Origin of the sequence: Frigoribacterium sp. CFBP 13707 (assembly GCF_014842245.1) — a bacterium.
In the GTDB taxonomy this organism is placed as follows: domain Bacteria; phylum Actinomycetota; class Actinomycetes; order Actinomycetales; family Microbacteriaceae; genus Frigoribacterium; species Frigoribacterium endophyticum.
In genome coordinates, this window is sequence record NZ_JACYVL010000004.1 from 1 (window position 1) to 224883 (window position 224883).

Genomic DNA, 224883 nt, shown 5'->3' on the forward strand with positions numbered 1-224883 from the left:
CGCTCCTCCACCCCAGAGTGGAGCACGGCCCTCGGGGCGAACAGCGCCCGCGGTCCCGCTCCTCCACTCCAGAGTGGAGGACGACTTCGGGGAGACGTCTTCTCAACCCCCGCTGCTCCACTCCGGAGTGGAACGACGTTTCTCGACCACGACGTCCTGGCCGGCCACCGCAGCAGCGAGCCAGCCGCACCGCGCCGGGCGACGACGTCGAGGTGACCCTTCCTGGGGCCTCCGTGCGGAGGAAGGCCCAGGAAGGGTCACCTCGATGCGCGGCGCGGCGCGGCGCCGGGCGCCGGCGCCAGCGCTCAGGCGAGCAGGTCGTTCGCGAGGTAGCCCGCGTAGCCGCCGCGCGTGCGGCCGACGCGACGCCCCGAGGTCAGCACCTCGCCCGCCTCCGACGCCAGCAGGGTCGCCCCCGCCGCGCGCAGCCGCCCCACGAGCGTCACGTCCTCGTGCAGGTCGAGGTCGCCGAAGCCCCCCGCCTCCGCGTAGCGCGACGCCCGCACCCCGAGGTTCGCCCCGTGCACGTGCCCGTTCGGCCGCCCGGGCGTGTGGCGGGCCGTCCAGGCGGCGACCTGCTCCCGGCTGAGGTCGGCGAAGTCGGGCCGGACGGTGCCGACCACGACGTCCGCCCCGGCGTCGGCCTCGTCGAGCTGCGACGTCAGCCAGGCCGGCGGCACCTGCGAGTCGGCGTCCGTGTTGGCGATCCACACGCGGTCCGCGGTGGTCGCGGGCCCGTCGTCCGGCCCGCCCCGGCCCTCGCCCCGGCGCAGCTCCACGAGCGCCCACTCGACGCCGGCCGACCGCGCGAGCCCGACGTTGTGGACGCTGGTCTCGAGCACGGTGACTCCCGGCACGGCCCTTGCGAGCCGCACGGTGTCGTCCGTGCAGCCGTCGGCCACGACGACGACGACGACCCGCGCCTCCGGGCGCTCCTCGGCCAGGCGACGCCGCGCCTCGGCGACGGAGGCGAGGCAGCGCTCGATCAGCTCCTGCTCGTCACGGGCCGGCACGACGACGGCGACCCCGACGACCGGGGCCGGCGAGGAGTCGCGGGCCGGCTCCGCGACGGAGGCCCGGTCGCGCGCGTCGTCGGCGGGCACGGCGCAGGGCGCGGGCGCGCTCACCGGAGGCCCGTCCGCTCGGCGACGGACCGGCCGTCGAGCGAGAACACGTCGAGCAGGAAGTCGGCCTCGACGTGCTGCACCACGCGGCGCAGCCCGGCGCGCTCGGCCCAGGCGGCCAGCACGGCGTGCACCTCGTCGCCTCCCTGGGCGAAGTCGTCGGCCCCGTGCCGCCAGTGGCAGGCCACGAGCGTTCCGGTCGCCGTGAGCGCGGCGGCGACGCCGTCGAGCAGGGCGGTCAGCGCACCGGGCTCGAGGTAGTAGCCGACCTCGCCGAGCACGACGAGGTCCCAACGCCCCTCGGGCAGCCCCTCGGAGGCGTCGGCCCGCTCCACCCGCACGTGCGGCCGGTCGGCGAGCCGCTCGCGGGCACGCTGCACGGCCACCGGCGAGACGTCGAGCGCGAGGACCCGGTCGGCCCGGGCGGCGAGCTCGCTCGTCACGACGCCGATCGAGCAGCCGACCTCGAGCACCGCGCCGTACCGCTCGTCGGGCAGGGCCCCGAGCACCAGGGCGCGCTTGCGCCGCTCGTACCACCGCGTCGTGACCCCCCACGGGTCGTCGCGGGCGGCGTGCGTCCCGTCGAAGCGCGAGGCGTCGTCGGCGGGGGCGTCACCGGCGACGGGTACGTCGACGGGGACGTCCGCGGGCACGGAGCGCACGAACACGTCGCGCCCGGCGGCGAAGTGGGCGAGGAACTCCGGCCGCAGCACCGCCTCGTCGCCCGGGCGCGCGGAGAGCGGCCTGACCTGGCTGACGTAGCGGGCGAGGGCGTGCTGGCGCGCGACCCGCGCCTCCTCGTCCACCGTCAGCTGGACCAGCTGTGCCCACGGCACGTCGGGGTGGTCGGGCGAGCCCCAGTGCCACATCCAGACCGGGTACTCGAGCAGCTCGGGCGCCGGGTGCGCTCCGGCGACGACCTCGGCCGCCACCTCGCCGAGCACGCGGTGGTCGCGGTGCCCGTCGCCGCGCCAGGTCGACACGACCGCGGAGGGAGCGAGCTCGTCGACGAGGTCGACGAGCCGGTCGCGCACGGCCTCGCGGTGCTCCCGCACGGCCCCGTCGGGCACGCCGAGCATCACGAGCCGGACCCCGGGGCCGAGCTCGTCGAGGGCCGCGCGCGCCTCGCGGCGCCGGACCTCGCCGAGCTCGGCGCTCGACGTCGTCTCCGACGCCGGGTGCGAGGCGGTGCCGTCCGTCACGACGACGACCGTGACGGGCTGCCCCCGCCGGGCGGCGGCGGCGATCAGCGAGCCGGCGCCGAGCGTCTCGTCGTCGGCGTGGGCCGCGAGCACGAGCAGGGAGCCGGGGAGGCGCGGTGCAGCCGGCAGCGCCGCCAGGCGCGGGTCGGCCTCCCACGTCGCGACGGAGGTGCCGGGCTCGCGGGCGTCGAAGCTCACCACGGGTCCACCCCCTCCCCGGCGGCGTCGACCCCGTCGCCGGCGGGCTGGACGGACTCGGCCACGCGGTCGAGCGCCCGCTCGCGGACAGCGCCGCCGAGCGACGCCTCGTCCTTCTCCGCGTGGTGCTGGCGCAGGTACAGCTCGAGGTCGGCGACGCGGGCGGCGTGCGCCGCGTCGAGCGCCAGGGGCGCGGGCCCGAGGGCCCGGCCGACGGCGGTGAGCACGTCGTCGGCGGCGCGGGCCACCGTTCCCCGCACCCGCTTGGCGAGGAGGCGCCCCTCGCGACCGGTGGCCTCGCCCGCGTCGACGAGGTCGGCGGCCTCGGCGAGCGCACGCCGCGCGTCGCCGAGGCGCTCGTCGACCACCCCGAGGGCGCGGAGCCGCCAGGGGTCGGGCTCGCGGCCGACGGTCGCGGCGTGGAGGGTGCGGGCGACGCCGACCGCTCCGCCGTACCAGCAGGCGGCGACGCCGATGCCGCCCCACTCGAAGCCCGGGCGGCGCAGGTACCAGCCGGGCTCGCCGACCGGGCTCGCCGCGACGTCGTCGAAACGGACGGGGCCCGAGGGGATGTCGACCAGGCCGCGGGCGTGCCACGCGCCCGGGACGACCTCGACGCCGGGCTGGTGCAGGTCGACCGCGAAGAGACGGCGCTCGTCGCCCGCCCAGGCGGTGACGAGGGCGGCGTCGAGCTGGCCGGCGAGGGAGCACCACGGCTTGACGCCGGTGAGCGTCCAGCGCTCGGGGGCGGCGGTCGCGGCGCCGCCGGCAGCGGGGGCGCCGGGGTCGGCGGGGTCGGCGGGGTCGACAGCGATGCTCGGAGCCCGCGTGGCGTCGAGCCGCACCCCCGGGCCCTCGGCGGCGAAGACGCCCCAGACCGGCCCGGCCGCGGAGGCCCGGCCACCCGAGCCCGCGACGCCGGCGGCGCCCGCAGCGCCCGCGACGTCCGCGGCGGCCGGCGCCACCTGCCCGGCCTCCCGGGCCTGCTCGAGGACGGCCACCGCGTCGAGGTGCGGCTCCACCGCCCGCGCCGCGGAGAGGTCGTGGGCGGCGAGCGTGGCCAGCGCGCGCCAGAGGTCCGCGGTGTGGCCGGTGCCGGGGGCGGGCACCGCGCCTCCCCGCCGCCCGGGGCCGGTCAGGCTCGCGGCGAGGCCCAGGGCCTCGGCGACGGAGGCCGGCAGGTGAGCACGGACGAAGGAGGTCGTCGACCCTGGCGGGACGGCGCGCGACAAGTGCATGCTCCGACCGTACGGGGCGTGCACGGCCTGCACCCAGCGTTGTCCCCCACACAGGGCACGGCGGCGTGTGCGCTCCCGGCCGCCCGAGCGGCCGGGCCCGCCGTCAGAACGAGGTGATGCCGTGCAGCGGCCGGTCGGGCGCGAGCATCGCCCGGAGCGACTGCACCGCGCCCGCGCGGCGCTCGCGGACGAGACCGGCCCCGGCGAGCGTCACGGGGTCGACGCCGCCGAGCCAGAGCGAGCCCAGCGTGGCGACGTCGAGGTCGAGGTCGGCCCGGCGGACGCCCGCGCGCTTGACGGTCGCCGAGCCACCCTCGCTCGTGACCCGGAAGGTGCCGGCCGCGTGCCCCAGGGCGTCGGCGACCGCGAGCGTGACGACCCCGTCGGCCGACCACGGCCGCGCCTGCAGCGCCGCCACGGGGTCGAGCACGCGCAGCCAGACGTGGTCCTCGTCGTGGGTGATGCGCATCGCGCGGGGGTCGACCAGCGCGTGCAGCAGCGGGTCGGCCTGGGGAGCCTGCTCGTAGCGGACGGTGTCGACGAGGTCGACCTCGAGCAGCAGCTGCCAGAGGCCGAGGTACGCGTCGTCGCTCGCCGCCACGAGGTCGGTGACGATCAGCACGGTCGTCGCGCCCTCGTCGAGCTTGTAGGTGACGTAGCCGTCGACCGCGCCCGCGGGGTCACGGTGCACCGCGGCGCGGATCGCGGGGTCGGAGACGCCGCCCGGCCGGCCGCCGTGCAGCCGGTGCGACCAGACGCCCTCGTGCCGGTCGATCGACCCCGGGCTGCGGCGGTGGAACCGGGCGAAGACCTCGCGGGCCGTCGCCTCGAACGCCTCGTCGCGGGCGACCAGGTCGACGCTGCCCGCGGGCTCGGAGAGCAGGCCGGAGGCGCGGCGCCGGTCGACCTCGACCTTGCGTTCGCGGGTGGCCGGCCCGAACCCGAACCGTCGGTAGATCACGCCCTCGCTGGCGGTCAGCGCGGCCACCGCGAGGCCCGCGCCCTTCGCGGCGGCGAGGTCGTCGGTCATCAACCGGCGGAGGATGCCCCGACGGCGGTAGGTCGGCTGCACGGTCACGCCCGAGACGAGGTGCGCGTCGAGGAGGCGCCCGCCGCCGACATTGATCGAGCGGGTGAGGCTGACGAAGGTGCCCACGGGCACTCCGGACGCGGCGAGGGAGCCCTCCCGCGCCTCCTTCGCGTAGACGCCCGTGTAGAGCCGGCCGTCGACGACGCCGCGCTGCGTCTCGCGGCCGATCGTGGCAGCGTCGGGCTCAGCGTTGTGGAAGCCGAGGGTGACCGCCCGCGTCCAGGCCGTCGAGTCGGCGTCGGCGCGCGGGTCGGCGGGCGCGGCGCCGTCGCCCGCGGCGTCGCCTTCGGCACCGTCAGCGTCGTCGCCCGCATCGGCGACCGGGGTCGGCTCGAGCGCGGCGGGGAAGGAACGGATGTCGAAGTCGTCGTCGAAGGGAGCCACGACGGCCAGCGTAGGGCGCGCCGCCGACGCTGTCGTCGGCCGGAGGGAGGAGCCGACGGCTAGAGCGTCAGCCGCCGCTCCACGAGCCCGCGGGCGACGTCGGCGAGGCGCGTGCGGGTGCGCCGCGCATGCGACCGCATCAGCTCGAAGGCCTGGTCGGTGCTGACGTCGTGCGTGTGGGCGAGCACGCCCTTCGCCTGCTCGATGACGACGCGGGTGGTCAGCGCCGACTGCAGCTGGGCCTGGACGGCGGTGCTCTCGCGCAGCGTCCTCTCCTGCACGATGCCGATGGTCGCGACGTCGGCGAGCGCCTGCGCCACGCGCACGTCGCGCTCGTTGAGCTCGCCGGGCTCGTGCCGCAGCAGGTTGAGCGTGCCGATCACGGTCTCGCGGAGGCGCAGGGGCACGGCGTGCACCGAGCGGAAGCCCTGCTCGCGCGCGACGCGGGCGAAGCGCGGCCAGCGGGCGTCGCCCTCGTCGAGCGAGGTGACCGAGACGACCTTGCCGGTGCGGAAGCACTCCCAGCAGGGCCCCTCCTCCGCGTCGAGCTGCATGGTCTCGACGAGCGAGGTCGCCTCGCTCGTCGAGGCGACGACCTCGAGCTCGCCCGAGTCGTCGGCGAGCAGGATGCCCCCCTCCGAGACGTCGAGCAGGTCGTGGCAGGTCTCGACGAGCGACTGCAGCAGCTCGATGACGTCGAAGCCCGCGACGAGCGAGTCGGCCAGGGTGGTGAAGGCGTCGACGAGAGCGGCCTCCCGTGTGGATTCCGTCATGATGACTCCTCGATGCCCGTGGGGCGTGTGGCGAAGCTGAGGCGACCGGCCAGGACGTCGTCGGCGACCTCGCGCATCGACGTCCCGGTGGCGAAGGCGTGGCCCTGCAGCAGCAGCTCGGCGTCCTCGGGCGAGACGCCGACCTGGGCGAGCACCATGCCGGTGGCCTGGTGGACGTGCCGGCGCGAGAAGCGGTCGGTCACGGCGTCGTCGTGCTGCTCGTCGGCGATCTCGCGGACGGCGGCGCGCAGCAGGTGGCGGCTGACCTCGCGGGCCAGGGCGGAGGCGCGGAGGGCGTGCTCGTCGCTCAGGTCGTGCGCGTGGTCGCACCAGAGGTCCATGGCGCCGAGCGCGAGCGGGCCGAGCAGCAGGGGGAAGGCGAAGAGGGCACCGATCGGCTCGTCGGCGAGCGCCCGCGAGAACGCGGGCCAGACGCGCACGGGCGAGCCCGCGACGTCAGGCTCGAGCACCGGTCGGCGGGCGGCGACGGCGTCCCAGCAGGGGCCCTCGCCGAGGTCGAACTGCAGCTCGTCGAGCCGCGCGGCCTGGTCGTCGGTGGCGGCGACCGTCCCGGTGGGCAGCAGGTCGCCCATCGTCGCGATGGAGAGGCCCGTCACGGGCAGGGCGCCGAGCAACGGACGGGCCAGGTCGCCCCCGGTCGAGGAGGCGCGGCGCAGCTCGGCCACGGCCGTCACCATCTCGTCGTCCACGTCGCTGCTCCCTGCACACTCCGGTCTCGGAGTCAACCGAACCGCCGACCCTGTCGCCGGGGCCCCGTGACGTGCGACCATCGGAGCACGAGAGACCGTTCCCCCGGACCCCGGGAGCGGCGGACACGCGGCCTCGGCCGCTCTACCGGACGGGGTCACCGTGAACGTCACCAGCCTGAGCATCGACGGCCAGCTCTACCACCTCGACCCCTCGGTCGACGTGGGCGCCCTCAAGGCCCGCATCTCGGCCGTCGCCCGACAGGGAGCGGACTTCGTCGACTTCTCGACGGTCGCGCACGGCCTGGTCTCGGTGCTCGTCACGGCGTCGAGCGTCGTGCGCCTCCAGTCGGTGCCGACCGAGCCCGTCGACGCGGCCCACGAGCCGGAGGAAGCCACGGAGTGGGCGCGCATCGACGCCGCCATCGACTTCGACGAGTACGCCTGGTAGCCCCCGCGTCGCCGACGGGCCACGATGGAGGCACCCGGTCACCCGACAGAGACGTCGACACGACCGCGAGACGGACGGAGCCCCCATGCGCGTCGGCGTGCCCACCGAGATCAAGAACAACGAGGCCCGCGTGGCGATCACGCCCGCCGGGGTCGACGCCCTGGTGCGCCGGGGCCACGAGGTGCTCGTGCAGTCGGGGGCGGGCCTCGGCTCGCGTCTCTCCGACGCCGACTTCGCCGCGGCGGGCGCGACGGTCGTCGACGGCCCCGCGGCCGTGTGGGACGCCGCCGACCTGCTCGTCAAGGTCAAGGAGCCCGTCGCCGAGGAGCACGCCCGCCTCCGTGCCGACCAGGTGCTCTTCACGTACCTGCACCTCGCGGCCGACCGGGCCCTGACGGAGGCGCTGGTCGCCTCGGGCACGACCGCGATCGCCTACGAGACCGTGCAGCTGGCCGACCGCTCGCTGCCGCTGCTGCAGCCGATGAGCGAGGTGGCCGGGCGGCTGTCGATCACGGTGGGGGCGTACCACCTGATGCGCGCCTCCGGCGGTCGCGGGACCATGCTCGGCGGCGTCCCGGGCACCCCGCGCGCGAAGGTCGTCGTGATCGGCGGGGGCGTCGCCGGCGAGCACGCGGCGGCCGCCGCCGTCGGCCTGGGCGCCGACGTGACCGTGGTCGACTTGTCGCTGCCGCGCCTCCGCAGCCTGGAGGCGCGCTTCGACGGGCGCGTCGCCACGCGGCACTCGTCGCCGTGGGAGATCGCGGCGCAGGTGCGCGACGCCGACCTCGTGATCGGGTCGGTGCTCGTGCCCGGAGCCGCGGCGCCGAAGCTCGTGACCGACGAGATGGTCGCTGGCATGAAGGCCGGTGCGGTGCTCGTCGACATCGCGATCGACCAGGGCGGCTGCTTCGAGGGGTCGCGCCCGACCACGCACGACGACCCCACCTTCGCGGTGCACGACGCCGTGTACTACTGCGTCGCCAACATGCCCGGCGCCGTGCCGGAGACGTCGACGCGGGCGCTCACGGCGGCGACGCTGCCCTACGTGACGGCGCTCGCCGACCACGGCTGGCGTGCGGCGACCGAGGCGGACCCGGCCCTCGCGCTCGGGCTCAACGTCGTGGGCGGGCGCGTCACGAACGCCGGGGTCGCGACGGCGCTCGGGCTGCCGCTGGGCTAGGCGAGGGAGGGCCCGCCGGAGGGCGTGCCGCAGCGCGCTCCCGAGTGCCTCGGCGCGACGCGCCGGTGTCCGCGGGCGACGCGCCGGAGCGCTTGCGGACCGTCGGAGGGGCTGCCTACACTCGACCCCTGTTCGAACACGTGTTCGAGAGAGGCGGCCCTGATGAACATCTCCACGACCCGATCCGACGTCGCGCTCTGGTTCGTCGACGAGGTGCCCGACCGGCTCGTGCACGACGGGGTGCGGTACCGCGTCTCCGACATGCCGACGAAGCTCTTCGACGAGCCGACCTTCGTGCACGCGCTCATCACGCACCCGCCACGGCAGTTCGTCGGGTGGCGGTTCCAGGCCACCGACGGGGTCGGCACGACCCACATGTTCGAGGTGCTGCGCGACGCCGCGGGCCGGTGGGTGCTGGGCCGCGTCTACGACTGAGGCGAGGCCGCCCCTCGACCGAGGTGACTCGATCTGGGCCCTGGGAGTCCGTGACGACCCAGGACGCGACATCTCGCGTGGGTCGCCCACCCCCGGCCGGCGTCGGCACCCGAGTCACGAGTTGTCGACAGAGTGTGGATGACGTGTGGAGAACCTGTGCCGACACGCCGCCCGCCCCGTGGAGAACTGGGGACAACTGGGGACAAAGGTGTGGAAATCACACCGGTGTAATTCACGCATAGCTCTGTGACCAGCACTTTCGGCGAGGGCTAGCCCTGTGGATAACTCTCGATCTCGCGCTCGACTTGTCCACATCGCGGGAGGGGGACGGATGCGGTAGGTGCGACCTGAGGCCGGTCGCAGGTCGCGGTGCCAGACTCGCCGCAGCGATCTCCCGGCGCCCGTGCCCGCGGCGCCGTCCACCCGAGGAAGGACCGCCGTGCCCAAGGACGACAAGACCCCGAAGAACTCCGACGCGGGGAAGGGCTCCGCCAAGGGGGCCACGAAGAAGGGCTCCGCGAAGGGCTCCGCGAAGGGCGGCTCGAAGCCCGCCGAGGCCGAGACCCGCGCTCGCGAGGCCCTGCGCGCCGCGAAGGCCGCCGTCGCCGAGGCGCGCGCCCGGTCGGCGGCGCTGACCACCGTCACGCGGCCGGGCCTCGACGACCTCGCGCAGCAGCTCGTCGTCGTCAAGGGCGAGATCAAGGCCGCGACCCGTCGCGCCGAGAAGGCGGACGCCCAGCGCGCCGAGCTCGAAGAGCGCCGCGCCGCCGCCCGGAAGGCCCGTGCCCGCGCCGAGAAGAAGGCCGCGAAGGCCGACGCTGCCCGCGAGGAGGTCGCGGCGGCCGAGAAGGCCGCCGCGAAGGCCGCCCGACGCGTCGAGAAGGCCGCCGCGAAGGCGTCGCGCAGCACGGCGGCCACGGCACAGGGCGCCTCGTCGACGCCGACGTCCGGCCCGGCGGCCGACGCGACCGGTGCGCCCGCCGGCACCGCGACTCCGGCAGCCGCCGCCGCCGCCGGCTCCGCTCCCGTCGACTACGCCCTGCCGCTCCCCCCGAGCGACGAGACGACCGTGACGCGCGAGGACGGCAGCGAGGCCCGCGAGGACCTGCACGCCCAGACCCTCGTGCACCTGCGCGGCCTCGCCCGCGCGGCGGGGCTCACGGGGTACTCGCGCCTGACGAAGACCGCGCTGGTGGCGAAGCTGCAGGAGCTCCCGGTTCGGTGACCGGACATCGGCGAGCGAGCCGCGGTCTTCGTTCGTAGGGTCGGTGCATGAGCGCTGATCAGAGGGAGATCGACCTGGCCCGCGTGTTCGTCGACCTGGCGGACTCGCTCCGGGGAGGGCACGACGTCATCGACACGATGGACGTGCTCGTGCAGGCGACCGTCACGCACACCCGCGCCTCCGAGGCGGCGGTCGTGCTGGCGGACGCCGGCGGCTCCCTCCACGTCGTCGCGTCGACCTCGGAGCGCTCCGTCGACGTCGAGGAGGCGCAGATCGGCACGGCGTCGGGCCCCTGCGTCGCCGCCTACGCGGACGGCCACCTGCTCGAGGTGCCGGACGTGCACGGGGTCGTCGACCGCTGGCCGGAGTTCGTCGAGACGGCCGAGGCGTCGGGCCTGCGCGCCGCCGTCGCCATCCCGCTGACGGTGCGCGACCGGACCATCGGCGGCATGAACGTCTTCCTGCGCGAGGCGGGGCGCCTGAGCGACGTCGAGCTGGTGCTGCTGCAGGCGATGACCCACGTGGCGACGATCAGCGTGCTCCAGCAGCGCGACTCCGACGCCCGCGACGAGCTCGCCGACCAGCTGCAGCGGGCGCTCGACGCCCGCGTCACGATCGAGCAGGCGAAGGGGTTCCTCGCCTACCAGCACGAGACGGGGGTGGACCAGGCCTTCGCGCTGATCCGTGACCACGCCCGGCGACACCGGGTGCGCCTCCGCGAGGTCGCCGAGGGCGTGGTGCGTCGCGAGCTCAGCCTCTGACCTCCGGCGCCGAGGCCCCGGTGGCCGAGACCGGCTCGGGCAGCACGTGCAGGCCGGGGCCGCTGTCGGCGGAGGCGGCGAGCGCCCTCAGCCAGGCGGGGTTGATCGCCGGAGGGCGGCTGCCGGCGAAGCGGAAGCGCAGGCTCACGGTCGGGAAGACCCAGATGGTGCTGCGCCCGTCACCGGACGCCGCGGGCTCTTTCCACGAGAAGGCGAAGCTCTCGTGGCGGCGCAGCTTGGCGACCATGACGATCTGGAGGTGCGCCAGCACACGGTCGTCCATCTGCACCTCGGCGGTGCCGCGGTCGTAGATCAGGTGGCCCACGGTCGTGCCCCCGCTCAGGCGCCGGGCACGGCCGCGTCGTCGACGGCGTGGTCGTGCGGGGCGTGGTCGGCGTGCTGGTCGTGGGCGCCGTTCTCGGCGGCGGGGCCGGAGGCGCCCTGCGGCAGGCGCGCCTGGTCGAGGATCGACACGGCGTCGGCCGCCGAGATCGACCAGGTGATGGTCGCCGTGACCGTGGCGCTGCCGCCCGCCCCGATGTCGTCGCTGAGGAAGTCGACCCGGACGTCGGAGACCGACTGGTCGCGTGCGGGCACGTCCGCGACCGCGCGCACGATGACGCCGTCGTCGTAGGGCAGGTTGGAGATGGCCATGGTGCTCGGTCCGTTCGTCGGGTGCGGGACGGGGCTGCCGCCTCCCCCAGTGTCCTCCTCGGGGGCCGGCGCCGTCAGGCGGTCGCTCCGGGCCGCGCCCGCCGGGGGCGCCCGAGCTGGCCGCCCGGCGCGCTCCGCGACGCGCTTGTCCGGAAAGCGAAGTCTCTAGGAGGACTAACTAGCTCGACTAGCTAAATCGTGTCACGATCTCCCTCGTACCGGTTCACGGCGGTACGGCCCGACTTCACGGCGGGCCGCCCGCAACGACGACGGCGCAGGGCCGTCAGGAACGAGAACGACATGAGCATCACGAGCCAGTCTCCGTTCACGGAGATCCGAGCCACCGAACGCCAGGCCACCCTCTTCGTCATCGCGACCTCGGCGGTCGCCGCGTGCGGCACCGTCGTCGCCGGCATGCTCGTCGCCCTCGGGGTCGCCGCGTGAACGCCCCCGGCGCCGCAGCCACCTGGTCGGACCTCGCGCTCCCCGCGACCGAGCCGCTCGACCTCGCCGACCTCTTCCGGGCGGAGGCCGCCTGATGGACCTCCGGTCGCTCACCCACGAGGCGCTCGTCGCCGCCGTCTCGGGTCGCCTGGTCGGCCCCCAGTCGCTCTCGGCCGCCGAGGTGCAGGCGTTCTCCGCCAGCCCCGTCGAGGCCCCCTCGGCCCGCCCCGAGCACGCGAGGATGGAGGCGGCCTGATGCCGTTCTCCGCCCGCGCCCTCGCTCCCGAGCTCGAGCACGTCTCGTACTTCGACACGTCGATCGACGACGACGACCTCGACTGACACCTCCCCGGAGGCCCCCGGCACCACCCGCACGACAGCACCCGCACGACAGCAGCACAGGACGACCGCACGACAGCATGACGACCACCGCATGACCCCGCTCGACCACCGCCTCCACCAGGGCCGGCAGCGCGAGGGCGACGCCCGACGGGCACCGCACCGAACACCGTCACCCCGACGGCCTGATCACCCAGAGGACCCCGCGATGCCCCAGCGAATCCAGGCAGCCCGCCTGCACGCCTCCCTCGAGAGCTACCGGATCACCGAGCAGCGCCTCGACCGGACGGCCGGGTCGTCGCCCCTGCCGCGGACGGAGCGGGACGCCCTCGCGCTCATCCTCGCCGCGGAGGCCACCGAGCAGCCGATGACGCCGGGCGCCCTCGCCGCGACCCTGGGCTTCACCACCCCCGCCGTCTCGAACCTGCTGCACCGGCTGCAGGACGCCGGTCTCGTGCTCTGCGAGGCCGACCCGAGCGACCGTCGCCGCAAGACCGTGCACACCACGCCGGAGGGGCGCGACGCCTGCGAGACCACCACGACGGTGCCGCCGGTGCAGGAGTTCCTCATGCAGGTGCCCCCGGAGCAGGCCGAGGTGATCAGCGCGTTCCTCGACGAGCTGAGCACCGTGATCGCGTCGCAGGCGGAGCGCGTCCCGCGCTGACGCTCGAGCGTCGAGGCGACCCGTCCCGGACCCTCCGCGGTGCGCGGGCCCCAGATCGGGTCACCTCGACGAGGCGGGGCTCGCCAGTTGCCGATTCGAGGGCTTAGGAGCGTCGATCTGCCCCTCGACGTGGCGAGTACCGCGGCTCCGCTACCGTCGACGTGTCGACGGGCATGCCCGCACCGAGGCACGAGGAGGCGCGGATGAGCGACGCGACGCCGGTCCCGGTCCCGACCCGCAGGCCGTCGCCGGCGCCCCGCCGCGCCACCGTCGTCGTGGTCGGCGCCGGCCAGGCCGGGCTGTCGGCCGCGCACCACCTGGCGCGCCGCGGGTTCGGCTCCGCGCTCGACGACCCCGACGCCGACGGAGACGCGGCCCGCACGCTCGTCGTGCTCGACGCGGACGACCGACCGGGAGGCGCGTGGCAGCACCGGTGGGAGTCGCTGCGCATGGGCACCGTCAACGGCATCTTCGACCTGCCGGGCATGCCCCTGCCGCCCGTCGACCCCGAGGAGCCGAGCCGCGACGCGGTGCCGCGGTACTTCGCCGCGTACGAGGAGCGCGAGCGGCTGCCGATCGTGCGGCCCGTACGCGTGACCGCGGTGCGGGCGGTCGACGACGACCCGGGCGGCGACCTGCTCGTCGAGACGACGGCGGGCACCTGGCTGACGCGCGCGGTCGTCAACGCCACCGGCACGTGGAACACGCCCGTCGTGCCCGACGTGCCGGGCCGCGAGCTGTTCGCCGGCCTGCAGCGGCACAGCCGTGACTACGGACGCGCCTCGGACTTCGGGGGCCGGCGCGTCGCGATCGTCGGGGGCGGCATCTCGGCGGTGCAGCTGCTCGAGGAGGTCAGCCGGGTCGCGACCACCCTCTGGTACACGCGACGCGAGCCCGTCTTCCTCGACCACGACTTCACGCAGAGCCTCGACGGCGTCGACGTCGAGCGCCGTGTCGCGGCCGACGCGGCGGAGGGCCGCCCGCCCGCGAGCATCGTCTCGTACACCGGGCTCGGCTGGACGAGCTACGCCGTGGAGGCGCGGCGCCGGGGAGTCCTCACCCGTCGCCCGATGTTCACGGCGCTCGGCCCGCACCACGTGGTCGAGGCCGACGGGTCGAGCACGAGCGTCGACGCGGTCATCTGGGCCACGGGGTTCCGGGCCGACCTCGACCACCTCGACCCGCTGCGGCTGCGCGGGCCGCTCGGCGGGGTGCCGCTCGTCGGCACGCGGGCCCGGGCCGACGAGCGCGTGCACCTGATCGGCTACGGGCCGTCGCAGTCGACCGTCGGTGCCAACCGGGCGGGCCGCGCGGCCGCGGTCGCGCTGGTGCAGCGGCTGGGTGCGGGGACGGGCGCGGCGGTGACGGCGGAGCCGAGTGAGGCGAGCACGGCGCGGGACGAGCGAGGAGAGCGAGTGACGGGAATCGAACCCGCGCTACCAGCTTGGGAAGCTGGAGTTCTACCATTGAACTACACTCGCGCGCCGCGGTGATGCGGACTCCCCCACTATAGCGACCCGCGACTCCTCGGTCTGTGCGGCCGCCCGACGGCCGGCCCGACGGCACGCTCACGACGTCGCGTCCCCCGTTCCACCCGGTGTCCCCCGGTCGGGGGCCGGTTGTCAAGGGCCTGCACCGATCCGTCCACCCGCTTAGCGTCGAGGGGACCACCGGGGCCGACTGGGCGGACCCGAGCGACCAGAGGAGCACCTCATGAGCCACTACGTCAGCGATCCTGACGCCCGACCGGTCAAGATCACCACCTACCCGCCGCGGCCCCGACGCCGCACCACGCCGGGCCAGCGCTCCACCCGCCGCGACGAGGTCCGCTACGGCGACTTCTTCGTCGCCGAGTCCGCCGCGAGCGGGGTGGCCTGATGCCCCCCGCCGGTCAGACGTCGACCGCGCAGCAGCTGGTGCGCGTGCCGCTGACCGACGTCTCCGACGTGCACCTGCACCGGATCGACGACGGCCAGTGGCGGGTGCTCGACCGGCGCCTGCCCTCCGACGACGTCGCCGCACTGCTCGGCTTCGTCGAGCGCACCGGGGGCCTCTACGAGGTCACGCTGATGGGGCGGCCGCGCGAGCACGTGCCGTGCCCCGACCTGCGCTGCGCGGCGCTGACGTTCGTCGAGCACGGGGTCGAGCTGGGCTGAGCCGTGCGCCCTGGTCGGCGCGGCGCGGCGCGGTTCGGTCGCGGGCGCGGGCTGCTCTCCACCGCACGGCCCAGCTCCGGGCCGGGATCCGCCCCGACAAGTACGGTCCACATCCGCTGATCCACTCCGGAGTGGAGCAGCCTCCGCCCTCCCGCCACGTCGAGAGCCGCCGATCCACTCCGGAGTGGAGCGGCGATCCGGGCGACCGACCTGCGGCCGCCCGGCCCGCCCGGCCCGCCCGCCTGACCCGGGAGGCGGGCTGGTCCTCGCGACCGGACCGCGACTCCTCGGGGAATGCGAGAGGAATCCGGCCCGCCGCGGCCGTGTCAGGCGAGAGCCGCGGGCCCGCGGCACGGATCACTCGCGAATTCGGCAGGCAAGTGAGGTGGAACGACGGCCGGGCCGCGCCGGGGACGACGACCGGGCGCTGCGGGGCACGACGACCGGGCGCTGCGGGGGACGCCGACCGGGCCGCGGGGGGCCCGCCCACCGGGGGACGCGACGGGCCCAAGGGCAAGGGGGCCTGTGAATACGGGCGGAGCGGGGGCCGTCCTCCTAGCGTCGGCCTCATGATCACGAAGAAGACCCTGCTGCCCCTCGCCGCCCTGCTGATGCTGCCGCTCGCGGGCTGCACCGGAGGCGCGCAGAACACGGACCCCGCCGGCGACGTGCCCGGCTCGTCCGCCACCCGCACCGACCCGGGCCAGGCCAACGACGCCGCGTGCACCCGCATCGGCGCGACCGCCCTCTCGACCCTCGCCGACGGGGCCACCGACGACGTGCTGCTCGGCTACGCCGTCCAGGAAGGCGACACCTGGTACGTCGCGGCGCCCCTCGGCGAGAACAACGTGCTGAGCGACACCATCGGCCTCTGGACCACGACGGGCGACGTCGAGTCGGACGACTTCGACGCGACCTTCGAGTCGGCCAACGACGACGCCGCCGAGAACTCGTCGTTCACCCGTGCGACCGACGCCGACGACGACTCCGACGCCGCCGAGCAGGCGCTGTCGTGCATCGAGGACGCCGACGACACGGCCCGCTGAGCCCCGCACCGTCAGGAGGACGAGCGCGACGGGCACCTGACGGCGGCCGGGGCGGCCGTCCGGGGCGCCAGTGCGCCTTCCGGTCACCACGGTGCGCAGCGCTCGGCCTCCTGGCACCATGGGAGGGAAGGGGCCTGCGCCCCTCGTGCCGAGGAGACGGGAGGCACCGTGGGCTACCTGACCTACGACGGCGGCACCGCGGAGGTGCAGCTGGACGACCGCGTGCTGGCCCACCTCCAGATCGTGATCATCACCAAGATCCGCCGCCAGGAGAGCTTCGTCTTCTCCTGGAAGGAGCCCGCCTCGGCCGGCGACGGCCGCAGCAGCGTGTGGATCCACCCGACCGTGAGCCTGCGCTTCTCGTTCGCGGGCAGCCGACCGCCGACCATCAACCCGCGGTGGATCGCCGTGCTCACCGAGTCGGCCAACAGTGGCCAGGGCCTCCAGCTCCTCCCCGAGCCGCCCGTCGGCGCCGCCGGCGAGGCGACCCCGACGACGTCCGTCGCGAGCGGGGCGACCGGGGCCGAGGGCGCCTAGCCCCGCCGAGCCCGGGCCGGGCCGAGCCGAGCCTCGCCGAGCCCGCGCAGGGTCCCGCACCCCGCGCCTCCCGTCAAGCCCGTTTGGCGATGCGTGCCCCGGCGAGCGCTCCCCTGGGTGTCGACCCGCGCCTCCCGGCGTGGTGTGGAGGTCCATCCACTCGACGAGAGGACCCCCATGTTCTTCCACAAGCAAGAGCTGCAGCACAGCGCGACCCCCGACGCCCCCGACGCCGTCTACGCCCGCAAGCTGCAGGAGGTGCTCGGCGGCCAGTACGGCGAGATCACCATCGCCATGCAGTACGGCTTCCAGGCCTGGAACACCCACATCCCCGGCAAGTACCGCGACCTGCTCTTCGGCATCGCCGCCGAGGAGTTCGGCCACGTCGAGATGCTCGCCATCATGATCTCGCAGCTGCTCGAGAAGGCCCCCGTGGGCCTCACCGACGAGGCCGTGCAGAACGACCCCGTCATGGCGGCCGTGATCGGCGGCACCGACGTGCAGCAGGCCATCGTCGCCGGCGCCGGCGCCCGCCCCGTCGACAGCATGGGCAACCCCTGGCAGGGCGCGTTCATCACGTCGAGCGGCAACCTCCTCGCCGACTTCACCGCCAACGCGAACGGCGAGATGCAGGGCCGCCTCCAGGCCGCCCGGCTCTACCACATGACCGACGACAAGGGCGTGAAGGACCTCCTGAGCTTCCTCATCGCCCGCGACACCATGCACCAGAACCAGTGGCTCGCCGCGATCCAGGAGCTGCAGGACGACGGCATCGAGCAGTTCCCGGTGCCGAGCACCTTCCCGCAGTCGAAGGAGGACCAGACGGTGAACTACCAGTACCTCAACTTCTCCGACGGCGCGCACGCGAAGGAGGGCTCGTGGGCCAGCGGCCCCACCCCCGACGGCAAGGGCGAGTTCAGCTACCACGACGGCCCCACGACGACGGCGCCGATGCCCGCGCCGACGACGCCCGACGAGCGCTTCCACGGCACGACCGGCAAGTCGCCGCTGCTCGAGAAGACGAAGGGCGCCGTCAAGGACGCCCTCCACAAGGGCTGACCCGGCCCTCCCTCACCAGGACCCCGTCCCGGACGAGCTTCCCCGCCCGGGACGCCCGCCCGGGGCGGGGTCCTCGTGCATCCCCCACCCTGACGACGAAGGAGTCGCGGGTCGGCTCGTCCGCACCCGCCCGCCCCCGAAGGAGACCACCATGAACAAGAGCACCCTCGCCCTGCTCGGAGCCGGCGCGGGCGTCGCCGCCTCCGCGGCGGCGGCCGCCGCGGCCCTGGCCCGGCGCCACGCGGAGAAGCAGCCCGTCGCCGACGGCTGGAAGTCCGTGACCGTCCTGGCGACGCCGGACGACATCGCCCCGGGCGGCGTCGTCGGGCCGCCGTTCGACCGGCTCGCGGAGGTCGTCGAGACGCGCCTCCTGCCGGTCCCCGGCGACCGCGGCACCGAGCTGCACGCGCGGGTGCTGCCCGGCGGCCGGGCCGAGGCCGTCGTCCGCGAGCAGCTCGGCGGCGACCCCGCCGACACGCTGCGCCGGGCCCTCCGCGAGCTCAAGACGCGCGTCGAGACGGGCGAGGTGCTGCAGCAGCTGCCGCGGCCCGAGGGGCGCCGGAAGCACACGGTCGCGGGTGCCCTCGTCGACGGCGCCGAGCGTCGCGCGTTCGGGGCGGGTGCGCTGTGAGGGCGCTTGTCTGGAACGGGGTGAACGACCTCCGTGTCGAGCAGGTCGACGAGCCGAGGCTGCTCAACGCCCACGACGCGATCGTCAAGGTGTTTCTCACCACCTCGTGCGGCAGCGACCTGCACCTGCTCGGCGGCTACGTGCCGACCATGCGCTCCGGCGACGTGCTCGGCCACGAGTTCGTCGGCGAGGTCGTCGAGGTCGGCTCGGCCGTCCGCCGGCACGCCGTCGGCGACCGGGTCGTCGTCAACTCGTTCATCGCCTGCGGCCGCTGCTGGTACTGCCGGCAGGAGCAGTACTCGCTCTGCGACAACGGCAACCCGAACGCGGGCATCGCCGAGGGCCTCTGGGGCCAGTCGCCCGGCGGCTGCTTCGGCTACTCGCACGCGGTCGGCGGCTGGGCGGGCAGCCACGCGGAGTACATCCGGGTGCCGTACGCCGACGTCGGGGCCTTCACCGTGCCCGAGTCGGTCAGCGACGAGCGCGCGCTGTTCGCCTCCGACGCGGCGCCGACCGGCTGGATGGGCGCCGACCTCGGCGGCGTCGGGCCGGGGTCGACCGTGGCCGTCTGGGGTGCCGGCGGCGTCGGGCAGATGGCGGCCCGCGCCTCCCTGCTGCTCGGGGCGGAACGCGTCGTCGTCATCGACCGCCTGCCCGAGCGCCTCGCACAGGTGCGTGACGTGATCGGCGCCGAGACGATGGACTACACGCAGGTCGAGGTGCTGCCCGAGCTGCGCGAGCTCACCGGCGGCCGGGGCCCCGACGTCTGCATCGAGGCCGTCGGCATGGAGGCCCACCGCGACCGGCCGGACTTCGGCTACGACATGGTCAAGCAGCAGCTGCGGCTGCAGACCGACCGGCCCACGGCCGTGCGCGAGGCCGTGACGGCGGCCCGCAAGGGCGGCAGCGTGTTCGTGCTCGGCGTCTTCGGCGGGGTGGTCGACAAGTTCCCGCTCGGGGCGCTGATGAACAAGGGGCTGACCATGCGCGGGGCCCAGATGCACGGGCAGCGGTACACGCCGATGCTGCTCGAGCGCATGGCCGCCGGCGAGCTGACCACCGAGCACCTCGCGACCCACGTGATGCCGCTCGACGAGGCGCCGCGGGGCTACGAGATGTTCAAGGAGAAGGAGGACGGCTGCGTGCGGGCGGTGTTCCGCCCGTAGCGGCGTCGAGGAGGCGCGGGCGCGGCCCCTCAGAGGAGCCCGGTGAGCCCGGTGGTCACCAGCGTCGCGCCGCCGAGCAGCGCGACGCCCAGGGCGACCGCCCGCACGACGGGGGCGGGGACGCGGTGGCCCAGCGCGACTCCCGCGGCGGCTCCGGCCAGGAGGCCGGCGACGGCCCAGGCGAGCGGGGCCAGGGGCAGGCCGGCTGGGGCGGCCGCGCCAACGGCGACGGCGGTGGCGGAGGCGGCGCTACCGCCACCGCCACCGCCAGCGCCGTCGCCGACGAGCACCAGCACGGCGAGTGTCACGAGGTTGAGCGGCAGCGAGAAGGCCTGGAGGGTGGCGCTCATCACGCGCGGTTCCCACCGACGCTGCGCGGCGAAGATCGCCACCGGCGGGCCCGACGCCGCGGCGAGCGTGTTGAAGACGCCGCTGGCGGCCCCGGCCGCGACCGCCCCGCGGGTGCCGTCGAGCCAGCGCAGCTCGCGGCGCGCGATGACGAGCGCGGTCGCGACGACCACGACCGACCCCGCGAGCAGCGAGAGCAGCGGCGTGCGCACCGACTGCGCCAGCAGGGCGGTCGGCGTGACGAACAGGGCGGCGGGCACGAGCAGCCGCAGCGCGTCGCCGAGGCGGACGTGCTGCCACGAGCGCGCGAGCACCACGAGGTTGAGCACGATCGACATGACCAGCACCACACGCACGCCGGGGCCGTGACCGAGCACCAGCACGAGCAACGGCGAGCAGACGAGCGCGAAGCCGAGCCCCGAGGCGACCTGGCACGCGGCGCCGACGGCGACGACGAGCAGCACCGCGACGCCCAGCCAGTCCATGTGCCCCCCGCCGTGAGCCTACCGACCGGGCCCGCGCCTCCCGGGCTCAGCGCCCCTGGCCGCGCACCCCGACCTGCAGCGTCAGGCGCCGAGCAGCAGCTCCAGGCCGAGCACGGTCATGACGACGGCGATGAGCCCGTCGAGGATCCGCCACGACGACGGCCGCGCGAAGAAGGGGCGCAGGAGGCGCGAGCCGAGGCCCAGCGCCGCGAACCACGCGAGGCTGCCCGCGATCGCTCCCCCGGCGAACCACCAGCGCAGGTCGCCCTCCTGCTGGTTGGCCACCGAGCCGAGGAAGACGATCGTGTCGAGGTAGGTGTGCGGGTTGAGCCAGGTGAGGGCGAGGACGGTGAGGACGGCCGTGCGGCGGCGGACCGGGGCGGAGCCGGGCGCACGGCCAGAGGTCGACGAGCGGGCCGGCGCCGGGGCGGCGACCGTCGCGAGCGAGCCGGTGGCGGGGCTGCCTGCCCCGCCGGTGATGGTCCCGGCGACGGGGCCCGCGGCGGTGACGGGCTCGAGGGCCGCGGAGCCGGGGCCGACCCCGGACGCGGAGGGCGTGCCGGTCGCGGGGGCCTCGTCGGGCCCGTCGACCGTCAGCCCTCCGACCGGTCGCAGCGCCCGACGGGCGGCGAACCCGGCGTAGACGAGGAGGAACGCCGCCCCCACGACCCGCACGACGACGAGCGCCTGCGGAGCAGCGGCGACCACCGCGCCGACCCCGGCGACGCCCGCGGTGATGAGCACGGCGTCGCTGAGGGCGCAGATGACGATGACCGGCACGATGACGCGGTTCACGCCCTGCAGCCCGAGCTTCAGCACGTAGGCGTTCTGGGCGCCGATCGCGACGATGAGGGCGAGCCCGGTGCCCATGCCCGTGAGGGAGGTCAGCAGCAGCGTGGAAGTGGTCACCCGGCGACGCTACGTCCGCGCCGCACATCTCTCCAGCTACAGATCGTCATGCCGCATAAGCTGTGCTGATGACGACACCGGAGCCGCGCGGATGACGCCGTTCGCTCTCGACCACCTCGAGACCCTGCGCGCCATCGTCGACGAGGGCACCTTCGAGGCCGCGGCCCAGAGGCTGCACATGACGCAGTCGGCCGTCTCGCAGCGCATCAAGGCGCTCGAGCGCACCGCGGGCCAGGTGCTGCTGCAGCGCACGACCCCGGTCGTGCCGACCGCGGCCGGCGACGTCGTGCTGCGCTACGCCCGCCAGGTGCAGCTGCTCGCCGCCGACACGGCGGCCGAGCTGGGGCACGGAGCACGAGGAGGCGCCTCCGACGCGGGTGCGCCGCCCCCGTCGCTGGCCCTGGCCGTCAACGCCGACTCGCTCGCCACCTGGTTCCTCGACGCGCTGGCGTCGCTGCCGCCGGAGGCGCCCGTGGTGTTCGACATCCGGCGCGAGGACGAGGAGCGGACGACGACCCTGCTGCGCCAGGGCGACGTGCTCGCGGCGGTGACGTCGACGAGAGAGCCGATCCAGGGCTGCACGTCGGAGGCGCTCGGCACGATGCGGTACCGCGCGGTGGCGAGCCCCGGGTACGTCGACCGCTGGCTCGGCGGGGTGCCGTCGATCGGCCGGGTCGACGCGACGCCGATGCTCTCGTTCGACCGCAACGACGACCTGCAGCGGGGGTTCCTCCGCCGGGCGCTCGGCTACGACCCGCGCCCGCCGCGGCACTACGTGCCCTCGTCGTCGGACTTCGTGCGGGCCGTCGGGCTCGGCCTCGGCTGGGCGCTGCTGCCCGACCAGCAGAGCGCCGACGACCTCGCCGCGGGGCGGCTCGTCGAGCTGTCGCCGGGCGACGTGGTCGACGTCGAGCTCTGGTGGCAGCGCTGGACGCTGGCCTCCCCCCTGCTCGACCGCGTCTCGGCGGCCGTCCGGGCGGGCGCCGCGGGGGCGCTGCTGCCGCCCGCCTGAGCGGTGCGGCGCCCGGCCCGCCCTGCCGCACTCGGGCCGAGCCCTTCGCGAGCGGGCGGGTCCGTGTCCTCGTGGGCGGGCCGGCGCTGACCCGCCCACGGGGACACGGACCCGCCGCACTGCCCACACCACCCGGTCCGACGCGAGACGGGCGGCGACAGACCCGTGCACCCCGCGCAGGCTCAGCACACGGCAGCGGCGCGGCGCAAGTCCCTGACGCGATGAGGCCCCGCGTGCAGGGCCGGTGGTTGCCTCGGTGGGCGCCGGGGCGCGGCCGACAGGACGGCCGGGCCGACGGTGCCCGCTGCCAGGAGGACACATGACCACGCCCGCCCGACCCGCCGCCTCCTCGGAGCCGGCCCGTCCCGAGGGCTCGACCCGCGACTCCGGCACCCCGGGCGCCGACGGCGCCGCCGGCGGCTCGAAGCTCAAGCAGGCGATCACCGGCCCGCTGCTGTACCTCTTCATCCTCGGCGACGTGCTCGGCGCCGGCATCTACGCCCTCATGGGCACGCTCTCGGCCGAGGTCGGCGGCGCGCTCTGGGCCCCGCTGCTGCTCGCCCTGCTGCTCGCGCTGCTGACCGCCGGCTCGTACGCCGAGCTCGTCACCAAGTACCCCAAGGCCGGAGGCGCGGCGATCTTCGCCGAGAGGGCGTTCCGTCAGCCGGTGATCTCGTTCCTGGTCGGCTTCAGCATGCTCGCCGCCGGCGTCGTCAGCGCGGCCGGCCTCTCGCTCGCGTTCGCCGGCGACTACCTGTCGACCTTCGTCGACCTGCCGACCGTGCCGACCGCCATCGCCTTCCTCGCCCTCGTCGCCTGCCTCAATGCCCGCGGCATCAGCGAGTCGCTCAAGGGCAACGTCGTGATGACCGTGATCGAGGTGAGCGGCCTCGTCATCGTGATCGTCGTCGTCGCCGTGATGCTCGGCAGCGGGGGCGGCGACGTCGGCCGCGTCGGCGAGTTCCCGGCCGATGCTGACCCGGCGATCGCGACGCTCGGCGCCGCGATCATCGCCTACTACTCGTTCGTCGGCTTCGAGACGAGCGCCAACATCGCCGAGGAGGTGCGCGAGCCCCGCCGCGTCTACCCCCGCGCCCTGTTCGGCGCCCTCGCCACCGCCGGCGTCGTCTACGTGCTCGTCGGCCTCGCCAGCGCGATCGCCCTGCCCGCCGACGAGCTCAGCGGCTCGACCGGCCCCCTGCTCGACGTCGTCGCGGCCAGCGGCGTCGCCGTGCCCTCGTGGCTGTTCAGCCTCATCGCGCTGATCGCGGTCGCCAACGGCGCCCTGCTCACCATGATCATGTCGAGCCGCGTCACCTACGGCATGGCCGAGCAGGGGCTGCTGCCCCGCCCGCTCGGCGCCGTGCTCGAGAAGCGCCGCACGCCGTGGGCCGCCATCCTCGTCACCACAGCCGTCGCGATGGGGCTCACCCTCGTCGGCGACATCGGCACGCTCGCCGAGACGGTCGTGCTGCTGCTGCTCTTCGTGTTCATCAGCACGAACGTCGCGGTGCTCGTGCTGAGGAAGGACCGCGTCGAGCACGAGCACTTCCGGGTCTGGACGGCCGTGCCCGTGCTGGGCGTCGCCTCCTGCGTCCTGCTGCTCACGCAGCAGAGCGCTCAGGTGTGGCTGTTCGGCGCGATCATGCTCGCCGCGGGCGTCGTGCTCTACCTGCTCGCGAAGCTCGGCAGCCGCCGCGGACCGGAAGCCGGCAGCGGCGCGGGCACCGGCACCAGCAGCGGCGCCGGCGCCGACCGGGCCTGAGGCGCCCGGACCGCACCGACCCCGCGTCGTCCGCGACGCGAACAGTTCCGGCCCGGGCCGGGCACCCGGCGCCCCGCCGGTGTCGACTCGGAGCACGGCACGACCGACCGCACCACCACCGCCCGCGGCACAGCAGCCGCGGCGCACGACAGCCCGCGAGGGCGGAGGAGGCACCATGCGCGAACTCAGGATCGTCAAGGCACTCGAGGCGGTCGAGCGCGAGAAGAGGCTCGACCCGCTCGTCGAGAAGGTGGCCGGCGTCGTCGACGCCGTGCTGCAGCCCCGGGCGCTGCGCGACCTGCTGCACGGCGTGCCCGCCGGCCACCCGCTGCACCCCGTGATGGTGCTCGTGCCGACCGGCGCGTGGATCAGCGCGGCCCTGCTCGACCTGATGCCCGGCCAGGAGCGCCCCGCCCGCACCCTCGTCGGCGCCGGCGTGCTCGCGGTCGCCCCGTCGGCCCTGGCCGGCTTCGCCGACTGGTCGGCCACGCACGAGCAGCAGAAGCGCACCGGGCTCGTGCACTCCGCCGCCAACCTCGTCGGCACCGCGCTCTACGGCGCCTCGTACCTGCAGCGGCTGCGCGGCCGGCAGACGAGCGCCAAGGTGCTCTCGTTCGCGGGCCTCGGCGCGGTCGGCATCGGCGGCTTCATCGGCGGGCACCTCGCCTACCGCCAGGCCGTCGGCGCGAACCACGCGGAGGACGTGCCGCACCTCGTCTCGCCCGGCTGGCACGAGGTCACCCGCCTCGACGCCCTGCCCGAGGGCGAGCTGACCGGCCTCGACCTCGACGGGCAGCCGCTCGTCGCGCTGCGTCGCGGCGACGAGGTGGAGGTGCTCTCGAGCGTCTGCAGCCACCTCTCCGGCCCGCTCTCCGAGGGCGAGCTCGTCACCGACGCGGGCAAGCCCGGCGAGGCCTGCGTCTCGTGCCCCTGGCACGACAGCGTCTTCTCGATGCGCACCGGCGAGGTCGTGCACGGGCCGGCGACGTCGCCGCAGCCGCGGTTCGACACCCGCGTCGTCGACGGCACGGTGGAGGTGCGGCTGCCCGACGCGGGCTGACCGCCCGGCCGACCCGCGCCTCCGGCAGGCCCTCGCTCCCGCTCCGGGGCGGTGGGAGCACGCCGGAGGCGCGGTGCGCGTAGTGCACGGACGCCCCGCGAGCAAGGGCGAGCACGGCCGGGCCCCTCGTGGTTCGGTCGATCCCATGAGACGACTCCACTACTCCGGCAGCTACATGCTGGTCGGTGACCGCACCTGCAAGGCCGTGCTCCGCTACACGAGGGCGCTCGCCGAGGCCGACACCTCCGACATCGTGTCGGTGCCCGTCGTGACCGAGGGCGGCAGCAAGGCCTACGCGCACCTGCTCATCGGCCCGGCGAGCCAGGTGTTCTCCACCCCGGTCGAGAACAGCCAGGACGAGCCCGTCGACGAGGACGTCATCCGCGACCTCGAGGAGGCGACGCTGCGCCTCCAGCCCTCCCGGCCGGCCTGGCCGCAGGAGATGCTCGACATCCCCGACCTCGACAGCGACAGCTACGGCGCCGAGTACGCGAACGCGCCGGGCGCCGACGCCGAGGGCGACGAGGGCGACGACCAGGGCAAGGCGAGCGCGCACACCAGCGGCGCCGAGGCCGCCGCCGGGCCCGACGGCGCCACGGACGAGCACCTCGCCGGCGCCCGCACCGGCTCCTGACCCGCTCCCTGTCGCAAATGCCGACCGTCGCAGGCTCGGTCGGGTCGCAACAGGGGGAAAACCCGGTATTGCGGTGCTGATGGTCGGCATTTGCGACACGGAGCGGTCGAGAGGGCGGAGGGGCCGGAGGCGCGGGGGCGGCGAGGGGAGCCGCCCGGCGACCTGACGTGGCAGGTTGAGCCGACTCCGCTCAACTTCTTCCGCCGACCGGGAATGACCCGGGCCTCCCTGCGTTTACTTGAGTCGCAGCCACTCAAGTTTCCCCAGGAGGTCCCATGCCTGCACAGTCCGGCTCCGGCGACGGCGGCTCGTTCGACGAGTTCCTCGCCCGCCTCATGAACGGCGCCCGGTCGGGTCAGACCGGACGCCCCGTCGACATCTCGCACCTGCTCAGCAGCGCCGCCCACGGGCTCGTCACCCGGGCCGGCGAGTTCGCCACCGGCCGTGGCCACGCCGAGGTCGACTCCCTGCACGTCCTGCGGGTGCTCCTCGACGAGTCGCCCGCCGCCGACGTCGTCCGCCACGCGGGCGTCGACCGCGACGCCCTGCTCCGAGCCGTCGACAGCCGCCTCCCCGGCCCCTCGTCCGACACCCCCAGCACCGTCGCCCTCACCCCGGCCGCCCAGCGCGTCCTGCTCCAGGCCGCGCAGGCCGCCCGCGCGTTCGGCTCGACCTACGTCGACCCCGAGCACGTCTTCTTCTCGCTGGTCGTCGACCAGCAGTCGGTCAGCGGGCAGCTGCTCGCCGCCGCGGGCATCACCCCGCAGGCGCTCCAGGCGTTCGTCCGCGACGGGTCGCCGACGGGCGGGTCGACCGCGGGAGGCGCCGCAGGCGCGGCCGGGAGCGGAGCCGGCACGGGCACCGACGTGACCGGTGCCGGCGACCCGGCCCGCGACTCCGGCACGCCCACCCTCGACCAGTACGGCAGCGACCTCACGGCGCGCGCCCGCCGCGGCGAGATCGACCCGGTGATCGGCCGGGCCGACGAGGTCGAGCAGACCGTCGAGATCCTGCTGCGCCGCACGAAGAACAACCCGGTGCTGATCGGCGAGCCCGGCGTCGGCAAGACCGCCATCGTCGAGGGCCTCGCCCAGCGCATCGTCGACGGCGACGTGCCCGAGCTGCTGCAGGGCAAGCGCGTCGTCACGCTCGACCTGGCCGGCATGGTCAGCGGCACCCGCTACCGCGGCGACTTCGAGGAGCGCCTCACGACGGTCGTCGACGAGATCGCCGCCCACCAGGGCGAGCTGATCGTCTTCCTCGACGAGATCCACACGGTCGTCGGGGCCGGCGGCAACGGCGAGGGCACCATGGACGCCGGGAACATCCTCAAGCCCCGCCTCGCCCGCGGCGAGCTGCACCTCATCGGCGCGACGACGCTGAAGGAGTACCGCACGATCGAGAAGGACGCCGCCCTCGAGCGCCGCTTCCAGCCCGTCACGGTGCCCGAGCCGAGCGTCGACGACGCCGTGCTCATCCTCACCGGGCTCGCCCCGCGCTACGAGGAGCACCACGGCGTCGCCTACGCGCCCGAGGCCCTGCGCGCGGCCGTCGAGCTGTCGGCGCGCTACGTCAGCGACAGGTTCCTGCCCGACAAGGCGATCGACCTGATCGACCAGGCCGGCGCCCGTCGTCGCCTCCGCCTCGGCGGCCGGGTCGACACCGCGGCGCTCCAGGCGCGGCTCGCCGAGCTCGAGTCGTCGAAGCACGCCGCGGTCGCCGCGGAGCGCTACGAGGAGGCGTCGCACCTGCGCGACGAGATCGAGGCCGTGCAGGAGTCGCTGGCCGCGGCGGTCGGGAGCGGTCACGCCGACAGCACGGCGGCGGCCGGCACGGCGGCGGTCGGCACGGAGGCGGTCGGCACGGGGATCACCGCGGCGGACGTCGCCGAGATGGTCGCGCGCGCCACGGGCATCCCGGTCGCGCGCCTCACCGACGGCGACCGCTCGCGGCTCGCCCTGCTCGAGCAGGAGCTGCACGCCCGGGTGGTCGGCCAGGACGACGCGGTCACCGCGATCGCCAGGTCGGTGCGGCGCAGCCGGACGGGCCTCGGCGACCCCGCCCGCCCGACCGGGTCGTTCCTCTTCCTCGGGCCGACCGGCGTCGGCAAGACCGAGCTGGCGAAGGCCCTGGCCGAGTCGCTCTTCGGCGACGAGGGCGCGATGATCCGGCTCGACATGAGCGAGTACGGCGAGCGCCACACGGTGAGCCGGCTCGTCGGCTCCCCTCCCGGCTACGTCGGCTACGACGAGGCCGGCCAGCTGACCGAGCGCGTGCGGCGGAACCCGTACTCGGTGATCCTGCTCGACGAGATCGAGAAGGCGCACCCCGACGTGTTCAACCTGCTGCTGCAGGTGCTCGACGACGGCCGGCTGACCGACGGCCAGGGCCGCACGGTCGACTTCCGCAACACGGTCGTCGTGATGACGTCGAACCTGGGCTCGGAGTTCCTCGCCTCGCGCGGCGGCGCCCTCGGCTTCACGCCGGCCGGGCCCGTCGGCTCCGACCCCGCGGCCGGGAACGGCTTCGGATCGGAGAAGGCGCTGCGCGACCGCGTCATGGGCAAGCTGCGGGAGGCGATGCGGCCCGAGTTCCTCAACCGCATCGACGAGATCGTGCTCTTCCGCAAGCTCGACCGGGCGCAGCTGCGCGACATCGTGCGCCTGCTGCTCGGGGCGACCTCGCGTCGCCTCGAGGCCCAGGGCATCGCGGTCGAGATCGACGACGCGGCCACCGACTGGATCGTCGACCACGGCTACGAGCCCGAGTTCGGCGCCCGGCCGCTGCGCCGCACGATCCAGCGCGAGGTCGACGACCGGCTCGCCGACCTGATGGTCTCCGGCGCGGTCGCGGCCGGCGGGCACGTGCTGGTCAGCGTCGGAGGCGACGGCGAGCTCGTCGCCCGCCCCGTCGCGGCGGAGGTCGCGAGCGCGGCGTAGCCGCGGGGCGGCTGCGGCTACGGCTGCGGGACTGCGGAGGCGCGGTGTCGGTCTGACCGGCACCGCGCCTCCCTGCGTCCGCCGCCGTGACCCTGCTCTCGCGCTCTCTTCTCGAATGTGAGCGTGATCCGCCGGATGACGAGGCCGGAGCCGCGCCACCCGGCTCCTCGACGACGGATCCCTCTCGCATTCCCCGTGTCCCTGTATGAGACAGCCGCCGACCTTGTGACGTTCCTGGTTTCAATGTCAGGGTATGTATGCACGATCGAGGGTCGGTCGAGCAGACAGGAACGGGTGATCATGACCAGTGTCAGCAGCATCGGGACGACCGTCGGGCGGAGCCTGGCCACCCTCGCGACCACGGGAGCGCTCGTGCTCGGCGCGGGGCTCTCACCTGCGGTCGCCGCTCCCGCCCCGGCGTCGACCCCGACCGCGACCTCGACGTCGACATCGACGTCGACCTCGGAGTCGGCCACCACGGCCGCGACCACCGGCACGGAGGCGGAGTCCGGCATGATGCCGGCCGGCGAGTTCTCCACACTCGGGTCGACGTACGTGGGCGGCGGGTACTTCGAGTGGGGCGTGACGTCCTCCACCGTGTACGCCAAGTACCAGCACTACTCGAGGACGCACCGGGCCACGGCCTGCGCGAACGGGCAGACGCAGTGCCTGCGCTCGGGCAACGCCGCGCCGTCCTACCTCGCCAGCGCGGTGCGGGCGAAGAGCAAGAGCAACAACACGGCGTGGTGGGCGGTCCTCTGACCCGTCGGCGCACGGCCGCCACGACGGTGATCGCCGTCGTGGCGGCCTACGCGCTCGCCGCGGGCGTCGCCCTGGCCGCCGCCGAGGGCCAGGACACCTGGGGGAGCGGCGGGAGCGGCGGCCGGGGCACCGGGGTCGTCGTCCTGGAGACGCCGCCGGACCTCGGGCACGACGCGACACGGCAGGAACTCCTCCGGGCGGTGACGTCGACGGGCGACCAGGTCGCCCGCATGACCCCGGACGACTCGCCCGGCGCTGGTGTCGGCGACTCGCTCGTCCATCCCCTGACCGGCGGAGCCGGGCAGCCCCTGGGCCCCTGGGTGCGGTGGACCCTCGCCGACCACGACTCCTGGCTCGACCTCGACCCCCGCGGCTTCTACGTGACCGACGCGGACGACCCGAGCCCCCTCCTCGCCGCTCTCGACAGCGCCGGCTTCACCGCGGCGGACGCGACGGTGGGGCCTCTCGACGAGCTCCGGGCGCTGGTCACGGTGCCCTCCGTCGCCGGGCTGCTCGTGACGGTGATGCTCGTCGCCCTCGGTGCGGCCGGCGTCGAGGCCGAGCGCGGCCGCCGACGCCGCCTGGTCTGCGCGCTCGTCGGGTGGACCCGACGACGTGCCCTCGTCGCCGAGCTCCGGGAGGCAGCATCGCCCCTGGCAGGAGCGGCCCTCGGCTCGGTGCTGCTCGTGCTGGCTCTCTGGTGGAGCGTCGGCGGGCTCCGGAGGCCCGAGTTCGTCCTGCCCGTGATCGCTCTGATCTGGGGCGGGACGACAGCGTGGCTGCTCCTCTGTCGAGCGACGGCGGCGCACGGACCGCGGCCGTCGAGGCTGCTCTCAGCCAGCACCGGAGCAGGGGGCCGCCGGCGTGCGCTCGTCGTGCCGATCGCGCTGCACGTCGCCCTCGTCGCGGTCGTGGCGGCCGAGGTCGCCCTCGGCCAGCGCGCCGCCGACGCCGCCGACCGTGTCGCGACCTCCTCCGCGGCGCAGCTCGACCTGCACGAGGGGTCCGTGCTCAGCGTCGGCCTCGCCGGAGCGGACGACCGCGAGTTCGACCGGGCGCTCGCCCGGGTGGCCCGTGACGAGATCGCCGCCGGCAGGGCGACGATGGGCGACCCCGACACCGTTCCCGGCGCGCTCGTCACCGCCCGGGGCGGCACCGGCACCGGCGAGCCTCACGGCGACGGGGACGACGTCGTCGTCGTGCGGACCGCAGGCGACCCCGAGGCGGCACGGGCCCTCGCCGCCGACGTCGTCGCCTACCTCCGGATGGTCTGGACCACGACCGGCGACGTGCTGCCTCCGCTCGGCGCTCGCCTCGAGACCCTGCCGCCCGGCGTCGTCGTGCCCGACCCCGCGACCCTGCGCCTCTCCCCCGTCGACGGGCCGCCGACCGTGATCGTCGAGGTGCCCCTGGTGCACCTGCCCGACGACGTGCTGGCGACCGCCGCCTTCAACGGCCGGGTGGTCTTCGACGACCGCGCCTCGGTGGAGGCGGCCCTCGACGACGTCGGCGTGCTGCCCCTCGTCCACGGGTGGGAGACCGTCGGTGACGGCTACGCCCGCGCCGCCCGCGAGGTGCTCGCCGAGCAGCGCCTGGTCGTCCTCGCGGCCGGGCTCGGCGGGCTCGCCCTCGCGGCCGGGCTCGTCGTGGCGACGACGGCGCACGTCACGCGCACCCGTCGGCGTCGGCTGCTCCTCGCGACCGTCGGACGCTCGGACTGGTCGGTCGACCTCCCCCACGTCGTCGTCGGCGCCGGCCTCACGACCGTCGCCTGCGCGCTCGGTCTCACGGTCGCGCGGACCGACGGCCCTGCCGACGCCCTCGTCGTCATCGGCGCGGCCGGCGGGCTGCACGGCGCCCTCGCGGGCGCGGCGCTCCTCGCCGCCCGACGCCGCCTCGCACGCCCGTCCCCCACCACCGCCGCCCTGTCCTCCGAGGAGACCCCGTGACCCAGCCGCACCGAGGCCGGCCGACGCCGGTGCCGACGACCGCCACCGTGCCTCCCGCGCCTCCCGGGCCTCCCGCACCGTCCCGAGGGCCGACCGCCCCCCTCGTCGTGGCGGGCCTCGGTCTGCGGACGGGGCGCCGGGAGCTCTGGCGCGGCCTCGACCTGACGGCCGAGCCGGGTGCCGCGGTGGCGGTGACGGGGCTGAACGGCAGCGGGAAGTCGTCCCTCCTGGCGTGCATCGCGGGTCTCCGGGCCCCGACCACGGGGACCGTGACGGTCGCGGGCTCCGCCGTCGGCACGGCGGGGAGCCGCGCCCTGCGCCGACACCTCCGTGAGACGTGCGGCGTCCTGCTGCAGCACGGCAGCCTGGTGCCGGAGTGGACCGTCCGCGAGAACGTCGACGTCGTGCGCCCGCACGGGGTCAGCCGCGAGACGAGACGGGCGCGGGGGCGAGCCGCGCTGCGTCGACTGCAGCTCGACGGACGGGGCGACGACATCACCGGCCACCTCAGCGGCGGTGAGCAGCAGCGGGTGGCCGCCGCGCGCCTCCTCGTCCACCGCCCCGCGCTCGTGGTGGCCGACGAACCGACCTCGGCGCTCGACGCCGCGGGGCGCGAGCTGGTGCTCGACGCCCTCGACGAGCTGCGCCGGGAGGGCACCGTCGTGGTCGTCGCGACCCACGACCCCGTCGTCGCGGAGTGGTGCGACGTGGTCGTCGAGCTGGGAGGCGCGGATCAGGTCGCTCGCGCGGCCGCGGGCGTATCGTCGGGGGCATGAGCGCAACCGACGACACCACCCCGTCCACCGCCCCCGACGGATCCACCGAGATCACCGACGAGCAGGCGAAGTACACCGAGGAGCTCCCCGACGGCAAGAAGGCCGGGCTCGTCGACGACGACAAGGACTCGGAGTCGACCGACAACTAGTCGACGGCCCCCGCCCCACCACGCCAGAGCGGCGTCGCCCCCACGAGGGCGGCGCCGCTCTCGTGCGCTCGCGGCAGCCTCCCGCCTCCCGCCGCACCGTGACGAACCACGTCCTCGCAGCGGAACCACGCCGCGGCGTGGTTCGGGGGCGAGGACGTGGTTCGTGACCGCGGCGGTCACGCGCCGGGCGGCTCGTCCCACCCCGTCTGCGGCGTGCGGCAGTCCTCGCGGAAGACGTACTGCGAGATCCGCCGCCGCTCGTCGCTGGCCCAGTCGATCGCCGGGCGCACCCGCTCGGGAGGCACGTGGCCGATCCGGTACACGGCCATCAGCTCGAGGTCGTCGGGCACCGCCAGCAGCCGCTCGACCTGCGCCCAGCGTTCGGGCCGCTCCATCGGGAACGACACGAACTGGATGCCGAGCCCCAGCGTGCCGGTGGCCAGCCAGAGGTTCTCCATGGCGGCCCCGAGGCTGAAGGTCGAGTAGAACGACGTCAGCGAGTCGGGCCGGTACGTCGACCGGTCGAGCATCGCGCCGAGCAGCAGCGGCGAGCCGGCGACGAGGGCGCGGTTCTCGGCGCCGAGCGTCTGCGGCACCCGCAGCGCGTTCATCAGCACCTGGCCGCGCTTCGTGAACACCTGCCCCGTGAACGGACGCAGCGGCGCGGGCAGCTCGTCGAAGAGCATGCCGTCGCGGCGACGCTCCATCTCGGCGCGGCTGAACCGGAAGAAGGGCTTGTAGCGCTCGAAGAAGGTGCCGTCCGACATCGACTCGGTCATGCTCTCGCCGCTGATCCGCGCGACCTCCTCGATGGTCTCCCGCGACTCCACCAGGACGAACCGCCACGGCTGGCTGTTCAGCTGGCTGGGGGCGCGACCGGCGAGCTCCTTCCACCCCGGGCGGTCGACCACCCGTCTCGCCTCGGCGCTGGAGCGCGTGGGCTGAGGCGGTGCTGACCACCACCCCGACGGAAGGAACCCCATGACCGACACCAGCAGCAGCACCACTGCCCCGAGCGCCCCGAGCGGCCGACGCGGGCCCGGGCGCGTGATCGTCACCGGCGGCGCGAGCGGCCTCGGCGCCGCCGTGGCGCACGCCGTGCAGCAGGCCGGCGGCACGCCGATCGTGCTCGACCTCGACGTCTCGCGCGTGCCGGAGGGCATCGAGTCGCACCGCGTCGACGTCTCGGACTCGACCGCGGTGGAGGCGGCGGTCACGGCCGCCGCGGAGGCGCACGACGGCCTCGACGCCGTGGTCACCGCGGCCGGCGTCGACACCCCGGCGCCCCTCGACGGCCTCAGCACGGCATCGTGGGAGAAGATCGTCGGCGTCAACCTCTTCGGCACCGTCTCGACCGTGCGCGCCGCGCTGCCGCACCTGAAGGCGTCGCACGGCAAGGTCGTCACGGTCGCCTCGTCGCTCGGCATCAAGGCCGTGGGCGACGCGACCGCCTACTGCGCGTCGAAGTTCGGCGTGGTCGGCTTCACGCGGTCGCTGGCCGCCGAGCTGAAGGGCGTGGTCGGGGTGACGACGCTCATCCCCTCGGGCATGGCGACGCGGTTCTTCGACGCCCGCGACGAGCAGTACAAGCCGCAGGACGACTCGCGCCTGCAGGACCCTGCGGACGTCGCCGACGCGGTGCTCTACGTGCTCGGCATGCCGGCGCGCAGCGAGATCCGGGAGCTCGTCGTGACCCACCCCGAGGAGGACAGCTGGCCCTGAGCACCACTCGCTTTCTTACACGACGCGGAGCGGCCGGTCCACCCCCTCGCCCCGGTCGGGGGTCACGTCTACCGTTGCTCTCACGCAGGCGATCGGAGGCCCGAACCCCGGTCGCCACGGCAGGCCCGAGCCCGAACGACGGTCCGTCGACGCGTCGCTGCGAGACCTGGACCCTCGCGGCCGGAACGCCCTCCCCTGCCCCACCCGTGGCGGAGGAGGGCGTTCCTCTGTGCGCGGCGCGGACTGGTGCGCGACAGGGCGTCCGCTCAGCGGGGGCGGAATGCGATGTGTAGCATTCCGGTCAGCATGCCACTCCGGCACGCCTGATCCAAGGAGCACCATGCCCCCCAAGAAAACCTGCCTCGCGACGATCGGCGCCACCGGCGTCGTCCTCGCCTCCCTCGTCGCCGGCCCGGCGTTCGCCGCGCCCGCGCCGACCGCCGGTGCCGCCAGCACGACCTCCTCGGCCTCGACGGCCGAGGCCGGCGACCTCGTCGCCCCCGTCCTCACCGCCACGGAGGTCGGCAGCGGCCTCCTCGTCGTCGACGTGCAGGGCACGCCGCGCTCGATGGTCGAGTTCACCTACGACGACGGCCAGGTGCGGCGCGTCCAGCTCGACGACTCCGGCCACAACACGATCCAGCTCGGCATCGACAACACCCGTGCCTACGACTTCCGCATCCAGGTGACGCTGACCGACGAGGCGGGCCAGCTCGTCGACCGCCTCGACTTCGTCTGGAGCGTCGACCCCCGCGAGGTCGCGCCGCCGGTCGACCCGGGCACGCCGGCCGACCCGGGCTCCGGCCTCCTCGCGTACGACGTCGAGTCCATCACCCAGGACTACGCGCAGGTCGTGCTGACCGGCCCCGCCGGCCAGGCCTACAGCGTCTTCGACGCGCACGACTACTGGGCCGGCAGCGGCACCTTCTCGCCGGAGGGCACCGCCCGGGTCAGCCTGTGGGCCCCCGAGGGCGTGTCGTCACGGTTCGTGCTGAACCTGAAGGAGGGTTACGACATCGTCGACTCGGTCGACGTCGTCATCGACCGCACGGCCGGCGACCCCGCGACACCGGTCGACCCCGAGGTGCCGGTCGAGCCCGAGGTCCCGGTCGAGCCCGAGCTGCCCGTCGAGCCCGAGACCCCGATCGAGCCCGAGGTGCCCGTCGAGCCGGAGACCCCCGTCGAGCCCGAGGTGCCCGCCGAGCCCGGCGACGACCTCGTCTCGGTCGACGTCTCGAGCCTCCGCGGGGGCTACGCGAGCCTCGACCTGACCGGCCCCGCCGGCCACTACTTCACGATGACGGGCATGGACGGCCTCTGGGCCGCCAGCGGCCTGTTCGGCCCTGACGGCAGCGCTCGCGCCTCCGTCGAGGCCCCCGTCGGCAGCACCAGCTACACGCTGACCGTCCGCGACCTGTACCAGACGATCGGCACCCAGACCGTCACGGTCGTGAACGACGGCCAGACCGTCGAGCCGCCGGTCGCCCCGGCACCCGCCCCGGGCGTCGAGGTCGGCCAGGTCTCGGCCGGGGCCGCGTCCGTCACCGTCACCGGCGGCCTCTTCGAGCGGTTCGTCATCTACGACGCACACGGGCGCCAGGTGCGCGCCGGCACGACGCTCGGCTACACGGGCACGGTGTCCGTGCCCGCCCCGCTCGGCCAGGTCACGTCGTACGAGGTGCTCTTGGCCGAGTCGGGCGAGCGCTTCGCCTTCGAGGTCGACGCCCGCTAGGTCGCGACTTCGACGGCGACGCGGGCCGGAGTTCAGCTCGCGTCGACCGAGGCCCCACCGGGGCGAGCCGCCGTCCCGGCGAGCAGCTCGCCCCGGGCGGGGTCCGGCGCGGCGGTGCCGTGCCGCGATCGCTCGTCCCCGTCAGGCTCGTCGACGTGACGCCGGCCGGCAACGTCGTGGTCGCGCTCGTCGAGGTCACGCCCGACCCGCTCGCCGCGCTCGGCGAGCACCCCGTCGAGCAGCTCCCGCGTGTTCTCCCACACCTCGTCGACCGTCACGGAGTCGACGACGCTGACGTCGTGCTCGCAGCGCTCCGCCGTCCACCCCACCTGCGTGATGTCGGCGCCGCACACCGGGCAGGCCGTCGTGTACGCCATGGCGACGCGGTGCCGCGTGCGCCCCAGGGCGCCCGCGTTGATCACGTTGCCGAACCAGAACACCGAGCTCGTCGCCGTGCCCACCGCCTCGGCCACGTGCCGGGGCCCGCTGTCGTCGGCGACGACGACGTCGACCGACGCGAGCACCCCGACGAGGTCGGAGAGGCTCAGCTGACCGGCGAGCGAGCCCACCAGGGAGGCGCGGCGAGGCTCCCGCGCACGGGCCGCCGCCACGACGTGGTCGGCCAGGGCCACGTCCTCCCCGTCGCCGACGACGATGACCCGCACGTCGTGGTGCGCGAGCCGGGCCGCGAGGTGACCGAAGCGGTCGGGCGACCAGCGCCTCCTCGGGTCGCTCGCCCCGGGATGGAGCGCGACCACCGGGCGACCGTCACCGCCGGGGCCCGAGCGGCCGAGCAGCTCGGCACCGCGCTCGAGCTCGGCCGGGGTCGGGGTCAGCACCGCGCCTCCCGCAGGGGCCGCCCCGGCGAGCGCGACGACCTCGAGGGCCCGGAGCACCTCGTGCTGGTAGTAGACGTACGGGATCGTGCGCTCGAGGGGCACCGCGTCGGAGGTGCGGGTGCCGATCGTGTGCCGTGCCCCGAGCCGCAGCAGGAAGGGGTTCGAGTTGCGCCCGCCGCCGTGCACCTGCACCGCGAGGTCGTAGCCCCGGGCGCGGTGCCGCTCGACGAAGCGCTCGGTGGCGGCGTCGTCGACCTCGGTGCCCGACGCGTCGCCCACGCCCGGCACGACCGGCAGCACGTCGACCTCGTCGACGACGTCGGGCCGCCCCGCCAGGAGCGCGCGGTGCACGGGCGACCCGAGCAGGGTCACCGAGGCGCCCGGGTAGCTCGCCCTCAGCGCGGCGATCGCCGGCAGCGCGAACACGAGGTCGCCGAGCCCGCCGCCGCGCAGCACGGCGATGCGGCGCACGTCGGGGAAGGGCTCGCCGAGGGGCGGGAGTCCGGGGATCGTCTGGCGTCGGTCGGGGCTCACGAGGGTCCTCTCTCTGGTGGCTGCCCCCTGCCCGGGCGCGCCCGGGCTCAAACGGGCGGGGCGCCGGGCGCACCGCCGCCGGGGCGTCGAGACGACGCGGCGTGGGCGACGCCGGGCGTCGAGACGACTCGTCCTGGGCCGTGCGGGCCGTCGAAGGCCCAGGTGGAGGCACCTCGGCGCCACGGCGCAGCGGCGCAGCGGCAGCCGCGCTAGTGCGCTCGCTCGAGCGTCTCGCTGGGGTACTCGCCGAACTTCTCGGCGTAGGCCGCCGCGAACCGGCCCGCGTGCGCGAAGCCCCAGTGCTTCGCGACCTCGGCGACCGACGTGCGGTGCGGGTCGCTGACGAGGAGCTCCTCGCGGATGCGGTCGAGCCGGAGGGCGCGGATGTAGCCGTTCGGCGTCGTGCCGACGTGCTTCTGGAACGCCTGCTGCAGCGCCCGCACGCTGACGTGCGCCACCTCGGCGAGGTCGACCGAGGTCAGCGGCAGCTGCACGTGGGCGTGCACGTGCTCGATGGCGGCGCGCACGTGGGCGTTGCGCGGCAGGAGCAGCTCGTCGGGCAGGGGCGAGCCCTGCTGGGGGTAGAGCTCCATCAGGGCGATCGCGCCGAGGCGGCCCATCTCGGCCTGCAGCAGCGGGCTCGCCTCGCCGTCGAGCACGCTGCGCGAGATCAGCGTGACGCTGTTGCGCCAGAGCGCCATGGCCTGCTGCCGCGGCTCGACCGCGTGGTCGAAGCGGAGCTGCGCGGGCGTGAAGCCGCGCTCGGCCGCGAGGTCGTGGACGGTCTGCCGGCTGATCTGCACCAGCCGCTGGTCGTAGTCCGAGAACGCGAAGCGGAACGGCACCGACGGCCAGAGCCGCGGCTGGCCGGGCTCGAGCCGGATCTCGTCGGGCCCGACGTCGAGCGTGCCCTGGCCGCGGGTGATCCACTGCATGACGAGGTCGTCGCCGGGTGGCATCTCGCCCTCGAGGCGCGCCTCGAAGCGCACCGCCCGCAGGCTCATGAACCGGTCGCCGGCAGACGTGTACCGGTACGAGAAGGGCGCGTCGGAGCGCTCGGCGCGCCACTCGACGCCCTCGTACGCGTGAGCGAGGGTGTCTCTGGCTTCGTCGAGGTCGTCACCGTGGGCGTCGACGCGGAAGCGTCGCTCGTCGTAGTCGTCTGTCATCCGCCGGTGATCGTGCCACGAGCCACCGACACTGTTGGCGCGCTGTCCGGATAGCGCACTGGGGGACGGAGCGCAGAGCACGGGAGGCGGTGCGGCCGGGCCCCGGGGAGGTGCCTAGAAGTCGGTCGCGCCGACGCCCGTCTCGTAGACGGCGAGCAGCATCGCCGCGGCCGTCCTGGCGTCGCGGGTCGGCCCGTCCGGCCCCATGACCGGGGCCTCCACGAGGGCGCCCTCGATCATCAGCACGATGGCGTGGCCGAGGGGCGGCGGGTAGCCGCCCTCGCGGCAGAGGCGGTCGACGAGCCGGGAGAGCTCGAGGACGTGCCGCTCGGCGGTCTCGACGTCGCCGCCGGCGTGGAGGCACGGGCACGGCGGGGCGGCCGTGTGGTCGGAGGCGATGAAGCTGAAGAGGGAGAGGACCCGGTCGCGCGGGTCGGCCACGGTGCCGCTGAACGTCTCCATCGCCCGGAGCCAGACGGCGTGCGCGTCGGTCTCGGGATGGTCGAGGAGGGTGTCGGTGGATGTCAGGACATCACGCTTTCCGGGGTTCGCGGGGGAGCCCTCACTGTAGGCGGGGCCGGTGACCGCACGGTCAGGGGACGCCGCGACTGTCCGGTCTCGGTCTCCGCGGCGCTCCCGGGCGTCCGGTTTGCGACGCCGCCGTCGGGCCGACGTCAAGGGGGGAGATCGGGGGGCAGGCGCGCCGTAGTCTCGGCGGACCGGTCCCCGACTCCGGGCGGCGCCTCCCCGAGGCACGTCGCGCACCACGTCATCGACGTGCTCGACCGTCGCACCCCGATCCCCGCCCCGCTCCTCGCCCGGGCACCACCGAACGGACCCCCATGAGCATCCCCGTCTCCTTCACCGACATGCCCGTCACCGAGCCGATCGACATGGTCGCCGTGCTCGCGCAGCTCGCCGACGCCGCGTGACCCGCCCCGTCGACGACGCCGCGGGCCGCGCCCGCACCCCCAGCCGCGCCGAGCTCGCCGCCCTCCAGCCCGAGCAGCTCGTGGCCGTGCTCCGTGCGCGCCTGCTGGTGCCCGAGCTCACGGCCGGCTCGAGCCGCGCCCGCACGACGCAGGGCAGCGGCGCGCGCCGCTAGGCCGCACCGCGCCTCCGCGCGGGCTCCCCTCCCCGCGGTCTCCCCCGTCGGGCTGACCCCTTCCCCAGCTGGCTCCTCCTCGCGGGAACCGCCTCTCTGCTGCCTGTCGACCTGCACATGCCGACCGCGGAGGCCCTGAGCACCGGATTCCCCGTCACCAGACGGGCGGATCGGGGCATCTGGTCGGCATCTGCACCTCCCGCGCCTCGTCGGTGACGGGGAGGGGCCCGGGCCTGGTTGGCTCGGGGCATGACGCGCACCCTCATCCTCGGCGGGACGGCCTGGCTGGGCCGCGAGATCGCGGCGGCCGCCGTCGCGCGGGGCGGCGAGGTCGTGTGCCTGGCCCGCGGTGAGTCCGGCGCCGTCGCCGAGGGAGCCCGCCTCGTCCGCGCCGACCGCCGCGACCCGGCCGCGTACGACGAGCTCGTCGGCGAGTGGGACGACGTGGTCGAGCTGTCGTCCGACCCGGCCCTCGTGGGGCCGGCCCTCCGTGCGCTGGCCGACCGCGCCTCCCACTGGACCCTCGTGTCGAGCGTCTCCGTCTACGCCGACACCGCGACCCCGGGGGCCGACGAGTCCGCCGAGCTCGTCGACCCCGTCGACACCTCTCGCTACGCCGACGCGAAGGTCGCGGCCGAGCGGGAGTCGGCGGGCTGGCTGGGCGACCGCCTGCTCGTCGTGCGCCCCGGCCTCGTCGTCGGGCCCGGCGACCCCAGCGACCGGTTCGGCTGGTGGCCCGGGCGGATGCACCGCGGCGGCCGCGTCGTCGTGCCGACCACGGAGGGGCGCTGGGTGCAGGCCGTCGACGTCGCCGACCTCGCCGCGTTCGTCGAGCGGGCGGGGCGCGAGGGGGTCGTCGGCACCGTCGACGCGGTGGGCGAGCCGGTGCCGCTCGAGGAGTTCCTGCGGGAGGCGCGGGTCGCGGTGGGCTCGGAGGCTGCGGAATCCGGAGGTGTCGCCGCCGGGCCGGCGCCCGAGCTCGTGACCGTCGACGACGCGACCCTGCTCGCCGCGGGCGTCTCGTGGTGGGCCGGGCCGCGGTCGCTGCCGCTCTGGCTGCCGCTCGACGCCGGGGGCTTCGTGCGGCGGAGCGGGGCGGCGTACGTCGCGGCGGGCGGGGCACGGCGTCCGCTGCGCGAGACCGTCGAGCGGGTGCTCGCCGACGAGCTGGCCCGGGGGCGCGACCGCCCCCGCCGCGCCGGGCTCGACCCGGCGGACGAGGCGGCGGTGCTCGCCGTCGTCGACGCGCGGGTCGCGCCGCGGGGGTAGGGGCGGGGTGCGGGTGCGGGTGCGGGTGCGGCTGGCCGACGGCGCGGCTCGCCGGACGGAATGCGAGAGCGATCCGACCTCTCGACCCGCGACTCCCGCCTGCCCTGGGTCGCCCCCGGCGGATCGCTCTCAAATTTGAGAGATCGGGGTCGTCAGCTCTCGCTTCCGAGAGTGATCGGCGGCGTCAGCTCCCGGACACGAGCAGGTCCGGGCGGGCGCCATCCCTCCCCAGGGCGTCCACCGGTCGGTGGATGCACCGTCCTCCGACCGGTCGTGCCGACCGGGTCGGCGCCCGGCGAGGCTGGGGGCATGACCACACAAACCGCCGTGCGCGTGCGCGGCCTCACCAAGTCGTACGGCGACCGGCCCGTGCTGCACGGCCTCTCGTTCGACGTGCGGGCCGGCGAGACCGTCGCCGTGCTCGGCCCGAACGGCGCCGGCAAGTCGACCACCGTCGAGATCCTCGAGGGGCACCGTCGCCGCACCGGGGGCGAGGTCGCCGTGCTCGGGGTCGACCCCGCCCGGGCCGACCGCTCCTGGCGTGCCCGCGTCGGCGTCGTGCTGCAGTCCAGCGGCGGCGACGGCAGCTCGACGGTGCGCGAGATCGTCCGCAGCACCGCCCTCGCCTACCCCGCGCCCCGCGACGCCGACGAGGTGATCGCGGCGGTGGGCCTGACCGCCCAGGCCGGCCAGCGCCTCCGGAGCCTCTCGGGCGGTCAGCGTCGACGCGTCGACGTCGCGCTCGGCATCGTCGGCCGGCCCGAGGTGCTGTTCCTCGACGAGCCGACCACGGGCTTCGACCCGGAGGCGCGGAGGGCCTTCTGGGGCGTGGTCCGGTCGCTCTCCGACACGGGAACGAGCATCGTGCTCACCACCCACTACCTCGACGAGGCGGCGCAGCTCAGCGACCGGGTCGTCGTGGTCGCGGCCGGCCGCGTGGTCGCCGAGGGCACGCCCGACACGCTGGGCGGGCCGGAGGCACGCACGCCGCACGTGCGCTGGACGGGCCCCGACGGGCGCGCGCACGACGTGACGACGGCGGAGCCCGCCGCGCTGGTCGCGCGCCTGGTGGCCGACGGCGGCGAGCCAGCCGGGCTCGAGGTCGTGCGGCCGACCCTGGAGGACGTCTACCTCGGGCTCGTCGCCGAGCCCGATCCGGTCGACGCGGCGGGCGCGACGGCTGCACCCGCCCCCGACCGCGCCGGCACCGCCGGCACCGCCGGCACCGCCCCGATCGTCACGGAGGAGGCGCGATGACCGTCCTGACGCTGGGCCTCGACCGTGCCCGCACCGAGGTGCGCACCTTCTTCCGGGCCGGCGACACCGTCCTGTTCACCTTCGCCTTCCCGGTGATCATGCTGCTCGTCTTCTCGACGGCGTTCAGCGAGCTGTCCGACTTCGGCGAGGCGCCCGACGGCTCGGTCGTGAACGCCGCGACCTACTACCTGCCCGGCATGGTCGCCTCGGGCGTGCTGCTGATCGGCGTCCAGTCGCTCGCCGTCGACATCGCGGGCGAGCGCGCCGACGGCACGATGAAGCGGCTGGCGAGCACGCCGCTGCCGGTCGCGTCGTGGTTCCTCGGCAAGATCGGGCAGGTGCTCGTCACCGGTGCGCTCCAGCTGGCCCTGCTGCTCGCGGTCGCCGCGCTGGCGTTCGGCGTCGACCTGCCGACCGACCCGGGCACCTGGGCCCGGTTCGCCGGCATCTGGCTGCTCGGGCTGGCCACGACGTCGCTGCTCGGCATCGCCCTCTCGCGCCTCCCCCGCTCCGGTCGCAGCGCGACCGCCGTGATCGTGCCCATCACCGTCGTGCTGCAGTTCGTCTCGGGCGTCTACCTGCCCTTCTCGCAGCTGCCCGGCTGGCTGCAGTCGGTGGCCTCGGCCTTCCCGCTGCGCTGGCTGGCGCAGGGCGCCCGCAGCGTCTTCCTGCCGCCGGAGTTCGCGGCGGCAGAGCCCTCGGGCAGCTGGGACCTGCCGTCGGTGGTGCTGTGGCTCGGCGTCTGGCTGGTGGTCGGGCTCGTGGTCACGCTCGTGACCTTCCGCTGGATCCGGCAGGATGACTGACGACCGACCCGGCCGACCACGCCGGGCCCGCCGACCCGACCGACCCGAGGGGGCCGCGTGAACGACCACACCGGCGACACGGCCCCGACGGGGGCGCCCGCAGGGGCGCCCGCCGGGTCGCTGGCCGGGTCGCCCGCGGGCTCGCCGGTGCGGGGCGGCGCCCTGCGGGGCGGTGCCCTCCGCGGCTGGGACGCCGGGGCCGCGCTCACGCTCGTTGCCCTGGCCGTGCTCGCCCTCGTGTCGGAGGACGTCTCGCGCGTGCCGGGCACGGCCGGCCCGGCCCTCGGCGCCTTCGTCGGCGTGTGGATCGGCGCGGTGCGCCCCGTGCTCGCGGCGCGGGCGGCCGATCGCGGCCCGCGGGGCTCCGGGGGCCCCGGCCGCCCCGGGCACCCGGTGCGCCCCGACCGTCCGGGCCCGCGGGCCCTCGTCGCCGCCGCGCTCGTCGTGCTCGTCGCCGGGGCCCTGACCGCCGCCTCCCCCCAGCTCGCCACGGCGCAGGCCTTCCTCATGCCGGTGCTCTGGGCGCTGCTGCCGTCGGTGCGGAGCGCGATCGTCGGCAACGTCGCCCTGGTCGCCGCCGTGACGGCCGGCTTCGTGCTCGCCCTCGGCCCGACGGCCGAGACCGTCCGCACCGCCGCCACCAGCGAGGTGCTCTCGCTCGCCTTCAGCATCGCGCTGGGCCTCTGGATCACGAGCATCGCCCACGCCGGCGCCGAGCGGGCCCGGCTGCTCGCCGAGCTCGAGGACGCCCAGGGCGAGCTGGCGGCCCGCGCCCGCGACGTCGGCACGAGCGCCGAGCGCGAACGGCTCTCGCGCGACCTGCACGACACCGTGGCGCAGAGCCTGACGGGCGTGGTGCTGCTCGCGCAGCAGGCGCGCAGCGCGCTCGTCGCCGGCGACCTGACGACGGCCGGCGAACGGCTCGACGTGGTCGAGGAGGCAGCCCGGGAGGCGCTGACCGAGACCCGTGCGCTGGTCGCGGCCACCGCCTCCCCCGGCCCCGCCGCGACCGACCTCGGCACGACGCTGCAGCGGCTCGGGGCGCGCTTCGCCCGCGAGACGGGAATCGACGTCGACGTGCGGGTCGAGCTCGCCGCCGGAGCCGCCGGAGTCGCCGGAGTCGCCGGGGCCCTGGCCCGCGAGCACGAGGTCGTCGTGGTGCGCTGTGCCCAGGAGGCGCTGTCGAACGTGCGTCGGCACAGCGGCTCCGCGACCGCTCGCGTCGTGCTGCGGCGCGACGGCGACGACGCGGTGCTCACGGTCGTCGACGTCGGAACGGGCTTCGACCCGGCCCTCGCCCGCGACGGGTTCGGGCTGGAGGGGCTGGCCGAGCGCCTCGCCCTCGCCGGCGGCTCGCTCGACCTGCAGAGCGGCGCGGGCGGCACGACCCTGACGGCCCGGCTGCCGCTCGCGGCGGTGGCGGCGTGAGCGCGGCACCGGGCGGAGGCGCGGGCGCAGCGCCCGAGACCGCCCCCGACGCCCGCCCCGCCACCCGGACGCTCGTCGTCGACGACCACCCGATCGTGCGACAGGGCATCGTCGCCCTGCTCGCGGGGGCCGACGACTTCGCGGTCGTGGGCCAGGCGGCCGACGGCGCCGAGGCCGTGCGGCTCTCGGCGGAGCTCGCCCCCGACCTCGTCGTCATGGACCTGCGCATGCCCGGCGTCGACGGGGTCGCCGCCACCCGCCAGGTGCTGCTCGACCGGCCGCGGGCCCGCGTCGTCGTGCTGACGACCTACGAGACCGACGACTCCATCCTCTCCGCGATCGAGGCCGGCGCCAGCGGCTACCTGCTGAAGGCGGCGCCCGAGGCGGAGCTGCTCGCGGGGCTCCGTGCCGTGGTCGCCGGGCAGGTCGCCCTCGCGCCGTCGATGGCGGCGCTGCTCGTCACCCGGGCCCGGACGCCCGCCTCGGGCGCCGACGCCGCCGCGAGCCCCCTCACCGCCCGCGAGACGCAGGTGCTTGACCTCGTCGCGGCCGGCTGCTCGAACCCCGAGATCGGCCGTCGCCTCTTCATCGGGGAGGCGACGGTCAAGACGCACCTCCTCCACGTGTTCGAGAAGCTGGGGGTCGCCGACCGGACGCGCGCGGTGACGCTCGCCCTCGAGCGCGGCTGGCTGCCCCGGGCGGAGTGACGGGCGTCGGGCGTCGTTCGGGGCTCGGGGCTCGGGGCTCGTCGCTGGCCACCCGGCTCCCGTCGCTCGGCCTGTCCGATCTGCGCGCTGTGCCCCTCCGGAGCCCCGCCAGGCCGCCGGTCGCCGCTAGGTTCGAGGCGCAGGCGCCCCCGGCCACGGGGGCCCGACGGCGGGGGCCCGAACCCGACCGGGCAGCGCCCGCGACGACACGGAGGCCCTGATGACGCGGTCGACCACCACCCCGCCCCCTCGGCGCGGCGCCTCCGAGCTCTTCTGGTCGGCGGCGCGGCCCGTGCTCCGGCTCCAGCTCGAGCAGTTCCGACGGGCGATCCGGGCTGGGACCTTCCCGGCTGCGCCCGACCCCACGGCGGACGTCGTCACCGACGTCTCGGCCGACCGCGTCGCCTGGGTCGGGAGCACCGCCTCCCCCCGGTTCGGTGTCGTCGACGAGGCCCTCACGACCCTGAGCCGCCTGGCCGCGACGGTGTCGGCGGCCCGCGGGCGGCCCTTCGCCTGGGTCGACGGCGGCGGCGGGGTGCTGACGGTCGGCGAGGCCGCGGCGCGCTGCGCCGCGGAGTCGGCCGACGTCGACGCGACGGTGGTGGCGCTGGGCTTCAGCGACGTGCTGCTGATGACGTCGGTGCGCGACTGGACCGCGGGCCTCGACGTGCTGCTCGACCGGGCCCGCCGGACCGGCACCGTGCTCAGCCCCGTGATCGTCGGCGGCATCCCGCCGATGGACCGCTTCCGCCAGACGCCGCGGTGGGGCCGCGAACGCATCCGGCACCAGGTGCAGCGCCTGAACGAGGCGAGCGTGAGGCTCGTCCGCGACCGCGGCGACTGCGTGTTCGTGCCCTTCCCCGACCCCGACGTCGGCGACGCGCGCCTGGGCGACGAGCTCTACTCGTGGTCGCGGGTGCACCAGCTCTGGGCGGCGGCGCTCGCCCCCGAGCTCACCCGCATCCTCGACGAGGACGCCTGAGCCGCGTCCCGCGCGCCCGCCCGCTCGCCCGCCCGCCCGCGGCACCGAGGAACCACGTCCTCGCACCCGAACCACGCCGCGGCGTGGTTCCCCGGCGAAGACGTGGTGCGTCACCCGGCGGCCCCCGCCCCGCGCCGCCCCGCGCCGCACCCGACGCGAGACACCCCGTCGTCGCACACGAACCCCGCCGCGGCGGGGTTCCGGGGCGAGAACGGGGTGCCGGCGCAGGCCGCGCCCGCGCCGCGCCCGCGCAGCGCCCGCGCAGCGCGCGCAGCGCGGACTACCGTGCACGGCGGCGCGCACCGGAGCGCGCCCGACAAGGAGCACACCCCATGGAATTCAGGTACCTCGGCAACTCAGGCCTCAAGGTCTCGGAGCTCACCTTCGGCAACTGGCTCACCCACGGCTCGCAGGTCGAGAACGACACCGCGACCGCCTGCGTCCGCAAGTCCCTCGACGTCGGCATCTCGACCTTCGACACGGCCGACGTCTACGCGAACACCCAGGCCGAGGTCGTCCTCGGCGAGGCGCTGGCGGGCGAGCGCCGCGAGTCGGTCGAGATCTTCACCAAGGTCTACGGCCCGACCGGCCCCAAGGGCCACAACGACACCGGCCTCAGCCGGAAGCACATCACCGAGTCGATCAACGGCTCGCTGAAGCGCCTGCAGACCGACTACGTCGACCTCTACCAGGCCCACCGCTACGACGTCGAGACTCCCCTCGAGGAGACGATGGAGACGTTCGCCGACCTGGTGCGCCAGGGCAAGGTGCTCTACATCGGCGTCTCGGAGTGGAACGCCGAGCAGCTGCGCGAGGCGCACGCCCTCGCCCGCGAGCTGAAGATCCAGCTCGTCTCGAACCAGCCCGAGTACTCGCTGCTCTGGCGGGTCATCGAGGAGGAGGTCGTCCCGGCCTCGAAGGAGCTCGGCATCTCGCAGATCGTCTGGTCGCCCATCGCGCAGGGCGTCCTCACGGGCAAGTACCAGAAGGGCGCCGCCCTGCCCGAGGGCAGCCGCGCGACCGACCAGAAGGGCGGCGCGTCGATGATCGAGCGCTGGATGCGCGACGACGTGCTCGACGCGGTCGCCCAGTTGAAGCCCGTCGCGGACGAGCTCGGGCTCACGCAGGCGCAGCTCTCCCTCGCCTGGGTGCTCTCGAACGAGAACGTCGCCTCGGCCATCATCGGCGCCTCGCGCCCCGAGCAGGTGGAGTCGAACGCGAAGGCGTCGGGGGTGAAGCTCGAGGCCGACGTGCTCGCGACGATCGAGTCGATCTTCGAGGGCCTCGCCGAGACCGACCCCCGCGGGACCCAGATGCCGGCCGGCCGCGAGGCGTAGCCGACCGGGGGCGCCGGGCCCGACCCGCCCGGCTCTCCTCGCCCAGCCGTCCGGCGGACCCGCGCCAGCCGGACGGCGGGCGGGCCGCGCCCGGGGGCCGACGCGCGGCTCGAGGCCCCGCCCGAGACTGGGGCCGTGGAGAACACGACCCTCGCCCCGCCCCCCGCCGGCAGCCCCCACGGCGACCCGGCGGACACCAGCGCCAGCCAGAGCACCAACACGAGCGCCCGACCGGGCAGCCCCGGCGGCCCCGGCACCCAGGGCACGCGCGCCACCACAGCCACCGCGGCCGCACGCACCGCCACCACGTCCGCGCGCACCGCCACCGCCGCCGCAGGCACCACCACGGCCGCGCGCACCACCGCCGCCGCCCTCCGCGCCCGCCCCCTCACGCTCGTCGCCCTCCTCGCCGCGGTCGCCTGGATCACCGTCGCGCACGCCGACGGCGACCTCCGCCACGTCGTCGGCCCCGCCCTCGCCGCAGCCGTCGCGCTCGTGACGGTGGCCTGGGCGGAGGCGCGGGTCGGCGCGGTGCGGACCGGCACCGTCGCGGTCGTGGGCTCCCTCGGGGCCGCGGCCGCCGCCTCCCTCGTGCTCCTGATCGGCTCCGCCGTCGGCGAGGAGTTCTCGCAGATCGCCGACGGTGACCGGGTCTGGGGCCCGTCCGTCACCCTCATCGTCGTGCTCGTCGCCGTCAGCCGCGGGCTCGCCCCGGCCCGCCGCCAGGGCCTGCGCGCCGCGGTGCTCGCCGTCGCCCTCGCGGGGCTGCTCTTCGGCGGGCACGGGATCGACCTCGCCCGGGCCCTCGCCCTGCTCGCCGGCCTGCCGCTCGGCCGCGCCCTCGTGCCGCTCTCGGCGCACGCCCCCTGGCACGACGAGCCGAGCCGTCGCGCCCGCACCGTCGCCGCCACCGCCCTCGGCACCGTCGCCCTCGGCTGGACCATCGCCGCCGTCGCCCGCGACGCGGTCGGCGTGCTCTCGCCGATCTCCGAGCTGGCGGGCCCCGAGGTGACGGTCGTCGCGGTCGGCGTGCTCGCCCTCGCCGTCGGCCTCCTGCTGCGCGGCCGGCGCCTCGGGCTCGTCGTCGCCGTCGGCGCCCTCGTGCTGATGACGGGTCTGCTGGCCTGGTACTTCACCGTGATCCCGCTCGCCGACGACTGGTTCACCTGGTCGGGCCTCAGCTCGGGCGAAGTCGAGTGGCAGGTGCTGCTCCTCCTGATCTGGGTCGCCCCGGCCACGGCGACGATCGTTCTGCTGCGCCGCCGTCGCGCCTTCGACCGTCGCACCGCCGCCGACCTCCGCGTCGCCGGCCGCGACCGGGTGCTCGCGCAGCTGCGCCGCTCCGACGCGGGCTCGCTCGGCTTCATGGCGACCTGGGCCGGCAACGGCCACTGGTTCACCGACGACGGCCGCGGCGCCGTCGCCTACCGGGTCGCGCACGGCGTGGCCCTCACGGTCTCCGACCCGATCAGCGCCCCCGACGACGCTGCCGAGACCATCCGCGGCTTCGCCCGCCACTGCTCGACGCGTGGCCTCGTGCCGGCGTTCTACAGCGTGCACGGTCGCCACCTCGACGTCTTCGCCGAGCTCGGCTGGAGCGTGACCCCGGTCGCCGAGGAGTCGGTGGTCGAGCTGGCGACGTTCACCACGTCGGGCAAGAAGCGGCAGGACCTCCGCACCGCCACCAACCGCGCGGCCCGCGACGGCGTCCGCGCCGTGTGGAGCACCTACCGCGGCCTCGACGAGGAGCTGCGCCGCCAGGTCGACGCGCTCAGCGACGACTGGGTGGCCGCGAAGGCGCTGCCCGAGATGGGCTTCACCCTCGGCGGCCTCCGCGAGCTCGACGACCCGGAGGTGCGGCTGCTCGTCGCGGTCGACGCCGACGGGGCCGTGCACGGGGTGACGAGCTGGCTGCCCTCGTGGCGCGACGGGCGGCTCGTCGGGCGCACGCTCGACGTGATGCGCCGCGGGCACGACCCGATGCCCGGCGTCGTGGAGTTCCTCATCGCGACCGCCGCGCAGACCTTCCGCGCCGAGGGGCTCGAGACGCTCAGCCTCTCGGGCACCCCGCTGGCGAGCGCCGACGGCACGGTGCCGACGACCCTGGTCGACCGGCTCGTCGCACGGCTGCTCGCCACGACCGGCCGGGTGCTCGAGCCCTCGTACGGCTTCACGTCGCTGCGGCGCTTCAAGGCCAAGTTCGACCCCGCCCACGAGACCCTCTGGCTCGCCTGCCCGAGCCCGGCCGACCTCGCGCCGGTCGGCCGTGCCCTGGCGACGGCCTACGTGCCGACCCTCCGGGCCCGACAGGTGGTGGCCGCGCTGCGGGCCGCCCGCGGCACGGCGGCGGACCGTCGGATGCGCGGTGCCCGATGAAGGAGGACCTCCTGACCCTGCCCCTCACGTCGACCCCGCTGCTCGCCGTGGTCTACGGCGTCGCGCTCGTGCTGGCGGTGCTCGTGGCGTGGCCGCCGCGCCGGGGGCGTCGGGCAGCGGACACCGCGGCCGACGCGTCCCCCCGCCGCTGGTGGCGGCGCGTCCTGCTCACGGCCGTCGCCGGCGCCGCGGTCGGCGCCCTCGCCTCGTGGGTGCTCGGCGACCTCCTCGACGTCGCCGGGGTGCCCCCGACCTGGGTCGACCGCACCTGGTTCTCCGCGGTGCTCGCGGCCGTCGCGGTGGCCGTCGCCGCCCTCGTCCGCACCTCGGCGGCGAAGCGGGTCGTGGCCGGCCTCGGCGTCGTCGTGTTCGTCACGGCGGGGGCCCTCGCGATCAACCGCGACGCGGGCGCGTACCCGACCCTCGCCGAGGCCCTCGGCGAGAGCACGATCGCGCCGCTGTCGTGGTCGGAGAACGCAGCCGGCTCCGCACCCGGCGCCCTCGACCCGCAGCTGTACGCGTCGTGGACCCCGCCCGCCGACATGCCGGCCCACGGGCGCTACGGCACCGTCCACATCCCCGGCACGGTCTCCGGCTTCCCCGCCCGCGACGCCGTCGTCTGGCTGCCCCCGGCGGCGCTCGTCGCCGACCCGCCGCCCCTGCCCGTCGTGGTGATGATGTCGGGCCAGCCCGCCTCGCCGGAGGCGGTGGTCACCGCGGGCGGCCTCGTCACGACCCTGGAGGCGTACGCCGCGGCCGACCACGGGCTCGCGCCGATCGCGGTGGTGCCCGACCAGCTGAGCGCCGACGACCACAACCCGATGTGCGTCGACGGGGCCCTCGGCAACAGCGCGACCTACGTCACGACCGACGTGGTCGACTACGTGACCTCGCACTACCGCGTCGCCACCGGCCCCCGCGCGTGGGCGATCGGCGGCTTCTCGCAGGGCGGCACCTGCTCGATCCAGTTCGGGTCGGCGCGGCCCGACCTGTTCGGCTCGATCGTGGACGTCTCGGGCGAGGTCGGGCCGTCGCTCGGCTCGGTCGAGCAGACGGTCGCCGACGGCTTCGCGGGCGACCGCGCGGCGTACGACGCCGCCCAGCCGCAGGCGATCATGGCGGCGCACGCGCCCTACGCCGACACGGCCGCGTTCTTCGCCGTCGGGGGCGGCGACCCGACCTTCGGGGCGGCCATGGCGGCGAACTCGTCCGCCGCCGAGGCCGCGGGCATGCACGTCACCCGCTGGGTCTCGCCGGGCACGGGGCACGACTGGACGACCGCGACCCGGGGCTTCGCGGTGGGCATCGGCGACCTGTACCCGCGCTGGGGCCTCTCGGCGAGCGCGCTGTCACCGGCCGACCCGAGCACGACCCCGGCAGCGACGGCGACGCCCGCGGCGAGCCACGGCGGCTCGTGACCGGCCGGGAGCTGCCCGGGAGGTCGGCCCGCGACTCCCCGGGGGCGGCCTCGGCGGCGCTAGCCTCGCAGCGCGGGCCCCGGCGCCCGCGCACCCGACCGAGAGGCCCGCACCGATGACCGACACCCCCGTCTCCGTCGTGGTCGTCGACGACGAGGGGCTGGTGCGCTCGGGCATCGCCCTCGTGCTCGGCGCCTCGCCCGGCATCACGGTGCTCGCGGCCGTCGCCAGCCCCGTCGCGGTCGAGACCGTGCGCGAGCTCGCCCCCGACGTCGTACTGCTCGACATCCGCATGCCCGAGCCCGACGGGCTGACGATCCTCTCCGAGCTGATGGCCGGCGCCGCGCCCCCGGTCGTGGCGATGCTGACGACCTTCGACACCGACGACCAGGTGCTGGAGGCGCTGCACCGGGGCGCCTCGGGGTTCCTGCTCAAGGACACCGACCCCGAGCAGCTGGCCCGGCACGTGCTCACCCTCGCCGCGGGCGGGGTCGTGCTGGCGCCGGGGCTGCGGCGCGAGCGCTTGTTCCGCTCGGCCGAGGACGAGGCGCAGGTCGCGGTCGTCGCCCGGCTCAGCGAGCGCGAGACCGTCGTGCTGCGCGCCCTGGCCCGCGGCCTCTCGAACACCGAGATCGGCACGGAGTGCGGGCTCACCCTCGGCACCGTCAAGGACACGGTCAGCTCGGTCGTCGCCGCCCTCGGCGTCGGCTCGCGCGTCGAGGCGGCCATCGTCGCCGACCGCGCGGGGCTGGTGCCGCGGCCGTGACCTCGCCCGCGGCGGAGCGGAGCGCGGGAGGCGCGGAGGAGCGGACCCCGGGAGGCGCGGGCGAGCGGAGCGCAGGAGGCGCGGAGAGGCGGAGCGCAGGAGGCGCAGAGGAGCGCCCGGGGCCGGGCCTGCACCTGCGGCGTCGCTGGCAGCGGGTGGCGCTCGACGTGCTGATCTGCCTGGTCGCGGCGGCGGGCTCGGGCTTCGTGCTCTACGGCTCGGACCCGTGGACGATCGCGCTCGGCGTGCTCGCCTGCGCGGGCCTGCTCGTGCGCCGACGCTGGCCGTGGGTCAGCCTGGTGCTGGCGCTGCCCGGCTTCTGGTGGGGCGGCACCTTCCTGCCCGTGATGGTCGCCCTCTTCACCCTGGGCGTGCAGCGCACCCGGCGGTGGGAGACGACGATCGGCGTCGCCGCGGCCGCCCTCGTGTACCTCGTGTCGATGGACGCCTGGGACTACCTCACCTTCCTCACCGAGACCGTCGTCTACGCCGCGCTCTACACGGCGGTGCCGGCGCTGCTCGGGGCGTTCCTGCGCGCACGGCGCCTGCTCGCGGCGCAGCTGGTCGAGCTGCGCGAGGCGCAGGGGCTCGAGCGTCGGCAGGCCGCCCAGGTCGCGCTCGCGCGCGAGCGGGCGGTGCTCGCCCGCGAGATGCACGACGTCGTGTCGCACCAGGTGAGCCTGATCGCGGTGCAGGCCGGGGCCCTGCAGATGGCGTCGCCCGACGAGCAGGCGCGCGAGGTCGCCCGGACGATCCGCGGCCTCAGCGTCACCACCCTCGACGAGCTGCGCTCGATGGTGGAGGTGCTGCGCGCCGCCGGCGGCCACCGCCGCGAGCTCGCCCCGCAGCCGACGCTCGCCGACGTCGACCGGCTCGTCGCCGACAGCGGCATCGACGTCACCTGCCGGCTCGACCTGCCGGCCACGCTCTCGCCGTCGCAGCAGCGTGCCGTCTACCGCACCGTGCAGGAGGGGCTCACGAACGCCCGCAAGCACTCGACCGGCGCGGCGGTCGCGGTGACCGGCCTCGTCGACGCGGGCCAGGTCGTGCTGCACGTCGACGCGGGGGCGGCGACGCTGCCGCTGCTCGACCTGCCGAGCGCGCACCACGGGCTGACCGGTCTCGGCGAGCGCGCCGAGCTGCTCGGCGGCACCGTCACGAGCGAGACGCACGACGACGGGTCGCACCGGCTGACGCTGCGCTTCCCGGCGTGAGGCCGCGCGGGCGCGGGCACGCGTCGCGCCGCGCGCCGCTCGCCTCGAGGCGACGCTTCCTGGGCCCTCGGGCGCCGCGACGGCCCGGGACGCGTCACCTCGATGCACCCGGAGGGAGTGTCGGAGGCGCGGGCTAGGTTCCAGGAGTGCCCGAAGGCGACAGCGTCCACCGGCTGGCGGCGCGGCTCCGAGCCGTGGCCGACGGCGCGCTCGTCGAGCGCGGCGAGCTGCGCTCGGGCGCCGCGGCCGGCACCCGGCTCGACGGGCGGCGCGTGGTCGAGCACGTCACCCACGGCAAGCACCTGCTGACCCGCTTCGACGACGCGACCACGCTGCACACGCACCTGCGCATGCAGGGCTCGTGGACGGTGACGCGGCCCGGCCGTGTCGTGCCCCGTCGCGTCCAGCCCCAGGTCCGGGTGCGCCTCCAGCTCGGCGACGGCCACACGCTCTGGGGCGTCGACCTGCCCGTGGTGGAGCTGCTGGCGACGCGCGACGAGCGCACGGTGGTGGGGCACCTCGGTCCCGACCCGCTGCGCGACGACTGGAGCGCTACGGAGGCCGCCACGCGACTCCTCGCCGACCCCGGCCGCCCGGTCCGGGCCGCGCTGCTCGACCAGCGGACCGTGGCCGGGCTCGGCAACCTGTGGGTGAACGAGGTGGGGTTCCTGCGCGGGGTGCACCCGGCGACGCCTGTGGGCGACGTCGACCTGCCGCCGCTGCTGGCGCTCGCGGCGCGGCTGCTGCGGGCCTCGGCGTCGGGGGCCGCGGGCTACCAGGTGACGACCGGCAGCACACGGCGGGGCGAGAGCCACTGGGTGGTCGGGCGGGCCGGGCGGCCGTGCCTCCGGTGCGGCACGACGGTGCTCGCGCGCGACGACCCGGGCAGCACGTCGGAGCGGCCCCGCCGCGCGTGGTGGTGCCCCCGCTGCCAACCCGCCGGGCGCCGCGCCGCCTGAGGCGCGCGCCGCAGCGCCGCCTGACGCGCGCGACGCAGCGCCGCCTGACGCGCGCGACGCAGCGCCGCGCGCGGCGCTGCGTCGCCGTCGCGCGTGGGCAGCGCCCCGCGCGTCGAGGTGCCCTCATCTGGGCCCTCCCGCGCCCCGCGGGCCCGCAACGAGTCACCTCGTCGCGACCCGGCGGGTCAGTTGCCACTTTGAGGGGCTGTAGCGCTCCGGGAAGCCCCCGAATCGGCAACTTACCGGCGTGGGGCGCGCGGGAGGCGCGGGGAGCGTCGCGCGCGGGAGGCGCGCCCACGAGATGCCCCCGTCTGGGCCTTCCCGCGCGCCGAGGGCCCGGGACGAGTCACCTCGGCGCGGGGTCGCGGAGCGCACGTGTGAGGTCGACCGGGCCGGGGTAGGGCAGGGGCGACCGACACGAGAGGACGGCCCGCATGACCACCTTCGCCCCGAGCACCCCCGGCTCCCGCACCCCGGAGCCGACGGCGACCGCGCCCGCCGACCCCCGAGACGCCGCCGGCACCACCCACACCGAGCACGGCGAGCACCACCCCGCCGGCACCCTCACCGTGCTCGACCCGCGCGACGGCACGCTCGTCGGCGACGTCGCCGAGGCCGACCGCGAGGCCGTGGTCGACGCCGTCCGTCGGGCCCGCGCCGCGCAGGGCGCGTGGATGCGCACCCCCGCCGCCGCCCGCGGCGAGCTGCTGCACGACGCCGCCGCCGCCCTGCGCGAGCGCGCCGACGAGCTCGCCGCGCTCAACCAGCGCGAGACGGGCAAGCCGTTCGACGACTCCCGCGGCGGGGTGCTCGCGGGCGCCGACACGCTGCGCCAGTACGCCGAGCTCGGTCCGCTGCACCGGGGCCTCAGCCTCGTCGGCGCCCGCGAGGCCGCCGACTTCACGATCGACCAGCCGCGCGGCGTGGTCGCCGCCGTCACCCCCTGGAACGACCCGGTCGCCGTCGCCTGCGGCCTGATCGGCGCCGCCCTGGTGACGGGCAACGCCGTCGTCCACAAGCCGAGCGAGCGCTCGCCCCACGTCGGCCAGCTGCTCGGCGAGATCGTCTCCGCCGTGCTGCCGCCCGACGTGCTGGTCACCGTCTCGGGCGGCGCCGCCGTCGGGGCCGCGCTCACCGAGCAGCCCGACGTCGACGTCGTCGCGCACGTCGGCTCCACCGCCACCGGCCGCCGCATCGCCCGCGTCGCCGCGCTGACCGGCGCGCACGTCGTGCTCGAGAACGGCGGCGACGACGCCCTCATCGTCGACGCCGACGTCGACCCCGCGTGGGCCGCCGAGCAGGCCGCGATCGGTGCCTTCGCGAACGCGGGGCAGATCTGCACGAGCGTCGAGCGCATCTACGTGCACCGCGACGTCGCCGACGCCTTCGTCGAGGCGCTGGTCGCCGAGGCCACGCGACGCAACGACCGGGGCGAGCTGGGCCCGCTGGTCGACGGGCGCCTCCGTGACGAGGTCCAGCGCCAGGTCGACGACGCGCTGGCGAGCGGGGCACGGGCGCTCGTCGGCGGGGCCGTGCCGAGCGGGCCGGGCTCCTGGTACCCGGCGACGGTGCTCGTCGACTGCACGCCGCACATGACCGTCGTGCAGGAGGAGACCTTCGGCCCCGTCGCCCCCGTGCAGGTCGTCGACGACTTCGACGAGGGCCTGCGCCTGGCCTGCGCCGGGCGCTACGGGCTCGCGGCGACGGTGCTGACGGGCTCGATCGGCCACGCGAACCTAGCCATGGCCGAGCTGCCGGTCGGCACGGTGAAGATCAACGCGGTCTTCGGCGGGGCTCCCGGCGGGTCGGCGCAGCCGCGCGGCGAGAGCGGCGCCGGCTTCGGCTACGGCCCCGAGCTGCTCGACGAGATGACGCTCACGAAGGTCGTGCACTACGGCACGCCCGTGCTCGCGGGCGAGCGCCCGTCGACCCCGACGGCGAGCGCAGGAGGCGCGGACGAGACCGCCGGCACCGCCCGCACCGCAGGCTCCGCCGACACCGCCGCCTCGGCGAGCCGTCCGTCGCCCGAGGCGAGCCCCGCCGCCGTCGCGCCGGTCCAGGGAGCGGCCGCCGCGACGGTCCCGACGAGGGCACGCAGAGCGAGGGCACCGGCGACGAGGGCACCGGCTCGCCCGACGAGCAGCCCCGCGTCCACCCCGCCCAGCCCGCCGAGGGCGACTGACGTGGCACGCCCCGACCTCTCCGCGGTGCGCGGCCTCGGCCCCGAGGTCGCCCGGGCCCTCCGCGAGGCGGCGCCCGTCGTCAGCGTCGTCGGCGACCTCGTGCTCGACGGCTGGTGGCAGGGCACGACCGAGCGCATGACGCGCGAGGCTCCCGCTCCCGTGGTCGAGGTCGCGACCCGCCGCTACGTGCCGGGCGGCGCGGCCAACACGGCCGTCAACCTCGCCGCGCTCGGGGCCCGCGTGCGCCTCGCCGGGCTGGTCGGCGACGACGAGGCCGGCCGACGGCTCACCGAGCTGCTGGCGGGGCACGGGGTCGACACCTCGGGCGTGGTGCGGGTGCGCGGCCTCGTCACCGTCGCGAAGAACCGGGTGATGGTCGACGACCAGGTGCTCATCCGGCTCGACGACCTCGGGGCCGCGCCCGCGCCTCCCGCGGCCCTGGCGCAGCTCGCCGAGGCCGCGACGGCCCAGGCGACCGGGGCCGACGCCGAGCTCGTCTGCGACTACGGCACGGGCGCGCTGACCGGCCCGGTGCTCGACGCGCTCGTCGCGAGGCCCGCTGCCGAGCGCCCGCCGCTGGTGGTGGTCGACGCGCACGACCTCGCTCCGTGGGCGCGCCTCCGCCCCGATCTCGTCACGCCGAACGCCGGCGAGGTCGCCGCGCTCGTGGGCCTCGCGGTCGGCGACGCGCTGCCGACCGACGTGCGGGTCGAGCGGGTCGCCGACGCCGCCGACCGGGTGCTCGCGGCGACCGGGTCGCAGGTCGTCGTCGTCACGCTCGACCACGACGGCACGATGACGCTGGTGCGCGAGCCGGTCGACGCGGGCGCGAGCGCGAGCGCGGGCGCCGACGCCCCCGCAGGCCGGACGGAGGCGCGGGTCCGGCACCGCACCTGGGCCCGGCGGGCGAGCGAGCGGCAGGCCTCCGGCGCCGGCGACTCCTTCGTCGCGGCGCTCACCGTGGGCCGCGCGGCCGGCCTGCCGCTGACCACGAGCGTCGACCTCGCGCAGGCCGCCGCCGACATCGTGGTGCAGCGCTTCGGCACCTCCGTCTGCTCGACCGACGACCTCGTCGTGCACCTCGACCGCACCGGCGACCTGATGCTCGGGGTCGACGAGCTCGTCCGCCGCCTCGACGACGAGCGCGCGGCCGGGCGCACCGTCGTGCTCACGAACGGCTGCTTCGACGTGCTGCACCGCGGCCACACGACCTACCTCACCCAGGCGAAGCAGCTCGGCGACGTGCTCGTGGTCGCCCTCAACGACGACGCCTCGACCCGACGGCTGAAGGGCCCGGGGCGGCCGATCAACGACCTGGCCGACCGCGCCGGGGTGCTCTCGGCGCTGAGCTGCGTCGACTACGTGACGTCGTTCGGCACCGACACGGCGGTGCCGCTGATCCGGCGCCTCCGGCCCGACCTCTACGCGAAGGGCGGCGACTACACGCCGCAGATGCTCGAGGAGACCGCGGCGGTGGTCGAGGGCGGCGGCGAGGTCCGCATCCTCGACTACGTCTCCGACCACTCCACGACCGGCATCGTCGACCGCATCCGCGGGGCGACGCCGTGAGCGGCAGCCGGCTCTGGTCGGGGGCGTGGGCGGCGTCGGCCGTCCTCGGGGAGCGCACCGCGACTCCCGCGCCCCCCGCCGTCGACGTGCTCGTGCCCACGGCCGACCGGCCGGCCGAGCTCGCGGTGACGCTCGCCGGGCTCGCCGCGCAGGACGACCCGCCGTTCTCGGTCGTGATCAGCGACCAGTCGACCGGCGACCCCGACTGGACGGCCCCCGCCGCGCAGGCCATGGTCCGCGTGCTGCGGGCGCAGGGCCGCGCGGTCTCGACCCACGTGCACCACCCGCGGCGCGGGCTCGCCGAGCACCGGCAGTCGCTGCTCGAGCGGGCGACGGCGCCGGCCGTGCTCTTCCTCGACGACGACGTCTGGCTCGAGCCCGGCACGCTGGCGCGGATGCACGACGCCCTCGAGCGGCTCGGCTGCGGGTTCGTCGGCTCGGCCGTGCAGGGGCTCTCGCACCTCGACGACGTGCGCCCGCACGAGCGGGTCGCCTTCGAGCTCTGGGAGGGCGGCGTGCAGCCCGAGCGGATCCGCCGCGGCGCCCCCGGCTTCGAGCGCTGGTCGCTGCACAACGCCGCGAACCTCGCCCACGAGGCCGCGGCCCTCGACCTCGAGCCGGGCGACTGGGCCGCCTACCGGGTCGCCTGGGTCGGCGGCTGCGCGCTGTACCGGCGCGAGGCGCTGCTCGAGGCCGGCGGCTTCGCGTTCTGGGGCGAGCTGCCCGCCGAGCACGCGGGCGAGGACGTCGCCGCCCAGTGGCGCGTGATGGAGCGACGAGGAGGCGCGGGCATCGTCCCCAGCGGAGCCGTCCACCTCGAGGCGCCCACCACGGTGCCCCACCGAGACGTCGAGGCGACCGACGTGGTCGACCTCGACCGNCGATCCCGAGATGACGGGGCGGCCCGGCTGCGGCCGGGCCCCGCGTCCGAGATGAAGGAGAGACCGCCATGGCCGACACCCCGAACCCGATCCAGATGCAGAAGTACCTCAGCGGGGTCGACTACCCCGTGTCGAAGGACGACCTGGTCGCCACCGCGAAGGAGCAGGGCGCGCCCGACGACGTCATCGACGCGCTCCAGGCGCTCGAGGGCGACTCGTTCGACGCCCCGACGGCGGTCAGCAAGGGCGTCGCCGACGAGTGACGCCCGCCGCCGCGAGCCGTCACGCACGCCCCCCGACCTGGTGTCAAGGGCCTGCGGGGCGGCTCGCGGCGGTGGTTGTCTCGTCGACAGGAGGGGCCGCCCGCGACGGTGGGGTCGGCGCGGGGCGTGAGCCCCGGTCAGCGCCGACGGCAGGGCCCGTCAGCGGTGCGGCGCCCTCCGGCACCTCCCCCGGCGCTGGGCCGGGGCGCGGTGCGCGACCGGAGGGGACGACATGGCCGACGAGGACCACACGAGCACGGGGACGAGCGACAGCGGGGTGGGCGGCGCTCCCGACCCCGGGGGGCCGGGCAGCCCGCTCGACGCCGGCGCCGTGCGCGACATCGAGGCCGACCCGGCGCTCGACGGCCCCGACGACGACGCGGCGACGGACGACGACGCCCGCTCGGCGGACCTCGACCCGAGCGAGGGCTGAGCCGTGTCGCTGCCGACGCGGGTCGCCTCCGCCCCGACCCGTCTCGCCCGGGCCCTGCCGGCTGCCCGGGCCGCGCACTGGCCGACGACCCGCACCGGGGCACCGCTGACGATCGTCGGCGTCGTGCTCGACGAGGCGCTCACCCTGCAGGAGGGCCCGCTCTCGGCCAGCGTCGTGCGGGTGGCCGCGCTGCCCGAGGCGCGGATGACGACCGGCCGCCACCTCCTCGGCGCGGCCGACCTCGGTGACGCTCGGGTGCACCTCGTGCGGGTGCACGGCGCGCTCGACCGCGAGGTCGCGCGGCGGCTGCGGCGCGGCGACGCGGTCGTCGTGCTCGGCACCGAGCAGGTGCCGTGGCCCGGCAGCCGGATGCGCTGCGACCGCTTCGTCGAGGCGACCTGCCTCGCCACCGACCTCGGCGGCACCGCCTAGCCGCGCTCGCCTCCCGCGCCGCCCGACCCGCGCCTCCCGCGCCGCCCGACCCGCGCCTCCCGTAGCCCCCCGTAGCCCGCCGCATGCAGCGCACCCCGTTCCGTTCAACGAACCCTGGAGCATCGGGGTTCGGTGAACGGAACGGGGTGCGGGAGCCGCGGTCAGGTCTGACCGGCGGGTCCGACCGGGCGGGTCAGACCTGGTCGGGCGAGGGGGTCGTGCCGGGGGCCGGGGCCTCGGCCGCGTCCGGGTCGGTCTCGACGTCGGCGTCGACGTCGCCGTCCGCGTCGAGGTCGTAGTCCTCGCCCTTCAGCGCCTGGTCCCACTTCCCGCCGTCGTCGGGGTCCGCGCTGCTGCTCTGGAACTCCAGGGGCTCGTCGCTCATGCTGTCCTCCTCGTGTCGGGGTGCGGCGGCCGGGGCGGCCGCGCCCCGCCCACGGTAGGCCGCCGCCGCGCGCGGGGCTCGCCCCGGTGCGACGCCCACCTGCACCCGCGCGGGAGGCGAAGCGACGGCGGTGCCGACGCCGCGACTCCCTCGAGGTGCCCCGTCCTGGGCCCTCGGCGCCTCGCAGGCCCCAGGTAGCGGCACCTCGTGCGCACCCGGCGCCCGCCGCGACGCCGCGACTCCCTCGAGGTGCCCCGTCCCGGGCCCTCGGCGCCTCGCAGGCGCCAGATAGCGGCACCTCGATGCGCGCCCGGCATCCGCCGCCGCGCGCTAGGTGAGGCCGACGATCCGAACGTCGACGGAGGCGGGCGGCAGCGGCTCCGCCGCGACCCGCTCGAGGAGGCGCGCGGCCACCTCGCGGGCCACCGCCGGGCCCTGCGCGCCCTCGCCCACGGCGATGTCGAGCGTGACGCGGGTCTCCGCCTCCGCGACGGCGACGCCCACGAGGGGCACCGGGCGACCACCCTCGAGCGCGGCGGCCGACGACGACGCGTCCGCGCCTCCCCCCGGCCCGCCGCCGACGACGGCGCCGAGTCCCTCGACGGCCTGCCGCACGAGCGACCCGAAGCCGGGTCGCGCCTGCACGCGCTGCACGCCGGGGCAGGCTGCCGCGAGCGCGCCGAGCTCGGCCGCGAGCAGCGAGAGACGGTCGTCGTCGAGCGGGTCGGCCATCAGAGTCCTCCGTCGGTGTCGAGCAGGTGCACGTCGCGCACGGTCACGTCGACGGCCTCGACGACGAGCTCCGTCTGCGCCGCCAGGTGCGCGGCGACCGCCTCGCGCACGGCGTCGGCCACGTCGGGCACGGTCGTGCCGAAGAGCGCGCTGATCGCGACCTCGACGCCGACGACCGCGTCGGGCCGGTCGACGTCGCCGACGATGCCGCACGAGATGACGACGGCGCCGGGCACCGCGTCGCCGGCCTCGCGGATCAGCGAGCGCACCGCGCCCTCGGTGACGTGCAGGGTGCTCCGCGGGTCGGGCGACGAGAGCGGGATCTCCCGGCCGGTGCGCGACTCGAGCCGCACCCGGCTCATGACGCCGGCGATCCAGGAGGGGTCGGGGGCGGGCTCGGCGGCGGCGTCCTCCGCGACGAGGCCCGCGGTCATCGAGCGGAGGCGCGCGAGGGCCGCCAGCTGCGCCAGCGCCGACGGGTCGGACTCGATCTCGGGGTCGTACGGCTCGCGGCCGGCGTCGAGGTAGTCGCTGAGCCGCTCCATCGAGATCGGGCCGTCGTCGACGACCTCGAGCTCGGCGGCGGGGTCGACCGCGGGGTCGGCCGCGGGGTCGCTCGGGGCCGCGCCGGCGGGCGTCAGCGGTGTGCGCGTCGGGTCGTCGCTCATCGCCAGGCCTCCATCTCTCGGGTCAGGGTCTCACGGGCCCGCGCGAGCAGGCCCCGGACGGCGGTCACGCTGGTGCCGGTGCGCTCGGCGATGTCAGCGTACGACTCGCCTCCGACCTCGCGCAGGGTCCACACCTCGCGCTGCGAGGCGGGCAGCCGGGCGAGCGCGCCGCGCAGGGCGCCCATGGCGTCGGTGGAGGCGGCGACGCGCTCCGGGTCGTCGACCGCGCCGCTCTGCGAGGGCACCTCGAGCTCGTCGACGTCGTCGGCGACGCGGCGGCTGCGGATCAGGTCGTAGGCCTTGCGCGACACGATCGTCATCATCCAGCCGCGCACCGCGTCGGGCGTCTGCAGCCGCGGCAGCTCGCGCCAGATGACGACCGAGGCCTCCTGGACGGCGTCGGAGGCGTCGGCCCGGGAGCGCGTCAGCCGCGTCGCGTAGGCGGTCATCAGGCCCAGGTGGCGGCGCAGCAGCACCTCGAAGGCGCGTTCGTCGCCCTCGGCGGCACGGGTCGCGAGCACCCCGTCGGCTGCACCGGACAGGTCGACCGCCATCGCGCCTCCTCGGTCACCGGGCCCGGCAGAGCCGGGCCGTGTAGGAAATGGAAGGGACGGGGACCGTGACACCCGGGCCTCGGCGTCCGTCTCACTGACGACCGTACCGCCGGGCGCCCCTGGACCGCACCCGGCACCACCGACGCACCGACGAGAAGGAGCAGCCCATGGCCGCCACCGACAAGACCCCGAGCACCGCCACCACCCCCGGCACCGTCGGCACCACGCCGTCGGGCGCGACGATCCCCGCCGCCGGCGCCAGCCGTGTCGACAAGGCGCCCGTCGCCTCCACGACCCCCGCGAGCGGCGTCGGCACCCCGGGCGTCGCCTCGCCCGGCAAGACCGTCATCGCCGACGGCGTCATCTCGAAGGTGGCCGGCATCGCCGCCCGCGAGGTGCCCGGCGTGCACGCCCTCGGCGGCGGAGCGGCCCGCGCGTTCGGCGCCCTCCGCGACGTGATCGGCAGCAGCGACCTCAGCCAGGGCGTGCGCGTCGAGGTCGGCGAGACCCAGGTCGCCGCCGACGTCACGATCGTCGTCGAGTACCCGCAGCCGATGACCCTGGTCGCCGAGCAGGTGCGCGCCGCCGTGGCCCGGGCCATCGAGGACCTCGTCGGCATGCAGGTCGCCGAGGTCAACGTCGCGATCAACGACGTCCACATCCCCGGCGAGGACGACGACGACACGGCCGGCGCCGCCGCCCCGGGCCGCGTCTCGTGAGCGCCACCGTCGTCGGCATGGCGGTCGGCGCCGTGCTCGCGGTCGTCGGCCTCGAGTGGGGCCTCGGCGCCCTGCTGATCGTCGCGCTCTGCATCGCGGTCGGCGGGCTCGTCGGCCGTGTCGTCTCGGGCCGCACCGACCTGGGCGGGCTGCTCGACGCGCTGCGCGGCCGGCGCTCGTCGTCGTGAGCGCCGGGGCCGGGTCGACCGCGGCGTCGGGCGGCGGGTCCGCTCCGTCCACCCTGCGTGAGGCGTACGGCGACGGCGACGGGTCAGCCGGGCGCGGGCCGGTCGTGCCCGGGCACGTGAGCCTCGCGGCCCGCGTGCTCACCCGCGTCGCCGCCGCCGTCGTCGCCGAGCAGCTGCGCGTCGACCGCGCCGAGGTGCGCGTCGACGCCTCCGACGACGCCGGCCACCTGGCGCTCCGCGTCACCACGCCCGTGCGGGTGCCCGCGCTCTCCGGGTCGGTGCCGGTGCCTGCGGGAGGCGTCGTCGGCCTCGTGCGCGAGCTCCAGTCGACGCTGACGAGGCGGGTCTCCGAGATCACCGGGCGCACCGTCTCGCGCGTCGACGTGACCGTCACCCGTTCCCAGCTCGACCGCACCGGGAGGGTAGCGTGAGCACCGCCTCCGACACCACGGGGCCCGGCGCCACCGCGCCGGACGGCACCACGTCTGTCGTCACCGCGCCCGACGCCACCGCGCCCGACGCCGGCGGCCGGTCGGGCCCCGGCCCGGACGTCACGGCGCCCTACCGGCGGCTCGTCCGCCGCGAGAGCCGCGCGAGCCGCTCGGCCAGTGCCGTCGTCGTGCTGGTGGTCGCCGCCCTCGCCGCCGCCTGGCTCGGCACGGAGGCCGTGCTCGCCGCCCTCGGCCGCCCCGCGCTGCTCGCGTCGCCCGTCGACGTGCTCGGCGCCCTCACGACCGCCCTGGGCGAGGCCCCGGGGCTGGTCGTCGCCGCCGGGGTCGCCGCGGCGGTCGTCGGCGTCGTGCTGGTGCTGCTCGGCCTGACCGCCGGCCACCGCGGACGCCACGAGATCACCGACGAGCGCGTCGCCGCGGTCGTCGACGACACGGTGCTGGCGGCGTCGCTCGCGCGGGTCGCCCGCACGGCCGGGCGCCTCGGCGCCGGGCAGGTCACCGTCTGGGTCTCGCGACGGGAGGCGCGCGTCGAGCTGACCCCCGCCTCCGGGGTGACGGTCGACGAGCAGGGCGTGCTCGCCGCCGTCCGCTCCGAGCTCGAGAGCCGGCCCGTGCAGCCCGCCCTCCGCGTGACCTCGCGCGTCGCCGACCACGGGAGGCTGGACGCGTGACCTCGTCGAACCGGTTCCTCAACCGCCTGCTGCTCGTCGTCGTGGGCGTCGTCGCCCTCGCCGTCGGGGCGTTCCTGATCGTGGCGACGCTGCCCGGGGGCTCGGGCTCCCTGGGCGGGACCGTCCGCGGCTGGCTGGCCGACGCCTCCTCGGCGGTCGCGGACGCCGTCGCGGCGACGCCGCTCGACCCGTCGGGCGCGGGCGGCGCGGACAGCATGGGCGGCGCGGGCGGCGCGGGCAGCTGGCTCGCGGTGGCCCTCGCGGCGCTCTGCCTGCTGCTCGTGATCGTGTTCGCCGTGGCCGCCGTCGCCCACGGTGGCGGACGCACCGGCCGCCTGGTGGTGCACGACGAGCCGGCCGGGTCCATCGCGATCTCGGCCGCCTTCGCCGAGACGGCCGTGGCCGACGCGCTCTCGGCCCGACGCGACGTGACCTCGGTGCACGTGTCGGCGTGGACGGTCCGCGGCCGCCCGGCGCTCAAGGTGCGCGTGCGGGTGACCGCGGGCGCGGCACCGGCGCCGGTCGTCGCGGCGGCGAGCGACGTGGTGCGCGGTCTCGACCGGGTGCTCGGCGAGGAGGTGCCGGTGCTCGTCGAGGTGGTCGGCGCGTCGCTCGTGAAGCGCGGCAGCGACCCGCGCGTCGCCTAGCCGCGCCCGTCGCGCGGCGCCCGCCCCGCTCCCGCTCCCGCACCCGCCCCTGACCCTGCGCACGCACCTGCCCCAGCCCCAGAACCAGCCCCAGAACCATCGACTGATCAAAGAACCACTGAGAAGCGTGGTTCTTTGATCAGTCGATAGTTCGAGCGGGTGGCTGAGGCCCGGGCGGCAGCAGGTTCAGGGGCGGCGGCGGCGCCTGCGCAGCGCTGACTCAGCGGCGCGCGAGCGCAGCCCAGCTCGGGTGCAGCGCGGGTGCAGCGCGGGGCTCAGCGCACCGCGAGCAGGATCTTCCCCGAGTGCTCGCCCGACTCCATGCGCTCGTGCGCCGTCGCGGCGAACTCGAGCGGGAACACGCTGTCGAGCACCGGCCGCACGGCCCCCGACGCGACCATCGGCCAGACGTGCTCGCGCACCTCGGCCATGATCGCGCGGCGCTCCTCGAGCGGGCGGGCGCGCAGCGTGGTGCCCCAGATCCGGCCCCGCTTGCCCATCAGGCGGGCGACGTCGATCGTGGCCGACGAGCCGCCCTGCGACGCGATCACCATGACGCGGCCGCCCACGGCGAGCGCGTCGACGTCGCGCGCCAGGTAGTCGCCGCCGACGAGGTCGAGCACGACGTCGACGCCGCGGCCGCCGGTGAGCTCCTGGGTGACGGCGACGAAGTCCTCCGCCCGGTAGTCGATGCCGCGGTCGGCGCCGAGCTGCTCGCAGAACTCGACCTTCGCGGGGGTGCCGGCGGTGGCGTAGACGGTGGCGCCGAGCGCCTTCCCGATCTGGATCGCGATCGACCCGACCCCGCTCGACCCGCCGTGCACGAGCAGCGTCTCGCCCGCCTGCAGCTGCGCCGACATGACGAGGTTCGACCAGACGGTGGCGACGGCCTCGGGCAGCCCGGCGGCCTCGACGAGGTCGAGCCCCTTGAGGTAGGGCAGCAGCAGGCCCTCGTCGACGGCCACGCGGTCGGCGTAGCCGCCGCCGCTGAGCAGGGCGACGACGTGGTCGCCGAGGGAGGCGGTGGTCACCTCGCTGCCCAGGGCCACGACCGTGCCGCTGACCTCGAGCCCGGGCCACGACGGGGCTCCGGCGGGCGACGGGTAGTGCCCCTCGCGCTGGTTCACGTCGGCGCGGTTCACGCCGGCGGCGGCGACGTCGACGACGACCTCGCGGGGGCCGGGCACGGGCTCCGGGACCTCGCTGACGACGAGGGCACGGGGCCCTCCGGGAACGGGGACGGTGACGGCACGCATGGGGCCATCCTGCCCCGTCCGGGCCGAGCGCGAGCCGGGCGACCTGGGGACGACCCGGGGAGGCGCCCCCTCCCCAGGGCGGTGCCCGCGACTCCCGCAGGCCCTCCGCCGGGCCCGCGCCGGGGCCCGACCTGCCCGCCGTCTAGGCTGGCCGCGTGCTGCTCTCCGACCACGACATCAAGCTCGAGCTCGACGCCGGGCGCATCGGCCTCGACCCCTACGAGCCGACGCTGATCCAGCCGTCGAGCATCGACGTGCGGCTCGACCGGCTGTTCCGGCTGTTCGACAACCACAAGTACCCGTTCATCGACCCCGCGGCCGACCAGCCCGAGCTGACGCGCCTGGTCGAGACGCCCGCCGACGAGCCGTTCATCCTGCACCCGGGCGAGTTCGTGCTGGGCAGCACCTACGAGCGCGTCACCCTGCCCGACGACGTCGCCGCGCGGCTGGAGGGCAAGAGCTCGCTCGGCCGCCTCGGCCTGCTCACGCACTCGACGGCGGGGTTCATCGACCCGGGCTTCACGGGGCACGTGACGCTCGAGCTGTCGAACGTCGCGACGCTGCCGATCAAGCTGTGGCCCGGCATGAAGATCGGGCAGCTCTGCTTCTTCCGCCTCAGCTCGCCGGCCGAGCACCCCTACGGTTCGCAGGAGTACGGGTCGCGCTACCAGGGGCAGCGCGGGCCGACGGCGAGCCGGTCGTTCCAAGGGTTCGTGCACACCGACGTGTCGGGCGGGGCGGAGGCGGCGGGCGCCTGAGCGCCGTCGTCCCCGCTGCGCCGTCGTCCCCGCTGCGCCGTCGGCGTGCGCACGCGCGGTTCCCGGCCCGTCGGGGGACACGCGTCGTGCTCGGCTTCGCCCGGGGGGCAGGGCATTCGCTCCGTGTCCGGTCGATCTGCAGAAAACTCGCGTTCGTATCACACTGGGATGGCCTCGCGGTACGGGTTCAGGACTGCGAGTTGCTGGGTGCGGGCGGCGATGTCGGGTCTCTCGCCCGCACCCCCTTCCGCTCCTCGTCGCGGAGGCGCCCTGGTCGATGCTCGCGGCCCGGTGCTGTGCGCCCTGAGCGCTGATCCACTCTGGAGTGGAGGACGCCTCCCCCGGCACCCCGCCCCCGAGCACACTCCTCCACTCCGGAGTGGAGGACGCTCCCCAGGCACCCCACCCCGAGACCCCTTCCCAGGCACGCTCCTCCACTCCAGAGTGGATGAGGCTCCCCAGAACTACCTCCGGGCGCGTCCCGGCACCGGCACCGGCACCCGCACCCGCACCCGCACCCGCACCCGCACCTACGACTCCAGCGTCTCGCGCGGCGACCGCCCGTAGTGCGCCACGTACGCCGCCGTGAAGCGCCCCGCGTTCGCGAAGCCCCAGCTCTGAGCGATCCCCGCCACGGTGTGCCCGCGCGTCGGGTCAGCGACCTGAAGGTCGTGGTGCGCCCCGCGCAGCCGCGCCGCCCGCAGCACCGCCATGGGCGTCGTGTCGAGGTGCCGGCGGAACGCCAGCTGCAGCCCCCGCGGCGTCAGCCGGGCCGCCTCGGCGATCTCGACGACGCCGATGTCGTCGTGGGCGTGCTCCTCGACGTAGGCGAGCGCGCGCCGCACCGTCGACGGCACGGGCCGGGCGCTCGACGCCTCGCTCGTGCCGACCACCGTCGTCGGGAAGGTCGTCACGAACGCCGCCACCAGCGACCGGAACGCCTGCCCCCTGATCAACGGGCTCGCCATCGCCGCGTCGTTGCGCACGACGTCCTGGTAGAGGTGTCGCATGTGCCCGCGCCAGTACCGGCCGAGGGCCTCGCTCTGGGGCTCCATGCCGATCACGTGCAGGCCTGCGGGAGGCGCGGTGAGCGACAGCCCCACCAGCTCGGCCTCCACGGCGGCCCGGTCGAGCATGAGCTGGGCCAGGTGGACGTCGTCCCACTCGGTCCGTTTGTTCGTGGTGGTGGGGAACGCGAACGGCTTCAGCAGCTCCGCCCGGTGGTCGGCGTCGCCCGCCTGCACCCGGAAGCCCCCGCCGAGCAGGCGGCAGATGCCGAAGAAGGGCAGCGGCTCGCTCTCGGCGCGCAGCGTGCCGGTGTACCGCATCTCTCCGACGGCGAAGCGGTGCTCGCCCGACACCGCGCGGCGGTAGTAGAACTCGTGGGCGTCGCCCGGCACGAGCTCGCGCATGCGGAAGGTGCGCCGCATCGCCTCGTGGGCGACGTCGGGGTCGGTGGTCTCCAGGCCGCGGATGCGCGGGTCGTCGAAGGGCGACGGCGTCACGGGCTGCGACGGGTACGGGGGCGACGGCATCGGTCACGCCTCTCGTCGAGGTGGGCGCCGGGCCGCTCAGGGTCAGGGAACGGCGTCGGAGCGTCGGGCTGATCCCCCGACGGCGTCAGCATAGTGCGACGCCTCAGGAGCTGCCCCCCCTTCGGCGGACGCCGATGTGCCCCGGAGGCGGGCCGCGGTGGGGAGGGACGAGCCGGGGAGGACGAGCCGGGGAGGGACGAGCCGGGGTGGAGACCTGAACCAACCCACACCCCGGCTCGCGCACCGACGCCGGGGGACCCGCCAGGGTCCCGACCCGGTGCTCACCACGGCCAGCCCGAACCGCCGTGGTGTGCAGTCTTCGGAGCACCGCTCGGAACGGTTTGGAGAATGTCTCAGAATTTTTTCGGGGAGTCCTCCCCAGGGCTCCGTGAGGCGGGGCTGTCCCCCGCCCCGCGCCTCCCGCAGCCCCGCCGCCGACGCACGGCGTAGCGTCGCGGCCATGGACTACAGGACCCTCGGGAACAGCGGTGCCTCCGTGTCGGAGCTGACACTGGGCACCATGACGTTCGGCGCAGAAGCCGACGAGACCACCTCTCACCAGATCCTCGACGCGTTCGTCGCGGGCGGCGGCACGCTCGTCGACACCGCCGACGTGTACAGCGCGGGGGTCTCCGAAGAGATCATCGGGCGCTGGCTCGCCGCGCGCCCCACCGACGCGGCGCAGGTCGTGCTGGCGACGAAGGGGCGCTTCCCCATGGGCGACGGCCCGAACGACGTCGGGCTCTCGCGGCGGCACCTCGCCCGTGCCCTCGACGACTCGCTCCGGCGTCTCGGCACCGAGCACGTCGACCTCTACCAGATGCACGCGTGGGACGCGCTGACGCCGATCGACGAGACCCTGCGGTTCCTCGACGACGCGATCAGCGCGGGCAAGATCGGCTACTACGGCTTCTCGAACTACCTCGGCTGGCAGGTCACGAAGGCCGTGGGCCGCGCCGACGCCCTCGGCTTCGCGCCGCCTGTCACGCTGCAGCCGCAGTACAACCTGCTCGTGCGCGACATCGAGCACGAGGTCGTGCCGGCCTCGCTCGACGCCGGCATCGGCCTGCTGCCCTGGTCGCCGTTGGCCGGCGGCTGGCTGAGCGGCAAGTACCGCCGCGACCAGGCGCCCACCGGCTCGACCCGTCTCGGTGAGGACCCGACGCGGGGCATGGAGGCGTGGGAGGCGCGCAACGCGGACGAGCGCACCTGGACGGTCATCGACGCGGTCACCGCGATCGCCGACGCCCACGGCGCCTCGGCCTCGCAGGTCGCGCTCGCGTGGCTGCTGGCGCAGCCGGCCGTGACCTCGGTGATCCTCGGCGCCCGGACGGTCGAGCAGCTCGACGACAACCTCGGTGCGTCGGGCCTCGTGCTCACCGCCGACGAGCTCACGCGCCTCGGCGACGCGAGCGCCCCGCGCATCGACGACTACCCCTACGGCACCGCCGGGGTCGCCCAGCGCGGCCGCCGCATCGACGGCGGTCGCTGACCCCCGGGCTCAGCCCGGCACCGCACGGTGCGACTGCGGGAGGCGCGGTGTCGACCAGACCGGCACCGCGCCTCCCGCATGCGTGTGAACGACGGTCGTCGCCCCGTACTGCTCTCGTGAACCCTTCGCGCTGACGAGGGAGCCGGTCGGCACCAGTCGCTCGTCATCGGCGTACCAGCACGACGATCATCACGATGAAGAAGGGGACCATCCCGAGGAAGGTCATCGCGGGCCAGGATCCGCCAGGAGCGCGCCGGTCTGCCCAGCGGAGCAACCAGATGGCGACCGTGACCGGCAAGAACCCGAGGGGGACTCCTGCGATGACCAGGACGGTCGCCGCCAGCACGAGGACGAGAGCTGTCAGAGACGGCACCACGGCTGTCCGTGACGCACGCGCAGACCCCCCGGCCTGATCGGCCCTCCGATGAGGAGGGTGACCGACATCTCCTGACATGTGACGCTCCTCTCGGGAGCCCGGAACGAGGAGTCCCCGCGCGGCCGTCCCCTCATCAGCTGACGGTGCCCCAGACCGCCGGCCTTCGGCTGTCGGGGAGGAGCCCTGAGGGTGCGACCTCACGCGGCTCGAGCGTGATGCGAGCCGACAGCTCGCGTCACGCTCACACTCTCTTCCCCCAGGCGACCGGTGTCAAGGATGTCACTGTGAAATTCTTGATATCCGTCAAATGAGGGCAGAACGAGGCGGATGGCGCTGGGCAGGAAGACGAGCAGACCTCTGCCTGCCCGGGCCGGCTTCCGCCTCGCGAGCTCGACCGAGTGGTCACGATCTGCTGCTCCCGGCGCGAGGGAAGAGCAGATCGGGACCACTCGACGCGTCAGCGGTGCAGGTCGGCCGTCGCGCCGACGCGGCCGTGGCGCACCCGGACGGCGACGGTCACGACCAGCACGACGACCGCCGCGACCAGTGCCGTGACCCCGGCGGCGGTGTCGAGCGGCTGGCCGGTGAAGCGCCCGACGGCGACCCACGAGAGGCCCCAGACCAGCGACAGCATGGGAGCGATCCGGCCGCGGCCGGCGAGAGCGACGGCCACGCCCGACAGGCCGGCGACGGCGAGCACGACCGTCGACCAGACGCTGCTCGGGGCACCGAGGCCGTCGAAGCCGGACTCGACCAGCGCAGCCGCGATGTTGGCGGCGGTCGCGACCGAGACCCAGCCGAGGTAGAGGCCCATCGTGCCGTCGGTGACGAGCGCGTCGACCCAGCCGTGGGTCGGCGTGCGGAAGAGGGTGACGAAGATCCGCACCAGCACGGCCAGCAGGGCGACGATCACGACGACGCTGAGCCACACGTTCCCGAGCTGCACGGCCGCGAAGAGCCAGGCCGCGTTCAGCAGCATGGAGGCGGCGACCCAGTACCCGAGGCGACGGTGGCGGTCGACGCTGCGCTGGCCGGGCAGCGCCTGGTAGACGGCGTAGGCGACGAGGCCGAGGTAGATGACCGACCAGATCGAGAAGGCGGTGGTCGCGGGGGCGATCGGGGTGGCGTCGGCGCTGAGCGCCCCGCCGGAGGCTCCGGAGACGGAGGTGCCGCCGAAGGCGCCCGACCCCACCGCGGCGAGGACGACGGCCAGCACGGCCGCGACCACCACCACGATCTGACGGACGACGTCGCTCGGCTGGGGAGGGTGCGGTTCGGCTCGCGTGGCTGTGCTCATGTCGGCGACGGTACGCCGCCGAGATCTCTTAGCTGCTGAATCATCAGGCGCTTCCCAGCCTCGACGATCGGGCCCCGAGGAGTCGCGGGGCAGCCCCCAGCCCCCAGCGAGCCGCGCTGGCCCGAGTCCGGCACGCCCTGCCCGCGACTGTCGGTCAGTTGCCAATTTGAGGGCTTGAGAGGGCTCCGGAGGCCCCCAAAACGGCAACTGACCGACGCAATCAGCAGCCAGCGGCCAGCGGCCAGCGGCCAGCGCACCCCGATCAGGCGGCGGGCCGCCAGCGGCGCAGCAGCTGCGCGTTCAGCGCCACGATCACCGTCGACAGGCTCATCAGCACCGCCCCCGCCGCGGGCGACAGCACGAAGCCGACCGGTGCCAGCACGCCCGCCGCGAGCGGCACCGACAGCACGTTGTAGCCCGCTCCCCAGACGAGGTTCTGGATCATCTTGCGGTACCCCACCCGCGACAGCGAGATCACCGACAGCACCGCCCGCGGGTCGTTCGACGCGAGCACGACGCCCGCCGACTCCACCGCCACGTCGGTGCCCGCGCCGATCGCGATGCCGACGTCGGCCCGGGCCAGCGCGGGAGCGTCGTTGACGCCGTCGCCGACCATCGCGACCCGCTGGCCGCGCTGCTGCAGCTCGGCGACGCGCGCGTCCTTCTCGTCCGGGCGCACCTCGGCGAACACCTCGTCGATGCCCAGCTCACGTCCGACCGCGTCGGCCACCTGCTGCGCGTCGCCGGTCACCATCGCGACCCGCACGCCCGCGTCGTGCAGGCGTCGCACGGCCTCCGCCGACTCCGGCCGCACCTCGTCGCGCAGCGCGTACGCCGCCTCCACCGCTCCGGCACGCACGAGGTAGAGCACCGCGGCACCGTCGGCCCGCCACGGCCCGGTCGCCGTCGCCAGGTCGCCGGGCACCTCGAGGCCCTGGTCGCGGAGCAGGCCGGGGCCCCCGACGCTCACCTCGACCCCGTCGACGCGGGCCGTGACGCCGCTGCCCGTGAGCGAGCGGAACGACTCGACCCGCGACTCCGGCGCCCCGCCCTGCCCCGCGTCGGCGCGCGCACCAGACTCTCCAGCCCCGCCAGCGCNGCCGCCGCGAGGCGGACGGCCGCGTCGTCGTCGACGAGGTCGGACGAGGAGGCGCGGGCCACGTCCGTCACCGCGGGCTCGCCCTTCGTGAGGGTGCCCGTCTTGTCGAACAGGACGGTGTCGACGGTGCGCATGCGCTCGAGGGCCAGGCGGTCCTTGACCAGCACGCCGGCCTTCGCGGCGCGCTCGGTCGAGATCGCGATCACCAGGGGGATGGCCAGGCCGAGGGCGTGCGGGCAGGCGATGACGAGCACGGTCACCGTGCGCGTGATCGCCTGGTCGAGGTCGCCGAGCAGCAGCCAGACGACGAACGTGACGACGCCCGCCCCCGCGGCGAACCAGAAGAGCAGCGCGGCGGCGCGGTCGGCGAGCGCCTGCGCCCGCGACGACGACGACTGCGCCTCGGCGACCAGCCGCTGGATGCCCGCGAGCGCCGTGTCGTCGCCCACCGCCGTGACGCGGACCCGCAGCGTGCCGTCGGTCGCGACGGTGCCCGCCACGACGCGGTCGCCCTCGGAGCGCGAGACGGTGCGGCTCTCGCCGGTGATCATCGACTCGTCCATCTCGGCGGAGCCGTCGACGATCGTGCCGTCGGCCGGCACGCGCGCGCCCGAGCGGACGAGCACGACGTCGCCGGCCACGAGGTCGGCGATCGCCACCTCGGTCGTGCCGGAGCCCGAGCTGCCGGAGTAGGACCTGCCGGAGTCGCGGATCGAGCCGTCGGGGCCCGTCGCGTCGACGCGGTCGGCCGTGTCGGGCAGCAGGGCGGCGAGCGCGTCGAGGGCGCCGGAGGCGGCCCCGAGGGCGCGCATCTCGATCCAGTGGCCGAGCAGCATGATGTAGACGAGGAGGGCGAGCTCCCACCAGAAGTCGAGGTCGAGGCCGCCGATGCCGAGGGTCGTCGCCCAGCTGGCGACGAAGGCGACGGTGATGGCCATCGCGATGAGCAGCATCATGCCGGGCTGCTTCGCCCGCGCCTCGGCGACGCCGCCGGAGAGGAACGGCCAGCCGCCCCAGACGAAGAGGAAGGTGCCGAGCACGGGCGAGATCCACTCGGCTCCGGGGAAGGACGGCACGTCGTAGCCGAGCAGGCCGGCGAACATCGAGCTGAAGGCCACGACCGGGATCGCGACGACGAGGCTCACCCAGAACTTGTCGCGGAACTGGGCGGCGTGGTCGCCATGGCCGCCGTGGCCGCCGTGCCCACCGTGGCCGGCGTGCGCGTCATGGCCCGCGTGCGCGTCGTGCCCGGCGTGCCCGTCGTGGCCCGCGTGCGAGTCGTGCCCTGCGTGGTCGTCCCCGACGCCGTGCGCCTCCTGCCCGTGCGCGGCCGTCGCGAGGTCCGAGTGGTCGCCGTGGTCGCCGTGGTCGCCGTGCGCAGCGTCGTCGTGCCGAGGAGTCATGCTGCATACCCTAGGGGGGTATCCGTGTCGCCGTCCAGATCTCTCGACCCGCGACTCCTCGCGGTCATCTGCCGACGGTCACGGGGCGGCCGCCCGGCCGCCTGCGGGTCAGCCCCCGACGGGCGGCCCGACGATCAGCAGCACGACGAAGACCACGACGACCGCGGCCGCGAGCAGGACGACGGCGAGCACCAGGTGACCGAGGACCCAGCGGAGGAGGCGGTCGGCCGGCCGCCGGTCACGCGGGTCGTCGGTCGCGGTGCGGCGCCAGTCGCCGCGGAGGCCGCCGCGGCGGTCGATCCAGCGCTCGACGGGCAGGGAGGTGAACGGCACGACGGCGCTGGCGAGGGCCGCGGCCGTCACGCCGAGGCTCCAGCGCTGGTTGACCGCGACGACGACGCCGGCCACCAGGAACGCGAGGAAGACGAAGCCGTGGATCGGCCCGGCGACGCTGACCGGCCAGTCGCCGACCCGCGCGACGTACTTGAGCAGCATGCCGCCGATGAGCAGGGCCCAGGTGACGACCTCGGCGACGGCGAACGAACGGAAGAGGGTGCGAGGCGACACGGGGGCTCCAGGGGGTCGACGGGACTCCGCTCATGGTCGCAGGCCGCCGCTGGGCGACGCCTCCCGTCGTGCACACCACGCACCCAGCAGGAGGCGCCCCTCCTGTTCCGAAGGATCCTCAGGAGGCGCGGCGTACCCTGGTCAGGTCAGCGACGACGACGACGAGGGGACTCCATGAGCGACCACGAGAAGCACGACACGACACGGCACGACGCCCCGCGCGACACCGCCCCGGGCCGCCTCCGCCTCACCTGGCCCACCTTCCGCGGCTCGCCCGTCGGCTGGGGCATCCTGGCCTTCCCGCTCCTGCTCGACCTCGTCCTGGTGGGCATGCACCTCGGCCGTGGCGACCCGGTCACCCCGTTCGGCGTCCTCCTCACGATCGCCGTGCTCGCCGCCCTGGCGGTCGCGACCGCCGGCCTGGTGCAGACGATCCGGCACCCGCGGCCCGGGCCGCCCGTGTGGCAGGGCGACGACCCGCGCTGAGGCTCGGCGCTCCCTGGGTGCCGGCCCGCGCCTCCTTGCTTGGCTGGGGGGCATGACTACTCTCGCGATCATCGGTGCCGGCAAGGGGCTCGGCGCTGCCGTGGCCCGTCGATTCGGACGGGAGGGGTTCAGCGTCGCGCTGATCTCCCGTCACCAGGGGCGGCTCGACGCCCTCGCGGCCGAGCTCGAGGCCGACGGCGTCACCGCGCAGGGCTTCGTCGCCGACGTGCGCGACCCCGCCTCCGTGGCCCGGGCGCTCGAGGCGGCGACCGAGGCGCTCGGGCCGATCCAGGTGTTGCAGTACAGCCCGCTGCCGCAGAAGGACTTCATGCGGCCCGTGCTCGAGACGACGCCGGCCGACCTCGTCGGGCCCGTCGAGTTCTCGATCTACGGGCCGGTCGCTGCCGTGCACCAGGTGCTGCCGGGCATGCGCTTCCTCGGGCGGGGGCCGGACGGCCACGGCGGCACGATCCTCTTCGTCAACGGCGGCTCGGCCGTCACGCCCGGGCGCACCGTCACCGGCACCTCGATCGCCTTCGCCGGCCAGGCCGCGTACGCGCAGCTGCTGCACGACGAGCTGGCGGACGAGGGCATCCAGGTGTCGCAGCTGATCATCGGCGGGGCCATCACGCCCGACGACCCGGAGAAGACGCCGGAGGCGCTGGCCGAGCGGCTCTGGGGGCTCCACACCCGGCGCGACACCTTCCGGGAGCAGGTCAGCGCCGACTGAGGCGTCGGAGCGGCGCCCGCGCGGCCGGCGAGTGGTCACGAACTGCTGCTCGCACGGGTCGGGACGAGCAGATCGCGACCACTCGAGCCGGCGTCGCTCGCGCGTCGACGCAGCGGCGGCGGCGAGCCTGAGCCCGGCCGGTGAGTCCGCCCGGCACGGAGGCAGGCGGCGTAGCGTCACGCACAGCACCGGATCAGCACACGAGCGGCATCGTCGCGGAGACCCCCCTGTGGTCACCGAGGCGGTGCCGCGTGCTCGTGGCACGAGCCGCACGCAGCGCCGCGCTGCGCCACCCCGCGCCGCCCGCCCCGCCTCCGCTACGCCCCGCCGAACCGCTCCGTGCGCACCCGGGTCGGGTCGTGGCCGGCGTCGACGAGCCAGCCCGCGATCGTCTCGACGAAGCCGTTCGTGCCGCAGACGTAGACGAGCGGGTGCTGCTCGGCGGGCAGCGCCAGCTCGAGCAGTCGCTCGCGGGTGAGGCGCCCGGCGGGCCGGGCCGCTCCCTCCGGCGCTCCGCGCGTGAAGATCCAGTCGACCGTGAGGTCGGGCCCCGCGGCGGCGGCGAGCTCGTCGAGCTCCGGCGCGAACCACTGGTCGTCGGGCGTCCGCACCGAGCAGATCAGCCGCATCGGGGGCGCGTCGTCCCGCTCCGACCGCGAGCGGATCATCGCGACCAGGGGCGCGACTCCTGACCCTCCGCCGATCAGCTGCACGGGCGACCGCGACGGCGCCGGGGCCCCCGCGGGCTCGGGCAGCACCGCGTGCACGGCCGAGTCGGGGTCGAACTCCGTCGGCGGCCACACGAACCAGCCGCCGATCGGGCCGCGCACCTCGACCGGGTCGCCCGGCTCGGCGGCCTCGACCAGGTACGGCGAGACCTCGCCGTCGGGCAGCTGCTCGACCGAGATCTCGAGGGCAGCGGTGAGCGGATCGCCGTGCGTGCCCCGCACGTCGGAGAGCGAGTACGACCTGACGGCCTGGTAACCGTCGTCGGCGGTCAGCCTCAGGTCGACGTGCTGGCCGGCACGGGCGGCCCGCAGGCCGGGCACGGCGACGACGATCGACCGGCCGGTGCCGCTCAGCGGGGTCGTCGAGACGACCGTGCCGGGCCGCCAGGCATAGGGGTCGGCACCGCTCACGCGTAGCGTTCTTCGCGCCAGGGGTCTCCGTGGCCGTGGTAGCCCATGCTCTCCCAGAAGCCGCGGCGGTCGGTCGCCATGGTCTGGACGCCCTGCAGCCACTTCGCGCTCTTCCAGAAGTAGAGCCCGGGCACGAAGAGCCGCGCCGGCCCGCCGTGCTCGGCGTGCAGGGGCTGGCCCTCGTACGTGTCGACCACCCACGCCTTCCCGCCGAGCAGCTCGTCGAGCGGCAGGTTGGTCGTGTAGCCGCCGTAGCTCGTCGCCATCGCGTAGCCGTGGTCGGTCTCGAGGCCGTCGAAGAGGGTGTCGAGCGAGACGCCCGACCAGTGGGTGCCGAGCTTGCTCCAGCTCGTGACGCAGTGGATGTCGGTCTCGATCGCCTCGTGCGGCAGGGCCTGGAAGTCGGCCCAGGTGAGCGAGCGCTGGCCCTGCTCGGTGCCGACCTGCAGCTCCCACCGCTTGATGTTCGGGGTGGGGCCGGCCGAGAGCACGGGGAAGCCCTGCTCGAGGTGCTGCCCCGGGGGGAGGCGCGGGTCGGCCTCCCGACGTCGGCCGAAGCCGGTGAACCCTGCCATCGCGCGCCTCCTGCACCCTGGGGCGACGCCGTGCGGCGGCGTCGCGCGGGGCTCGTTCGCCCCGACCCGGCCCACAGTAGCGGGGCCCCCCGACGCCCGGCGAGACCACCAGCCTGGGACTGGCCTGGGAGGCGGTTGACCTGCAGGTGCACGGGGGTCGTACGGTGGTGGCAGACCCCCAGCGAAAGGACTCCCCCATGGCTGAGTACACCCTGCCCGACCTCCCCTACGACTACTCCGCTCTCGCGCCGCACATCAGCGCGCAGATCATGGAGCTGCACCACTCCAAGCACCACAACACGTACGTGACCGGGGCGAACACGGCCAACGCCGCCCTCGCCGAGGCGCGTGACAAGGGCGACCTCGCCAACGTCAACAAGCTCGAGAAGGACCTCGCGTTCAACCTCGGCGGCCACGTCAACCACTCGATCTTCTGGACGAACCTGACCCCCGAGACCAGCGAGCCCGTCGGCGACCTGCTCGAGGCCATCGGCCGCGACTTCGGCGACCTCGAGAAGTTCAAGGCGCACTTCACGGCCACCGCGCTCGGCGTGCAGGGCTCCGGCTGGTCGGTGCTCGCGTACGACGTCATCGGTCAGCGCCTCAGCGTCTTCCAGCTCTTCGACCAGCAGGGCAACGTGCCGTTCGGCCTCGTGCCGCTGCTGATGCTCGACGTCTGGGAGCACGCCTACTACCTCGACTACCAGAACGTCCGTGCCGACTACGTCAAGGCCTTCTGGAACATCGTGAACTGGGAGAACGTCGCGCAGCGCTACGCCGCCGCGACCACGAAGACGCAGGGCCTGCTGACCTTCTAGTCGCACCCGCTGCCTCACCAGGGCCGCGCCTCCCCCGTCAGGACGGGCCGGGGGCGCGGCCCTGTCGCGTGCGGCCCCGTCGCGTCCGGCCTCGCTCGCCCCTGGGGACCACCACCCCTCGCCGTCCCTCCCCACCCCCCGGGCATGCGCCTCCGGGATGAACCTGACCCCCGGGAGGCGCGGCGCGGCCCGCCCCTCACCTAGCCTTCTGCACATGATCGACGTGAGGCGGTGGGGACGGCACGCGGTCGCCCCGGCCGCGGCGACCGTCTACTTCGTGTTCTGGGTGGCGGCCTCCTGGGGCCGCGGCGGCGTCGCCGACAACAGCGTCGTCTTCGGCCTGTTCGCGCTGGCCATCGGCCTGTCGTGGTGGATGCCGTCGACCGCCCTCGCCCTCGTCGTGGTCGTGCCCGTCCTGCAGCTGCTCGGCCTCGCCGAGGCCCCCGGGCAGGACACCTGGACGGCCTACGTCGCCGTCGCGCTCGTGATGGCCTTCGTCGCCGTCCGGCCCTCGCCGTGGCTGCGCCTCGCCGCGCTGCTGGTGGCGGGGGTGACGGCCGGGCTCGCCGCCTGGCTGCTCACCGTGCCGACGCTGACCCGGCCGCAGAGCTGGAGCACCTGGGTGGGCGCCGGCACCGCGGGCCTCCGCATCGAGTTCTCGCTGCTGATGGCCGCTCTCTTCGGCGTGTTCGCCGGGGCGTGGGCGATCGGGGTCGCGTTCGCGAGCATCCGCCGGGTGGTCGTCATCCGCGCGGCGCTCGAGGCCACCGAGACCCGCTTCGAGGCGGCCGACCTCGAGCTGCGGCTCGAGCAGGAGCGCGCCCGCATCTCGCGCGACGTGCACGACGCCCTCGCGCACTCGCTCGCCGTCGTCGTGTCGCAGGCCCAGGGGGCGATCGCGCTGCGGGCCACGCGCCCCGAGGCCGCCGACGCCTCGCTCGCCACGATCGCCGAGGTCGGCCGCACGGCGCTGCTCGACGTGCGCCGGCTGGTCGAGCGGATCACGCACGACGACGACGTGACCGCCCCGCGCCAGACCCTCGCCGACCTCGGGGTCCTCGCCGCCGCGATGCGCGAGGCCGGCATGGAGCTCGACGTCGTCGTCGAGGGGACGCCCGCCCTCGCCCCCTCGCAGGAGCTCGCCGTCTACCGCATCGTGCAGGAGAGCCTCACGAACGCCCTGAAGCACGCGGGCACGACGAGCACGGTCGCGGTCGTGCTCGACCACCGCGGCGAGGGGCTGTCGCTCTCCGTCCGCTCGCGCGGGCGAGGCTCTCCGCTCGTCGCCGCCCGGGAGGGTCGCGAGGGCGGCGCGGGCGTCCGCGGCATGACCGAGCGGGCACGGCTGGCGGGCGGCTGGCTGACGGCCGGCCCGGCCGACGACGGCGCCTCGTTCGAGGTGACCGCCTTCGTGCCGTCACGGGGTGAGCGGGCCGCGACCACCGCCTCCCCGGCGCCGACCTCCCCCGGGCCGCCGCCTCCCGGCCCGGGCTCCCGCGACCTGGACTCCCGCGACCTGACCACGCCAGACCTGACCGAGAAGAGCACCCCATGATCCGCGTCGCCGTCGTCGACGACCAGCCGCTGTTCGCCAGCGGGCTCGAGATGCTCATCGAGGCGCAGCCCGACATGGCCTGCGTCGGCACCGCCGTCGACGGGCGGCAGGCGCTCGAGCTGGCGGCGCGCACGAGCCCCGACGTCGTGCTGATGGACCTGCGCATGCCGGTGATGAACGGCCTCGAGGCCACGGCCCGGCTGCTCGAGGGCGTCTCGCCCGACGAGCTGCCGCGGGTCGTCGCCCTGACGACGATCCAGCGCGACGAGGCCGTGTACGGGGCGCTCAAGGCCGGCGCGTACGCGTTCCTCACGAAGGACGCCACGCCCGACGAGGTGCTCGGCACCATCAGGGCCGCGTTCGCGGGCGAGCCCGTCTCGACCGCCGACGCCGCGCTCGACGTCGTGCACCGGTACGCCGTGCCCGCCCCCACGCCGCCCGTCGACCCGCTGGCCCCGCTCTCGCCGCGCGAGCGCGAGATGACGCTGCTCATCGCCCGCGGCCTGAGCAACACCGAGATCGCCGCCGAGGCCTTCCTCAGCGAGGCCACGGTGAAGAGCCACGTGCGCGCCGTGCTGCAGAAGCTCGCCCTGCGCAGCCGCGTGCAGATCGTCGTGTTCGCCTACGAGAACGGCCTCGTCTCCGGAGCCGAGCGGAGGCGCGGGTGACGGAGCGCGACCGCGAGCAGGTCGCCAAGCGGGTCACCGCCGTCGCCGTCGCCCTCGTCGTGGCCGGGGTCGTCGTCGCGGGGCTGCCGTCGACCCGGCCCTGGGCCCTGCCGACGACCGCCACGCAGGACCGCTCTTCCTGGGCCATGCCGCTCGACCAGTACATCGGCGTCGGCGACATCCGCTTCGGCTACGCGCAGGAGCTGATGATCGAGAAGTGCCGTACCGACGAGGGCGGTGACGGCTCGCGGGTGCCCTGGCGAGACGTCGACGCGGCGACCACCGCGGCCGAACGCCAGCCGACGCGGGCCTTCGACCTCGACCAGGCCGAGGCTCGGGGCTACCACGTGCCGCCGACCGCCGACCCGGGCGAGGGGGCGTGGCGGGAGTTCGTCCTGAGGCCGGTCTCGGCCGCCGAGAGCGCCGCGAGGGACCGCTGCGTCGACAGGCTGTACTCGGAGCACCCCGAGCTGCTCTCCGGCTACCTCGGGACGGGCACCGGGACGGTCGGTGACATCGCCACCCGGCTCAGCGACGCCGCCTTCCGCGACGCCCGCGACGACGACGCCGTCCTCGCCACCGTCCCCGCGTGGCTCGAGTGCATGCAGCCCGTCGCGGACGCCTCCTGGGAGCTCCCGGACTCCCCGGCGGGCATGCCCACCGACGCCATGGCGGGCAACTTCCGGTCATACGACCCCGCGTCGCCGGTCACCGAGGCCGAGCTCGACGTCGCCACCGCCGACGCCGCCTGCCGCGAGTCGTCGGGGTACCTCGACGCCCTCTACGACGCCGAGTGGGAGCACCAGCTCACCGTGCCCCACGACTACGGCGAGCGCCTCTCGCAGGTCGACACGGGGGCGGTCGCCGCGGCGAAGCGCACGGTCGACGCCGCGCTGGCCCGGTTGACACCGCCGGCTCCCTGAGCTGCCGGCCCGCGCCTCCCGCAGGCCGCGCCGTCCGCACCAGGCGCCTCCCGCAGCCTCCGCTCCCCGCGCCTCCCGCCCTGCCCCTGCCCCCCGCCCGGGGGCCTGTCGAAACCGTCCCGCGGGTATGTAACCTGGGGCACAGAGGGACCACGGCGCCGGGGGGCGCCTAGGGGGCCGAGGGGAGGTCCGTGGGCCTGACCAGCGCGACGAGCGACGTGGTCAGGCTCTCGGACCCGGGGGCCGCCATCCACGGCAGCAGCACCGAGAGCAGCTGCGCGAGCCGCTCGAACACGTCGGCCCGCCCGGTCGTCGCCCCGGAGAGGGTCTGCACGCCCGTGTAGGCCCCGACGAGCAGGTGCGTCGCGGCGTCGACGTCGAGGTCGGCGCGGAAGGCGCCCTCGTCGACCGCTCCGCGGATGAGCCGGCCCATCTGGTCGAGCCAGTCGAGGTACGGCGGCGCGACGGTGAGCGCGCGGTCGGGCACCTCGGTGGTGAGGCGGATGCCCGCCGTGATCGTCACCTCGCGGGTCAGCTGGGTCGCGAGCGACGCGCACGACAGCACGATCGCCTCCGCGCACGAGCCGGCCACGGCCGAGACCCGGTCGGCGTAGGCGCGCGCCAGGCGGTGCTGCTCGGCGATGACCGCGTCGGCCAGCGCGGCCTTCGACGGGAAGTGGAAGTACAGCGCGCCCTTGGTCACGCCCGCCGTGTCGGCGACGACGTCGAGCGACGTCGAGCCGTAGCCGCGCTCGTCGAAGACCTCGGCGGCGGCGTGGAGGATCGCCGCGCGCGTCGCTCGGGCACGCTCTTGCTGGGGCACGGAGAGACACAGTACCGGCGGCCCCCGGGGTGTGACGCCCGCCCGCGGTCAGGCCGCGGGCGTCTCCGGCAGGGCATGGGTCGCGGGTCGGCCCCGGCGCGGAGCCCGGCTGGCGTACAGCACGCCCCCCACGACGGCCACGCCCGCGACCACCTCCACCGCGTCGGGCACCTCGTCGAAGGCCGCCCACGACGCGAGCACCCCGACCACGGGCACGAGCATCGAGAACGGCGCGACCGTGCTCGACGGGTACGCGGCGAGCAGGCGGGTCCAGAGGCCGTAGCCGAGCACCGTCGCGACCAGCACGACGTACAGCAGGCCGACGACGCTCGGCAGGGCGTCGAGGGTGCCGACGGTCGCCAGGCTGCGGCCGATGCGCCCGGGCCCCTCGACGGCGAGCGAGAGGGCGAGCATCGGGATCGGCGGCACGACCGACATCCAGAGCGTGAGCCGGAGGGGGTCGGGGGCGGCCGCCCGCCGCACCGCCACGTTGCCGAGGCCCCAGCCGAGCGCACCGCAGAGCACGAGCACGACGGGCAGCAGCGCCGCCACCTGGGCCCGGTGCACCGCGATCACGGCGAGGGCGAGCACCGCGACGCCGATGCCGATCGCCTGGCGCCGGGTGATGCGCTCGCGCAGCCAGAACGCCGCGATCACGACGGTCGCCGGGGCCGACGCCTGCAGCACGAGCGACGCGAGGCCGGAGGGCATGCCCGCCGCCATGCCGAGGTAGAGGAAGCCGAACTGGAGGATCCCCAGCCCGAGGCCGACGAGCAGCAGGCTGCGCCACGGGATGGGCGGGCGCGGCACGAACAGCAGCGTCGGCACGGCCAGCAGCGAGAAGCGCAGCGCGACGAGGAAGATCGGCGGGAAGTGCTCGAGCGCCAGCGCCGTCATCGGGAAGTTCACGCCCCAGCAGACCGCGACGACGAGGGCGAGGAGGCGGTCGCGGGGCGTCATCCGGCCAGCCTGGCCGAGCGGGCGGCGGGGGCGCCAGCCGACGCGCTGGTCGTCCGGCCGAGCAGGCCACCGGTCGGCGGGCGGCCCTGCCCGGGCGGTGCCGCGAGCGGTGCCGGGCGCTCGCACCGCGCCTCCCGCAGGCCCCTGCCGACCGCGCCGGCGAGCCCGGCCCGGGCCCGGGGGACGCCCGCGGTCCCCCGTTCGGCTGCCTGTGCCCGAGGGCCCCGCCGTGCTGTCATGGGGGACCACCAGCGTCGGGCCGTCGACGAGCGTGCCCGGGAACAGGCTCCGATGTCGACCACTCCCCGCGCCGCCCTCGGCCCCCGCGCCGCCCGGGCCGCCCTCGGCGCGGTCGTCGCCGCCGCGCTGCTCGCCCTCGTCGGCTGCACGTCGTCCGCCGACCGCGGCGAGGGCGACGGCGACGCCGACCGCGACTCCGCCTCGGCCACGCCGACCGCCGCGCCCGACCGCGTGACGCGCGAGACGATGCGCACCGCCCCGACCGACCTCGTCTTCCCCGGCGGGCTCGCGGTCGAGCCGGGCTCGCTCGCCTCGCGGGCGCAGGCCGAGCTCGACGCCGCGGGCCAGCCCGGCCAGGCCGACGCGGCGGGCGTGATCGCGGCGCAGCCCGTGGCGATGTGGATCGGCGACGGCTACGACGACGAGCAGCTGGTGAAGGTGGTCACCGACTTCCTCGACGCGGCCGACGCCCAGGGCGCGACGGCGGTCTTCGTCACGTACGCCATCCCCGACCGCGACTGCGGCAACTACTCGGCGGGCGGGCTCACGGTCGACGAGTACCCGGCGTGGAACCGCACCATCGCCGAGACGATCCGCGGCCACGACGCCGTGGTGATCGTCGAGCCCGACTCGCTCGGCATCCTCAGCCGCTGCCCCGACCTCGTCGAGGAGAGGCTGCCGCTGCTGCGCCAGGCCGTCGAGGACTTCGCGGCGGCCGGCGTGCCCGCCTACCTCGACGGGGGCAACTCGAACTGGGTCGACGCGCAGACGATGTCGGAGCGCCTGCTCGCCGCCGGGGTCGAGGACGCCCGCGGCTTCTTCACGAACGTGTCGGGCTTCTACCGGGTCGACGAGGAGCGCGCCTACGCCGAGCGCCTCTCCGCCCTCACCGGCGACAGCCACTTCGTGATCGACGTCTCGCGCAACGGCCGCGGCTGGCAGGGCACCTGGTGCAACCCCGACGGGGCGGCGCTCGGGCAGGACCCGCACGTCGCCGGGGGCAGCGGGGGGCTCGACGCCCTGCTCTGGGTCAAGACGCCCGGCATCAGCGACGGCACCTGCAACGGCGGGCCCGCGGCGGGCACCTGGTGGCCGTCGTTCGCGGAGGGCCTCGTCACCCGCCGCGTCGAGGACGAGGGCTCGCAGCAGTAGCCGCGGGGCCGGCCGGGACGTCGAGAGTCGCGGGCCGGGCCCGGTGCACCGGCGTCAGCGGCTGCGCAGCAGCTCCAGGAACTCGTCGGCCATGCCGAGCTGGCGCTCGAGGCGGGCTCGTCGCTCGACGGTCTGCTCGATGAAGGAGTCGAGGCGGGCGCGGACGGCGGCGACGTGCTCCGGGGAGCCCTTCGCGCCTCCCTCGGGGCCTGCCGCGGTCGCGGACTCGAGGTCGGCGACGACGCGCAGCAGCTCGGCCATCTCGTCGAGGGAGAAGCCGAGCGGCTTCATGCGACGGATCACCATGAGGCGCTGGAAGTCGGCCTCGGTGTAGAGCCGGAAGCCGCCCTCGGTGCGGCCGGTGGGGGCGAGCAGGCCGACCTCGTCGTAGTGGCGGATGGTGCGCAGCGACATCTCGGCGCGCTCTGCCAGCTCGCCGATCTGCATCATCGGCTGGTCGACGTCGCTCATGGGTGGCCCATCTCTACCCTCACGTGAGGGTAGGGTTGATCGTACGGCAGGGTCGCCGTGCGCCCCCCACTCTTCCAGACTCTCCTCAGGAGCCCCGTGACGTCTCCCGCCTCCCCCTCCTCCGTCGTGCCCGTGCACGCCGACGACACCGTGCTCGGCGTGCTCCGCTCGCCGCGCCTGCTCACGAGGGAGGCGCTGGCCGGCATCGTCACCACGCTCGCCCTCGTGCCCGAGGTGATCTCGTTCTCGGTCATCGCGGGCGTCGACCCGATGGTCAGCCTGGTCTCGTCGGTCGTGCTCGCGATCGTCATGTCGCTGCTCGGCGGCCGCCCGGCGATGGTGACGGCGGCGGCCGGCTCGGTCGCGCTGGTCGTGGCGCCGCTCGTGCAGCAGCACGGCGTGGAGTACGTGCTGCCGGCGGTGCTGCTGGCCGGGGTGATCCAGGTCGCGTTCGGCACGGCGGGGCTGGCGCGGCTGATGCGGTTCATCCCGCGGTCGGTGATGATCGGGTTCGTCAACGCGCTCGGCATCCTGATCTTCGTGGCACAGGTGCCGCACGTGGTCGACGTGCCGTGGGTGGTCTACCCGCTGTTCGCGCTGACCATCGCGATCGTCGTGCTGCTGCCGCGGCTGACGAAGGCGGTGCCCGCACCGCTGATCGCGATCGTGGTCGTGACGGCGATCGTGGTGTTCGCCGGGCTGAACGACGTCCACACGGTCGGCGACGAGGGCCCCATGGGCGGCGGGCTGCCCGGGCTGACGCCGTGGCTCGTGCCGGTGTCGCTCGACACGCTCGTGATCATCCTGCCGACGGCGCTCAGCGTGGCGTTCGTGGGCCTGATGGAGACGCTGCTGACGGCCAAGCTGGTCGACGACATCACCGAGACGCCGTCGCACAAGGGCAAGGAGTCGTGGGCGCTCGGCGTCGCGAACATCGCCGCGGGCTTCTACGGCGGCATCGCGGGCTGCGCGATGATCGGGCAGACCGTCGTGAACGTGAAGATCGGACGGGCCCGGACGAGGGTGTCGACCGTGGTGGCCGGGCTCTTCCTGCTGCTGCTGGTGACCGGGTTGAGCTCGGTGATGGCGCGGATCCCGATGGTCGCGCTGGCCGCGGTGATGATGATCGTGGCGATCTCGACGGTCGACTGGCACAGCGTGAAGCCGTCGACGCTGCGGCGGATGCCGCTGCCCGAGACGCTCGTGATGGTGGTGACGGTCGTCGTGGTCGTCGCGACCGGCAACCTCGCGATCGGCGTCGCGGTCGGCGTGCTGCTGGCGATGGTGCTGTTCGCGCGGCGGATCGCGCACGTGATCCGGGTCGAGCGGATCGTCGACGCGCAGAGCGGTGCGGTGCGCTACGACGTGGTCGGGCCGCTGTTCTTCGGCAGCAGCAACGACCTGGTCGAGCACTTCGCGTACCGCGACGACCCGGCCTCGGTCGTCGTCGACCTGAGCCGGGCCCAGGTGTGGGACGCCTCGAGCGTCGCCGCCCTCGACTCGGTCGAGACGAAGTTCGCGGCCCACGACGTGGCGGTGGAGTTCGTCGGGCTCGACGACCGCAGCCACGCCTTCCGCTCGAGGTTGACGGGGCAGTTCGGGGAGTAGGCCGGGGAGGGGGGGCAGGTCGGTCGGGCGCTCCCCGGCGCGAGCCGCCGGCGCGAGCCGCCGGCGCGAGCCGCCGGCGCCGTCCGCCGTGGCGGACCCGCTCGGCGAGATCTCGGAGAAGTGGTCCCTGGGATCGCTGATCCACTCCAGAGTGGAGGAGCAAGCCTGCCTCTCGCCCCACACCCACCCCGCTGCTCCACTCCAGAGTGGAGGAGCGAGCCTGCCTCTCGCCCCACACCCACCCCGCTGCTCCACCCCAGAGTGGAGGAGCGAGACCGGTGACCTGCGGACACGGTGACACGGCGGGGTGAGGCGGGTCCTCGTCCTCCTGGGCGGGTCGGCGCCGACCCGCCCACGACGACACGGACCCGCCGGACCGACCGCGACAGCGCTCGGGAGGACGCGCGTTCACGGCTGAGCTCCTCCACTCCAGAGTGGATCGACGAATCTGGGGCGTCACATCCGGACGGCGAGCTCCTGGCAGCCCAGCTCGCGGCGATGAGGCCGACCGCCAGCAGACTCACGCCGCAGCGCGGGCGCCAGGAGACTCACGCCCCGGCGCGGGCGACCCACGACGGACCCGCACAGCAGCGCGGGCGGGCGGGGTGGCGGGACGGACCCTAGGCGCCGATGCGGACGAAGTGGTGCGGCTGGTCCCAGATGGGGCGCACCGCGACGAAGCCGCCGGGCTTGGGCGCGTCGAGGATCATCCCGTTGCCCGCGTAGATCCCGTCGTGCGCGAGGTTGTCGAAGACCACGAGGTCGCCGGGCACGGCGTCCTCGGCCGAGACGCGGGTTCCCTCCGCGTCCTGCGTGGGCACGTAGTGCGTCAGCGAGATGCCGAACTGCGAGTAGACGAACGTGATGAGGCCCGAGCAGTCGAACTTCGTCGGGTCCTCGCCGCCGTGCACGTACGGGGTGCCGATGTACTGCATGGCGACGGCCAGCACCTGGTCGCGGTCGAGCGTCGGGTAGAGCGGGTCGGCCAGGTAGCTCTCGGTCGTGCGGCCGTCCCACACCGAGGTGCTCGCGGCGGCGGAGTTCAGCTTCACCTGCGTCGCCAGGTCGACCAACGACGTCGCCGAGTACGCGTCACGGCTCATGTCGGCGTCGATCACGTCACCGTCGACGGAGAGGCTCTGCGATGCTCCCCGCGCCACCGACGCCCCGGGGCCGGCCGCGACGGCCTGGGCTCCCTGGTCGGCGCTCGCGAGCAGGGGCAGCGTGCCGCTGGCGGCGAAGCCGATCAACGCCGCGACCACCGAGACCTTCTTCACGACGGCACCGAGACGACGAGCCGCGGGGGCAGGGGCGGGGGCGGGGGACGTAGGTGCAGCAGCAGCGCTCGGCACCGCAGCACGCCGGCCGGAGGCGCGGGTCGAGTCCGCGGCGCGGCTCGCCGACGCTGCCCTGGCCGACACGACCTTGCGGCTCACGCCCGCGGTCGGGGCCGCGACCGGCTCGCCGGCGAGCTCCGCCGCCTGGGCGGCGACGGCGTCGGCACGGGCGGCCGAACGGCGACCGCGGAGCAGCGGGCCGGTGGCCGCCTCGGAGGCGGCGACGAGGGCGTCCGACTGGACGAACGAGGCCCGGCAGGTGGTCGGCAGCACGGCGGCCTGGGCCCGACGGCGGCCCCGGGGCCGCAGCAGCGGGGCGTCTCCGCCTCCGGTGGTCGACGCGTCGCGATCCGAGTGCTCGGTGCCCGACAGGTCGGCGGAGGCGGTGCTCGTCACGCGGTCGGTCCTCTCGGTCACTCGTCGGGAACACTCGACCCTATCGCCGGAGCGCCCTCGGCACGAGTCCTGGGAGCACACCGGCCTCCCCGCTCACGCGGGTGAGCCGTCGGCCCCTCACCCCCCTCACCCGCTCGGGGCGGGCGGTTCCGGGGGCTCGACCCGCGACTCCTCACGGCGGCGTCGCAGCTCGCGACGGAGGGCCCGGCGCTCCCGCCAGCTCGGCGGCGGCGGGGCCGCGGCGGCCTCGGCGGCGGCGGCGTCACGACGGGCACGACGACGCTCGTGCCAGCGCAGCACCTCGTCGTCGACGTCGCGCGTGGGCGTCACGACGGGCGGTCCGCCGGTCAGCTGGCGGCGGGCCTCGACGATGCGGGCGTTGTAGTCGTCGACGTGGGCTCGCACGGCGGCCTCGCTGCCGAGCCGGTCGAGGGTGTCGTCGAACTCGGCGTGCTCGGTGCGGAGCGACAGCGCAGGAGGCGCCAGCCCGGTGAGCCCTTCGCGCTCGATCAGGCCGCGGATCCACCAGTCGGGGTCGACCGTGTCGCCCGCGAGGCCGGGCAGCGGCTTGCCCGCCAGGGGCAGGTCGTCGAAGTCGCCGCGCGCGACGGCGACGTCGATCGCGGTGCGGGCCCAGGCGCGCATCTCGGCTGCGGTGCGGGTGTCGCGGGGGGCGTCCTCCGCGGGGGCCTCCCCCTCGACGCGGTACCGCGCAGCGTTGATGCGCGGGTCCGATCTCTCGCTGGCCATGCCGACGAGGGTACGCCGCGCCTCCGACGTCGTCCGGAGCCCGTCCGGAGCCCGCCGAGTGGTCACGAACTGCTGCTCCGAGGGCCCGGCGACGACAGTTCGCGACCACTCGACCGGGAGGCCGAGGACCTCAGGACGGGAGGACGCCGAGGAGGCGCGGTGCCGGTCGTCCGGACACCGCGCCTCCTCGACTCCGGGACGGCCTCGGCCGCCCTCCGCCCGCGACCTACAGCGTCGCCGCGGCCGGGTCCCAGCCCTCGGGCAGGGGCGTCGGCTTCGGCACCGACGACGTGACGTCGACGGGCGAGCCCTGCTCCGCCGCGGTCGAGACCGCGAGCAGCACGTCGAGGACGTGCGCCGCGACCGCGCCGCTGGCCTTCTCGTCGTCGCCGCCGCGGATCGCCCGCGCGAGGTCGACGACGCCGGAGCCGCGGCCCCAGAACGAGCCGGAGGCGGTGAGCGTCTCGGGCTCCTCCTGGCCGAACCGCCAGAGGGTGGAGTCGCCGTCGAACATGTTGGGGTCGGGCAGCACGATGGTGCCCTCGGTGCCGCTGATCTCGACGAAGCCCATGCGGGGCAGCGCGTTCTGGAAGCTGAACGTCGACTGCGCCGACTGCCCGCCCTCGAAGCTGATCAGCGCCGCGTGGTGCGTCGGCACCTCGACGGGGAAGGTCTCGCCGGCGCGGGGGCCGCTGCCGATCGTGCGGCGCTCGAACGACTTCGACGAGACGGCCGACACCCGCGAGGCCGAGCCGAAGGCGTGCACGAGGGTCGTCACGTAGTACGGGCCCATGTCGAAGAGCGGGCCGGCTCCGACCGCGAACAGGAAGTCCGGGTCCGGGTGCCAGGCGTCGGGGCCGGGCACGTGGAACATCGTCGTCGCCGTGAGCGGCTCGCCGATGTCGCCGCGGCCGATGGCGCGGAGGGCCGACTGGATGCCGCCGCCGAGCACGGTGTCGGGGGCGCACGCGACGCGCAGGCCCGCCTCCCGCGCGGCCGAGAGCAGCTCGGCGCCCGACTCGGCGTCGAGGGCGAGGGGCTTCTCGCTCCAGACGTTCTTGCCCGCGGCGACGATCTGGCGACCGACCTCGGTGTGCACGGCCGGGATCGTCAGGTTGACGACGATCTCGATGTCGTCGCGCGACAGCAGCTCGTCGACGGTGCCGTGGGCGGCGACGCCGTACGTGGTGGCCTGCGACTCGGCCCGCGCGAGGTCGAGGTCGGCGACCATGCGCACCTCGACGTCGCGGAACTTCGTGAGGTTCTCGAGGTACTGCGAGCTGATGTTGCCGGCGCCGATGACGCCGACGCCGACCACGCCCGTGCGGCCCGTGCTGCCCCCGCTCACGCGGTGACCCCGTCGGTGCCGTCGAGCTGCGTGGTGTCGTTCTCCTGCAGCCAGGCGAACGACTCGGCGATGCCGGCGAAGACGTCGCCCGAGTAGGCGTCGAACTCGACGACGCGCAGCGCGTGCGGCGCGGCCTCGAGGATGGCGCGGACGTCGACGTCGCCCTGGCCGGCCGGGGTCTGGTTCTCGAACGCGGCCTTGAGGGCGTCGGGCACGATGAGCGCGCTCTCGCTGCTCGGCAGGGCGGTGGCGATGTCGCCGCTGACCTTGCCGTCCTTGATGTGCAGGAACTGCACGCGGTCGCCGAGCTGGCGGAGCAGCGCGGGGGTGTCCTGGCCGCCGACGGTGGCCCAGAAGGTGTCGAGCTCGAGGACGACCTCGGGTGAGAGCTGCTCGACGAACGAGTGGTAGATCGGGCGCCCGTCGACCTCGTTCGTGAACTCCCACTGGTGGTTGTGGTAGCCGAAGCGGAGGCCGTGCGAGGCCGCCTGGGCGGTGAGCTCGTTGACGCGCTCGGCGATGCGGGCGGCGTCGTCGGCGGTCTGCCAGCGGTCGCTCGGGATGAACGGGTCGATGACGGTCTCGAGGCCGATCTGCTCGGCGGCGGCGAAGATCTGCTCGGCGTCGTCGGAGTCGATGACGGCGGCGTGGCCGGAGGGCGCGGTGACGCCGGCGGCGCTGAGCGCGGCGGCGATCTCGGCGGGGCGCTCGGCGAAGCCGTAGGGCTCGACCTTCGTGAAGCCGATCTCGGCGAGGCGCGCGACGGCCCCGTCGAGGTCCTCCGCGACGGCGTCGCGCACGCTGTAGAGCTGGACGGACGGTGTGCTCATGGGGATGCTCCTTCGTATCCGGTGGTCTGCGGCGCGTCACGGTGCGGCGGCCCGTGCTCATTCTGCTACTTCTGTCGACCGACATGCAAAAGTCGTCGTCCGATCGGCAGGATCAGGAGGCGCGGGTCCCGCCCCCAGGGAGGCGCGGGTCGGGCCGAGCGCGGGGGCGCGGGTCGGATCGACGGCGGGCCACGGAGCCGGGCGCGGCGGGACGTGACCCAACCGGGGGCGAGACCGACCAGTCGACCGGGCCCGCGACTCCGAATCCCTGCCCATGACGACGACAGTCAGCGCGACCCGTGAGGCCGTCACCACCGCACCGGTCGACCGGGCCTTCGACATCGGCACTCCCCTGACGCCGGTGGGGTTCTACCCCCGGTCGGGTCCGCTGCCGGGCGTCGTCGCCGTGCACGACCAGACGGGCGGCTGGGGCACGCCCGGCCAGACGCGTCGGCTGCAGCTGTCGGACGGCGGCTCGGTCACCGAGACGATCGTCGAGGTCGACCCGCCCGGCACCGGGCCGGCCGACCGCGTCGGGGCGTTCACGTACGAGCTGAGCGACTTCCGCGGGCCGCTGCGGCTGCTCGTCCGCAGCGGGCGGGCGGAGTGGTGGTACAGCGCCGGCGGGGCGAGCGACGGGTCGACCCGCGGCCGCGGCACGCGCATCTCGTGGCGCTACACGTTCCGGGCGCGGCGGGGGGCCGGGCTCGTGGTGCGGCTCATCGTCGGGCTGCTCTGGGGGCCGTACATGGCGAGGGTGCTGCGCGGCATCGCGCACGAGCTCGACCGCCGCGGCTGAGGGCGCCTGCCGGGCCCTCGGCCCTGCCTGCCTTCGCAGGAGCGGCGGCCGTGACGACGGGCGAGTCCGAGTCGGACGGGCGCTCGTGACCGCCCGCCCGGGTCGCTCCCGCCCGTACTCCCGCCCTCACCGTCGGCACGGGGTGCCGATCGCAGCTCCCCGAGCCCGGCCCCGGCTCCGGCTCCGCGCCTCATCGCGCCGCCCGGGAACCACGGTCCAGGATCGCTGATCCACTCCGGAGTGGATCAGCAGACCCTTCGCATCTCGCACCCCCGCCCTGCTCCTCCACTCCAGAGTGGATCGAGCTTTCTCGGCCGGCCGCTCCGACCCTCACCCCACCCACCCCCAACCCCCGCACCCCCGCGCAGCGCAACTTCCTGAAGTCGGCTTGACTTAAACCGAACGGGGGCTTTAGCTCAGCTGTGCCCCTCCGATGGGGGAGGGGCGAGCCTACGAAGGAGTAGACATGCGATCACTGACGCACGGTGCCGGCCGCAGGGGCCGGGCACTCGGCGTGACGGCGGGAGGGGCGCTCGTCGCCTCGCTCGCCCTGGCCGCGACGCCGGCACCCGCCGCCCTCGCCGCCGACCCGGCCGCCGGCCCGGGAGCAGCAGCCGCTGCCCAGCCGACCCTCGAGTCCCGCTCGACCGAGATCATCACCGTCGACGGGCTGCAGTTCCGCGACCTCGACCGCAGCGGCGACCTCACGCCCTACGAGGACTGGCGGCTCACCGCCGACGAGCGCGCCTCCGACCTCGTCGCCCGCCTCGACCTCGACCAGCGCGCCGGGCTGCTGATGCACGCGAGCCTCACCGGCCGCGGCACGTACGACCGGGCCGCCTTCGACCCGCTGCTGCGCGACCGCCACATCTCGACCTACATCTCGCGCCTCAGCATCGGCGCGGGCGCCCTCGCCGAGCAGCACAACCAGCTGCAGGAGGCCGCCGAGGCGGAGCCCTTCGGCATCCCCCTCAAGATCAGCACCGACCCCCGCAACGGCTTCAGCGTCACCGAGGGCCAGACGGTCTCGAACGCCGACTTCACGCCCTTCCCCGACGCGATCGGCATGGGCGCCGTGGGCGACCCCGCCGCGACCCTCGCGATGGGCGAGATCATCGGCGACGAGTACCGCGCCGTCGGCATCACCGAGGCGCTCTCGCCCCAGGCCGACCTCAGCACCGAGCCCCGCTGGACCCGCCAGAACGGCACCTTCGGCTCCGTCGGCGAGACCGTGAAGGACCACGTCGGCGCCTACGTCGAGGGCCTCCAGGGCGGCACCGACGGCATCACCGACGAGGGCGTCGCCACGGTCGTCAAGCACTGGGTCGGCTACGGCGCCCAGGTCGACGGCTACGACAGCCACTATTACTACGGCCGCTACGCGGCCTTCCCCGGCGGCGACTTCGCCGAGCACGTCGTGCCCTACGAGGGCGCGTTCGACGTGGACGCGGCGGGCATCATGCCGACGTACTCGATCCTCAAGGACCTCGAGGTCGTCCCCGGCCAGGGCCCGATCGAGCAGGTCGGCGCCGGCCACAACGAGTTCCTGCTGCAGGACCTGCTGCGCGGCACGTACGGCTTCGACGGCGTCGTGACGAGCGACTGGGGCATCGCCAACGACTGCCCGCAGGCGTGCCTCGACAACCGTCCCCCCGCCTCCTTCGTGGGCCCCTGGGGCGCCGGCATGCCGTGGGGCGTCGAGGGCCTGAGCCTCCCGGCGCGCTACGCCAGCGCCATCAACGCGGGCGTCGACATCATCGGCGGCAGCGACAAGCCGCAGTACATCGTCGAGGCCGTCCAGACCGGGCTGCTCAGCGACGAGCGCGTCTCCGAGGCCGCCCAGCGCGTGCTCTCGCAGAAGTTCCAGCTGGGCCTCTTCGAGGACCCGTACGTCGACCCGGCCGCCGCCGACGAGATCGTCGGGAGCGCCGCCTCCCGCGCGGTCGCCCTCGACGACCAGGCCCGGTCGCTGACGCTGCTGTCGAACGACGTCGTGCCCGCGACCGGCGCCGCGGCTCTGCCGCTCGGCGACGCCGAGGGCACCGTCGCGCCCGGCACGACCGTCTACCTCTCCGGGGTCTCCGCCGAGGCCGCGACCGCGGCCGGCCTGACGCCCGTCGCGACCCCCGAGGAGGCGGACGTCGCGATCGTGCGCCTCACCGACCCGCGCGGAGGCGACGACCTCACCGACCTCGACTTCACCGGCACCGAGACCGATTTCCAGGCCCTGCGGGCGGCGCACGCCGCCGGTGCCCTGACGATCGCCGTGCCGCAGCTGTCGCGCCCGCTCGTGCTGGGGAACGTCGTGGAGTCGAGCGACGCCGTCCTGGGCGCCTACGGAGTCTCGGACGAGGCGCTGCTCGCCGTGGTCACGGGAGCCGCCGAGCCCGAGGGGCGCCTGCCCTTCGAGCTGCCCTCGTCGATGGCCGAGGTCGACGCGCAGCTGCCCGACGTGCCGAACGACACGGCGACGCCGCTCTTCGCCTACGGCTTCGGCCTCAGCTACGGCGACGCGGGCGAGGAGCCCACGCCCGGCCCCGGCGAGCCCGGTACCCCCGGCACGCCCGGCGGCCCCGGCACGCCCGCTCCGTCGCCCTCGCCCGCGCCCGGCACGGGGACGACCGTCCCGGTGCCCGACGCGCAGCTGACCGACGCCGCCCGCGGCTCCGTGTCGGTGCCGGCGACGGCGCAGCGCGGACAGCGCATCACGGTCGACCTCGGCGCCGCCGGGGCCGGGCGTGAGGTGGCCGTCTGGCTGCACTCGGAGCCCGTCGTGCTGGCCCGGGCCACGGCCTCGGTCGACGGGAGCGTGCAGGTGACCATCCCGGCCGGCACGACGCTCGGCACGCACCGCGTCGTGGTGCAGGCCGCCGACGGGTCGCTGTACGGCTGGGACGACCTCCGCGTCGTCTCGGGAGCGACCGCCGCCGACGGCACCCCGCTCGCCTTCACCGGCGGCGACGCCCTGCCCGGCATCGTCGGAGGAGCGCTGCTCGTGCTGCTCGGCCTCGCACTCGTCGTGATCCGCCGCCGAAGGGCTGCCGGAGGCGCGAGCTAGGTTCCCGGGGCCGCCTCCGGCCCCAGCTCACCACCGCCGACGCCGGCCGCTGCCCTCGGGCACGGTCGGCGNGCGCCGGCTCCGGCTCCGAGAAGTACGGTCTGGAATCGCTGATCCACTCCAGAATGGAGGACGACCCCGTCACAGGACCCGACCGCCACCCGCTCCTCCACTCCGGAGTGGAGCGCCCTTCCTGGAAGTCGCTCCCGCGCGCGTCCCCACATCTCGTCCCGCTCCTCCACTCCGGAGTGGAGGGGCCTTTCTGGACCGTCACTTCCTCGCAGCCGGGGCGGGGCGCCGTCACGACCCGCGACTCCCCCGTCCCGGCCGCGGAGCGCAGCGCACGCCACCCAGCGGCCAGCGGCCTGCGTCCAGCCCTCAGAGCGAGCGGCGCACCGCCTCGACGAGCAGCCCGAAGTCGTCGGTCATGTGCGACCGGGCGCCCGTGAGCTGCTGGAACTGCAGCCCGTCCATCACGGCGAGCAGCACGCGGGCGAGCCCGTCGAGGTCGTCGTCCGACCACGCACCGCCCTCCGTGCGCAGCGACCGGAGGTGCGCCGCGAGCGACGCCGAGATCCCGTCGTACCGCTCGGCCATGCGGTCGCGCAGCGGGTGCCCGGGCGACACGCTCTCGCCGAGCAGCACCGAGAAGAGCCGCGACCACCCCGGGTCGGAGGCGTTCAGCGCCACGAGCTGCTCGAGCGCCTCGAGGTGGTCCGACCTGCCGCGCCCGGCCTCGACGATCGAGCGGCCCCGCTCGCTGCCGTCGGCGAGGACGGCCTCGAGCACGTCCTCCTTCGTGGCGAAGTGGTAGAGCAGACCGGCGTGGGTGACCTCGGCGCGGGCGGCGATCGCGGCCATCGTCGCTCCGCGGAAGCCGACCTCGGCGAAGACGGCGCGGGCCGCGTCGAGGATGTCCTTCCGACGGCGCACGCCGCGGCTGTTCGGCACGGGCCCGGGCGCGGTGGTCACGAGGCCACGGTAGGGGACACGCCCGTGCAGGCACTGCAGCTTCTCAGGAGGCTGGGGGCTACCTGCGAGCAAGCTGACAGCGCCTCCGACCTACTGTCGAGGAGCAGAACACCCGCCCTTCCCCGTCCGCGCGCCCGCACGGACGTCGACCCGCACCCTGCCCGAGACCCGCGGAGCACCCCGTGAACATCACCCTGACCACCTGGCTCATCACGATCGGCGTCACCATCGCCTTCTTCGTCTACGAGTTCTTCACCCACGTGCGCAAGCCGCACGAGCCCACGATCGGCGAGTCCGCCCGCTGGTCCGCCTTCTACATCGGCCTCGCGCTGCTGTTCGGCGTCGGCATCGGGTTCACGAGCGGCTGGGGCTACGGCGGCGAGTACTTCGCGGGCTACCTCACGGAGAAGGCGCTGTCGATCGACAACCTCTTCGTCTTCCTGCTGATCATGACCGGCTTCGCCGTGCCGCGCATCTACCAGCAGAAGGTGCTGATGATCGGCATCGTCATCGCCCTCATCATGCGCGCCGGCTTCATCGCCGCGGGCGCCGCGCTGATCGAGAACTTCTCCTGGGTCTTCTACATCTTCGGCGCCCTGCTCTTCGTGCTCGCGTACCAGCAGATCAAGGGCAGCCACGGGGGCAACGCGGCCGACAACGCCTTCGTCAAGATCGCCCGGCGGGTGCTGCCGGTGCACGACGAGTTCGTCGGCGACAAGTTCACGACCAAGATCGACGGCAAGCGCTTCGTCACGCCGCTGCTCCTCTGCGTCATCGCGATCGGCTTCGTCGACCTGGTCTTCGCGCTCGACTCGATCCCGGCCATCTACGGCCTGACCGAGGAGCCCTACATCGTCTTCACCGCGAACGCCTTCGCGCTGATGGGCCTCCGCCAGCTGTTCTTCCTCATCGGCGGCCTGCTCGAGCGCCTCGTCTACCTGTCGCAGGGCCTCGCGGTCATCCTCGCCTTCATCGGCCTCAAGCTCGTCTTCCACGCGCTGCACGTCAACGAGGTTCCCTTCATCAACGGCGGCGAGCCGCTGCTCTGGGTGCCCGAGATCCCGATCTGGTTCTCGCTGCTCTTCATCGGCCTGACGATCGCCGTCGCCACCGTGGCGAGCCTCGCCAAGACCCGCGGCGACGCGGAGAAGGCGAAGCGCGAGCGCGTCGAGGGCGAGCCCATCACCCACGCGCACGACGACCACGCCGACGGAGGCGCCGGCCGCCACTGACGTCGCGGCGGTGCGCATCCGCACCGCGCGCATGCACCGCACGCACCCCCGGGAGGCGCGGGTCGGCCCAGGCCGGCACCGCGCCTCCCGCACGTGGTCCCGCGGGCCCGCCCCGCGCCTCCCGCACGTGGTCCCGCGGGCCCGCCCCGCGCCTCCCGCCCGGCGCCCCGCCGGACCGCCGCGGGCCGCCGCGGGCCGGCGCTGACAGGCTGGTCGCATGCCCACCCCCGACGACGCCCGGCGCCGTGACCTCGACCTCGACCTCGACCTCGACGACCTGCTGCGCCGCGTGCGCGGGACGACCGGTGGCGAGGTCGACGACAGCATCCCGCAGCTGGCCGACGCCGACCCCGACCTGCTCGGAGTCGCCCTCGCCCTGCCCGACGGCACGGTGCGCACCGCGGGCGACGCGGGCACCTCGTTCTCGGTGCAGTCGGCGGTCAAGCCGTTCCTGTTCGCGCTGGCCCTCGCCGACACCGGCGGCGACGCCCTCGACCGGGTCGGCATCGAGCCGACCGGCGAGGCCTTCGACGCGCTCGAGCTCGAGGCGGGCACGGGCCGCCCGCCGAACCCGATGGTCAACGCGGGGGCCCTGCTCACCGCCGCCCTCGTCGACGGCGGCGACGCCGACGGGCGTGCCGCGCGCATCCTCCGAGGCCTCAGCGCCTTCGCGGGACGCGACCTCGAGGTCGACGAGGACGTGAGCCGCTCCGAGCAGCTGCTCGGCGACCGCAACCACGCGCTCGCGCACCTGATGCGCTCCGAGGGCACGCTGCACGTCACCGCCGACGACGCCGTCGAGGCCTACGCCCGCTCGTGCGCGGTGCTGGTCGACGCCGAGTGCCTCGCCGTGATGGGCGCGACGCTCGCGCTCGGCGGACGCAACCCCATGACCGGCGTGCAGGTCGTCGACGCCGCCGTCGCCCGTGACGTGGTGTCGGTGATGGCGACGTGCGGCGTCTACGACGGGTCGGGGCGGTGGATGCGCGAGGTCGGCGTGCCCGCCAAGTCCAGCGTCTCGGGAGCGATCGTGCTCTCGGCTCCCCGCGTGCTCGGGGCCGCGGTCGTCAGCCCGCCCCTCGACGGGCAGGGCACGAGCGTGCGCGGGGCCGCTGCGAGCGCGGCGCTGAGCCGGGAGCTCGGGCTGCACGCGTTCGCGTCGTAGGGCGCGGCGCGGCGGCGGCGCGGCGCGGTGCGGCGGCGGCGAGTGGTCACGAACTGCTCGTCCCGGGCCCCGGGAGCAGCAGATCGCGACCACTCGGCCCCGACCGGCTCAGCTCAGCTCAGCGCTTGCCGCGCCCCGCGATCACCGACGCCACGGCGAGCGCCGTCGCGGCGGCCGCCGTCGCGAGCAGGGTGACGACGGCGCCCGTGCGGGCGAGCTCCGACGTGCGGTCGACGGGCAGGCGCCCGGCGACGAAGTCGTCGACCAGCTGGCCGAGGGCCGCGCGGCACTCGCGCTCGGCGGTGGGGTCGTCGAGGCGCCAGCCGGCGAGGTCGGCCCCGCCGAGCACCATCAGGTCGCGGGCGTCGACGGCGCACCAGAGGTCGACCGGGCGACGACGGACGCCGGCCACCTGCACGCGTGACTGCCAGCCGGCGACGCGACCCGCGCCTCCCGGCTGCTGGGCCGCGACGTAGCTGTGGGTGACGCGGACGCGCCCGCCGTGGCGGGCGGCCGCGTCGTCGAGGCTCTCGCGCACCCGGTCGACGACGGCGGGGCGAGCGGGCTCGGACACGGAGGTGAGGTCTCGGTCGGATCGCATCACGCCATGGTGCGCCCTCTCGCCCGGGAGCGCCACCCCGGGGAGGCGCGGGCCGGGCCCCCGAGGGAGGCGCGGGTCGAGCCGGGCAGGGAGGCGCGAGCCCGAGTCGTCGAGACACCTGCGCCGCGTATCATCGCCCCGGCCCGACCCCGACCCCGACCCCGACCCCGACCCCGGAGACCACCATGACCGACGCCCCCGTCGCCCGCCCCGCCGTGCTCTTCGTCTGCGTGCACAACGCCGGCCGCTCGCAGATGGCCGCCGGCTGGCTGCAGCACCTCGCGGGCGACCGCGTCGAGGTGCTCTCGGCCGGCAGCGAGCCGAAGGACCAGATCAACCCCGTCGCCGTCGCCGCCATGGCCGAGGTCGGGGTCGACATCGCCGGGGCGCAGCCGAAGGTGCTGACGACGGAGGCGGTGCGCGACAGCGACGTCGTGGTCACGATGGGCTGCGGCGACGCCTGCCCGGTCTTCCCGGGCAAGCGCTACGAGGACTGGGAGCTCACCGACCCGGCCGGCCGCGGCCTCGACGAGGTGCGTCCGATCCGCGACGACATCCGTCGCCGCGTCGAGCAGCTCGTCGCGGAGATCGCCCCCGCCTGACCCGCCACCCGCCCCGCGCGCCGAGTGGTCACGATCTGCTCCTCCCGAGCCCCGGGAGCAGCAGTTCGTGACCACCCGGTGCCGCCGGGCGCCGGCTCACCAGGCGGCGAGCGCCGCCACGACGTGCTGCACCGCACGCCGCCAGCTGCGCTCGAGGTCGACCGGCAGCGCGAACGCGCCGCTCGTCTCGAGCGACACGAACCCGTGCAGCGCCGCGCGGAGGAACCGGGTCGCGTCCACCGCGTCGTCGCCGTCGAGACCGTAACCGTCGAGGGCGGTGTAGACAACGCTGGTGGCGCGCTCCGAGACGGCGAGGTCGTCGGCGTCGCCCTCGCGGGGCGCCCGGACGGTCAGCGGGTACTGCCCCGGGTGCGTCAGCGCCCACCGGCGGTACGCGTCGGCGAGGGCCGCGACGGCGTCGTCGCCCGACCGGCCGACCACCGCGTCGCGCAGGGCGTCGGCGAGGGCGCCCTTGGCGAGCAGCACGAGTCCGCGGTGCAGCCCGGGCAGGCCGTCGACGTGCTTGTAGAGCGAGGGCGCGCGCACCCCGAGGCTGTCGGCCACGACCGCGAGGCTGAGGGAGTCGCCCGGTCGCTGGTCGAGGAGCTCGCCCGCCCGCTCCACCACGACCGCGCCGTCGAGCCCTGCCCTAGGCACGCGAGCCCTCGCCGCCCTGGTCCGCGGCGCCGTCGGTCGCGCCGGCGACGGGACCGCCCGCGGTCGGGAGCCCGCGCAGGAAGCCGACGACCGCCTCCGTCGTGATCTCGGGCTGCTGCACGTGCGGGTAGTGGCCGGCGTCGGGCACCATGACGGCCCGGCCGTGGAGGGCGTCGGCGATCCAGCGGGCCTCGGCGGCCTGGTCGCGGAAGTCCGGGTCCTTCTCGCCCATGACGACGAGCGTGGGGGCGGTGACCGCGGCGAGCGCCGCCTCGGCGGGGGCGTGGTCGGTGCGGGTCGTGAGGCTGAAGGCGCGGGCGTGGGCGTGGCGGCGCATGCTGGCGAGGGCGCGGGCCTTCTCGGCGGCGAAGTCGGCGGGCTTGGCGCCCGAGTAGAGGGTGGGGAGGTAGGCGCCCCACGTCGTGGCGACCCAGGGGCGGGCCATCGTGACGCGGAAGAGCGCCGTGACGACGCCGCTCACCGGGGGGTTGCGTACGAACGGCCCGACGAGCACGAGGCCGCGCACGAGCTCGGGGTGCTCCGCCGCGACGATCACCGCGGAGCCGGCCGACATCGAGTTGCCGACCACCACGGCGGGCTCGCCGAGCTCGCGGATCAGCGCCTCGACGTCGCCGGCGGTGTCGACGTCGCCGTAGCTGCGGAAGCCGGCGTCGCTCTCGCCGTGGCCGCGCAGGTCGGTGGTGACGACCGTGTGCCCGGCCGCGACGAGGGCCGGGGCGAGGAAGCGGTACGTCGAGCGGAGCTCGCCCATGCCGGGCACGAGCACGACGAGCGGGCCGTGGCCCTGCACGTCGTAGGCGATCGATCCCTCGCCGAGGCGGTCGAGGCGGCGGGTCTCCGTGGTCTGCGTCATCATGTGGCTAATCTACGTAGCCATTTGGCTAATGTCAATAGCCAGTCTCGAGGAGGCGCGGTGCGGGTCGGCGGGAGGCGCGGTGCGGGTCGACCGGGAGGCGCGGCCCGGGCCCCGCTCCTGGCCACCGGACGCACCCGGGCTGTGAACCTGCCGGGCAGACAGGCCCCGCGACTCCGCCCGGCCTAGCGTCCAGGTCAGCCGACGTTCGTCGGCACCCACTTTACGAAGGAGACGTCATGTCGCTCGGAGACAAGGCAAAGGACGCAGTTCAGAAGGTCGCCGGACACGCCGAGGAGGCCGCCGGCAAGAAGACCGACGACGCCGAGCTCACGCACCAGGGCCAGAAGGACCAGGCCATGAGCGAGGCGCGCATGGAGACCGAGAAGGCCAAGGACGCGACGGACCACTAGTCCCGCTCCCCCGGTGCTCGCGCACCGGGTGCCCGGAGGGCCCGGCGTCGTCGCAGACGCCGGGCCCTCCGCCGTGCCGGGCGCGCCCGGCGTACCGCCGAGTGGTCACGATCTGCGCTTCCGCGCCCGCGTGAGCAGCACATCGTGACCACTCGGCCCTGCGGGGCCGGGCCCCGCCCCGCCTCCTGACCCGCGACTCCTACCCGCGGTCGCCCTGCGGCGCACCGGGCCGTGACGCCCACAGCTGCACTCCGAGCCCGACGGCGATGAAGCCGAGCATCAGCCCGCCCATCGCGACGGCCGTGCCGCCCAGCGCGCCGGCGAGCGGGGTGGCCGCGCCGCCGAGGCCGAACTGCAGCCCGCCGACCAGGGCCGCCGCCGTGCCGGGGGCCCGGTGCCCGAGCGCCTGCGTGAGCGTGATCGAGCCCGGGATCACCCAGCCCCACCCCGCCGTCACGAGCGCGAGCGCCGGCCAGATCAGCGCCGGCCCGGCCCCCGAGACGGCTCCGACGAGCACGAGCGCCGACCCGACGGTGCACGTGGCGAGGCCGATGGTGAAGAGGCGGTCCTCGGCGAAGCGGCCGACGAGGCGGCGGAAGACGAGGGTCGACGCGATCATGCACGACGCGTTCGAGGCGAAGACGAGCGTGTAGAGCCCCTCGCTGAACCCGTACTGCTGCTGGAAGACGAACGACGACGTCGAGATGTACGAGAAGAAGCCGATCGTCGCGGCACAGCCGGTGACGAGGTACCAGCGGAAGCGCGGGATCCCGAGCAGCCCGCCCATGCGGCGCAGCGAGGCGCCGAGCGAGGCTCCGCCGGGGGGAGGCGCGGTGAGGGTCTCCGGCAGCTGTCGCCACGCCGCGACGGTCAGCCCGGTGCCCAGCACGGCGAGCAGCGCGAACGTGGCGCGCCACGACCCCGCGGCGAGCACGAGCCCGCCGATGAGCGGGGCGACGACGGGCCCGACCGAGTTGATCGCGGCGAGGGTGGCGAAGAGGCGGCTGCGGGCGACGCCGGTGGTCGAGTCGCCGACCATGGCGCGGGCGGCGACGCTGCCGGCGGCGCCGCCGAGGCCCTGCACGACGCGGGCGAGCACGAGGGTCGTCGAGTCGGGGGCCAGGGCGCAGGCGAGGGAGGCGACGGCGAAGAGGGCGGTCCCGGCGAGGAGGACGCGCCTCCGGCCGGATCCGTCGCTGAGCGGCCCGACGACGATCTGGCCGACGGCGAACGCGACGAGGAAGGCGGTGAGGCTGAGCTGCACCTGCGCCGTCGACGCGTCGAGGTCGGCCGCGATGGCCGGGAGGCCGGGGATGTACATGTCGGTCGCGAAGGGCGAGATGCCGACGATGAGGCCGATGGTGAGGACGGCGCCGCGGCGGGGCGCCCAGCGCGGGGCGGGGTCGCCGGCGGCGGGGTCGCGCGGGTCGCCGGGTTCGCCGGGGCCCGGGTCGCCGGGGCGGGTGACGTCGTCGTCGCTCATCCGGGCCCACCGTAGTCGGGGCGGGCGCCCCCTGCCCCGCCGCGCACCCCGTCTTCGCACCGGCACCCCGCCGCGGCAGGGTGCCCGTGCGAGAACGGGGTGCCCGACCCGAGACGCACTACGTCGTCGCACGCGAACCACGCCGCGGCCTGGTTCGTCGGCGAAGACATGGTTCCTCGAGCGGGCTCGGCTGCCGCACGCCGCGCACGGCAGGAGGCGGCACAGTCCAGATCCGCCGATCCACTCCGGAGTGGAGGAGCGGATCTGGACCGCCCCTCGCAGGCACGTGAGACCGCGTCACCCTGCGCCACGATGCGCCACGCCCCCTCGCGACCCGATCTGGCCCGGCCCTCGCCGCCTCCCGCGCCTCCCGCCCCTCCGTCGTCACCCCCGCCCCTCCCACCCCTCCCACGCCGCCTCCCGCCCCTCCCACGTCGCCCCCGTCCGCACACCCCGTCCTCGCACACGAACCCCGCCGCGGCGGGGTGCCCGGGCGAGAACGGGGTGCCCGACCCGAGAGGCACCACGTCGTCGCACGCGAACCACGCCGCGGCCTGGTTCGCCGGCGAAGACGTGGTTCTCCTGCCCACCGACGAAGGAGGGGGGCGCGCGCTCCCTGCCGCCGTCCGGGCGGGAGGCGCAGGATCGACGGAGGCGCCGAGCGAGTCGGCGCCGCAGACGAGAGGAAGACCCATGGCGTTCGGAGCAGGAGAAGTGGTGCACGTGGTGCTGGTCGAGTGGGCGGAGTCCGCCGGGGCAGACACCGCCGAGCAGGCGAGCGCGCGGTCGACCGAGAAGCTGACGTCGATCGACGGCGTGCTCTCGGTGACGAGCGGCCCGAACATCGGCGACGAGGACCTGCAGGGCGGGTTCGACTGGATGCTCGCGGTGCACTTCCGCGACAAGGCGGCCCTCGACGGCTACCTGCCCGACCCGCAGCACGTGGAGGTCGCGACGTTCCTGCAGGAGTCCGCGGCCCGCATCGTCGTCTTCGACGTCGCCGCGTAGCCCGAGGCCACGAGGAGGCGCGGGTCGAGACCCCCGCTAGGCTCACGCCGTGCAGCCGGTCACCCCGCCTCCCGGCCCCGCGCACCCGCAGGCCCCAGCCCCGGCGCCTCACCACCGCGCCGCCCGGCTCCTCCGCTGGCTCTGGATCGCGGGCTTCGCCGTCGGCACCACGACGCACGTGGCCGATCTTGTCGTCGGGGGCGCCGACGCCTACGCCGGCTTCCACCCCGCCCTGCGAGCCTTCTGGATCTCGCTGACGCTCTGGGACCCGCTCGTCATCGTGCTGCTGCTGCTCCGGCGACGTTCGGGGATCGTGCTCGGGCTGATCGTGATCCTCGCCGACATCGCCGTGAACTGGTCGGTGATCGCGGTGGTCGGCGGCATCCCGGTGTGGGGCGCGGTGGACCAGACGGCGTTCGCTGTCCTGCTGCTGGCGAGCGCCCGCCCGCTCGCCCGCTGGTTCGCGCACGACCGGCCGACTCCGGGGCCCGACCGGCACCGCGACTCCTGACCTGTCTCCGCCCCGCGCCGCCCCGCCCCCGGCGAGGCCGCCGGCCGGCCGGGGCCGCACGTCACCTCACGCCGCGCGGCGCAGCGCCCGGTGCGCGACCCCGGCGACGACCGCGCCGACGAGCGGTGCGACGACGAACGCCCACACCTGGCCGAGTGCGTCCGGTCCCGCGAAGACCGCGGCGGCGATCGAGCGGGCGGGGTTCACTGAGGTGTTGCTGACCGGGATGCTCACGAGGTGGATCAGCGTGAGCGTGAGGCCGATCGCGAGCGGCGCGAGGGCCGCGTACTCCTTCTTGGCGGTGACCGAGAGGATGACGCCGACGAACACGGCCGTCAGCACGACCTCGATCAGCAGCACGGCGCCGAGGCCGAAGCCGCCGGGCGAGAGCTCGCCCCAGCCGTTCGAGGCGAAGCCCGACTCGCGGGCCGCGGCGAACGCGCCGGCGGGGCCGTCGGCCACGACTCCGGCGACGACGGCCGCGCCGGCGACTCCGCCGACGATCTGCGCGACGACGTAGCCGGGCACGTGGCGCCACTCGGTGCGCCCCGCGACGGCGGCGCCGACCGTGACGGCCGAGTTGAAGTGCCCGCCGGAGATGTGGCCGACGGCGTAGATGCCGCCCGTCACGCTGAGGCCGAAGGCGAGCGCGACGCCGAGGAACCCCACGCCCAGCGCGTTGCCGTCGTCGGGGAACGACGACGCGAGCACGGCCGTGCCCACCCCGCCGAGCACGAGCAGGAAGGCACCGAACGCCTCCGAGGCATACCGCGCCCCGCTCGACCAGGTCTCGGCGTGCTGCGTGCGCTGCTCGGAGGTGGATCGGCTGACGGGCTTCGGGTTCTGGTCCTGGCGTGCCATCGGGGTGCTGCTTCCTGTGTTCGGGGGTCGGGTGGGGTGGAACGGGTGGAGGTCAGGGGGAGGCGCGGGTCGCCGGTCGCGGAGCAGCCGCGCGCTAGTCGCGCGCAGCCCCGCCGTCGCGGTCGCGGTCGCCGTCGCGGTCGCGGTCGCGGTCGCCGTCGCGGTCACCGCCGTCGCGCTCCGCCCCCCGGCGCCCGCCGAGCTCGGCGATCGTGTCCCTCGGCACCGGCGGCACGCCGCGGCTGACCGCGGAGACCCCGACGCGGACGACGATCGCCGACACGACGGCGAAGGCCCCGAAGGCGATGAGCGTCGCGGCCCAGAGCGGCAGCGCGACGGCGATCGCGGTGACGACGGCGGCCGCGAGCAGCCCGACGGTCACGACGGCGAGCACGGCGCCGACGCCCACGAGCACGAGGCCGGTGCGCGCGCTGCGGGCGCGGTCGGCGACCTCCCGCTGCGCCTTCCCGATCTCGGTGCGAACGGCGCGGACGATCGGCTCGATCGCCCGGCTGCTCAGCTGGTCGCGCAGGCGCGGGGCCTCGCGGGTGTCGTCGTCAGACATGGGTTCCTCCGGGGTCGCGGCCCTGCTCGCCCGCCCTCCCCTCAGGAGGCGCGGTGCAGGACTCCCCTACATGACGCGTCCCGCTCACCACCGGTCACGCGCCTCCGGCCCCCTCCCAGCTTCGGCCGCCCCGGCACTCGTCACCCGGCCAGCGCGACCGCGCATCGGCGGAAACGAGACCGCACCGGTCACCCTCGCACTGGGGGTGACGACACCGTGAGAAAAGCTTAGATTCGGCGGACCGGTGCCGATCAGGGGCACCCTGTTGCGAAGGAGCAACACATGCGTTCTGTCCTGCGTTCGCGGACCGCGGCGATCGGCGTCACCGCCGGCCTCGTCCTCGGCTCGTCCGTCCTCCTGGCCTCACCAGCCTCCGCCGCTCCGGGCGACGCCACGGCCCTCGGCGCCGGCGTCGCGCTGACCGGCACCGTCCCCGGCCTCGTCGCCCTCGACGCGACGGCGGCCGTCGGCCTCGTGACCGCCGGCACGGGCGGCGCGCCCGGGGCCTTCGACAGCCAGGGGTCGACCCTCGCGACGGTCCAGGGCGGGGAGGTGACCGTGGGCGCGGTCAGCACCCGCGCCTCCAGCACGACCACCGGCTCGTCGGCGTCGTCCGACGTGGCGGGCGCGGCGGTGTCGCTGCTGGGGATCGACGTGCTCACGGCCGACGCGGTCACGGCCGACGTGACCTGCCCGGTCGGCGGCGGCGGCACGACCGCGGACGCCGGCCTGGTCGGCCTCGCCCTCTTCGGCACCGCGGCGACCCTCGACGCGACCACCCCGACCGTCTCGGCGAGCGCCGCGCTGGCGGGCGACCTGCTCGGTGCGACGCTGACCGTCGACGTCAGCCGCGTCGAGCAGGCCCGGTTCGGCAGCGCGACCGCCACGTCGATCATCGCTGCCCTCACCCTCAACGGCACCGTCGGCGCCACGACGATCGTCGACGTGCCGCTCGGCACGGTCACCCTCGCCTCGGCGGCGTGCGAGTCGCCGACCGCGGGCGCAGCCGCGCAGATCACGGCGACGGGCATCACGCCGGTCGTCGGCCCGACGAGCGGCGGCCAGGTCGTCACGATCACGGGCACCGGCTTCACGCCCGACACGACCGTGACGTTCGGCACGCTGCCGGCGACCGCGTTGACCGTGGCCGCCGACGGCAACTCCCTCACGGCGACGACCCCCGCCTCCCCCGCGGGCCCCGTGACCGTCACGGTCACCGAGCCGACGGCGGGCACCGCCGAGCTCGCGTACACGTACGTCGCGCCGGCGATCACGGCGATCGACCCGGTGCAGGGACCGGCCGTCGGGGGCACGACGGTGACCCTGACGGGCACCGGCCTCGACACGACCACGGGCGTCACGTTCGACGGCACCCCCGGCACGGTCGTCTCGGTCTCGCCCGACGGCACGCAGGTCGTGGTGACCAGCCCGGCCGGCACCGGCGTCGCCGAGGTCGTCCTCACCGCCCCCGCGGGAGTGACGACGACCGCACCGAGCCCCTTCGTCTACGTGAGCCCCGGCGGCCCCGCCGTCGTCTCGATCTCGCCGACGGCCGGCCCCACGGCGGGCGGCCAGACGGTGGTCGTCTCGGGCACCGGCCTCGCCGGCGTGACCGACGTGACCTTCGGCGGAGTCGCGGCGACGATCGTCGGGACCCCCACCGACACGCGCGTCACGGTGGTGACCCCGGCGGGGGTCGCGGGCCCGGTCGACGTCGTCCTGGACGGCGCTGACGGGGCCGCGGTGCTCGAGGACGGCTACACGTACCTCGCGGAGCCCGGAGCGGCCTCGGTCGACCCCGGCTCGGGCTCGACGACGGGCGGCGACACCGTCACGGTGATCGGCGGCCCGTTCGTGCCCGGAGCGACGACGGTGACGATCTGCGGAGTCACGATCCCGGCCACCGCGGTCACGGTCTCGGCGGACGGCACCCGCCTGACGTTCGTCACCCCGGCCTGTGTCGCCGGGGCCACGACGATCGTGGTGACGACGGCGGGAGGCGCGTCCGACGCGCTGCCGTTCACCTACGTCGCGCCCGCCGCCATCGTCCCGGCCGGGGGCGACCGCGTCGTTCCCCGCCCTGCCGGCGGCACCCGCGCCTCCGGCCTGGCCTACACGGGCTCGGACGGCACAGGCGGCGTGCTGCTGGGCTCGGCGCTGATGCTGACGCTCGGCACGGCGCTGCTGGTCGGCGCCCGCCGCCGGGCCGCGCGTGACGGCGGCGCCGAGTGACGGCGGCGCCGTGATCGTGGCGCGCTGACCGCGCTGCACCGACCTGCCGGGCGGGCAGGGGCCTCGGCCCCGTGAGCCCCGCCCGGCGCACGACCGGAGGGCCTCGCTGCATCAGCGGGGCCCTCTAGGTGTGTGCCGGGGGATCGCGCGGACCGACCGCCGGAGCGTCCCTAGAATCAGCGCATGCCTTTCGACGAGTGGTACGACGACGCCACGAAGGAGGCCGCGACCGCGCGGGTCCTCCAGCGCAGGATGACCAACCCGGGCGACCGCAACGTGCTCACGGTGGTCTCCGACGAGTTCAGCGTGCCCCGGCAGACCCTGGCCGACTGGGTCGAGGAGGCGTCGCCCGAGTCCGCGGCCGCGCCCAAGAAGCCGCGCCCCAAGTTCTCGCAGGTCGTCCGCACGTCGAAGCCGGCCCCGGCCCTCGAGGAGGCGCCCCCCGCCGGCGAGGACGCTGACGACGAGACGGTCGCCGCCGAGGCGGAGCCGACCGGCGCGGAAGAGCCGACCGCTGAGGAGTCGGTGGTGACGGAGGACGACGCCGAGCCGGCGCCCGCGACGGAGGACACGGACGAGCCCGAGCTCGAGCCGGAGCCCGAGCCCGATCTGGAGCCGACGGACGACAAGCTGGACCAGGACGACGCCGAGGACGAGGACGACCTCGACACCGCCCCCGACGCGGAGCCGACACGCGACCCGCACCCCGCCTCCCCCGCTCCTGTCTCCCCCGCTCCCCCCGCCCCCGCCGGCCGTGCCGCCGCCCTCGAGGCCGAGGCCGCCGCGCTCCGGGCCGACGTGAAGGCGCTCGTCGCCGCGCTGCGCATCCTGCTCGAGGCCTGATGGAGGTCACCGAGCTGCTCGCGGTGCTCATGACCGCGCTGCTCGTGATCGCGGCCGCGACGCTCGTCGGGCCGCGCCTGAGGGTCGCCGCTCCGCTGCTGCTCGTGGCGATCGGGGTGGGCGCGAGCTTCCTGCCCGCGTTCGCGGCGGTCGAGATCGACCCCGAGCTGATCCTCGCCGGGGTGCTGCCGCCGCTGCTCTACTCGTCGGCGGTGTCGATGCCGGCGATGAACTTCCGGCGCGAGTTCGGCGCGATCAGCGGCCTGTCGGTCGTGCTGGTGGTGGCGAGCGCCCTCGTGCTCGGCGTCTTCTTCATGCTGGTGCTGCCCGACCTCGGCTTCGCGTGGGGCGTGGCGCTCGGCGCGGTGATCAGCCCGACCGACGCGGTCGCGACGTCGATCGTGCGGCAGACGTCGGTGTCGAAGCGGGTGGTCGCCATGCTCGACGGCGAGAGCCTGCTCAACGACGCGACCGCGCTGGTGCTGCTGCGGACGGCGATCGTGGCGACCGCCGCCTCCTTCTCGGTCTGGGGCGCCGTCGGCACGTTCGCGTACTCGGTCGTCGTGGCCCTGGTGATCGGGCTCGTCGTCGGGGCGGCGAACCTCGCGCTGCGGCGGAGGGTGACCGACTCGACCGTCAACACGGTGATCTCGTTCGCGGTGCCCTTCGTGGCGTCGCTGCCGGCGAGCGCCGTCGGGGCCTCCGGGCTCGTGGCGGCGGTCGTCGCGGGCCTGGTGACCGGGGTGCGGGCCCCGCGGGAGCTGTCGCCGCAGAACCGCCTCTCCGACTCGCAGAACTGGCGGACGGTCGAGCTGGTGCTCGAGGGTGCGGTGTTCCTGACGATGGGCCTGCAGATCCGGTCGATCGTGGTCGACGTGCAGGAGGACCACGCCGGGGTGGCGCCCGCGCTGCTGATCGCGGTGGGGGCGCTGGTGCTGACGATCGTGGTGCGGGCGGCGTACGTGGCGCCGCTGCTGCGGGTGCTGTCGGCGAGGGCGCGGCACGCCGAGGCGATGCAGCCGCGGGTGCAGAGCATGCACGAGCAGATCCGCACCGAGGGGGCCGTCGGGCCCTTCGCCGAGATGAACCGGCGCGGTCGCTCCGGCCCGTCGCAGCTCGCCGCCGAGGCCGGGCCTGAGGGAGTCGCGGTGCCCGCCCCCGCGGAGGTCGCGTCGCCGTCCCCCTCCCCCCGTCTCGGCTCCGGAGGCTCCCGCACGGCCCCGCCCCGCGCCTCCCGCACCCGGTCGCGGCGCACGTCGTCGCGGACGCCCTCGCAGCGCACCCCCTCGCGGCGCACCCCCTCGCAGCGGACCCTCGACCAGTTCACGAGGCGGGTGACGCAGGGCCTGGCCGACATCGAGTACTTCCTGAGGCAGCCGCTCGGCTGGCGGGACGGGACGGCGGTCGTCTGGGCGGGGATGCGCGGTGCGGTGACGGTCGCCGCGGCGCAGACGCTGCCGGAGGACACGCCGCAGCGTCCGGTGCTGGTGCTGATCGCGTTCGCGGTGGCGGCGCTGTCGTTGCTGGTGCAGGGCGGGACGGTCGGTCCGTTGCTGAAGCGGCTGTCGCCGCCGGTCGACGAGGCCGAGCTGCACGAGCGCAACGAGTCGGAGCGGACGAGGATCTTCGAGCTGATGCGCGCGAGCGGCGACGCCGTGCCGGCTCCCGAGGCGCCGGTGCTCGAGCGCTCGAAGGAGGCGTTCGACGCGTCGGTGGCGCACACGCTCGCGATGCTGGCGGCGCAGCGGTCGGCCTTGCTCGACGCTCGCGACAACGGCCTCTTCGACGCCGACGTGCTGGCCGACGCCCTCGCGAACCTCGACGCCTCGGAGATCGCGATCGTGCTGCGCGGGCGGCTCGCGGACTGACCGCGGACCTTCCTGACCACTCGCCGAGGCACGAACCACTCGGTTGACGGCCCTCATCCTGACGAGGCGAAGAATCAGTATTGACATTCCGGTAGATGCCCCTAGGCTGCTCGCACCGAGCACCTTCCACCTCAGGAGCGAGCACCATGCGCTGGATCTTCTACGTCGTCGCCACCGCGGCCTTGATCGCCTCATCGGCCTGGCTCGCTGCCTCGCCGGACGACACGAAGTGGATGCCGGCCCTCGCCTCCGCCCTGGTGGTGTTCAGCGGAGCAGTCGGCACCCTGGCGTTCCGCCGCCGCTACTCCGCGTCCGCCGGGAGCACCGACTCCGGCACGCAGTAGTACGCCGCGTGCCACTCGCCGCCGCGGGTGCACCCGATCGGCACGTCCTCGCCGCGGACGGTGAGGGTCTGGTCATGGAGACCGCTGCCGTGGCGCCCCGTCGAGTACAGGAAGGTGAGGATGTGGCTGCCGTCGGCTGAGGTGCACTGCCAGGGGCGCTGCAGCCGCCAGCCGTCGATGCGGACGCACTCCCCCAGGGGCCGCGTCACGAGGTCGTCGTCGACCTACGACCAGGCGCCGGGGGCCGAGCGCTCCTCCCGTCGGGCCGAACAGCATCGACCTCGCAGGCCGGTCGCCGACCCCCGAACAGGCGTTCCGTACTGAGCGGAATTGTTCAGTACAGTGAGCTTCGTTCACGAGCGATGGAGATCAGGGCATGGCACGACGACGCGGGATCCTCGCGGAGATGCAGCACCAACAGCGCCTCTCGCAGGCACGCGCCAACGCGGCGGCACGGGCACAGACCCAGGCCCGCGCTCAGGCACAGCGCGCCAGAGCCGCGCAGGAGCGAGCGAACGCCGCCGCCGACCGCGCCAGCGAGGCCGAGCGCAAGCGGTACGAGCGCGAAGCCAAGGCGGCCTACGTCGAACTGCGGTCGGCAGAGGTCGACGAGCTCAACGAGGACCTGGCGCTGGGGTACGCCGAGATCGACGGGCTCCTCGCCGCCACCCTCGAGGTGGACGACTTCGTCGACCTCGAGAGCCTGAAGGTCCGAGTTGAGCACCCGCCCTTCCCCCGTTGGGACCTCGAGACACCTCTCGTCCCACCGCTGCCGACGCCGGTCCCCCCGGCCCCGGTCTACGTCGAGCCTCCTGTGCCCACCGGCATGTTCGGCAAGAAGAAGAAGTTCGACGAGGCGCAGCAGAGGGCGCAGGCCGAGTTCGCGCAGGCCTGGAGCCAGTGGGAGGCGTACCGGGACTGGATCCCGGGCCGCGACGCCGAAGCCGCTCGCGAGCACGCGGAGCTCGAGGCCGGTCGAGTCCAGCTGCTCGCGGTCGAGCGCGAGCGCTACGAAGCGTCGTGCCGCTTCCGTGAGTCCAAGGCGTCCGGGCAGAACTCCTCGATCGACGACCTGATCGCCGGCCTCGCCTACGGCGCCGTCGACGCGGTCAAGGAGTACGTGGGCATCGTGCTCGCCAACTCCGTCTACCCCGACTCGTTCCCGGTCGAGCACGAGGCCGAGTTCGACCCGGAGACCGCGGAGCTGCGGCTGCGCGTGACGGTGCCGGCGCCCGAGGCCCTGCGCACCATCAAGGCTTTCCGGTACGTCAAGGCGAGCGACGAGATCACGGAGACCCAACTCACCCAGACGGCGGCGAAGGAGCGCTACGCCGGGGCCCTCCACCAGGTGGCCCTGCGGTCGCTCCACGAGATCTTCGAGGCTGACCGCCGGGGCATCATCCAGACCATCTCGGCCGAGATCGGTCCTGAGACGAACGACCCCGCGACGGGGCGTCCGACCTTCATCCCCCTGATCGCCGTCGCTGCCCCGCGTGACAGCTTCATGGAGATCGACCTCAGCGGCGTCGTGCCGCTGGCCACGCTGCAGCACCTCGGTGCCGCCGTGGCGAAGAACCCGTCTGCGCTGGTTGCCGTCGACGGCTCCGGCGTCCGTCGGTCATGACGGTCGGAGAGCGACGGTTCAACCCTCCGCCCGGCTGGCCTCCTGTCCCTTCGGGATGGAAGCCCCCGGCCGGATGGACGCCTCCAGCCGACTGGCCTCCCGTGCCCGGTGGCTGGCAGCTGTGGATCGAGGAGGGCGGAGCGGCGCCGGCCGTGGTGCCACCTGCACCGCCTCGCGCGCCGGCGCCCACCGTGCCCGCCTCGTCTGGCCACGGCGCATCTCAACAGCATGCCGCTAGCACGTCCGGTGTCGGTTCTCTCGACGGTCGACCCGACGCTGAGGCTCGCGCTCACCAGTTCGAGGCCGAGAACGTCGTCCTCCGGCGCCAGTTGAAGATGATGGAGCAGGTGACGCGCTCTAGCTCACCCGCACCTCCGCCCGCTCCGGCACCTGCCGCTCCTCCTGCTCCGGCTCCGGTGGTCGTCTCCGACGCAGTCGAGCTGAACGACGCGCAGGTGCTGCAGGAAGTCGGCATCTACCGCTACCACCACCCCCTGGAGGACGCGGCCGCCTACCTGCCAAGGCTCAAGGACGTCGAGGCTCGGTACGCCGCCCTGGTCCGAGAGGGCCACGCGATCGAAAAGTCCAACCTCTTCTCGTTCGACAACTCGCTCGCCAAGGGTCGCAAGATGACCGACGACCTCTCCAAGCTCATGCTGCGCGCCTACAACGCGGAGGCCGAGAACAGCATCCGCACCCTCAAGCTCGGCAACGTGCACACCGCCAAGAAGCGCCTCGAGGCATCTCGTGACGCCATCGCCAAGCTCGGCGTGATGATGGCGATGTTCATCAGCGACAGCTACCACGCGCTGCGTCTCGAGGAGATCGAGCTGACCGCGGACTGGCTGATGAAGAAGCAGGAGGAGAAGGAGGAGCAGCGCGAAGAACGAGCGCGACTCCGTGAGGAGGCGCGGGTCGAGAAGGAGCTCAAGGAGCAGAGGGCGCAGCTCGACAAGGAGCGCACGCTCCTCATGCAGACGATCGCGCAGCTCCAGGCGACCGGGGCGCCGGACGGGGATCTCGAGTCGCGGCTCGCGGCGATCGACCAGGCCATCGTCGACAACGACTACCGCGCCGCCAACATCCGGGCGGGCTACGTCTACGTCATCTCGAACCGTGGAGCGTTCGGTGAGGGCGTCGTGAAGATCGGTCTCACGCGACGGCTGGAGCCGACGGACCGTGTCCACGAGCTCGGCGGGGCGTCCGTCCCGTTCCGCTTCGACATCCACACCATCTACTTCTCCGAGGACGCCGTCACGCTCGAGACCGAGCTGCACCGGCACTTCGCCGGGCGGGCCCTCAACCAGGCGAACAGCCGCAAGGAGTTCTTCTTCGCGACGCCAGGGGAAGTACGGGACGTCCTCGCGAGCAAGGTCGGCAACCTCCTGGAGTTCAAGGACTCCGCCGACGCGACCGAGTTCTTCCAGTCCGTCGGGCGCTGGCCCGAGACTCACCGGACCGGAGCGGTCACCGCCTAGGAAGCCCGGGAAGGCACCTCCACGCAAGGGCGAACGAGTGCCACGAGTGCGCCCGGAGCCGATCATGAGACGATCCCGCCCCCGCCGACACTACGAGTCATGAGGAACACACAGGGGGCTGCGCCACCCAGCGCCGACAGGACGCGCCTCGCAGCTGCGCGCAGCGGCGATCGCGAGGCGTTCGGCCGGATCTACGACGACCACGTCCGCCCGGTCTACCGGTACGCGTTCCGCATCGTGCGGAACACGGCCGATGCGGAGGACATCACCCAGGAGGTGTTCGCGCTGGCCTGGAAGAAGCGCGACGACCTGCAGATCCTCGACACGTCGATGCTGCCCTGGCTGCTGGTCGTGACCCGCAACCTCAGCCTCGCCAGGTCGAGGCAGCGATCACGGACCACGGCCCTGCCCGATGACGCGTCGGACCAGGCCCGAGGCCCCGAGGCCTCCGCGATCGACCGTGAGCTGGCCCGGTCGATCCAGGACGCCGTCGAGCTGCTCACCCCCGTCGACCAGGAGCTCTACCGCCTCTGCGTCGTCGAGGAGCTGAGCTACCAGCAGGCCGCCGAGTCGCTGGGCGCGACGCACGGCGCCGTCCGGAACCGTCTCAGCCGCCTCCGCCAGGCACTCCGAAGCACCCTGACACCGCACACCGAAGGACTCCGATGACCACGACCCTCGGCCCCACCGACGAGCAGATCACCACCATGCGCCGCAGCGTCCTGGACGGCATCCCCGTCGCGAACCTCGAGGCGGAGAGAGGTGCGGCGCGAGCACGGCGTCAGCGCCGCAGTCCCGTCTACGCCGCGGTGGTGACGGCCGTCGTCGCCGCGGTCGTCGTCGGGAGCATCGTCCTCCCCCGCGCCGGCGACGAGGCACAGGCCGCCACCCTGCTGCGGGAGGCGGCGGCACTGACGGTCACCGCCTCCGATCCTGTGGTCGCACCTGGTCAGTTCCTCCGCACGACGACCGAGGCCGTCTACGCCACCGTCGGGCAGAACAGGGCCGGCGACATGGTCACGTACCTCGTGCCGTCGACGTCGACCGTGTACGAGCCGGGCGACCCCGCCGCCGAGTGGACCCTCGTCCGAGAAGACCACGAGCCCACGACCTTCTACGGCGACGACGCGGAACAGGTCGCGGAGGAGAACCGGGTCGAGAGCCCGGAGACGAACGGCACGTGGCGAGCGCGCGACGGCGCCTTCTACGGCACGCCCGCCGCGGACCCGGCGACGGCCGACCTGCCGCGCGACCCGCAGGAGCTCTACGACCACCTGGTGGCGAGCTACGACGGCGGGTCGAACAGCCGCGACGAGGCCACCTGGGTCGCTATCACGGACCTCCTCCGGACGGGCACGGCACCGGCGGACCTGCGGTCAGCGCTCTACGGGGCGGCGGCGCTCGTGCCCGGCATCGAGATCGTCGACGAGCACGTGACGATCGACGGCGTGACGGGGGTCGCCCTCGGTCGGGAGGAGCCGACGAGGTCCGAGCGCCAGGACATCGTCATCGACCCGAGCACCGGCGAGCTGATCGGCGAGCGCGTCGTGCAGCTCGAGGCGGCGTACGGCGCGCCGGCCGGCACCGTCACCGCCCAGACCTCGGTCACGAGGACCATCGTCGACCGAGCGCCCTGACCGGCGATCGCCCAGGGCGCAGGCGGCGCGGGTCAGGTGACCAGCGCCTCACTCGCCCCCGGCCCAGCACTAGGTTCGCCTCATGAAGCTCCTCGCAGGGATCACGGCGGCACTCCTCCTCGCCCTGGGCCTGCTGGTGCTCGCGGTGAGGACCGACCCCGACGTGCCGCTCACCCTCACGGCCGCCGAGACGGACATCCCGTGGTGCAGCACGGACGAGCCGGTCATCGTGGCCGACCTCACGACCGACGCGCTGCCCACCTGTGCGCCGCACGGCGTCGAGATGCGCTTTCCCGACGGAGCCGTGATCGACCTGCCCGACGAGCCCGGCACCGGTGCCCGCTCCGTCGGAGTCCACGACTACACCTACGTCGACGTCGGCATCTTCGGCATGTACACCTCCCGGGCCGACCGCGCTTGCGAGCACGTCGAGCAGTGGGGCACCCCCGAGGCCGTCCGCCGCGTCACCGAGGCCTTCGGCGACGACGCCCCCTGCGTCCCCGACCGGGGCTGACCCGAGGAGTCGCGGGCCCACTCCCCCACACCCGTCACGTCGCCGTCCCCTCAGGTCGGCAGGGTCGTCGCCAGGACGTCGGCGATCCGCTCGAGGTCGGTGCCGGCCGCGACGGTGAGGCTGATCTCGGACTGCCAGGACGGCTCGGAGCGGAGCGAGACGACGAAGTCGACGTGCGACCCGGTGTGGGTCGCCTGGATCTCGAGATCGCCTTCCAGGCTCTTCCACTCCTGCTTGCCACGCCACCCGCGCCAGTGCCGGGAGAGGGAGGAGAAGTAGCGGACGAGCTGAGGTGCATCGTGGAAGAAGAAGACCCAGCGGGCTGCGGTGAGGCCCCCGCGGCTGATCTCGACCAGCACCTGCTCGCCCTCCTCGTGCGGCAAGCGCTCGACGTCGAGGACGGTCATGCCCTCTGAGCGCGTGCCGATGATGACGACGGGATCCATGGGGTCAGCTTGGCAGTGATGCGGTGCCCTGGGGGTTCACCCGTTCGGCGCCACGAGCACCGTCGCGTGGTTGGTCTCCCCGCTGTCGAGCTCCTCGAGCAGGGCAGGCAGCTCGTCGAGCCCGACGGTGCCCGTGATCAGCGGGCCGACATCGACCGAGCCATCGGCGAGGGCGCGCATGGCGCGGACGAAGTCGGAGTGCGTGTAGGCGAGGCTGCCGACGACCGTGAGCTCGCGGCTCTGGCAGTCGCCGTACGACACCTCTGAGCTGGTCATCGGGTACCCGAGCAGCGCGAGCGTGCCGCCGCGGCGGACGAGCTCGGCGCTGGACTGGAACAGGGAGGAGGCGCCGGTGCACTCGTAGAGAACGTTCGCCCCCAGCCCGTCGGTTAGGTCCAGGACGCGGGAGCGGAAGGTGTTTCCGGGTGCGTGGACCTCGTGAAGCCGAGACGGCGACCGGTCTCACGCCGCGTCTCCATGGGCTCGACGATGACCGGTGGAGCCAGAGCCAGCGCCAGCGCCAGCGCCAGCATGGCGCGCGTGCTGGCCGGTGAGCAGACCGAAGGATCCGGCGCCCTGGACCACGATGACGGAGTCGAGGCGCTGGCCGGCGCCGCGGACGACGTGGAAGGTGACGGCGGTGTGTTCGACGAGGCCGAGCTATTCGTCGGCGAGGCCGTCGAGGGCGCGCTGAACGCGGCGTTCGTGGACGGTGACGTGCTGGGCGAAGGCTCCGTGGGTGGGGGCGTTGGGCGAGATGCCGTTGGCTTCGGCGAAAGCGGTGTCGCAGTGATCGGCGCGGCACATCATGAAGCTCCTCGCAGGGATCACGGCGGTGCTCCTCCTCGCCCTGGGCCTGCTGGTGCTCGCGGTGAGCGCCGACCGCGACGTGCCGCTCACCCTCACGGCCGCCGAGACGGACATCCCGTGGTGCAGCACGGACGCCCCCGTGATCGTGGCCGACCTCTCGACCGACGCCCTGCCCACCTGTGCGCCGCACGGCGTAGAGATGCGCTTCCCCGACGGAGCCGTGATCGACCTGCCCGACGAGCCCGGCACCGGTGCCCGCTCCGTCGGAGTCCACGACTACACCTACGTCGACGTCGGCGCCTTCGCCGCAACGCGTGTCGTTCAGGTGGTTCGCCTGTGCGCCCCTGCCGGATACGACATTCAAAGCCGAGGGGTGCACGTGTGCTCGACCGCGAGTCTCGCCGGCGCGGTCATGGTCGTTGTCAGTTTGCTCGTGCTGGCAGCATTGCTTGGCTACCGGCAGGGCGTGTGTCGAAGCTTTTGATGGAGCGTGCCGAAACGGGTTCAGCTATTGAGGCGGGTGACCGCCTCTTGGGCCGAGGATGGACTGCCCTGTGCGCGATCGTTTATTCGAAGTGGAGCCCGAAGAGGCCGCCATCCTCGTAGGCGTCGGTCAGGCGGGGCTCGATCACGTCCGACACCAGTCCGTCGTCGTACTGCTCGACCTTCGCCAGATCATCGCTGTTCATCGTCACGATGTACTGGAGGCCCTCTTCGACGGCGATTTCTGAGGCGAGTTTAAGTGCTTCGGCCACCTGGCGTTCGTCGACGCCGTCAAAGAGGTGGCTGTCATGGACGAGGAAATCTGGGCCGCGGCCACCGCGGTGGGCGAGTACGGCACAGGTGAGGTCGAAGCAGAAGATGACCATTTTGCCGATGCCCTGGCTGTTCTCCCCTCCAATGTGAGGCGAGATACGCAGGCTGGTGTCGAGAGCCGCTATGTCGACGTAGGCGTCTCGTCCCGGCCCGTATAGGGCGGTTGCAAACCGCTGGAACAAGATGTTGATCTCAGCGATGTGCTGCTCACGCTCGACGAGATCACGATTAATTTCTTGCTGAAGCCGGCTGCGCTCAAACTTGATCTCTGCCTGGGTCGCCTCGAGCTGCTTGGCCGTCTCGAACCGGATAGTGATGGTGTGTAGCTCTGAGCGAGCACGAGAGAGCTGATCCTGAAGCGCAGTGAACGCGTCCAGCGCCCCACCGTCGTGCAGTGCCCGCAGCAGACCTGACTGCTCTTCGCCCAGTTGCTCGCGCTCGACCTGGCGGGCATGCAGCCGGGCCAGGGTGCCCCCGACCTCCTCCTCGAGGTAAGCGCGCCTGTTTGTCAGCACGGACTCATGGAAAGATTGAACGTCTTCGTACTTTCGGAGCACAGCGTCAGGCAGGGCGATGCCCAGCTCCTGATAGGCGCGACGGAGGTAGTCCGCCTGGGGTTCGCGTTCGTCGTGAAGGGCGTCCTGCAGGTCTTGCAGGTTGCGACGGTCGGACGCGTCCTCAGCCCGAGTGCGCCGGATGCGGGCATCAATCTCATCGGCACGTCCCTGCAGAAGCTCGTATTCGGGAACGACGCGGAACGCCGCGACTTGCTTTTCGAGATGACGCACGCGAACGGTGGTGGCGGCGACCTGACCGCGCAGTTCTGACACAGTCCCGACGATGAGGCCGAATGCAGGGTCCTTTGTGGCCACCTTCAGCTTCCTGCGCAGGGACTCGCGCCCCGCGAGCTGCTGGTAGCCGGCAGCGAGCCGCCAGTCCAAACCGAGCAGATAGGCGGCGTTGGTGGTTGCTTCTGCGATGGACTGGGTGGGAAAGGTCTTCACCGCGTCGTCCATGCCGTGCTGGCTGACGCGGCGAATGTAAAGCCCGAGGAGTGTGCGCGCGCTGATCCCCGAGTGCTCATCCGGGAATCCAAAGAGGTCGCGGCCAATGACAGTCACCCACTCAGGGACCGTCGCTTCTCCGGTGGTCTGCACGAGCGCTGCTCCCGCAGCGACGTTTGGCTCCAGCCCGACTCGGCTGCGCCTGTTGAGGGATCGGCTCGCAGTCAGCCCGTCCGGGATGCCCGACCAGTCCAGAAGCAGAGTGAATCTATTGGGCTGCAGCGCCGCTTTCTGCAGGACCGATCCAGTGAGTCCGCGCATGCCGAGAAGGAAGTGCAAGATCTCTATGATCGAGGACTTCCCGGCGCCGTTGCGGCTATCGGTCCCGGAGGACCGGTCTGTTTTTTCCGCAATTAGGATGTTGCGGCCCGGCTTGAAGACGATTGTCTTGAATCGCTCATCGCTGGAAGAGAGCTGCTGGAGCATTAGCTCACCCGCTTTCGATGAAGGAGGCCGTCCTCGTAGTAGACGGTGCCCAGCGCGTGCAGCGTGTCGAGGGCAAGGACAAACCAGGAAAACGGCAACACGGCATCATTCTCGTGCCGGGTGCGCCATGTCTTCAGCGCCGTCCAGGTCTGACTGACGGTCATCGGCTCAGTGAGGATCAAGGAAATCTGCCCCCCGACGGTCAGTAGGGCGCGCTGTGGGGTGATGCCCTTGGTTGGAGTGATCACGATGTAGTCACCTTCAGGGCCGGCTCCCAGCCCTCAGGGGCGTTTTCGAAGATGTCGCAGCTCTCGAAGAAGTACGCGAGGACCGCAGTCTGCGCCCGGTAGCTCGGTGCGGACGGCATGCGGTTGCCAGCGAGGAACTCCCTCAGACGCAGAAGGACATCTTCGGGTTCGAGCCCAGCGCCTACTGCATCGGCGTATTCGGCATGGAACCGCGCAGCGACATCGTCACGTTCGGCGATGTCGATGCGGCGCTGGTAATAGTCGGAAATCAGGACCGAGTGCCGCATGCCGTCGCGTAGTTCTGCTTGGCTTTCCTCTGTCAATTCGCTGTAGCGGAGCTTGTGGACGGACACGGTCTCGACCGGCGGCGGTGAGATGTCAGCGACTCGCAACGACGCCAGGTCGGCGAGCAGCTCCTCCATTTCCTGAAGCCCGACAGAGATAGCGTGATGCATCGGCAGCTGACTCTTCAGCAGCGCCTCGACGTCCTGGCTGTCCTGCCTGCCGAGCAGGTCCCGGAAATGCCGCATTCCCATGAGCTCGAAGGCAATGCCCGGGTGTGCCGTTCGTGCGTCAGCGAGTGCGGTCGAGATCTCGGGATGCACTCCCCGCACGTCGTTGTGGACAAAGACGAAGGTCGTGAACTGTCCCGAGCGCTTCATCATCGCTCCGGAGAAGTCTGACGTAAATTTCGCAATGGTCGCGGATGCGTTGACGGTCTCCGGGGCGTAACAGGCGTAGAGCTTACCGTCGTGCAGGTCGAGGCCATCGCTGGCGATATCGCCCAGGTTGCCGTGGGTGCGCACGTCCACGAAACCTGGCACGCACAGGACCATGAGGTCATGGAAGAACGATTGGAACGCGTTTCCATGCAAGTCGTGGAGGTGTGCCCACAGCATGCCGCGCATCGGAAGGCGCTCGTAGAAGTCCACGTCAAACTCCATCCTCGGGTCCACCCAGCGTTAGAAACAGGCTAAGGGATGTCGGCGGACCACCTGGTGCCACGCGTTAGGTGCGGCTGTCGTGTTTTGGCTGATCCGCCAGGGCGAGAGCCCGCCCCTCGGCTACGACCGGACCCGGCGCATCACGGGCGGGTTCGCCTTCGGGGTCTACGTCCACTGCCGCGACGCCGCCGGCCGCCCGCCCGCCGTGGCTGCAGACTGCATCGACCCTGAACAGTGAGGGGGTGGCGTCGAGCGTGAGGCATCCCTACTGCAGCTCGACGAAACTCGCCGCACAGCCACAGGCAGCTACCTAGCTACCCACCATGGCGCGAAAGCGCTCGAAGGCGCCCTCATCCAGGGCGACCTGCATGTACAGCTGCTCCCGCTTGAGAGATTCCAGCCGGACAGCCTCAGAGTTATTGACGTTGGACAGGATGGCGCTCTCGGAGAGCTTCGTCAGGGGTTCGCCGATAGCGCGACGGAAGTTAAACCCGAGGAGCTGCAGAATGTTAACTGTTTCGGCCGACAGCAGCGGGCGGAGAGTCTCGATGTTCTTCCTCATCGAATTTTCGACCACGGGCTCGCCGCCCTCCCCGTCGCTGGTGGCGGGACCGGCGAAACTTTCAAGGATCGGAATGATGGTCGAAGCGATGTACTGCACGTCGCCGGCGTTAAGTTGTTGAGAGACGAGCTCAGCTTGGTAGGTCTGGGCGATGCGGGTCAGGTCGTTCTTGTCGGACATGAGGCTCTGGATGATCTCTTCAAGACCTGCAATCACTTTCGACTGTTCGCCTGAGGCTCGTAGTTGCGTGATGCGGTCCTGAATGAACGAGGCGCCATTACGCGCCGCCGTTTCCGTCAACCTAACGCCAACTCCGATGAGCTCCGGTGGTACGTCCATGTGGCCTCCTTGCCATGAGAGCGCTAAGAGCGGCGCCCCTGCGAGTGCTGTTCAGTCGACTGACTGCGGGCAATTCTCTCATTGCCCCGAAGGGTTGGCCCGCTTCGAGCCCTCTAGTGCGGGTCTCTGCGCTCGAGGTCGCTGGGCTGTGGGCCATTTGCTGCGCGGCTAGGAACGCCCTAAAGGTAGGTCGGATGCACGTCCCACGCCGCGGTCCTGGCTAGTTCCGACCATGATCCGAGGGAGCGCAGCAGTGGCATCGTCAGCTCGCGTGCCGGGCGTGCCGGATCGTCACGCAGGATGTCGGTACGTGTGCTGGTTACAAATTCGTAAATGGGGGAGTCGTAGACGGGCGCCTCGTCGCGTGCAGCGTCGTTATGAATCAGTCTCGAGACGCCGGTGGCGAGACCGGTTCCGCGAATACCGAAGTCCCAGACGCCGTTGTAGTTGGTGTGGGCAGAAATGTGGCGCGCCCACAGCCCAAGTTGCCACGTCCATGCCAGGAGCGTTCCGTCATGTATAGGGCGTCGGGCACCCGGCCACGTGTCGTCGCTGAGCAGACACATAAGCGCTGCTATCGAGCCATCGGTACGAATTTCGATGTCCACGGCTCTGCGCTCATCGCCGGATGGCCTGCGTCCCTGACCCAAGGTCGTCTGCGCCCGGCCGCGCATGCGGTTTTGCAGGTTGCCTGCCAGTGTCGTCGCCGGCATTAGTTGGCGCAGGTCTCGAGGGACTTCCTTCGCGGACGAGAACACAATTTCACGCACCATCTCTTCGCTCCCCCATACGAGCCCTTCGGCGAGGCCGTCTGACCCTGTGCGGGGTCGGGCATAGAGATATAAGTGGCCGAATGTCGGTGTCGATCCACGCGCCTTCTCGTAGGGGTCGTTTTCGTGCATCTCCTTGAGATGTTGGCGTACATCCTCAGCTGAGGCAGTGCGCCGACTAATGAGCCGCGCGACTTCGGCGTCATCAAGGTTGCGTCTGGTGCGCTCACCGCGACCGTAGTAGCGACCGTCCGCCATATGAGGTGCGCTTGGACTAGCGGGAATGGTAACAAAGAGGTAGCCGCCCCCCTCCTCAGCGCGGATAACGTCAACCCGAATATCAAGCGGCGGTCTCACCGTGTTCGCGGCGATCTGTTCGAGCTGTTCCACAATGCCGCTATCTACGTCGACTGGTGAACAATAGAACGTGTGGTCGTCGCTCTCACCAACGCCAATGATGAGCGCTCCCCCGTCGATCGCAAAACTAGCGAGATCCCTCGCGGTCTCCCTGTGAGCAGCTTTGCTCCGACCAATTTCGCGCTTGGCGTCAAGATGGTGCGACTCATCTAAGTCCCCACTGGCAGTCAGGGCCCTGATGTCGTCTTCTGTTTTCGGCTTCCAGCGCATGAGACGAGTCTACGAACTCATGGAGACCGGCCCGGGTAGGAATACCCTTTTTGTATACCTAAGTTCGTCCGTTGTCACCACCCCTGCCCGACGAGTATCGGAGCCGTGCGCATCGAGGTCAACGTCCCAACGCTGGCCACGGTCTATTGGATGCGCACCCCGTTGCCTGAGGATGGCATGGAGACCTCGGTCGACCCCCTATCGGAGCCGAAAGAGCCTGGAAGAGCCGCACGAAGCTTGGCTCCGGTCGGTGCCCGCAAGCCGTCCGAGACCTCCCAGGCGCCCCCAATCCGTTAGACAGCAACGACCTCCGCATTCCGGCTCCCGCCAGCCGGGCGGCGGCTTCGTTGTGCGCCACCTTTGCAAGCCCTCTCACGAATACTTTGTTGCGAACTCGGCACTCGGTTGGCGCAGTTGCGAGTCGACTCGTCGCGCCGTGGACCGAGAGAGACGATTGCAACAACACCTCGACAAACTATGTCGCAGAGGTTGCGAGATTTAGCTAGGCATATCCACGAACCGCGAGAACATCCCGTGGAACGCCACCGTGATCGTGTCCGTCGGCCCGTTGCGGTGCTTGGCGACGATGAAGTCGGCCTCGCCCTGGCGGGGGTTGTCCTTCTCGTAGGCGGACTCGCGGTGCAGCAGGATGACCATGTCGGCGTCCTGCTCGAGCGACCCCGACTCGCGGAGGTCGCTGATCGCGGGCTTCTTGTCAGCACGCTGCTCGGGGCCACGGTTCAGCTGCGACAGCGCGATCACCGGCACCTGCAGCTCCTTCGCCATCAGCTTCAGCGCTCGCGAGAACTCCGAGACCTCCTGCTGGCGGCTCTCGACCCGCTTGCCCGACGTCATCAGCTGCAGGTAGTCGATCACGACCAGCTTCAGGTTGTGCTGCTGCTTCAGACGACGGCACTTCGCCCGGATCTCGACCAGCGTCATGTTCGGCGAGTCGTCGATGAAGAGCGGGGCGTCGTTGATCCGACCTCGCACCTGGGCGATGTTCGTCCAGTCACGCGCATCCACCGTTCCCTTGCGCATGTTCTGCAGCGGCACGCTCGACTCCGCCGACATCAGACGCATCGCGATCTCGCTGCGCCCCATCTCGAGCGAGAAGAACACCGAGGCCTGCCCGTGCTTGATCGACGCCGCCCGCGCCAGGTCGAGCGCCAACGTCGACTTACCGAGCGCCGGTCGCGCGGCCACGATGATCAGCTGCCCGGGGTGGAAACCGTTCGTCAGCGCATCGAGCTGCGCGAAGCCGGTCGGAACGCCGGTCATCTGACCGTCACGGCCCTTGGCCGCCTCGATCTCGTCGATCGCGACCGTCACGGCCTCGTTCAGCGGCACGTAGTCCTCGGTCTGGACTCCCCCAGCCACGTTGTAGACCTCGGCCTGCGCGTTGTTGACCAGGTCGACGACCTCGCCCTCGCTCGCGTAGCCCATCTGCACGATGCGCGTGCCGGCCTCCACGAGGCGCCGCAGCACGGCCTTCTCCGCCACGATCGAGGCGTAGTAGCCGGCGTTCGCGGCCGTGGGCACGACGCCGGTCAGCGTGTGGAGGTACTCCGCGCCTCCGGCCCTCGACAGGTCGCCCGACTTCATCAGCTCGTCGCTGACCGTGATGACGTCGGTGGGCTCGCCGTGCGAGTACAGGCCGAGGATGGCGTCGTAGATGACCTCGTGCTTCGGCACGTAGAAGTCCATGCCGCGCACCGTCTCGATGACGTCGGCCACGGCGTCCTTGCTGAGCAGCATGCCGCCGATGGTGCTCTGCTCGGCGAGGAGGTCGTGCGGAGGCACGCGGTCCATCATGTTGCCGCGGTCGCCGCCGCCCTTCCGGTCGCGGTCGCTGGTGTCGCTGGCGAGACCGAGGTGGGCGATCGACATGGGACCTCCGGAGGAGAAGAGACGGTGTTCGGGGCCGTGCCGGGCAGCACGGGAGGCGCTCGAGACCGTTCTACGGCAGACCCCCGACAACCCCTGACCAGACCGTCGCGACCCACCCTGACGAGCGCTGGTACACCTTATGGACACCTAGTTCTCCACAGCAAACAGCCCTGTGGATAACTTTGGGGAGAACCGGTGAGAAACGCCGGAGGCGGTTGGGGACAACTGTGGATCGACCTGTGGAGAAAGTGGGGACTCTGCTCGTTCTACCGGCTTTGACCTGGGGTTTCCGTATCCCCACCCTGTGTGCAGAAAATAGTCTGAACCAGGAGTTGAGACTCCCGATTTGACAACTGCCTGTGGACGAGAGATTTGACACGGGGGCTCGCGGACCTGTACGGGCACGGCTCGTGTTCAGCTTCCGGCAACCCCCTCGTTCGGGGGTGGCGGGCCCTGGAGCCGAGCCGCGACTCCCCCGGGCCCGCCGCCCGCACAGCCCGCTGGCGCGCCCGAACCACCGACTGATCAACGAACCACGTCAGAACGTGGTTCGTTGATCAGTCGGTGGTTCGAGGGGTTGCGCGCGGGGCGCGCGTGGGCCTGGATGGAGTCAGCACGGGCGACCACGCCCGGCGACCGGACGACAGGGGGACGGGCATGACCGACGGCCCCTCCGCCCCCGCTCTGCGCGACGCCTCGACCCGCACCGGCACCTACGCCCTCACCGGGCTGCTCGTCGGCGCCGCCGCCGGGCTCGTCTCCCCCGTGACCGCCTCCGCCCTCACGCTCACCCCCGACGGCGGCCTCCTGAGCAGCTCGTGGGCTGCCGCGCCCGGCCTCGTCATCGCGTGGCTGCTCTTCGCCTGCATCGCCGTCCCGGTCGGCCTCGTCGCCGGGGCGCTGCTCGGGGCGCTGGTGTCGCTCTTCCGGCCCGTCCTCGCGGGGGCCTCACCGCGCCTCCGCGTCCTGGTGCTGGGCTCGATCTCGGCGGTGCTGTCGACGACGGCCATGGTGCTCGTGGGCGGGTTCGTGCTGCCGTGGCCCGGCTGGGTGCTGCCGGGCGTCGTGTTCGGCGCGCTCGGGCCGCTCCTCGCCGAGCGCTCGGCCGCCGCCCGCGACCGCCGCCGGGCCCTCGCCGAGCTCGACGGCGACCGGGCCTCGTCGTGGGCCGTGTTCTGACGCCCGGTCTCCCCGGGCGCTGAAGAACCCCGTTCCGTTCAACACGCCCCGACGTAACGGGGTGCGATGAGCGGAACGGGGTTCGGCAGGGCGCAGCAGGCGAGCTAGAACGGCACCCCGCAGCGCAGCACCACGTTCGCGAACGGGGTGGCCTCGCCGGTGCGCACGAACAGCCGCGCCGTGCCGCTGAGCCGCTTGAGCTCCTCGTGCGACACGTGCGCCACCTCGAGCCCCAGCTCGAGCCCGAGCCCGAGCCCGCCGCCGCCGTCGCCGCCGCCGCCCGCCCCGAACCGCGCCTCGATCACCTCACCAGCCGCCACCCCGCGGCTCTCCGACGCCGCCGTCACGCCCTCGACGACCAGGTCGCCCAGCAGCGCGTCCAGCACCCCGGCGAAGCTCGGCAGCCCGTGCACGACCGCGAGGTCGACGACAGGCACCCCGATCGGCTGCGGCAGCCCGCAGTCGGCCACGACCACCAGGTCGCCGTGCCCGAGCCGGCTGATCGCCTCGTTCAGCTGCGCGTTGAGCAGTCCGCCGCGCTTCACGCGCGGCCCTCAGCAGCAGAGCCGGCCCCCGAGGAGGCGCCCCCACCGTCCCCAGGAGCAGCAGCGTCACCGTCCAGGTCGGAGTCCACAGACTCCACAGACGGCAGCTCGTCCCCCAGCCCCGGGTACGACGGCTGCGTCCCCGCGCCCGTCACCGAGTACGCCCCCACCCGCACGGCCTCGTGCGCCGCCTCGAGCAGGGTCGCCCCCGCCGCGAGCCGCGCCGCCAGGGCCCCGACGAACGCGTCGCCGGCCCCCGATGAGTCGACCGCCGCCACGCGCGGCGACGCGACGTGGTGCAGGCCTGTTGCGTCCGAGACGATCGCGCCGGCGGATCCGCGCGTGAGCACCACCGAGGGCACCCCGTGCTGGCGCAGGGCGGTGACGACCGCGGCGTCCGCGTCGCGCGCCTCCCCCAGGCCGTCCGAGCCGTCGGTGGGTCCGCCCTCGGGCGAGTCGGAGAACAGGGACACCGACGAGACGGCGTCCTCACCGAGCTCGGCGGCGTCGGCGACCGACGCCGAGCCCTCGAGCGCCGCCAGCAGCAGGCGCCCCTCGTGCTCGTTGAGCACCAGCGGGTCGGCCAGCCGCACGACCTCCGCGTCGACCGCGACGACGGGCGCCAGGTTCAGCAGCACCCGCCCGGTCGCCAGCCGCGCCGCGTGCTCGATGCCGTCGGCCGGGATCTCGCCCTGCAGCACGACCACCGCCGCCGAGCGCAGCACGTCGGCGTGACGCTCCACGGCGTCGTGCCCGACCGACGCGTTGGCGCCCGGCACGACGACGATCGTGTTCTCGGCGTCGTCGCCGACGCTGACCACGGCCAGCCCGGTGGGGCCGGCCACGACCTCGACGCGCGACGTGTCGACGCCGCTCTCGGTCAGCAGCGGGGTCGCCGCCGCCGCGTGCACGTCGTCGCCGACGGCCCCGACCATGACGGTCGACGCCCCGCGACGCGCGGCCGCGACGGCCTGGTTGGCGCCCTTGCCCCCGGGCAGCAGCACCATGCCGGTGCCGATGAGCGTCTCGCCCGGACGAGGCAGGCGCGCCACGGTCACGACCTGGTCGACGTTGATCGACCCGACCACGACGACCGTGCCGGTGACGGTGCCGGCGGCAGGAGTGCCCGAGCGGTCGCCGTCGGCGGGGGAGCCCTGGGCGTCAGCCCCGGCCTCCTCACCCGCCGCAGGCCCGCCGGAGGCGCGGCGCGGCTCCCCCGAGCCGGTCACGTCACCGACGATCCCGGCCTCGAGGCCGTACCCCGCGCCTCCCTCGGTCCCGACCTGCCCGGCACCGGCCCCGCCGGCCGCGCCGGCGTCGCCGCCCGCACCGACCTGCCCGGCCGCCGCCGCACCCGCACCCGCCTCATCCGCACTGCTCATCAGCTGAAGTCACCCACGTTCTCCTTCGTCACCGTGATGACGTCGACGGCCTCGTCGGCCGCCCCGTCGTCGTCGATCGCCTTGACGGCCTGGTCGACGGCCAGTGCACCCAGCTTGGCGGGCTGCTGGGCGATCGTGCTCGACATCGTCCCGGCCTCGACCGCCTTCAGGCCGTCCTCGGTGCCGTCGAAGGCCGCGACCTTCACGTCGCTGCCGGCACGCGAGCCGAGCGCCTGGATCGCTCCGAGGCCCATCTCGTCGTTCTCGGCGAAGACGCCGACCGCGTCGGGGTGCGCCTGCAGCAGGTTGGTGGTCACGTCGAGCGCGGTGGCGCGGTCGAAGTTCGCCGTCTGCTGGCCGACCACGGTGATGCCCGGGTAGGCGGCGATGCCGTCGGCGAAGCCCTGGCCGCGGTCACGGCTGGCCGAGGTGCCGGCGACGCCCTGCAGCACGATCACCTCGCCCTGCTCGCCGATGGCGGCGGCGAGGGCGTCGGCGGCCTGCTTGCCGCCGGCCACGTTGTCGCTCGCGACGAACGAGGCGACGTCGGCGCCGTTGACGGCCCGGTCGACCGCGACGATCGGCACCGACGAGTCGTTGAGCTGCTTCGCGGCGGGGCCGGCGGCGTCGCTGTCGACCGCGTTGAGGATGACCGCGTCGGCGCTCGAGGCGGCCGTCGCGAGCTGGTTCGCCTGCGTGGCGGAGTCGTTCTGCGCGTCGACCACCTCGAGGTCGACGCCCTGCTTCTTCGCCTCGGCGACGGCGCCGTCGCGCAGCTCGACGAAGAACGGGTTGTTGAGGGTGCTGAGCGAGAGCACGACCGTGGGCTTGTCCGCTTCACCGGCGGGGGTGCGGTTGCAGCCGGCGGCGCCGGTCGTGATCAGGGCGGCGATCGCCGCGATCGTGGCGGTCTTGCGGAACGAGGTCGACTTCATCGTGGGTCCTTCGTGGGGTGCGGGTGGGGGTGGGGGAAAAGAGGAAGGGGAGCGCGGGAGGCGCGGTGCAGGCACCCGGGGGAGCCCGCCGGAGCGGCGCGGCGCGTGGTGTCGGCCACGGGACGCTCAGCGGCCGGGCGGCCGTAGCGCTCAGGCGTTGCGCGTCTTGCGCCGCAGCACGTCGACGCCGACCGCCAGCGCGATGACGACGCCGATGACGACCTGCTGCCAGAACGACGTGACGTTCAGCAGGTTGAGCCCGTTGCGGATCACGACGAGCACGAGCGCGCCGATGATCGTGCCCGAGATGCGCCCGACGCCGCCGGCCAGGCTCGCGCCACCGATGACGACGGCGGCGATCGCGTCGAGCTCGTAGCCCGAGGCCGCCTGCGGCTGGGCCGAGTCGAGGCGGCCGGCGAGCAGCAGGCCGGCCAGCGCGGCGAACAGCCCGGCGAGGCCGAAGACGACCACGACGATGCGCTTGACGGGCAGGCCCGAGAGGCGCGCGGCCTCGGCGTTGCCGCCGACGGCGTACATCGAGCGGCCGATGACGGTGCGGTTGAGGATGAACGACGCGATCGCGGCCGCGATGACGAGCACGATGATCGGCACGGGCACCGGCCCGACGTTGCCGCCGAGGAAGGAGACGGCCGGGGGAGTCGCGATCGGGCGACCGTCGGAGACCACGAGGGTGAGCCCCCGCGCCACGCTGAGCATCGCGAGCGTCGCGATGAACGACGGCAGCTTGCCGTACGCGCTCGCCAGGCCGTTGACGACACCGGCGAGGAGGCCCGTGCCGAGCCCCAGCACGAGCGCCAGCCCGCCGGGCAGCCCCGCCGTGGCGAAGAACCAGCCCGACACCATGGCCGACAGGGCCGCGACCGACCCGACCGAGAGGTCGATGCCGCCGGCGACGATGACGAAGGTCATGCCGAAGGCCAGCACGGCGACCGTCGACACCTGGATGCCGATGTTGAGCAGGTTGCGGCCGGTGAGGAAGTCCGGCGTCGCGATGAACAGGGCGAGGCAGAGCACGACGAGCCCGACGAGGGCGCCGTTGGCGGCGAGGAACGCCTTGATGTCGAAGGAGCGTCGCTGCGCCTTCACGGTGGTGGTGGTCATCTGGGTCGTCTTCCTGGGTTCGTCTGTCGGGGTCAGTTCGTGGGGGCGACGTCGCGGGCGGCGAGCGTCATCAGGGCGTCCTGCGTGGCGTCGGCCGCGGTGACCTCGCCGGCGACGACTCCGTCGCGCATGACGAGGATCCGGTCGCTCATGCCCATCACCTCGGGCAGCTCGCTGCTGACCATGACGACGGCTCCGCCAGCGGCCGTGATCGCGTTGACGAGCTCGTAGATCTCGACCTTGGCTCCCACGTCGACGCCCCGGGTGGGCTCGTCGAGCAGCAGCACGGTCGAGCCGGCGATGATCCAGCGGCCGAAGACGGCCTTCTGCTGGTTGCCTCCGGAGAGCGAGCCGATCTGCTGGTCGATGTCGCGCATCCTGATGCGGAGGCGCGACGCGACCGCCTCGGCCGCCGAGCGCTGGCCGGCGAAGTCGACCAGCCCGGCCCTCGCGCTGCGGGCCAGCGTCGCGTAGCCGAGGTTGTCGTTGACGGAGGCGCCCAGCACGAGGCCCTGCGCCTTCCTGTCCTCGGGAACGTGGCCGACGCCCGCGGCGATCGCCCCGGCGACGTCGCCCTTCTTCAGCACCACGCCGCGGACGCTGACGGTGCCGGAGTCGTACTTGTCGACTCCCGCGATCGCCCGGACCACCTCGGTGCGGCCGGCGCCGACGAGCCCCGCGATGCCGAGCACCTCGCCGGCGTGCACCGTGAAGCTGACGTCGCGGAAGACGCTCGAGGTGAGGCCCTCGACGCGCAGCACCTCCTCGGCGGAGTCGACCGGGCCGGTGCCGCGCGGGTACTGCTCGTCGATGTCGCGGCCGACCATGAGTCGCACGAGCTCGGCCTCGGGGGTGCTCGCCGGCACTTCGGCGACGAACTTCCCGTCGCGCAGCACGGCCACGGTGTCGCCGATCTCGGCGATCTCGTCGAGGTGGTGGCTGATGAAGAGCATGCCGACGCCGCGGGCCCGCAGCTGCGCCACGACGGAGAAGAGCTGCTCGGTCTCGTGGCGGGTCAGGGCCGCGGTCGGCTCGTCGAGGATGAGGATGCGCGCGTCGATGCTCAGCGCCTTCGCGATCTCGACGAGCTGCTGGCGGGCGATGCCGAGCGTGCCGACCTTCGTGTCGACGTCGACGTCGAGGCCGATCATCTCGAGGGCGGCGCGGGCGCGGCGCTTGAGCTCGCGGCGGTCGACGATGCCGAACCTGCGCGGGAAGCGGCCCATCATCACGTTCTCGGCGACGCTGAGCGAGGCGACGAGGTTGAGCTCCTGGTGGATCGTCGCGATGCCGAGCTTCTCGGCCGCGAGCGTGCCGGGCAGCGAGACGGGCTCGCCGTCGACGAGCACGCGGCCGCCGTCGGGCTGGTAGACGCCCGACATCATCTTGATGAGCGTGGACTTGCCGGCGCCGTTCTCGCCGAGCAGCACCTGCACCTTGCCGGCGCGGACGTGCACGGTGACGTCGTCGATCACCGTCACCGGGCCGAACGACTTGCTGACGTGGTCGAGGGTGAGCAGCGGGCGATCGTCGTCGATCGTGGGGGTCATGGTCAGTTCCTGCCGAGGGATCGGGGCGGTGTCGGGACGGGAGAGGACGAGGAGGCGCGGATCACCAGTTCGCTCACGAGCGTCACCGACTCCGGTCGCCCCCCGGAGATGACCTCCTGGAGCAGTGCGACGGCGGTGGCGCCCATGTCCTCCACGCTGTGCGAGATGACGGTGAGGGCGGGGTCGATGAGCGAGAACCACTCGATGTCGTCGAAGGCCACGACCGCGACGTCGCGGCCGATGCGCAGGTCGAGGCGGTGCAGCATCGCGATGGCGCCGACGGCCATCAGGCTGTCGGCGGCGAGGATGGCGGTCGGCGGCTCGTCGAGGCTGAGGAACGCGTGCACCGCGGCCGAGCCGCTGGCCGACTGGAAGTCGCCGACGTGCACGAGGGCTGGGTCGTCGCTGAGGCCCTGCTCGGCGATCGCGGCCGTCCACGACTCGAGCCGCTCGCGGCCGGTCGAGACGCTCTGCGGGCCGGCGATGTAGCCGACCCGGGTGTGGCCCAGCTCGGCGAGGTGGCGCACGGCGGCGCGGATGCCGGGGCCGCTGTCGGTCGTGACGCTCGGCACGTCGAGGCCGGGCACCGTGCGGTCGACGAAGACGGTCGGCACCTCGCGGGCGAGCAGCGCCTCGATGCTGGCGGAGTCGGTGCCCTGCGGGGCGACGATGACGCCGTCGACGCGGCGCGAGATGAGGGTGTCGAGGTAGCGGTCCTGCTGCTGCTGGTTCTCGTTGGCGTTGCCGAGCAGCGTGACGTAGCCGAGCTCGAGCAGCGCCTGCTCGATGGTGTGGGCGAGGTCGGCGAAGAACGGGTTGCGCACGTCGGAGACGAGCAGGCCCACGGTGTCGGAGCGCGTGGAGCGGAGGGCCCTGGCCTGCGCGTTGGGGCGGAAGTCGAGCTCACGGACGGCCCGCTCGACGAGCTCGCGCGACTCTGCGGAGGTCGACGGGTTGCCCGACAGCACCCGCGACGCGGTGGCCGGGGACACTCCGGCGCGCGTGGCGACGTCCTTGATCGTGACGGCGTTCATCGGGCTCTACCTCGTCGTAGTGGGGCTGTGGAATCGATTCCATGGAATCGATTCCATGACAGTAGGCGCTGGCCCCCGCCCTGTCAACCGCGCCCGCGCCGGCTGCCGCTCCGCGCTCCTCGCGCCTCCCCGAGTCCCCCGTCCCCGCGCCTCCCCGAGTCCCCCGTCCCCGCTCGAGAACCACCGACTGATCAAAGAACCACGCGATGACGTGGTTCTTTGATCAGTCCGTGGTTCTGCGGGGCCTGCTGCTGGCGGCCACTCGACGACGCACGAGAGCGGCGACCCCCGAGGGGGCCGCCGCTCTCGTGACGGTGCAGGTGCTGCGGGTGGAGCTACTTCGCGGAGACCACCGTGAGGGTGATCGTGGCGATGACGTCCTCGCGCAGGCGGAGGGTGGCTTCGTGCTCACCCGTCACCTTGATCGCCGAGGGGATCTCGACCTTGCGCTTGTCGATCGTCGCGACGCCCTGGGCGGTCACGGCGTCGGCCACGTCGCCGGGGCGGACGGAGCCGAAGAGGCGGCCGTCGGCACCGGTCTTGACGGTGAGACGGATCTTCTGGGCCTCGAGACGCTGCTTGAGGTCGTGGGCCTCCTCGATCGTCTTGAGCTCGCGGGTCTCGCGGGCCGTGCGGATCTGCGCGACCTGCTTCTCGCCACCGCGGCTCCACGCCACGGCGAAGCCCTGGGGGACGAGGTAGTTGCGGGCGTAGCCGTTCTTGACGTCGACGACGTCACCGGCCGAGCCGAGGCCGGAGACCTCGTGCGTGAGGATTACTTTCGACATGGTGCTTCTCCTTCAGTCGGCGCTGGATCAGCGGCCGGAGCCGGCGTAGGGGAGGAGCGCCATCTCGCGGGCGTTCTTCACGGCACGGGCGATGAGGCGCTGCTCCTGGACGGAGACGCCGGTGATGCGACGGGCGCGGATCTTTCCACGCTCCGAGATGAACTTGCGGAGGGTCGCGACGTCCTTGTAGTCGATGACGCCGACGCGGATCGCCTTCGCGGGAGCGGCGTTCTTGCCGCCCTTGCCGCGGAGGGGCTTGCGACGGTCGCCGCTGCTCTTTCCAGCCATTGTTGTTCTGCTTTCGAGTGATGGTGAAGTTCTGAGGGGGTGGGGCGGGAGGCCCCTGACGAGACGACCTGGGAGGTCGGTGACGACCTAGAAGGGGGTCTCGTCGTTGTAGGTGCCGCCGCCGCCGGGCGTGTTCCAGACGTCGCCGCCGCCCTGGGAGTTGCCCCCCTGGGCCGGCGCGGGCTGGCCCCACGGCTCGGACTGCTGGCCGCCGCCGACCTGGCCCTGCTGGCCGCCGCCGCGGTTGCCCCCGAAGGAGCCACCGCCGCCGCCGCCCTCACGGGAGGAGGCCGCACGGGTGACCTGAGCGGTCGCGTAGCGCAGCGAGGGGCCGATCTCGTCGACGTCGAGCTCGAAGCTGGTGCGCTTCTCGCCCTCCTTCGTCTCGTAGCTCCGCTGCTTCAGACGGCCCTGCACGATGACGCGCGAGCCCTTCGTCAGAGAGGAGGCCACGTGCTCGGCGAACTCGCGCCAGACGCTGGCACGCAGGAAGAGCGCCTCGCCGTCCTTCCACTCGTTGGACGCGCGGTCCAACGTGCGGGGGGTCGACGCGATGGTGAAGTTCGCGACCGCGAGCCCGTTCTGCGTGTAGCGCAGCTCGGGGTCACTGGTGAGGTTGCCCACCACTGTGATGACGGTCTCGCCTGCCATCGGTTACTCGGCAGCCTTCGCGGGAGCGGACGGGGCAGCGGGCGACGCACCGGCGACCGCGGCGGCCGGAGCAGCAGCGGCGGCCGGGGCGGCGGCAGCGTTGGCGGCCTTGCGGGCGGCCTTCTCGTCGGAGAGCTTCTTCGCGGCGGCGACCATCGCGATGGCCTCCTCGGCGCGGAGGACCTTCGTGCGCAGCACGGCCTCGGAGAGACCCAGCTGGCGGTCGAGCTCGACCGTGGCCGACGGGTTCGCCGTCAGGTTGACGACGGCGTAGATGCCCTCGGACTTCTTGTTGATCTCGTAGGCGAGGCGACGACGGCCCCAGATGTCGACGTTGTCGACGGTGCCGCCATCAGCGCGGATGACGTTGAGGAACTTGTCCAAGCTCGGGGCGACGGTGCGCTCATCGATCTCGGGGTCCAGGATGACCATCAGTTCGTACTGGTGCATGACTAACCCACCTCCTTCGGACTCGACGGCCACAGACGGTCTGTGACAGGAGGGTGTTCATGACGCTGCGTCAGCCAGAGAGGCAGACGCAACCTTCCCAGCGTAGCTGCTGACGCCTCCGGCCACAACGCCGGAGGCGCGGGTCGGCCCCCACGGGCCCGTCACGGCCTCCGAGACGGCCGGGTCCAGGGCCCTACGGCGCGGGCGTCGCCGACGGGTCGCTGGCCTGTTCGGCGGCCGCGACCGCCGCCTCCGCCGCGGCCTGTGCCGCCGCCAGCCCCTCGGGCACCGGCAGCGAGCCCGAGAACACCTGGTCGAGCAGCGGGTCGAGCGCCGGCTGCGCCGTGCCGTACAGCGACGTCGGGGCCGGGATGGTGTCGCCCGAGGCGATCACGTCGAAGAACGGCGAGACGTCGACGCCGCGCGAGGCCCAGTACGCGTAGTACGGCTCCTGCGCGCCGGTGACCGCGGGCACGGCGGCCCCGTCGCGCCCGATGTACTCGGCGCCGTCGGTCGAGCCGAGCCAGGCCAGCACCTTCGCGGTGTCGTCGAGGTGCGCGGTGTGGGCGTCGCCCGCGGCGACGATGCCGTTCGAGACGCTGACGCGGCCGGCCGGCCCCGCGGGCATCATCGCGACGCCCCAGTCGAACTGCGCCTGGCTCTCGACCGTCGAGAGGCTGTAGAGCCCCGACTGGAACAGGGCCATGTGGCCGGCCGTGAACAGGTCGCGGCTGTGGTCGGGGTCGGCGTTCGTGGCGGCGGCCGGGGGCGCGACGCGGTGCACGCCGACGAGGTCGACCAGGTACTGGAACGCGGCCTGCGCCTCCGGCGTGTCCAGCTCGAAGGAGGCGCCCTCCGGGTCCTCGAGACGGCCCCCGGCCGAGCCCAGGTAGTCGTACCAGATCGCCTGCAGGTCGTTGCCCGCGTTGTAGCCGTACTGCGCCACGGTGCCGTCGAAGGCGGGGTCGGCGGCGTTCCGGCCCTGGTCGTCGAGGGTGAGGCGCTGGAGCAGCGGCAGCAGGGTGTCGTCGGCGCCGCCGCCGGGTGCCCAGGTGAGGTCGTCGAGCGAGGCCGGGTCGACGCCCGCCGCGGCCAGCAGGTCGGCGTTGTAGTAGAGCGCGATGCCGCCGTCGCTGAGCTGCGGCACGCCCCAGAGCGAGCCGTCGTGCGTGAACTGGTCGACGACGGCCGGGCTCCAGGCACGGCGGGCGCTCTCGCCGAGCACGGCGTCGACGTCGACGAGGTCGCCGGCCTCGGCGTAGCCGTCGTAGTGGGAGCTGTTCAGCCAGTAGACGTCGGGCGCGTCGCCGTCGTCGACGTCGTCGGCGAGCTGGTCGAAGTAGTCGGCGTAGGGCACGACCTCGACCTCGACGTCGATGTCGGGGTTGTCGCGCTCGAAGGCGGCGAACGACTTCTCGTAACCGGCGGCGACGGTCTCGTCCCAGAGGCGGACGGTGACGGTGGTCTCGCCCTGCTCCGACGGCGTCAGCCGCGCGCCCGGGGCCGGCGCCGTCGAGGCGCCGAACGCGGCGATGCCGGCGGCGCTGGCGGCGACGATCAGCACGCCCACCGACGTCGCGACGAAGGTGGAGTCGGCTCGGGGTCTGCTGCGCACGCGTGCAGGCTACCGGGGGAGTCGCGGTGCCCGTCTGCAGGGCCGCGTACCCCGGACAGGACGGTCCGGCCGGTCGGGCTCAGCCCTGCCGCGCCGCCCACCACGCGAGCAGGCGCTCGGTCGCGACCTCGGCGCCCAGCGGCCCCTCCTCGGTGCGCAGCTCGAGCAGGAACCGGTAGGCCTCGCCCACCTCACGGCTCGGCGAGATGCCGAGCACGCGCTGGATCTCGTCGCCGTCGAGGTCGGGCCGCAGCGAGTCGAGCTCCTCGCGGTCGCGCAGCTCGGCGATGCGGGCCTCGAGGTCGTCGTAGGCGAAGCCGAGCCGGTCGGCCTTCCGCCGGTTGCGGGTCGTCACGTCGGCGCGGGTGAGCGTGTGCAGCCGCTCGAGCTGGTCGCCGGCGTCGCGCACGTAGCGGCGGACGGCCGAGTCGGTCCAGGCGCCCTCGGTGTAGCCGAAGAAGCGCAGGTGCAGCTCGATCAGGCGGGAGACGGCGGCGATCGTGTCGTTGTCGAACCGGAGGGCCTTCAGCCTCTTCTTCGCGAGCTTGGCGCCGACCACGTCGTGGTGGTGGAAGGTGACGACGCCGCCGGCCTCGAGGCGGCGCGTGGCGGGCTTGCCGCAGTCGTGCAGCAGCGCGGCGAGGCGCAGCGTGAGGTCGGGGGCCTCGCCCGGGTGGCGCTCGCGCTCGTAGCCGATGGCCTGGTCGAGCACGGTGAGGCTGTGCTCGTAGACGTCCTTGTGGTGGTGGTGCTCGTCGACCTCGAGCCGCATCGCGGCCAGCTCGGGCACGACGTGGTCGGCGAGGCCCGTGTCGACCAGGAGGCGGACACCGTCTCGGGGGGTGTCGGTGCGCAGCAGCTTCGAGAGCTCGTCGGCGACGCGCTCGACCGACACGATGGAGAGGGTGGAGGCGCGGGTCGTCATCGCCTCCCGCACCTCCTCCGAGACCTCGAAGCCGAGCTGCGCGGTGAACCGTGCGGCCCGCATCATGCGCAGCGGGTCGTCGCGGAACGAGTCGACGGCCGTGCCCGGCGTCGCGAGGCGGCGGGCCAGCAGGTCCTCGACGCCGCCCGCGGGGTCGACGAGCACCTTCTCGGGCAGCCGCAGCGCCATCGAGTTGACGGTGAAGTCGCGCCGCACGAGGTCGCCCTCGAGGGTGTCGCCGAACTCGACGACGGGCTTGCGGGTCTCGCCGTCGTAGACGTCGCTGCGGTAGGTGGTGATCTCGACGACCTCGCCGTCGACGCGGGCGGCGATGGTGCCGAAGGCCCGGCCGACGTCCCAGTGGGCCTCGGCGAGCGGCACGACGATCGCGAGGATCTCGTCGGGGGAGGCGCTGGTCGTGAAGTCGAGGTCGTTGACCGGCCGGCCGAGGAAGGCGTCGCGGACCGGGCCGCCGACGAGCGCCAGCTCGTGGCCGGCCGCGGCGAAGGCGGAGGCGAGCGCGGAGACGCGGGGGGCGGCGGCCAGGAGGTCCAGTCGCTGGAGGGCGGAGGCGACGGTGTCCATGACGCACCACTTTGCCACAGCGACCTCCCCGGGCCCGGCCGCGCGCCTCCTCCCCAGGGATGGTCCTGGCCCGCCGGTGGGCGGGTTCCCGGGTGCCGCACCGCGTGCCCCCGGGCTCGGTTCCCTAGACTCGCCATGCCCTCCGGCCGCCTCGTGCTCGGCGGGCACACTGCCTATGAGACCTCTCCACGCCCTCCTCGCCGCGCTGACGGCCGTCTTCGTCGTGGTCGTCGGCCTGCCGACCGCTGCGACCGCCGCGCCCTCCGGCTCGTCGAGCCCCTCCGCGAGCAGCTCGTCCGCGGCCGCCGACGAGGGCGAGGCCGTCGACGGCGTCACGCTGACCCTGTCGCCCGCCGCCGACGGGGTGCTGGTGCCCGGCCGTGACCTCGTCCTCGACGTCACCGTGCGCAACGCGAGCGACACCGACGTGGCGGCCGGCGTCGCCCGCGTCTACCTCGACCGCGGCGCGTTCGCGACGCGCGGCAAGCTCGCGAACTGGCTGCGGCCCGAGTCGACCTCCGGCTCCGACTACCTCGGCTCGTACCTCACCCGGCTCGACGTGCCGGCGGTGCCGGCGGGCTCGACCCAGACCGTGGCCTCGGTCACCGTCGCCGCGGCCGACGTCGGCCTCGAGGGCTACACCTGGGGCGCCCGCGCCCTGGGGGCCCGGCTGCTCGACGACGACGGCGAGGAGGTCGCGCAGACGCGCAGCAGCGTCGTGTGGTTCCCCGGCGAGTCGTTCCAGCCCACCCGCCTCGCGGTCGCGGTGCCGATCACGACGCCCGAGACCGAGAACGGCGTGCTCGACGCCGCCGCCCTCAGCGCGTACACCTCGGTCGACGGCACCCTCACTCGCCAGCTCCGCGCCGTCCAGGGCACGGGGGCCGTGGTGGCCGTCGACCCGATGATCATCGCGTCCGTCCGCCTGCTCGGCAGCTCCGCGCCTCCCTCGGCCCTCTCCTGGCTCGACCAGCTGCAGTCGTCGGGGCTCGAGTCGTTCTCCCTCGCCTGGGCCGACGCCGACGCCGCCGCGCTCAGCCAGGCCGGCGCCGCCTCGCTGCCGTCGCCCCTCTCGCTCGACCCGCTGATCGACCCGTCGCTCTTCGCCGAGGTCGACGACACCGGCTCGCCCGCCCCCGAGCCCACGCCCACGAGCGAGGCCACGCCCTCCGGCACGGGCGACCCGTCGCCCTCGACCGAGGGCGAGGCCGACCAGGGAGGCGCGGGTGACGACGCCGGGGCCGGCACAGACCCCGGCGGGCAGGCTCCCGGTGCCGGCGAGCAGCCGGGCGACGGAACGACGGCCCCGCCCCTCCCCACCACGGAGTCGCTGCTGAGCTGGCCGTGGAGCCACACCGGCGTCGTCTGGCCGACCGACGACTCCGTCGTCGCCGCGGACCTCGACGTCTGGACGGCGTCGGGCGCCACCAGCGCCATCCTCTCGAGCTCGAACGTCGACGGCTCGACCGACTCGACCGAGAACGCGGCGGTCGACCTCGGCGGGCGCACCGGCCTCGTCTCCGACGACTCGCTCACCGCCCTGGTCGGTCAGGCCGCCGGCGCCCCGGACGACGCCGCCTGGGCTGCCGCCGTGGCGGAGCTCTCGGCGAGCGTCGCCACCGTCGCCCGTGAGCGGCCGAGCGACGCGCGCACCCTGCTCACCGCCCTCGACCGCGACTGGGCGGCCCAGGGGCCGTACCTGCACCAGACGCTCGTGGCCCTCGCCGGGCTGCCCTGGACGACGACGGTCGGCCTGGGCGACGCCCTCGACGCCCCGCGGACGAACGCCGTCGTGGTCGACCGCGCGGAGGACGCGACCCGGGTCGCGCAGGTGCGCACCCTGCTCGCCGCCGACCAGCGGGTCGTCGACCTCGGCACCGCCCTCGCGCAGCCCGAGACCGTCACGGCGGCCGTCCGGCTGCGCGTCCTCGGTCTCACCTCGCAGTCGTGGCGCGACAACCCCGAGGGCCTCGCCAGCGAGGTCGGGGTCGCCGACGCCGAGGCGAGCGCGACCGCCGGGCTCGTGTCGGTCGTGCGGGGCAGCGACCAGCTCATCCTCGGCGACCGCTCGTCGATGCCGCTCTACGTCGAGAACGGCACGAGCTCCGCGGCGACCGTCTACGTCACGGTGAGGCCGTCCAACTCCATCCTGTCCGTCGAGGAGGTCGGCATCCCCGTCACCGTCCAGGCCCAGTCGCAGGTCCGCGTGCGCGTCCCCGTGCAGTCCGTGGCCAACGGCACCGTCTCGGCCAGCATCACGCTCGCCAGCGTGACCGGCGCCGTCATCGGCGCGCCCAGCACCGTCCAGGTCAACGTCCAGGCCGGCTGGGAGACCGCCTTGACGTGGGTCTTCGCCGTCGGCTTCGTGCTGCTCTTCGGCGGCGGGCTGTACCGCACCTTCCGCAAGCGACGCCGCGCCCGCGACGGGCTCGACGGGGCGGACGGCGCTGAGGGCCTCGAGCCCGTCACGGCCGACGGGCCCGCGACCGACGGCCCCGCCGCCTCCGACCCGGCCGACGGACGGGCGGGCCGCTCGTGAGCGGGCAGGCCGGCCTCGGGCGCGCGAGCGTGCTCCTGGCCTCCGGCACCATGGTGTCGCGCGTCCTCGGCTTCGTGAAGACGGCGGTGCTCGCCGCCGCGATCGGCCAGACGGCCAGCCGGGCCGCCGACTCGTTCGCCCTGGCGAACCAGCTGCCCAACAACATCTACGCGCTGATCGCCGGCGGCCTGCTCAGCGCCGTCCTGGTGCCCCAGATCGTCCGGGCCGCGACCCACGACGACGACGGGGGCCAGCGCTTCATCAACAAGGTGGTCACGCTCGGCACGATGCTGTTCGCCGTCGTCGGCCTGCTCGGCACCCTCCTCGCACCGGTCCTCGTGCGGATCTACGCGCAGCAGGCCAACTCGTCCGGCCAGGGGGGCTACACCTCCGACTCGCTGGCCCTGGCGACCGCGTTCGCGTACTGGTGCCTCCCCCAGATCTTCTTCTACGCGATGTACTCGCTGCTCAGCGAGGTGCTCAACGCCCGCCAGGTGTTCGGCCCCTTCACCTGGGCGCCCGTGATCAACAACGTCGTGGCCATCGCGGGCCTCGTCGTCTTCATGGTCGCCTTCGGCGGCGCCGGCGAGAACTCGCTGGTCGACGTCTGGACGCCGGGGCGCATCACCCTCCTCGCCGGCACGGCCACCCTCGGCGTGCTCGCCCAGGCCGGGTTCCTGCTGCTGTTCTGGCGCCGCGCGGGGCTGACGTACCGCCCCGACTTCCGTTGGCGGGGGGTGGGCCTCGGCGCCACGGGCAAGGCCGCGGGCTGGCTCTTCGGCATGGTCCTCGTGACGCAGCTGGCCGGCCTGGTGCAGAGCCGCGTGGCCTCCGAGGGCAGCGGCACCGGCGCCTCCAACGCCGTCCTCGCGAACGCGTGGCTGCTCTTCATGCTCCCGCACGGCATCGTCGCGGTGTCGATCGCGACCGCCTACTTCACCCGCATGAGCGGCCACGCCTCGCGCGGCGACCTCCGCTCGGTGCGCGTCGACCTCTCGCAGTCGCTCCGCACCATCGGCATGTTCATGGTCTTCGCGACGGTCGCGATGTGCGTGGTTGCCTACCCCTTCGCGAGCTTCTTCGAGAGCACCTTCCGCGGCGCCGGCCAGATGGCCCAGGTCATCGTCGGCTTCATGCCGGGGCTCGTGCTGTTCAGCGTGCTGTTCGTCGTGCAGCGGGTCTTCTACGCCCTCCACGACCAGCGCACGCCGTTCTTCATGCAGCTGGTGCAGTCGGGCATCTTCGTCGTCGGCACGCTGATCGCCTCGGTCGTCGTGCCCGACGACCGGATCGCCGTCGCCATCGCGGTCACGACCTCGATCGCGGGCTCGGCGCAGACGGTCGTCGCGCTCGTGCTCGTCAAGCGGCGCCTCGGCGGCATCGACGGCCGGTGGGTGCTGCGCCGGTACGTCCAGTACGCGTTCTTCTCGCTCCTGTCGGGCGTCGTCGGCCTGCTCGTCGTGACCGGCCTCGGGGGTTTCGCCGCCGACGGATTCGCTCACTCGAGCCGGATCGCCGGGCTGGCCACGGTCGTGGTGGCCGCTGCCGTCATGGCTCTCGTCTACTTCGGCCTGCTCGCGCTCATCCGCCTGCCCGAGCTCGACGAGCTGCTGCGGCCGGTGCTGCGCCGCCTCGCACCGCTCGCCGGCAAGCTGCGCCGACGCTGACGCGAGCCCTCCCCGAGGGCCGCACCGCGCCTCCCCGGCGCCCTCCGCCACGCCTCCTGGACGCACTCTGGGAGGGGGCCCGGGGCGGGGAATGCCCCGCCGCTAGGATGCGTTTGATCAGACGGTCGAGGGAGACAGCAGGGGCCCCGCGGCTCCGACGGTTCGATCCCACCCCATCCAGAACGTTCCTCGAGGAAGGTGCTCATGCGCCAGATCATCATCATCGGCTCCGGCCCCGCCGGCTACACGGCCGGCATCTACGCGGCCCGCGCCGGTCTCGAGCCCCTCATCGTCGCCAGCTCCGTCGAGGCGGGCGGTGAGCTCATGAAGACCACCGAGGTCGAGAACTTCCCTGGGTTCCCCGACGGCATCCAGGGCCCCGAGCTCATGTTCAAGCTGCAGGAGCAGGCCGAGAAGTTCGGCGCCGAGGTGCTGCTCGACGACGTCACCAGCGTCGACCTTACGGGCGACGTCAAGAAGGTCACGCTCGGCAGCGGCGCCGTCGAGGAGGCCGTCTCGGTCATCTTCGCGACGGGCAGCGCGTACCGGAAGCTCGGCCTGGCCGACGAGGAGCGCCTGAGCGGCCGCGGCGTCAGCTGGTGCGCCACGTGCGACGGCTTCTTCTTCAAGCAGAAGGAGATCGCGGTCGTCGGCGGCGGCGACTCCGCGATGGAGGAGGCGACCTTCCTCACGCGCTTCGCGAGCAAGGTCTACGTCATCCACCGCTCCGAGTCGCTGCGCGCGTCGAAGATCATGCAGCAGCGTGCCCTCGACAACCCGAAGATCGAGTTCCTGTTCAACAAGCAGGTCACGGCCATCCTCGGCGGCGAGAAGGCCACCGGCGTCCAGCTCACCGACACGGTCGAGGGCGGCACCAGCGAGCTCGAGCTCGACGGCCTGTTCATCGCGATCGGCAACGACCCGCGCGTGCACCTCGTGCACGGCCAGCTCGACCTGACCAGCGACGGCACCATCGCCGTCGAGGGCCGCAGCTCGAAGACCAACCTGCGCGGCGTCTTCGCCGCGGGCGACGTCATCGACGCGACGTACCGCCAGGCGGCCACCGCCGCCGGGTCGGGCGTCGTCGCCGCGCTCGACGCCGAGCACTTCCTCGCCAGCCTCGACCAGACGTTTCTAGCCGAGCACACCGACGGCGCCGCCGAGGGCATCGACACGGCCGAGTCCGTGGCCGTCTGACCCTCGCGCTCCCCCTGAACCACACGACGAAAGGAACCACCATGAGCACCGCCAAGGCAGTCACCGACGCGTCCTTCGAGGCCGACGTCCTCAAGTCCGACAAGACGATCCTGGTCGACTTCTGGGCCGAGTGGTGCGGTCCGTGCCGCGCGGTCTCGCCCATCCTCGACCAGATCGCGGCCGAGAACGCGGGCAAGATCGAGATCGTCAAGCTCAACGTCGACGACAACCCGCAGACCGCCATGCAGTACCAGATCACGTCGATCCCGGCGATGAAGGTCTACCAGGGCGGCCAGGTCGTCAAGACCGTCATCGGCGCCAAGCCCAAGCTGGCCCTCGAGGCCGACCTGGCGGAGTTCCTCGCGTAGTCGACACCCTCGACAGCACCCCGAGAGCCCGCCCAGCACACCCGCTGGGCGGGCTCTCGCCGTACCCGGCGGCCTCCGGGCATATCCTGAACCGCACCACCCCCGACAGACAGGGACGCAGATGACGAACAAGGGCACCAACCTCGACCCGTGGTACGACTCGTACGCCGACCGTACGGCCGGCCTGAGCGCCTCCGAGGTCCGAGCCCTGTTCGCCGTCGCCAGCCGCCCCGAGGTGGTCTCCCTGGCCGGCGGCATGCCCTTCGTCTCCGCGCTGCCCCGTGAGCTCGTCACCGGTGCCATCGACCGCGTCATGTCGCAGAACGGCGGGGCCATGGCCCTGCAGTACGGCTCCGGCCAGGGCACCCCGGCGATCCGCGAGCACATCATGCAGATCATGGCGATGGAGGGCATCCGCGGCAGCGCCGACGACGTCGTGGTGACCACCGGCTCGCAGCAGGCGCTCGACCTCGTGACGCGGCTGTTCGTGAACCCGGGCGACGTCGTGCTCGCCGAGTCGCCGAGCTACGTGGGCGCCCTGGGCGTCTTCAAGGCCTACCAGGCCGACGTGGCACACGTGGCGACCGACGCGGAGGGCCTCGTGCCGGAGGCGCTGCGCGAGACGATCGCCGCGGTGCGGTCCCAGGGGCGCACCATCAAGTTCCTCTATACGATCCCGAACTTCCACAACCCCGCGGGCGTCACGCTCACGTGGGCGCGGCGGCTGGAGATCCTCGAGATCTGCCGCGACGCCGGCATCCTCGTGCTGGAGGACAACCCCTACGGCCTCCTGTACTTCGACCAGCCCGCGCCGCAGGCCATGCGCTCGGTCGACGACGAGGGCGTCATCTACCTCGGCTCGTTCTCCAAGACCCTGGCCCCCGGCTTCCGGGTGGGCTGGGCGCTCGCGCCGCACGCCATCCGCGAGAAGCTCATCCTCGCCAACGAGTCGGCGACGCTCTCGCCCAACTCGTTCGGGCAGTTCGTCATCACGGAGTACCTCGACCAGGCTGACTGGAAGGCCCAGATCGAGACCTTCCGCGGTCTCTACCGGGAGCGTCGCGACGCCATGCTCTCGGCCCTGGGGGAGTACCTCCCACAGCTCTCCTGGACGGAGCCCGACGGCGGCTTCTTCGTCTGGGTCACCCTGCCCGAGCAGCTCGACTCGAAGGCCATGCTGCCCCGGGCGGTCAAGGAGCTCGTCGCGTACACCCCCGGCACCGCGTTCTTCGCCGACGGCGGCGGTCGCCAGAACATCCGCCTGTCGTTCTGCTACCCGACCCCCGAGGCGATCCGCACGGGGGTGGCCCGGCTCGCCACCGTGGTGAACGGCGAGCTCGACCTGCTCGCGACGTTCTCGTCGGCCTCGCTGGGGGCGCCCTCGGTGCTGCGCCAGGGCGTCACGATGCCGCCCCCGAACATCTCCTGACCAGCATTTACCTGACAAGGGGGATGGTCCGCCGTCTCGGTGGCGACGACGCCCTCGACCTGATCGTCGCCTCGACGCCCGCCCTGCCCTCACGCTCGACCCCCGGGGAGAAACCATGACCACCAGCGCCATCCACACCGTGACCGTGCTCGCCGGAGGCATCTCGCACGAGCGCGACGTGAGCCTGAGATCGGGGAGGCGCGTGGTCGACAGCCTGGCGGCCAACGGCATCCAGGTGGAGCTCCGCGACCCCGACGCCTCCCTCCTCGCGCACCTCACGTCCGACCGCCCCGACGTCATCTGGCCGGCCCTGCACGGTGCCTCGGGCGAGGACGGCGCCCTCCGGGGCCTCCTCGAGGCCCTCGACATCCCCTTCGTCGGCAGCACCTCCGCCGCCGCCCGACTCGCCTGGGACAAGCCGACCGCGAAGGAGCTGGCTCGTCGCGTCGGGGTCAGGACCCCGCGAGGCATCACCCTCTCCCACGATGCGTTCCGGGAGCTCGGCGCAGCCGGCGTGCTGGCTGCGATCGCCGAGGAGCACCCCGTCCCCGTGGTGATCAAGCCCGCCCGCGGCGGCTCGGCGCAGGGAGTCACCGTCGTCGACGAGCCCGGTGGGCTCCCTCGCGCCATGGTCGACGCGTACACCTACTGCGACGACGTCATCGTCGAGCAGAAGATCACCGGCACGGAGATCGCCGTCGGCGTCATCGACACCGGCGACGGCCCCGTGGCCCTGCCCGCCGTCGAGATCGTGCCCCGATCAGGGACGTACGGGTTCGAGGCGCGCTACAACGCGGGGGAGACGACGTTCTACACGCCGGCACGGCTGGATGCTGCAGCGGGGGAGGCGGCCGCTGCGGCAGCCGTGGCGGTCCACGAGGCGCTGGGCCTGCGTCACCTCTCCCGGGTCGACCTCATCGTGGACGCCGCGGGCACCCCGTGGTTCCTGGAGGTCAACGTCCTGCCCGGCCTCACCGAGACGTCGCTCGTGCCGATGGCCCTGGACGCGGCTGGATACGAACTCGGCCTCGTCTACGCAGCCCTCGCGGAGAAGGCCGTCCGCGACCACGGCTGACAACTCTGGCGTACAACGGCCCGCATCCTGCTCAGGGTGCGGGCCGTTTCACGTGGAACAGGGTGCTTCCGCGCAGCGCCGGGCGAGCGGGTTCATCGGTGAGCCGTCACGTCAACCCCCGAACGAGGCGACGTGGCGGCCGCCGTTCGTCTGGTCTAATTCAGCAAGGTGCTGATCAACCGCGACAGCCGTGACAGAGACATGCGTTGGCTGACACAACTGTCACGGCACAAATGCCCTGAAAGGCAAGGTGCCCGGGTGGCCGGTCGACAGTCATCATGGCTGGGTTCGGTACCAGGGCACGACAGTCAGTCCCCGCGATCGCCATACTATGAGCGTTCGGGCTGTTGCGTGGTGAGGCGTTGATCTCTGACTAAGGTCGATCTTAGGCATTTCGCCACAGGCACGCATGTCTTCAGGGGTTCGACAGCACGCACAGGCCCAGCCTCGTAGTCGGGCGCGCTTCTGCCGCTAGCCACGTTTCCCGCACCGCCGCCCCCGTTCCACGTGAAACCCGACCACTGCCACGCTTGCAGGACGCAGATGGAAGGACGAGAGCCTTCCGCCCTCTCCTCGTCATCGGGAAGCGAGACCGAGACGGCTCGGCTCACCCCCGCCCCCGTTCCACGTGAAACGCCCCTCTCGACGAGAGGGGCGTCACGCAGACCAGGACCGGCTACTCCTGGGCGAAGGGATCCTGCCCCAGTGCGGCCAAGATGCGGTTCAGGTCCTGCATGGAGGCGAAGTCGATGGAGATCGACCCCTTCCGGGCACCCAACCGCACCTTCACCTCGGTGTCGAGCGCGTCACCCAGGTTCTCCGCCACCTCGTCGAGGTGGGCCTGGTGCTTGCCGACCGCAGCGCGCGTGGAACGGGGCTTGCTGCTGCCGCCCGCCGCGATCGCCTCCGCGGCTCGCACGGAGAGGTCCTCGTTCACGATCTTGTCGGCCAGGCGCTCCATCAAGAGCGAGTCGCCCGTCGACAGGATGGCCCGCGCATGCCCGGCCGAGAGGATACCCGAGGCGACCCGGCGCTGCACCGACGCCGGCAGGCGCAGCAGTCGCAGGGTGTTGCTGATCTGCGGCCGGCTCCGACCGATCCGGTTGGCCAGCTCGTCCTGAGTGATGCCGAAGTCCGCGAGGAGTTGCTGATAGGCGGATGCTTCCTCTAGCGGGTTGAGCTCCGCTCGGTGCAGGTTCTCGAGGAGTGCGTCGCGGAGCATCGACTCGTCCGCGGTGTCCTTGACGATCGCGGGGATGGTGGCCAGACCGAGCTGCTTCGTCGCTCGCAGCCGTCGCTCGCCCATGACGAGCTCGTACTGCACGTCCGTCGTCTCGCGGGACGCCCCCTTGCCCTTGCCGCGCGGTGCCGCCGGCAGAGGCCGGACGACGATGGGCTGCAGGACGCCCACCTCCCGGATGCTCGTGACCAGCTCCGCCAGCTCCTCCTCGCGGAACTCCGTCCGGGGCTGCTGAGCGTTGGGCAGGATGTCGAGCGGGTTGAGGTTCGCCAGGCGGGCGCCGGGGACGGCTACGAGCTCCTCCGCCGTCTGCTGCGCGGTCGGGAAGAACACGTCGACGGGCCGGTCCTGCGACTCGTCGGCGACGGGGATGAGGGCGCCGATGCCACGGCCGAGCCCTGTTCTCTTGGTTGCCACTACTGGGGTGCTCCTCGGCGCGCTAGTTCGGCTGCCGCCTCGAGGTACGAGATGGAGCCCGGTGAGTTGGTGTCGTAGCTGATGACGGTCTGCCCGTAGCCGGGCGCCTCGCTGATGCGGACGGACCGGGGGATGAGGGTCTGCAGGGCCTCCGCGGGGAAGTGCTCACGCACGTCGGCGACGACCTGTTGAGCGAGGTTCGTCCTGCCGTCGTACATCGTCAACAAGATGCTGGACACCTTGAGTGTCGGGTTGAGGTGCTTCTCGATCAGCTGGATGTTCCGGAGGAGCTGACTCAGGCCCTCCAGCGCGTAGTACTCGCACTGGATGGGGATTAGGACCTCGCTGGCGGCCACGAAAGCGTTGATGGTGAGCAGCCCGAGGGACGGTGGGCAGTCGATGAAGACGTAGTCGAAGCGCTCACCCGCTGCTTCGGTCTGCTCGAGGTACGTGTCGAGCGCCCGGCGGAGCCGCTGTTCGCGGGCGACCAGGGAGACGAGCTCGATCTCGGCACCGGCGAGGTGGATGGTCGCGGGGATGCAGTACAGGGCCTCGAACTCCGGGGTCTTCTGCACGACGTCGGCGACGTCTCCCTCGCCGACGATGACGTCGTAGACGCTGGGTGTCTCTGCGCGGTGCTCGACCCCGAGCGCCGTCGAGGCGTTCCCTTGGGGGTCCAGGTCGATGACGAGCACGCGCGCACCGCTGCGAGCCAGTGCCGCCGCCAGGTTGACGGTCGTCGTGGTCTTGCCGACTCCGCCCTTCTGGTTGGAGACCGTCAGGACCCTGGTCTTCGCCGGCGCCGGGAGGGGCTCTTTGGAGAGCGCTCGCTTGCGGCGGTTGAGGTCAGCGAGCTCCCGGGCGAGGGGAGTGCTGTTGTCGAACTCCGTGGAGGAACTCACCGATCTGATCTCCTGCTCGCCATGTTTCACGTGGAACGGTGGTCGACTCGGGACGGTCGACGCCTCCGGTCGCGGGGTGGGAGCAGCGACTCGTGTCGGCTCCTGATCGACCAGCACTGCGGTCGACCACGGTCAACTCTAGCTCGTCGACCGCAGTCGACGGAGGTCCAGAGCGGGGTGTCCCCAGTGTCCGGCACGGCATCCACAGGGGTCACCCGGCGTCACCGTGGGCGCCTGTGGACGACTTTCTACACAGGCTCACCAACATGTTGGTAACTGCCTCGGCCGGAACGGCACGAGGGCGTGGCATGGCGCGCGAAAGCCAGACAATGTGCTGTTCAGGAGCATTTAATGGGATGTGGTAGCGGACCTTGGGCACCACACGCCCACAGAACGCGAGCCCTGGCGGCAGCCCAGCTCGACCGACCTCGCCCCCCCCGCTCAGATCGCCTCCTGTGGAGACGGCCCGGACCGTCAGTCCAGCGTCGCGCGGAAGACGCGGGTGACCTCAGCCGGGTCGACCAGGCCCACGCCCAGTTCGAGCACCTCGACGTCGACGAGGTGCGCCTTGGCGATCGCCTTGCGAGCCACCTCCATCTCCTGCTGCACACGAGCCCCCTTCATGAGGAGCAGCTGGCCGCCGGTCTTCACGAGGGGCGCGGTGAGCGGGATGAGCTTGGACAGCGCGGACACGGCGCGTGCGGTGACCTGGTCGAGCCACCCGTCGAGCTCGACCTCCTCGGCGCGGGCGCGGACCACCTCCACGTTCGTGAGGCCCATGCGCTCCGCCTCGGCGATCAGCCACTCGACCCTGCGCTCCATCGGCTCGATCAGCACGAGCGTGGCGTCGGGTCGGGCCGCCGCCAGGACGAGGCCGGGCAGCCCGGCCCCCGAGCCGACGTCACCGACCCGACCGGCCGTGAGCAGCGGGGCGACGAGACCGGAGTTGATGACGTGCCGGGTCCACAGGCGCGGCAGCTCGAGCGGCCCGATCAGACCGAGCTCCTCGCCGTGCTGGGCGAGGTCGGCGGTGTAGCGACGGACGACCTCGAGGCGGTCACCGAAGATCTCGGCGGCGACGGCGGGTTCGGTCTCGAGCTCGGCGGTGTCGGTCATGGCGTCAGCAGGTCATCCGGTCGGGTGGAGCAGGGAGGTCGGGTCGCCGGGCGGGGCGTCGGCGCAGCGCGGCTAGGCGCGGGTGATGACCGTGTGGCGGTCGCGGCCTTCGCCCTCGGACTCCGAGGTGAAGCCGCGGGCCGCGACGATGTCGTGGACGAGCTTCCGCTCGTACGACGACATGGGCGGCAGCGAGGCCGCCGCGGCGCCCTCCTCGATCTTCTCGACGGCCCGGTCGACCATGGCGCCGAGCTCCTGCTCGCGCGTCGCGCGCGAGCCGCCGATGTCGAGGATGAGGCGCGAGAACTCTCCGGTCTTCGCCTGGACGGCGATGCGGGTCAGCTCCTGGAGGGCGTTGACCGTGTCGGGCTTCGAGAGGAGGCGCAGCGAGCCCTCGCCGCCGCTCGAGTCGATGGAGATGTACGACCGACCGGCACGGACCTCGATGTCGATGTCGCCGTCGAAGTCGCAGATGTCGAGGAGCTCCTCGATGTAGTCGGCGGCGATCTCGCCCTCGTCGATGATCGACTGGGCGGACGGCGCCGGCGAGGCCGCGGCAGCGTCGCCGACGGGCTCGCGCCGGGCCGGGGGCCCGGGGACGGCGTCGACGGCGGGAGCAGAGGAGGCGACCGGTGCGTCGGTCTCGACCCGAGCCTCCGGCGTGGCCTCGGGGGCGACGTCGTGGTCGGCGCTCGTGCTGTCGATGTCGTTCATGTCGGTCGTCTCTCCGGGTCGGTCGGGATCACGGCGGGGAAGGTGCTGCGGCACTGCAGGGGGGAGGCGTCGGCCCGGGGGAGGGCCGACGCGCTACTTCTTGGCGCCGTTCTGCTTCTTGGAGCGGTTCTTGCCGACGGGCTGCACGCGCTGGGTCGGCTTGGGCACGGCGGGGGCCGGCTCGATCTCGGTGACCGTGATGTCGCCGAGCGAGAGCCCCTTGCGCTGGGCCTTCTTGGCCAGGCGCTCCTCGCGGGCCAGGGCGGCCTCGCTGCCGGGCGTCGGCATGTTCCTGATGACGAGGAACTGCTGGGCCATGGTCCAGATGTTCGAGGTCAGCCAGTAGAACATCACGCCGAGGGGGAAGGAGAGGCCCGAGAAGACGAACACCAGGGGGAGGAAGTAGAGGAGCATGCGCTGCTGCTTGAACATGGGGCTCGCCTTGGTCTCGGGCGACATGTTCTTCGAGACGATCTGCAGCTGGGTGATGAACTGCGACGCGGTCATGACGACGACCATCGCGCCGGCGAGGAGGCGGACCTCCCACGTGGTGGCGCCGAGGAAGGTCTCCTTCAGCGGAGCGCCCCACAGGGTCGACTCGCCGAACGACGTCGAGAGGGCCTGGTTGAGCAGGCCGATGCCCACCTTGTCCTGCTGGGCGTTGTGCAGCACCGAGTAGAGGCTGAAGAAGATCGGCATCTGGATCAGCAGGGGGAGGCAGGAGCTCAGCGGGTTGGTGCCGGTCTCCTTGTAGAGCGCCATCGTCTCGCGCGACATGGCCTCGCGGCTGAACTGGTCGCGCTTGCCCTTGTACTTGTCCTGGATCTTCTTCAGGCGCGGAGCGATCTCCATCATCCGACGCTGGCTCTTGATCTGCCGCACGAAGATCGGGATGAGGCAGGCACGCACGACGAGGACGAGGCCGACGATGGAGAGCACCCAGGTGCTGCCCCAGTCGGTGCCCATGCCGGCACCCGTGAGGATGGTGTGGAAGCTGACGAGGATCGCTTCGACGATCCACTTCAGCGGCCAGAGAACGGTACCGAGGAGGTCCATGGTGGCGGGTCAGCCCTTCCAGTGGGTCTGTGCGAGGAGGCGCGGGGGAGTCTGCGGGGCGGAGTCGGCCCGTCGAGGGACCACGAACCCGAAGGCGGTGAGGGAGTGCTTCTGCCGACGGGGCTCCGGGACGTCATCGACGCCCCCTGCCGACCAGGGGTTGCAGCGACCGATGCGCCAGGTGCCGAGCGCGACGCCGCGGACGACCCCGTGCTGCTGGATCGCCTCGAGGGCGTACCGCGAGCACGACGGGTGGTAGCGGCAGACCTCGCCGTAGAGAGGAGAGACCACGGCGCGGTAGGCGCGGAGGATCACGACGCAGACGTTGCGCGGCAGGAGAGCCACGAACTGCAGTGCACCGGTCATGACCTCACGCTCTCGTCGACGACCCCCGAGATGTCCGTGAGCAGGGTAGACCACGGAACGTCGAGACTGCCTGGCAAGGCGCGGATGACCACGTCGGTGCCGGGGCTCATCGTCGGGAGCAGCTCGTGGCACACGTGCTTGAGCCGCCGCCGGACGGTGTTCCGCGCCACGGCGTTGCCGACCGTCTTGGCCACGATGAAGCCGAACCGGATCGCGTCGTCGTCTCGACGACGCCGCACGTAGACGACCGAGTGCGCCGTGCCCGACTTGCGGCCACGGCGCACTGTGTTGCGGTAGTCGTCTGCGCGGACGATCCGGTTGGCGCGGGCCAACAAGGACTAGCTACGCGGAGAGCTCGGTGCGGCCCTTGCCACGACGAGCGGCCAGGATCGCGCGGCCGGCGCGGGTGCGCATGCGGGCACGGAAGCCGTGCTTCTTGGCGCGGCGGCGGTTGTTCGGCTGGAACGTTCTCTTGCTCATGGTGTTCTCTCCGTGGGGGAAGCGGACCTGGCCTGCTGCCGTGTCCGAAGAAGTCTTGTCACAGCCCAATCGGCTGAAATCAACTGATTAAAAGTACGCGGCATCCGCGCTGCGGTCAAACGACTGGGCTCCCGGCATTTGTCCACACTGTTGAGAACTTCGATTGCGGGGGTCATACTCATCCGAACTAAGGTGGGTACTTCCTGCTCCAGATCCCTGTAACCACGGGGAATCCGCGGCTCTCCCGGCTCAGACGACGATCGTCCACCGGTGGAGAAAGCTGTGCATAACTTGGTGCAGGAGAGATCCTCGTGCGGGCCCGACCGGGCCCTGCCGAACGACAGCCGGGGCCCCCTCGCGCACCCGACAGGAAGTGATGACCCGTGGCGAACACCGTCGATCCGGTCCAGGACCTCTGGCGGTCCGTCCTCGCCACCCTCACCACCGACGACCGGATCACCCCTCAGCTCCACGGCTTCATCAGCCTGGTCGAGCCGAAGGGAGTGCTCGGCGGCACCCTCTACCTCGAGGTGCCCAACGACCTGACCCGCGGCATGCTCGAGCAGCGCATCCGCACCCCCCTGCTGGAGTCGATCGCCGCCCTGGGCGACGCCTCCGTGGCGAGCTTCGCCATCACGGTGAACCCCGACATCACGCCCGACACCCTGACTCAGCAGCCCGAGGAGTCGGAGCCCGTCCACTACATCGAGGCGCCGTTCGTCCCCACCCCGGTCGAGTCGCCCTCGTCGGGCAAGCGCAACGACTCGCGCCTGAACCCGAAGTACAGCTTCGACAACTTCGTGATCGGGGCCTCGAACCGGTTCGCCCACGCGGCGGCGGTCGCCGTGGCCGAGGCGCCGGCGAAGGCGTACAACCCCCTCTTCATCTACGGCTCGTCCGGGCTGGGCAAGACTCACCTCCTCCACGCCATCGGGCACTACGCCGAGACGATGTACCCGGGCATCCGGGTCCGCTACGTGAGCAGCGAGGAGTTCACGAACGACTTCATCAACTCGATCGCCAACAACCGCTCGAACCTCTTCCAGCAGCGGTACCGCGAGATCGACATCCTCCTGATCGACGACATCCAGTTCCTGCAGGGGAAGGACTCCACGCAGGAAGCCTTCTTCCACACCTTCAACACCCTGCACGACCACGACAAGCAGCTGGTCATCACGAGCGACCTGCCGCCGAAGCACCTGACCGGCTTCGAGGACCGCATGCGGTCGCGCTTCGAGTGGGGCCTGATCACCGACGTCCAGGCGCCCGACCTCGAGACGCGCATCGCCATCCTCCGCAAGAAGGCGCAGAGCGAGAAGCTCCAGATCCGCGACGAGGTGCTCGAGTTCATCGCGACGAAGGTGTCGAGCAACATCCGCGAGCTCGAGGGCACCCTGATCAGGGTCACGGCCTTCGCCAGCCTGAACCGGACGGCGGTCGACCTCTCGCTCGTGCAGACGGTCCTCAAGGACCTCATCACCCTCGACGAGGACAACGTCATCGCGCCGGTCGACATCATCAACCACACCGCCGACTACTTCAAGCTCTCGGTCGACGACCTCTACGGGTCGTCCCGCTCGCAGGCGATCGCGACCGCCCGGCAGATCGCGATGTACCTCTGCCGCGAGCTGACGAGCCTCTCCCTGCCCAAGATCGGCCAGCTCTTCGGCAACCGCGACCACACCACCGTCATGTACGCGAACAAGAAGATCAGCGAGCTCATGAAGGAGCGCCGCTCGATCTACAACCAGGTGACGGAGCTGACGAGCCGGATCAAGCAGGACACCCGCTACAAGTAGGGGAGTCGAGGCCGCTGCCGCGCGCCTCCCCGACGAACCGCCCCGACGGGCGTCGACCTCGTGTCGGCGCCCGTTCGTCGTCCCGTGGGCCGGTGGGAGGCGCCCCGCGCCACGCCAGGACCGGGGACGATCCCACAGTGTGGATAACCTGTGGAAACTCGTGGACAACTCGGGGGCTCGTTGTGGGGAGATCGCCTCGACCTGTGGGAACGGCCCGGGGGACCGGGGTCGGACACCGGGGGTTCCCCCTCCGACTTCCACACTCCGTGCACAAGTCACAAACGTGTAGTTCCCTCTGGCCGCGGGGTTTTAAACAGGTTATCCACACTGTGCACAACGGTTAAGACTGTTAATCCTGGATTACAAGAAATTGATCGAGAGACAACCTTGTGGACAGCGGGCTGCCCTCCGGAGCCCCGGGACCGCCCGCCTCATCGCTGTGGCAGTATTGGCGGGCAATCCACCGGTGCGTAGTCGAACAGGGGTCCCCGCGTGAAGTTCCAGGTCAACCGTGACGTCTTCAGCGATGCCGTCTCGTTCGCGGTGAAGCTCCTCCCGCAGCGCACGACGCTCCCGATCCTCAGCGGAGTCCTGATCGAGGCCGACGCCGACGGGCTCACGCTCTCGTCGTTCGACTACGAGGTCTCGGCCCAGACGAGCATCGCGGCGGAGGTCGACGAACCGGGCACGATCCTCGTCTCCGGCCGCCTCCTGGCCGACATCGCCAGCCGCCTGCCCAACGCACCGGTCACCTTCGCCACCGACGAGAACCGCATCGCCGTCAGCTGCGGCTCCGCCAACTTCTCGCTGCTGAGCATGCCCGTCGAGGAGTACCCGACGCTGCCCACCGTGGGCGCGCAGTCCGGCGTCGTCCCCGGCGACGCCTTCTCGCTCGCCATCTCGCAGGTCGCCGTCGCCGCGTCCCGCGACGACGTCACCCCGGTCATCACCGGCGTGCAGCTCGAGGTCTCCGAGAACTCCCTCTCGCTCGTGGCCACTGACCGCTACCGCGTCGCCGTCCGTGGCATCGAGTTCGACGCCGGCACGACCGGCGGCGCCGAGACGACCACCGCGCTCGTCCCGGCCCGCACCCTGCAGGAGGTCGGCAAGACCTTCGGCAGCGCCACCACCGTCGCCGTCTCGATCACCGGCAGCGACGACCGTGAGCTGATCGCGTTCCAGGCGGGCGACAAGACCGTCACGTCGCTGCTGATCAAGGGCAACTTCCCCCCGGTCAAGCGGCTCTTCCCCGAGACCGTCGAGAACTACGCCGTGATCAACACGGCCGAGCTCGTCGAGTCCGTCCGCCGCGTCTCGCTCGTGCTCGAGCGCGAGGCGGCCCTCAGGTTCACGTTCACGATCGACGGGCTCACGCTCGAGGCCATCGGCAGTGAGCAGGCGCAGGCATCAGAGTCGATCGACGCGTTGTTGACGGGGGAGGACACGGTGGTCTCGTTGAAGCCGCAGTTCCTCCTCGACGGCCTCGGAGCGGTCCACTCCGAGTTCGTGCGGATCTCCTTCACCAAGACGGAGAACCCGAACAAGCCCGGTCCCGTGCTGATCACCAGTCAGTCCTCGAGGGACCAGGCCGGTGCTGACAGCTACAAGTACCTGCTGCAGCCCAACCTCCTCCTGCGCTGACGCGCACCACGACGAAGGCGCTCAGACGGCGCCTCCACTGAACGAAGGAATCTCATGCACATCGGCCTCGTCGGTCTCGGCAAAATGGGCAACAACATGCGCGCTCGCCTGCGCAACGCGGGCATCGAGGTCACCGGCTACGACGCCAACCCCGCCGTCTCCGACGTCGCGGACCTCGGCGCCCTCGCCGCGGCTCTGCCGTCGCCCCGCCTCGTCTGGGTGATGGTGCCGCACGGCCAGATCACCGACGCGGTCATCAAGGACCTCGGCGAGGTGCTCGAGCCCGGTGACCTGGTCATCGACGGCGGCAACTCGAAGTGGCTCGACGACGAAGTCCACGCGACCCTCCTCGACGCCAAGGGCATCCGCTACATGGACGCCGGCGTCTCCGGCGGCGTCTGGGGCCTCGAGAACGGCTACGGCCTGATGGTCGGCGGCGACGCCGCCGACGTCGAGCGCGCCATGCCCGTCTTCGACGCGCTGCGCCCCGAGGGCCCCCGCGAGGAGGGCTTCAGCCACGCCGGCGGCGTCGGCGCGGGCCACTACGCGAAGATGGTCCACAACGGCATCGAGTACGCGATCATGCAGGCGTACGGCGAGGGCTACGAGCTCCTCGAGGCCAAGGGCCTCGTCGAGGACGTCCCCGCGGTCTTCAAGGCGTGGCAGCGCGGCACGGTCGTCCGCTCCTGGCTGCTCGAGCTCATGGTGCTGGCCCTCGAGGCCGACCCCAAGCTCGACGGCCTGTCGGGCTACGTCGAAGACAGCGGAGAGGGTCGCTGGACCCTCGAGGAGGGCATCGCCCACGCCGTCCCGATGCCCGCGCTGAGCGCCTCGATCTTCGCGCGCTTCGTGTCGCGCCAGGGCGAGGGCTCGCCGACCATGAAGGCCGTGGCTGCCCTGCGCAACCAGTTCGGCGGCCACGCGGTCAAGAAGGCCTAGTCGCCTCACCGGCCCGCGTGCGAGTACTGCATCTCAGCCTGACCGACTTCCGGAACTACGCGTCCGCAGAAGTCGCGCTCGCGCGCGGGCCCAACCTCTTCGTCGGCAGCAACGGCCAGGGCAAGACGAACCTGGTCGAGTCGCTCGGCTACCTGGCGAGCCTCGGCTCGCACCGGGTGTCGTCCGACGCCGCGCTGATCCGGCAGGGCACCGACTCGGCCATCGTGCGGGCCCGCCTCGAGGCGGGAGACCGCGAGCTCCTCGCCGAGGTCCAGATCAACCGGTCGTCGCCCAACCGGGCGCAGGTCAACCGCGGGGCGATCAAGCCCCGCGAGCTGCCGCGCTACTTCACCAGCGTGCTCTTCGCGCCCGAGGACCTCGCGCTCGTCCGCGGGGAGCCCTCGGGCCGCCGTCGCTTCCTCGACGAGCTGCTCGTGACCCGGTCGCCGCGCCTCGCGGGCGTCCAGGCCGACTACGAGCGGGTGCTCAAGCAGCGCAACACGCTCCTGAAGTCGGCCCGCGCCTCCGGCGTCAAGCCGAACCAGCTCGGCACGCTCGACATCTGGGACGAACGGCTCGTCGCGCTCGGCAGCGAGATCGTCGTCGCCCGTGACCAGCTCGTCGCCGACCTCGCCCCCGAGGTCGCCCGGTCGTACGCCGCCGTCGCCGGCGAGGACCACGCCGCCCGGCTCTCGACGGTCCTCAGCATCCGGGGCTCCGTGCCCGACGACGAGACCACCGCGGCGGAGGCGCCGAGCGAGTCGATCCCGCCGGCGGAGGTCCCCGAGGTCTTCCGCCAGGCGCTCGCGCGGGTGCGGCCGTCCGAGCTCGACCGCGGTCTCACCCTCGTCGGCCCGCACCGCGACGACCTCTTCCTCTCGCTCAACGCGCTGCCGGCGCGCGGGTACGCCAGCCACGGGGAGTCGTGGTCGTTCGCCCTCGCGCTCAAGCTCGCGTCGGCCGCCGTCATCCGCACGGACTCCGCGACGGGCGACCCGGTGATCGTGCTCGACGACGTGTTCGCCGAGCTGGACGGGTCACGGCGCGAGCGCCTCGCCGACGCCGTCGCCGACTACGAGCAGGTGCTCATCACCGCCGCGGTCGAGGGCGACGTGCCCGCCCGGCTCAAGGCGCACACGGTCCGGATCGCGAAGGGCACGATCGTCGACCAGCCCGCGCCGGTCGACGAAGCCGCGCCGGTCGACGAGGCGGCGACCCCGTGAGCGACGACGCGACCACCCCGGCGACGGAGCCGGCCCCGGCGACCGAGCCCGCGCCTCCCCGGGGCGACAACGAGGCGCAGCGCGTGTACCTCCGCTTCCGGCGCGTGTTCGGCGACCCGAACGGCCGCTCGCGCGACGGCCGTCGCCGCAAGGCCATCAAGCTGGGCTCGCCGAGCCAGCCGTTCGGCACCGGCCGGGAGCCCCGCGGCATCGCCGACGTGCTCGCCACCGTCACGACCGAGATGGGCTGGAGCTCGCCGCTGGCGCAGTCCGAGCTGATGACCGCGTGGCCCGACATGGTCGGCGAGGAGCTCGCCGCGCACTCCGACCCGGTGTCGATCGACGACGGCACGCTGACCGTGCAGTGCGACTCCACGGCGTGGGCGACGCAGCTCCGGCTCATGCGCGGGACGGTCACGACGACCATCGTCCAGAGGTACCCCGACGCGGGGATCCAGTCGGTGCGTTTCCTGGCACCCAACGCCCCGTCCTGGAAACGCGGCCCCAGATCGGTTCCAGGGCGTGGTCCTCGCGATACTTACGGCTAGGGAGGGTGAATCGTCCAACAGGCTCGTGAAAATCCGTCTGTGGGCGGATCTCGCCCTACGGGGGACACGCCTGCGGTAGACTCTGAGGGTCGTCTGACCGCTCTGCGCGCCCGCGTGTCGCAGCGGGGCGACACCCCTCGTCCCGTCCGGCAGGAGCCCCCACGCACATGTCACCGAACCCCACCGACGCCCAGCCCGACGACTCCTACGGCGCCAGTGCGATCCAGGTTCTCGAGGGCCTCGAGGCCGTGCGCAAGCGGCCCGGCATGTACATCGGCTCGACGGGGCCCCGCGGTCTGCACCACCTGGTCTACGAGATCGTCGACAACTCGGTCGACGAGGCGCTGGCCGGCCACTGCGACCACATCGAGATCACCATGCGCGAAGACGGCGGCGTGCGCGTCGTCGACAACGGCCGCGGCATCCCGGTCGACGTCCACCCGATCGAGGGCCGGTCGACCGTCGAGGTCGTGCTCACCGTCCTGCACGCGGGCGGCAAGTTCGGCGGCGGCGGCTACGCCGTCTCGGGCGGCCTGCACGGCGTCGGCAGCTCGGTGGTCAACGCCCTCTCGAGCGAGCTCGACGTCGAGGTCCGCCGCCAGGGCAACGTCTACCGCCAGAGCTTCACCGACGGCGTGCCCGTCGCGCCGCTCGCGAAGGGCGAGGCCGACGACACCACCGGCACCACGATCACCTTCTGGCCCAACGCCGAGATCTTCGAGACGGTCGACTTCGACTACGAGACCCTCCGCACCCGGTTCCAGCAGATGGCCTTCCTCAACAAGGGCCTCCGCATCGAGCTCAGCGACGAGCGCGTGCAGGAGGAGGGCGTCGAGGCCCGCCACGATGTCTTCCACTACGAGAAGGGCCTCGTCGACTACGTCGAGTACCTGAACACGGTGAAGAAGGTCGAGACCGTCCACGACGACATCATCGCCTTCGAGCAGGAGGACGTCGAGCGCAAGATCTCGCTCGAGGTCGCCATGCAGTGGAACACCTCCTACCAGGAGAGCGTCCACACCTACGCGAACACGATCAACACGCACGAGGGCGGCACCCACGAAGAGGGCTTCCGCGCCGCGCTGACGACGCTGATCAACCGCTACGCCCGCGAGAAGAACCTGCTCAAGGAGAAGGACGACAACCTGTCGGGCGACGACGTCCGCGAGGGCCTCACCGCCGTCATCTCGATCAAGCTCGGCGAGCCGCAGTTCGAGGGCCAGACGAAGACCAAGCTCGGCAACACCGAGGCCAAGTCGTTCGTGCAGAAGGTCGCCGGCTCGCAGCTCAACGACTGGTTCGACCGCAACCCGAAGCAGGCCGCCGAGATCGTCCGCAAGGGCATCCTGGCCTCGCAGGCCCGCCTCGCCGCCCGCAAGGCGCGCGAGCAGACCCGCCGCAAGGGCGTCCTCGAGTCGAACGGCATGCCCGGCAAGCTCAAGGACTGCCAGAGCAAGGATCCCTCGCTCTCCGAGATCTTCATCGTCGAGGGCGACTCGGCCGGCGGCTCGGCCGTCCAGGGGCGCAACCCCGAGACGCAGGCGATCCTCCCGCTCCGCGGCAAGATCCTCAACGTCGAGAAGGCGCGCCTCGACCGTGCGCTCGGCAACAACGAGGTGCAGGCGATGATCAAGGCGTTCGGCGCCGACATCGGCGAGGACTTCGACCCCGACAAGGCGAGGTACCACAAGATCGTCCTGATGGCCGACGCCGACGTCGACGGCCAGCACATCACGACCCTCCTGCTGACGCTGCTCTTCCGCTACATGCGCCCGCTCATCGACCTCGGCTACGTGTACCTCGCGCAGCCGCCGCTGTTCAAGCTCAAGTGGAGCAACGCGCCGCACGAGTACGTCTACAGCGACGCCGAGCGCGACGCGATGCTCGTGCAGGGCCGTGCCGCCGGCAAGCGCATCCCGAAGGACAACGGGATCCAGCGCTACAAGGGCCTCGGCGAGATGGACTACAAGGAGCTGTGGGAGACGACCATGGACCCGGACACCCGCACCCTCCTCCAGGTCACCCTCGAGGACGCCGCGGCCGCCGACACGATCTTCGACACGCTGATGGGCGAGAACGTCGAGTCGCGCCGTGCCTTCATCCAGCAGAACGCGAAAGACGTGCGCTTCCTCGACATCTGATGCGCGCCTCCGGCTGAGCCGGAGCACGCCCGCGCCCCGCGGAGACGACCGGGGCACACCACGACAGACGGAGAATCATGGCCGACGAGCCGACCCAGACCCCCGAGGGCGACGACGCCGAGGGCACCCCCACCTTCGCCCCGGCGATCAAGCGCGACAGCATCGAGCAGGTCGACCTGCAGCTCGAGATGCAGCGCTCGTACCTCGACTACGCGATGAGCGTCATCGTCGGGCGTGCCCTGCCGGAGGTGCGTGACGGCCTCAAGCCCGTCCACCGCCGCGTGATCTACGCGATGTACGACGGCGGCTACCGCCCCGACCGCGCGTTCTCGAAGTGCTCGCGCGTCGTCGGCGACGTCATGGGCCAGTTCCACCCGCACGGCGACACGGCGATCTACGACGCGCTCGTCCGCCTCGTGCAGCCGTGGAGCCTCCGCTACCCGCTCGCCCTCGGCCAGGGCAACTTCGGCTCGCCCGGCAACGACGGCGCCGCCGCCCCCCGGTACACCGAGACGAAGATGGCCCCGCTCGCCCTCGAGATGGTCCGCGACATCGACGAAGACACCGTCGACTTCCAGGACAACTACGACGGCCGCACGCAGGAGCCCGCGATCCTGCCGAGCCGGTTCCCGAACCTCCTCGTCAACGGCTCCGTCGGCATCGCCGTCGGCATGGCCACGAACATCCCGCCGCACAACCTCCGCGAGGTCGCGGCGGGCGCGCAGTGGTACCTGCAGAACCCCGAGGCCACCCGCGAAGAGCTGCTCGAGGCGCTGATCCAGCGCGTCAAGGGCCCCGACTTCCCGACCGGCGCGCAGATCCTCGGGGTCAAGGGCATCCAGGACGCCTACCGGACGGGCCGCGGCTCGATCACCATGCGCGCGGTCGTCTCGGTGGAGGAGATCCAGGGGCGCACCTGCCTCGTCGTCACCGAGCTGCCGTACCAGGTGAACCCCGACAACCTCGCGATCAAGATCGCCGAGCTCGTCAAGGACGGCCGCATCGGCGGCATCGCCGACATCCGCGACGAGACCTCCGGCCGCACCGGCCAGCGCCTCGTCATCGTGCTCAAGCGCGACGCCGTCGCCAAGGTCGTGCTGAACAACCTCTACAAGCACACCAGCCTGCAAGAGAACTTCGGCGCGAACATGCTCGCCATCGTCGACGGCGTGCCCCGCACGCTGGCGCTCGACGGCTTCATCTCGGCGTGGGTCGACCACCAGATCGAGGTCATCGTCCGTCGGACCCAGTTCCGGCTGAAGAAGGCCGAGGCCGACGCGCACATCCTCCGCGGCTACCTCAAGGCGCTCGACGCCCTCGACGAGGTCATCGCGCTCATCCGCCGCTCGCCCACCGTCGAGGAGGCGCGGGGCGGCCTGATGGAGCTGCTCGACGTCGACGAGATCCAGGCCTCGGCCATCCTCAACCTCCAGCTGCGCCGCCTGGCGGCCCTCGAGCGCCAGAAGATCCAGGACGACGCCGACAAGCTCGAGCGCGAGATCGCCGACTACAAGGACATCCTCGCCAAGCCCGAGCGCCAGCGCAGCATCGTCAGCGACGAGCTGCAGGAGATCACCGACAAGTACGGCGACGACCGCCGCACCGAGATCATGTTCGGCTTCGACGGCGACATGAGCGTCGAGGACCTCATCCCCGAGGAGGAGATGGTCGTCACCATCACCCGCGGCGGGTACGTCAAGCGCACGCGCAGCGACAACTACCGCAGCCAGCACCGCGGCGGCAAGGGAGTCCGCGGCGCCCAGCTCCGCGCCGACGACGTCGTCGACCACTTCTTCGTGACGACGACGCACCACTGGCTCCTCTTCCTCACGAACAAGGGCCGCGTCTACCGCGCCAAGACCTACGAGCTGCAGGAGGCCGGGCGCGACGCCAAGGGCCAGCACGTGGCGAACCTGCTCGCGATGCAGCCCGACGAGTCCATCTCGCAGGTGCTCGACATCCGCGACTACGAGGTGGCGCAGTACCTCGTGCTCGCCACGCGGGCGGGACTGATCAAGAAGACGGCGCTCACCGAGTACGACACGAACCGCACCGGCGGCATCATCGCGATCAACCTGCGCGACGACGACGAGCTCGTCTCGGCGCTGCTCGTCGACGAGAGCGACGACCTGCTGCTGGTGTCCCGTCACGGCATGTCGCTGCGCTTCACCGCCACCAACGACTCCCTCCGTCCGATGGGGCGCTCGACCTCGGGCGTGAAGGGCATGACCTTCCGCGAGGGCGACACCCTCCTGTCGGCGTCGGTCGCCGACGACACGGGCTACGTGTTCGTCGTCACCGAGGGCGGCTACGCGAAGCGCACCGCCGCCGACCAGTACCGCGTGCAGAACCGCGGCGGCCTCGGCATCAAGGTCGCCAAGCTGGCGGAGGCGCGGGGCGACCTCGCCGGCGCCCTCATCGTCGGCGAGGACGACGAGGTGCTCGTCGTGCTCTCGAGCGGCAAGGTGGTACGGTCTGCCGTGGCCGAGGTGCCGGCCAAGGGCCGTGACACCATGGGCGTGGTGTTCGCGCGCTTCGCCGCTGATGACCGCATCATCGCCGTGGCGCGCAACACCGAACGGAATCTCGTGGCACAGTCCGACGAGGCCGTCATCGACGCGGTCGGTGACAACGAAGCTGTGCCCGCCGTGAGCCCCGGCGACGTGATCGACACCGTCGAGAACGCTCCGGAGCCCGCCGTCGAGCCCGCTGACGACAGCACGGAAGAGGAACCGATCAATGAGTAGCGTCGCTGACAGACTCCAGAGCAAGGCCAAGAAGCCCTCGGGCACCAAGCAGGTCCGACTCAAGCTCGTCTACATCGACTTCTGGTCGGTCGTGAAGCTGTCGTTCCTCATCGCGGTGGCCCTCGGCATCATCACGATCGTCGCGACGTTCCTGATCTGGCTGATCCTCAACCAGACCGGGATCTTCAACGACCTCGACACCCTGCTGCGCGACATCCTCGGCGACCAGAACTTCTCCATCCAGGACACGTTCTCGATCGCCCAGATCATGCTCTTCAGCATCGTCGTGGCCGTCCTCAACGTCGTCGTCGGCACCGTCATCGGTGCCATCGTCGCCGTGCTGTACAACCTGAGCGTCCGCGTCACCGGCGGCCTGCTCGTGGGCTTCACGAACAACTGAACCGGCTCACGGGCCGAGCAGACGCTCGATTCGTGAACTCCGTCGTCGTGCTGTAGGCTTTACGACGGTCCGGGGGCTATAGCTCAGGCGGTTAGAGCGCTTCGCTGATAACGAAGAGGTCACAGGTTCAAGTCCTGTTAGCCCCACTCCCGTGAGAACCACCGACGGGTTTCCCGGCGCGGTTCACTCCGCCGAACGGGGCCTTAGCTCAGTTGGTAGAGCGCCTGCTTTGCAAGCAGGATGTCAGGAGTTCGATTCTCCTAGGCTCCACGAAAAATGGGTCTTTCCCTGCTCGTTCCCCTTCGGGGAACTCGCGGGGATTTTTCGTTCGTGCTCGTTGGCTGCGCCGCCGCCCCTGCGGCGCAGCACCGTGCGGGCCCAGCTCCCGAAGGGGGAGGCGCAACGTCGCTTCGCTCGTTGCGGGGGGACGTCGCTTCGCTCGTCGCCGCGGGTGACGACGCTTCGCTCGTCACCTGCCGGGGGACGTCGGTTCGCTCGTCGGGGGGGCGGGAGGCGACGCGGCTCGGCTCGCGGTGGCGGGAAAGCGAGAGATCCGGGGGATGAGGCCCCGGTAGTGCGGGTTCAGCCGCATCCGCGTGGCGATCTCTCTCAAATTAGGAGGTTGGAGGCGGCGACGGGGACTCGGGGGCCGGGCTCGGAGGTGCGGGCCAGGGCGGGCGACGTGGCTTCGCTCGTCGGGGGTGGACGTGCGAGAGGGCCCGCATCGGGGGATGCGGGCCCTCTCGGGGGTGGTGCGGGGTGCTGGGGCGATCAGGCCTTGGTGTCGGCGTCGTCGTCGGCGACCCAGAGCTCGTCGTCGGCACGGAGGGTCTGCACGGCGGCGAAGACGATCCCACCGAGGGCGACCACGCCGAGACCGATCAACAGCACGCCGCCGACGCCGGGGCCCGACTTCTTCTTCGAGGGCACGTACTTGGCCGCGACCTTCGAACCCTGCTTCTTGGCGTTCTTGACGGCCTTCTTCACCTTGGGGTCGTTGACCAGGTCGAGGCCCGAGAGGTAGGAGGCGACGGCCGGGTACACGTCGTGCTTCCAGCGGTCCTGCGCGACAGCCGCGGCGTGCGAGCTCGCGGCGAGGCCGGAGGAGACGGCCGGGCGGACGTTCGCGTCGACGGCGCCCTTGACGCGCGGCACGACGGTCTTGTTCGCGTACTTCACGCCGTGGTCACGGGCGTCGCCGATGACCTTGCCGGCGTGGCCGAGGACCTCACGCTGCTCCGACCACACGTCGACCGCGTGCTTCTTGAACTTCTTCAGTTCTTTCTTCTGCTTGCGTGACAGGGCCACAGTGTTCCTCCAACGACTAGTAGGCAACGGGTGAGTACGATGCTGGCCTCCCATCCTGGCACGAGGCATCCTGGCAGGTAACACCGCGATCGCTGGGCACCTGCTGGGGGGTCCGGGCCCTGTGGGAGAATGGCGCTCATGTCCACGCACACTGCTGTCGCCACCCTCACGACCAACCTCGGCACGATCAAGGTCGACCTCTTCGGCGACCACGCCCCCAAGACCGTCGCCAACTTCGTCGGCCTCGCCACCGGAACGATCGAGTGGACCCACCCCGCCACGGGCAAGGTCAGCACCGACAAGCTCTACGACGGCGTCGTCTTCCACCGCATCATCAAGGACTTCATGCTCCAGGGCGGAGACCCGCTCGGCCAGGGCGTCGGCGGCCCCGGCTACCAGTTCGACGACGAGATCCACCCCGAGCTGAACTTCAACGCCCCCTACGTCCTCGCCATGGCCAACGCCGGCACCCGCGGCGGCAAGGGCACCAACGGCTCGCAGTTCTTCATCACCACGGTGCCCACCCCCTGGCTGCAGGGCAAGCACACCATCTTCGGCGTCGTCTCCGACGACGAGTCGAAGAAGGTCGTCGACGCGATCGAGGCCGTCAAGACCGACGCCCGCGACAAGCCGATCGACGACGTCGTGCTCGAGAGCGTCACCATCGACGAGGTCTAGGTGACCGACGCTCCCCGGAACGCCGCGAACTACTGCTACCGCCACCCCGACCGGCAGAGCTTCGTGCTCTGCCAGCGGTGCGGGCGCACGATCTGCGGCGAGTGCCAGACCCCGGCCGCGGTCGGCGTGCACTGCCCCGAGTGCGTGCGTGAGGCGCGCGGCTCCGCGCCGCGCGTGAAGCCGGCCGTCGTGACCCGCTTCCGCGGAGCCGCCGCGGCGGGGAAGCCCGTCGTGACGTACAGCATCATGGCCGTCACCGCGGTCGTCTTCCTGCTGCAGCTGCTCACGGGGGTCGGCAACGGCGTCGTGACGCAGGCGCTCGTCTTCTACGCGCCGGTCGAGATCCAGCAGCCCTGGCGCATGGTCACGACGATGTTCGTCCACGGCAGCTTCTGGCACATCCTCTTCAACATGTACTCCCTGTACATCTTCGGAGCGGAGCTCGAACGCCAGCTCGGTCGGGCCCGGTACGCGGCGCTGTACTTCATCGCCGGCATCGGCGGGTCGGCGGCGGTCGCGGTCCTGGCGCCGTCCTCGGTGGTGCTGGGCGCCTCCGGTGCGGTCTTCGGCCTCATGGCCGCGTTCTTCGTGATCGCCCGCAGCCTCGGCAGCCGCAGCATCCAGCTGCTGGTGCTCGTGGCGATCAACCTCGCCCTCGGCTTCATCCTGCCGAGCGTCGCCTGGCAGGCCCACGTCGGTGGCCTGATCGCCGGAGGCGCGGTGGCGTTCCTGTACTCCAAGACACGTCACCGGTCGAAGCGCGCCCTGCAGACCGGCGTGCTCGTCGCCCTCGGCGTCGCGGTGGTCGCGATCACGCTGCTCAGGTCGGCGCAGCTGATCGGTCTGCTCTGAGCATCGAGCGCCGTCCGGGCTCGAACACCTGAACGACAGAAGAGGCGGCTCCCCTGTGGGGAGCCGCCCCTTCTCGGTTCTGGCCGGGCAGTGTGACCGGGACTTTCTCCTCAGTGTTCTCCACAGGGAGTTATCCACAGGCTTATTAACACTGGGGAGAACTACGCGGGGGTAGTTCCGAAGACCCGTTCGAGCAGGCCGTGACGCGGAGAGCCCGCGTCAGCGCCAGCGGGTGGTCATGAGGAAGCCGACGAACATGATGCCGAAGCCGATCAGGATGTTCCACGAGCCGAGCGACTGCACGGGCAGCGTGCTCTGGCTGACGTAGAACACCACGATCCAGGCCAGGCCGACGAGCATGAAGCCGAACATGACCGGCTTGAACCAGACCGGGTTCGGCGCCTCGGCGGAGGTGTGAGCCTCGCCGGAGCGGGCCTCGCGGGCGCGGGCGGGCTTCGTCGTGCGGTTCTTGTCAGTGGCCATGGCGCACATACTAGCGTCCCGGGTGCTGGGGGAGCCCTGGTCCCTCCCCAGGTGAACGCCGTGTGACGGCCGCTTTCCCGCACGGGTGCAGCACGTAGGATCGAGCCATGGATGACGACTCCCGCCGGTCCCGTGGCCGACGCCGTGCCGCCGCGGCGAAGCCGCCACGGCCTCGCCGGCCCCGACGGCGCGTCTCGGTCGTGGGGGTCTTCGGCGAGCTGCTGATCACGGCGGGCGTCCTCGTGCTGCTGTTCATCGCGTGGCAGCAGTGGTTCAACGACCTCGTCGTCGCCGACGAGCACCGTGACCAGGCGTCGCAGCTCAGCGAGCAGTTCGAGCAGCAGGCCAGCGCGGCGCCCACGGAGGTGCCCGAGGGCGCCGACCCACCGGTGACGGCCGCGCCGGCCGAGGCGCAGACCTTCGCGAACTTCTACGTGCCCCGCTTCGGCGCCGACTACGCCGTGCCCATCGCCGGCGGCACGAGCACGGTGCGCACGCTCAACAAGATCGGCATCGGCCACTACGACGAGACGCAGATGCCGGGTCAGGTCGGCAACTTCGGCATCGCGGCGCACCGCACGACGTACGGGGCGCCGTTCAACAAGATCGCCGACCTGCAGCCCGGCGACAAGATCTACGTGCAGACGCAGGACGGCTGGTACACGTACACCTTCCGCAACCTGCAGTACGTGCCGGCGACCCAGGTCTCCGTGCTGCAGCCGGTGCCCGACGCACCCGACGTGAGCGCCGCCTCCGGCGAGCGTCTCATCACGCTGACCAGCTGCAACCCGATGTTCACGGCGCAGGAGCGCATCGTGGCGTACGGGGTCTACGATTCGTGGTCGCCCCTCACCGAGGTGCCGGCCGAGCTGGCCGCGGCCGGAGTGGGAGCCTGACGATGTACTCGAGCCTCTGGCGCGTCCTGCCCGGCCCCTGGTGGGTGCGGCTGTTCCTCGTCCTCGTGCTGCTCGCAGCCGCCCTGTACGCCCTCGTCGAGTGGGTCTTCCCGTTCGTCAACGAGATCATCCCCGCCCCCGACGTCACCGTGGAGACCCCGTGACCCGAGTACTCGTCGTCGACAACTACGACAGCTTCGTCTACACGCTGAACGGCTACCTGCAGCAGCTCGGCGCCGAGACCGACGTCGTGCGCAACGACGCCTTCGCCGCCGCCGACGTCGCGGCGCGCATCGCCGACTACGACGCCGTCCTGCTGTCGCCGGGCCCGGGCACGCCGGCGGCGGCCGGCGTCTCGATCGACGTCGTGCACGCGGCGCTCGAGGCCGACCTGCCCCTGCTCGGCGTGTGCCTCGGCCACCAGGCGATCGCCGAGGCGATGGGCGCGACCGTCACCCACGCCGAGGAGCTCATGCACGGCAAGACGTCGCAGGTCAGCCACGACGCGAGCGTGATCTACGACGGCGTGCCGCAGCCCTTCACGGCCACCCGGTACCACTCGCTGGCGGTCGTCGACGAGACCGTGCCGACCGACCTCGAGGTGACCTCGCGGACGGACGGCGGGGTGATCATGGGCCTGCAGCACCGGTCGGCGCCCGTCTACGGCGTGCAGTTCCACCCGGAGTCGGTACTCACCCAGGGCGGTTACCGGATGATCGGCAACTGGCTCGGAGTCGCGGGCCTGCCGGAGGCGGCGGTCACCGCCCGAGGGCTCGACCCGTTGACGGGTCGCCGCTGACCGGACGGCGCACCGGGCGCACGAACGCGTCCCGGGCCGCCGGGGCTACTCGGCGCTGCAGATGCCCAGCTGGATCGTCGAGCCCTGCGGCTGGTCGCCCGGCGGCAGGGACTGCGTCGACACGCTCTGGCCGGAGCAGCCGGCGTCGGGGTAGGTGCCGACCACGAGGCCCAGCTCGTCGCCCAGGACGCTCATCGCCGCCGTCACCGACTGACGCGTGACGTCGGGCACCTGCACCAGGCCGTTCGAGACGACGAGGTCGACCGTCGTGCCCTCGGCCACCTGCTCGGCCTCGGCGGGGTCGGCCTCGAGCACGCCCCCCGCGGGGACGTCGGTCGAGTAGTCGGTCGTCTGCGTGCCCTGGGTGAGCCCGGCGCCGGTGACGGCCGCCCAGGCGGCCGCGACGTCGAGCCCCTTCAGGGCCGGGACGGCGACCATGGTCGGCCCCGAGGAGACCTGCAGGGTCACCTCGGTCTCCTCCGGCACCTCCGTGGTGCCCTCGGCCGGGGAGGCGCCGATCACCTCGTCGACCGGGACGGAGTCGCTGGGCACGTCGGCGCGGACGGCCACCAGCCCGACGTCCTCCAGGGCCGCCGCGGCGTCGTCGTAGCTCATGCCCACGACGGCGGGCACGGTCGAGCCCGTGGCCGTCGCGATCTCGGGGGGCTTGATGTTGGCGACCCAGAAGACGACGGCGAGCACGACGATGGCGACGAGCACGATGCCGGCCCAGATCCACGCGACCGGCGGTCGCGTCTGCGTGCGCTGCGGCCGGTCGTTGTCGTCGGAGGAGAGCTCCTTCAGGGCCGCGTCGCTGCCGACCGCGGACAGCGCGTCGACGCCGAACATGGTCGCGTTCGCGTCGTGCACGGGCTGCCGCCGCGCCGGGGCGCGCCCCGCGGCGGCCGCGGCGACGTCGTCACGGAACTCGGCCGCGGTCTGGAACCGCTCGAAGCGGTCCTTCGCCAGGGCGCGGAGCACGACGGCGTCGAGGCCCGGCGAGACCGCCGGGGCGATCGTGCTCGGCGGGACGGGAGCCTCGCTGACGTGCTGGTAGGCGACGGCGACCGGTGACGAGCCCCGGAACGGCGGCCGGCCGGTGAGCAGCTCGAAGAGCATGACCCCGGTCGAGTAGAGGTCGGAGCGGGCGTCGACGGTCTCGCCGCGCGCCTGCTCGGGGCTGAAGTACTGGGCGGTGCCGAGGATCGCCGTCGTCTGTGCGACGGTCGCGGCGGAGTCGGAGATGGCCCGGGCGATGCCGAAGTCCATCACCTTCACCTGGCCCGCGTGGGTGACCATGACGTTGCCGGGCTTGATGTCGCGGTGCACGATGCCGGCGCGGTGCGAGTACTCGAGGGCGGTGAGCACGCCCTCCGTGAGGCGGGCCGCCTCGGCGGGCTCGAGCGGGCCCTCGGCGACGATGTCCTTGAGCAGGCGGCCCTCGACGTACTCCATGATGATGAAGGGCACCTGCACCTCCTGGCCGCGCGCGTCGCGGGCGGACTCCTCGCCGGCGTCGAAGACGCGGACGATGGTGGGGTGGGCCATGCGGGCGGCCGCCTGGGCCTCCTGGCGGAAGCGGGTGCGGAAGGCCGGGTCGAGCGCCAGCGACGGCTTCATCAGCTTGATCGCGACCTTGCGCCCCAGCCGGGCGTCGGTGCCGACGTGGACGTCGGCCATCCCGCCCCGACCGATGAGATCGCCGATCTGATACCGGTTGGCGAGGAGGTGGATTCCCTCTCTCACGCCTTCAACCACGCCCTGCACTCCCGTCGCGACCGCAGGTCGGATCAGCGGTCCTCGCAAGTGTACTTGCCGCCCCGCCCCCCATCCGGGTCGCGCGGTACGCCGGGAGGATGATTGTCAGGGCTTCGTGATGCTCCCGTGACGTGACGACGGCCGCGGCCCCGTGGGGGTCGCGGCCGTCGTGGCGGAGCGGGTGGTCGAGCTCAGCCCTCCGTGCCCGGGGGCGTGCTCGGGCTGGGCGTCTGGACCGGAGCCGCGGCCACCTGGACGGTGACGCCGGCCGAGGGCGGGCTCTGCAGCTCGCCGCAGTTCGCGACGTACGAGACGGTCATGTTGCCGGCGGTGGTCGACTTCACCTGCACCTGTGTCACGTTGGTGCCGAGAGCGCCGCTGGTCGCGCCCGCGGAGTCCGTGCCGCCTCCCGTGATGTTGTACGAGTACCCGGTCAGCGAGTACCCCGACGGGCAGTTCTGGTAGGCCTGCCACGAGACGGTCGACGTCGTCTGCCCGTCCGCCGTGATCGTGGTGGGCGTCGCCGTCGGTGCCGTCGGCTGCGTCGGGGTCGGCGCGGCGCGGTAGATCGACAGCGTGATGGTCGAGCCGATGGTGACGTTGCCCGTCGGGTTCAGGCTCGCGACCGTCCCGACCGCTGCGGCGTCAGGGGCCGGCGTCGAGCTGTCCTGCGAGAGCACGACGAGGTCCAGGTCCTCGAGCTGGGCCCGGGCGTCGTCCTCGGCCAGGCCGACGAAGTCGCTCGAGTCGACCTGGACGGTGGTCGGCGTCGCGCTCGGCGTGGGGGTCGGGGTCGTCGGCTCGGGGGTCGGCGTCGACGAGGTGACGCTCGGCGTCGGCGCGGGCTCCGGATCGTCGCCGTTGAGGGCGAAGGCCGCGAGGGCGATCACGCCCGCGAGCACCAGGACGCCGAGGACGATGAGCGGCCAGAACCAGGGGCTGCGCTTCTTCTTCTCGTCGTCGTCGAGCTCGTCGCCGCGGAGCGCGTCGGGGTCGGCCGAGCCGGGCACGTACGCCCCGGTCGCGGCGGCGCCGGCGGGCGCGAAGGCGCGCGTGCTGTCGTCCTGCGCGGAGAAGAGCTGGGTGGCGGCCTCGGCGCCGGCGGCGACGCCGATGGCCGGGACGGCGACCGTGGCGGCCGCGACGTCGCCGCGGCGGAGCGCGCGAGCGGCCTGCGCGAGGGCCGACGCGGACGCGGGGCGGTCGGCCGGCTTCTTGGCGATGCAGGAGAGCACCAGGCGACGGACGGGCTCCGGGACGGAGGCCGGGAGGTCCGGCGGCTGCTCGTTGATCTGCGCCATGGCGATGGCGACCTGCGACTCGCCCGTGAAGGGGCGACGGCCGGCGAGGGCCTCGTAGGCGACGATGCCGAGCGAGTAGATGTCGGTGCTCGGCGACGCGGGGTGGCCGCTGGCCTGCTCGGGCGACAGGTACTGGACGGTGCCCATCACCTGGCCGGTGGCCGTCAACGGCACCTGGTCGGCGATGCGGGCGATGCCGAAGTCGGTGATCTTGACGCGCCCGTCGGGCGTGACGAGCAGGTTGCCCGGCTTGATGTCGCGGTGCACGAGGCCGGCCGCGTGGGCGGCCTGGAGGGCCGAGGCGGTCTGCGCGACGATGTCGAGCACCTTGTCGGTGGGGAGCACGCGGTCGCGCTCGAGCACCGTCGACATGGCCTCGCCGGGCACGAGCTCCATCACGAGGTAGGCGCTGCCCTCCTCCTCGCCGTAGTCGAAGACGTTCGCGATGCCCTCGTGGTTGACGAGGGCCGCGTGCCGCGCCTCGGCCCGGAAGCGCTCGAGGAACCCGGGGTCGCCCAGGTACTCGTCCTTCAGGATCTTGATCGCGACCGTGCGGCCGATGACGAGGTCGGTGGCTTCCCAGACCTCGCCCATGCCGCCGATGGCGACGCGGGTCGACAACTGGTATCGCCCACCGAAGGTGATTCCGCCGGAAGGTCTCATCTGTTCAGCACCGCCTCTAGTACTTTCTTCGCGATTGGTGACGCGACACTGTTGCCGAAGGCCGACTGGCCCTGTCCTCCGCCGTTCTCGACGACGACAGCCACCGCGACCTGGGGGTCGACCGCGGGGGCGAAGCCGGTGAACCAGAGCGTGTAGGGGTCGCCCGGGCCGTTCTCCGCCGTGCCGGTCTTGCCGGCCACGTCGACGCCACTGATTCTCGCATTGCTGGCGGCGCCGTCGGCGACGTCCTGCACCATCATGTCGGTCATCGTGGACGCGGTGTCGGCGCTGATCGGCTTGCCGTACTCGGTCGGCGAGAAGTCGCGCACCGGGCTCAGGTCGGGGTTCAGGACGCTCTCGACGAGGGTGGGGTCCATCTGCGTGCCGCCATTGGCGATCGCCGCCGAGACCATGGCCATCTGGAGCGGCGTGACGCGGTCCGAGCCCTGACCGAACGACTGGAGCATGAGCGAGGCGTCGCTGATGGGGTCGCCGTCCTCGTCGGTGATCGGGAACTGGCTCGGGGTCACGGCCTGCGGGATCGCGATCGAGTCGTCGCCGAAGCCGAACGCCTCCGCCTGCTCCTGCAGGGCGTCGGCGCCGAGCTGCTGGCCGAGCTGCGCCATCGGGATGTTGCACGAGAGGCGCAGGGCCGTCGCCAGCGTCGCGGTCTCGCCGCCGCCGCAGCTGCCGCCCTCGGCGTTGTTGATGTTCGTCGAGGTGCCGGGCAGGGTCAGCGTGGCCGGGTTGGGGAACTCGCTGTCGGGCGTGTAGTCGCCGCTCTCCAGCGCCGCCGCGGTCGTGACCAGCTTGAAGGTCGACCCGGGGGCGTAGAGGTCGCCCTGGATGGCCCGGTTCTGCAGCGGGTCGCCCGGGTCCGCCACGAGCTGGTCGTAGGAGGCCTTGACGGCGTCGCGGTCGTGGCTCGCGAGGAGGTTCGGGTCGTAGCTCTCCTTCGACACCATCGCGAGGATCGCGCCGGTCGAGGGGTCGACGGCGACGACCGCGCCCGAGTTGTCGCCCAGTGCGTCGTACGCGGCCTGCTGCACGGCCGGGTCGATCGTGAGGTTGACCGTGGCGCCCTCAGGGTCCTGCCCGGTGAGCACGGAGTTGACCTGGTCGAAGAACTGGGCGTTCGCGTTGCCGGTGAGGTAGTCGTTCATGGAGTCCTCGATGCCCCGCGACCCCTGGCCCAGCGTGTAGTAGCCGGTGACGGGGGCGTAGAGCTCGGCCGACGGGTAGGTGCGCTGGAACTCGTACACGTCGTCCACGGGCACGGACTGCGCGACCGGCTGGCCGTCCACGAGGATCGGCCCGCGCTGCGCCGAGTAGCTCGCGAGCAGCGTGCGGTAGTTGCGGCTGTCCGCCCGCAGCGAGTCGGCCTGGAAGGCCGTGATGTACGTGCTCGAGACGAGCAGTGCGACGAACATCGCCAGCACGACGAAGCTCACGCGTCTCAGTTCCTTGTTCATCAGCCGACCACCAGCCTCGGTTGGGAGCGCACCGAATCGGACAGGCGCAGCAGCAGGGCCACGATGATCCAGTTCGCCACGAGCGACGACCCGCCCGCCGCGAGGAAGGGCGCGGTGAGGCCGGTCAGGGGGATGACGCGGGTGACGCCGCCGAGGACGACGAAGACCTGCAGGGCGATGACGAACGAGACGCCGACGCCGAGCATGCGGCCGAAGTCGTCCTGGCCGACGAAGCCGATGCGGAAGCCCCGCGAGACCAGCAGCATGTAGAGCGCGAGGATCGCGAAGATGCCGGCGAGCCCGAGCTCCTCGCCGAGGGCCGCGAAGATGTAGTCGCTCTCGGCCAGCGGGGTCGTCTGCGGGCGGCCCTGGCCGAGGCCGGTGCCGAGCAGGCCGCCGTTCGCGAAGCCGAACAGGCCGGTCACCAGCTGGAACGACCCACCGTCGGCGTTGTACTCGACCGGGTCGAACGGGTTGAGCCAGGCGGCGAAGCGCCCCTGCACGTAGCCGAGGAAGGTGCTGGCGACGAGGGCCCCGCCGAGGAAGAGCGTGAGGCCGAGCACGATCCAGCTGGCGCGCCCCGTGCCGATGTAGATCATCACGAGGAACAGGCCGAAGTAGAGCAGCGAGGTGCCGAGGTCGCGCTGGAAGATCAGCACGCCCATCGCCACGAGCCAGACGATGAGGATCGGGCCGAGGTCGCGGGCACGGGGGAACCGCATGCCGAGGATCTTCGGGCCCATCAGCGAGAGGTTGTCGCGCGCGGTCACGAGGTAGCCGGCGAAGAAGACGGCGAGCGTGATCTTCGCGATCTCGCCGGGCTGGAACGAGAAGGGCCCGAGGTCGATCCAGACGCGGGCGTTGAGGCCCTCACGGCCGATGCCCGGCACCAGCGGCAGCAGCAGCAGCACGATCGAGACGAACATCGCGATGTAGCGGTACCGCGACAGCACGCGGTAGTTGCGGATGACGAGCAGCGCCACCAGGGCGATCGCCATCGCCATGGCCGTCCAGGCGATCTGCTTGATGCCGAGGGCGTCCCACCCGGCGACGCCGCGGGCCAGGTCGAGGCGGTAGATCTCGGCGATGCCGATGCCGTTGAGCGTGAGCGCGATCGGCATGATGAACGGGTCGGCCTCGCGGGCGACGACGCGCAGCACGAGGTGGAAGACCAGGGCCAGGCCGAGGATGCTCGAGCCCGACACGAGGACGCTCGGGTCGATCGCCCCCGTGGCCCCCAGCTGGACCAGCACGATCGCGCCGGCGCAGATGCCCGCCGCGGCGACGAGCATCAGCAGCTCGAGGTTGCGGAGCCGGGCCGGCTGACGCAGGCGGATGGTGATGGCCTGCGTGAAGTTCTCCGGAGGAGCGGAGGCGGCGGACGAGGTGACGGGCCCGCGGGAGCCTCCCGCGCCTCCTCGGGACTGGCCGATGAGCTCGGTCGACGCGTCGTCACTCGGCGGCATCGGTCAGCCTCTCGACGATGGCGCGCGCGTCGCTGAGCGAGTCGGCGTTGATCGTGTCGCGCACGGTCAGCTGCGTGTAGTTGGGCAGGTCGTCGACCTGCACGGGGGTCTCTTCGTAGACCTCGCTGAGGCTGATCGGGCCGAGGGTCTGCTGAACGCCCTTGTAGATGACGACGCTGCCCCCGCGCTCGCCCACGTAGTAGTGGTCCTGGGTCCACTGGTAGGCCAGCACGAGGCCGGCGGCCAGGGCCCCGACCGCGACGACGAGGGCGACCAGCCAGGTGACGCGACGACGGCGACGACGACGGCGGTCCTCGGCGATGAGCTCGGCGAGGTACTCGTCGCTCTCGGGCTCGAAGTGGCTGTCCTCCGGCGTGGTCGCGACCTTGAGCGGGTGAAGCAGGATGCTGGGCAGGCGCAGCGACTTGCGCCCGGCCTCGCCCTCGAAGGTGAGGGGCTCGGAGGCCGAGCCGACCGTGACGGCGGGCTCGACCGAGGAGTCGCCCGACTCGTCGACGTCGACGACGACGACCGTGACGTTGTCGGGGGCGCCGTGGTCGAGCGTCTCCTTCACCAGGCGACGGCAGGTCTGCTCGGGGTCGAGGCCCGCCGCGAGGGCCTTCTTGATGCGGTCCTCCGCCAGGTAGCTGCTGAGGCCGTCGGAGCAGATCAGCCAGCGGTCGCCCGGCAGCGTGCCGAGGGTCGCGGTGTCGATCTCGGGCGCCGCGTCGACGTCGCCGAGCACGCGCATCAGCACGCTCCTGCGGGGGTGCACCGCCGCCTCCTCGGCCGTGATCCGGCCGCTGTCGACGAGGCGCTGCACGAACGTGTGGTCGGCGGTGATCTGGCTGAGCTCGCCCTCGCGCCACAGGTAGATGCGCGAGTCGCCGATGTGCGCGACGGTCATGCTGTCGCCGACGCGCAGCAGCGCGCTGACGGTCGTGCCCATGCCGGTGAGCTCCTGGTGCTCGAAGACCGTCTCGGCGAGCAGCTGGTTCGCGGCGATCAGCGACGACTGCAGCGCGAACTCGGCGTCGCCGGGCGACGTGTACTGCTTGTCGGTCTCGCGGATGCGGCGGATCGCGATCGCCGAGGCGACGTCGCCCCCCGCGTGCCCGCCCATGCCGTCGGCGACGACGAACAGCTGCGTGCCGGCGTAGCCGCTGTCCTGGTTGTTGGACCGGATCTTGCCCACGTGGGACAGAGCGGCGCTCTTGGGGTGCGTCACGGGCGCTACCGTCGCAGCTCGAAGCTCGTCTGCCCGATCGTCACGGTGGCGCCGACCGGCACCGGTGTGGGAACGGTCACTCGCTCGCCCGCGAGGAAGGTGCCGTTCGTGCTGTCGAGGTCCTGCACGACCCAGCGGCCGTTCCAGAGCATCAGACGGGCGTGGTGCGTGGAGGTGTAGTCGTCGCGGATCACGAGGTTGCTCTCCTGCGAGCGACCGATCGTGAGCGGGCCGTCGCCGAGCGGCATCTCGAGGCCGGCCTTGGCGCCCTTCGTGATCACCAGGCGGGACGCGGGGCCGTCACCGGCGGGGGCGGGCCGACCCGCGCCTCCTGCAGGGGCCGGCGTCACCGGTGCTCGCGGAGCCGCGGGTGCCGGAGGCGCGGTGGCGGTCGACTGCGCCTGCCCCGACCCGCCGTCGGTGGGCAGCTTGCGCGCCCGCTGGCCGAAGAGGTCGGAGCGGAGCGCGAACACGATGGCGAAGACGAAGAGCCACAGCACGGCCAGGAAGCCGAACCGGAGGGCGAGGAGGGTGAGCTCGCTGGTCATCGACGGGCCTCCCGGGAGTCGGGCCCGGCGAAGGGGTCGGGCGTCGAGGACAGGGGGAGCACGCGGAACACGATACGCGTACGACCGATCTCGATCGTGGAGTCGGGCAGCAGGGGCGACTTCTTGAGCGGTGCACCGTTGAGCTTCGAGCCGTTCGTCGACCCCAGGTCGCGGACCTGCGCGTGCTGGCCGTCCCACAGGACCTCGACGTGCTGACGGCTCGTGCCGGTGTCGCTCACCGTGATGTCGGCGTCGCTGCCCCGGCCGATGACGGTGCGCTGGCCGACCAGCGGGTGGCGCACCCCGTCGATCTCGACGAACGGACGCCACTTGACCTCGCCGCGGACGTTGCCCGACTCGATCGACATGATGCCGACGCTGAGCGAGTCGTCCTCCTGCAGCCGCACGCTGAGCGGGCCGGCGAAGGCGTAGCCCTGAGCGGTCGCGTGGCGCTGGGTCAGCTGCGTGAGCTCGTCGATCAGGGTCGGGCCGATGGCCGACATCTTCGCGTGGTCGGTCGCCGACAGCCGGACGACGAGGTCGTTGGGCACCAGGATCCGGTCGCGGGAGACGACGGCGGCCGTCGTGTCGAGCTCACGACGCAGGGCGTTCGTGATCTCCAGCGGCTGGACGCCCGAACGGAACGTCTTGGCGAAGGCACCGTTGACGGCGCGCTCCAGCCCACGTTCGAAGTTGTCGAGCAGTCCCATGCGTCTCCAGGTCGGGGGTCACTGGTCGCCCGATCTTAGCCGGGTCGCGTGCGAGGTCGGTGTCGGCCAGCCTGGGGACGCTCATCCGGGCCCCTCCACCGTGCTAGAGTTGCTGAGTTCGCGCGAGTGGCGGAATTGGCAGACGCGCTGGCTTCAGGTGCCAGTGCTCGAAAGGGCGTGGGGGTTCAAGTCCCCCCTCGCGCACGAACAGAATGGCTCACCCTCTGGGTGAGCCATTCGTGTTCTCAGTGCTTGTTGGCTGCGCCGCCGCCCCTGCGGCGCAGGGGCGAACGGCTCACCCTCTGGGTGAGCCGTTCTGCGGTGACGCGGGCGGGCGGGTTCGACGGGGTCGGGCGTCCGTGACGGCCCGGACGCGTCGAACTCGCCCGTTGTGGGGCTAGATGCCGTCGACCGCGGCCTTGGCGCGCTGCATCGCGGTCTGGGCGGACTCGTCGTTCGACTGCAGGGAGGTGCGCAGCGTGTTGATGATGGTGCGCACCTCGGTGGCGACGCGGTTCCAGCGTTGCTCCTTGCCCGCGTACTCCTCGCTGGAGCCGTCGGCCTGGTAGTCCGCCATGGCGGTCTTCACGTCGGCGAGCACCGCACGGCCCGCGCCGAGGAGTCGCTGCAGAACGAGTTCGGCCGTCGGTCGCTCGTGGTCATCCCGCGCGACCCGGCGCTCGCCGCGGGCGGCCGTGTACCGCTGAACCGCGTGACGGGCGAGTCGCGGCACGCCCAGGACACGCTGGCGTCGTACCTCCGCGAGCGTCTGACGAGCCACGGGGGAGGCGCGGGCTGAGCGGCCGGGACCGCCGGCCCCGGGCGCGGCGCGCTCCCGGAGGCACGCTCCAGATCCGCTGATCCACTCCGGAGTGGATCAGCGGTGCGGGCGGGTCCTTCCTCCCGCCTGCCGTTGTCCGGCCCTCGCTCCGCTCCTCAGCCCAGGGTGACCGGCTCGATCAGCTGCGGGCCGGTGTTGCGCACCGAGTTGGCGTCGCGGCTGACCGGGTGGTGGGTCAGGTCGTGGGCGAGCTCGTGCGAGTCGCGGTCGAGCAGCTCGAGCAGCTCGGCCGTGCCGAGGTGGTCGCCGAGCCAGTCGTCGTACGAGTCGGGCGCGAGGCAGGCCGGCATGCGGTCGTGCACCTCGCCGGGCGCCACGTGCGCGTCGCGCGTGATGATCGACATCGACAGCACCCACTTGTCGGGGTCGTCGTCGGCTTTCGAGGGGTCGGGCCACGCGCTCATCACCCCTGCCATCGCGAGGGCCGCCTCCGGCTGGTGGACGAAGTGCGGCTGCTTGCCCGTCTCCGTCACGACCCACTCGTAGTAGCCCAGCGCCGGCACGATGCAGCGCGCCTGCGCGAACGGCCGCCGGAACATGCCGTTCGTCGCGACCGTCTCCATCCGCGCGTTGATCGGCTGCGGCCTCTTCTTGAGGTCGGGGTACCACGACGGCGTCAGGCCCCACCGCGCCCGGGGCAGCTCGCGCTCCCCGTGCCGCTGCCGCACCACCGGCACCGCGGTCGTCGGCGCGACGTTGAAGTCGTCGGGCAGGTCGGGCAGCCCGGCCAGCAGGTCGGGCAACAGCTCGGAGGTCGCCCGGGAGACGACGTAGCGACCGCACATCGCCCCAGTCTCCGCCTCCGTGCCCCACCGCGCCAGGGGTCGGCCCGACCCGGGCCCGGTGCTCGCGCCCGGACCCCCGCGGTGGAACACTGGCGGCATGGAGAGCACCGAGCGCAGCATCCGCGGCTACGTCGTCGTCGGGGTCGTGCCGTCGACCGCCGAGCGGGTCGTCGCGACCGCCGTCGACCTCGCGGCGCGGTTCGGCACCGGCCTCGCCTGCGTCAGCGTCGAGCCCGACCGGATGGCGTTCGCCGAGGGCATCGACGGCACCGTCCTCTCGTACCCGCTCGACCCCCAGAGCTGGGCCGCCGAGCTCGAGTTCGACCCGGCGCTGGAGGCGCGGCTGCGGCCGATCGCGGAGGCCCGCGGGGTCGACCTGGTCGCCACCTGCCTCACCGGCGAGCCGGCCCACGTGCTCGGCGCGCTCGCCGACCGCGTCGACGCCCCGCTCGTGGTCGTCGGCAGCCGCGAGGCGGGGCTCCGCGGCAGCGTCCGCGAGTTCTTCGCCGGGTCGGTCGCGCTCCACCTCAGCCACCGCCAGCACCGGCCGGTCGTGGTCGTCCCGCTCTCCCCGGTCGCGCGCTCCGAGGCGCTGCCGTGGGACGACGACCTGTGACGCCGCCGACCCCGCCCGTCAGCCCGTCGACCCCGCCGCGCGACCCGTCGGCCCCGCAGCTCAGCCCGTCGACCCCGCTCCGTCGGCGCCTCCCCCTCGTGCTGCTCGTCGTCGCGGGCGGGGCCGTGGGCACGGCGCTGCGGGTCCTCGTGACGCTGGCCGTGCCTCCCACGGGCTCGTTCGACACCGCGATCTTCGCGATCAACGTCGTCGGGGCGTTCGTGCTCGGCCTGCTGCTGGAGCGCCTGCTCCGCGGCGGGCCCGACGAGGGGCGTCGTCGCGTGCTGCGCCTCGGCCTCGGCACCGGCGTGCTCGGCGGCTTCACGACCTACAGCTCGCTCGCGACCGAGACGGCGATCCTCGGCGCCGCGGGCGACGTGCTGACGGCGTCCGTCTACGGGCTGGCGTCGGTGCTGCTCGGGGTGCTCGCGGCGGCCGCGGGGATCGCCGTCGGGGCCCGGTGGGCCCGGGGCTCCCGGTGACGCCGCTGCTGGTCGCCGCGACGGCCCTCGCCGGCGGGGTCGGGGCGGGCGCGCGCTTCTGGGTCGACGGGGCGGTGGGCGACGCGCTCGCGGCTCGTCGCTCACGCCGCGCGGTCGGCGGTGCGGACGCCGCCGCCCCCGCGCCCTACCCGTGGGGCACGGCCGTGATCAACGTCAGCGGGTCGCTGCTGCTCGGGCTGCTCACGGCGCTCGCGCTCGGAGCCGTCGTCTCGCCGACCTGGCGGGCGGTGCTCGGCACCGGGCTGCTGGGCGGCTACACGACCTTCAGCACGGCGAGCGTCGACACCGTCCGCCTTCTCGCCGCGGGGAGGCGCGGTGCCGGTGCCGCCTCCGCCCTCGGCCTCCTGGTCGCCGGCGTGGCGGCCGCGGGGCTCGGGCTCTGGCTCGGGTCGCTGCTCGCCCCAGCCTGACGGGCGGACGGCGCGGGCGCTGGCGGCGGGCGTCGCCGCCGACTCGCCGCGCAGCCCGGCTCAGACGTGCGTGGAGCGCTCGTGCTCGGCGTGGTCGGCCGGCTCGAGCTGGAAGGTCGCGTGCTCGACCTCGAAGTGGGCGGCGAGGCAGCGGTCGAGCGCGTCGAGCGTCTCGTCGACCTTCATGTCGCAGAACACGTCGCGCTCGACGACCACGTGCGCCGAGAAGACCGTCGCCCCGCTCGTGATCTGCCACGCGTGCACGTCGTGGGCCGAGACGACCCCGGGCGTGCCCGCGATGTGGCTCCGCACGTCGTCGAGGTCGATGTCGCCCGGCGCTGAGCCGAAGAGCACCCGCACGGCCTCGCGCAGCAGCGCCCAGGCGCGCGGCACGATCATCGCCGTGATCACGAGCGAGCCGATCGAGTCGGCCTGGGCGAAGCCGGTCGTCAGCACGACGACGGAGGCGACGACGACCGCGACCGAGCCCAGCAGGTCGCCGAGCACCTCGAGGTAGGCACCGCGCATGTTGATCGAGTGGCTCGCCCCGCCGCGGAGCACCAGCAGGGCCACGACGTTGGTCGCCCCGCCGACCACGCCGACGGCGAGCATCGGCACGCCGAGCACCTCGTGCGTGGCCGGGTCGAGCAGCCGACCGACCGCCGAGACGGCGACGGAGCCGGCGACCGCGAGGAGCAGCAGGCCGTTCACGAGGGCGGCGAAGACCTCGACCCGCCGGTAGCCGTAGGTCTGGCGCCCGCTCGCGGGGCGGGCGGCGACCACCGTGGCGACGAGCGCGACGACGAGGCCGATCAGGTCGGAGGCCATGTGCCCGCTGTCGGCGAGCAGGGCGAGCGAGCCGGAGAGCACGGCGCCGACCGCCTGGGCGACGAGGCCGAGGGCGACGACGGCGATCGCGAGGCGCAGGCGTCGGCCGTCGGCGGCCATGTGCCCGTGCGTGTGGTCGTGCGCCATCTCATGCTCTCTCGTGGGGCCCGAGCCGCCGGCCCGGGCGGGGTCGTCAGCGGTCGCCGCGCACGAACCTACCCGCGCGCACCGCGCAGCACCATGCCCGCGGCGCAGTCGATGACGATTCTCGGTGTCAGGAACTGCGGGAGGCGCCACCACCGCACCCGACGGAGGGCCAGGCTGGGCGCATGACCGACACCACCGCCTCCTCGTCCTCTCCGTCCGCCGAGCCCGCGCTGCGCCGCCGCGTGGCCGTCACGGGCGCGACCGGCGCCGTCGGCGGGCGCGTCGCGCGCACGCTCGCGGCGGCCGGCGTGCCGCTGCGGCTGGTCGTGCGCGACGCCTCGCGCGCTCCCGACCTCGGCGCGGCCGACGTCGAGGTCGCCGTCGCGACGTACGGCGACCACGAGGCGTCGGTGGCGGCGCTGCGCGGGGCCGACGTGCTGTTCATGGTCTCCGCGGCGGAGGCGGTCGACCGCCTCGACCAGCACCGGGGCTTCGTCGACGCCGCGGTCGAGGCCGAAGTGCGCCACGTGGTCTACACGTCGTTCCAGGGCGCGGGGCCCGACGCGGTCTTCACGCTCGCCCGCGACCACGCGGCGACCGAGGAGCACCTGGCGGCGTCCGGGCTCGCGACGACCGTGCTGCGCGACAGCTTCTACCTCGACGTGCTGCCCGAGTTCGCCGACGAGGCGGGGGTGCTGCGCGGACCGGCCGGCGAGGGGCGCGTCGCGGCCGTGGCGCGGGCCGACGTCGCCGACGCGGCCGCCGCGGTGCTGCAGGCCCCGGAGGCGCACGCCGGGCAGGTCTACGAGCTGACGGGCCCCGAGGCGCTCACCCTCTCGGAGGTCGTGGCCCGGCTGAGCGCCGTGCTCGGCCGGCCGTTCACGTACCACCCCGAGACGGTCGAGGAGGCGTACGAGTCGCGTCAGCGCTGGCAGCCGGAGCCGTGGCAGGCCGACGCGTGGGTGAGCACGTACACGTCGATCGCCTCGGGGGAGGTGTCGCGCGTGACGGACAATGTCCGGACGCTGACGGGGCACGCGCCGCTGTCGATCGAGGGGTTGTTCGGGGGGCGCTGAGCCGTCGGGGCGGCTCGGGTGCCGGTGCCGGTGCCGGTGCCGGTGCCGGTGCGGTGCGGGCGCGCGTGCTGGTGCCGGTGCGGTGCGGGCGCGGCGGCACCGGGCGGAGCGGCTCGTCCCGGAGTTGCCCGCCGAGAAGGCTGATCCACTCCGGAGTGGAGGAGCGGGAGGGTGCTGCACTCCGGAGTGGAGGAGTGTGCGGGTCCTCCACTCTGGAGTGGAGGAGCGGGACGGGGTGCGTCGTCCTGACACGGGCCGTTCCACTCCGGAGTGGAACGGCCTTCCCGGCGGACACTTCCTGGCGGGCACTTCCCGCCAGGGGCCGAGCCAGGACAGGGCCTGGGGACCCATGGGCCCGGGCGCCCGGGGCCCCGGGGCCCCGGGCCGTCGGACCCGACCGGGGCTCAGCGCACGCGACGCGACGACAGCACGCCGCTGACGCCGAGCACCACCGTCGACAGGAACACGCCGACCATCGGCAGCTGCCACCCGCCCGACACGTCGTGCAGCGCCCCGATCGCGAGCGGCCCGAGCGACGCGATCGCGTACCCGCCGCCCTGCACCAGCGCCGAGAGCCGCCGGGCGTCGTCGTCGGTCGAGGCCATCCGCACGATCACGATGAACACGATCGTGATGCCGCCGCCCTGGGCGGCGCCGCCGAAGAGCGACCAGACGAACCACATCTCGGGCACGAAGAGCAGGCCGAGCGGCATCGCTGTCCAGCAGACCGCGATGATCGCTATGACGACCGCCGGGCGCACCCGCAGCGCGAGCAACGGAACCCCGAGCGCCCCCACGACCGCCAGGATCTGGAAGATCGACGAGCTGGCCCCCGCCGCCTCCCGCGTCAGCCCGACCTCGTCGCGCAGCAGCGTCGGCATCCAGGCCGTCAGCCCGTAGTACGCGAACGCCTGCCCCGAGAAGGCCAGCATCAGGCCCCACGTCGTCGCCCGGCGCAGCAGGGGGCGCCGGCGCTCGGCCGCGTCGCGCGCCGCCGACGCCTCGTCGACGACCGAGATCCCGCCGGTGAGCACGTCCGACGCCGACGCCGAGCTCGCACCCGGCGAGGAGGCGCGGGTCGCGTCGTCGGGACCGGCCGCCCCGGGTGCCCCGCCGGCCTCGCCGACCCCGCCCGCGACTCCTGCCGGTCGACCGCGGCCGAAGGCGACCCGCGGCCCGACCGCGATCGACCAGACGACCGCCGCCAGCACGGCGAGCACGCCCCACGTGATGAGCGCGAGCGGCCAGCCCACGGCCGCCGCGATCGGCGCCGTCGCGAGCGACGTGATCATCGACCCGACGTTGAGCGCCGACGTGTAGATGCCCGTGACGAAGCCCACGCGCTCGGGGCTGAAGTCGCGGCGGATGATCACCGGCAGCACCACGTTGCCCACCGTGATGGCGACGCCGATCACGATCGTGCCGACGTACAGCCACGACGACGTGCCGAGGGCGCGCAGCACCGTGCCGACGAGCACGCCGGCGAGGCCGATCGACACCGCGCGCTCCGGGCCGAGCTTCACGATCAGGCCCGAGGCCAGCGGGCTCGCCAGCGCGAAGCAGAGCACCGGGATGCTCGTCAGCAGCCCCGCGACGACCGCCGAGAGCTGCAGGTCGCCGATCATCTGGTCCAGCACCGGCGCCGTGGCCACGATCGGCCCGCGGAGGTTCAGCGCGATCAGCACGATCGCGAGCGTGGTCAGCCAGATCGGCGCGGAGCGGACGGCCGCCCCGCCGACCTTCGTCACGCCGCGCCGCGCAGCGGGACGCCGAGCAGCACCGCGACGTCGGCCGGCGTCGCCGCGACCGCCACGGCCCCGGCGTGCTCGGCCTCGTCGCCGTAGCCCCAGCCCGCCATGATCGTCGGCACGCCGTGCACCGCGGCGCCCTCGACGTCGTGGTGGCGGTCGCCGATCAGCACGGGCCGCGACAGGTCGACGCCGCGCTCGCCGAGACGGCGGAGGGCCTCGGCGACGACGTCGGCCTTCGTGTTGCGGACCTCGTCGTCGGAGGCGCCCGTCACGAGGTCGAGGTACTGCAGCAGGTCGTGGGTCTCGAGGATGCGCGTGGCCGGGGTCTCCGGCTTCGAGGTCGCCGTCGAGGTCGGCAGCCCGGCCGCGTGCACGGCGGCCATGAGCTCTCGCACGCCCGGGAAGATCGGGCTGTCGAGCGCGCCGTGCGCGAGGTAGTGGGCCCGGTAGACCCTCATCGCCTCGACGAGGCGGTCGCCGGAGAGGCCCAGGCGCACCTCGAAGCTCTGCGGCAGCGGCGGGCCCACCCAGGCGAGCATCTCGGCCTGCGGGGGGACGGGCAGCCCGAGCTGCTCGATGGTGAACGCGAGGCTCGCCGTGATGGCGGGCGCGGAGTCGGCGATCGTGCCGTCGAGGTCGTAGAGGACGGCGGTATAGGGGAGAGTCATCGCCCTCAGCTTAGGAGCGGACGTCGCCGCCGGGTCGTCAGCCGACGCGGCGCAGCGGCCAGGTCGTCGTCGCGGGCTCGAGCGCGACGGCGGGCGTCGCCGACACGAGCGACGGCTCGGCCCTCGGCGTCACGCGCCCGGCGGGCACGTCGACGGGCAGGTCGAGGGGCCGCGTCACCACGATCGACTCGAAGATCGGGGTCGCGTCGCGACGGGCGACGATGGCGTCGAAGATGGGCGAGGTCATGGCGGGTCCTCCTGCGGGTCGGCGCCGGCCTGCCCGGACGCCTCTCGGAATACTACGCTGATATTCACATTTCGCAACCGCGTGCGACGAGCGGTGCGCGGCCGCTCAGAACAGCCGCGAGTGCGAGTCGTCCAGCCCGCGCATGGCGTCGTAGTCGAGCAGCAGCGTCCGGATGCCCCGGTCGTGGGCGAGCGTGCGCGCCTGGGGCTTGATCTCCTGCGCCGCGAAGACGCCGGTCACCGGGGCGAGGTGCGGATCCCGGTTCATCAGCTCGAGGTACCGCGTCAGCTGCTCCACGCCGTCGATGTCCCCGCGACGCTTCAGCTCGACCGCCACCGCGCCTCCCGCGGCGTCCCGGGCGAGGATGTCGACCGGCCCGATCGCCGTCATGTACTCGCGCCGCACGAGGGTGTGGCCCTCGCCGAGCAGCTCGATCTGCTCGGCCAGGAGCTTCTGCAGGTCGGCCTCGACGCCGTCCTTCGTGAGGCCCGGGTCGACGCCCATCTCGTGGCTCGAGTCGTGCAGCACCTCGTGGATCGAGACGACGAGCACGTCCGCGGTCTTCGGCTGCGTGACCTTCCAGAGCTCGGTGACCCCCGCCTCCCGCTGGTCGTCGTCGGGCTCGACCACGCGGACGGTGCAGGGCGGGCTCATCCAGTTCAGCGGCTTGTAGCTGCCGCCGTCGGAGTGCACCAGGAGGCTGCCGTCGCGCTTGACCATCAGCAGGCGGGTGGCGAGGGGGAGGTGGGCGCTGAGTCGGCCGGCGTAGTCGACCGAGCAGCGGGCAATGACGAGACGCACCCGATGATCCTAGGTGCCCGGGGGGCGGCCGGGCTCGTGACGATCCGTCGATATCTTCTTGACAGAATGCGAGATGCGAAATACCGTCGGGGTGACCGAGGGGCCGTGCCCCGCCCGACACCCGATCGAGAGGCCCCGCCGTGAGCGCGACCCTGCCCCGCCCGACCCGACCCGCCCAGCCGCACCGCACCCGCGACTCCCACGCTCCCCGCCCGGCCGTCGACCCGGCGGGCCTGATGCTCGTCGACATCGCGACCGGCCGGTACCTCCCCGGCGACGAGATCGACGCACAGGTCGTCGCCCGCGAGCACGGGCTCCGCCCCGTCGACGTGCGCATCGCCCTCTACGACCTGCGGCGGGCCGGCCTCGTCACCGGCGTGCCGTTCAGCGGCACCCGCGTCGTCGTCTGGCACCGCCGCACGAACGAGGCGCTGATGCGTCGCCTCGGCCGCGTGCTGGCGGGCGTCGCCGCCGCGTCGCCCGTGCTCGAGGCCCTGCCCGAGCCCGCCGAGACCCGCCTGCCCGCCGCCGACCTGCTCGTGCGGCACGGCCTCGCGCTGCCCGCCGACGTCGAGCACTTCCTCGACCTGGCCCGCACGATGGTCGACACGCTGCCGGCCGACGAGCGCGTCCGGGTGCACTCGGAGCTGCTGCTGCCGCTCACCGTGCTCTCGACGACCACGGCCCTGCACGTGCACGGCGTCGTGCCGGCGCTGCCCGAGGGCGTCCGCGGGGCGATCGTCGACCTCGTCGAGGCGGCCGCGCACTACGGCGACTGGGCCGACGTGCCGGGGCTCGTCGCCGACTACACGGTCGCGCTCGGCGCCGACGAGCCCCGCTCGCCCGGCGACCCCGCCTGACCGGCGCGGGTGCACCCTCTTCTCGCACCGACACCCTGTTCTCGCACCGACACCCCGCCGCGGCAGGGTTCCCGTGCGAGGAAGGGGTTCGGGACGGGGCGGACGGGGCGGACGGCGCGCGGGTCAGCGGCGGGAGGGCTCCCGCGCGGCGCCGGAGGCGAGCCCGGCCACGGCGATCAGCACCAGCACGACCCAGAGCCCGTTGAGCAGCCCGACGTGCTCGCCGAGGAACCCGATCACCGGCGGCATCGCGAGGAAGGCGACGTAGCCGATCGTCGCCACCGCGCTCACGCGGGCCGCGGCGTTCCGCGAGTCGTCGGCGGCGGCCGACAGCCCGACCGGGAACCCGAGCGCCGACCCGGCGCCCCAGAACACGACGCCGACGATCGCGAGCCACGGCTCGGGCGCCACGATCACGAGCAGCAGGCCGAGCGCGGCCGACACCGCCGAGAAGCGCAGCATGGGGACGCGTCCGAACCGGTCGAGCAGCGGCGAGCCCGCGACGCGGGTGATCGTCATGGCCGTGACGAAGACGAAGAAGACGACGGTGCCGGCGGCGTTCTCGAGCCCGTGGCCGTCGACCATGGCGAGGGCGAGCCAGTCGTTGGCCGAGCCCTCCGCGGTCGCCATGCCGAGCACGATGAGGCCGATGAGCACCGTGCCGGGGGTGCGCCACACCGCGAGGCGCGAGCGCCAGCCTCCGGTGGTGCCGGAGGCACCGGCCGCGTCGCCCTCCACGGGCGCGTGCCCGAGGTCCTCCGACTGCATCCACCGCGTGACGACGAGCGCCGTGGCCGCGATCGCGACCGCCAGCACGGTCACGTGCACGGACACCGGCACGTCGAGCGCCTCGGCCCCGGCGCTGAGGAGGGCGCCGACCATGGTGCCGAGGCTGAAGGCGGCGTGGAAGAGGGGCATGACGGTCTTGCCGAGCACGCGCTCGGCGGCGGCGCCCGAGACGTTCATGCCGACGTCGCAGAGCCCGTTGCCGAGGCCGAAGACGGCGAGGCCGAGCACGATGCCGACGAAGCCGACGCCGAGGTCGGTGCTGAGGCCCGCGATGGTGAGGCCGACGGCCACCGTGCCGAGCGAGGCGAGCACCGTGCGGCGGGCGCCGAGCGCGGCGATGAGGTGGCTCGAGAAGGTGATGCCGACGATCGAGCCGACGCTGAGGCCCGTGACGAGCAGGCCCATCTCGAGCGTCGTCGCGCCGAGCACGTCGCGGACGGCCGGCACGCGGCCCAGCCAGGTCGCGACGGCGAGCCCGCTGAGGCCGAAGACGACGAAGAGCGCGTTCCGCCACCGGACGACCTGTTGGCGGGTGAGGTCGCCGTCGTAGCTGCGCGTCTCGGCGGTGGGGCTGGTCATGGCGGTGTCACCTCGAGCGTCGGTGTTCGGCGGGCGTGAGCTCTCCGACCGGCCGGCACCGCGCCTCCTCGGGCCTGGTGACGTGCGGGTCGAATCGATTCGACCGTCAGCCTAGGGGGTCGTCGCGCCCGCTGTCGAGGGCGGGCCGGGCGAGCGACGATCGAGCGACGACCGGGTGGCGACCGGGCGGCTGCCGGGCGGCGCCTCGTGGGTAGGGTCGGCCCATGACGACGCTCACGCTGCCCGCCGACCTGGCCTTCCCGGTGATCGACGGCCACAACGACCTGCCCTGGGAGTGCCGCGTCGCCCGCGGCTCGAGCGTCGAGGGCGTCGACGACACGGCGCTGACGCTGCACACCGACCTGCCGAAGCTCCGGGCGGGCGGCGTCGTCGGCCAGTTCTGGTCGGTGTTCGTCGAGACGACCGAGCCCGACCCGGTGCGCGCGACCCTGCAGCAGATCGACCTCGTCCACCGGATGGTCGCCCGCTACCCGGAGTCGCTCGCCCTCGCGCGCACCGCCTCCGACGTGGTCCGGGCCGTGGAGCAGGGGCGCGTCGCGTCGCTGCTCGGGGCCGAGGGCGGGCACTCGATCGGCGACGACCTGGCCGTGCTGCGCACCTTCGCGCGCCTCGGCGTCCGCTACATGACGCTGACGCACAACGACGACACCCCGTGGGCAGACTCGGCCACCGGCAGCCGGCCGCACGGCGGGCTCACCGACCGCGGCCGCGAGGTCGTCGCCGAGATGGAGCGGCTCGGCGTGCTCGTCGACCTCTCGCACGTCAGCCCCGACACGATGCGCGACGCGCTCGACGTCGCGACGGCGCCGGTCGTCTTCAGCCACTCGTCGACCGTCGGCGTGGCCGACCACCCGCGCAACGTGCCCGACGACGTGCTGCGGCGGCTGCCCGACGTCGGCGGCGTCGTGATGGTCACCTTCGTGCCCCAGTTCGTCTCGCGGCGGTACGCCGACTGGCTCGCCGTCGACGTCGCCCGGGCCGAGGGCGAGCCGGGCGAGGCCGCGCCGCCGGTCACCGTGGCCGACGTCGCCGACCACGTCGAGCACGCCCGCGACCTCGCCGGGGCGGCCCACGTCGGCCTCGGCGGCGACTACGACGGCACGCCGACGCTGCCCGACGACCTCCGCGACGTGTCGCGCTACCCGGTGCTGGCCGACGAGCTGAGGAGTCGCGGGTGGGGCCCCGCAGACCTGCGCGCCCTGGCCGGCGGCAACGTCCTGCGCGTGCTCGCCGCGACCGACGAGCGGTTCGCCGCGAACTGAGCGGCGCGCCCGCGGCGGCGTGCGGCCCTGCGGGGCCGGCCCTGAGTGGGCGCCTCGCGGGGACCGGCCCTGCGGCGCCGGGCGCTGGGCGCCCGGCCCTGCGGGGGCGTCCGGGCCGGTCAGCTAGGCTGCGGCACCATGAGCCGGGCAGAGGGCGACGTCGCCGCGAGGCCGACCCTCGCCGCGGTCGCGCGGGCGGCCGGGGTCAGCGCGAGCACCGCCTCCCTGGCGTTCAGCGGAGCCGGCCCCGTCTCCGACGAGACCCGCACGCGCGTGCTCGCGGCTGCCGCCGAGCTCGGCTACGGCGGCCCCGACCCCCGGGCGCGCTCGCTGCGCCGCGGCCGGTCGGGCATCGTCGGCGCCGTGCTCGAGGACACCCTGAGCAACGCCTTCCGCGACCCGATCAACGTCGCGATGCTCGACGGCATCGCCGACGTGACCGGCCCCGCCGACAACTCGCTGCTGCTGCTGACCGAGAACGAGGGCGAGCACTCGCGCCTGCTCGACGCGCCCCTCGACGCCGCCGTGCTCTTCGGCTGCAGCACGCGGCTCGACGAGTCGGTGGAGGCCGTGCGGCGCCGCGGCATCCCGCTCGTGTCGATCGAGGCGAAGCCGATGGAGGGCGTGCTCGACATCGGCGAGGACAACGTGGGGGCCTCCGAGCTGCTCGCCCGCCACCTGCACGACCTCGGCCACCGTCGCGTCGCCGTCGTGGCCCTCGAGCTGGGCCCCACGCGCTGGGTCGGGCCCCTCACCGACGAGCGCGTCGCCCTCGGCACCTCGTGGCCCACGCTCGAGCGGCTGCGCGGCACCCGCCGCGTCTACCCCGGCGTCGGCGGCCTGGTCACCTACGGCAGCTGGACGAGCGAGGGCCACCGAGCCGGTCTGCAGCTGCTCGACGTGCCCGAGAACGAGCGGCCGACCGCGATCATCGCGCAGAGCGACCTGCTGGCCTCGGGCGTCATCGCCGCCGCGGCCGAGCTGGGGCTCTCGGTGCCGCGCGACCTCAGCGTCGTGGGCTACGACGGGGTGCGGCTCGACGACCCGCGCGCCGCCGACCTCACCACGGTCGTGCAGCCCGCGGTCGAGAAGGGCCGGGCCGCGGGGCGCGCCGTGCTCGCGCTGCTCGCCGGGGAGCCCGCGGTGGGAACGACCTTCACGAGCGTGTTCCGCGCGGGCTCGACGACGGCGCCGCCGGCGCGCTGAGCGGCGTCGCACGCGGCTGCGCCGTCGGAGCACCTGGCTCGCCCCGCCGGCTCGCCCCTCCGAGCCGCCGAGAGGCCGCCGAGGTGCCCCCTCCTGGGCCCTCGGTGCGCACGAGGTCCCACGACGGGGCACGTCGCCGTCGCGGTCTCGCGCGCGGCGCGGCCCTGCGTGCGGCACGGCCCTGCGTGCGGCGCGGGCCTGCGTGCGGCGCGGGCCGGCGCACGGTGGCGGTCGCGCGTGCGGCGCGGGCCTCTGCGGTGAGCAGTTCTCGCGACTCGCGGTGCCTGCACCGGCCGACCCGCGCCTCCCGCCCCTAGCGTCGCCGTGTGCACATCACAGTCCTGTCTGTCTCCCTCGCCCTCGTGATCGGCATCGTCGTGCCGATCGTCGTCGCCGCCCTGGTCCGTCGCGGCGACGCGGCGCGGGGCAAGACGTTCCCGATGCCCGACGCCGTCACCGGCGTGCTGTTCGAGGTGCGCACCCGTCGCTGGCAGCGCGTGCTGCTGCGGGTGATCGGCTACGTCATGGCGATCGTGGGCGCGTTCATGACCTTCATCGGGGCCGTCGTCGGCTTCACCGACCCCGACGAGGCCCTGCCGTTCGGGTTCTGGATCGCCGCGGTGCTCATCCTCGCCTTCGGCGTCTGGCTCGTCATGATGGCCAGCGCCCTCGGACGCACCCGGCTCCAGGTCTGGGAGGACCGCCTCCTCGCCCGCCGCGGCTTCCGGGCCGAGCGCCTGGTGCTGCTCTCCGACATCGCGCGGCTGACCCCGTACGCGAGCCAGTACGGCGGCATCGTGGCGAAGGGGGCCGACGGGGGCAAGCTCTTCATCTCGGACGGGCTCGAGCTGAACCACGACCTGCTCGCCGACCACCTGCGCACGCGGCTGCCGCAGGTCTGGGCCGCGTCGTTCCCCGGCGACGCGCGCGGGGCGCGGCGCTGACGCCGTCACCGCGCTGACGCCCCCCCACTGCGCTGACGCCCCAACCGCCTCACGCCCCCACCGCGCTGACGCCGCGCCGCCGCCCCCGCACCACGCGCCTCCCGCCACTCCTCTGCTCCCGTCATCCGCGCCTCCCCTCGCGCCGCCGGGCTGCAATTGCCGACCACGGAGCCCAGAACGACTGGATATCCGGTCGCCAGAGTGCGCTCGGCGCCGATCTGGTCGGCATTTGCGCCGAGCGACGTAGCCGGCGGCCGGCGAGACCCAGCGCCCCGCACCCCGAGCGACGCAGCCGGCGGCCGGCGGCGCTCAGCGCGCCCCGACGACCATCCACCGGTCGCTCCGCGCGCGCAGCCCGAGCGTGACCGCCCGGGCCCCGATGTACCCGAGGCCGAACGCGAGCCAGAGCGCGACCGCGCCCGACGTCGTCGACCCGACCCGCGACTCCACCGGCAGCAGCACCGCGAGGTAGGCGGCGAGGCTCACGACCGACGCGATCGCGAGGTAGCGGGCGTCGCCCGCTCCGAGCAGCACCCCGTCGAGCACGAAGACGAAGCCCGCGAGCGGGATGCCGACCGCCATCGCCACCACCACCGACGGCAGCACCGCCTGCACGCCCGGGTCGGGGCTGAAGACCGGCGCCAGCACCGGCGCGAGCAGGGCCAGCACGCCGCCGAGCAGCACCCCTCCACCGACGCCGAACAGCATCAGCCGCCGCGTGACCGCCCGCACGCGCTCGCGGTCGCCGCGGCCGAGGGCGTGCCCGATCATCGCCTGCCCGGCGATCGCGAGGGCGTCGAGGGCGAACGCGAGGGTGCTGAAGAGCGTCAGCGCGACCTGGATCGTGGCCAGCCCGGTCACCCCCGAGGAGGCGGCGGCCGCGACGGTCGCGATGAGCGCGGCCCGGAGCCCCGCATTCCGCACGAGCAGCCAGCCCCCCGCCTGGGCGGTGCGGCCGACCCCGGCGAGCCCCGGTCTCAGGTCGGCGCCGACGGCTCGGGCGGCCCGCACGGCGATGACGACGTAGACCGCCGCCATGCCCCACTGCGCGACGACGGTGCCGGCCGCCGAGCCCGCGATGCCCCAGCCGAGGCCGTAGAGGAAGAGCGCGTTGAGCCCGGCGTTCGCCGCGAAGCCGACGGTGGCGACGACGAGCGGGGTGCGGGTGTCCTGCAGCCCGCGCAGCAGGCCGGTCGCGGCGATGACGAGCAGCATGCCGGGCAGCCCGAGCAGCGAGACCGAGAGGTAGGTCGTGGCGGCCGCCGCGACGTCGTCGGCCACGCCGAAGAGGCCCACGAGCGGCTCGGCCGTCACCGCGCCGACGCCCGCGACGACCACGCCGACCAGCAGCGCGAACCACATGCCGTCGACACCGGCACGGATCGCCCCGCGCTGGTCACCGGCGCCGAGCCGCCGCGCGACCGTCGGCGTCGTGGCGTAGGCGAGGAAGATCAGCAGCCCGAGGGCCGTCTGCAGGACGACGCTGGCCACGCCGAGGCCGGCCAGGGGCACGGAGCCGAGGTGGCCGACCAGGGCGGTGTCGGTGAGCAGGAAGAGCGGCTCGGCGACGAGGGCCCCCAGCGCCGGCACGGCCAGGCGGACGATCTCGCGGTCGAGGGGCGAGCGGAGGCGCACGCTCAGTCGGTGCCCCGGAGCCGACCCAGCACGCTCATCACGTGGAACACGACGATCGCCGCGACCGTGCCGAGGATGATGCCGCCGAAGCTGGCGCCGCCGAGCACGAGGGTGAAGTCGGCGATGCCCATGATCAGCGCGACGCCGGCGGTGAGCTGGTTCTTCGGGCGGCTGAAGTCGACCTTGTTCTCGACCCAGATGCGGATGCCGATGACGCCGATGAGGCCGTAGAGCGCGGTGGTCACGCCGCCGAGCACCCCCGGCGGGATGGTGAAGATGACGGCGCCGATCTTGGGCGAGAGGCCGAGCAGGATCGCCACGACGCCGGCGACCCAGTAGGCCGCGGTGGAGAAGACGCGGGTGGCGCTCATCACGCCGATGTTCTCGCCGTAGGTCGTCGTCGCTGAGCCGCCGCCGAGGCCCGCGATCACGGTGCTGAGGCCGTCGGCGAAGAGCGCACGACCGGTCAGCGGGTCGAGGTCGCGCTTCGTCAGCTGCCCCACGCCCTTCACGTGCCCCACGTTCTCGGCGATCAGCGCGAGCACGACGGGCAGGAAGCCGAGGTAGATCGGCAGCTGACCGAGGTCGAAGGCGGGGGCGGTGAACGTCGGCAGGCCCACCCACGGCGCGGCCGCGACGGCGCTGTAGTCGACGGCGCCCGCGATGACGGCGGCGACGTAGCCGACGACGACGCCGACGAAGATCGAGAGGCGCCCGAGGAGGCCCTTGAAGAGGACGGCGCTGAGCACGACCGCGGCGAGCGTGATGAGGGCGATGCCCGGCGAGAGCGCGAAGTTGTCGCGGGCGGCGGGGGCGAGGTTGAAGCCGATCAGGGCGACGATCGAGCCGCTGACGACCGGCGGCAGGAGGGCGTCGATCCACCGCGTGCCGGCGAGGTGCACGAGCACGCCGACGAGGGCGAGCAGCGCCCCGACGACGATGATGCCGCTCAGCGCGAGGGGGATGCCGCCCACGTCGGTGGCGGCGGCGATCGGCGCGAGGAAGGCGAACGACGAGCCGAGGTAGCTGGGCAGCCGGTTCTTCGTGATGAGGAGGAAGAGCAGCGTGCCGATGCCGGAGAAGAGCAGGGTCGTGCTCGGCGGGAACCCCGTGATGATCGGCACGAGGAAGGTCGCGCCGAACATCGCGACGACGTGCTGGCCGCCGAGGCCGACGGTGCGGGGCCAGGTGAGGCGTTCCTCCGGGGCGACGATCTCGGTCGAGTCGACGGTCTTGCCGTCGCCGTGCAGTGCCCAGGGGAGTGCCATGCCGAGAACTGTAGCGAGGAAGCGATTTCCTTCGTGTTTCCTGGGGACGGCCGCCGAAGAGCCGGTCGTGCGGGCCGGACGGCGTAGCCCGGCCCCTCCCGGACGGCCGTCGGGGGCCTCACCTAGGCTGACGGGCATGACGAGCGACGCGCTGACCTCCGGCATCACCACCGACGACCTCGACCCCGCGGTGCGCCCGCAGGACGACCTGTTCCGCCACGTGAACGGCCGCTGGATCGCCCGCACCGAGATCCCCGACGACAAGGCGCGCTACGGCTCCTTCCTCGTCCTGGCCGAGGAGGCCGAGGCGGCCGTCCGCGACATCATCCACGAGTCGCAGGAGGCCGAGCCGGGCACCGAGGCCCGCAAGGTCGGCGACCTGTTCACGAGCTTCCTCGACGAGGGCCGGGTGGAGGCGCTGGGCGCGGCCCCGCTCCGCCCGCTGCTCGAGCAGGTCGAGCAGGTCGGCGACGTGCCCGACCTGCTGCGCCTGGTCGGCAGCTTCGAGAAGCAGGGCGTCGCGAGCTTCGTGCAGCTCTTCGTCGACAACGACCCGGGCGACCCCGAGCGCTACGTCGTCTTCCTCGAGCAGGGCGGCCTCGGCCTGCCCGACGAGTCGTACTACCGGGAGGAGAAGTTCGAGTCCGTCCGCACGGCGTACGTCGCCTTCGTCGAGACGATGCTCGGCCTGGCCGGGCTCGACGACGCCGCCGGCCGTGCCGCCCGCGTCGTGGCGCTCGAGACCGAGCTGGCCACGCACCACTGGAGCAACGTCGCGACCCGCGACAGCGACGCCACCTACAACCTGCAGCCGTGGTCGGAGCTCGCGGCCTCGGCGGCGGGGGTCGACCTGGCGGTCTGGCGCGACGCGGTGCAGGCGCCCGCCGGCACGTTCGACGAGGTCGTCGTGCGCGAGCCCTCGTTCGTCTCCGGCCTCGCCGGCCTGCTCGTCGACGAGCGGCTGCCCGAGTGGCGCGACTGGCTGAGCTGGCAGGTCGTCCGCTCGTTCGCCGCGTACCTCTCGTCCGACTTCGTCGAGGCGAACTTCGACTTCTACGGCCGCACGCTGACCGGCACCCCCGTCCAGCGGGCGCGCTGGAAGCGCGGCGTCTCGTTCGTCGAGGGGGCGATGGGCGAGGCCGTCGGCCGCATCTACGTCGAGCGGCACTTCGCGCCGGCGGCGAAGACCGCGATGGACGACCTGGTCGCGAACCTCGTCGAGGCCTACCGCCAGAGCATCACGCAGCTCTCGTGGATGACCGACGAGACCCGGCAGCGCGCGCTCGACAAGCTCGACAAGTTCACCCCGAAGATCGGCTACCCGGTGAAGTGGCGCGACTACTCGGCCCTCGAGGTCGACGCGAGCGACCTGATCGGCAACGTGCGCTCGCAGGCCGTCGTCGGCTTCGACCGCGAGCTCTCCAAGATCGGCTCGCCGATCGACCGCGACGAGTGGTTCATGACGCCCCAGACGATCAACGCGTACTACAACCCCGGCTTCAACGAGATCGTCTTCCCCGCGGCCATCCTGCAGTTCCCGTTCTTCGACGAGACCCGCGACGCAGCCGCGAACTACGGTGCGATCGGTGCGGTGATCGGCCACGAGATCGGCCACGGCTTCGACGACCAGGGCTCGAAGTACGACGGCGACGGCCGCCTGACCGACTGGTGGACGGCCGCCGACCGGGAGGCCTTCGAGGCCCTCACCTCGTCGCTGATCGCGCAGTACGACGCGCTCGAGCCCGCACAGGTGCCCGGCCACCACGTCAACGGCGCCCTCACGATCGGTGAGAACATCGGCGACCTCGGCGGCCTGTCGATCGCCTACGACGCGTACCTCCTCTCGCTGGGCGGCGAGGAGGCGCCGGTCGTCGACGGCCTGACCGGCGCGCAGCGCTTCTTCCTCAGCTGGGCCCAGGCCTGGCAGATCGCCATCCGCGACGAGGAGGCGATCCGCCTCCTGTCGATCGACCCGCACTCGCCGAACGAGTTCCGCTGCAACCAGATCGTCCGCAACATCGACGAGTTCTACGCGGCGTTCGGCGTGACCGAGGGCGACCGCCTCTGGCTGCCCGAGGCCGAGCGCGTCACGATCTGGTAGCCCCGCGCGGGTGACGGAGGGTGCAGGAGGCGGTCGTCGCGACCGCCGGGGAGGCGACCGTGGCGCCGGTGCGCGCCACGGTGGCTCCCGTGCGCCCGAGTCGTTCGGCCGGTCGTTCACGACGCTCGGCGAGCTCGCCGTGGAGGGCGCGTCGGTCTCCGTGGCCGTGCGCGACCTCGACGGCGGCGACGACCTGCTGAGCGTCGACGAGACGGTCGCCCTGCCGGTCGCCCAGGTCGGCGCCCTGCTGCTGCTAGTCGAGGTCAGCGCGCAGATCGAGTCGGGCCGTCTCGGCGCCCTCGACGAGCTCGAGCGCCTGGCCGGCCCCGGCGACCGAGCCGCGCTCGGCGGCGGAGGGGTCTGGTCGTACCTGCAGCGCCGGGCCCTCGCGGTCACCGACGCGGCGGCGCTGGTCGGCGCGCTGCGCGACCCCGCGGCCGTGAACGCGCTCGTGGGGAGGGTCGGCCTCGACGCCGTGCGAGCCCGCGCCGACGGCCTCGGCCTGGTGCGCACGGCCCTGCTCGACGAGGTGCGCGCCGAGCGCGGCCCGGACGACGCCCCGGCCCTCGCCGTCGGCACGGCGGTCGAGCTCGTCGGGCTGATGACCCGCCTGACGCACGGCGAGGTCGTCGACGAGGCGGTCTCGAGCCGCGTGCTCGGCTGGCTGTCGCTCGGCGTCGACCTCTCGCTCGTGGCCGGGTCGTTCGGCCTCGACCCGGTGTCGCACCGCCGGCTCGACCACGGCCTGCAGCTCGTCAACACGGTGGGGGTCTCACCGGGGACGCGCTCCGAGCTCGGCGTGCTGCGCGGCCCGGCCCGCGGGGTGGCGTACGCCGTGACCGTGGCGTTCGACGACCTCACGCTGGCCCGCCGCCTCCGCGTGGTGGACGCGCTGCGCGCCCTCGGCACCGACCTGCTGGAGCACGTGCACTGAGCCGGGGCGCCCGCGCCCGACCGGCCAGGGGTCAGTCGATGAGCCCGAGCCCGGCGACGACGCGCAGCGTCTCGACGCCGGCGGGCGGGCAGCGGTCGGCGTCGGCCGTCGTGACCCAGTGCAGCGAGCCCACCTCCGCCGAGGGAGTCGCGGGCGGGCTGCTCGACAGCGGCTCGGCCGCGTAGAGGGTCATGTGCACGAGGCGCCCGTCGGGCTCGCCGTGTGCCTGGGTGCTGACCGTCGTCAGCTCGCGGACGCTCGCGGGGTCGAGCTCGAGGCCGACCTCCTCGCGGGTCTCGCGGGCGAGGGCGTCCTCGCCGGTCTCGCCCGCCTCCCGCTTGCCGCCGGGCAGGTACAGCACGTCGCGCCCCCGGGCGGTGACCATGAGGAGGCGGCGGTCACGGACCAGCACCAGCGCGCTGACGACGAGGGGCTCCATGGTGCCCATCCTCCCGCGTCGAGCGGTCACGGTCGGCTGCTGGTCGGCGGGGGAGCGGCACGGCGTGGCCACTCGACCCTCGGGCGGCGGGCTCAGCCGGCGGAGGCGCGGGGCACGTCGTCGACGGACCGCAGCGGGCGCGGCTCGGCGGCCGCCCGCGTGTCGGTGAGGCCGAAGAGGGCCTCGAGGCCGTCGCGGAAGTCCTCGCCGCGGCCCTCTCGGGCGAGCTCGCGGGCTCGCACCGACGGGGTGTGCAGCAGCACGCCGGCCAGGTGGCGCAGGGCGGCCTCGGTGCGGTCGGAGGAGTCGCCGCGCGACCGGGCACGCTCGATCTCGGAGTCGAGCAGGTCGAAGACGTGCTGGCGCAGCGCCACGACGGCCGGGGTCAGCGACTGCTCGGCGGCGACGGCCTGGAACTCGGCTGCGGCGTCGGAGACCATGGCGCGGGCGTCGTCGGCGGCGGTGAGCTGGGTGAGCGGGGCGTGCAGGCTGATCGTCTCGAGGTCGAGCAGCTCGACCCCCGGCACCGTGGCGACCAGCGGGTCGACGTTGCGCGGCAGGCCGAGGTCGATGACCAGGCGACGCGAGGCGTCGACGACCTCGGGCACGACGACCGGGGTCGTCGTGGTCGTGCAGGTGACGAGCACGTCGCTCCAGGCGATGGCCTCGGCCAGGTCGTCGAAGGCGCGGAGGTCGTGCTTGAGTCCGAACCAGGAGGCGCGGCCCGACGACGAGAACACGGCGAGGTCGTCGGCGCCGCGGTCGCGGAGCGCGGTGACGGTGGTGGCGGCGTACTGGCCCGTGCCCACGATGAGCACGCGGGCGTGGGCCCAGTCCGTGACGCGGGAGGAGGCCAGCTCGAGGGCGAGGCGCACAAGCGACCGACCCGCGCCTCCGACGTTCGTGCGGTTCTTGACGCCGCGCGACGTGTGCGAGGCCTTCTGGAAGAGGCGCTCGAGGTCGGACGACGTCGTGCCGACCTCGCGGGCGCGCTCGAGGGCGCGGCGCACCTGGCCGGAGATCTCGTCCTCGCCGATGACGACGGACTCGAGGCCGCTCGAGACGGCGAAGAGGTGCTCGACGACCTCGTCGCCCGTGATGACGCGCACGGTGTCGCGCATCTCGTCGGGGTCGACGCCGCTGGCCTCGCTCATGGTGCTGATGGTGGCCTCGACGGCCACGGCGCTGGCGGCGGTGAGGGGCTCGTCGACGTCGAGGTAGGCCTCGAAGCGGTTGCAGGTCGCGAGCACGACGGCCCCGCTGACGAAGTCGCTGCCGTCGACCAGGGTGGTCGCCGCCGAGGGTGCGCCGATGCTCAGCTTCTCGAGGAAGTCGAAACTGGCGTTCTGGTGGGACGCCGTGAGGCAGATGAGCACTGAGCGATCCTAACTCTGATCGGCTGTTTCGGCTGGGCGTTGACTCGACGTCGAGAAGATGCTCGGGTTCGGGGGCCATGATCGTTGCCGAATGCAACACAGTGCACCACGAGGAGGACCATGACCACCACCACCAGCACCCAGTGGCAGCTCGCCGCCCGCCCGGTCGGGGAGCCCACCGCCGACGACGTCCGCCGCGTCGAGGTCGAGCTGCCCGAGCTCGCCGACGGCGAGGTCCGCGTGCAGAACGCCTTCCTCTCGGTCGACCCGTACATGCGCGGCCGCATGAACGACGTGAAGTCGTACGTGCCGCCCTTCGCGCTCGACGAGACCATGACCGGCGGCGCCGTCGGCGAGGTCGTCGAGTCGCGCAGCGACGACCTGCCGGTCGGCACCGTGGTGCTGCACGACCTGGGCTGGCGCGACGTCGCCCAAGGCCCGGCCGCGGGCTTCCGCGCCGTGCAGCCGACCGAGGGCGTCTCGCTCTCGGCGTACCTCGGCGTGCTCGGCCTCACGGGCCTGACCGCCTACGTCGGCCTCACCGAGATCGCCCACATCCGCGAGGGCGACGTCGTCTTCGTCTCCGGCGCGGCCGGCGCCGTCGGCACGATGGTCGGCCAGATCGCCCGCCTCAAGGGCGCCTCGCGCGTCGTCGGCAGCGCGGGCAGCGACGAGAAGGTGGCGCTGCTCACCTCGAAGTACGGCTTCGACGCGGCCTTCAACTACAAGACGGGCGACGTCGCCGAGCTGCTGGCCGAGGCCGCGCCCGAGGGCATCGACGTCTACTTCGACAACGTGGGAGGCGACCACCTGTCGGCCGCGCTGGGCGCCTTCAAGGACGGCGGCCGGGCAGCCCTCTGCGGCTCGATCGCGAACTACAACGCGACCGGTGCCCCCGTCGGCATCACGAACATGACCAACATGGTCACGCGCGGGCTCACGATGCAGGGCTTCACGCTCGGCAACTACCGCCACGTCGCCCCCGCCTTCCAGGCCGAGATGGGCCCGTGGCTGGCCGACGGGCAGGTCGTCCACGACGAGACCGTCGTCGACGGCATCGACTCGGCCTTCGACGCGTTCACCGGCCTGATGCGCGGCGAGAACGTCGGCAAGATGGTGGTCCGCGTCGGCTGACCCGCGCCTCCGGCCCACGAGGTGACGCGACCGGGGGCCTCGGCGCTCGCCGGGGCCCTGGTCGGGTCGCCTCGTCGGCGCCGCGGGCGCCGCGCGGCGCGGCGGCACCGCGGCGCCTCGACGTCGAGCGGCCCCCGCCGGCCGCCCAGCGCCCGGGTGCGAGGATGGAGCACGTGACCCTGCCCGACCAGCACCCCCTCAGCTCCGGCCTCACGAGCGGCTCGCCGCTGGTGCGCGCCCTCCGCGGCGACCGCCCCGACCGCCTCCCCGTCTGGTTCATGCGCCAGGCCGGCCGGTCGCTGCCCGAGTACCGCGAGCTGCGCGTCGGCACGAAGATGCTCGACGCCTGCCTCGACCCCGCGCTGTCGAGCGAGATCACGCTCCAGCCCGTCCGCCGCCACGGCGTCGACGCCGGCATCTTCTTCAGCGACATCGTCGTGCCGATCAAGCTCGCGGGCGTCGCGGTCGACATCGTCCCCGGCCGCGGCCCGGTGCTCGAGTCGCCGATCCGCACCCCCACCGACGTCGCGGCCCTCCGCCCCCTCGAGCTCGACGCCCTGTCGTCGATCGCCGAGGGCGTCGCCCGCACCGTCGCCGAGCTGGGCGACACCCCCCTGATCGGTTTCGCCGGCGCCCCGTTCACGCTCGCGGCCTACCTCGTCGAGGGCGGCCCGTCGAAGGACCACATCCGGGCCCGCACCCTCATGCACAGCGACCCGGAGACGTGGGAGGCGCTGCTCACCTGGGCGGCGGACGTCACGGGGGCCTTCCTGCGCGCCCAGGTGCTCGCCGGCGCCAGCGCCGCCCAGCTCTTCGACTCATGGGTCGGCAGTCTCTCGCTCGCCGACTACGAGCAGCGCGTGGCCCCGTTCTCGGCCCGGGCGCTCTCGCACGTCGCCGACCTCGACGTGCCGACGATCCACTTCGGCGTCGGCAGCGGCGAGGTGCTCAGCGCGATGCACGGCATCGGCGTGGGCGCCGTCGGCGTCGACTGGCGGATCCCGCTCGACGAGGCGTCGCGGCGACTCGGCGGCGACGTGCCCGTGCAGGGCAACATCGACCCCGCGATGCTCCAGGCGCCCTGGCCGGTGCTCGAGGCGCACGTCCGCGACGTCGTCCGCCGCGGCCGCGCCGCCCCCGCCCACGTGCTCAACCTCGGCCACGGGGTGAACCCCGACACCGACCCCGACGTGCTGACGCGCATCGTCGAGCTGGCCCACACCCTCTGAGGAGGCGCGAGACCGTGACCGACGCGACCAGCGCACCCGGGGCCAGCGGCTCCGGGGCCGCGACCCGCGCCTCCTCGGAGGCACCGGCCGCGGGCGACGTCGTCGTGGTCGGCGGGGGAGTGGCCGGGCTGGTCGCCGCCCGTGACCTCGCGCTCGCGGGCCGGCGGGTCGTGCTCGTCGAGGGCGGCCCCCGCCTCGGCGGCGAGGTCGCGCGCCACACGGTCGCGGGCATCGACCTCGACGCCGGCGCGGAGAGCTTCGCGACCAAGGGCGGCACGGTCGCGGCGTTCCTCGACGAGCTGGGCCTCGGCGACGACGTCGTGCTGCCCGACCCCCGCGGCGCGTGGGTGCAGCACGGCGCGGGCGAGGCGTTCCCGCTGCCGCGCACCGGCCTGCTCGGCGTGCCCGGCGACCTCGGCGCGGCCGACGTCGTGGCCGTCATCGGCGAGGAGGCCGCGGCCGAGGCCGCCCGGCTCGACTCCGCCCCCGGCGAGGTCGGGGTCGACGAGGTGATGGTCGGGCCCTTCGTGCGCGCCCGGATGGGCAGCGCGGTGCTCGACCGGCTCGTCGCGCCGATCGTCGGCGGCGTCCACTCCGTCCACCCCGACGCGCTGCCGGTCGACCGGGTCGCGCCGACCCTGCGGCGCGCGCTGCGCGACGAGGGCTCACTGGCCGCCGCCGTCCGCAGCGTCCGTGCCCTCGCGCCGGCGGGCTCGGCCGTGGCCGGCCTCCGCGGCGGCATGGCCCGCCTCGTCGACGCCCTCGTCGCCGACCTCGACCGCCTCGGCGTCGACGTCCGGCTCGACAGCCCTGTGGCCGGGGTCGACTCCCGCTCGGTGACCCTGGCCACGGGTGAGCGCCTCGACGCCCCGCACGTGCTGCTCGCCGTCGGCGACGGCGCCGCCCGGGCGCTCGCCGGCCGCCGCGCCCCCGAGCCCGGCCTGATCACCCTCGCCACGATCGTGCTGCGCGACGACCGGCTCGACGTCGGGCCGCGGGGCACCGGCGTGCTCGTCGCTCCGGGCGCCGTCGGGGTGCGCGCGAAGGCGCTCACCCACGGCACCGTCAAGTGGCCCTGGCTGGCCGAGGCCGCGGGGGGCCGTCACGTCCTCCGGCTCAGCTACGACTCGCCCGTCGTCGACGCGGGCACCCCCGACGACGAGCTGCGCCGCACCGCGCTGGCCGACGCGTCGGCCCTGCTCGGCGTCGACCTCGACGAGCGCTCGGTCGAGGGCACCGCCCGGGTCGTCTGGGACGCTCCCCTCCCCCAGGAGGCGCCCCCCGCCTCCCCCTCTCCCCTCGACGGCGTCGTGCGCGTCGGCGGTGCCGTGGCCGGCCGGGGGCTCGCCGCCGTGATCGCCCGGTCGCGTCGCGCCGCCGCGGAGCTGCTGGAGGGCTGACGACCCGGAGCGCGGCCCGCCGCTCCCTCCACCGCGGGCGCGCTGTCCCCGCCCGGCGGGTCGGCATGCCCGTCCGGGCATCTCGGTGCGGCCCCGGGCTACATTGGACCCACGCGCCGGGCACTCGTCCGCGCGCGGACGACATCGAATGGAGCGACATGCGAGGCAAACTGATCTTCGTCGCCGGAGCAGCACTCGGGTTCGTGCTGGGCGCGCGCGCCGGGCACGACCGCTACGACCAGATCGCCGACAAGACGTCGAAGGTGTGGCACAGCCGCGCCGTGCAGCGCCAGGTCGTCAAGGCGGAGGACTTCGCGGGCGCGAAGGCCGCCGACGCCGTCGACGCGGTCGTCGAGGGGGTCAAGTTCCTCGTCACGCGCGCCTTCGGCGGCGGGAAGAAGAAGAAGTGACCGACTCCACCCGGAGCGCCGGGGTGCGGCACGGGGGGAAGGCGTCCAAGCGGTCGTTCTTCGCCCTCGTGCAGGACGTCCCGACGCTGGTCACCGACCTCGTCAAGGGCGAGCTCGCCCTGCTCAAGTACGAGGTCATCGGCACCCTCAAGGCCTTCGGCATCGGCGCCGGCTTCCTCGTCGGCGCCCTCGTGTTCGTGTTCGCCATGCTCGGCGTGCTCCTGACCGGAATCGTGCTGCTCATCGCCATCTGGCTGCCGGGCTGGCTCTCGGCGCTCATCGTCGCGTTCGTGCTGCTGCTCGTCGCCGCGCTGCTGGCCTTCCTCGGCTACAGGAGCATCAAGAAGGGCCTGCCCGCGGTGCCCGAGAAGACGATCGCGAGCCTCAAGCGCGACCTCAAGGCGATCAAGGGCGTGGGCTCGATCCCGCGCGCCGACCTCACCGACCGCTGACCCGGCCGGGCCCCCGCCCGGACCGACAGCGCCGCACCGGCACCAGCACCGGCGCGGCACCCCGCACCGAGCAGCACCAGCACCGCATCCCCGCACCGCCCGCACCGAACGGAGTCCTCGTGAGCGACAGCAAGAACGACAGCAGCAAGGCCGACCGCACCGACGCGGACGACATCCAGGCCCGCGTCGACCGCACCCGCGCCGAGCTCGCCGCCACGCTCAACGAGCTGGAGGACAAGCTCAACGTGCCGAAGCAGCTCGGGGCCGCCGGCCACCGCGCCAAGGCGTCGTTCGAGCGCGACCGCACCCCCTGGCTCGCCGGGGCCGGCGCCGCCGCCCTGGCCCTCGCGGGCGTCGTCGTCGCCGCGGTGAAGCGCCGCTGAGCCCCTCCGCCCTCCCCGCCGGCAGCGCCGGCCGCGACGCCCGACGCCCTCCGCCCCCGGGCCGGGGGCGTCGCCGCAGATGCCTCGACGTGCTGCTACCTGGTTGGGTTCCCAGCCGTGGCGGGAGGAGAATGATGAGCATGAGTCCCAGCGCCGACGCGCCAGTCCCCGAGCTGCCGACGTCTGATTCCCCCGCCGCCCTCACGGGTGAGCCGACCCACCCCCGCACCGCCGACTCCGGCCCGGCCCCGTCGCCCGAGGGCACCCCCGGCGACCAGCCCGCCGAGACCCTCGGCTACACGCTCTGGGCCGTGCTGCGTCGCGACCCGCAGAACCCCTACGCCCCCGACCTCGACGACGTCCCGCAGCTCGACGAGCTCGTGGCCGAGCTCGCCGGCGAGGGCGTCGTCGTCCGCGGCTTCTACGACGTGAGCGCGCTCCGCGCCGACGCCGACCTGATGATCTGGCTGCACGGCGAGGTCCCCGAGGCGATCCAGTCGGCGTACCGCCGCCTCCTCCGCACCGACGTGCTCGGCGGACTGCTGCCGACCTGGAACGCCATGGGCATGCACCGCCAGGCGGAGTTCTCGCGCAGCCACAGCCCCGCCTTCATGCGGGGCGCGGAGCCCGAGGCCTGGCTCACCGTCTACCCGTTCGTGCGCAGCTACGAGTGGTACCTGCTGCCCGAGGAGGAGCGTCGTCAGATGCTCGCCGACCACGGCAAGCAGGGCGCCGCCCACCGCGCCGTCCTCACCAACACCGTGGCGAGCTTCTCGCTCGGCGACTACGAGTGGATCCTCGCGCTCGAGGCTCCCGAGCTCGTGCAGCTCGTCGACCTCATGCGCGACCTCCGCTACACGGAGGCCCGCCGCCACGTCCGCGAAGAGGTGCCGTTCTACACGGGCCGCCGCCTCACCACCACCGAGATCATCGAGGTCCTGTCGTGACTGACACCACCGGCATCACCAACGGCCAGCTCGTGCGGGCCGCCACCCCCGCGGCCGCCCAGGGCCCCGAGCACGTGAGCGAGCCCACCGAGTACGACGCCATCCTGCTGGCTGGCTTCGGCGGGCCCGAGGGCCAGGACGACGTCATCCCCTTCCTCCGCAACGTCACGCGCGGCCGGGGCATCCCCGAGGAGCGCCTCGAGGAGGTCGCGACCCACTACCGCCACTTCGGCGGCGTGAGCCCGATCAACCAGCACAACCGCGAGCTGAAGGTCGCCCTCGAGGGCGAGCTGGCCCGCCGTGGCGTCGACCTGCCCGTGATCTGGGGCAACCGCAACTGGGATCCCTACATGGCCGACGCCGTGCGCGAGGCCGACGAGCGAGGCTTCACGAAGCTGATCGCCGTCGCCACCAGCGCTTACTCGTCGTACAGCTCGTGCCGCCAGTACCGCGAGGACTTCGCGATGGCGCTCGAGGCGACCGGCCTCGAGGGCAAGGTCATGATCGACAAGGTGCGCCAGTTCTTCGACCACCCCGGCTTCGTCCAGCCCTTCATCGACGGCGTCCGCGAGGGCCTCGAGAAGGCCCGGGCCGAGAACGAGGGCCTCGACCTCGCGACCGAGGTGCAGGTGCTGTTCGCCACCCACTCCATCCCGTCGACCGACGCGGCGAAGAGCGGCCCCCAGGCGCGCGGCTTCGACGAGGAGGGCGCCTACGCCGCCCAGCACAAGGCCGTCGCGGAGGTCGTCATGGCCGCCGCCGAGGCGGGCCTTGGCCTCGAGGCCCCCGCCGAGGGAGGGACGACCGTGCCCTGGCAGCTCGTCTACCAGTCGCGCAGCGGCCCGCCCTCGATGCCGTGGCTGGAGCCCGACATCAACGACGCCATCGACGACCTCGCCGGCGGCCCGACGCGGGCCGTCGTCATCGTGCCCCTCGGCTTCGTGAGCGACCACATGGAGGTCATGTGGGACCTCGACGAGGAGGCGCTGGAGACGAGCGAGAAGAACGGCTTCTGGGCCACGCGCACGCCCACCCCCGGCATCGACCCGAACTACGTCACCGGCCTCGTCGACCTCGTGCTCGAGCGCGTCGAGGGCGTCCCGGCGGAGGACCGCCCGCACCTCACCGACATCGGCCCCTGGTACGACGTCTGCCGGCCGGGCTGCTGCGAGAACGTGCGCCTCGGCTTCAAGCCCGCCGTCTCGGGATTGGTGCCGTAGCGACGTGACCACCCTCCGAGTAGGAACGCGGGCCAGCGCCCTCGCCGTCGCGCAGTCGACGACGATCGCCGAGCGGCTCGCGGAGGCCACCGGCCACGACGTCGAGCTCGTGCGCGTCCACACCGAGGGCGACCGCACCCAGGCGACCGGTGAGTCGCTGTCGCTCGGCGGCACGGGCGTCTTCGCCAGCGCCCTGCGCGCGGCGCTGCTCGCCGACGAGTGCGACGTGCTGGTGCACTCCCTCAAGGACCTGCCCACCGCCTCCCACCCGGGCCTCGTGATCGGGGCGATCCCGGGCCGCGCCGACGCCCGCGACGCGCTCTGCGCCCGCGACGGCCTGACCCTCGAGACCCTGCCGCAGGGCGCCCGGGTCGGCACCGGCTCGCCCCGCCGGGTCGCACAGCTGCTGTCGGCACGGCCCGACCTCGAGGTCGTGCCCATCCGCGGCAACGTCGACACGCGCCTCCGCCGGGTGACCGACGACCTCGACGCCGTCGTGCTCTCCGCGGCCGGCCTCGGCCGTCTCGGCCGCCTCGACCAGGTCACCGACTTCCTCGGCCTCGGCCCGTGGCCGAGCGCCCCCGGCCAGGGCGCGCTCGCCGTCGAGGTGCGCGAGGGCGACCCCGACCCGGACCTCGCCCGCGCGCTCCGGGCCGTCGACCACCGCGAGACGCGTCTCGTCGTCACCGCCGAGCGCCAGGTGCTCGCCGCGCTCGAGGCCGGCTGCTCGGCGCCGATCGGCGCCACCGCGGTCGTCGACGCCGGCCTGCTGCTGCTCAGCGCCACGGTCTACCGGCCCGACGGCGGTGCCCACGTCAGCGCCTCGCACGCGGTCTCGCTGGAGGGCGGCTCGCTCGCCGACCAGCTCGTCGACGTGCACGAGGTCGCCGGCCGCGTCGTCACCGAGCTGCTCGAGCTCGGCGCCGCCGACCTCGCCCCGCTCGGCGAGGGCCCCGGCGGCGGCGACCCGGTCGGGAGCGCCTCGTGACCGCCGGCAAGCCGCTGAAGGGCGCCCGGGTGCTCGTGCCCCGCGGCGGCAAGTGGGGCGACGGCGTCTCGGCGTCGCTGCGCTCGTTCGGCGCCTCGCCCGTCATCGCACCGCTGATCAACTTCGCCCCGGCCGAGACGCCCGAGCTGCTCGCGGCGGCCCTCGCCCGGCTGCAGGCCGGCGTCTACGAGTGGCTCGTCGTCACGAGCGCCACCACCGTCGACGTGCTGGTCGGCCACGGCATCCGCCCGCCGGCCGAGACGCGCATCGCCGCCGTCGGCGAGACGACCGCGGCGGCCCTGACCCTGTCGGGGTACCGCGTCGACTTCGTGCCCGAGGGCGACAACAGCGCCCGCGGCCTCGTCAAGGAGTGGCCGGGTTCCGACGTCACGGGCCGCGTGCTCGTGCCGCAGTCCGACATCGCCGAGCCGACCCTCGTCGCCGGCCTCTCGGCCCGAGGCTTCGACGCGGAGTTCGTCGCGGCCTACCGCACCGTGGGCGTGCCGGTGAGCGACGAGGTCGCCGCCGACGTCGCCTCCGGCTCGATCTCGGTGGTGCTCGTCACCTCCGGCAGCGTCGCCCGGCAGATCGCGGCCCAGCTCGCGCCCCTGCCCGAGTCGACGCTCGTCGCGTGCATCGGCCCCCGCACCGCCTTCGACGCCCGTGCCGCGGGGCTGCCCGTGCACCTGATCGCCGAGACCCGCTCCGCCGCCTCGCTCGTCGAGGCCGTCGTCGACCACGCGAGCGCGCTCGCGGCCGACGCCCCGCCCGAGGCCCCTCGCCTCGACGAGGCGCTCTGAGGCGCGGGGCGCGCACGACGTGCCCCGCGCCTCCCGCCCCTCCGTCCGTCCGCGCCACGAGCGCGGCACCGGCCCCCGCACCTGATCACCCGAGAAGGACCATGTCGCAGTTCCCCCGAGTCCGCCCCCGTCGCCTCCGCGCGACCCCCGCCATGCGCCGCCTGGTCGCCGAGACCCGGCTGCACCCCGCCGACCTCGTGCTGCCGATGTTCGTGCGCGAGGGCATCGACGAGCCCCAGCCGATCAGCTCGATGCCGGGCGTCGTGCACCACAGCCTCGCGAGCCTCCCGCGTGCCGTCGAGGAGGCCGCCGAGGCCGGCGTCGGCGGCGTCATGCTCTTCGGCGTGCCGCTCGAGAAGGACGCCGTCGGCTCGGGCGCCACCGACCCGCAGGGCATCCTCAACGTCGCGACCCGCGTCGCCGCCGACGCGGCCGGCGGCGCCCTCGTCGTGCAGACCGACCTCTGCCTCGACGAGTTCACCGACCACGGCCACTGCGGCGTCCTCGCCGACGACGGCTCGGTCGACAACGACGCCACGCTCGCGCGCTACGACGAGATGGCGGTCGTGCAGGCCGACGCCGGCAGCGAGCTGATCGGCATGAGCGGCATGATGGACGGCCAGATCGGCTCGGCCCGCGAGGCCCTCGACGACGCCGGCCACGGCGGCACCGCGCTGCTCGCCTACGCCGCCAAGTACGCCTCGGCGTTCTACGGCCCGTTCCGCGAGGCCGTGCAGTCGACCCTCGTCGGCGACCGTCGCACCTACCAGCAGGACGCGGCGAACGGCCGCGAGGGCATCCGCGAGGTCGAGCTCGACCTCGCCGAGGGGGCCGACATCGTGATGGTCAAGCCCGCGATGAGCTACCTCGACGTGCTCGCCGAGACCGCGGCGATGAGCCCCGTGCCGGTCTGGGCGTACCAGATCAGCGGCGAGTACGCGATGATCCAGGCCGCCGCCGCGAACGGCTGGATCGACGCGGACGCCGCCTCGTACGAGAGCGTCCTGTCGATCAAGCGCGCGGGAGCCGACACGATCCTGACGTACTGGGCGACCGACCTGGCCACGCGCCTCCGGAAGGGGCACCTCTGATGAGCGACCACAGCAACGACCACTACTTCACCCGCGCCAAGCAGTCCATCCCGGGCGGGGTCAACTCGCCGGTGCGCGCCTACGGCAGCGTGGGAGGCACGCCCCGCTTCCTCGTCGGAGCCCGCGGCCCCCACGTTATCGACGCCGAGGGGCGCGAGTACGTCGACCTCGTCGCCTCGTGGGGCCCGGCCATCCTCGGCCACGCCCACCCCGAGGTCGTCCGGGCCGTGCAGGAGGCGGCGGCGCGCGGCCTGTCGTTCGGGGCGTCGACCCCGGGCGAGACCGAGCTGGCCGAGCTCGTGCGCGAGCGCGTGGCCGTCGGCGACGCGCACCCGATCGGCAAGATCCGCATGGTGTCGACCGGCACCGAGGCGACCATGACGGCGATCCGCCTGGCCCGCGGCTACACCGGGCGCGACCTTCTCGTGAAGTTCGCCGGGCACTACCACGGGCACTCCGACTCGCTGCTGGCCGAGGCCGGCTCGGGCGTCGCGACCCTGTCGCTGCCGGGCTCGGCGGGCATCACCGCCGAGACGGCCGCCCAGACCCTCGTCGTGCCGTACAACGACCTCGACGCCGTGCGCGCCGTGTTCGACGAGCACGGCCCGCGCATCGCGGCCGTCATCGTCGAGGCGGCCTCGGCGAACATGGGCGTGCTGCCCCCGGTGCGCGGCTTCAACCGCGGCCTGTCGGAGATCACGAAGCGCCACGGCGCGCTGCTGATCGTCGACGAGGTGCTCACGGGGTTCCGGGTCGGGCCCGCCGGCTGGTGGGGCCTCGAGGCCGCCCAGGTCGTGCCCGACGGCGCGGGCTGGGAGCCCGACCTCGTCACCTTCGGCAAGGTCATCGGCGGCGGCCTGCCGCTCGCCGCGCTCGGCGGCCGCGCCGAGGTGATGGACTTCCTCGCCCCGCTGGGGCCGGTCTACCAGGCGGGCACGCTGAGCGGGAACCCCGTCGCCGTGGCCGCCGGCATCGCGACGCTGCGGCTCGCGACCCCCGAGGTCTACGCGAAGCTCGACTCGCTCGCCGACCAGCTGTCGGCCGAGGTCTCGTCGGCCCTGTCGGCGGAGGGCGTGGCGCACACGGTGCAGCGCGCCGGGTCGCTCTTCTCGTTCGCCTTCACCGACACGACGCCGGTCGACTACGACGACATGCGCGCGCAGGACACCTGGCGCTACCCGCCGTTCTTCCACGCGATGCTCGACGCCGGGGTCTCGCTGCCGCCGTCGGTCTACGAGGCGTGGTTCGTGACGGCGGCGCACGACGAGGCGGCCGTGTCGCGCATCGTCGACGCACTGCCCGCCGCCGCGCGGGCGGCCGCCGCCGCCACCGCGTAGCGCGCGGCGCCCGCCGCACGTCGAGGTGACTCGATCGGGGCCCCGACCACGGTCGAGGGCCCCGATCGGGTCACCTCGACGTCGTCCGCGGCCGGGAGCGCGCCCGCCAGCGCCCGTCGACGCGGTCGATCGCCAGCGGGTGGTCGAAGGCCGCCGAGACGAGCTCCGACGTGAGCACCTCGTCGGCCGGGCCCGACGCCGCCACCCGGCCGTCGCGCAGCAGCAGCGCGTGGGTGGTGCTCGCCGGCAGGTCTTCGAGGTGGTGGGTCACGGTGACCGACGCGACCTCCGGGTGCGCGAGCCGCAGGGCGTCGACGGTGTCGAGCAGGTGCTCGCGCGCGGCGACGTCGAGGCCCGTGGCCGGTTCGTCGAGGAGGAGCAGGGCGGGCTCGACGAGCAGCGCGCGGGCGATCAGGGCCCGGCCGCGTTCACCCTGCGAGAGGACGCTCCAGAGCCCCTCGCGCCGCGACTCCAGCCCGACGGAGGCGGTGAGCAGGTCGGCGCGCGCCTCCTGCTCCGGGGTGGGCCGCCACCGCGCCACGGGGTCGGTGCTGCCCGTCAGCCCGGTGAGCACGACCTCGCGCACGGTCGCGTCGCCGAGCACGCGGTGCCGGGGGTCGACGTGGCCCACGTGCTGCCGGAGCTCGCGGAGGTCGACGCGGCCGAGCCGGTGGCCGAGCACGTCGACGGTGCCGCTCGTGGGGTGCCCGAGGGCCCCGGCGAGCGTAAGCAGTGTCGTCTTGCCGGCGCCGTTCGGGCCGATCAGCGCCCAGTGCTCGCCCGCGCGCACGTGCAGCGAGACGTCGTCGAGCAGGTCGCGGCCCTGTCGGGTGACGCGCACGTGCTCGACGGCGAGGACGAGCGGGGCCCCGCCGACCGGCTCGGGGGGTGCGTCGGCGAGGCCCCCGGTCACGCCTGCGCGGCGTAGAAGCCGGTCTCCCGGACGGCCGCGAAGAACGGGGCCAGGGCGGCCGACTGCCGCTGCAGCAGGTCGGCGACCCCCTCGGCGTCGCGCCGGGCGACGCCCTCGGCCACGGAGGTCGTCGTCGAGGCACCGAGCTGCCAGGGGTATGCCGAGTTCTCGGCGAGGCGGCGGAACATCACCGTGGTGAGGCGTGAGACGGGCTCGGCGCAGGCGAGCAGCGTCGGGCTCCCGGCCGCGCGCATGAGCACGTCGAAGAGCGCGAACATGGCGTCGATCGACTCGGGCGTCTCGACGACGCCGTCGCTCAGGCGCAGCTCGGCGAGGCGCGTGATCTCGGCGACGTCGGCGTCGCTCATCGTCGCCACGCCCCGGGTCGCCGCGAGCGACCAGAGGCCGAGGATGGTGGTCGAGCAGTCCTCGAAGAGCTCTGCCGTCGGCGTCACCACGCGGGTGTACCGGTTGGCCTCGATCTCGACCAGGCCGAGCTCCTCGAGCTTCGCGATCGCCTCGCGCACGGGGGTGCGGCTGACGCCGAGCCACGTGACGAGCTGGTCGTCGTTGAGTCGCTCGCCGAACTCGAGCGTGCCGTCGCCGATCGCGGTGACGAGGCGGTCGAAGACGACGTCGCGCAGCAGGCGTCGGGGCGTGGGGACGGCGTCGGGCACGGGGATGGGCACGGTGTCTCGCTCCTGCAGGGTGCTGGTGGTGCGGGGGTGCTGGTGGTGCGGGGGAGGCGCGGGTCGGCGCCGGTCGGGCGGCCCTGCTCGTCGCAGGGCCGCCCGGGAGGTCACGCAGCGTAGATGCCGCTGCCGGAGACCTCGTCGAAGTACGCGCCGAACGAGGCCGGCTGCTCGCGGACGAGGCGGGCCGCGGCCTCGCCGTCGCCGTCCGCGACCGCGTCGCGCAGGCCGCGGGTCAGCTCGACGGCCTGCTCCCACGGGTACATCCCGTCGGTCGCGGGGCGACGGAGGACGAGCAGGAGGCGCGGCCCGGTGGCCGCCCAGAGGCGACGGAGCGACGAGCTGCCGGAGGCGTCGAGCAGGAGCTCGTTCATGCGGACGAGATCGGCGACGTCTTCGGGCTTGCGCTTCGAGAACGCGGTGAGGCGGCGGTCGAGGATCGCCGTCACCTCCTTGCGCTGCTCCTTGGTGAGGGCGGGCACGCCGCGCTCGACGACGAGGGCCCAGACCTGGTAGCCGGTCTCGACGGTGTCGGTGAACTCGGCGAAGGTCGGCGCGACGATGCGCGTGTACCGGTTCGCCTCGATGTCGACGAGGGCCTGGTCGGCGAGCTTGGCGATGGCCTCGCGGACGGGGGTGCGCGAGACGCCGAGCCAGGCGACCAGCTGGTCGTCGTTGAGGCGCTCGCCGAACTCGAGGGTGCCGTCGATGATCGCGTCGAACATCTTGTCGTAGACGACGTCGCGCAGCAGGCGGCGGGGGGCGGGCGGCTGGTCGGTCAGGGTGGGGATCGGCATCCGGGTGCTCCTGTTCGGGGGCGGGAGTGGGGGTGCGACGGGCTCACGGCCCAGGGCGGGGCCCTGGTCACCGGTCGAGGCGCATGTCGCACCACCATGTACGAGGACGTATCGGGTATCCGGTACTTCACACGACCTTAGTACGGTCGGGGCCGCCGTGGCGAGCCCACGCCGTGACTTCGTGACGAGCGCTCAGCGGCGCACGTCGACGACGGTCCGGCCGCGCACCGACCCGGCCACGATGCGGGGCCCGAGCTCCACGACCTCCGAGAGGCCCACCTCCGTCGTCATCGAGTCGAGCAGGTCGAGGTCGAGGTCGGTCGCGAGCCTCGCCCACGCTTCGCGGCGCAGCTCGACCGGGGCGTCGACCGAGTTGACGCCGGCGAGCGACACGGCGCGGAGGATGAACGGCAGCACCGAGGTCGGCAGGTCGGCGCCCTGCGCGAGCCCGCAGGCGGTCACGGTGCCGCCCCACCGCGTCTGCGCGAGCACGGAGGCGAGCGTCGTGCTGCCCACCGAGTCGATCCCTCCGGCCCAGCGGGCACGCTGCACGGGCCGGCCGGCCTCGGCGAGCTCGGAGCGGTCGACGACCGTCGTGGCGCCGAGGCCGCGCAGGTACCCGCCCAGCTCGTCGACGCGACCCGAGGAGGCGGTGACCGAGTACCCGAGACGGCTCAGCAGCGCGATCGCCACCGAGCCCACGCCTCCCGCGGCCCCGGTCACGACGACCTCGCCGTCGCCGGGGCGGACGTCGCGCTCGAGCCGCAGCACGCTGAGCATCGCGGTGAAGCCCGCGGTGCCGACGGCGGCCGCCTGCCGGGCGGAGACGCCCTCGGGCACGAGCACGAGCGAGCCCGCGTCGACCACGGCCCGCTCGGCGAAGCCGCCGTGCCGGCTCTCACCGATGCCCGCGCCGTTCAGCACGACCAGGTCGCCCGGCGACACGGCGGGGGAGGCGCTGGTCGCGACGGTGCCCACGAGGTCGATGCCCGGCACGAGCGGCAGCGTGCGGGCCACGCCGGGGTCGCCCGCCAGGGCCATGCCGTCCTTGTAGTTCAGGCTCGACCAGGTCACGTCGACGACGACGTCGCCCGTGCCCAGGAACTCCTGCTCGATCTCCCGCACGGAGGCGGGGCGGTCACTCTCGACGACGACGGCGCGCATGGCGACACGCTACGCGCGCGGGCTGGGGCGCGGCCCTCCCCGCCCGGCGACGGGGCGCCTCCTCGGCGGTCGCTCAGCCGAAGAGGATGGCGGCCTCGTCGTAGCGGTGCTGCGGGACCGTCTTGAGGCTGTCGAGGGCCTCCTCGAACGAGACGTGCACGATGTCGGTGCCGCGCAGCGCCACCATGCGGCCCCAGCGGCCCTCGACCACGCTGTCGCTCGCGGCCATGCCGAGGCGGGTCGCCAGCACGCGGTCGTAGGAGGTGGGGGTGCCGCCGCGCTGGATGTGGCCGAGCGTCGTCGCCCGCGTCTCGATCCCGGTGCGCTCCTCGATCACCGGCGCGAGGCGCTCGCCGATGCCGCCGAGGCGCGGGCGCCCGAAGGCGTCGAGGCCCCGCTCGGAGTGGGCGTCGCTCTCGTGGTCGGGCACGAAGCCCTCGGCGACCACGACGAGCGGCGCCCGGCCGCGGTCGTAGGCGGCCTTCACCCACGCGACGATCTGGTCCATGCTCGTCGCCTGCTCGGGGATGAGGATGGCGTGCGCGCCGGCGGCCATGCCCGAGTGCAGCGCGATCCAGCCGACGTGGCGGCCCATCACCTCGGCCACCATGCAGCGGCTGTGCGAGTCGCCCGTGGTGCGCAGGCGGTCCATGGCGTCGGTGGCGACCTGCACGGCCGTGTCGAAGCCGAACGTGTAGTCGGTGGCGCCGAGGTCGTTGTCGACGGTCTTCGGCACGCCGACGATCTTCAGGCCCTCGTCGGTGAGGCGCTTGGCCGCCGCCAGGGTGCCCTCGCCGCCGATCGCCATGATGGCGTCGATGCCGAAGCGGTCCATCACCTCGCTGATGCGCGCGACGCCGCCGTCGCCCTCGAACGGGTTGGTGCGGCTCGTGCCCAGGATGGTGCCGCCCTGCTTGGCGATGCCCTGGATCTCCTTCCGCGTGAGCGGCATGACGTCGCCGTCGACGACGCCCCGCCAGCCGTCGCGGAAGCCGACGAACTCCTGCCCGTGGATCGTCGTGCCCTTGAGCACGGCCCCGCGGATGACCGCGTTCAGGCCGGGGCAGTCGCCGCCGCTGGTGAGGATACCGATTCGCATCGCGCTGCTCCGTCGCATGTCGGGCCCGTCGGGCCGGCCGAGATCGGTCCCATCATGGCGCACCCGCGGCTGGACGGCAGCCCCGACGGCCGGGGTCGCCGTCGGCCGCGGTTGCTAGCCTCGTGCGCATGACCGACCAGCCCGCCCCGCGGCCCCCGTCGCCCTGGGCCCGCTTCGCCCGCCCGGCGCCCGGCGAGCAGCGGCCGCGCGCCGAGGTGCAGCCCCCGCCCGCGCGGCAGGGGGCGCCCGGGCAGGGCGGGGCCGACCAGGCCTGGGCCGGTCAGCCGTTCCCGCAGGTCGGGGGTCAGTCGCCGCAGCCGTTCCCGCAGCACCCGCAGCCGTTCCCCGCGCCCGCGGCCGCGACGGCGGCGGCGCAGTGGGCCCCGCAGGCCGCGCCCCCGCAGGCCGCCGCGCCGCAGGCCTCGTCGGCGCAGGACGCCCTGACCTGGCCGGCCCCCGCCGCCCCCGGGGTCGGCTCGTACTTCGCCGTCGGCGACGACGAGTGGCCCCCGCCGCCGCGGCCGCGCGACGGCGCCGACGAGGGTCGCGGCCTCGCCGTCGCCTCGGTCGTCTTCGGGGTCTTCGCGGCCCCGCTCGGCCTCGTCTTCGGCCTCGTGGCCGCCCGGCGGGCCGCGGCGGCGGGGGCGTCGGCCGCCCTGGCCCGCGTCGGCCTCGTCGTCTCGAGCGTCATGATCGTCGTCGGCCTCGTCGCGGGCGTCTCCGCCCTCGACTACGCCGCCCGGCTGTCGTCGACGTGCGCCCAGCTCGGGCCGGGCGAGTACGTCGACGACCAGGGCCGCGGCGTCACCTGCGACTGACCGGGCCGGCGCTGTCGGCCCTCACCGCGCCTCCTACAGGGCGACGGTGCCCGTGTCGGCGATGTTCTGCGGGTGCCCGCCGGTCACGGCGGCCTTCGCGTACTTGAGGAAGGTCACGGCCTTCGGCTCGTTGCTGACCCAGTACTCCGCCGTCTCGACGTCGACCTCGATGAGGGCGACGGTCGGGTCGTCCTTGCCCTGGTCGAACCAGGCCTCGGTGCCCGCGCTCCAGAACTCGTCGATCAGGGCGCGGTCCTTGACGATCGAGGCCTCGCCGGCGAGCGAGAGCCAGCCCTTGCCCGTCTCGACGGCGACGTTGACGTGGGGGTGCGCCTTGATGTCGTCGACCTTGGGCGAGGGGTCGGGCGTGAAGAAGTACACCTTGCCGTCGAACTCGCGGTCGACGACGGCGAGCGGGCGGCTGACGAGGCGCTGGCGCGCGCTCTGGGTGGTGAGGATCCCGATGCGGGCGGCGTCGAGCACCTCGGCGACGCGGCGGATGTCGTTGGTCTCGGTCATGGCGCCGAAGCTACCCGGGGAGGCGCACCGCCCCTCCCAGGGACCGCCGCGTCGTACCCCGGAGCGGCGCCGATCCGGTCGGCTCGGTCCTCCCCCTCGCGCCGAAGGGCATACATGCCCTACCGTGGAACTCCAGTTCTGTACATCGAGGAGGTCCCCGTGCCGGTCCCCACCACGACGACCATGCGCATCCCCCGCCGCCTGCACCGAGACGAGGTGTACGACCGGCTGCTCGAGGCCATCCTCGACGGCACGTTCGAGCCGGCGGAGCGCATCCGCGACCACGACCTCTCGGCCTGGCTCTGCGTCTCGCGCACCCCGATCCGCATGGCGCTCGCGCGGCTGGGCGACCTGGGGCTGGTCGAGACGACCTCGACCCGGGTCACGCGCATCGCGCCGGCCCGCCCCGAGCTGCTGACCGACCTCGTGCGCACCACCTGGGGCCTCTGGGCCCTCGCCGACGCCGATGTCGCCGCGGCCGAGCCCGCGGGCCGGGCCGGCCTCGTGCGAGCCCTCGAGGCGGGGGAGGCGCGGTGCGGGGAGGTGCGCGCCGGCGCCCCCGAGGCGGCGGCCGCGGTCACGACCACCCTGTGCGAGGTGGGCGCCGCGCTCGCCGCGTTCTCGGCGAACCGGTCGCTCGGCGCGGTGCTCGAGCACCTCGGCCTCCTGCTGCACCACCACGCCTCGGGGGTCGGGGGCGAGGCCGACGCGGGCCTGCTCGTGCAGGGCCTCGCGGCCGCCCGTCACGCCGCCGCGGCGGGGGAGCCCGGCGCCTGGGGCGCGGCCCTGGTGCGGCTCGACGACCGCGTGGTCGCGGGCGTCGCGGCCTGACGGGCCGGCCGCCCGCGCCCGGGTCTGACGGGCCGGCCGCCCGCGCCCGGGTCTGACGGGCCGGCCGCCCGCGCCCGGGTCACCGGGAGGTGCGGTGGCGACCCGTCGCGACGAGCTCGGGGGCGGGCACGCTGCCGAGCAGCGGCTCGAGCGTGCGCCGGCCGAGCAGTGTCACGACCGCGTCGCCCGCGGCGCACCACTCCCGGTGGTCGAGGGCCCGGCGCAGCTCGGCCACGGGGGCGGCGAGCGAGGGGGAGTCGAGGGGCAGCGCGAGGTGCCGCGAGAGGAAGGCCGTGCGGTTCTGCAGCGGCTCGGAGGCCTGCCGCGCGAGGGGGTTGCCCGAGACCGGCAGGAAGGCGCCCGTCGCGGCCAGCAGGTCGGAGCAGGTGGCCCCGGGCCGGTCGAGCACCCGGACGACCGTGGCCGCGAGGCGCGACACCTCGACCGGGTCGGCGTCGCCCGCGGACCTCACGGCGACGCCGTGCAGGAGCCCGAGCAGCTCGAGCGAGTCGAGCAGGTCGGCGGCCGTGGCCGGCGCGACGCGCGTGAAGCGGTTCGCCTCGATCTCGACCAGGCCCTGGTTCGCCAACCGGGCCAGCGCCTCCTTCACCGGGGTCTTCGAGACGCCCAGCCAGGTCGCGATGTCGTCCTCGAAGAGGCGCTCGCCCGGCCGCAGCGTGCCGTCGACGATCGCGCCGAGGACCGACTCGAAGGTCAGGTCGCGGAGGAGTCGGCGCGGGCCGCGCGTGGGTCGCTCAGGTACAGGCATGGCTCCTCCGTCGTCGGACACGTGGAACATCATACGTCTCATGGTCGGCCGTGTCGCGGGTGAGATGTCGGCGCCGTCGCCTACCATCGCCGCATGACGCTCTCACCGGCCCTCGACGCCTCCGCGGGCGCCGTGCCGGGCGACGACGCCGCGCCGCTCGAGAGCACCTGGTCGCCCGCGGCCCCCGTCGACGTCCGGGCCACCCTCCGGCCGCTCGCCCGCGGCGCGGGCGACCCCGCGTGGCGGGCGGTCGGCGGCCAGCTGTGGCGGGCCGTCCGCACCCCGGCGGGCGCGGCCACCCTGTGCCTGACCTCCGGGCGTGACGGCGTCCACGCGGCGACCTGGGGCCCCGGCGCCGAGTGGCTGCTGGCCTCCGTGCCCGAGATGCTCGGCGAGGGCGACGACTGGTCGGGGCTCGACGTCTCGGGGGTCGACTTCCTCGCCGCCGCGCGGCACCGGGCACCGGGCCTGCGGCTCTCGCGCACGGGCCTGGTCGTCGAGTCGCTCGTGCCCGCGGTGCTCGAGCAGAAGGTGACGAGCCGCGAGGCCTGGCGGGCCTGGCGCGAGCTGGTGCGCCGCCACGGCGACCCCGCGCCCGGGCCGGCGCCCGAGGGCCTCACCGTCCCGCCCGACGCGGCCACCTGGCGCCGGGTGCCCAGCTGGGAGTGGCACCGGGCCGGCGTCGGCCCGCAGCGCTCCGACACCGTGATGCGGGTCTGCGCCGTGGCCGCGTCGCTCGAGCGCACCGTCGCCCTGGGGCGCGGCGGCGCCGAGGTCGAACGCCGGCTCCGCTCCGTGCCGGGCGTCGGCGTCTGGACGGCCGCCGAGACGATGCAGCGCGCGCACGGCGACCCCGACGCGCCCAGCGTCGGCGACTACCACCTGGCCGCCCTCGTGGGCTGGGCCCTCGTCGGCCGGCCCGTCGACGACGACGGCATGCTCGAGCTGCTCGAGCCGTGGCGGGGGCACCGGGGCCGGGTGGTCCGCCTGATCACCGGCAGCGGCTTCTCGAAGCCGAAGTTCGGGCCGCGGATGACGATCCAGGACCACCGGTCGCACTGAGGCGAAAGGCCCGGTGGGCGTGAGGCCCGGTGGGCGTGAGGCCCGGTGGGCGAGAGGCCGGGCAGGCCCTCAGCAGGGCCGAGCGTCGGCGGCCCGCGGTGCGGGGGCGTCGGGGGAGGCGTCGTCGCCGATCGCGGCGAGGACGCGCTGGGAGAACCCGCGGACGACTCCGGCGTCGGCGTCGAGCGCCTCGACGAAGTAGCGGCGGATGGCCTCGGTGTGCCCGCGGGTCGCCGCGAGCATGGCCCGGCGGCCGTCCGCGGTCAGCTCGACCCACGTGCCGCGGGCGTCCGACGAGCAGTCGGAGCGCCGCACTAGGCCGCGCCTCTCCATGCGGGTGACCTGGTGGCTGACGCGGCTCTTCTCCCAGCCGATCTGCTCGGCGATGTCGCGCACGCGGAGCCGCCGGTCGGAGCTGCGCCCGAGCCCGACGAGGATCTCGTACTCGGGGGCGGAGACGCCGGAGTCGTGGTGCAGCCGGAGCTCGAGGGCCCGGTCGAGGCGGCGCCGCATCGCGTAGAACTCGTCCCAGACGGCCCAGTCGTCGTCGGTGAGCGGGTCGGGCATGGGCCCAGCATAGGGACGCGTGCCAGGGCAGGGTCGGCGGCGCGGCATATCCTCTGCTCATGTCCGATCTGCGCGCCGCCGACCTCCCGCAGCAGACCGTCGAGACGGCACGTCGCTGGGCCGCGGCCGCCGCCGCGTCCCCCGCCGACCGCGACGCCGCGCGCCTCACCGCGGTCGTCCGAGACCCGGACGGGCTCGCCTTCAGCCTCGCGGTCGTCGACGGCGTGCTGGGGGCCGCCGACCCCGCCGTCGCGGCCCGCACGCTCGACGCGCTCAGCCGCTCGATGCCGTCGACGCTGCCCTGGCACCTCCGCGCCGCCGTCTCTGCCGCGGGCGGGTTCGGCCCGCTCGCTCCGCGGTCGGTCATCGGCGTGGCGCGGAAGGCGCTCCGTCGTACGTTGCAGCACCTCGTGGTCGACGCCGCGCCCGAGAAGCGCGGCGCTGCCCTGGCCGCGCTGCGGGCCCGCGAGGGCGTCCGCCTCGACGTCAGCGTGCTGGGCCCGGCGGTGCTCGGCCGGGCCGGCGCCGACCGGCGGCTCGCCGAGCTGACCGCCGTGCTCGGCCACGACGACGTCGCGGGCGTCCGCACGACCGTCGACGCCGTCGTCGGGCCGTCCTCCCCGTGGGCCGTCGACGAGACCAGCGCGCTCGCGGTGGAGCGGCTCACGCCGCTCTACGAGCGGGCCCTGGCCGCCGAGCCCGCCCGGCTGGTGACCCTCGAGGTGACCAGCTCGGCCGACCTCGACCTCACCATCGACGTCTTCACGCGCCTCCTCGACCAGCCTCACCTGCGCGACCTCGTCGCCGGCGTCGCGCTCCCCACCGGCCTGCCCGACTCGCTGCCCTCGCTCCAGCTGCTCACCGACTGGGCGCGCGGCCGCGTCGCCCGCGGCGGCGCCCCGATCCGCGTCCGGCTCTCCGCCGGCGGCGACCCGTCGTCCGCGGTCGCCGAGGCGGACCGCCACGGCTGGGCCGCCGCCACGCCGCCGGCCCCGGTCGAGGCCGACGCCGCCCACCACCGCGTGCTCGACTGGGCGCTGCGCCCCGCCCACGCCGAGGTCGCCCACGTCGCGGTCGCCGCCCGCGGCCGCCTCGACCTCGCCCACGCCTGGACCCTCGCGCGGGCGCGGGAGGTCACGCACCTGCTCGACCTGGAGGCGGAGCTCGGAGCGGCCGAGGCCGACGCCGTGCTGGCCGAGGCCGGCGGGCTCGTGCTGCACGTGCCGGTCGCGCCGCACGCCGAGCCCGACGCGGCCGTCCCGTGGCTGCTCCACCGGCTCAGCGAGTCGGCGGAGGCCACCGCCGACGACCTCGACGCGGCGGTCGAGCGCTGGCTCGCCGCGGCGGAGCTCGCGGCCCGGGGCGACGACCTCGTCACCCGGCCCGCCGCGCCCGGTCACGGCGGGGTCGGCGACACCGACCCGGCCCTCGAGCGCAGTCGGCGGGCCGCCCGTCGCGTCCTGGCCCGCGCCGCGACGTCGCACGCGGGCGTGGAGACCGTCGGCCGCTCCCGCGTGCTCGACCGCGACGCCCTCGAGGAGGTCGTCTCCCGCACGGCCCAGGCCGGCGTCCTGTGGGGCCGCGCCGAGGCCGCCACGCGGGCCCAGCTCCTCGACAGGGCGGCCGCGGCGCTCGCCGCGGCCCGCACGACCCTGGTCGAGGTGCTGGTCGGCGAGACGGGCACCACGGTCGGGGAGGCCGACCACCAGGTCAGCGAGGTGGTCGACGCGGCGCGGCGGCACGCGGCCCTGGCGCGCGGCCTCGAGGGCGTCACGGGAGCGCGCTGGGCGCCTCCCCGGCTGACGGTCGTGGTCTCGGACGCCGCCGCCGCCCTCGCGGCGCCCGCCGAGGGCGCGACCGCGGCCCTCGCCGCCGGCAGCGGCGTCGTGCTGAAGCCCGACCCCCGCGCGCGGCGCACCTCCGCCGTCCTCTGCGAGGTGCTCTGGGCGGCCGGCGTCCCGCCCGAGCTGCTGGCGCTCGCCGAGCTCGACGAGGACGACCTCGGCCGCGACCTCGTCGTGCACCCCGCCGTCGACCGCGTCGTGTTCTCGGGCTCGGTCGAGACGGCCCGCCTTTTCCGGTCGTGGCGGCCCGACCTGCCGCTCACCGCCCGGCTCGACGCCCCCGGGGTCGTCGTCGTGACGCCGAGCGCCGACGTCGACCTCGCCGTCGACGCGATCGTGCGCGGCGCGGTCGCCGGCGCGGGCCGCTCGCGCGTCGCGACCAGCCACGTGCTGCTCGTCGGCTCGGCCGGTGACGACTCCCGCCTGCGCCGGCAGCTCGTCGACGCCGTCACGAGCCTCGAGGTCGGGCGGGCCGACGACCTCTCCACCCGCCTCGGCCCGCTCGTCGAGCCCGCCGGGCCGGCCCTCCGGGCCGCGCTCACGACGCTGCGCGAGGGCGATCGCTGGCTGGTCGAGCCCCGTCAGCTCGACGACGAGGGCGCGCTCTGGTCGCTCGGGGTCGTCGAGGGCGTCGGCGAGCCGGGCGTCGTCGACGAGGCCGTCCGCGGCCCGCTGCTGCGCGTCGTGCGGGTCGCCACGCTCGACGAGGCCCTCGCCCACCAGGCCGCCCTCGGCGGCGGGCACGTGGCCGCCGTCGCCTCGCGCGACGTCGACGAGGTGGCCCGCTGGGTGCGCCGCACCGACGCCGGTGCCCTCGTCGTGAACGGCAGCACCGCCGACGTCGCCGCCCGACGTCAGCCGGCGGCGGGCTGGGGCCGCTCGTCCGTGGGCATGGTCTCGCCGACCGGTGCCGACGCCGTGGTGGCCCAGGGGCGGTGGTGGAGCGTGCCGCGCGAGCCGCAGGCGTCGCTCCGCCTCACCGGCCTGTCGGAGGCGGTGGTGGCGGTCATCGAGGCCGCCCGCTCCGGGCTGTCGTTCGAGCAGTTCGACCGCGTCCGGTCGGGCGCGGTCTCCGACGAGCAGGCCTGGCAGGCGGTCTTCGCCCCCCGGGAGGCCGTCGGAGCCGGCGTCGAGAGGGTCCTGCTGCGGCACCGGGCGCGACCGGTCGTCGTCCGACTCTCGTCCGACGGCGACCTCGCCGACCTGGTGCGCCTCCTCGTGGCGGCGGCGCGGGCCGGCGCCCCGGTCGACGTGAGCTCGCCCGTGCCCCTGCCGGCGGCGCTCGTCCAGCTCGTGCGGGCGCCCGGGGCCCCGCTCCGCGTGGGCGAGATCGTGGTCGAGGGCGACGAGGCGTTCCGTGCCCGGGCGGCCGCCGGCCTGCTGCAGCGCGGCGGCGGGCGGCCCGACCCCCTCGACGACCTCGAGCTGCTGGCCCGGGCGGCCGAGCCCGACGCGGCGGAGGGCGCCTCCGACGACGAGGCCGCCGCCGGGGCCGCGGGAGCCGTCGCGCGGGACGCCCGGGGAGACGGGCACCTGCCCGCCGCCGACCCGGAGGCCGTGGCTCGGTACCGCGACCTCGTCGTCCGGATGG

Annotated in this window: 222 protein-coding genes, 4 tRNA genes and 5 pseudogenes (1 of these 231 only partly in view); 130 read left to right on the forward strand and 101 right to left on the reverse strand. The window is 73.7% G+C overall.

The genetic code is table 11. From position 1 onward, the window contains the following. Positions 1-305: 305 nt before the first annotated feature. The 6 genes from IFT45_RS09375 to IFT45_RS09395 form a co-directional block, all read right to left on the reverse strand. Positions 306-1127, reverse strand: a complete 822-nt coding sequence (locus IFT45_RS09375; protein ID WP_371810942.1) for a glycosyltransferase family 2 protein — start codon at positions 1125-1127, stop codon at positions 306-308. Further along, complete coding sequence (locus tag IFT45_RS17145; protein ID WP_185230905.1) at positions 1124-2527, reverse strand: bifunctional PIG-L family deacetylase/class I SAM-dependent methyltransferase; 1404 nt, start codon at positions 2525-2527, stop codon at positions 1124-1126. Before IFT45_RS17145 ends, IFT45_RS09375 begins: the two co-directional genes overlap by 4 nt. After that, positions 2521-3762: an acyl-CoA dehydrogenase gene (locus IFT45_RS17150; RefSeq protein WP_244637877.1), complete on the reverse strand. Its 1242-nt coding sequence runs from the start codon at positions 3760-3762 to the stop codon at positions 2521-2523. The genes IFT45_RS17145 and IFT45_RS17150 overlap by 7 nt, the downstream gene beginning before the upstream one ends. A gap of 103 nt (positions 3763-3865) precedes the next feature. After that, entirely contained in the window at positions 3866-5236 is a 1371-nt protein-coding gene (locus IFT45_RS09385; protein ID WP_192127855.1) for a GNAT family N-acetyltransferase, read from the reverse strand. Between the two features lie 59 nt (positions 5237-5295). Then, on the reverse strand, positions 5296-6009 hold the full coding sequence (locus IFT45_RS09390; RefSeq protein ID WP_185230901.1) for a GAF and ANTAR domain-containing protein: 714 nt from the start codon (positions 6007-6009) through the stop codon (positions 5296-5298). Beyond that, entirely contained in the window at positions 6006-6719 is a 714-nt protein-coding gene (locus IFT45_RS09395; RefSeq protein WP_307803230.1) for an ANTAR domain-containing protein, read from the reverse strand. Before IFT45_RS09395 ends, IFT45_RS09390 begins: the two co-directional genes overlap by 4 nt. 160 nt (positions 6720-6879) lie before the next feature. On the opposite strand from IFT45_RS09395, the gene IFT45_RS09400 reads away from it, so the two are divergent. The 5 genes from IFT45_RS09400 to IFT45_RS09420 all read left to right on the forward strand — a co-directional run bounded on the left by IFT45_RS09400 (position 6880) and on the right by IFT45_RS09420 (position 10768). Further along, entirely contained in the window at positions 6880-7167 is a 288-nt protein-coding gene (locus tag IFT45_RS09400; protein WP_056058539.1) for a hypothetical protein, read from the forward strand. Between the two features lie 85 nt (positions 7168-7252). Further along, the gene (gene ald, locus IFT45_RS09405) at positions 7253-8347 is read left to right on the forward strand and encodes an alanine dehydrogenase (protein WP_192127857.1); all 1095 of its coding nucleotides are present in this window, start codon (positions 7253-7255) and stop codon (positions 8345-8347) included. A 162-nt stretch (positions 8348-8509) separates the two neighbouring features. Then, complete coding sequence (locus IFT45_RS09410; protein ID WP_056058532.1) at positions 8510-8782, forward strand: hypothetical protein; 273 nt, start codon at positions 8510-8512, stop codon at positions 8780-8782. A 439-nt stretch (positions 8783-9221) separates the two neighbouring features. Continuing rightward, positions 9222-10007 carry a hypothetical protein gene (locus tag IFT45_RS09415; RefSeq protein ID WP_192127859.1) on the forward strand — a complete coding sequence of 262 codons (786 nt, stop codon included), beginning with the start codon at positions 9222-9224 and terminating at the stop codon, positions 10005-10007. Between the two features lie 47 nt (positions 10008-10054). Then, positions 10055-10768, forward strand: a complete 714-nt coding sequence (locus IFT45_RS09420; RefSeq protein WP_167261173.1) for a GAF and ANTAR domain-containing protein — start codon at positions 10055-10057, stop codon at positions 10766-10768. Here IFT45_RS09420 and IFT45_RS09425 read toward each other — a convergent pair. Together IFT45_RS09425 and IFT45_RS09430 are read right to left on the reverse strand one after the other, a co-directional pair. Further along, positions 10758-11093, reverse strand: a complete 336-nt coding sequence (locus tag IFT45_RS09425) for an ATP-dependent DNA ligase (protein ID WP_185230893.1) — start codon at positions 11091-11093, stop codon at positions 10758-10760. The two genes, IFT45_RS09420 and IFT45_RS09425, sit on opposite strands and share 11 nt — an antisense overlap. A gap of 14 nt (positions 11094-11107) precedes the next feature. After that, positions 11108-11422, reverse strand: a complete 315-nt coding sequence (locus IFT45_RS09430) for a hypothetical protein (RefSeq protein ID WP_192127861.1) — start codon at positions 11420-11422, stop codon at positions 11108-11110. A 300-nt stretch (positions 11423-11722) separates the two neighbouring features. Between IFT45_RS09430 and IFT45_RS09435 the strand changes: the two genes are divergently transcribed. From IFT45_RS09435 to IFT45_RS17820, 4 genes and pseudogenes are all read left to right on the forward strand, one after another. Beyond that, positions 11723-11866, forward strand: coding sequence for a hypothetical protein (locus IFT45_RS09435; protein WP_156370189.1), 144 nt, complete (start codon positions 11723-11725; stop codon positions 11864-11866). A 94-nt stretch (positions 11867-11960) separates the two neighbouring features. After that, on the forward strand, positions 11961-12122 hold the full coding sequence (locus IFT45_RS09440) for a hypothetical protein (protein WP_167261171.1): 162 nt from the start codon (positions 11961-11963) through the stop codon (positions 12120-12122). Positions 12123-12413: 291 nt separating this feature from the next. Further along, complete coding sequence (locus IFT45_RS09445) at positions 12414-12869, forward strand: MarR family winged helix-turn-helix transcriptional regulator (protein ID WP_056058516.1); 456 nt, start codon at positions 12414-12416, stop codon at positions 12867-12869. A gap of 485 nt (positions 12870-13354) precedes the next feature. Further along, a pseudogene (locus IFT45_RS17820) lies at positions 13355-13735 on the forward strand (NAD(P)-binding domain-containing protein); the annotation flags it as partial. A 544-nt stretch (positions 13736-14279) separates the two neighbouring features. On the opposite strand, the gene IFT45_RS09455 reads toward IFT45_RS17820, so the two are convergent. Beyond that, positions 14280-14350: transfer RNA gene (locus IFT45_RS09455), tRNA-Gly, on the reverse strand. Between the two features lie 232 nt (positions 14351-14582). Between IFT45_RS09455 and IFT45_RS09460 the strand changes: the two genes are divergently transcribed. The 7 genes from IFT45_RS09460 to IFT45_RS17825 all read left to right on the forward strand — a co-directional run bounded on the left by IFT45_RS09460 (position 14583) and on the right by IFT45_RS17825 (position 19464). Then, positions 14583-14747: a hypothetical protein gene (locus IFT45_RS09460; RefSeq protein ID WP_192127863.1), complete on the forward strand. Its 165-nt coding sequence runs from the start codon at positions 14583-14585 to the stop codon at positions 14745-14747. Next, positions 14747-15025, forward strand: a complete 279-nt coding sequence (locus IFT45_RS09465) for a hypothetical protein (RefSeq protein ID WP_185230885.1) — start codon at positions 14747-14749, stop codon at positions 15023-15025. Before IFT45_RS09460 ends, IFT45_RS09465 begins: the two co-directional genes overlap by 1 nt. Positions 15026-15594: 569 nt before the next feature. Continuing rightward, on the forward strand, positions 15595-16071 hold the full coding sequence (locus IFT45_RS09470; RefSeq protein WP_167261163.1) for a hypothetical protein: 477 nt from the start codon (positions 15595-15597) through the stop codon (positions 16069-16071). Between the two features lie 168 nt (positions 16072-16239). Continuing rightward, positions 16240-16608 carry an ATP-dependent DNA ligase gene (locus tag IFT45_RS09475; protein ID WP_185230883.1) on the forward strand — a complete coding sequence of 123 codons (369 nt, stop codon included), beginning with the start codon at positions 16240-16242 and terminating at the stop codon, positions 16606-16608. Positions 16609-16785: 177 nt separating this feature from the next. Next, entirely contained in the window at positions 16786-17667 is an 882-nt protein-coding gene (locus tag IFT45_RS09480) for a manganese catalase family protein (protein ID WP_167261158.1), read from the forward strand. 151 nt (positions 17668-17818) lie between these two features. Then, positions 17819-18298, forward strand: a complete 480-nt coding sequence (locus tag IFT45_RS17160; RefSeq protein ID WP_192127865.1) for a hypothetical protein — start codon at positions 17819-17821, stop codon at positions 18296-18298. A 20-nt stretch (positions 18299-18318) separates the two neighbouring features. Next, positions 18319-19464: a zinc-dependent alcohol dehydrogenase gene (locus tag IFT45_RS17825; protein ID WP_371810944.1), complete on the forward strand. Its 1146-nt coding sequence runs from the start codon at positions 18319-18321 to the stop codon at positions 19462-19464. Positions 19465-19493: 29 nt separating this feature from the next. On the opposite strand, the gene IFT45_RS09495 is transcribed toward IFT45_RS17825, so the two are convergent. Further along, a complete protein-coding gene (locus tag IFT45_RS09495) occupies positions 19494-20297 on the reverse strand; it encodes a TSUP family transporter (RefSeq protein ID WP_056058478.1) in 804 nt (267 codons plus the stop codon). Between the two features lie 81 nt (positions 20298-20378). Beyond that, positions 20379-21206 carry a LysE family transporter gene (locus IFT45_RS09500; protein ID WP_371810945.1) on the reverse strand — a complete coding sequence of 276 codons (828 nt, stop codon included), beginning with the start codon at positions 21204-21206 and terminating at the stop codon, positions 20379-20381. A 91-nt stretch (positions 21207-21297) separates the two neighbouring features. Here IFT45_RS09500 and IFT45_RS09505 point away from each other — a divergent pair, with 91 nt between their 5' ends. The 9 genes from IFT45_RS09505 (at position 21298) to IFT45_RS09545 (ending at position 32252) form a co-directional block, all read left to right on the forward strand. Beyond that, positions 21298-22218: a LysR family transcriptional regulator ArgP gene (locus IFT45_RS09505; protein WP_056058475.1), complete on the forward strand. Its 921-nt coding sequence runs from the start codon at positions 21298-21300 to the stop codon at positions 22216-22218. Positions 22219-22537: 319 nt separating this feature from the next. Continuing rightward, positions 22538-23983, forward strand: coding sequence for an APC family permease (locus IFT45_RS09510; RefSeq protein ID WP_192127869.1), 1446 nt, complete (start codon positions 22538-22540; stop codon positions 23981-23983). Positions 23984-24158: 175 nt separating this feature from the next. Then, the gene (locus tag IFT45_RS09515) at positions 24159-25043 is read left to right on the forward strand and encodes a Rieske 2Fe-2S domain-containing protein (RefSeq protein ID WP_192127871.1); all 885 of its coding nucleotides are present in this window, start codon (positions 24159-24161) and stop codon (positions 25041-25043) included. Between the two features lie 145 nt (positions 25044-25188). Then, entirely contained in the window at positions 25189-25677 is a 489-nt protein-coding gene (locus IFT45_RS09520) for a hypothetical protein (protein ID WP_192127873.1), read from the forward strand. 275 nt (positions 25678-25952) lie between these two features. Then, positions 25953-28616 (forward strand): ATP-dependent Clp protease ATP-binding subunit, encoded by a 2664-nt coding sequence (locus IFT45_RS09525; RefSeq protein WP_192127875.1) that lies wholly within the window; start codon positions 25953-25955, stop codon positions 28614-28616. Between the two features lie 300 nt (positions 28617-28916). After that, positions 28917-29378 carry a lactococcin 972 family bacteriocin gene (locus tag IFT45_RS09530; protein WP_192127877.1) on the forward strand — a complete coding sequence of 154 codons (462 nt, stop codon included), beginning with the start codon at positions 28917-28919 and terminating at the stop codon, positions 29376-29378. Further along, complete coding sequence (locus IFT45_RS09535; protein ID WP_192127879.1) at positions 29360-31327, forward strand: hypothetical protein; 1968 nt, start codon at positions 29360-29362, stop codon at positions 31325-31327. Before IFT45_RS09530 ends, IFT45_RS09535 begins: the two co-directional genes overlap by 19 nt. Beyond that, positions 31324-32103: an ABC transporter ATP-binding protein gene (locus IFT45_RS09540; protein ID WP_192127881.1), complete on the forward strand. Its 780-nt coding sequence runs from the start codon at positions 31324-31326 to the stop codon at positions 32101-32103. The genes IFT45_RS09535 and IFT45_RS09540 overlap by 4 nt, the downstream gene beginning before the upstream one ends. Beyond that, positions 32100-32252 (forward strand): hypothetical protein, encoded by a 153-nt coding sequence (locus tag IFT45_RS09545; protein ID WP_156370173.1) that lies wholly within the window; start codon positions 32100-32102, stop codon positions 32250-32252. The genes IFT45_RS09540 and IFT45_RS09545 overlap by 4 nt, the downstream gene beginning before the upstream one ends. Positions 32253-32428: 176 nt before the next feature. Here the strand turns inward: IFT45_RS09545 and IFT45_RS09550 are convergent, their stop codons facing one another. Next, the gene (locus IFT45_RS09550; RefSeq protein WP_371810947.1) at positions 32429-33163 is read right to left on the reverse strand and encodes a nitroreductase family protein; all 735 of its coding nucleotides are present in this window, start codon (positions 33161-33163) and stop codon (positions 32429-32431) included. A 70-nt stretch (positions 33164-33233) separates the two neighbouring features. Between IFT45_RS09550 and IFT45_RS09555 the strand changes: the two genes are divergently transcribed. Both IFT45_RS09555 and IFT45_RS17175 read left to right on the forward strand, forming a co-directional pair. Continuing rightward, complete coding sequence (locus IFT45_RS09555) at positions 33234-33974, forward strand: SDR family oxidoreductase (RefSeq protein ID WP_192046530.1); 741 nt, start codon at positions 33234-33236, stop codon at positions 33972-33974. Between the two features lie 340 nt (positions 33975-34314). After that, the gene (locus IFT45_RS17175; RefSeq protein WP_244637879.1) at positions 34315-35706 is read left to right on the forward strand and encodes a hypothetical protein; all 1392 of its coding nucleotides are present in this window, start codon (positions 34315-34317) and stop codon (positions 35704-35706) included. A 32-nt stretch (positions 35707-35738) separates the two neighbouring features. Here IFT45_RS17175 and IFT45_RS09565 read toward each other — a convergent pair whose 3' ends face one another. The 3 genes from IFT45_RS09565 to IFT45_RS09575 all read right to left on the reverse strand — a co-directional run bounded on the left by IFT45_RS09565 (position 35739) and on the right by IFT45_RS09575 (position 38710). Beyond that, positions 35739-37079 carry a glycosyltransferase family 9 protein gene (locus IFT45_RS09565; protein ID WP_371810948.1) on the reverse strand — a complete coding sequence of 447 codons (1341 nt, stop codon included), beginning with the start codon at positions 37077-37079 and terminating at the stop codon, positions 35739-35741. A 209-nt stretch (positions 37080-37288) separates the two neighbouring features. Continuing rightward, positions 37289-38248, reverse strand: coding sequence for an AraC family transcriptional regulator (locus tag IFT45_RS09570; protein ID WP_192046529.1), 960 nt, complete (start codon positions 38246-38248; stop codon positions 37289-37291). Between the two features lie 114 nt (positions 38249-38362). Further along, positions 38363-38710, reverse strand: coding sequence for a hypothetical protein (locus tag IFT45_RS09575; RefSeq protein ID WP_192127885.1), 348 nt, complete (start codon positions 38708-38710; stop codon positions 38363-38365). 466 nt (positions 38711-39176) lie between these two features. Here IFT45_RS09575 and IFT45_RS09580 point away from each other — a divergent pair, with 466 nt between their 5' ends. From IFT45_RS09580 to IFT45_RS09665, 18 genes are all read left to right on the forward strand, one after another. Continuing rightward, positions 39177-39353, forward strand: coding sequence for a hypothetical protein (locus IFT45_RS09580; protein ID WP_156370169.1), 177 nt, complete (start codon positions 39177-39179; stop codon positions 39351-39353). 249 nt (positions 39354-39602) lie between these two features. After that, positions 39603-40622 carry an NAD-dependent epimerase/dehydratase family protein gene (locus IFT45_RS09585; RefSeq protein ID WP_192127887.1) on the forward strand — a complete coding sequence of 340 codons (1020 nt, stop codon included), beginning with the start codon at positions 39603-39605 and terminating at the stop codon, positions 40620-40622. Positions 40623-40931: 309 nt separating this feature from the next. After that, positions 40932-41879 carry an ABC transporter ATP-binding protein gene (locus tag IFT45_RS09590; protein ID WP_192127889.1) on the forward strand — a complete coding sequence of 316 codons (948 nt, stop codon included), beginning with the start codon at positions 40932-40934 and terminating at the stop codon, positions 41877-41879. Then, the gene (locus IFT45_RS09595) at positions 41876-42685 is read left to right on the forward strand and encodes an ABC transporter permease (protein WP_192127890.1); all 810 of its coding nucleotides are present in this window, start codon (positions 41876-41878) and stop codon (positions 42683-42685) included. The genes IFT45_RS09590 and IFT45_RS09595 overlap by 4 nt, the downstream gene beginning before the upstream one ends. Positions 42686-42742: 57 nt before the next feature. Next, the gene (locus IFT45_RS17180) at positions 42743-44113 is read left to right on the forward strand and encodes a histidine kinase (RefSeq protein WP_192127891.1); all 1371 of its coding nucleotides are present in this window, start codon (positions 42743-42745) and stop codon (positions 44111-44113) included. Next, positions 44110-44820, forward strand: a complete 711-nt coding sequence (locus tag IFT45_RS17185) for a response regulator (RefSeq protein ID WP_192127892.1) — start codon at positions 44110-44112, stop codon at positions 44818-44820. The genes IFT45_RS17180 and IFT45_RS17185 overlap by 4 nt, the downstream gene beginning before the upstream one ends. Positions 44821-45040: 220 nt before the next feature. Continuing rightward, a complete protein-coding gene (locus tag IFT45_RS09610) occupies positions 45041-45802 on the forward strand; it encodes a hypothetical protein (RefSeq protein ID WP_192127893.1) in 762 nt (253 codons plus the stop codon). 332 nt (positions 45803-46134) lie between these two features. Continuing rightward, complete coding sequence (locus IFT45_RS09615) at positions 46135-47139, forward strand: aldo/keto reductase family protein (RefSeq protein ID WP_192127894.1); 1005 nt, start codon at positions 46135-46137, stop codon at positions 47137-47139. 135 nt (positions 47140-47274) lie between these two features. Continuing rightward, positions 47275-49515 (forward strand): phosphatidylglycerol lysyltransferase domain-containing protein, encoded by a 2241-nt coding sequence (locus IFT45_RS17830; protein ID WP_192127895.1) that lies wholly within the window; start codon positions 47275-47277, stop codon positions 49513-49515. Further along, complete coding sequence (locus IFT45_RS09625; protein WP_192127897.1) at positions 49512-50933, forward strand: esterase family protein; 1422 nt, start codon at positions 49512-49514, stop codon at positions 50931-50933. The genes IFT45_RS17830 and IFT45_RS09625 overlap by 4 nt, the downstream gene beginning before the upstream one ends. A 115-nt stretch (positions 50934-51048) precedes the next feature. Then, positions 51049-51699 carry a response regulator transcription factor gene (locus IFT45_RS09630; protein ID WP_192127899.1) on the forward strand — a complete coding sequence of 217 codons (651 nt, stop codon included), beginning with the start codon at positions 51049-51051 and terminating at the stop codon, positions 51697-51699. Beyond that, positions 51696-52913, forward strand: a complete 1218-nt coding sequence (locus IFT45_RS09635; protein WP_371810949.1) for a sensor histidine kinase — start codon at positions 51696-51698, stop codon at positions 52911-52913. The genes IFT45_RS09630 and IFT45_RS09635 overlap by 4 nt, the downstream gene beginning before the upstream one ends. Before the next feature lie 146 nt (positions 52914-53059). Next, positions 53060-53872: a DNA-formamidopyrimidine glycosylase family protein gene (locus IFT45_RS09640; RefSeq protein WP_192127900.1), complete on the forward strand. Its 813-nt coding sequence runs from the start codon at positions 53060-53062 to the stop codon at positions 53870-53872. A 434-nt stretch (positions 53873-54306) separates the two neighbouring features. Further along, a complete protein-coding gene (locus IFT45_RS17835; RefSeq protein WP_371810950.1) occupies positions 54307-57624 on the forward strand; it encodes an aldehyde dehydrogenase family protein in 3318 nt (1105 codons plus the stop codon). Positions 57625-57710: 86 nt separating this feature from the next. Further along, the coding region (locus IFT45_RS09650) for a glycosyltransferase family A protein (RefSeq protein ID WP_371810968.1) at positions 57711-58504 on the forward strand (794 nt) is incomplete at its 3' end. A gap of 69 nt (positions 58505-58573) precedes the next feature. After that, positions 58574-58768 (forward strand): DUF2795 domain-containing protein, encoded by a 195-nt coding sequence (locus tag IFT45_RS09655; RefSeq protein WP_192046514.1) that lies wholly within the window; start codon positions 58574-58576, stop codon positions 58766-58768. Between the two features lie 232 nt (positions 58769-59000). Beyond that, the gene (locus tag IFT45_RS09660; RefSeq protein ID WP_192127902.1) at positions 59001-59201 is read left to right on the forward strand and encodes a hypothetical protein; all 201 of its coding nucleotides are present in this window, start codon (positions 59001-59003) and stop codon (positions 59199-59201) included. A gap of 3 nt (positions 59202-59204) precedes the next feature. After that, entirely contained in the window at positions 59205-59633 is a 429-nt protein-coding gene (locus IFT45_RS09665; protein ID WP_192127904.1) for a hypothetical protein, read from the forward strand. Between the two features lie 193 nt (positions 59634-59826). On the opposite strand, the gene IFT45_RS09670 is transcribed toward IFT45_RS09665, so the two are convergent. From IFT45_RS09670 to IFT45_RS09685, 4 genes are all read right to left on the reverse strand, one after another. Next, the gene (locus tag IFT45_RS09670) at positions 59827-60018 is read right to left on the reverse strand and encodes a hypothetical protein (protein ID WP_185230828.1); all 192 of its coding nucleotides are present in this window, start codon (positions 60016-60018) and stop codon (positions 59827-59829) included. A gap of 330 nt (positions 60019-60348) precedes the next feature. Further along, the gene (locus tag IFT45_RS09675) at positions 60349-60750 is read right to left on the reverse strand and encodes a hypothetical protein (RefSeq protein ID WP_056058409.1); all 402 of its coding nucleotides are present in this window, start codon (positions 60748-60750) and stop codon (positions 60349-60351) included. After that, positions 60750-61418 (reverse strand): Asp23/Gls24 family envelope stress response protein, encoded by a 669-nt coding sequence (locus IFT45_RS09680; protein ID WP_192127907.1) that lies wholly within the window; start codon positions 61416-61418, stop codon positions 60750-60752. Before IFT45_RS09680 ends, IFT45_RS09675 begins: the two co-directional genes overlap by 1 nt. Then, positions 61415-61972, reverse strand: a complete 558-nt coding sequence (locus tag IFT45_RS09685) for an RNA polymerase sigma factor (protein WP_056058403.1) — start codon at positions 61970-61972, stop codon at positions 61415-61417. The genes IFT45_RS09680 and IFT45_RS09685 overlap by 4 nt, the downstream gene beginning before the upstream one ends. A gap of 167 nt (positions 61973-62139) precedes the next feature. Between IFT45_RS09685 and IFT45_RS09690 the strand changes: the two genes are divergently transcribed. From IFT45_RS09690 to IFT45_RS09710, 5 genes are read left to right on the forward strand one after another with little or no spacing between them, the layout of a single operon-like run. After that, positions 62140-62691 (forward strand): Asp23/Gls24 family envelope stress response protein, encoded by a 552-nt coding sequence (locus IFT45_RS09690; protein ID WP_192127909.1) that lies wholly within the window; start codon positions 62140-62142, stop codon positions 62689-62691. Next, on the forward strand, positions 62688-62879 hold the full coding sequence (locus IFT45_RS09695) for a hypothetical protein (RefSeq protein WP_056058394.1): 192 nt from the start codon (positions 62688-62690) through the stop codon (positions 62877-62879). The genes IFT45_RS09690 and IFT45_RS09695 overlap by 4 nt, the downstream gene beginning before the upstream one ends. Then, positions 62876-63310, forward strand: a complete 435-nt coding sequence (locus tag IFT45_RS09700; RefSeq protein ID WP_192127911.1) for a hypothetical protein — start codon at positions 62876-62878, stop codon at positions 63308-63310. The genes IFT45_RS09695 and IFT45_RS09700 overlap by 4 nt, the downstream gene beginning before the upstream one ends. Then, positions 63307-64002: a hypothetical protein gene (locus IFT45_RS09705; RefSeq protein ID WP_192127913.1), complete on the forward strand. Its 696-nt coding sequence runs from the start codon at positions 63307-63309 to the stop codon at positions 64000-64002. Before IFT45_RS09700 ends, IFT45_RS09705 begins: the two co-directional genes overlap by 4 nt. Then, positions 63999-64649, forward strand: coding sequence for a hypothetical protein (locus IFT45_RS09710; protein WP_192127915.1), 651 nt, complete (start codon positions 63999-64001; stop codon positions 64647-64649). The genes IFT45_RS09705 and IFT45_RS09710 overlap by 4 nt, the downstream gene beginning before the upstream one ends. Before the next feature lie 275 nt (positions 64650-64924). Here IFT45_RS09710 and IFT45_RS09720 read toward each other — a convergent pair whose 3' ends face one another. After that, complete coding sequence (locus tag IFT45_RS09720) at positions 64925-65905, reverse strand: NAD(P)H-quinone oxidoreductase (RefSeq protein ID WP_185230815.1); 981 nt, start codon at positions 65903-65905, stop codon at positions 64925-64927. Between the two features lie 155 nt (positions 65906-66060). Here IFT45_RS09720 and dcd point away from each other — a divergent pair, with 155 nt between their 5' ends. Next, the gene (gene dcd, locus IFT45_RS09725; RefSeq protein WP_056058380.1) at positions 66061-66663 is read left to right on the forward strand and encodes a dCTP deaminase; all 603 of its coding nucleotides are present in this window, start codon (positions 66061-66063) and stop codon (positions 66661-66663) included. 444 nt (positions 66664-67107) lie between these two features. Beyond that, entirely contained in the window at positions 67108-67230 is a 123-nt protein-coding gene (locus IFT45_RS17495; protein WP_256431854.1) for a hypothetical protein, read from the forward strand. Here the strand turns inward: IFT45_RS17495 and IFT45_RS09730 are convergent. Beyond that, entirely contained in the window at positions 67194-68198 is a 1005-nt protein-coding gene (locus IFT45_RS09730; protein WP_192127917.1) for an AraC family transcriptional regulator, read from the reverse strand. The two genes, IFT45_RS17495 and IFT45_RS09730, sit on opposite strands and share 37 nt — an antisense overlap. 460 nt (positions 68199-68658) lie before the next feature. On the opposite strand from IFT45_RS09730, the gene IFT45_RS09735 reads away from it, so the two are divergent. Further along, the gene (locus IFT45_RS09735) at positions 68659-69690 is read left to right on the forward strand and encodes an aldo/keto reductase (RefSeq protein WP_167261074.1); all 1032 of its coding nucleotides are present in this window, start codon (positions 68659-68661) and stop codon (positions 69688-69690) included. 163 nt (positions 69691-69853) lie between these two features. On the opposite strand, the gene IFT45_RS09740 is transcribed toward IFT45_RS09735, so the two are convergent. The 5 genes and pseudogenes from IFT45_RS09740 to IFT45_RS09755 all read right to left on the reverse strand — a co-directional run bounded on the left by IFT45_RS09740 (position 69854) and on the right by IFT45_RS09755 (position 74432). Further along, positions 69854-70066: a hypothetical protein gene (locus IFT45_RS09740; RefSeq protein ID WP_056058369.1), complete on the reverse strand. Its 213-nt coding sequence runs from the start codon at positions 70064-70066 to the stop codon at positions 69854-69856. A 457-nt stretch (positions 70067-70523) separates the two neighbouring features. Next, positions 70524-71363, reverse strand: a complete 840-nt coding sequence (locus IFT45_RS09745; protein WP_056058366.1) for a tryptophan-rich sensory protein — start codon at positions 71361-71363, stop codon at positions 70524-70526. A gap of 262 nt (positions 71364-71625) precedes the next feature. Continuing rightward, a pseudogene (locus tag IFT45_RS17195) lies at positions 71626-72461 on the reverse strand (HAD-IC family P-type ATPase); the annotation flags it as partial. 1 nt (position 72462) lies between these two features. Next, a pseudogene (locus tag IFT45_RS17200) lies at positions 72463-73865 on the reverse strand (HAD-IC family P-type ATPase); the annotation flags it as partial. 108 nt (positions 73866-73973) lie between these two features. Continuing rightward, positions 73974-74432: a DUF3817 domain-containing protein gene (locus IFT45_RS09755; RefSeq protein WP_192127919.1), complete on the reverse strand. Its 459-nt coding sequence runs from the start codon at positions 74430-74432 to the stop codon at positions 73974-73976. 174 nt (positions 74433-74606) lie between these two features. Between IFT45_RS09755 and IFT45_RS09760 the strand changes: the two genes are divergently transcribed. Both IFT45_RS09760 and IFT45_RS09765 read left to right on the forward strand, forming a co-directional pair. After that, entirely contained in the window at positions 74607-74918 is a 312-nt protein-coding gene (locus IFT45_RS09760) for a hypothetical protein (protein WP_192127921.1), read from the forward strand. 52 nt (positions 74919-74970) lie between these two features. After that, the gene (locus tag IFT45_RS09765) at positions 74971-75648 is read left to right on the forward strand and encodes an SDR family NAD(P)-dependent oxidoreductase (RefSeq protein ID WP_056058353.1); all 678 of its coding nucleotides are present in this window, start codon (positions 74971-74973) and stop codon (positions 75646-75648) included. 317 nt (positions 75649-75965) lie between these two features. On the opposite strand, the gene IFT45_RS09770 is transcribed toward IFT45_RS09765, so the two are convergent. Further along, entirely contained in the window at positions 75966-76787 is an 822-nt protein-coding gene (locus tag IFT45_RS09770) for an FAD-binding oxidoreductase (RefSeq protein ID WP_192127923.1), read from the reverse strand. Then, positions 76784-77362, reverse strand: a complete 579-nt coding sequence (locus IFT45_RS09775) for a molybdopterin-dependent oxidoreductase (RefSeq protein ID WP_056058347.1) — start codon at positions 77360-77362, stop codon at positions 76784-76786. Before IFT45_RS09775 ends, IFT45_RS09770 begins: the two co-directional genes overlap by 4 nt. 197 nt (positions 77363-77559) lie before the next feature. Between IFT45_RS09775 and IFT45_RS09780 the strand changes: the two genes are divergently transcribed. From IFT45_RS09780 to IFT45_RS09795, 4 genes are all read left to right on the forward strand, one after another. Beyond that, complete coding sequence (locus IFT45_RS09780) at positions 77560-78180, forward strand: superoxide dismutase (protein ID WP_056058344.1); 621 nt, start codon at positions 77560-77562, stop codon at positions 78178-78180. Positions 78181-78394: 214 nt separating this feature from the next. Further along, entirely contained in the window at positions 78395-79735 is a 1341-nt protein-coding gene (locus IFT45_RS09785; RefSeq protein ID WP_192127925.1) for a sensor histidine kinase, read from the forward strand. After that, a complete protein-coding gene (locus IFT45_RS09790; protein WP_167261061.1) occupies positions 79732-80403 on the forward strand; it encodes a response regulator transcription factor in 672 nt (223 codons plus the stop codon). Before IFT45_RS09785 ends, IFT45_RS09790 begins: the two co-directional genes overlap by 4 nt. After that, entirely contained in the window at positions 80400-81326 is a 927-nt protein-coding gene (locus IFT45_RS09795) for a hypothetical protein (protein WP_192046496.1), read from the forward strand. Before IFT45_RS09790 ends, IFT45_RS09795 begins: the two co-directional genes overlap by 4 nt. 169 nt (positions 81327-81495) lie before the next feature. Here IFT45_RS09795 and IFT45_RS09800 read toward each other — a convergent pair whose 3' ends face one another. Continuing rightward, positions 81496-82149 carry a ScbR family autoregulator-binding transcription factor gene (locus IFT45_RS09800; protein ID WP_192127927.1) on the reverse strand — a complete coding sequence of 218 codons (654 nt, stop codon included), beginning with the start codon at positions 82147-82149 and terminating at the stop codon, positions 81496-81498. Positions 82150-82197: 48 nt separating this feature from the next. Then, on the reverse strand, positions 82198-83109 hold the full coding sequence (locus tag IFT45_RS09805) for an EamA family transporter (RefSeq protein ID WP_192127930.1): 912 nt from the start codon (positions 83107-83109) through the stop codon (positions 82198-82200). 291 nt (positions 83110-83400) lie between these two features. Between IFT45_RS09805 and IFT45_RS09810 the strand changes: the two genes are divergently transcribed. After that, positions 83401-84501 (forward strand): glycoside hydrolase family 6 protein, encoded by a 1101-nt coding sequence (locus IFT45_RS09810; protein ID WP_192046494.1) that lies wholly within the window; start codon positions 83401-83403, stop codon positions 84499-84501. Positions 84502-84555: 54 nt separating this feature from the next. Here IFT45_RS09810 and IFT45_RS09815 read toward each other — a convergent pair whose 3' ends face one another. Then, a complete protein-coding gene (locus tag IFT45_RS09815; RefSeq protein ID WP_192127932.1) occupies positions 84556-84972 on the reverse strand; it encodes a MerR family transcriptional regulator in 417 nt (138 codons plus the stop codon). A gap of 96 nt (positions 84973-85068) precedes the next feature. On the opposite strand from IFT45_RS09815, the gene IFT45_RS09820 reads away from it, so the two are divergent. Beyond that, the gene (locus tag IFT45_RS09820) at positions 85069-86580 is read left to right on the forward strand and encodes a SulP family inorganic anion transporter (protein ID WP_371810953.1); all 1512 of its coding nucleotides are present in this window, start codon (positions 85069-85071) and stop codon (positions 86578-86580) included. 620 nt (positions 86581-87200) lie between these two features. Here the strand turns inward: IFT45_RS09820 and IFT45_RS17840 are convergent. The 4 genes from IFT45_RS17840 to IFT45_RS09840 form a co-directional block, all read right to left on the reverse strand. After that, positions 87201-88313, reverse strand: a complete 1113-nt coding sequence (locus IFT45_RS17840; RefSeq protein WP_192127934.1) for a C40 family peptidase — start codon at positions 88311-88313, stop codon at positions 87201-87203. A gap of 126 nt (positions 88314-88439) precedes the next feature. Next, positions 88440-89063, reverse strand: a complete 624-nt coding sequence (locus IFT45_RS09830; RefSeq protein ID WP_167261047.1) for a DUF1992 domain-containing protein — start codon at positions 89061-89063, stop codon at positions 88440-88442. A 226-nt stretch (positions 89064-89289) separates the two neighbouring features. Next, positions 89290-90411, reverse strand: a complete 1122-nt coding sequence (locus IFT45_RS09835) for a Gfo/Idh/MocA family protein (RefSeq protein ID WP_167261044.1) — start codon at positions 90409-90411, stop codon at positions 89290-89292. Next, positions 90408-91241 carry a sugar phosphate isomerase/epimerase gene (locus IFT45_RS09840; RefSeq protein WP_192127936.1) on the reverse strand — a complete coding sequence of 278 codons (834 nt, stop codon included), beginning with the start codon at positions 91239-91241 and terminating at the stop codon, positions 90408-90410. The genes IFT45_RS09835 and IFT45_RS09840 overlap by 4 nt, the downstream gene beginning before the upstream one ends. Positions 91242-91515: 274 nt before the next feature. On the opposite strand from IFT45_RS09840, the gene IFT45_RS09845 reads away from it, so the two are divergent. Then, positions 91516-92040, forward strand: coding sequence for an SRPBCC family protein (locus IFT45_RS09845; RefSeq protein WP_167261040.1), 525 nt, complete (start codon positions 91516-91518; stop codon positions 92038-92040). A gap of 466 nt (positions 92041-92506) precedes the next feature. Continuing rightward, a complete protein-coding gene (locus IFT45_RS09850) occupies positions 92507-95098 on the forward strand; it encodes a glycoside hydrolase family 3 protein (protein ID WP_197982347.1) in 2592 nt (863 codons plus the stop codon). 378 nt (positions 95099-95476) lie between these two features. On the opposite strand, the gene IFT45_RS09855 is transcribed toward IFT45_RS09850, so the two are convergent. Then, positions 95477-96070: a TetR/AcrR family transcriptional regulator gene (locus IFT45_RS09855; protein ID WP_185230779.1), complete on the reverse strand. Its 594-nt coding sequence runs from the start codon at positions 96068-96070 to the stop codon at positions 95477-95479. Positions 96071-96252: 182 nt separating this feature from the next. Here IFT45_RS09855 and IFT45_RS09860 point away from each other — a divergent pair, with 182 nt between their 5' ends. Both IFT45_RS09860 and glsA read left to right on the forward strand, forming a co-directional pair. Further along, positions 96253-97302: a TerC family protein gene (locus IFT45_RS09860; protein ID WP_056058291.1), complete on the forward strand. Its 1050-nt coding sequence runs from the start codon at positions 96253-96255 to the stop codon at positions 97300-97302. Between the two features lie 217 nt (positions 97303-97519). Next, positions 97520-98467, forward strand: a complete 948-nt coding sequence (gene glsA, locus IFT45_RS09865) for a glutaminase A (protein ID WP_192127938.1) — start codon at positions 97520-97522, stop codon at positions 98465-98467. Between the two features lie 118 nt (positions 98468-98585). Here glsA and IFT45_RS09870 read toward each other — a convergent pair whose 3' ends face one another. Continuing rightward, positions 98586-99068: a hypothetical protein gene (locus IFT45_RS09870; protein WP_192127940.1), complete on the reverse strand. Its 483-nt coding sequence runs from the start codon at positions 99066-99068 to the stop codon at positions 98586-98588. Positions 99069-99253: 185 nt separating this feature from the next. Between IFT45_RS09870 and IFT45_RS09875 the strand changes: the two genes are divergently transcribed. Beyond that, complete coding sequence (locus IFT45_RS09875; protein ID WP_192127942.1) at positions 99254-99670, forward strand: arsenate reductase ArsC; 417 nt, start codon at positions 99254-99256, stop codon at positions 99668-99670. A gap of 96 nt (positions 99671-99766) precedes the next feature. Here IFT45_RS09875 and IFT45_RS17845 read toward each other — a convergent pair whose 3' ends face one another. Both IFT45_RS17845 and IFT45_RS09885 read right to left on the reverse strand, forming a co-directional pair. After that, entirely contained in the window at positions 99767-100327 is a 561-nt protein-coding gene (locus IFT45_RS17845; protein WP_192127944.1) for a TetR-like C-terminal domain-containing protein, read from the reverse strand. Then, positions 100320-101204, reverse strand: coding sequence for an alpha/beta fold hydrolase (locus tag IFT45_RS09885; protein WP_192127946.1), 885 nt, complete (start codon positions 101202-101204; stop codon positions 100320-100322). The genes IFT45_RS17845 and IFT45_RS09885 overlap by 8 nt, the downstream gene beginning before the upstream one ends. Positions 101205-101440: 236 nt before the next feature. Between IFT45_RS09885 and IFT45_RS09890 the strand changes: the two genes are divergently transcribed. Then, positions 101441-101614: a CsbD family protein gene (locus IFT45_RS09890; protein ID WP_192127949.1), complete on the forward strand. Its 174-nt coding sequence runs from the start codon at positions 101441-101443 to the stop codon at positions 101612-101614. Positions 101615-101813: 199 nt separating this feature from the next. Here IFT45_RS09890 and IFT45_RS09895 read toward each other — a convergent pair whose 3' ends face one another. After that, entirely contained in the window at positions 101814-103097 is a 1284-nt protein-coding gene (locus tag IFT45_RS09895; protein ID WP_192127951.1) for a multidrug effflux MFS transporter, read from the reverse strand. A gap of 693 nt (positions 103098-103790) precedes the next feature. On the opposite strand from IFT45_RS09895, the gene IFT45_RS09900 reads away from it, so the two are divergent. Both IFT45_RS09900 and IFT45_RS09905 read left to right on the forward strand, forming a co-directional pair. Next, on the forward strand, positions 103791-104105 hold the full coding sequence (locus IFT45_RS09900) for a Dabb family protein (RefSeq protein WP_082514660.1): 315 nt from the start codon (positions 103791-103793) through the stop codon (positions 104103-104105). Between the two features lie 49 nt (positions 104106-104154). Further along, on the forward strand, positions 104155-104616 hold the full coding sequence (locus IFT45_RS09905; RefSeq protein ID WP_192127953.1) for a hypothetical protein: 462 nt from the start codon (positions 104155-104157) through the stop codon (positions 104614-104616). A gap of 66 nt (positions 104617-104682) precedes the next feature. Here IFT45_RS09905 and aqpZ read toward each other — a convergent pair whose 3' ends face one another. Together aqpZ and IFT45_RS09915 are read right to left on the reverse strand one after the other, a co-directional pair. Next, a complete protein-coding gene (gene aqpZ / locus IFT45_RS09910; protein WP_192127954.1) occupies positions 104683-105477 on the reverse strand; it encodes an aquaporin Z in 795 nt (264 codons plus the stop codon). Between the two features lie 94 nt (positions 105478-105571). After that, positions 105572-106042 (reverse strand): phage holin family protein, encoded by a 471-nt coding sequence (locus tag IFT45_RS09915; RefSeq protein WP_192127956.1) that lies wholly within the window; start codon positions 106040-106042, stop codon positions 105572-105574. A 282-nt stretch (positions 106043-106324) separates the two neighbouring features. Here IFT45_RS09915 and IFT45_RS09920 point away from each other — a divergent pair, with 282 nt between their 5' ends. The 4 genes from IFT45_RS09920 to IFT45_RS09935 all read left to right on the forward strand — a co-directional run bounded on the left by IFT45_RS09920 (position 106325) and on the right by IFT45_RS09935 (position 111329). Continuing rightward, on the forward strand, positions 106325-108274 hold the full coding sequence (locus IFT45_RS09920; RefSeq protein ID WP_192127958.1) for an S-layer family protein: 1950 nt from the start codon (positions 106325-106327) through the stop codon (positions 108272-108274). Positions 108275-108457: 183 nt separating this feature from the next. Further along, positions 108458-109117, forward strand: coding sequence for a hypothetical protein (locus IFT45_RS09925; protein WP_192127960.1), 660 nt, complete (start codon positions 108458-108460; stop codon positions 109115-109117). Then, positions 109117-110985 (forward strand): sodium:proton antiporter, encoded by a 1869-nt coding sequence (locus IFT45_RS09930; RefSeq protein WP_192127962.1) that lies wholly within the window; start codon positions 109117-109119, stop codon positions 110983-110985. The genes IFT45_RS09925 and IFT45_RS09930 overlap by 1 nt, the downstream gene beginning before the upstream one ends. A 146-nt stretch (positions 110986-111131) precedes the next feature. Beyond that, positions 111132-111329, forward strand: a complete 198-nt coding sequence (locus IFT45_RS09935) for a hypothetical protein (protein WP_192127964.1) — start codon at positions 111132-111134, stop codon at positions 111327-111329. On the opposite strand, the gene IFT45_RS09940 is transcribed toward IFT45_RS09935, so the two are convergent. Then, positions 111287-111538: a hypothetical protein gene (locus IFT45_RS09940; protein ID WP_192127966.1), complete on the reverse strand. Its 252-nt coding sequence runs from the start codon at positions 111536-111538 to the stop codon at positions 111287-111289. The two genes, IFT45_RS09935 and IFT45_RS09940, sit on opposite strands and share 43 nt — an antisense overlap. Positions 111539-111705: 167 nt before the next feature. On the opposite strand from IFT45_RS09940, the gene IFT45_RS09945 reads away from it, so the two are divergent. The 5 genes from IFT45_RS09945 (at position 111706) to IFT45_RS09965 (ending at position 116582) form a co-directional block, all read left to right on the forward strand. Continuing rightward, positions 111706-112953: a hypothetical protein gene (locus IFT45_RS09945; RefSeq protein ID WP_197982348.1), complete on the forward strand. Its 1248-nt coding sequence runs from the start codon at positions 111706-111708 to the stop codon at positions 112951-112953. A gap of 416 nt (positions 112954-113369) precedes the next feature. Further along, positions 113370-114431 (forward strand): DUF4041 domain-containing protein, encoded by a 1062-nt coding sequence (locus tag IFT45_RS17215; protein ID WP_371810955.1) that lies wholly within the window; start codon positions 113370-113372, stop codon positions 114429-114431. Between the two features lie 99 nt (positions 114432-114530). Beyond that, the gene (locus IFT45_RS09955) at positions 114531-115100 is read left to right on the forward strand and encodes an RNA polymerase sigma factor (RefSeq protein ID WP_192127970.1); all 570 of its coding nucleotides are present in this window, start codon (positions 114531-114533) and stop codon (positions 115098-115100) included. Beyond that, the gene (locus IFT45_RS09960; RefSeq protein ID WP_192127972.1) at positions 115097-116068 is read left to right on the forward strand and encodes a CU044_5270 family protein; all 972 of its coding nucleotides are present in this window, start codon (positions 115097-115099) and stop codon (positions 116066-116068) included. Before IFT45_RS09955 ends, IFT45_RS09960 begins: the two co-directional genes overlap by 4 nt. A gap of 82 nt (positions 116069-116150) precedes the next feature. Further along, a complete protein-coding gene (locus tag IFT45_RS09965; protein ID WP_192127974.1) occupies positions 116151-116582 on the forward strand; it encodes a hypothetical protein in 432 nt (143 codons plus the stop codon). Positions 116583-116632: 50 nt separating this feature from the next. On the opposite strand, the gene IFT45_RS09970 is transcribed toward IFT45_RS09965, so the two are convergent. The 3 genes and pseudogenes from IFT45_RS09970 to IFT45_RS09980 all read right to left on the reverse strand — a co-directional run bounded on the left by IFT45_RS09970 (position 116633) and on the right by IFT45_RS09980 (position 117859). After that, entirely contained in the window at positions 116633-117028 is a 396-nt protein-coding gene (locus tag IFT45_RS09970) for a DUF6228 family protein (protein ID WP_192127976.1), read from the reverse strand. 36 nt (positions 117029-117064) lie between these two features. Then, positions 117065-117436: pseudogene (locus tag IFT45_RS09975) on the reverse strand (zinc-binding dehydrogenase); the annotation flags it as partial. 252 nt (positions 117437-117688) lie between these two features. Continuing rightward, positions 117689-117859, reverse strand: coding sequence for a hypothetical protein (locus IFT45_RS09980; RefSeq protein ID WP_192127978.1), 171 nt, complete (start codon positions 117857-117859; stop codon positions 117689-117691). A 4-nt stretch (positions 117860-117863) separates the two neighbouring features. On the opposite strand from IFT45_RS09980, the gene IFT45_RS09985 reads away from it, so the two are divergent. Continuing rightward, a complete protein-coding gene (locus IFT45_RS09985) occupies positions 117864-118322 on the forward strand; it encodes a hypothetical protein (protein ID WP_192127980.1) in 459 nt (152 codons plus the stop codon). 82 nt (positions 118323-118404) lie between these two features. On the opposite strand, the gene IFT45_RS09990 is transcribed toward IFT45_RS09985, so the two are convergent. The 3 genes from IFT45_RS09990 to IFT45_RS10000 are packed head-to-tail and all read right to left on the reverse strand — an operon-like array spanning position 118405 to position 121324. Next, positions 118405-120144: an ABC-three component system protein gene (locus tag IFT45_RS09990; protein WP_192127982.1), complete on the reverse strand. Its 1740-nt coding sequence runs from the start codon at positions 120142-120144 to the stop codon at positions 118405-118407. Then, entirely contained in the window at positions 120144-120392 is a 249-nt protein-coding gene (locus tag IFT45_RS09995; protein ID WP_192127985.1) for an ABC-three component system middle component 6, read from the reverse strand. The genes IFT45_RS09990 and IFT45_RS09995 overlap by 1 nt, the downstream gene beginning before the upstream one ends. Further along, entirely contained in the window at positions 120389-121324 is a 936-nt protein-coding gene (locus IFT45_RS10000; protein ID WP_192127987.1) for an ABC-three component system protein, read from the reverse strand. Before IFT45_RS10000 ends, IFT45_RS09995 begins: the two co-directional genes overlap by 4 nt. 91 nt (positions 121325-121415) lie before the next feature. On the opposite strand from IFT45_RS10000, the gene IFT45_RS10005 reads away from it, so the two are divergent. Further along, positions 121416-121574, forward strand: coding sequence for a hypothetical protein (locus IFT45_RS10005; RefSeq protein WP_192127989.1), 159 nt, complete (start codon positions 121416-121418; stop codon positions 121572-121574). Between the two features lie 72 nt (positions 121575-121646). Here IFT45_RS10005 and IFT45_RS10010 read toward each other — a convergent pair whose 3' ends face one another. From IFT45_RS10010 to dnaB, 3 genes are all read right to left on the reverse strand, one after another. Further along, positions 121647-122237, reverse strand: coding sequence for a hypothetical protein (locus tag IFT45_RS10010; RefSeq protein WP_192127991.1), 591 nt, complete (start codon positions 122235-122237; stop codon positions 121647-121649). Between the two features lie 179 nt (positions 122238-122416). Beyond that, a complete protein-coding gene (locus IFT45_RS10015; protein ID WP_192127993.1) occupies positions 122417-123634 on the reverse strand; it encodes a helix-turn-helix domain-containing protein in 1218 nt (405 codons plus the stop codon). 498 nt (positions 123635-124132) lie between these two features. Continuing rightward, positions 124133-125524, reverse strand: coding sequence for a replicative DNA helicase (gene dnaB, locus IFT45_RS10020; protein WP_185230720.1), 1392 nt, complete (start codon positions 125522-125524; stop codon positions 124133-124135). Between the two features lie 657 nt (positions 125525-126181). Here dnaB and IFT45_RS10025 point away from each other — a divergent pair. Continuing rightward, positions 126182-126703, forward strand: coding sequence for a hypothetical protein (locus IFT45_RS10025; RefSeq protein ID WP_192127995.1), 522 nt, complete (start codon positions 126182-126184; stop codon positions 126701-126703). Between the two features lie 104 nt (positions 126704-126807). Here IFT45_RS10025 and IFT45_RS10030 read toward each other — a convergent pair whose 3' ends face one another. From IFT45_RS10030 to IFT45_RS10085, 12 genes and pseudogenes are all read right to left on the reverse strand, one after another. After that, positions 126808-127248 carry an RbsD/FucU domain-containing protein gene (locus IFT45_RS10030; RefSeq protein ID WP_192127997.1) on the reverse strand — a complete coding sequence of 147 codons (441 nt, stop codon included), beginning with the start codon at positions 127246-127248 and terminating at the stop codon, positions 126808-126810. Then, complete coding sequence (locus tag IFT45_RS10035) at positions 127245-128630, reverse strand: ribokinase (RefSeq protein WP_197982350.1); 1386 nt, start codon at positions 128628-128630, stop codon at positions 127245-127247. The genes IFT45_RS10030 and IFT45_RS10035 overlap by 4 nt, the downstream gene beginning before the upstream one ends. After that, positions 128630-129565, reverse strand: a complete 936-nt coding sequence (locus IFT45_RS10040; RefSeq protein WP_192127999.1) for a substrate-binding domain-containing protein — start codon at positions 129563-129565, stop codon at positions 128630-128632. The genes IFT45_RS10035 and IFT45_RS10040 overlap by 1 nt, the downstream gene beginning before the upstream one ends. A 150-nt stretch (positions 129566-129715) precedes the next feature. After that, positions 129716-130687, reverse strand: coding sequence for an ABC transporter permease (locus IFT45_RS10045; protein ID WP_056058181.1), 972 nt, complete (start codon positions 130685-130687; stop codon positions 129716-129718). A 32-nt stretch (positions 130688-130719) separates the two neighbouring features. Then, complete coding sequence (locus IFT45_RS10050) at positions 130720-132237, reverse strand: sugar ABC transporter ATP-binding protein (protein ID WP_192128001.1); 1518 nt, start codon at positions 132235-132237, stop codon at positions 130720-130722. Between the two features lie 2 nt (positions 132238-132239). Next, positions 132240-133271, reverse strand: coding sequence for a LacI family DNA-binding transcriptional regulator (locus IFT45_RS10055; protein ID WP_056058174.1), 1032 nt, complete (start codon positions 133269-133271; stop codon positions 132240-132242). A gap of 335 nt (positions 133272-133606) precedes the next feature. Next, positions 133607-134059, reverse strand: a complete 453-nt coding sequence (gene rplI, locus IFT45_RS10060; protein WP_056058172.1) for a 50S ribosomal protein L9 — start codon at positions 134057-134059, stop codon at positions 133607-133609. Positions 134060-134086: 27 nt separating this feature from the next. Next, complete coding sequence (gene rpsR, locus IFT45_RS10065; RefSeq protein ID WP_055964231.1) at positions 134087-134347, reverse strand: 30S ribosomal protein S18; 261 nt, start codon at positions 134345-134347, stop codon at positions 134087-134089. Between the two features lie 87 nt (positions 134348-134434). Continuing rightward, entirely contained in the window at positions 134435-134998 is a 564-nt protein-coding gene (locus IFT45_RS10070; RefSeq protein WP_167260982.1) for a single-stranded DNA-binding protein, read from the reverse strand. Between the two features lie 87 nt (positions 134999-135085). Beyond that, a pseudogene (gene rpsF / locus IFT45_RS10075) lies at positions 135086-135448 on the reverse strand (30S ribosomal protein S6); the annotation flags it as partial. A gap of 193 nt (positions 135449-135641) precedes the next feature. Then, complete coding sequence (locus IFT45_RS10080) at positions 135642-137063, reverse strand: extracellular solute-binding protein (RefSeq protein ID WP_192128003.1); 1422 nt, start codon at positions 137061-137063, stop codon at positions 135642-135644. Positions 137064-137142: 79 nt separating this feature from the next. Continuing rightward, positions 137143-138573, reverse strand: a complete 1431-nt coding sequence (locus tag IFT45_RS10085) for a CCA tRNA nucleotidyltransferase (RefSeq protein ID WP_192128005.1) — start codon at positions 138571-138573, stop codon at positions 137143-137145. Positions 138574-138748: 175 nt separating this feature from the next. Between IFT45_RS10085 and IFT45_RS10090 the strand changes: the two genes are divergently transcribed. The 6 genes from IFT45_RS10090 to IFT45_RS10115 all read left to right on the forward strand — a co-directional run bounded on the left by IFT45_RS10090 (position 138749) and on the right by IFT45_RS10115 (position 146848). Further along, positions 138749-141112, forward strand: coding sequence for a DUF6049 family protein (locus IFT45_RS10090; RefSeq protein WP_192128007.1), 2364 nt, complete (start codon positions 138749-138751; stop codon positions 141110-141112). Beyond that, positions 141109-142779, forward strand: coding sequence for a murein biosynthesis integral membrane protein MurJ (gene murJ, locus IFT45_RS10095; RefSeq protein WP_371810956.1), 1671 nt, complete (start codon positions 141109-141111; stop codon positions 142777-142779). The genes IFT45_RS10090 and murJ overlap by 4 nt, the downstream gene beginning before the upstream one ends. A gap of 204 nt (positions 142780-142983) precedes the next feature. Next, the gene (gene trxB / locus IFT45_RS10100) at positions 142984-143976 is read left to right on the forward strand and encodes a thioredoxin-disulfide reductase (protein WP_056059252.1); all 993 of its coding nucleotides are present in this window, start codon (positions 142984-142986) and stop codon (positions 143974-143976) included. A 41-nt stretch (positions 143977-144017) separates the two neighbouring features. Next, entirely contained in the window at positions 144018-144344 is a 327-nt protein-coding gene (gene trxA / locus IFT45_RS10105) for a thioredoxin (protein ID WP_192128009.1), read from the forward strand. Positions 144345-144465: 121 nt separating this feature from the next. Beyond that, positions 144466-145773, forward strand: a complete 1308-nt coding sequence (locus tag IFT45_RS10110; RefSeq protein ID WP_056058153.1) for a PLP-dependent aminotransferase family protein — start codon at positions 144466-144468, stop codon at positions 145771-145773. Between the two features lie 115 nt (positions 145774-145888). Continuing rightward, positions 145889-146848, forward strand: a complete 960-nt coding sequence (locus IFT45_RS10115) for a D-alanine--D-alanine ligase (protein WP_192128011.1) — start codon at positions 145889-145891, stop codon at positions 146846-146848. A 676-nt stretch (positions 146849-147524) separates the two neighbouring features. Here IFT45_RS10115 and IFT45_RS10120 read toward each other — a convergent pair. The 8 genes from IFT45_RS10120 to rpmH all read right to left on the reverse strand — a co-directional run bounded on the left by IFT45_RS10120 (position 147525) and on the right by rpmH (position 153139). Continuing rightward, positions 147525-148505 carry a ParB/RepB/Spo0J family partition protein gene (locus tag IFT45_RS10120; protein ID WP_192128013.1) on the reverse strand — a complete coding sequence of 327 codons (981 nt, stop codon included), beginning with the start codon at positions 148503-148505 and terminating at the stop codon, positions 147525-147527. After that, entirely contained in the window at positions 148505-149437 is a 933-nt protein-coding gene (locus tag IFT45_RS10125) for a ParA family protein (RefSeq protein WP_056058142.1), read from the reverse strand. Before IFT45_RS10125 ends, IFT45_RS10120 begins: the two co-directional genes overlap by 1 nt. A 444-nt stretch (positions 149438-149881) precedes the next feature. Next, positions 149882-150523 carry a 16S rRNA (guanine(527)-N(7))-methyltransferase RsmG gene (rsmG, locus tag IFT45_RS10130; protein WP_192128014.1) on the reverse strand — a complete coding sequence of 214 codons (642 nt, stop codon included), beginning with the start codon at positions 150521-150523 and terminating at the stop codon, positions 149882-149884. Between the two features lie 72 nt (positions 150524-150595). Next, positions 150596-151237 carry a R3H domain-containing nucleic acid-binding protein gene (locus IFT45_RS10135; RefSeq protein WP_192128015.1) on the reverse strand — a complete coding sequence of 214 codons (642 nt, stop codon included), beginning with the start codon at positions 151235-151237 and terminating at the stop codon, positions 150596-150598. 93 nt (positions 151238-151330) lie between these two features. Continuing rightward, a complete protein-coding gene (yidC, locus tag IFT45_RS10140; RefSeq protein ID WP_056058135.1) occupies positions 151331-152293 on the reverse strand; it encodes a membrane protein insertase YidC in 963 nt (320 codons plus the stop codon). Between the two features lie 9 nt (positions 152294-152302). Beyond that, the gene (yidD, locus tag IFT45_RS10145) at positions 152303-152659 is read right to left on the reverse strand and encodes a membrane protein insertion efficiency factor YidD (protein ID WP_056058131.1); all 357 of its coding nucleotides are present in this window, start codon (positions 152657-152659) and stop codon (positions 152303-152305) included. Next, the gene (gene rnpA / locus IFT45_RS10150) at positions 152656-152991 is read right to left on the reverse strand and encodes a ribonuclease P protein component (protein ID WP_235491293.1); all 336 of its coding nucleotides are present in this window, start codon (positions 152989-152991) and stop codon (positions 152656-152658) included. The genes yidD and rnpA overlap by 4 nt, the downstream gene beginning before the upstream one ends. A gap of 10 nt (positions 152992-153001) precedes the next feature. Continuing rightward, the gene (gene rpmH / locus IFT45_RS10155) at positions 153002-153139 is read right to left on the reverse strand and encodes a 50S ribosomal protein L34 (protein ID WP_043595303.1); all 138 of its coding nucleotides are present in this window, start codon (positions 153137-153139) and stop codon (positions 153002-153004) included. A gap of 383 nt (positions 153140-153522) precedes the next feature. On the opposite strand from rpmH, the gene dnaA reads away from it, so the two are divergent. From dnaA to IFT45_RS10205, 10 genes are all read left to right on the forward strand, one after another. Continuing rightward, complete coding sequence (gene dnaA, locus IFT45_RS10160; protein WP_056058127.1) at positions 153523-154938, forward strand: chromosomal replication initiator protein DnaA; 1416 nt, start codon at positions 153523-153525, stop codon at positions 154936-154938. A gap of 492 nt (positions 154939-155430) precedes the next feature. Then, a complete protein-coding gene (gene dnaN, locus IFT45_RS10165; protein ID WP_185230697.1) occupies positions 155431-156579 on the forward strand; it encodes a DNA polymerase III subunit beta in 1149 nt (382 codons plus the stop codon). Positions 156580-156633: 54 nt separating this feature from the next. Then, positions 156634-157518 (forward strand): phosphogluconate dehydrogenase (NAD(+)-dependent, decarboxylating), encoded by an 885-nt coding sequence (gnd, locus tag IFT45_RS10170; RefSeq protein WP_056058120.1) that lies wholly within the window; start codon positions 156634-156636, stop codon positions 157516-157518. Between the two features lie 17 nt (positions 157519-157535). After that, positions 157536-158741, forward strand: coding sequence for a DNA replication/repair protein RecF (recF, locus tag IFT45_RS10175; protein WP_192128016.1), 1206 nt, complete (start codon positions 157536-157538; stop codon positions 158739-158741). Next, complete coding sequence (locus tag IFT45_RS10180) at positions 158738-159289, forward strand: DciA family protein (protein WP_185230693.1); 552 nt, start codon at positions 158738-158740, stop codon at positions 159287-159289. The genes recF and IFT45_RS10180 overlap by 4 nt, the downstream gene beginning before the upstream one ends. 167 nt (positions 159290-159456) lie before the next feature. Beyond that, a complete protein-coding gene (gyrB, locus tag IFT45_RS10185; RefSeq protein WP_056058114.1) occupies positions 159457-161430 on the forward strand; it encodes a DNA topoisomerase (ATP-hydrolyzing) subunit B in 1974 nt (657 codons plus the stop codon). Positions 161431-161507: 77 nt separating this feature from the next. After that, a complete protein-coding gene (gyrA, locus tag IFT45_RS10190; RefSeq protein ID WP_192128017.1) occupies positions 161508-164177 on the forward strand; it encodes a DNA gyrase subunit A in 2670 nt (889 codons plus the stop codon). Next, positions 164170-164577: a DUF3566 domain-containing protein gene (locus tag IFT45_RS10195; protein WP_056058111.1), complete on the forward strand. Its 408-nt coding sequence runs from the start codon at positions 164170-164172 to the stop codon at positions 164575-164577. Before gyrA ends, IFT45_RS10195 begins: the two co-directional genes overlap by 8 nt. Positions 164578-164649: 72 nt before the next feature. After that, positions 164650-164723: transfer RNA gene (locus IFT45_RS10200), tRNA-Ile, on the forward strand. 51 nt (positions 164724-164774) lie between these two features. Further along, positions 164775-164847 (forward strand) — tRNA-Ala (locus IFT45_RS10205). A gap of 501 nt (positions 164848-165348) precedes the next feature. Here the strand turns inward: IFT45_RS10205 and IFT45_RS10210 are convergent. Then, complete coding sequence (locus IFT45_RS10210; RefSeq protein ID WP_056058109.1) at positions 165349-165885, reverse strand: hypothetical protein; 537 nt, start codon at positions 165883-165885, stop codon at positions 165349-165351. Positions 165886-166023: 138 nt separating this feature from the next. Between IFT45_RS10210 and IFT45_RS10215 the strand changes: the two genes are divergently transcribed. After that, positions 166024-166563 carry a peptidylprolyl isomerase gene (locus IFT45_RS10215; protein ID WP_056059244.1) on the forward strand — a complete coding sequence of 180 codons (540 nt, stop codon included), beginning with the start codon at positions 166024-166026 and terminating at the stop codon, positions 166561-166563. Next, a complete protein-coding gene (locus tag IFT45_RS10220) occupies positions 166564-167415 on the forward strand; it encodes a rhomboid family intramembrane serine protease (protein ID WP_056058106.1) in 852 nt (283 codons plus the stop codon). 219 nt (positions 167416-167634) lie between these two features. Here the strand turns inward: IFT45_RS10220 and IFT45_RS10225 are convergent, their stop codons facing one another. Further along, on the reverse strand, positions 167635-167898 hold the full coding sequence (locus tag IFT45_RS10225; RefSeq protein ID WP_192046448.1) for a cell division protein CrgA: 264 nt from the start codon (positions 167896-167898) through the stop codon (positions 167635-167637). Positions 167899-168005: 107 nt separating this feature from the next. Between IFT45_RS10225 and IFT45_RS10230 the strand changes: the two genes are divergently transcribed. Genes IFT45_RS10230 through IFT45_RS10240 form a run of 3 tightly spaced genes read left to right on the forward strand, consistent with a single transcriptional unit; the run spans position 168006 to position 169593 of the window. Further along, positions 168006-168794, forward strand: a complete 789-nt coding sequence (locus IFT45_RS10230; RefSeq protein WP_082514651.1) for a class E sortase — start codon at positions 168006-168008, stop codon at positions 168792-168794. Positions 168795-168796: 2 nt separating this feature from the next. Further along, positions 168797-168958, forward strand: a complete 162-nt coding sequence (locus IFT45_RS10235; protein WP_185230687.1) for a hypothetical protein — start codon at positions 168797-168799, stop codon at positions 168956-168958. Further along, a complete protein-coding gene (locus tag IFT45_RS10240) occupies positions 168955-169593 on the forward strand; it encodes an aminodeoxychorismate/anthranilate synthase component II (protein ID WP_056058098.1) in 639 nt (212 codons plus the stop codon). The genes IFT45_RS10235 and IFT45_RS10240 overlap by 4 nt, the downstream gene beginning before the upstream one ends. Positions 169594-169638: 45 nt before the next feature. Here the strand turns inward: IFT45_RS10240 and pknB are convergent, their stop codons facing one another. The 7 genes from pknB to IFT45_RS10275 all read right to left on the reverse strand — a co-directional run bounded on the left by pknB (position 169639) and on the right by IFT45_RS10275 (position 178739). Beyond that, positions 169639-171339, reverse strand: a complete 1701-nt coding sequence (gene pknB / locus IFT45_RS10245; protein WP_219731535.1) for a Stk1 family PASTA domain-containing Ser/Thr kinase — start codon at positions 171337-171339, stop codon at positions 169639-169641. Between the two features lie 203 nt (positions 171340-171542). Then, a complete protein-coding gene (locus IFT45_RS10250) occupies positions 171543-173315 on the reverse strand; it encodes a protein kinase (protein WP_192046447.1) in 1773 nt (590 codons plus the stop codon). Continuing rightward, complete coding sequence (locus IFT45_RS10255) at positions 173312-174787, reverse strand: penicillin-binding protein 2 (protein WP_056058092.1); 1476 nt, start codon at positions 174785-174787, stop codon at positions 173312-173314. The genes IFT45_RS10250 and IFT45_RS10255 overlap by 4 nt, the downstream gene beginning before the upstream one ends. After that, positions 174787-176253, reverse strand: a complete 1467-nt coding sequence (locus IFT45_RS10260) for an FtsW/RodA/SpoVE family cell cycle protein (protein WP_192046446.1) — start codon at positions 176251-176253, stop codon at positions 174787-174789. The genes IFT45_RS10255 and IFT45_RS10260 overlap by 1 nt, the downstream gene beginning before the upstream one ends. Next, positions 176240-177481 (reverse strand): PP2C family serine/threonine-protein phosphatase, encoded by a 1242-nt coding sequence (locus IFT45_RS10265; protein ID WP_185230681.1) that lies wholly within the window; start codon positions 177479-177481, stop codon positions 176240-176242. Before IFT45_RS10265 ends, IFT45_RS10260 begins: the two co-directional genes overlap by 14 nt. Before the next feature lie 5 nt (positions 177482-177486). Then, positions 177487-178029, reverse strand: coding sequence for an FHA domain-containing protein (locus IFT45_RS10270; protein ID WP_056058086.1), 543 nt, complete (start codon positions 178027-178029; stop codon positions 177487-177489). Beyond that, complete coding sequence (locus tag IFT45_RS10275; protein ID WP_192128018.1) at positions 178026-178739, reverse strand: DUF3662 and FHA domain-containing protein; 714 nt, start codon at positions 178737-178739, stop codon at positions 178026-178028. Before IFT45_RS10275 ends, IFT45_RS10270 begins: the two co-directional genes overlap by 4 nt. A 120-nt stretch (positions 178740-178859) precedes the next feature. Here IFT45_RS10275 and IFT45_RS10280 point away from each other — a divergent pair. After that, positions 178860-178943: transfer RNA gene (locus IFT45_RS10280), tRNA-Leu, on the forward strand. A 193-nt stretch (positions 178944-179136) separates the two neighbouring features. On the opposite strand, the gene IFT45_RS16750 is transcribed toward IFT45_RS10280, so the two are convergent. Continuing rightward, positions 179137-179340: a hypothetical protein gene (locus IFT45_RS16750; protein WP_197981446.1), complete on the reverse strand. Its 204-nt coding sequence runs from the start codon at positions 179338-179340 to the stop codon at positions 179137-179139. Between the two features lie 54 nt (positions 179341-179394). On the opposite strand from IFT45_RS16750, the gene IFT45_RS16755 reads away from it, so the two are divergent. Then, complete coding sequence (locus IFT45_RS16755; protein WP_197981445.1) at positions 179395-179538, forward strand: hypothetical protein; 144 nt, start codon at positions 179395-179397, stop codon at positions 179536-179538. 137 nt (positions 179539-179675) lie between these two features. Here IFT45_RS16755 and IFT45_RS10290 read toward each other — a convergent pair whose 3' ends face one another. Further along, positions 179676-180365 (reverse strand): SOS response-associated peptidase, encoded by a 690-nt coding sequence (locus IFT45_RS10290; RefSeq protein ID WP_185230679.1) that lies wholly within the window; start codon positions 180363-180365, stop codon positions 179676-179678. A gap of 97 nt (positions 180366-180462) precedes the next feature. Between IFT45_RS10290 and IFT45_RS10295 the strand changes: the two genes are divergently transcribed. Genes IFT45_RS10295 through IFT45_RS10305 form a run of 3 tightly spaced genes read left to right on the forward strand, consistent with a single transcriptional unit; the run spans position 180463 to position 181894 of the window. Beyond that, entirely contained in the window at positions 180463-180981 is a 519-nt protein-coding gene (locus IFT45_RS10295; RefSeq protein WP_192128019.1) for a universal stress protein, read from the forward strand. Further along, on the forward strand, positions 180963-181463 hold the full coding sequence (locus tag IFT45_RS10300; RefSeq protein ID WP_371810958.1) for a CrcB family protein: 501 nt from the start codon (positions 180963-180965) through the stop codon (positions 181461-181463). Before IFT45_RS10295 ends, IFT45_RS10300 begins: the two co-directional genes overlap by 19 nt. Then, entirely contained in the window at positions 181460-181894 is a 435-nt protein-coding gene (locus tag IFT45_RS10305) for a CrcB family protein (protein ID WP_192128020.1), read from the forward strand. The genes IFT45_RS10300 and IFT45_RS10305 overlap by 4 nt, the downstream gene beginning before the upstream one ends. A gap of 60 nt (positions 181895-181954) precedes the next feature. Here IFT45_RS10305 and IFT45_RS10310 read toward each other — a convergent pair whose 3' ends face one another. Further along, positions 181955-182869, reverse strand: a complete 915-nt coding sequence (locus IFT45_RS10310) for a cation diffusion facilitator family transporter (RefSeq protein WP_192128022.1) — start codon at positions 182867-182869, stop codon at positions 181955-181957. Between the two features lie 182 nt (positions 182870-183051). Here IFT45_RS10310 and IFT45_RS10315 point away from each other — a divergent pair, with 182 nt between their 5' ends. Further along, on the forward strand, positions 183052-183945 hold the full coding sequence (locus tag IFT45_RS10315) for an SDR family oxidoreductase (RefSeq protein ID WP_192128024.1): 894 nt from the start codon (positions 183052-183054) through the stop codon (positions 183943-183945). Between the two features lie 404 nt (positions 183946-184349). On the opposite strand, the gene IFT45_RS10320 is transcribed toward IFT45_RS10315, so the two are convergent. The 4 genes from IFT45_RS10320 to nucS form a co-directional block, all read right to left on the reverse strand. Further along, positions 184350-185693, reverse strand: a complete 1344-nt coding sequence (locus tag IFT45_RS10320) for a CynX/NimT family MFS transporter (RefSeq protein ID WP_371810959.1) — start codon at positions 185691-185693, stop codon at positions 184350-184352. Then, positions 185690-186364: an HAD hydrolase-like protein gene (locus tag IFT45_RS10325; protein WP_056058064.1), complete on the reverse strand. Its 675-nt coding sequence runs from the start codon at positions 186362-186364 to the stop codon at positions 185690-185692. The genes IFT45_RS10320 and IFT45_RS10325 overlap by 4 nt, the downstream gene beginning before the upstream one ends. Before the next feature lie 37 nt (positions 186365-186401). Beyond that, the gene (locus tag IFT45_RS10330) at positions 186402-186611 is read right to left on the reverse strand and encodes a hypothetical protein (protein ID WP_192128026.1); all 210 of its coding nucleotides are present in this window, start codon (positions 186609-186611) and stop codon (positions 186402-186404) included. A gap of 105 nt (positions 186612-186716) precedes the next feature. Next, the gene (nucS, locus tag IFT45_RS10335; RefSeq protein ID WP_056058058.1) at positions 186717-187412 is read right to left on the reverse strand and encodes an endonuclease NucS; all 696 of its coding nucleotides are present in this window, start codon (positions 187410-187412) and stop codon (positions 186717-186719) included. 140 nt (positions 187413-187552) lie between these two features. Here nucS and IFT45_RS10340 point away from each other — a divergent pair, with 140 nt between their 5' ends. Next, positions 187553-188272 carry a hypothetical protein gene (locus IFT45_RS10340; RefSeq protein ID WP_192128029.1) on the forward strand — a complete coding sequence of 240 codons (720 nt, stop codon included), beginning with the start codon at positions 187553-187555 and terminating at the stop codon, positions 188270-188272. Between the two features lie 123 nt (positions 188273-188395). Here IFT45_RS10340 and IFT45_RS10345 read toward each other — a convergent pair whose 3' ends face one another. Then, positions 188396-189640: an MFS transporter gene (locus IFT45_RS10345; protein WP_192128030.1), complete on the reverse strand. Its 1245-nt coding sequence runs from the start codon at positions 189638-189640 to the stop codon at positions 188396-188398. 224 nt (positions 189641-189864) lie between these two features. Here IFT45_RS10345 and IFT45_RS10350 point away from each other — a divergent pair, with 224 nt between their 5' ends. The 3 genes from IFT45_RS10350 (at position 189865) to IFT45_RS10360 (ending at position 193073) form a co-directional block, all read left to right on the forward strand. Next, positions 189865-190923 (forward strand): dipeptidase, encoded by a 1059-nt coding sequence (locus IFT45_RS10350; protein WP_192128032.1) that lies wholly within the window; start codon positions 189865-189867, stop codon positions 190921-190923. Positions 190924-191061: 138 nt separating this feature from the next. Then, a complete protein-coding gene (locus IFT45_RS10355) occupies positions 191062-192129 on the forward strand; it encodes a LacI family DNA-binding transcriptional regulator (protein ID WP_192128034.1) in 1068 nt (355 codons plus the stop codon). A gap of 326 nt (positions 192130-192455) precedes the next feature. Then, on the forward strand, positions 192456-193073 hold the full coding sequence (locus tag IFT45_RS10360; RefSeq protein ID WP_192128036.1) for a hypothetical protein: 618 nt from the start codon (positions 192456-192458) through the stop codon (positions 193071-193073). 309 nt (positions 193074-193382) lie between these two features. Here IFT45_RS10360 and IFT45_RS10365 read toward each other — a convergent pair whose 3' ends face one another. Beyond that, complete coding sequence (locus IFT45_RS10365) at positions 193383-194714, reverse strand: MATE family efflux transporter (protein ID WP_371810969.1); 1332 nt, start codon at positions 194712-194714, stop codon at positions 193383-193385. Then, positions 194711-195976, reverse strand: coding sequence for a uracil-xanthine permease family protein (locus tag IFT45_RS10370; RefSeq protein ID WP_056058038.1), 1266 nt, complete (start codon positions 195974-195976; stop codon positions 194711-194713). Before IFT45_RS10370 ends, IFT45_RS10365 begins: the two co-directional genes overlap by 4 nt. Before the next feature lie 136 nt (positions 195977-196112). Here IFT45_RS10370 and IFT45_RS10375 point away from each other — a divergent pair, with 136 nt between their 5' ends. Then, positions 196113-198077 (forward strand): M13 family metallopeptidase, encoded by a 1965-nt coding sequence (locus IFT45_RS10375; protein WP_192128038.1) that lies wholly within the window; start codon positions 196113-196115, stop codon positions 198075-198077. Positions 198078-198087: 10 nt separating this feature from the next. Beyond that, entirely contained in the window at positions 198088-199011 is a 924-nt protein-coding gene (locus tag IFT45_RS10380) for a serine hydrolase (RefSeq protein WP_192046434.1), read from the forward strand. 31 nt (positions 199012-199042) lie between these two features. On the opposite strand, the gene IFT45_RS10385 is transcribed toward IFT45_RS10380, so the two are convergent. After that, positions 199043-199450, reverse strand: a complete 408-nt coding sequence (locus tag IFT45_RS10385; protein WP_056059226.1) for an NUDIX domain-containing protein — start codon at positions 199448-199450, stop codon at positions 199043-199045. 92 nt (positions 199451-199542) lie between these two features. Then, entirely contained in the window at positions 199543-200826 is a 1284-nt protein-coding gene (locus IFT45_RS10390) for a glutamyl-tRNA reductase (RefSeq protein ID WP_192128040.1), read from the reverse strand. A 120-nt stretch (positions 200827-200946) separates the two neighbouring features. Here IFT45_RS10390 and IFT45_RS10395 point away from each other — a divergent pair, with 120 nt between their 5' ends. From IFT45_RS10395 to hemL, 12 genes are all read left to right on the forward strand, one after another. Next, entirely contained in the window at positions 200947-201960 is a 1014-nt protein-coding gene (locus IFT45_RS10395; protein WP_192128042.1) for an NADP-dependent oxidoreductase, read from the forward strand. A 164-nt stretch (positions 201961-202124) separates the two neighbouring features. Beyond that, entirely contained in the window at positions 202125-203189 is a 1065-nt protein-coding gene (gene hemE, locus IFT45_RS10400) for a uroporphyrinogen decarboxylase (protein ID WP_192128044.1), read from the forward strand. A gap of 14 nt (positions 203190-203203) precedes the next feature. Beyond that, complete coding sequence (locus IFT45_RS10405; RefSeq protein WP_371810960.1) at positions 203204-204589, forward strand: NAD(P)/FAD-dependent oxidoreductase; 1386 nt, start codon at positions 203204-203206, stop codon at positions 204587-204589. A gap of 158 nt (positions 204590-204747) precedes the next feature. Next, positions 204748-204999: a hypothetical protein gene (locus tag IFT45_RS10410; protein WP_056058020.1), complete on the forward strand. Its 252-nt coding sequence runs from the start codon at positions 204748-204750 to the stop codon at positions 204997-204999. After that, the gene (locus IFT45_RS10415; RefSeq protein WP_235491290.1) at positions 204996-205451 is read left to right on the forward strand and encodes a phage holin family protein; all 456 of its coding nucleotides are present in this window, start codon (positions 204996-204998) and stop codon (positions 205449-205451) included. The genes IFT45_RS10410 and IFT45_RS10415 overlap by 4 nt, the downstream gene beginning before the upstream one ends. A 119-nt stretch (positions 205452-205570) precedes the next feature. Further along, the gene (locus IFT45_RS10420; RefSeq protein WP_056058017.1) at positions 205571-205834 is read left to right on the forward strand and encodes a DUF3618 domain-containing protein; all 264 of its coding nucleotides are present in this window, start codon (positions 205571-205573) and stop codon (positions 205832-205834) included. Positions 205835-205974: 140 nt separating this feature from the next. Then, a complete protein-coding gene (hemQ, locus tag IFT45_RS10425; RefSeq protein ID WP_370543586.1) occupies positions 205975-206781 on the forward strand; it encodes a hydrogen peroxide-dependent heme synthase in 807 nt (268 codons plus the stop codon). Next, on the forward strand, positions 206778-208001 hold the full coding sequence (locus IFT45_RS10430; RefSeq protein ID WP_255465115.1) for a ferrochelatase: 1224 nt from the start codon (positions 206778-206780) through the stop codon (positions 207999-208001). The genes hemQ and IFT45_RS10430 overlap by 4 nt, the downstream gene beginning before the upstream one ends. A 4-nt stretch (positions 208002-208005) precedes the next feature. After that, positions 208006-208989 (forward strand): hydroxymethylbilane synthase, encoded by a 984-nt coding sequence (gene hemC / locus IFT45_RS10435; protein WP_185230664.1) that lies wholly within the window; start codon positions 208006-208008, stop codon positions 208987-208989. Next, a complete protein-coding gene (locus tag IFT45_RS10440; RefSeq protein WP_056058011.1) occupies positions 208986-209789 on the forward strand; it encodes a uroporphyrinogen-III synthase in 804 nt (267 codons plus the stop codon). Before hemC ends, IFT45_RS10440 begins: the two co-directional genes overlap by 4 nt. 101 nt (positions 209790-209890) lie before the next feature. After that, on the forward strand, positions 209891-210880 hold the full coding sequence (gene hemB, locus IFT45_RS10445; RefSeq protein ID WP_185230663.1) for a porphobilinogen synthase: 990 nt from the start codon (positions 209891-209893) through the stop codon (positions 210878-210880). Continuing rightward, positions 210880-212217, forward strand: a complete 1338-nt coding sequence (gene hemL, locus IFT45_RS10450; protein ID WP_056058004.1) for a glutamate-1-semialdehyde 2,1-aminomutase — start codon at positions 210880-210882, stop codon at positions 212215-212217. The genes hemB and hemL overlap by 1 nt, the downstream gene beginning before the upstream one ends. Before the next feature lie 70 nt (positions 212218-212287). Here hemL and IFT45_RS10455 read toward each other — a convergent pair whose 3' ends face one another. From IFT45_RS10455 to IFT45_RS10475, 5 genes are all read right to left on the reverse strand, one after another. Further along, entirely contained in the window at positions 212288-213130 is an 843-nt protein-coding gene (locus IFT45_RS10455) for an ATP-binding cassette domain-containing protein (RefSeq protein WP_192128046.1), read from the reverse strand. Then, the gene (locus IFT45_RS10460; protein ID WP_371810961.1) at positions 213127-213933 is read right to left on the reverse strand and encodes a GntR family transcriptional regulator; all 807 of its coding nucleotides are present in this window, start codon (positions 213931-213933) and stop codon (positions 213127-213129) included. The genes IFT45_RS10455 and IFT45_RS10460 overlap by 4 nt, the downstream gene beginning before the upstream one ends. Then, positions 213930-214619, reverse strand: a complete 690-nt coding sequence (locus IFT45_RS10465) for a GntR family transcriptional regulator (RefSeq protein WP_056057993.1) — start codon at positions 214617-214619, stop codon at positions 213930-213932. Before IFT45_RS10465 ends, IFT45_RS10460 begins: the two co-directional genes overlap by 4 nt. Before the next feature lie 192 nt (positions 214620-214811). Then, complete coding sequence (locus IFT45_RS10470) at positions 214812-215783, reverse strand: MDR family oxidoreductase (protein ID WP_192128048.1); 972 nt, start codon at positions 215781-215783, stop codon at positions 214812-214814. A gap of 73 nt (positions 215784-215856) precedes the next feature. Beyond that, on the reverse strand, positions 215857-216882 hold the full coding sequence (locus IFT45_RS10475; protein WP_056057987.1) for a 6-phosphofructokinase: 1026 nt from the start codon (positions 216880-216882) through the stop codon (positions 215857-215859). Positions 216883-217010: 128 nt separating this feature from the next. On the opposite strand from IFT45_RS10475, the gene IFT45_RS10480 reads away from it, so the two are divergent. Beyond that, on the forward strand, positions 217011-217700 hold the full coding sequence (locus tag IFT45_RS10480) for a hypothetical protein (RefSeq protein WP_185230655.1): 690 nt from the start codon (positions 217011-217013) through the stop codon (positions 217698-217700). A gap of 33 nt (positions 217701-217733) precedes the next feature. Here the strand turns inward: IFT45_RS10480 and IFT45_RS10485 are convergent, their stop codons facing one another. Continuing rightward, entirely contained in the window at positions 217734-218219 is a 486-nt protein-coding gene (locus IFT45_RS10485; protein WP_056057979.1) for a pyridoxamine 5'-phosphate oxidase family protein, read from the reverse strand. 159 nt (positions 218220-218378) lie between these two features. Between IFT45_RS10485 and IFT45_RS10490 the strand changes: the two genes are divergently transcribed. Continuing rightward, positions 218379-219050 carry a GntR family transcriptional regulator gene (locus IFT45_RS10490; RefSeq protein ID WP_192128049.1) on the forward strand — a complete coding sequence of 224 codons (672 nt, stop codon included), beginning with the start codon at positions 218379-218381 and terminating at the stop codon, positions 219048-219050. Between the two features lie 79 nt (positions 219051-219129). On the opposite strand, the gene IFT45_RS10495 is transcribed toward IFT45_RS10490, so the two are convergent. Further along, positions 219130-219840, reverse strand: a complete 711-nt coding sequence (locus IFT45_RS10495) for a GntR family transcriptional regulator (protein ID WP_185230651.1) — start codon at positions 219838-219840, stop codon at positions 219130-219132. 72 nt (positions 219841-219912) lie between these two features. Here IFT45_RS10495 and IFT45_RS10500 point away from each other — a divergent pair, with 72 nt between their 5' ends. Continuing rightward, positions 219913-220881 (forward strand): DNA-3-methyladenine glycosylase, encoded by a 969-nt coding sequence (locus IFT45_RS10500; RefSeq protein WP_056057970.1) that lies wholly within the window; start codon positions 219913-219915, stop codon positions 220879-220881. A 69-nt stretch (positions 220882-220950) separates the two neighbouring features. Here IFT45_RS10500 and IFT45_RS10505 read toward each other — a convergent pair whose 3' ends face one another. Continuing rightward, the gene (locus IFT45_RS10505; RefSeq protein ID WP_056057968.1) at positions 220951-221448 is read right to left on the reverse strand and encodes a MarR family winged helix-turn-helix transcriptional regulator; all 498 of its coding nucleotides are present in this window, start codon (positions 221446-221448) and stop codon (positions 220951-220953) included. A gap of 59 nt (positions 221449-221507) precedes the next feature. Here IFT45_RS10505 and IFT45_RS10510 point away from each other — a divergent pair, with 59 nt between their 5' ends. After that, on the forward strand, positions 221508-224883 hold the 5' portion of the coding sequence (locus tag IFT45_RS10510; protein WP_192128050.1) for a proline dehydrogenase family protein. 185 nt of this gene lie beyond the right edge of the window; only the first 3376 of its 3561 coding nucleotides appear in the window; it begins with the start codon at positions 221508-221510; its stop codon lies beyond the right edge, outside the window.

Bases quoted from the DNA above. Each gene is read 5' to 3' on its own strand.
- IFT45_RS09470 (WP_167261163.1), top strand. From the start codon at position 15,595: ATGATCACGAAGAAGACCCTGCTGCCCCTCGCCGCCCTGCTGATGCTG.
- IFT45_RS09460 (WP_192127863.1), top strand. From the start codon at position 14,583: ATGAGCCACTACGTCAGCGATCCTGACGCCCGACCGGTCAAGATCACC.
- IFT45_RS09575 (WP_192127885.1), bottom strand. From the start codon at position 38,710: ATGGAGACGTTCAGCGGCACCGTGGCCGACCCGCGCGACCGGGTCCTC.
- IFT45_RS10050 (WP_192128001.1), bottom strand. From the start codon at position 132,237: ATGACCCCCACGATCGACGACGATCGCCCGCTGCTCACCCTCGACCAC.
- IFT45_RS09765 (WP_056058353.1), top strand. From the start codon at position 74,971: ATGACTACTCTCGCGATCATCGGTGCCGGCAAGGGGCTCGGCGCTGCC.
- IFT45_RS09760 (WP_192127921.1), top strand. From the start codon at position 74,607: ATGAGCGACCACGAGAAGCACGACACGACACGGCACGACGCCCCGCGC.
- dnaB (WP_185230720.1), bottom strand. From the start codon at position 125,524: ATGTCGATCGCCCACCTCGGTCTCGCCAGCGACACCAGCGACCGCGAC.
- gnd (WP_056058120.1), top strand. From the start codon at position 156,634: ATGCACATCGGCCTCGTCGGTCTCGGCAAAATGGGCAACAACATGCGC.
- IFT45_RS10070 (WP_167260982.1), bottom strand. From the start codon at position 134,998: ATGGCAGGCGAGACCGTCATCACAGTGGTGGGCAACCTCACCAGTGAC.
- IFT45_RS09920 (WP_192127958.1), top strand. From the start codon at position 106,325: ATGCGTTCTGTCCTGCGTTCGCGGACCGCGGCGATCGGCGTCACCGCC.
- IFT45_RS09595 (WP_192127890.1), top strand. From the start codon at position 41,876: ATGACCGTCCTGACGCTGGGCCTCGACCGTGCCCGCACCGAGGTGCGC.
- IFT45_RS10385 (WP_056059226.1), bottom strand. From the start codon at position 199,450: ATGGAGCCCCTCGTCGTCAGCGCGCTGGTGCTGGTCCGTGACCGCCGC.
- gyrA (WP_192128017.1), top strand. From the start codon at position 161,508: ATGGCCGACGAGCCGACCCAGACCCCCGAGGGCGACGACGCCGAGGGC.
- aqpZ (WP_192127954.1), bottom strand. From the start codon at position 105,477: ATGGCACGCCAGGACCAGAACCCGAAGCCCGTCAGCCGATCCACCTCC.
- IFT45_RS10045 (WP_056058181.1), bottom strand. From the start codon at position 130,687: ATGACCACCACCACCGTGAAGGCGCAGCGACGCTCCTTCGACATCAAG.
- IFT45_RS17835 (WP_371810950.1), top strand. From the start codon at position 54,307: ATGACCACCTTCGCCCCGAGCACCCCCGGCTCCCGCACCCCGGAGCCG.
- IFT45_RS10195 (WP_056058111.1), top strand. From the start codon at position 164,170: ATGAGTAGCGTCGCTGACAGACTCCAGAGCAAGGCCAAGAAGCCCTCG.
- IFT45_RS09440 (WP_167261171.1), top strand. From the start codon at position 11,961: ATGGACCTCCGGTCGCTCACCCACGAGGCGCTCGTCGCCGCCGTCTCG.
- IFT45_RS09545 (WP_156370173.1), top strand. From the start codon at position 32,100: ATGAGCGCAACCGACGACACCACCCCGTCCACCGCCCCCGACGGATCC.
- IFT45_RS09990 (WP_192127982.1), bottom strand. From the start codon at position 120,144: ATGCTCCAGCAGCTCTCTTCCAGCGATGAGCGATTCAAGACAATCGTC.
- trxB (WP_056059252.1), top strand. From the start codon at position 142,984: ATGCGCCAGATCATCATCATCGGCTCCGGCCCCGCCGGCTACACGGCC.
- IFT45_RS10325 (WP_056058064.1), bottom strand. From the start codon at position 186,364: ATGACTCTCCCCTATACCGCCGTCCTCTACGACCTCGACGGCACGATC.
- IFT45_RS09895 (WP_192127951.1), bottom strand. From the start codon at position 103,097: ATGAGCGACGACGACGTCACCCGCCCCGGCGACCCGGGCCCCGGCGAA.
- IFT45_RS10230 (WP_082514651.1), top strand. From the start codon at position 168,006: ATGGATGACGACTCCCGCCGGTCCCGTGGCCGACGCCGTGCCGCCGCG.
- IFT45_RS10295 (WP_192128019.1), top strand. From the start codon at position 180,463: ATGGAGAGCACCGAGCGCAGCATCCGCGGCTACGTCGTCGTCGGGGTC.
- IFT45_RS10035 (WP_197982350.1), bottom strand. From the start codon at position 128,630: ATGAGCAGTGCGGATGAGGCGGGTGCGGGTGCGGCGGCGGCCGGGCAG.
- IFT45_RS09790 (WP_167261061.1), top strand. From the start codon at position 79,732: ATGATCCGCGTCGCCGTCGTCGACGACCAGCCGCTGTTCGCCAGCGGG.
- IFT45_RS09625 (WP_192127897.1), top strand. From the start codon at position 49,512: ATGAAGGAGGACCTCCTGACCCTGCCCCTCACGTCGACCCCGCTGCTC.
- IFT45_RS09445 (WP_056058516.1), top strand. From the start codon at position 12,414: ATGCCCCAGCGAATCCAGGCAGCCCGCCTGCACGCCTCCCTCGAGAGC.
- IFT45_RS09945 (WP_197982348.1), top strand. From the start codon at position 111,706: ATGGCACGACGACGCGGGATCCTCGCGGAGATGCAGCACCAACAGCGC.
- IFT45_RS09520 (WP_192127873.1), top strand. From the start codon at position 25,189: ATGAGACGACTCCACTACTCCGGCAGCTACATGCTGGTCGGTGACCGC.
- IFT45_RS09525 (WP_192127875.1), top strand. From the start codon at position 25,953: ATGCCTGCACAGTCCGGCTCCGGCGACGGCGGCTCGTTCGACGAGTTC.
- IFT45_RS09610 (WP_192127893.1), top strand. From the start codon at position 45,041: ATGACGCGGTCGACCACCACCCCGCCCCCTCGGCGCGGCGCCTCCGAG.
- IFT45_RS09615 (WP_192127894.1), top strand. From the start codon at position 46,135: ATGGAATTCAGGTACCTCGGCAACTCAGGCCTCAAGGTCTCGGAGCTC.
- IFT45_RS10260 (WP_192046446.1), bottom strand. From the start codon at position 176,253: ATGCCGCCGAGTGACGACGCGTCGACCGAGCTCATCGGCCAGTCCCGA.
- IFT45_RS09430 (WP_192127861.1), bottom strand. From the start codon at position 11,422: ATGGCCATCTCCAACCTGCCCTACGACGACGGCGTCATCGTGCGCGCG.
- IFT45_RS09510 (WP_192127869.1), top strand. From the start codon at position 22,538: ATGACCACGCCCGCCCGACCCGCCGCCTCCTCGGAGCCGGCCCGTCCC.
- IFT45_RS09590 (WP_192127889.1), top strand. From the start codon at position 40,932: ATGACCACACAAACCGCCGTGCGCGTGCGCGGCCTCACCAAGTCGTAC.
- IFT45_RS09805 (WP_192127930.1), bottom strand. From the start codon at position 83,109: ATGACGCCCCGCGACCGCCTCCTCGCCCTCGTCGTCGCGGTCTGCTGG.
- yidC (WP_056058135.1), bottom strand. From the start codon at position 152,293: ATGGACCTCCTCGGTACCGTTCTCTGGCCGCTGAAGTGGATCGTCGAA.
- IFT45_RS09965 (WP_192127974.1), top strand. From the start codon at position 116,151: ATGAAGCTCCTCGCAGGGATCACGGCGGCACTCCTCCTCGCCCTGGGC.
- IFT45_RS09505 (WP_056058475.1), top strand. From the start codon at position 21,298: ATGACGCCGTTCGCTCTCGACCACCTCGAGACCCTGCGCGCCATCGTC.
- IFT45_RS10475 (WP_056057987.1), bottom strand. From the start codon at position 216,882: ATGCGAATCGGTATCCTCACCAGCGGCGGCGACTGCCCCGGCCTGAAC.
- ald (WP_192127857.1), top strand. From the start codon at position 7,253: ATGCGCGTCGGCGTGCCCACCGAGATCAAGAACAACGAGGCCCGCGTG.
- IFT45_RS10345 (WP_192128030.1), bottom strand. From the start codon at position 189,640: ATGACCAGCCCCACCGCCGAGACGCGCAGCTACGACGGCGACCTCACC.
- IFT45_RS10485 (WP_056057979.1), bottom strand. From the start codon at position 218,219: ATGACCGAGACCAACGACATCCGCCGCGTCGCCGAGGTGCTCGACGCC.
- IFT45_RS09955 (WP_192127970.1), top strand. From the start codon at position 114,531: ATGAGGAACACACAGGGGGCTGCGCCACCCAGCGCCGACAGGACGCGC.
- hemB (WP_185230663.1), top strand. From the start codon at position 209,891: ATGTCGCAGTTCCCCCGAGTCCGCCCCCGTCGCCTCCGCGCGACCCCC.
- IFT45_RS09930 (WP_192127962.1), top strand. From the start codon at position 109,117: ATGGAGGTCACCGAGCTGCTCGCGGTGCTCATGACCGCGCTGCTCGTG.
- IFT45_RS10135 (WP_192128015.1), bottom strand. From the start codon at position 151,237: ATGAACGACATCGACAGCACGAGCGCCGACCACGACGTCGCCCCCGAG.
- IFT45_RS09850 (WP_197982347.1), top strand. From the start codon at position 92,507: ATGCGATCACTGACGCACGGTGCCGGCCGCAGGGGCCGGGCACTCGGC.
- IFT45_RS17150 (WP_244637877.1), bottom strand. From the start codon at position 3,762: ATGCACTTGTCGCGCGCCGTCCCGCCAGGGTCGACGACCTCCTTCGTC.
- IFT45_RS09730 (WP_192127917.1), bottom strand. From the start codon at position 68,198: ATGCCGTCGCCCCCGTACCCGTCGCAGCCCGTGACGCCGTCGCCCTTC.
- rpsR (WP_055964231.1), bottom strand. From the start codon at position 134,347: ATGGCTGGAAAGAGCAGCGGCGACCGTCGCAAGCCCCTCCGCGGCAAG.
- IFT45_RS10115 (WP_192128011.1), top strand. From the start codon at position 145,889: ATGACCACCAGCGCCATCCACACCGTGACCGTGCTCGCCGGAGGCATC.
- IFT45_RS09925 (WP_192127960.1), top strand. From the start codon at position 108,458: ATGCCTTTCGACGAGTGGTACGACGACGCCACGAAGGAGGCCGCGACC.
- IFT45_RS17175 (WP_244637879.1), top strand. From the start codon at position 34,315: ATGCCCCCCAAGAAAACCTGCCTCGCGACGATCGGCGCCACCGGCGTC.
- IFT45_RS10225 (WP_192046448.1), bottom strand. From the start codon at position 167,898: ATGGCCACTGACAAGAACCGCACGACGAAGCCCGCCCGCGCCCGCGAG.
- IFT45_RS10110 (WP_056058153.1), top strand. From the start codon at position 144,466: ATGACGAACAAGGGCACCAACCTCGACCCGTGGTACGACTCGTACGCC.
- IFT45_RS09915 (WP_192127956.1), bottom strand. From the start codon at position 106,042: ATGTCTGACGACGACACCCGCGAGGCCCCGCGCCTGCGCGACCAGCTG.
- IFT45_RS09830 (WP_167261047.1), bottom strand. From the start codon at position 89,063: ATGGCCAGCGAGAGATCGGACCCGCGCATCAACGCTGCGCGGTACCGC.
- IFT45_RS09720 (WP_185230815.1), bottom strand. From the start codon at position 65,905: ATGCGTGCCGTCACCGTCCCCGTTCCCGGAGGGCCCCGTGCCCTCGTC.
- IFT45_RS10290 (WP_185230679.1), bottom strand. From the start codon at position 180,365: ATGTGCGGTCGCTACGTCGTCTCCCGGGCGACCTCCGAGCTGTTGCCC.
- IFT45_RS10255 (WP_056058092.1), bottom strand. From the start codon at position 174,787: ATGAACAAGGAACTGAGACGCGTGAGCTTCGTCGTGCTGGCGATGTTC.
- IFT45_RS10085 (WP_192128005.1), bottom strand. From the start codon at position 138,573: ATGGACACCGTCGCCTCCGCCCTCCAGCGACTGGACCTCCTGGCCGCC.
- yidD (WP_056058131.1), bottom strand. From the start codon at position 152,659: ATGACCGGTGCACTGCAGTTCGTGGCTCTCCTGCCGCGCAACGTCTGC.
- IFT45_RS09685 (WP_056058403.1), bottom strand. From the start codon at position 61,972: ATGGCGGTCGACCTGTCCGGTGCAGCCGACGGGGTGCTCGCGACCCGT.
- hemL (WP_056058004.1), top strand. From the start codon at position 210,880: ATGAGCGACCACAGCAACGACCACTACTTCACCCGCGCCAAGCAGTCC.
- IFT45_RS09570 (WP_192046529.1), bottom strand. From the start codon at position 38,248: ATGACAGACGACTACGACGAGCGACGCTTCCGCGTCGACGCCCACGGT.
- IFT45_RS09845 (WP_167261040.1), top strand. From the start codon at position 91,516: ATGACGACGACAGTCAGCGCGACCCGTGAGGCCGTCACCACCGCACCG.
- IFT45_RS10040 (WP_192127999.1), bottom strand. From the start codon at position 129,565: ATGAAGTCGACCTCGTTCCGCAAGACCGCCACGATCGCGGCGATCGCC.
- IFT45_RS10270 (WP_056058086.1), bottom strand. From the start codon at position 178,029: ATGACCAGCGAGCTCACCCTCCTCGCCCTCCGGTTCGGCTTCCTGGCC.
- IFT45_RS09745 (WP_056058366.1), bottom strand. From the start codon at position 71,363: ATGAGCACAGCCACGCGAGCCGAACCGCACCCTCCCCAGCCGAGCGAC.
- IFT45_RS09670 (WP_185230828.1), bottom strand. From the start codon at position 60,018: ATGAGCGACGAGCCCCTGGAGTTCCAGAGCAGCAGCGCGGACCCCGAC.
- IFT45_RS09890 (WP_192127949.1), top strand. From the start codon at position 101,441: ATGTCGCTCGGAGACAAGGCAAAGGACGCAGTTCAGAAGGTCGCCGGA.
- IFT45_RS09690 (WP_192127909.1), top strand. From the start codon at position 62,140: ATGGCCGCCACCGACAAGACCCCGAGCACCGCCACCACCCCCGGCACC.
- IFT45_RS09495 (WP_056058478.1), bottom strand. From the start codon at position 20,297: ATGGACTGGCTGGGCGTCGCGGTGCTGCTCGTCGTCGCCGTCGGCGCC.
- IFT45_RS10055 (WP_056058174.1), bottom strand. From the start codon at position 133,271: ATGAACGCCGTCACGATCAAGGACGTCGCCACGCGCGCCGGAGTGTCC.
- gyrB (WP_056058114.1), top strand. From the start codon at position 159,457: ATGTCACCGAACCCCACCGACGCCCAGCCCGACGACTCCTACGGCGCC.
- IFT45_RS09780 (WP_056058344.1), top strand. From the start codon at position 77,560: ATGGCTGAGTACACCCTGCCCGACCTCCCCTACGACTACTCCGCTCTC.
- IFT45_RS10470 (WP_192128048.1), bottom strand. From the start codon at position 215,783: ATGCGCGCCGTCGTCGTCGAGAGTGACCGCCCCGCCTCCGTGCGGGAG.
- IFT45_RS10215 (WP_056059244.1), top strand. From the start codon at position 166,024: ATGTCCACGCACACTGCTGTCGCCACCCTCACGACCAACCTCGGCACG.
- IFT45_RS09970 (WP_192127976.1), bottom strand. From the start codon at position 117,028: ATGGATCCCGTCGTCATCATCGGCACGCGCTCAGAGGGCATGACCGTC.
- IFT45_RS09785 (WP_192127925.1), top strand. From the start codon at position 78,395: ATGATCGACGTGAGGCGGTGGGGACGGCACGCGGTCGCCCCGGCCGCG.
- glsA (WP_192127938.1), top strand. From the start codon at position 97,520: ATGCCCACCCCCGACGACGCCCGGCGCCGTGACCTCGACCTCGACCTC.
- IFT45_RS09875 (WP_192127942.1), top strand. From the start codon at position 99,254: ATGACCGACGCCCCCGTCGCCCGCCCCGCCGTGCTCTTCGTCTGCGTG.
- IFT45_RS09815 (WP_192127932.1), bottom strand. From the start codon at position 84,972: ATGAGCGACGTCGACCAGCCGATGATGCAGATCGGCGAGCTGGCAGAG.
- IFT45_RS09555 (WP_192046530.1), top strand. From the start codon at position 33,234: ATGACCGACACCAGCAGCAGCACCACTGCCCCGAGCGCCCCGAGCGGC.
- IFT45_RS09900 (WP_082514660.1), top strand. From the start codon at position 103,791: ATGGCGTTCGGAGCAGGAGAAGTGGTGCACGTGGTGCTGGTCGAGTGG.
- IFT45_RS10350 (WP_192128032.1), top strand. From the start codon at position 189,865: ATGACGACGCTCACGCTGCCCGCCGACCTGGCCTTCCCGGTGATCGAC.
- IFT45_RS09530 (WP_192127877.1), top strand. From the start codon at position 28,917: ATGACCAGTGTCAGCAGCATCGGGACGACCGTCGGGCGGAGCCTGGCC.
- IFT45_RS09515 (WP_192127871.1), top strand. From the start codon at position 24,159: ATGCGCGAACTCAGGATCGTCAAGGCACTCGAGGCGGTCGAGCGCGAG.
- IFT45_RS09870 (WP_192127940.1), bottom strand. From the start codon at position 99,068: ATGCGATCCGACCGAGACCTCACCTCCGTGTCCGAGCCCGCTCGCCCC.
- IFT45_RS09655 (WP_192046514.1), top strand. From the start codon at position 58,574: ATGGCCGACACCCCGAACCCGATCCAGATGCAGAAGTACCTCAGCGGG.
- IFT45_RS10025 (WP_192127995.1), top strand. From the start codon at position 126,182: ATGACCGACGGCCCCTCCGCCCCCGCTCTGCGCGACGCCTCGACCCGC.
- IFT45_RS09435 (WP_156370189.1), top strand. From the start codon at position 11,723: ATGAGCATCACGAGCCAGTCTCCGTTCACGGAGATCCGAGCCACCGAA.
- IFT45_RS10275 (WP_192128018.1), bottom strand. From the start codon at position 178,739: ATGGGACTGCTCGACAACTTCGAACGTGGGCTGGAGCGCGCCGTCAAC.
- IFT45_RS10480 (WP_185230655.1), top strand. From the start codon at position 217,011: ATGACCGACCAGCCCGCCCCGCGGCCCCCGTCGCCCTGGGCCCGCTTC.
- IFT45_RS10375 (WP_192128038.1), top strand. From the start codon at position 196,113: ATGACGAGCGACGCGCTGACCTCCGGCATCACCACCGACGACCTCGAC.
- IFT45_RS09810 (WP_192046494.1), top strand. From the start codon at position 83,401: ATGTCGACCACTCCCCGCGCCGCCCTCGGCCCCCGCGCCGCCCGGGCC.
- IFT45_RS10370 (WP_056058038.1), bottom strand. From the start codon at position 195,976: ATGGCACTCCCCTGGGCACTGCACGGCGACGGCAAGACCGTCGACTCG.
- IFT45_RS10090 (WP_192128007.1), top strand. From the start codon at position 138,749: ATGAGACCTCTCCACGCCCTCCTCGCCGCGCTGACGGCCGTCTTCGTC.
- rplI (WP_056058172.1), bottom strand. From the start codon at position 134,059: ATGTCGAAAGTAATCCTCACGCACGAGGTCTCCGGCCTCGGCTCGGCC.
- IFT45_RS09420 (WP_167261173.1), top strand. From the start codon at position 10,055: ATGAGCGCTGATCAGAGGGAGATCGACCTGGCCCGCGTGTTCGTCGAC.
- IFT45_RS10310 (WP_192128022.1), bottom strand. From the start codon at position 182,869: ATGGCGCACGACCACACGCACGGGCACATGGCCGCCGACGGCCGACGC.
- IFT45_RS09675 (WP_056058409.1), bottom strand. From the start codon at position 60,750: ATGGCCGACCCGCTCGACGACGACCGTCTCTCGCTGCTCGCGGCCGAG.
- IFT45_RS09960 (WP_192127972.1), top strand. From the start codon at position 115,097: ATGACCACGACCCTCGGCCCCACCGACGAGCAGATCACCACCATGCGC.
- IFT45_RS09840 (WP_192127936.1), bottom strand. From the start codon at position 91,241: ATGAGCACACCGTCCGTCCAGCTCTACAGCGTGCGCGACGCCGTCGCG.
- IFT45_RS09585 (WP_192127887.1), top strand. From the start codon at position 39,603: ATGACGCGCACCCTCATCCTCGGCGGGACGGCCTGGCTGGGCCGCGAG.
- IFT45_RS10330 (WP_192128026.1), bottom strand. From the start codon at position 186,611: ATGACCTCGCCCATCTTCGACGCCATCGTCGCCCGTCGCGACGCGACC.
- IFT45_RS10315 (WP_192128024.1), top strand. From the start codon at position 183,052: ATGACCGACACCACCGCCTCCTCGTCCTCTCCGTCCGCCGAGCCCGCG.
- IFT45_RS09680 (WP_192127907.1), bottom strand. From the start codon at position 61,418: ATGAGCGACGACCCGACGCGCACACCGCTGACGCCCGCCGGCGCGGCC.
- IFT45_RS09410 (WP_056058532.1), top strand. From the start codon at position 8,510: ATGAACATCTCCACGACCCGATCCGACGTCGCGCTCTGGTTCGTCGAC.
- IFT45_RS10235 (WP_185230687.1), top strand. From the start codon at position 168,797: ATGTACTCGAGCCTCTGGCGCGTCCTGCCCGGCCCCTGGTGGGTGCGG.
- IFT45_RS09660 (WP_192127902.1), top strand. From the start codon at position 59,001: ATGGCCGACGAGGACCACACGAGCACGGGGACGAGCGACAGCGGGGTG.
- IFT45_RS09885 (WP_192127946.1), bottom strand. From the start codon at position 101,204: ATGATGACGCAGACCACGGAGACCCGCCGCCTCGACCGCCTCGGCGAG.
- IFT45_RS10505 (WP_056057968.1), bottom strand. From the start codon at position 221,448: ATGCCCGACCCGCTCACCGACGACGACTGGGCCGTCTGGGACGAGTTC.
- IFT45_RS10250 (WP_192046447.1), bottom strand. From the start codon at position 173,315: ATGAGACCTTCCGGCGGAATCACCTTCGGTGGGCGATACCAGTTGTCG.
- IFT45_RS09630 (WP_192127899.1), top strand. From the start codon at position 51,049: ATGACCGACACCCCCGTCTCCGTCGTGGTCGTCGACGACGAGGGGCTG.
- IFT45_RS09735 (WP_167261074.1), top strand. From the start codon at position 68,659: ATGGACTACAGGACCCTCGGGAACAGCGGTGCCTCCGTGTCGGAGCTG.
- rpmH (WP_043595303.1), bottom strand. From the start codon at position 153,139: ATGAGCAAGAGAACGTTCCAGCCGAACAACCGCCGCCGCGCCAAGAAG.
- IFT45_RS09390 (WP_185230901.1), bottom strand. From the start codon at position 6,009: ATGACGGAATCCACACGGGAGGCCGCTCTCGTCGACGCCTTCACCACC.
- IFT45_RS10010 (WP_192127991.1), bottom strand. From the start codon at position 122,237: ATGGACGTACCACCGGAGCTCATCGGAGTTGGCGTTAGGTTGACGGAA.
- IFT45_RS10355 (WP_192128034.1), top strand. From the start codon at position 191,062: ATGAGCCGGGCAGAGGGCGACGTCGCCGCGAGGCCGACCCTCGCCGCG.
- IFT45_RS10015 (WP_192127993.1), bottom strand. From the start codon at position 123,634: ATGCGCTGGAAGCCGAAAACAGAAGACGACATCAGGGCCCTGACTGCC.
- trxA (WP_192128009.1), top strand. From the start codon at position 144,018: ATGAGCACCGCCAAGGCAGTCACCGACGCGTCCTTCGAGGCCGACGTC.
- IFT45_RS10410 (WP_056058020.1), top strand. From the start codon at position 204,748: ATGCGAGGCAAACTGATCTTCGTCGCCGGAGCAGCACTCGGGTTCGTG.
- IFT45_RS10465 (WP_056057993.1), bottom strand. From the start codon at position 214,619: ATGCCGATCCCCACCCTGACCGACCAGCCGCCCGCCCCCCGCCGCCTG.
- hemQ (WP_370543586.1), top strand. From the start codon at position 205,975: ATGAGTCCCAGCGCCGACGCGCCAGTCCCCGAGCTGCCGACGTCTGAT.
- IFT45_RS17160 (WP_192127865.1), top strand. From the start codon at position 17,819: ATGAACAAGAGCACCCTCGCCCTGCTCGGAGCCGGCGCGGGCGTCGCC.
- IFT45_RS09935 (WP_192127964.1), top strand. From the start codon at position 111,132: ATGCGCTGGATCTTCTACGTCGTCGCCACCGCGGCCTTGATCGCCTCA.
- rsmG (WP_192128014.1), bottom strand. From the start codon at position 150,523: ATGACCGACACCGCCGAGCTCGAGACCGAACCCGCCGTCGCCGCCGAG.
- IFT45_RS09775 (WP_056058347.1), bottom strand. From the start codon at position 77,362: ATGGCAGGGTTCACCGGCTTCGGCCGACGTCGGGAGGCCGACCCGCGC.
- IFT45_RS09480 (WP_167261158.1), top strand. From the start codon at position 16,786: ATGTTCTTCCACAAGCAAGAGCTGCAGCACAGCGCGACCCCCGACGCC.
- IFT45_RS10500 (WP_056057970.1), top strand. From the start codon at position 219,913: ATGACGCTCTCACCGGCCCTCGACGCCTCCGCGGGCGCCGTGCCGGGC.
- IFT45_RS10395 (WP_192128042.1), top strand. From the start codon at position 200,947: ATGACCACCACCACCAGCACCCAGTGGCAGCTCGCCGCCCGCCCGGTC.
- hemE (WP_192128044.1), top strand. From the start codon at position 202,125: ATGGAGCACGTGACCCTGCCCGACCAGCACCCCCTCAGCTCCGGCCTC.
- IFT45_RS09465 (WP_185230885.1), top strand. From the start codon at position 14,747: ATGCCCCCCGCCGGTCAGACGTCGACCGCGCAGCAGCTGGTGCGCGTG.